This window comes from Luteibacter sp., from assembly GCF_009912395.1.
Lineage (GTDB): Bacteria > Pseudomonadota > Gammaproteobacteria > Xanthomonadales > Rhodanobacteraceae > Luteibacter.
The window spans coordinates 1-219663 of the sequence record NZ_WNDO01000002.1; the positions used below are offsets into that span (position 1 = coordinate 1).

Consider the following 219663-nt stretch of genomic DNA (forward strand, 5'->3'; position numbering starts at 1 on the left):
GCGCGAGCACCGCGCCCTGTTGGAGCAATACGCTTTGATCGCCAGCATGAGTGCCAGAGGCAACTGCTACGACAACGCAGCAATGGAGAGTTGGAACCACAGTCTGAAGGTCGAGGCCATCCATGGTGAACACCTCGCCACACGGGAGCAGGCCAAGGCTCATGTGTTTGACTACATTGAGGTTGACTACAATCGGATCCGGCTGCACTCGACCCTGGGCTACCTCAGCCCAGAGCAGTACGAGCTGGCCAATGTCGCTTAGATAGGTGTCCGTAAATCAGGGGCAAGATCACAGGTGACGAAGCCCGCCGCCGCACCCACCGGCACGTTGATGTAGAAGATCCACGGCCAGGAGAAGTTGTCGGTGAGGTAGCCGCCGAGGATGGGGCCGAAGATCGGCGCCACCACCACGGTCATTGCCCACATCGCCAGCGCGATGCCTTGCTTGGTCTTCGGGTAGCTGGACAGCAGCAGCGACAGCGACAACGCCACCATCGGACCCGAACCCGCGCCCTGCAACAGGCGGAAGATCACCAGCATCGGCATGCTCGAGGCCAGGCCGCAGAGCATGGAGAACACCACGAACAAGCCCACCGAGAAGCAGAACGTCTTCACCTCGCCGAAGCGGCGGGCGAGCCAGCCGGTGAGCGGCTGCATGATGGCGCTGGCCAGCGCATAGGAACTGATCGCCCACGTGCCCTCGCTGGCGCTCACGCCGAGGCTGCCCGCGATGTGCGGGACCGCGACGTTGACGATCGTCATGTCGAGGATCTCCATGAAGGTGGAGAACGCGACGGCGATCGTCAGCAGGACCAGCGCACCGCCCTGGAGCGGCTTGGGCCCGGCCGGTGCGGGCATGGTGGCGGCGTCGCTCAAGGCACGTCCGTCCCGAGGTTGGCGCGGACGATATCGTCGGCGGCGGCATCGGCCTTGGCGGCCACGTCGTCATAGACGCTGGTCTGGGCTACGGGCTTGTCGACCGGCGCCTTGGCCAGCACGTCGCCCTTGTCGTCGGTGATGTTGACGGTGACCGCGGTGGAGAGGCCGATGCGCAGCGGATGCTTGTCGAGATCGTTCGGGTCCAGCGCGATGCGGACCGGTACGCGCTGCACCACCTTGATCCAGTTGCCCGTGGCGTTCTGCGCCGGCAGCAGAGAGAACGCGCTGCCGGTGCCGGCGCCGAGGCCGATCACCTTGCCGTGGTATTCGACGCCGCTACCGTAGATATCGGCCTCGATCTTCGCTGGCTGGCCGATACGTACGTGGCGCAGCTGGCTCTCCTTGAAGTTGGCGTCCACCCACAGGTCGTGCAGGGGCACCACGGTCATGAGCTGCTGGCCCGGCTGCACGCTGTTGCCGACCTGCACGCCGCGCTGGGCGACGAAGCCGTCGATGGGCGCGAGGATGGCGTTGCGCTGCGAGGCGATCCAGGCCTGGCGGAAGCTGGCGCGGGCCTGGAGCACTGAGGGGTTGTTCTCGACATCGCTGCCGTCGATCAGCGCGCGCGAGGCGTCGGCCTGGCGCTGGGCGGATTCCAGGGCGGACTGGGCGCTGTCCACGGCGTCGCGGGCGTGCTGCACTTCTTCCGGCGCGACGGCCTTCTCGGCGAGCAGCGGCAGGCGGCGCTTGAGGTCGTCCTGCGCGCGCTTGAGGTCGAGGCGACGTGCGGCGAGGCCGGCGTCGGCGCTGGCGGCGGACTGGGTCTGCTGGCGCACCTGGCGCACGGCCTGGGCGAGGGCGCTGCTGGCCTTGCGCAGGTTCACGTCGGCGTCGGTGGCGTCGAGGCGCACGAGCACCTGGCCGGCCTTCACCAACTGCGTGTCGTCGGCGTAGACGCCGGTGACGATGCCGGGAACCTGGGCGGAGATGCCTACCTGGTTGCCGCCCACATAGGCGTCATCGGTGGTCTCGCGCGTGGAGAACACAAACAGCCACAGGAGGAACCAGATCAGCGCGGCCAGCACGAAGACGAGCAGGACGATGATCAGCGCGCGCTTGCGCTTGCCCTTGTCCTTCGGCGCGTTGCCGCTTTCCTGCTACGCTTGCGGCGTATCGTTCGGGGTGGCGCTCATGGGCTCTGGGCTCCGTCGGTGCTATGCGTGGAAGTCGGGGAAGGGGATGCGGGGTTCTCGGCGCAGTAGCCGCCGCCGAGGGACTTGATCAGGGCGACGTCGGTGGACAGCGCCTGGCCATGCAGGTCGATCGCTGCGTCCTGCTGCTGCAGCGCGCTGGCTTCGGTCGCGAGGGATTCGCGGTCGTCGCGCACGCCGCGTTTCGCACGGGCCTGCGCACTGGCGAGTAGGCGATCGGTCGCGTCGACGGTGTCGGCCTGTTGCTGGCGACGCCCGGCGACTTGCTGCGCGCCGAGCGCCTGCGTGGCGACATCGCGCGCGGCGGACGCGACGGTGGCGTTGTACTGCGCGACGGCGGCGTCGAGCTGCGCGCGGCTCACGCCGTGGGCCGCTTCGAGCGCGCCACCTTCGAAGATCGGCAGGTTGATGGCGGGCGTGAGCGAGAACACCCGGCTGCTGCCGGTAAAGACCTTGTCCACGTCGATGCTGGACAGGCCTGCCATGGCCTTGAGGCTCACGTCGGGGAAGAACTGAGCGCGTGCGGCATCGGTATTGCGCAGCGCGGCCTCCACCTGCCAGCGGCTGGCCGCGATGTCGGGACGACGGGCCATGAGGTTGCTGCCGACGTCACCCGGAAGGCCGGGCGCGACCTCGGGTAACGGGCGTGGCGTCAGGGCGGGCAGGTCGGCGGGAGAGACGCCGACGAGGGTCGCCAGCGATGCGCGACGGATATCGGCGGAGCCTTGCAGCGCGACCTTCTGCTGACGCGCGGCGGCGAGCTCGGCGCGCGCTTGCAACGCGGTGTCGGGCACGTCGACGCCTTGCTTCACCCGCAACTCGGCGATGCGCAGCGCACGTTCGCGGGCGGCGATGAGCCGATCGGCGAGCGTCACGCGAGCCTCGTCGGTGAGCCAGCCGAAATAGGTGTCGGCGACCACGGACTGGATCGACAGCGACGACGCCGAGCGTTCCGCTTCGGCGGCGCGCGCGCTGTCGATCGCGCTTTCGATGGCGAAGCGCTTCTTGCCCCACCAGTCGAAGTCGTAGCTCACCTGCACGCCGAGGTCGGCCTGGTTGTACCAGGTGAAACCCAGGAACTTGGCCGGGATCAGCCCGTGTTCGCTCATGCGCTGGCGTTCGACCTGGGCGCTGCCGTTGACGCGCAGGCCAGCCTACGCGGCGGCGACCCGAATGTTCTGCTGGGCGCTGTCCACGCGGGTCTTCGCCTGGGCGAGGTCCGGCGCGCCGCGAAGGGCGAGCTGGATCAGGGTGTCGAGCTGCGGGTCGTCATAGGCCTTCCACCATTCGGCGGCCGGCCAGCCGGGGCGGTTGTCGGTGTTCAAACCGGCGAGCGGCACGTCCGCGCGCAGCGCGGGGCGGTCGATCTTCGCCGGCACATGGCAGGCCGCGAGCGATAGCGCGACGACGCCCGCCAGCAGGGTGGGGCGGAGGAGGGAGGGGATCATGGCGATTCCGCGGGGTCGAGGTGCAGGGCGAATTTCTTGAGCAGGCGCTCGAGGGTTTTGCGTTCGGTGGTGGAGAAGCAGGCGAACTTCTCGATCAGCTCGGGGAACATCGGCGGCAGCAACTGGCGCACGAAATGGCTTCCTTCTGCCGTGATCTTCAGTTCCACCTGGCGCCTGTCGTGGACGGCGTGGGTGCGCGTAATGAAGCCGCGCTTGGCCAGCAGGTTGGTGATGCGCGTCATGTTGGTGGGCTTCTGCTCCGCCAGCGCGCACAGCTCGCTGGGTGTGGAACTGCCCTCGGCGGACGAGTACAGCATCATCAGCGTGCGGAAATCGCTGTCGTTCATGTCGAAAGGCTTGAGCTTCGCTTCGAAGTCCCGGCGCAGGGTCTCGGCCGTGAGCAGGAGCAGGCGGATGAGCAGGACCTCGCATTTGGGCACGCCTGGGATGTTCCCGGCGACACGGTCGACCCCCTCATAGAGGGCGTCGACGCAGGGTTTCAGGCTGGACATTACGCTGGCTAATAATTCACTGGTGAAGTATTAGGCTAGCAAGGGCTGTGGGCGCCAGGCAAGTGCCTGGGTGGGTGGACGCGGCTTGGGCGGCCCGATGCGACCCTGCTTTTTGTAGGAGCGCGCTTGCGCGCGATGGGGGGCGCGGCAACCCCACATCGCGCGCAAGCGCGCTCCTACAGTGGTTGGGTGGTCGTTAGCCGGGAAGCCCCGGCAGGCCGAACAGCCTCTCGGCGTTGCGCGTGGTCGCCTCGGCGATGGCGTCGGTGGACATCTCGCGCAGCGACGCCACCGTCTCCAGCACGTCGACCATGAATGCCGGTTCGTTCCGCTGCCCGCGTCGATGGGCACAGGGCTGGTCAGGGGCATCGGTTTCCAGCAATAGCCACTCCAGTGGCATCGCGGCCACGACGCGGCGGATGCGATTCGCGCGCTCGTAGGTCACCGGGCCGCCGATGCCGATATGGAAGCCCATGTCGAACAACTGCCGTGCCTGTTCTTCGCTACCGGAGAAGCTGTGAACGACGCCGCGCAGTCCACCCACGCGACGCATCGTGTGGATCGTTTCCTCGAAAGCCCGCCGCGCATGCACGATGACCGGTAGATCGTGCTCCTTCGCGATATGCAACTGGCGCACGAAAACCTCGCGCTGGCGATCCGGATCGAGCCCTTCTACGTAGAAATCGAGCCCGATCTCTCCAACCGCCACCGTGCCCGGGCGATCCAGCCAGGCGGGCAGTTCGTCGAGGTGTTCGTCGCGATGTGCCGCCGTCATCAACGGATGCAATCCATACGCCGGATGGACGCCTTCACGAGCCTTGCACAAAGCCTCGATGACTTCCCAGTTCCCGCGATCGATCGCCGGTACGATCCATCGCTGCACCCCGGCATCCCGGGCTCGCTGGAACATGGCATCACCGTCGACGTCGAACGAGGCGTCGTCCAGGTGGGCGTGGGTGTCGATCAGGTCGGGCATGCGGGTTGGCGGGTAGCTGAATCGTGAGCGTGGAGTCTAAGGCTTCGTTCAGTTTAACGACTGTCAAATGTGATCCGAGGCGACCACCGGGTGATGGGGCTCGAGCGCCATCGGGTCGTAGACCTTTTATCGGAGAGTAGGGTATGAGCAGGTTGAAGATTTCCGTCCTGAACATCGGTTTGGGTGCGGCGCTGGCTTTGGGTCTTTCCGCCTGTAACCGCGATGCGAACGCCGACGTGGCGAACGCTCCCGCCCCGGCTGCGGCTCCCGCGCCGGCACCGATCGCGCCGCCTCCGCCCCCGCCGGGTCCGAAGTACGCACGCGTCGTCAGTGTCGACCCGGTTCGCGAGGCCGCTTCCTCGCCGCAGCGCGAATGCCACGACGAGGTGGTGACCCGTCGCGCACCGGTGAAGGATCAGCATCAGATCGCGGGTACCGCCATCGGCGCGGTGGCGGGTGGCTTGCTGGGTAACCAGGTCGGTGGCGGCAAGGGCCGCACGCTGGCGACGGTTGCCGGTGCCATCGGCGGCGGTTACGCGGGCCACGAGATTCAGGAGCGTCGCCAGGAGACGAATACCGTCACCAGCACCGTGCGCAAGTGCAACACCGTGCAGGGCAGCAGTGGCGACAAGATCGTCGCTTATGACGTCCGCTATGAATACAACGGCGTGACCCGCTCGGTACGCATGGACCATGACCCGGGCGATCGCGTTGAAGTGCAGGAAGGCGTCTCGGTGATTTCCGACGCCCGTTGATCGATCGCAACTCTCCTCCAGGACGCATTCCCATGCACAACATCGTCCAGAAAATCGGCATCGTGGCGGCCGCGCTCGCCACGTTGTCCCTGACGGCTTGCTATGACCAGCCGCGCAGGGTCTATCGCGAGGAACGCGTCGTCTATTCCGGTCCGCCGCGTGGTTGCCAGCAGTGCGGCGTGGTGCAGGACATCGAGCAGATCTACACGGATCGCCAGTCGTCGCCGCTGGGCGCCGTGATCGGCGCGGTTGCCGGTGGCGTGCTCGGTAGCACGATAGGCAAGGGTGACGGTCGCAAGGCCGCGACCGTCGGCGGTGCCGTCGTGGGTGGCCTGGTCGGTAACCAGGTCGGCAAGCGCAATGGCGAGGACGTGGCGTTCCGTGTCCGTGTTCGCCTGGACGATGGGCGCTGGGCCACGGTCACGCAACAGGACGATCCGCAGTTGCGTCAAGGTGATTACGTCGAAATACGCGGTGATCGGGTATTCAGGCGCTGATCGTATGGACGTATAAACGTCTAAAAAAGAAGCCCGCGAAAGCGGGCTTCTTTTTTGCCTGAATATGGCTAACGCAAAAATTTTGGACAAAAAAAGACCCTCGTCCGAGGGCCCCTTTTTCCCGGGAATCGCAAGCTGCCCGCCTCGATTCCTTTTCCCCGCGCATTGTGTCGACCGTCAGTTCACGGCGTAGAACGCGTGGTCACCGATCTTGCGAACGACACGCTTGCTCGACCATGCCGGTGCCACCGCGACCGTGGCGAAATGATCCGCCTGCGGCACGTACACCAGTCGCTCGCCCTTGGGCAGGCTCCAGTTGTTGATGGAGTCGCCGGCGATCTTCCAGGCCTTGGTCCATGCGACGAGGTCGGTGACCTCAAAATCCTTCGGGGTGGTGGTGATAGCGAATTGCCGCGGCGCCGAAACGACCTCGCAGACATTGCTGCCACCCATGCCGCGATCACGGCGGCGAAGGGCGACTTCCGCCACGGCGTACTGGCCGATGGTGGGTTCGCTACGTGCTTCGAGATACACCGTCGTCGCCAGGCACGTCTGGTCGGCGAGGTGGCTCGGGAGGACGGACGCCATCCAGAGCAAAGCGGAAAGTTTCATGTGTATCTGCCTCCAACGAGCTTTTCCGTCACTTGCGGCCTTGGAAGAGCCATGGGGGACGTATGAGCGGTAGACGGGCGGGCAGGCCGTTACTACCTGGACCAACCGAAAGGCATCCGCACGCATAGGGTTAAGCGGATGGGATCGGGCGTCACACACTGTGACTGTACTGGGCGACTGTCCGGAGACGCCTGGTATGGGTTCGCCGAAGAGGAGCGGCTTCGCATGAGCGGCGGCTCCGACGGCTTACAACGCGATGGCATGGGGCCATGCGTAGCTTGTTTCTCCGGCGTTCGCCGGGTCGCGCCAGAACCGTCATCGTCGACGGATCGTCGCGGGTATAACCATGGCGACACACCATGGCCACGAATGTGGATCAGCCGAGCCTAGTGGCGTGTCACGTTTTACGCAAGTGCGTAACCGGCACGGTTCAGCTAGGGCTCACATGCATTCTGGAATGAGATTTTGCGACGAATGCCGCGATATCACGCGCCAAACGTCGATATGAGGTGAAGTCGCGGCTCGTGCTTTTCAATAGTGTCCGCCTGCGACAATGTGTCGTCGAGTACTACCAATGACCTATGTTTCGACGCGAAACCATTGCACATCAGCACGATGCCCGCATCGCGTCCGTCTATGCGTAGCGATTGCCCTTCCTGAATGGGTGTATCGCTTTCGACGATTCGCAGATGGCGTTTGTGTCCGCCGAGATAATGCAGTCGCGCCGCGATCTCCTGTCCAGGGAAGCATCCCTTGTTGAACGCGACGGCGTTCAATCGTTCCATCGAAAGCGCGGGCGGAAGCAATGCGTTCAACGCATCGTCAGGTAGCCACGCATAACCGTTGTCGATGTGTCGCGCGATCCATGCGTCGCCGTCGTCTCGTATTCCGATGTGTAGCGACGCATCGCCTTCGCCGAGCACGAGCGTGCCGTCGTCGCGTTCCTGCGCGTGCATGGTTTCGAAAGCGTCGCCGTTGGTGACATGCATGGGTGCGGAGACGTCGATCTTTACCTTCGAGCGAAAGACGAATCGTCGGAGGTCGGCGGCGAGCGCCTCGCCGTTACCGCCTCGCGGAATCGCGACCAGGCGATCGTCGGCGAGGCGGGCGATCTGGAGCAGGGTACGTACGCGGCCCTTGGGATCGAGCCAGGCGCTCCATTGCCAGCGGCCGACGCCGAGGGACGGTAGGTCGCTGCTGAACTGGGCGTTGGCGAAACCCAGGGCATCCGGTCCGGCGAGGGCGATGGCGCAAGTGGTACGGCTGGACATGGGCGGGCGCAATGGCGGGGAGGGGAGTAAGATATACGGTCGCACCAAGGCCAAGCCAACCCTCTTCAGGAACCTGAAGGTTGTGCTGCGATGGCACAGGTATTACGCTTTTAGGGCTTTATAACCATGTCCGACCATTCCTCCGAGCCCAAAGACGCGAACGATTCTTCTCCGGCGAAGCCACCCATCGCGCCGATCGTCCCCACGAACGGCGAGGCAGGGAAGGAGAAAGCGCCCTTGGACCCCACGCGTTACGGCGATTGGGAAAAGAACGGACGTTGCATCGACTTCTGATCTGAAGGCGAGGATGGGACGGTTGGGCATCAGCGATTCCAATCCAGGATAGCCGCCATGGCACAAACGGGACGACCGCTCTCACCCCACCTGCAGGTCTACAAATGGCAAGTGCAGATGGCCACCTCCATCCTGCACCGCGCCACCGGCATCATCCTTGCCGTCGGTAGCCTGCTCATCGTCTGGGGCCTCGCCGCCCTCGCCGCCGGTGAAGAGGCCTACGCCTGCTTCACGGCCTGCGCTTCCCACCCCCTGGGTATGATCGTCCTGGTCGGCTGGACCCTGGCGTTCTTCTACCACCTGTCCAACGGCATCCGTCACCTGGTCCAGGACACGGGCAAGGGTTACGCCATCCCCAGCTTCGTCCGCTCGAGCTGGCTCTCGGTCATCGCCGCCATCGTGCTCACCGTCATCGTCTGGGCCTTCGTGCTCACCGGAGGCCACGCATGAGCAAGGATCTTCGCAACCCGCTCGCTCGCGCCCGCGGCCTCGGTTCGGCAAAGGACGGCGTCCATCACTGGATGCTCCAGCGCGTCACCGCGATCGCCCTGGTCTTCCTGACCGTGTGGTTCCTCGTCATGGTGCTGGGCCTGCTGCACGCCGACTACGCCACCGCCCGCGCCACGGTCGCCAAACCCTGGAACGCCGTGCTGCTGATCGCCTTCGTCGTGACGGCCTTCCGCCACGCGGTGCTCGGCCTGCAGGTCGTCATCGAGGACTACGTCCACACGCGCTGGCTCGAAGTGGGCTCGCTCATCGTCATCAAGTTCATCGCCGTACTCGCCGCGCTCATGGGCGTGCTGGCCGTGCTGCGCATCGCGCTCGGAAGCTGATCAATGGAAGCCTACAAGGTCCAACAACATAAGTACGACGTGATCGTGGTCGGCGCCGGTGGCGCAGGCCTGCGCGCCACCTTCGGCCTGGCCGAGAAGGGCCTCAAGGCCGCGTGCATCACCAAGGTGTTCCCGACCCGCTCGCACACCGTGGCGGCACAGGGCGGCATCTCGGCCGCGCTCGGCAACATGGGCGAAGACGACTGGCGCTTCCACTTCTACGACACGATCAAGGGTTCCGACTGGCTCGGCGACCAGGACGCCATCGAGTACATGTGCCGTGAGGCCATCCCGGCCATCATCGAGCTCGAACACTATGGCGTGCCGTTCTCGCGTACCGAGGAAGGCAAGATCTACCAGCGTCCGTTCGGCGGCATGACCACCCACTACGGCAAGGGCACCGCGCAGCGCACCTGCGCCGCGGCCGACCGTACGGGCCACGCCATCCTGCACACGCTGTACCAGCAGGCGCTGGCGCACGACGCCACGTTCTTCATCGAATACTTCGCCATCGACCTCATCTTCGACAAGGATGGCGTCTGCCGTGGCGTCCTCGCGCTCGACATGAACGAAGGCACGCTGCACCTGTTCCGCGGCCATGCCGTGGTCATGGCCACCGGCGGCTACGGCCGTGCGTACTTCAGCGCCACCTCGGCCCACACCTGCACGGGTGACGGCGGCGGCATGGTGCTGCGCGCGGGCCTGCCGCTCCAGGACATGGAGTTCGTGCAGTTCCACCCGACCGGCATCTACGGCGCCGGCTGCCTCATCACCGAAGGCGTGCGTGGCGAGGGCGGTTACCTCACCAACTCCGAGGGTGAGCGCTTCATGGAGCGCTACGCGCCGAACGCCAAGGACCTCGCCTCGCGCGACGTCGTCAGCCGCGCGATGACCATCGAGATCCGCGAAGGCCGTGGCGTGGGCCCGAACAAGGACCACATCCACCTCAACCTGATGCACTTGGGTCCCGAGGTCATCGGTGAGCGTCTCCCGGGCATCGCCGAGTCCGCGCGCATCTTTGCGGGCGTCGACGTCACCAAGGAGCCGATCCCGGTGCTGCCGACCGTCCACTACAACATGGGCGGCATCCCCACCAACTATCACGGCGAAGTCGTCACCAAGCGCGACGACAACCCGGATTCCGTGGTGTCGGGCCTGTTCGCCATCGGCGAGGCGGCCTGCGTGTCGGTGCACGGCGCCAACCGTCTGGGCTCCAACTCGCTGCTCGACCTCGTGGTGTTCGGCCGCTCGGTGGCCAACCGCTGCGCCGAGATCATCAAGCCGGGCACGGCCCACCCGGACCTGCCGGCCAACGCGCTGGACCAGGCCCTGGGTCGCTTCGACGCGCTGCGCAACGCGGACGGCGATACGCCGACCTCGCAGATTCGCGCCGAGATGCAGAAGACCATGCAGAACGACGCTGCGGTGTTCCGCACCGGCGACACGCTGAAGGAAGGCTCGACCAAGATCTCCGAGGTGTTCTCGAAGTTCAAGGACGTGAAGGTCACCGACCGTTCGCTGGTCTGGAACTCCGACCTCATCGAGACCCTGGAGCTGTCGAATCTGCTGGCCCAGGCCGTCGCCACCATGCACTCGGCCGAACAACGTCCCGAGAGCCGTGGCGCCCATGCCCGCGAAGACTTCCCGGACCGCGACGACCACGACTGGCAGAAGCACACGCTGGTGTGGATCGACGAGGAAGGCCGTTCGACGTTCGATTTCCGTCCGGTGCACATGTACACCCTGACGGACGAAGTCGAAGTCGTGCCGCCCAAGAAGCGCGTTTACTGATACCGGACCGGAGAGGCAATCGTGGCAGAGTTCACGCTACCCAAGAATTCCAAAATTACGGCCGGCAAGCATTTCCCGGCGAAGGGCGCGAAGAATACGCGCACCTTCAAGATCTACCGCTGGACGCCGGATGACGGCAAGAACCCGCGCACCGACACGTACGAAGTCGACCTCGACACGTGCGGTCCGATGGTTCTCGATGCCCTGCTGAAGATCAAGAACGAAATCGACTCGACCCTGTCGCTGCGCCGTTCGTGCCGTGAAGGCATCTGCGGTTCCTGCGCCATGAACATCCAGGGCACGAACACGCTGGCCTGCACGCGCTCCATCGAGGAGTGCGGCAGCGGCACGATCAGCATCTACCCGCTGCCGCACATGCCGGTGGTGAAGGATCTCGTGCCCGACCTGACGCATTTCTATGCGCAGTTCGCGTCGATCAAGCCGTGGATCCGCACGCAGAGCCCGGCGCCCGCCGACAAGGAGCGCCTGCAGTCGCCGGAAGACCGCAAGAAGCTCGACGGTCTCTACGAGTGCATCCTCTGCGCCTGCTGCTCCACGTCGTGCCCGAGCTACTGGTGGAACGGCGACCGTTACCTCGGTCCCGCGATCCTGCTCCAGGCCTATCGCTGGATCGTCGACAGCCGCGACGAGGATACGGGCAACCGCCTGGAAGACCTCGAAGATCCGTTCAAACTCTACCGCTGCCACACGATCATGAACTGCGCGCGCACCTGCCCGAAGGGTCTGAACCCGGCGAAGGCGATCGCGGAGATCAAGAAGCTGATCGTCCAGCGCCGCGGCGTCTGATAGGAACATGTAGGAGCGCGCTTGCGCGCGATGGGGTTGCCGCGAGGTCCCATCGCGCGCAAGCGCGCTCCTACAGCCATCTGATGGAAGATGCCCGCCTCAAACGCCTGCGCTGGCGTACCCGCCGCGGTACGCGCGAGCTCGATCGCCTGTTCGGGTGGTGGCTCGACGAGCGCTTCGCCGACGCCGACGAACCGGCGCGGATGGCATTCGATGAACTGCTCGACGTCCAGGATCCCGATCTCTGGGATTGGGTGATGGGCCATGCCCGCGCCTCTCGCGAGGACTGGCAGGCCATCATCGATGAGATCCGATCGCGGCATAACCTTTGATGTCAGGCCTTCGCCCGGGCTCGCGCTGAGCCTGCGGGTGCTCGTTGTCGCCACGTCCATTGCCATGCTGCTCTGCGGCCTGCCCCTGGCGGCTCGCGTGGCCCTTTGCGCGGCCGTTCTATGCCACGGCGAATGGCGTGTCCGCGCCTGCCTGACGTCTCCGCTCGCATGGGTGGGCTGGGCCTCGGACGGCGTCTGGACTGTGGTCGATCGCCACGGGGAGGCCTTTCCGGCCGAACTGTGCGGCTCGCGCGTGGTCGGAACCTGGGTATCGCTGCGCCTGCGCTGGCAGGACCGAACCACTACGCTTTTGCTCATGGACGACAACGTCGCCGCTGACGACCGGCGCCGGCTGCGCGTGCGGCTCGGACGGTAGTCCAGCCCTGCCAGGGCTTGAACGGGCAGGGCGGGGCGACCTTGCCGGAAGCGGCCGCATCGGGCAATCTGCCGCGCGGTACGTGCCTTTCGTGGCGGCCCTCTCCCTACAAGGTGCTTTACGACAGGTATGTTCAGACCCCTCGAACTCTTCGTCGGCCTGCGTTACACGCGGGCCAAGCGACGCAACCAGTTCATTTCCTTCATTTCCACCGTGTCGATCATCTGCATCGCCATCAGCGTCACGGCGCTGATCACGGTCATGTCGGTAATGAACGGCTTCCAGCACGAGTTGCGCACCCGCATCCTCGGCGCTGTCTCGCACGTCACGGTGTCGGGCATCGACGAGACGGTGCAGAACTGGCAGAAGACCGTGGACACGGCCCGCAGCATCGGCCACGTGCGTGGCGCCGCGCCCTATGTCGAGATCCAGGCCTTCCTGCAGGCCCGTCGCTCGGGTGGCGCGCTCATCCGCGGCGTGGTGCCGTCGATGGAGCCGAACGTCTCCGACATCGATCAGCACATGGTCGAGGGCAAGATGACCGACCTCACCGATCACAGCTGGAACATCGTGCTGGGTCGCGAGCTGGCGTTGTCGCTGGGCGTCAACAAGGGCGACAAGGTCACCGTGGTGGTCCCGCAGTTCACGGCCACGCCGATCGGCGCGATGCCCAAGCTGCGCAGCTTCACGGTGAGCGGCATCTTCGAGCTGGGCATCCAGGAGTACGACGCGAACCTCGCGCTGATCTCCATGCAGGACGCGGAGCGCCTGAACGGCTTCGATGGGCCCACCGGCATCCGCCTGAAGCTGGACGACCTCAGCGAGGCCTTCCCGGTGGCGCAGGAGCTGGTCAACAAGCTGGGCCAGTCCTATCGCGTGGAAACCTGGATGGACACGCACGCCAACTTCTTCCGGGCGACCGAGATGGAGAAGAAGGTGATGTTCATCATCCTCTCGCTCATCGTCCTGGTCGCCGTCATCAACCTCATCTCCATGCTGATGATGCTGGTCACCGACAAGCAGGCCGACATCGCCATTTTGCGCACGCTGGGTTCCACGCCGCGCAGCATCATGGGCATGTTCATGGTGCAAGGCGTGCTCGTGGGCGTCGTCGGCATCGCCTTCGGCGTGGGCCTGGGCTGCCTGCTGTCGGCGAATCTGCCGGCGCTGGTGAAATGGATCGAAGGCCTCACCGGCCGCCAGTTCCTCTCGCCTGACGTCTACTACATCAGCGAAGTGCCCAGCGAACTGCTCTGGTCCGACGTGGGCTGGGTGGTGCTGGTCACCTTCATCTTCTCGCTGCTGGCTACCCTCTACCCGGCGTGGCGCGCTTCGCGCACGCAGCCCGCCCAGGCGCTCCGCTATGAATGATTCCTCCAACGACATCGTCCTGCGCGCCACCGGTGTCGCGAAGGTCTACGAAGAGGGCGATCTGCGCACTGGCGTGCTGTCGAACGTGAACTTCAGCCTGCGCCGCGGCGAGACGCTGTCCATCGTTGGCGCGTCGGGCTCGGGCAAGTCCACGCTGCTTCACATCATCGGTGGCCTGGATACGCTCAGCGCCGGCTCGGTCGAGGTCAACGGTCGCGTGCTTTCGGAGCTGTCCGATGCGGAGCGCGGTCGTGAGCGCAATCGCTCGCTCGGCTTCATCTACCAGTTCCATCACCTGTTGCCCGAATTCACGGCACTGGAAAACGTCTGCATGCCGCTGCTGATCCGCGGCGTGGCGATTTCACAGGCGCAGAAGGAGGCCGCGGCGCTGCTTGCACGAGTGGGGCTGGGCGATCGCCTGCGTCATCGCCCGGCGGAGATGTCCGGTGGCGAGCGCCAGCGTTGCGCGGTGGCACGTGCCCTGGTGACGCGCCCGGCCTGCGTGCTCGGCGACGAGCCTACCGGCAACCTCGACGAGGCCAACGCGGCTCACGTCTACGAACTGATGCTCGAACTCAATCGCGAGATCGGCACCAGCTTCGTCCTGGTCACTCACGATTCCCGCCTGGCGGGCAAGATGGACCGCACGCTGGAATTGAAGGGCGGCGAACTTCACCCGCGCTGATGGTAGGAGCGCGCTTGCGCGCGATCGCGCGCAAGCGCGCTCCTACAGAAGCCGTGTCAGATGGAGCGGCCGGTCACCCGCTGGACCGCAGCACGGCCGGCGGCGTCAGCCAGGCCCACCACCGCGTAATTGTGCCCGTCGCGCGACCAGTAATCGGCCAGCAGGCCGTCCTGTTCGCGCTCGCCGCGCTGGAGCAGGTGGCGTGCCGCACCCGGCGGCCGCACGTAGAAACTCACCGTATGCCCGGCGCCGTCGTCGTACAGGATCATGGCGGCCGCCCCCTGGTCGGTGGCGAACAGCCGGCCGCCCATCGGCCGGAAGCCGGCGTCCGCGAGGTCCGGTAACTGCGCGGTCGGCCCGACGCGTCCGGCCAGCCACGCGCGCAGGTCGTTCTCGTTGCCCGTCGTGATGTCCATGCCCAGTCCGTGCTCCACCGCCAGCAGGCGGTAGGCCTGCATGGCGTCGGCCATGGGAGCGACCGCCCCGCGACCCATGCCGCGCGCCGACCAGCCGCCGATGCCGCCGGCGGCGAGGCAGAACATCAGGCCGGCGGCGATCGCCAGGCGTGACAGCCGTCGCTGCCGGCGACGCGCACGGACCAGCACCGGATCGAGGCCCGGCGACGACACCAGGTCGCCGGCCAGCAGGGCGCGCAGTTGCTGGGCGTCCTGGCGCCAGCCCTGGACCTCGAGGGCGCGCTCGGGATGGCGGTCGAGGTAGCGCTCGACCTCGGCCCGGTCCGGGCCGTCGAGATGACCGTCCACGTAGGCATGGATGTCGTGTTCGCTCGGAGGGGTCTGGGTCATTTCAGCAGTCGCAGGGAAGGGGATTCGGGGATGACGCCCTCGCCTAGCCGGTGCAAGGCCTGGCGGGCACGGGACAGCCGCGACATGACGGTGCCGATCGGCACCTGGAGGATGTCGGCGACCTCCTGGTAGCTCATGCCTTCCACGGTCACCCAGAGCAGCAGGCTGCGCTGCTCGACGGGCAGGGAGGCGAAGGCGGCCAGGGTCGAATGGGCCACGGCCACGCGCTCGGCGGACGGCCAGGTAGGCTCATCTTCGGCAAGCGAGCCCAGGAACCGGGCATGAAGGCTGGCGCGTCGTTTTGAATCGAGGTAAATCCGGTACAAGATCGCGAAAAGCCAGGCGCGCAGACTCTGTGCCTCGCGTCGGCTGGACCAGCGCGAGAGGGCACGTTCCAAGGTGGACTGGACGAGATCGTCCGCGGCGTTCGGGTCGCGGGCAAGCCATAGGGCGAAGCGCCGCAGTCGCGGCAGCAGGGCACGCAGTGCTTCGTCGATGGTCGGATCGGTCATGCCGGGGCCTCGGCCGGGGGCGGTACATGGACGTATGACGGCTACCGCGACGAATTATTCCCCGTCGAGGGAATAAATGTCGCGGACGTGCGTCCCACCCTGGACACCTCGCTGTGAGGACGGAGAAAGACCATGCATGACCCATCATCGAAACGTCGTCCTCCCCACGCCCTCTGGCGCTGGGCGCTGATCGGCGTCGCCATGGCCGGATCGGCCGCCGCCTTCGGCTATGTGGGCGGCTGGCTTGCGCCCGGACGCCTCACGCCGAACAGCCTCGTCGACGCCCTTCAGGCCAACGGTGGCGATCATCCGGGGTACCGTCGCAACCATGCCAAGGGCATCTGCGTGGCCGGTCACTTCGAGTCCAGCGGCCTGCTGGCGCCGTATTCCTCGTCGCCGCTGTTCCAGCCAGGCAATACGCCGCTGGTCGGGCGCCTCGCGATTCCGGGCGGCAATCCCTATGCTCCCGACAGCTCCGCGCCCATCCGCAGCTTCGCGCTGCGCTTCGACCTGCCCGATGGCGAGCAGTGGCGCACGGGCATGAACGCGATGCCGGTGTTCCCGGTATCGACGCCGGAAGCGTTCTACGAGCTGCAGCTCGCCAGCCATCCGCTGCCGGATACGGGCAAGCCCGATCCCGAGCGCATGAAGGCGTTCTTCACCACGCATCCGGAGACCACGGCCTTCCTGGCCTGGGTGAAGACCGCCCATCCCTCGGCGAGTTACGCCACCGAAACCTACAACAGCCTCAACGCCTTCTACCTGCGCGATGCCGGCGGCCAGCGCCATGCCGTGCGCTGGCGCGTGGAGCCGGAGGGTGCGATTCCCGCCGCCAGTGGCCCGGCGGCAGGCGACACCGACTACCTGGCCGCGGACCTTCGCCAGCGCCTCGGCGCCGGCCCGCTGCGCTGGAAACTGGTGATGACCCTCGCGGGCCCCGGCGATCCGGTGGACGACGCCGCCAGCGTCTGGCCGGACGGTCGCCAGGAAGTGGTCGCCGGTACCGTGGTAATCGACGGCGAGCAGGCACAGGACAGCGGCCCGTGCCGTGACGTCAACTACGATCCGACTGTGCTTCCGCGGGGCATCGAGGTATCGGGCGATCCGTTGCTCGCGGCGAGATCCGCGGCTTACGCGGAGTCCTATCTGCGACGAACGTCGGAGGAGGGCCACCTGCCGGGCACGGAATCCCCGAAGGAGGCCGCACGATGAACGGCCAGCCGATGTTCCACCCGTTCGCCCGAGTGATGCATTGGCTGATGGCCACCATGATCCTGGCCATGCTCTTCATCGGAGCCGGGATGGTCAGCACGGTGTCGGAAAAGCACCAGTGGCTCGTGGGCATCCACAAGCCGTTGGGCGCCGCCGTCTTCGTGCTGGCCCTGGTCAGGCTCGGGTTCCGCCTCACGCATCCCGCGCCGCCGCTGCCGGCCGACCTGCCGTTGTGGCAGAAGCTTGCCGCCCATGCGTCGCACTGGCTTCTCTACGCGCTCATGCTCGCCATGCCGCTGATCGGCTGGGGGATGCTCTCGGCCGGCGGCTATCCGGTGACGCTCGGTGGCGGCATCCAGCTGCCGTCGATCCTGCCCGCGAATCCGGCGTTGTTCGCCTGGCTGCGCGAGTCGCATCGCTATCTTGCCTGGTTGTTCTTCCTGACCTTCCTGGCGCACATGGGTGCCGCGCTGATGCATGGCCTGATCCGGCGTGACGGCGTGCTGCGCAGCATGACGGTCGCGCGTCGCGACTGATCCACGAGGCGACAAGCAGGCGCATGCCCGGCACAATGCCGGGCATGCGCATCGTGTTGATCGCCCTCGTCGCCCTGCTGGCCGGATGCCGTTCGCTCGGCTATTACGCGCACGTCGCGCATGGGCAGGCGTCGCTCGTCGTCCATCGTCGCGCCATCGACACGGTGGTGGCCGATCCGAAAACGCCCGACGCCACCCGACGCAAGCTCGAGCTCGCCCGCGAAGCGCGGCGGTTCGCCTCGGATCGCCTCGACCTGCCGGACAACCGCAGCTACACCTATTTCGTCGCGCTGGATCGGCCCTGGGTGGCGTGGAATGTCTTCGCGACCCCGGAGTTGTCGATCTCCGCCGTCACCCATTGCTTCCCCATCGCAGGATGCGTCGCCTACCGCGGTTACTTCCGCAAGGACCTCGCCGACCGCGAGGCCGCGCGCGAACGTTCGCTCGGCCACGACGTGTCCATCGGCGAGGTGCCTGCCTATTCCACGCTGGGCTGGTTCGCCGACCCCGTGCTGAGCAGCATGCTGCGCTGGGACGACGACACGCTGGCCGGCACGATCTTCCACGAACTGGCCCACCAGAAGATCTACGTGAAGAACGACTCGGCGTTCAACGAGTCCTACGCCACCTTCGTCGAGCACGAGGGCGTGCGCGAATGGCGCGCGTCGAAGGGGCTTCCGGCACCCAACGACAAGGGCGATGCCCTGGAGCGCGACTTCACCACCCAGGTGCTCGCCTTGCGTGATCGTCTGAAGGCCATCTACGCGGGGCAGGGCGACGATGCGGCGAAGCGCGTTGCCAAGGCGGAGGAATTCGAGGACTTCCGCGGCCGATACCTCACCTGGCGCGACGGCCCCGCCGGCGGCGATCGCCGCTACGATCGCTGGATGTCGAGGCCGCTGAACAACGCGCGCCTGCTGCCGTTCGGGCTCTACGACGGCTGGACGGCGTCCTTCGCGACCTTGTTCGCCGAATCGGGACGGCAGTGGCCGGTATTCTTCGCGGCGGTGCGGCGCCTCGCCGATATGGCGCCGGAGCCACGGAATCGCGAACTGGAGCGGCTTCGCAACGCTGCGAATACCCAGGAAGTCAAGGGCTGACGCCGCATCGTCGTTCACCTGGGGGAACACAGCGTTCGACGGCACCCCTTTCCTGGGTCGATGAGCGTTGTATCGTGAACCATTGCACTGGCAAGGTTCCATCATGTCCCTGGTTCAATCCTGGTTGCGCATACGCTTCTGGAAACGAGTGGCCGCCGGTTTCGTGCTCGGCGCGCTTGTCGGCTGGTTGGTCGGCCCGCAGGCGGCGGAGTGGTTCGGTCCGCTCGGCACGCTGTACGTCACGCTCATCAAGATGATCGCGGTGCCGCTGGTGTTCTTCGCGGTGCTGCACAGCGTTTCCAGCCTGCATGGGGTGAAGGACGTCGCGGCCCTGGGCTCGCGTACTTTCCTCTGGTTCGCCGCCACGGCGACGCTGGCCGTGCTGGTTGGCCTGCTCGTGGCCCACGTCACCCAGCCGGGACTGGGCGTGCAGGGCCTGACCGCACCGGTCGACTGGAAGCCGCGCGAGGTGCCCGAGCCGGTGAAGGTGTTGCTCGATATCGTGCCCGCCAACCCGTTCAAGGCGCTTTCCGAAGGCAAGATCCTCCAGGTGATCTTCTTCGCCGGGCTGCTGGGTCTGGCGCTGGTGAAGATCGGCGAGAAGTCCGCACGCCTGCGTGCGCTCGCCAACGAAGCCAACGACGGCATGATCCAGGTCACCCGGTTCGTACTGGAAGTGACGCCGATCGGTACCTTCGGCCTCATCGCCGCCCTGGTCGGCAGCTACGGTTTCGAGAAGCTGCTTCCGCTGGCGGCCTTCGTCGGTGCGCTCTATCTCGCCTGCGTGTTGCAGATCGTCTTCGTCTACGGCGGCCTGTTGCTATCGCACGGCCTCAACCCGTGGAAGTTCTTCCGCGCGGCCTTCCCCGCGATGCAGGTGGCCTTCACCTCGTCGTCGAGCTTCGCCGCGATGCCGATCGCGTTGCGCAGCGTGGTGCGCAACCTGGGCGTGAAGGAGGAATACGCCGCCTTCGCCGTGCCGTTGGGCGCGAGCATCAAGATGGACGGTTGCGGCGCGATCTATCCGGCGATTTCGTCGGTGTTCGTGGCGCAGTATTTCCATATCGACCTGCAACCCGCGCAGTACCTGATCATCCTGCTGGCCTCGGTGCTGGGCTCGTTCGGCACCGCCGGCGTGCCGGGCACCGCGACGGTGATGGTGACCCTGGTACTCAGCTCGGCGGGTCTGCCGCTGGAAGGCATCGGCTACCTCGTCGCCATCGACCGCATCCTCGACATGATGCGCACCATGACCAACGTGACCGGCCAGATGGTCGTGCCCGTGCTGGTCGCCCGTGAGCGCGGCATCCTCGACATGTCCATCTATAATCGCGCCTCGAGCGAGCTGGTGGCCGAGCCCGACGCCCTGTAACGCACGTGCGCGCGAATCCTCAGATGATTCCCGCGCGCCTGTAGGAGCGCACTTGTGCGCGAACCCTCAGGGTTTCCCATGGCGAATGAGGCCTTGTGATGATCCTGCGAGCTTTAAAGCCTCGCCCCGATCACTGCAAAGCCTCATTCGTTCAATGATGTGTTGAGGGTTCGCGCACAAGTGCGCTCCTACAACAACAGCCGGTGGTTCGAGGGTCAGGGCTTCGCCTTTCGGCCCGACATGTGCTTCAGGTAGGCCACGAGGTCGTCCAGATCCGCGTCGGATAGCACGTCCGCACGGAACGCAGGCATCTTCGCCTGCGGCCAGTGGCGCAAATCCTGCGGATTACGAACCAGCTTGCGCAGATAGCCCGCCTGAAGGTACTCGGTGGGGCTGTACGGGATGTTGAGATCCGGCCCCACCTTCGCGTCGCCCTGGCCGTTGAGCGTATGGCAGGTGATGCAGTTGCGCTGGAACACGGCAAAACCGTGCTTCACCTTCGCGCTGGCGTTCGCCGCCGGATTCATCGCAGGAAACCGTTCGGCGGGGCCGGGCATCACCTTCACCGTGCCGATCTGGTACGGCTACTGTTCCGGTCCGATGTTGCCGGCTTGCGGATGCAGCCACACGAGGTAGAACGGCCCAGCGCCATGGTCCTTGCCTTCGAGTTGCGGCCAGTGCGCGTCCGCAGGTTCCACGGCCAGCCACGCTTCGGCGCCGTGCCCGTCGAGGATCAGCGCAGCGGGAATGTCGGCGGCAAAACCGTCTTCCGCGACGAATTGCAGGTTCGCGTCGGCGGGGATGCCTTGCAGCAGGGCCTTCATCGGCACGGCGCGGTAGGTGCGGTCCTGGTGGTAGGACACGTCGCCGGTCACGTGGATATCCCGCGCGTCAGGGCGCTTCAACAACTGCTCCGTGGTCAGCGCCTGGGGGCCGTGGCCGGCGTCGATGGTGAGGGTGGCGGCATCGGCGACGCCGGTGCAGCACAGGGCGAGGAAAAGGGCGGTCAGGGCGCGCATTTCACGGTTCCTTCGTTGTCTGGCGGGTGACGGCATGTCGCGTTACCCTCGATTATCTTCCCGGCGCCCCCATGTGGGAATGCCGACACGTTCACGGATTCCGTCATGGCCGATACCACCGTACCCGAGTTCTTCGAGCGCTTCCCGATGCCTCGGATCGCCAGCGCCGGGCTCGACGCCGACCTTGCGGCCGACGACAACCGTCTCGTCATCCTGTTCCTCTGGGGGCGCGACTGCCCCAACTGCGACATCGCCAAGCGACAGATCCTGCTGACCCCCGAGCGCTTCGGGTGGCCCGAAGTACGCTGGCTCAACGACAACGTCTACGACGACCCCGCGATGGCCACGCGCTTCGGCTTGCATGGCATCCCCGCGTTCTTCGTGTTCCATCGCGGCAAGAAGCTCGGCAAGATCACGCCGTGGCCCGGCACCGACCGTTTCGTCGAGGCCATCGACAAGCAGATCCAGCTCACGGGCGCCAGCGCATGATTATCCAGTCGTTGCTCGATACCGACTTGTACAAATTCACCATGATGCAGGTGGTGTTGCACCAGTACCCGGCGGCACAGGTGGAATACCGCTTCCGTTGTCGCACGAAGGGCGTCGACCTGGTGCCGCTGATCGGACGCATTCGCGAGGAGCTGGATCACCTATGCTCGCTGCGCTTCACCGACGACGAGCTGGCCTACCTGCGCGGCATGCGTTTCATCGACAGCGATTTCGTGGACTTCCTCGGCTTGTTCCAGCTCAACGCCAAGTACGTCACGGTGGCGCCATCGCCGACGACGGCAGGTGAGATCGAACTGGTGATCTCCGGGCCCTGGCTGCACACGATCATGTTCGAGGTGCCGCTGCTTGCCATCATCAACGAGCTGTATTTCCGTGCCGCGCACCCTGGCCTGTCGATGGACGAGGGCAGGGCGCGCCTGCGGACGAAGACTGCCTTGCTTCGCGATACGCCGGGATACGGCAAGGTCCGCATCGCCGACTACGGCACGCGTCGTCGCTTTTCGCGCGAATGGCACGAAGAGGCCCTGGGCATCATGGCGACGGAGTGGGGCACGCAGCTGGCCGGCACCAGCAACGTATGGCTCGCCAAGCGCAAAGGGTTGCTGCCCATCGGCAGCATGGCCCACGAGTACTTGCAGGCGTTCCAGTCGCTGGGGCCGCGCCTGCGCGATTCGCAGACGGCGGCGCTGGAGGCGTGGGCGCGCGAATATCGCGGCGACCTAGGCATCGCGCTCTCCGATGTCTACGGACTGGATGCCTTCCTGCGCGATTTCGATATGTATTTCTGCAAGCTTTTCGACGGTGCTCGCCACGACTCCGGCGATCCGTTTATCTGGGGCGACCGCGTGCTGGCGCACTACGAGGCCAATCGCGTCGATCCGCGCTCGAAGACGCTGGTGTTCAGCGACAGCCTCACGATCCCTAAGGTAATGGAGCTGTACAAGCACTTCGAAGGTCGCTGCAACCTGTCCTTCGGTGTCGGCACCAACCTCACCAACGACGTGGGGCCGAAGGCGCTCAACATCGTCATCAAGATGACCCGCTGCAACGGGCAGCCGGTGGCGAAGCTTTCGGATTCGCCGGGTAAGAGCATGTGCGACGACCCGGAGTACATCGGGTATCTGCGCAGGGTGTTCGATCTGCCTGCGGCTGCCTGAGGGTTTTTGTAGGAGCGCGCTTGCGCGCGATGGGGCTGGTCGCAAGCCCCCATCGCGCGCAAGCGCGCTCCTACAGGTAGATCAGAAGGCGGGCAGCACCGCGCCGCCGTAATTCTTCTCGATGAAGGCCTTCACTTCCGGCGAGGTCAGCGCCTTGGCGAGCTTCTGGATGCGCGGGTCGTCCTTGTTGTCCGCACGGGTCACCAGGAAGTTCACGTACGGCGAATCCTTGTCCTCGATAAGCAGCGCGTCCTTCGTCGGGTTGAGCTTGGCGGTGAGGGCGTAGTTGGTGTTGATCAGGGCCAGGTCCACCTCGCCGAGCACGCGCGGCAGCATGGCGGCTTCCAGCTCGCGGAACTTGAGGTTCTTCGGGTTGCTGGCGACGTCCTTCAGCGTGGCGAGACGGTCGTTCGGGTTTTTCAGCGTGATCAGCCCGTGCTTGGCGAGCAGCAGCAGCGCGCGGCTGTTGTTGCTGGGATCGTTCGGGATCACGACATCGGCGCCGTCCGGCAACTGGTCGATCGAGGTGTACTTGCGCGAATAGGCGCCGAACGGCTCGATATGCACGCCCACTACCTTCACCAGGTGCGTGCCGCGCTCCTTGTTGAAGGCGTCGAGGTAGGGCTCGGTCTGGAAGAAGTTCGCGTCGATCTGCTTCTGGTCCACCTGCATGTTCGGCTGGACATAGTCGGTGAACACCTTGATCTCCAGATCCACCCCTTCCTTGGCGAGCAGGGGCTTGATCTCCTTGAGGATCTCGGCGTGCGGCACCGGCGTGGCCGCCACGGTGAGCGAAGCTCCTGCGTCGGACTTGCCAGCGTCACCGCCCGAACAGCCCGCCAGCAGCAGGGCAAGGGAGGCGGCGAGGGGCAGGAGGAGCTTCTTCATGGCGGGACGTCCGTGGCGGAATGTTGCGGTGCGCCAGCATAGACATCTATACCGCCGGATGCAAAAAGCATCCGGCGGGTGGATTCAGCGACGGCTGTAGCGGGCCACGAGGCGATCGCCGAGCATCTGCAGCACCTGCACCAGCACCACCAGCAGCGCCACGGTGACCAGCATGTAGTCGGGCTTGTAGCCGTTGTAGCCGTATTGGTAGGCCAGCGCACCCAGGCCGCCGGCGCCGACGATGCCGCCCATGGCGGTATAGCCGACCAGGGCCACGGCGGTGACCGTGGTGGCCGCGATCAGGCCCGGACGGGCTTCCGGCAGCAGCACGCGGGTGACGATCTGGCCCGTGGTGGCGCCCATCGACTGGCTGGCCTCGATCACGCCGCGGTCCACTTCGCGCAGGGCGGTTTCCACGAGGCGGGCGAAGAACGGCGCCGCGCCGATCACCAGCGGCACGATGGCGCCGCGGATGCCGATGCTTACGCCCGTGATCACCTGGGTCACCGGGATGAGCAGGATCATCAGGATGATGAAAGGAATGGAACGCAGCACGTTCACCACCAGCGAGAGCACGCCATAGAGCTTCGGCTGCGCATGCAACTGGCCGCGCGCGGTGAGGAACAGCCAGATGCCTAGCGGCAGGCCCAGCGCGAGGGTGAACAGCAGCGAGCCACCAAGCATCAGCAGGGTGTCGAGGCAGGCGCGGGCGATTTCCGGCCAGTCGATATTGGGAAACAGGGTCTGCATGAGGTTCATCGGGCCACTTCCTCGATGTCGACGCCGGCGTTGCGGATCTGGATGAGCGCGTCATGGAGGCGCTCACCGTGCATGGCCAGGGTGAGCTGGCCGTAAGGGGTGTCTTTGATGCGGTCGATGCGGCCGGACAGCAAGTTGTATTCGATACCGGTGTCGCGCACCACGCGGGCCAGCAATGGGGAGTACGTGGCCTCGCCCCGGAACGACAGGCGGAACAGGCGTCCCGGCACGCCCGGATACTCGGGGCCGCTGCCTTCGCGATGGTCGGCCTCGGCGACGAAGCGACGCGTCGTCTCGTGTTGCGGATGCAGGAACACATCGGCCACGGTGCCGAGCTCCACGACCCGTCCGGCGTCGAGCACGGCGACGCGATCGCAGACGCGGCGGATCACGTCCATCTCGTGCGTGATGAGCACGATGGTGAGCCCCAGGCGGCGGTTGATGTCCGCCAGCAGTTCCAGCACCGACGCGGTCGTCTGCGGATCGAGCGCGCTGGTGGCCTCGTCGCAGAGCAGGATCGATGGGCGGCTGGCCAGTGCGCGCGCGATGCCCACGCGCTGCTTCTGGCCGCCGGACAACTGGGCGGGATACTTGCGGGCGTGCGCCGAAAGGCCGACCAGGGCGAGCAGTTCGTCCACCCGGCGCTGGATCTCGTCTTCGCCGATGCCGCCCTGGAGACGCAGGGGGAAGGCCACGTTGTCGGCCACCGTGCGCGAGGACAGCAGGTTGAAGTGCTGGAAGATCATGCCGATGCCCGCACGCAGGCGACGCAGTTCGGCGCCGTCGGCATGGGTGACATCGCGTCCGTCGATCAGCACCTGGCCGGACGTAGGGCGCTCAAGCAGGTTGATCAGGCGCAGCAGGGTCGATTTGCCGGCACCCGAATGGCCGATGATGCCGAACACCTCGCCCTTGGCGATCTCCAGGTCGACAGGATGCAGGGCAGGGACGGGTGTCCCGTCCACGCGATAGGACTTGGAGGCGGCGGCGAAGCGGATCACGGTTCGGGTCTTTTGGCCGGAAAGGCGTCCATGGTAGCCGAAGCGGGTCCATCGACGGCGGCGACCGGCGTAGACTGAGGGCCATCCCATGGACTGACGAGGACCCGCATGACCACCATCTACGACTTCTCCGCCCGCGACATCGACGGCAACGAGCGCTCGCTGGCCGAATGGAAGGGCAAGGTGTTGCTGGTGGTCAACGTGGCTTCGAAATGCGGCTTCACGCCCCAGTACAAGGGCCTGGAGGAACTCCAGCGCTACTACGCCGCGCAGGGCTTCGACGTGCTCGGTTTCCCCTGCGACCAGTTCGGCCATCAGGAGCCGGGCGACGAGGCCGAGATCCGCAACTTCTGCTCGCTCACCTATGACGTGAGCTTTCCGATGTTCGCCAAGGTCGACGTCAACGGCGACAAGGCGCATCCGCTCTACAAGTGGCTGAAGTCCAGCAAGAAGGGCCTGCTGGGCACTGAGGGCATCAAGTGGAACTTCACCAAGTTCCTCGTGAACCGCGACGGCGACGTGGTGGAGCGTTATGCCCCGACGGATACGCCGGAGAAGATCGGGAAGGATCTGCCCCAGCTTCTGGGGTGAGGTGTCGTGGATCGCGCGCAAGCGCGCTCCTACAAGAGCGCGTCTGAGCGCGCTTGCGCGCGACCCCTCAGAGCCGATCGCTGGCCTCCGCCAACATCACCGCCAAGGCATCCACCTCGGCAGACACCGGCGACGCACCCGCTGGCGCCCGGTAATTGTTCAACACGATGGCAAAGGCCAGTTTCTGCCCACTCTTCGTGGTGACGTAACCCGCCAGCACGTTGACGAAGCTCATGCTGCCCGTCTTCGCCTGCACATTGCCCGCCGCGGCGGTGTCGTTCATGCGATGGGCCAGGGTGCCGTCCACGCCGGCCACCGGCAGTAGCCCTCGCCATAGCGCGGCCTGCGGTGACGCTTCCATCATTGCCAGCAGGCGTGTCAACGATGCCGCCGTCGTGAGGTCGTGCCGCGAGAGTCCCGTGCCTTACACCAGCATCGTCTCGGACGGCGCGATGCCGTGACCTTCCAGCCATGTGGACAAGGCCTGCGCCGCGCGGTCTTCCGCACGCGGCGCCGTCTGGTCCGTGGCCGCCAGCCCGGTCAGCAGGAACACGCTTTGTAGATAGAGGTTCTGCGAACGCTTGAGCCCGCTGCGGAGGATGTCGGCGATGGGTGGCGAGGGCACCGTACCCACGACGTCGCCGCTGGGCGGTGGCACCGGCCAGCGCAGGCTGCGAGCCTCGCCATCGACGCGCACGCCTTGCCGTTCCAGAGCGGCCTGAAGCCGCCGGGCGGCGGTCAGGGCGGGATCGGGCAAGGACAGTGCCAGTCGCCGGGCCGGGGCACCTTGCGCCACGCCGCCCAGGATATGCACCGTGGCGCTGCCCGGTTCGCGATAGACCTGCAGGATGTCGGCCGGCTGTCCCGCCAGGGCGATCGCCGCGTCGTTCGGCGTGATGCGAACGCCTTGCGCGGAGATGTCCGCCACCATCGTGTTCTCGTCGATGTCGAGGGCGGCCGTGGACGCGCCGTAGTAGGCCTGCAGATCGTCGACCTCCCAGCCGCTGCCATGCGGCGGACCGGTGAATGCGGTGTCGTCTCCCACGATGCCGCCATCGATGCGCTGGATGCCGTGCGCCACGACCTGGCTCGCGAGGGTGTCCGCCCAGTCGGTGCCGGCCAGTGTCGGATCGCCACGTCCGCGGAGCACGAGGGGCCCATGGAGCCGTCCGCGTGTCACGTTGCCGGATGCGACCGCATCGGTATGCGTCACCCCATCCAGGCCCAGCCGGTCGAGCGCGAAGGCGGCCGTATAGAGCTTGGCGGTGGAGGCCGGCAGCAGCAGGCGGCCGGCGTCGTGTTCGTAGACGGTGTGGCCGTCATCGAGCGAGACGACCTTGATACCCCACGAGGCGCCCGCGAAGCGGGGCTGGGCGAGTTGCTGGTCGATCCGTTCCGACAGCGCCGAGGCGTGGATGGGCAGGGCGCACAGCAGCGCCAGCAGCGCGACCGTGCCGCGGATGCGCGGGCTCCTCAGTGCAGCCATGCCGGCAGTCCCTTGTCGAGGAAGGCCGAGAGCCCGTCCTGGCCCTCGGACGAGACGCGCAGCCGGGCGATGAGGCTGGCGTTGCGCTCATCCACGGCTTCCATGTCCTTTTCGGTCATGCCGCCCATGGCCAGGGCCAGCCGCTTCGCCTCGTCTTGCGCCACCGGGCCGCCCTTGCCGAGCAGGCCGACGACGCGTTCCACGGCGCCATCGAGGGCTTCCGCACTCACGGTCTCGTGCACCAGGCCGATGGACAAGGCATGCGCTGCGCCGAAGATCTCGCCCGTGACAAACAGGCGGCGCGCCTGGCGCAGCCCGATCGCGGCGATGACATAAGGCGAGATGACGGCGGGCACCAGGCCCAGCTTCACCTCGGACAGGGCGAACTTCGCGCCGTCGGCGGCGATGGCGATGTCGCAGCAGGCCACGAGGCCGACGCCACCGCCGAAGGCCGCGCCATTCACGCGGGCGATGGTCGGCTTGGACAGAAACTGGAGACGCCGCATCAGGCGGGCCAGACGCAGCGAATCGGCGCGATTTTCCTCCTCGCTGGCCTTGGCCATGCCGCGCATCCAGTTCAGGTCGGCACCGGCGGAAAAACTTGCGCCTTCGCCGGTAAGCACCACGGCGCGCACGCCGTCGTCGCGGTCCAGTTCGTCGATCGCCCGCGTGAGATCGGCGATGAGGGCGTCGTCGAAGGCGTTGTGGACCTCCGGGCGGTTCATCGTCAGGCGGGCGACGGCACCCGAACGGCTCAACTCCACTGCGGACATGCGACGAACTCCGTTGTACGAAACCACCGATGATAAACGCTCGCCGGATTGCCGCACCCGGGTGCGGGATGCATGGGTCGGGCCAAGGGCGTATGATGCGAACAGTTCTTATTTGAGTATGCCCAGTGCGCCTGTCAGACGCGCCGAAAGGTGCCCAAGCCGTGGTGAAGACTGTCACTGATGCCCATCCCGCCGACCCGATCGCGCAGCGCCTGCGTGACCTGGGCTTCGTTGCTGGCGAACCGGTGCGCCTGGTCGCCCGGGGCCCGCTGGGCGGCGATCCCCTGCTCATCCAGATCGGTTCGACGCGCTTCGCGCTGCGTCGCAACGAGGCCGAGCGCGTGGAAGTGAGCGTGGAGGGGGCCGCATGAGCGCCGCCACCCTGCGCGTTGCCCTCGTCGGCAACCCCAACTGCGGCAAGACCGCGCTGTTCAACCAGCTCACCGGTGGTCGCCAGAAGGTGGCCAACTACGCCGGTGTCACGGTGGAGCGCAAGGAGGGCCGCTTCGTCGGTCCGTCGGGCCGCACGCTGCAGATACTCGATCTCCCCGGCGCCTACAGTTTCGACGCGACCAGCCCGGACGAGGCGATCACCCGCGACGTTTGCCTGGGTCGCTACCCCGGCGAAGCGGTGCCCGACCTGATCGTCTGCGTCGCTGACGCCACCAATCTGCGCCTGCACCTGCGCTTCGTCCTCGAAGTGCGTCGCCTCGGTCGGCCGATGGTGCTGGCGCTCAACATGATGGACGCCGCGCGTCGTCGCGGTATCGACATCGACGTGGCCGCGTTGTCGCGTCGTATCGGTGTGCCCGTGGTGGAGACCATCGCGGTGAAGCGCGGCGGTGCCAAGGGCCTTATCGAGCGCATCGACAGCGAAGTGCCGGACATCCAGCCGTCGCCGGTCGACCAGGCCGACGTGGATCAGCTCCACGCCGAAGTGCGCGCGATCCTCGCCGCCACGGTCACCACGGCGCGCGACAACGTGGCCATCGACGATGCCATCGATCGCTGGGTGCTGCATCCGGTGTTCGGCCTGGGCATCCTCGCGGTGCTGATGTTCATGATCTTCCAGGCCGTGTTCTCCTGGGCGCAGCCGGTGATGGATGCGATCCAGGCCGGCGTGACCGGACTCGGCACGCTGGTCACCAGCACGATGCCTGAAGACAGTGCCCTGCACAGCCTGCTCAACGACGGCGTGTTCGCCGGCCTGGGTGCCGTGCTGGTGTTCCTGCCGCAGATCCTCATCCTGTTCCTCTTCATTCTCGTGCTCGAGGAATCCGGCTACCTGCCGCGCGCGGCCTTCCTGCTCGACAAGATGATGTTCCGCGTCGGCCTGACGGGTAGGGCGTTCATCCCGCTGCTGTCGAGCTTCGCCTGCGCCATCCCCGGCATCATGGCCACGCGCAGCATCCAAGATCCCCGCGATCGCCTCACCACGATCCTCGTCGCGCCGCTGATGACCTGCTCCGCGCGCCTGCCAGTGTACACGCTGCTGATCGCCGCCTTCATCCCGGATCGCACGGTATGGGGAGTGTTCAACCTCCAGGGTGTCGTGCTGTTCGTGCTGTATTTCGCGGGCATCTTCAGCGCGCTGGGCGTGGCCTTCGTGATCAAGCGCCTGCGCAAGGACAAGAGCGAGCATGCGCTCATCATGGAACTGCCGTCGTATCGCTTCCCCAACGTGCGCGACATCGCGCTCGGTCTGTGGGAGCGCGCGCTGATCTTCCTCAAGCGTGTCGGCGGCATCATCCTCGCGCTGACCGTGCTGCTGTGGTTCCTGTCCAGCTTCCCGGGCGCGCCTGAAGGTGCCACCGGTCCGGCCATCGACTACAGCTTCGCGGGCCGCCTCGGTCGCCTGCTTGAATACGTGTTCGCGCCGATCGGCTTCAACTGGCAGATCTGCATCGCGCTGGTGCCGGGTCTTGCCGCTCGCGAAGTCGCGGTGGCCGCGCTGGGCACGGTCTACGCCATGTCCGGCAGCGATGATGCCGTCGCCTCGCAGCTGGGCCCGGTGATCGCGCACCAGTGGTCGCTGGCCACGGCGCTGTCGCTGCTGGCTTGGTATGTGTTCGCGCCGCAGTGCATGTCCACACTGGCGGTGATCCGCCGCGAAACCAATTCCTGGCGCAACGTGGCGGTGGCTGCCGGTTACCTGTTCGGCTTGGCCTATCTCGCTTCGCTCGCCACCTACCAGATCGCGAGGGCACTCTCGTGAATACTTTCCAGATCGTGCAGGCGGCGATCATCGGCGTGGCCGTGCTGGTCAGCGCCTATGTTGCCTTCCGCAAGCTGCTTCCCAAGACCTCCACCCGCGTCATGGCGGGCGTCTCGGCCAGCCTCAATCACGACGGTCGCCCGGCCTTTGTGCGCAGCCTGGGCCGCAAGCTCCAGCCGGCGAGCGCCAGCGGTAGTTGCGGCGATGGCTGCGACTCCTGCAACAGCTGTGGTCCCGCGCCGGCCACGCGCACCGATGCCCAGCCGCTGACCTTCAAGTCGCGACACTAAGCCATCAATCCTGCGGCGCGCGATCCTTGCGTCGCCGCCGCATGTTCCACCAGCTCGCGCCGAGGTTCACGGCGAACCATGCGCCGATGAGCGCCAGGGGCCACGCGATCACGGCGGGCCACCACACCGCGACGATCGTCAGCACCGCCGCCAGCGCGGCACCCGCCAGCAACGGGCCGCTTTCCGTATCGCCCAGCACTCGGTGCTGCGTAATCGCCGCACCCACGGTGTTGGCGATGCGCAGCGCACCGGCCGCCGCGCGACTGGAACTGCCACCGCCGTGTTTCGGGCGTGGCGGACGTGGCGTGCGACTGCGCATGCGTTCATTGCCGTTGCGACGGCTGCGCGGGCGCAACAGGATTTCGGTGGCGTTTTCCAGGTCGGCTTCGTACTGGGCTTCCAGTCGCGCGGCCACACCCTTGTCCTCGATGGCGACATCGATCTCGCGATTGCTCAGCCAGCTCGCGATATTGAGGTTCGACGAACCCACGCGTGCCCAGAGGCCATCGGCGACCGCCGTCTTGGCGTGCAGCATCGAGCCGTTCCATTCGAACACGCGGATGCCGGCCTTCAGCAGGGGGCGATAGCCCGAGCGCGACATGCCGGCGACCATGGGGATATCGCTGGTACCGGGCACGAGCAGACGTACGTCCACGCCGTCGCGGGCCGCAGCGGACAAGGCCTGCACGTAAGGAGCGACACCCACGAAATAGGCGTCGGTGAGCCATAGCGTGCGTCGTGCCATGGCGGCGACTATCTGGTCCAGGCGATACATGCCCGCTGTGCTCGGCTGCGTGGCGATGACGCGCAACGACACATCGCCTGCCGCCGGCGACACTGGTGCAAGCAGATGTTCCGGGAGCGGCATGCCGGTTTCCCGCCAACTATCCGCGAAGGCATGCTCGATCTCGGCGACGGCCGGGCCGTGCAGGGCCACGCCGGTATCGCGCCAGGGCGGCACGCCGTGTTCGGGGTCGCCCAGCCATTTCTCGCTGACGCACACGCCGGAGAGGAATCCGCGCTCGCCGTCCACCGAGAGCACCTTGCGGTGATCGCGGCTCACCCAGCCAAAGGCACTGCCAAGACGGGGCGGATTGTAGACGCGTACTTCGCCGCCGGCAGCGCGAAGCTCGTTCCAGAACGATCCGCGCGACTGACCGAGGCAGCCGACCCAGTCCGCAATAACGGCGACGAAGACGCCCGCCCTCGCGCGCTCGACCAGCGCTGCCAGGAAGCGACGGCCGATGCGGTCGTCGCGGATGATGTAGTTCTCTAGCAGGACATAGCGCCTGGCGTTGGCGATGGCCTCCAGCCAGGCGTCGTAGTGGGCCTGCGCATCGATCAGCAGATCGACCGTGTTGCCCTCGATGAGGGGCGCGCCCGCGCTGCGGCTCAAGGCCTGTTCGGCGAACAGGCGAGGGGCGAATCCGGTGCTGTGGTGGCGGACGTTCATGGGTGTCGAGTGTATCGGCATCCCGCATGGTCGCCGTTACCGCATGGACGAGGCGTGATCGGTCAGCCCTGGCCGGCGAGGTATTGCGCGTCGGTCACGTGCTCCATCCACGTCACCGCCTTGCCGTCGAGGTATTCCTGGATCGCGATGTGGGTAAGCGAGGTGGTCGATGTCGCGCCGTGCCAGTGGCGATGGCCCGGCGGACACCAGATCACGTCGCCCGCGCGAATCGTCTCGATCGGGCAGCCGTCGCATTGCGTCCAGCCGCAACCGGCGGTGACGACGAGGATCTGGCCCAGCGGATGGGTATGCCACGCGCTGCGGGCGCCCGGCTCGAAGGTGACGCTGGCGCAACCGATCCGCGCGGGTTCGGGCAGGTTGATCATGGGGTCGATGCGTACGGTACCGGTGAACCAGTCGGCCGGGCCGCTGATCGAGGCCTGCGAGCCGTTGCGGACGATATGCATGGCGAATATCCATCGGAAGGAGGAGGCCGCCATGGTGCGTCGGGTCGATTGGCTTGATAAGCCAGGGTAGTGCGATTAGGTTTATGAGAAATCCTCATGAATGGCGGGCCGTCCCATGCGCCGCAACCTCAACGACCTGGCCGCCTTCGTCGCCGTGGCGCGGGCCGGCAGCTTCACCCGCGCGGCGGCCGCGCTGGGGGTGTCCCAATCGGCTTTGAGCCATACGCTACGGGGCCTGGAAGCCCAGCTCGGCGTACGCCTGCTGATGCGCACGACGCGAAGCGTGGCGCCCACGGAGGCGGGCGAGCGCCTGCTGCTCTCCATCGGCGGTCGCCTGGACGAGATCGAGGACGAATTGCAGGCGCTTGCCGCGCTGCGCGAACGACCCGCCGGCACGGTGCGCATGACCAGTGACGAGCACGCACTGGAGTCCATCCTCTGGCCGCGCCTGGAACCGTTCATGCGTGAGTACCCCGATATCCGGCTGGAATTCGACGTCAGCTATCGACTGACGGATATCGTCGCCGAACGCTTCGACGCGGGCGTGCGCCTGGGCGAGCGTGTCGAGCGCGACATGGTGGCGATGCCCATCGGTCCGACGATGCGCATGGCGGTCGTCGGATCGCCCGGCTATGTCGCCACGCATCCGGCACCGACATCGCCACGCGATCTCTCCGCGCACGACTGCATTGGACTGAGACTCGATACGCTGGGCGGCCTTTATGCGTGGGAGTTCGAACGCGACGGCCGTGCCCTCGACGTGCAGGTGAAGACGCGCCTCGTCTTCAATCGCAGTGCGCAGATGCGCAAGGCGGCCTTGAAAGGTTTTGGCCTGGCCTACGTACCCGAGGACATGGTCGACGACGATATCGCGATGGGACGCCTGCACCGCGTCCTCGCGGACTGGTGCCCAGCCTTTGCGGGGTATCACCTTTACTATCCGGATCGCCGTCTGCATTCGCCCGCGTTCGCTCTCGTCCGGGATGCACTGCGTTATCCCGGGACGGTTCATGACGAACGACCTATCGTGCCGACTGGCCCATGATGGGAGATACGTAGCGCCCTAGCATTCCCGTGCACGATCGTCCGCGCAGGGAGCCAATGCCATGTCGTCATGTCGTTCCATATCCGTCGCCATCGCACTGTCGATGGCGCTGTCCCCCGTCATGTCGCACGCCGCCTCAAAGGAGGTCGTTGGAGAGCCCGCGCCGGGATGCGTCGTGGCGGGGCAGAATGCCGGTGGTGCCGGCGTGTCCACGGAAGCCGGTGCCGGGTTGCCGCCGCAACTGGAAATGCGCACGCCCGTCGCTCCGGCCTATTTCAGCAGCGGCGGACGACACTATCTGGTCTACGAAGTCCAATTGCGTAATCTTTCCGACAAGGCGATGGACATGCGCCGTTTCAGCGTGATCGATCCGGATCGACCCGCGATGCCGCTAGCCGTATTTTCGGGCGATACACTGGGCAAGCTCCTTCATCCGATCGGCAAGGAAGGCGATCCTGCAAAGGCCGGCATATTGGACGAGGGGCGCTCGACGGTCGCCTACCTCTGCCTTGCATTCCTTCCCGATAGCCGATTGCCTGCGCGGTTGACGCATCGCATTGCGCTATCCGACGCGACACTGACTGGTCCTGACGTCACGATCGACCAGGCGCCCTTGCGTGTGCTTGGACCACCGGTCAAGGGTGGACCATGGACGGCGGCAGGCGGCCCCGGCAATGCGTCCCATCATCGGCTCGGATGGTTTGCCGTCGGAGGTGTAGCCTCCATTTCCCGCCGCTACGCCATCGACTGGAAAATCATCGAGAAGGGATCGTCGTTCACGGGGGACGCGCTCGACGTGAACGCCTATCACGCTTACGGCAAGGACGTGCTGGCCGTCGCGGACGGCGTGGTCGTCAGCGCGCATGATGGCCAGCCGAACAATGTTCCTCGCACGCCAGCGGGTTTCAAGACGGCATTGCCCGTCACGCTGGGGAACGTCGCGGGTAACTTCGTGATCCTGGATATCGGCGGGGGAAACTACGCGGAGTACGCCCACCTCAAGCCGGGCAGCGTGCAGGTGAAGAAGGGTGACCGTGTGGCGCGGGGCCAGATGATCGGTGCCATCGGCGCATCCGGCGATGCCCGTGAGCCGCATCTTCACTTCCAGTTGAGCGATACACCCAGCTTTTTCGCCGGCGAAGGCCTGCCTTACGCCATTGATCGCTTCGTATTGCGGGATGGTCAGGCGCGCAGCGAGCGCGTCGACGAGCTTCCTGTCGAGGACATGCAGGTGGATTTCACTGGTCCGGCGACGGGAACGCCCTAAACCTGGCAGTTGTAGGGGCGGCATTCCGCCCGTAGCATCGTTTCCTCGATCCGTGGAGGAAGGAGGGCGGTATGTCGTACGAAGGAAGTTGTCACTGTGGGAAGGTGACGTTCAAGGTGGCGTCGGATGTTCCGGCACAAGGCATGAGCTGCAATTGCACGCATTGCCGACGCAAGGGTTTTCTGTGGTCCTTCGTGCCGAGGGATGTCTTCTCGGTGTCCTCTGGTGAGGAACACCTGAAGACGTACTTGTTCAACAAGCACGTCATCGAGCACCAGTTCTGCGACGAATGTGGTTGCCAGCCGTTCGGTCTTGGGACGATGCCCGACGGCTCGAAGGTGACGGCAGTCAATTTACGCTGCGTACCATCGATCGATCTCGAGGCCCTGACGATCCAGAAGGTGGACGGCGCGAGTCGTTGAGCTTTCCCATGCGCTGACTCGGCGCGTCTCTCAAGGGGGCGTCGAGGTCAACGTTTGAAGCCGACGTTTTCCTATCGGATTGTTCGGATCCAGCTGTAACGCATGGCGATAGTCGCGAATGGCGTTATCCCTCTGGCCTTGGGTATCTTCGATGGCGGCACGCATCGTCCAGGCTTCGCCGCTTTGCGGAAGCCGCGTTGTCCATAAGGCGGCAACGGTTGCCGCCTGGCTGATGTCGCCATCGGCGAGTAGCGACGAGAGCCACGACGAATAGGTGTCTCCTGCGATTTGGAATCCAGGGTGCTTCCGTACGTAGTCGTCATGGACTGTTTGTGGATCGGCGCGTTCGGCAAAGAGATGAGGAGCCATGTCCGCGATGGTTCCGAGCGACGACGTGGCTCGACGTCGTATGGAGGTGAGGGTGCCTGGCGGAACGTGATTTTCCTCTGGCGTGGCATCCAGGAATGTCTGCGCGGACGCGTCTGACTTCAGGCGCTCATCGAGAAAGGCCAGTGTGTAGCGCTCCATCCACGCGTAGCTGGCCAGTCGCTGGTCGAGCGTCGTATCGTCATGCTTCGCCATGCTGCCGAGACGTAGGCTTTGTGCGGCAAGATCCGGGTGAAACAGTCGCTTCATGCCGACCAGGATCAGGTCGGCATGCGGCATCCGGGTGATGAAGCTATGCGGCCAAGCATCCCTGGCCGGAGGGATCGGGTCCTCGCGGTCCGCGATGAAGAGCATCGGCGTGGTGAACGCTTCCGGCGCGATATCCGGCGCGGCGTGCATGAGTTTGGAGAAGTAGCGCATCGATCCGTCCCAGGCCACGATGGCGCGTATCCGTTTGTCCGCCATGGCGGCGAACGTGGCCGACAGGCCGCCCCAGCTGTAGCCCACGACCGCGAGATGGGTGGTATCGGCGAACGGCATCGACCGCGCGAATCCGATCAGGAAGCCGATATCGGCGGCCTGTGCCCGCGTGTTCGCCAGGTCCTGGGGCAGGCGTCCGTCGGTCATGTAGCCACCGTCCGCACCATGCGACGGGCTGGCCAGCACCACGTAGCCATGACTCGCGAGGTACTCGCATAGCCAGTCGTTCTCATAGGCCGGCGAACTGTCGCTGGCGGCGTAGATCACCACAGGGAATCGTCCGTCGGCGGACGTGGCATCGCGCGACGCGCGCACCGGTGCGGCACGCCACGACGCGATCGCATCCGGAGATGTACCCAGGACGGTGTAGATGCCGAGCGCCGCATCGGTGCGCCGCCTTCGTTCCGCTGGCGTGCGGGAGAAATCGTTTTCCGCAGACCCCAGTTCGAGGTAATCCTCGTAACGCATCGGTTGACCGGCCCGTGCGGCGGGATACCAAACGAGGGTCTGCACCGGTCGCCCCTGGTCCGACCCGGTGTCGCTTCGCGACGCATCGACCTGTTCCACGAGGCGGAACCCGACTGGCCATGGGCCCGGATCGGCGGGCGAGGGCGGAGCGATCTCCGCGCCAAGGGTGAGGGTGGACAGCACGAGCGATGCGACGAACACGAGTGGGCGCACGTACCTGGCTTCCTTGGCGGGAGCGACGATCATAGGCGTACGGGCTACGCACCGATATGTCGGCAAATTCTTGCGAAGCGTGCCGCGCGGCGTGCAACGCGGCTCAGAGTGCGGACTCCATCACATTTGTGGGAGGGGGGAGGATCGGCGGGACACGTTCTAGCGGGAAGGGGGAACGTGCCCCGCACGGCGATCCGTCATCGCGACGACGACCGATGCGGCGGCGACAACCATCGTAGCCAATGCTTTAGGGAGAAAGACCATGCGTTCGATGAAGGGGTTCCATGCGTGTCATCCGGTTCGTTTCGCAGTCCTGACGGCGCTTCTCGCCGCCGCGCCGCTCACCTCCGCGCTTGCCGCGCAGGACATCGCCCAGGAGGCCCGCGCGCAGGCCGTGCAGACCTGGCACGACAACGTCAACCGCCAGGCACCGCCGTCCGATGGTTGCTTCCGCGCGGTCTATCCCAGCGCGAGCTGGCAGGCGGAGCGTTGCGGCCCGGTGCCGTCGTTCCGCTCGGTGCAGCCCGCCGATCACCTCGCGCCCGTGGGCGCGCGCAGCACGGCCACCGCACGCACCGAGAGCAGCGTGTTCAACGTTGGCAACGGTTACGACTATGCCGCGAAGACGGGACAGGTGACCCGTTCGGCCACGGGTAGCTTCCCGACCGTGACGGGCGTTCGCTCTGGCTCGGAAGACTATTCGCTGCAGATCAACACCAATTTCGGCAGCACCACCTCGGCCTGCCAGCGTTATGGCTACTCCACCTGTCAGGTGTGGGAGCAGTTCATCTACTCCACCGATCCGGGCACGGGCTCGCCGGGCGCTTTCATCCAGAACTGGTTCTACGTGTCCGACGCGTCGGCGTATCGTCGCACGGGCTGCCCGTCGGGCTGGAACGCCTATTCGGCGCAGCTGGCCTGCTACCGCAACAGCCAGCTGGTGAGCGTGGACTATGTGCCGATCACCAGCATCGGCAGCATCAAGCTCGCCGGCTCGGCCTCCGCCAACGGCAACGATACGGTGACCTTCACGGTCAATGGCGTGGCCCACTCGGTGAGCCAGCCCGGTACCACGCTGTCCATCGGTTCGGTCTGGAAGCAGTCGGAGTTCAACATCTTCGGCAACGGCTCCAATGACCCGGTCGCTTCGTTCAACAGTGGCTCGTCGGTGACGGTGAAGCTGGCGGTCAACGACGGAACGACCAATGCCCCGACCTGTGTCGGCCCGAACAACGCCGGCACGACGGGTGAGGAAAACAACCTCAGCCTGCACAGCTGCTCGGCATCGGGCGGCAGCACTCCGGCCATCCAGTTCTCCCAGTCGAACTGATCCGGCGGCCTTGAACGAACGCCCGGGCACGTCCCGGGCGTTCGTTTCGCGCGTAAAGATAGAATGGCGCCCTTCCGATCACGCAAGGGAGTGCCATGACCGACCACGACATCGATGCTCGTCCGCCACGCACGTCCTGGTTCGCCGGTCTTCTGTTCTGGCTGGGCACCTTGTGTATCCTGGTGCCGCTGGTCTTGTTGTTCGCCATCAAGGGACAGGGCGGCGGGTACAACGCCTTGTACGGCGCGGTCGCCGTGCTCCAGGTGGGCGTGTTCACCATGCCGGTCGGCCTGGTCCTGCTGATTGCCTACACCGTGATCGACCGGCCCTGGCGCCGTCCGATCGGTCAGGTCTGGCTTTACTGGTTGCAGGTCGCCGGACTGGTCGTCCTGATGCTGGCGGTCGGGTCCGAGTTGCTCGGCGAATGGCGTCATCGTCGCCAGGTCGCGCAGGATGCGGCCTGGGCCGAGCGTTCCGTCGAGCGGATCCGGCTCATCGAAGCGGCCTTGGCGAAGGACGACGACGCCACCGTGGCGCGGGAATACGCGGTCTGCAATGGCTATTGTCCGCGATGGAGGCTGATCTTCGACGCGATGGCCAACCATGCCTCACGCAGCCTCGATGTCCTGGTCAAGGACCTCACCCCCGTTACCTACGAGAACGAAGGGTTCTACCGGGAACAGTCGGCCACGATGTGCCGCGATGGCGTGACCTATCGCAACGACGCATCGCTGGCCGGTTGGGCGGGCACGCTGGGCGATCGCGCGATTGTCGAGCGACTGCTGCCGTTGTGGGGGGCTGAGGAAAAGCAGGCGGCACTTTACGGAGCCGCCTTCGGCAACCAGCCCGACATCATGGACCTGATGCTGGCGCATGGTGCGACGCTGGCACCGCCCGGAGCCGACGACGTCGAACCTCATGATGCGCTGTCACAGGCTGTCGAAGCCGCGACCCGGGCGGGAGCGACCGATGCGTTGGCTTGGCTGGCCGCACATGCCGATCGCCCCGTCCCAGCCGATAACTACGTCTGGGTGGAACTGGAGAACTGGATCAACGCGTCGCCGCCATCGCGTTGGCGAGGCAACCTGGAGCCCTTGCTGGACGCGTTGTTGCGTCTTGGCGTGGCAAGGCAGGAGCGACCGCTGATCGGTGCCATCCAGCGAAGCGATGCCGTGTTGGCCCGTGCATTGATACGCCGAGGCATCAAGCTCGACGACCCGTCGGATGATCCTTGGGCTGGACAGCTCAAGACCCTGCTCGCGGGTCCGGCGGACGCCATCGGCACGGATGATGGCGAGAACGTCAAACCCTGCGAGCGCGCATCGTCGGAGACAGAGTGAGCCCATGGCCGCAAAACGCATCGAGGGCATCGGCGCGTGGCCGGACCACCTCCCAAGCGGCATGAAAGGCCGGTATCGACGACCGTAAGGTTTCCGGAAGGACGGCGACGCATGACGGAAGGCAACGTCAGGTCACCTCTTTCAAAGGAACCGCTCATGCATGTCCGGATGCTCCTTGCCTTCCGGCACCTACGGGTGTCGTCGCGTATCAAGCGATGCGGGAGGGACGCATGAAGCGCGTCACGCTCCTGCTGGCAGACGAAGAGGCTTTGCTGCGCGATGGTCTTGCTGCGCTGCTCGCGATCGATCCGCGCTTCGATATCGTCGGTAGTACAGGTGATGGGCGCGAGCTCGTGCGCCAGGCCTTGCGTGGTCAGCCCGACCTCATCGTCTTCGATTGTGCGATGCGTGGCCTGAGCGGTCTGGAGGCGGCCCGACGGATCGCTCCGCGCTGCCCGGAGACACGCATGCTATGCCTGTCGTCATACGAGGATTCGCGCTGGATTCGTGCGGCGTTCGATGCGGGGGCGCACGGCTATCTGCTCAAGCGAACGGATTTCGACGTCTTCGTATCCGCGGTGGACGCCGTGCTGCAGGCACGTTACGTGGTGAGCCCCGAACTGGAACATCTTGTCTCGCTGGACCAGCGACACCGGCATGTGGAACTGGAGCCAGAGGCGACGCTGAGCGCGCGGGAAAGGGAGATCACGCAGCTCTACGCGGAAGGTCATTCCACCAAGGACATCGCCGAACGCCTGCACGTGAGCATCAAGACGGTGGGTACGCATCGCGAACACATCATGGCGAAGCTGGGCATACAGGGTCTTGCCCAGCTCACGCGTTACGCATTGCGTGAAGGAATCACCATCCTGGATTCGTGAGGGAGAGGCCGCGGCCGTCCGATGGCGGCCGCGGCGGAGAGGTTACTTGCGAATGGCCGAGGGTGTGTTCTGCCGTAGCGCGACGAGGTTGGAGGCCTTGTAAAAGGCACGATCCACGGCCGCGTCGCCGAAACGCTGGTTGACGGCGTCCTGCACGCTATTCGCCGTCACGCCGAGCCATTTGCGTGGACGCAGCCATACCTTCACCCGGCTACCGGTGTCGGCGAAATTACCGTCGCGGGTGAAGACACCGATGAAGTCCGCGATGGCTCGTCCCAGTCTTGGGTCATTGGCCGGACCGACGGCCTTCCATGTATCCAGCACCGCCTGCGCGGCCTTACCGATGCGGCCCAGGGCATCGGCGGAGGGGGCGGTGACGAACACGTCGGCCACGCTCTGCGGAAGACGGGCGCAATCCTTGAGCAGGTCGGTGGCGATTTCAATGAAGAACGGATCGGGTACGACAGGCTCGGCGCCACCCTCCACCAGGAATCCGTACAAATGCCGCGCGAACGTCCCCTTGGTTTGGAATACCGGATTCGATGCGAACCGCCATGCCGCGAAGTCTGGCATGCCGATGCCGTCACCCGGCAATGGCAGGCCGTGCAGCCCCCAGATGATCAGGTCGCCGTATTGGCTGTCGGTGAGCGTCTTCGTGCGCAGGTCGCCCTGGAACGCCTCGATCACCGCAGGATCGATGCTCAGCGGATCGGCGTTCACGCGGGTCAGGAAGCCGCGCGTCAGCACCGGCATCATCGAGCGACTCTTCGGATCGCGGTTGGCGCGTTCGAGCGCCATGGCACGCATGGAGCGCAGCACCCAGTAGTCTTCCATGTTGCAACCGGTGACGCCCACCGCCGAGAAGGCGCGCTTCTGTTCTTCACCGATGAACCACGGGGATGTACCGCTGACCTCTGGCTTGGACGTCGTGGTGGTGTAGCTCGTCACCAGGCGCCCGATGACATCCTTGAGGGTGAGGCCCGCCTTCACCCAGGCTTCTTCGTCGCGCTTGTAGCGGATATCGACATCGAGGCGATCCACGACGAGGTCGTCGCGCCAGGTGTTGAACCACTCGGCGAGTCCGTCGACTGGCATCGCCGGTGCTTTCGATCCTACCTTGGCGGCGAAATGATAGACGCCGCCTTGCGAGCAGATGGCGACGGACGGCGTCACCTGGGCGCCATAGAGATGGCCCACGTAAAGGCTGGCGCAGATCGGCGACAACGAACCGGGTGGTCGCGATGTGGAAGCGCCGCCCTGGGCACCGAAGCAGCTGATGCGCACCGGCCATTCGACGTTCTGCCCAGCCGCGTGCGCCCACTGGCTCGACGCCGCCGAGACCATCTTCAGCAGGAACTCAATGTACGGCGACATGAGGCTGGGCTGCAGGCCCATCTCGGGCGCACGGATGACGATGACGGGCGCTTCCTTCGATCCCGTGGTGTCGTACTGGAAGCGTACGACGGACAGGACGGGGCCCGCGCCGCCCAATGGCACTTTCAGGCGGGCCGCGTTGTTCTGGAGCGACTGCATGACGTGTACGTCGAACATGCGGATCACGTCGATGCTCTTGCCGCGCAACGAGGCGTCACCTGCTTCGTCGCTGACCAGGAACACGGAGATGGCGCGAGCGAGCACGCCCTCGGGTGATGCGTCTTCGCCAGGTCGGTTGGCCGCCGCCGCGCTGGCCTCCACTACGCGGATCTGCTGGGCCGCGTAGCGAGTCAAGGGCCATTCCAGCACGGGGCCGCGGGAATCGACCGTACCGCGCTCCACGAGCAACACAGGACGGCGTTGTGCGGGCGCTTTCTTCAGTTCGGCGGCGAGAAGGCCGTTCAGTACGGTGTTGATCTCCTCGTCCATGAAGCCGAGGTAGACATCGATCAGGTTGTCGGACATGGCATGTCTCAATGGCGCCGGCACATGCCGGCAAGCCAGTGTTTCGACGCGCCGTGGTCAGGCCTATCGGCAAATCCCTGATTTCGGGGTTTCGTCGAGCCATGAGTGGAAATCAGGTTTTTCCCGATGTCGGGAGGTTCCTTCGATGCGGATAGTCGCCGCCACCGACGCTTCCGCTGTCGACACCGGAGAAACCCATGGCCGATTTCAAGAGCTTCTTCCCGACCTTGCTCAAGCACGAAGGTGGCTTCGTCAATGATCCCGCCGATCCGGGCGGCGCCACCAACAAGGGCGTGACCCTTGCGACGTTCAATCGTTGCGCGCAGTCGCTGCTGGGCATTGCCCCTTCGCTGGCGACCCTTCGCGCCCTGACCGACGAGCAGGCCGGCACCATCTACAAGGCCTTGTACTGGGACGCCGTGCGGGGCGACCAGATCGCGCTCCAGCCGCTGGCGAACATCGTCTTCGATTTCTACGTCAACGCTGGTGCCCAGGCCACCCGACTGCTGCAACGCGTGCTCAACGATCTGGGGGCATCGTCACAGATCGCCATCGATGGCGTGATGGGCGCGGGCACGATGACGGCGCTCGGCAAGGCCGATGCGTACGCGGTGTATGCGCGCTTCAAGCAGGGGCGTATCGACTATTACACGGCGCTCGCTGAGCGACGCCCGTCGCTGGGCAAGTTCCTGAAGGGCTGGCTGAATCGCGTGGCGTCGTTCCCCGACCTCGCGGCCCCGGCCGGTGGGAGTCGCTGATCCATGGCCACGCAGACCTCCCTCAACGAACTGATCGAAGCGATCGCGGGCGCGGTGGTCGATGCGCAGGATCGCATCGAGCAGCACCAGATGGCGCACTTGAGCGATTTCTTCGACGAGGACAATCGTCCGAAGAGCGTCGTGATCCGCATGCCGTCGATGCAGCCGGGCGCAGCCGAGGGCGACGAAGACCTTTACAGGGCACCGATCCTTCCGCTCGTATCGACCAACGTCCTGCGCATCAAGGACGTGGAGATCCGTTTTGACGCCGACCTCGGCGTGCTGGTCGAGGATGCGCCGCCCCCGCCACCGGATGACGATCCTGGCATCGCACCACGCGACTGGACGGTACGGCCGAAAGCATCACGGCCGCACGTGCGCGTCGATACCGCCGTGGGAGCCAAGGGCCGGCAGGCCGGCGCGGTCCACGTCGTGCTGCGCGTGGAGGGTAGCGAGCCCACGGATGGCGCGGCCCGGTTGATGAACCATCTCGCGCAGACCCAGGGGGTCTTCAAGACGTTCCAGCCGGACGAGTGAGCCATGCCGTCCGGCGAAACCGTGGCGGGCATCCCGCGCGCCACGCCATGCAATGCCATGAAGGAGTAATGAAATGCCTGACGAACTCGTCAATATGTCCAGCCAGTTCAAGGGTCTGCCGATGGGCGACCTTATTGGCGCCCCGCTTAACGCCGCATGCGAAGCCCAGGTCAAACTGGCGCAAGCGACCGCCGACTTCATCAAGCTCATCGGTTTCCTTCCGCCGACGGGCAACGATCCGAACGGCATGGGGGCGACCCGTACCGCGCAGTTCAAGTTCAAGCGACCCGTGGACGATCCCTCGGGCAAGGGCATCGCCGAGGAAGAGGTCGAACTCGAGGTGCCGCTGCTGGCGATCGTGAAGGTGCCCAACCTGAGCATCACCAATGTCGACATCACCTTCGACATGGAAGTGAAGTCGTCCTTCAGCCAGACGGAGTCGGAAGACAAGAAGGGTGAATTCTCCGCTGATATGTCGATCGGTTGGGGCATCTTCTCGGCCAAGGTTCACGTGGCCGGCTCGGTGGCCACCCACAAGGAGAACACCCGAACGTCCGACAACTCGGCCAAGTACCACGTCGCGGTGCATGCCGAGGACAAGGGCATGCCGGAAGGTCTCGCCCGCGTCATGGACATCCTGCAGACCGCCTGTGCCCCGCGTCGTATCGGTGCGCCGGTGGCGGTGGCCGAGCAGGACAAGCAGCCCGCCTGAGCAACTCGTACCACCCCGCGACGCCCGGATGGGCGTCGCGGATTCACCGGAGTGAACCATGTTCGACCTGACCGATGTGAAGTTCGTCAAACGCGTGGTGGTCGGTACCGACAATCCCAACCAGATGCGCTCCGAGGCGCAGATCGAAGAGGCTCGCGCGTTGTTGAATCGCTGCCTTACCGATTCGCCAAGGGGCACCATCATCGGCATGGAAAAGAGTTTCACGATCCTGCAGATCGGCGAACACCAGGTCGTGCTGCAGTGGCTTTGCTACCACATCGGATTCCCCCGCAAACCGGGATGGTTGCAGGACAGCTGAGGCCATGACTATGACGACCTGCTCGCTGGATACGCTGATGTTCGGCCTGCGCATGGCGGTGATGGCCGCCGACGAGGCCGTACGCGATCGTCGCGAAAGTCTTCTGCGCGGCGACGAATCGAAAACCTTGCAAGTGGAGATCCCCGAAACACCGGCGAATGACGCACCGCTGACACCCGTTGTCCTATCGCTGCGGTCGTTCCGCGATCCCCGGAGTCCACGCGTCACCTCCCTGTCCGTGGAGTTCGATGTGCGTTTCAGGCAACGCCGTGTCCGCGGTGAGTCGCGGCCGGCCCTGTTCCTGGATATGGACAAGCCCCGTTTTCCCTGGTTTTCCAGGCGTCCCGCGCATCGCTTGCGGATCACTTACCGGGCTGCCGACGATTGGATGCCCGTACTCGAACTGGATGGCCGCACGCTGGACCTTCCTCCGCTCGGAGGCACCCCCGCATGAAGCGTATCCGTCGGCTTTGGGTACCCCCGGAATGGGGGCTCGCTCTCCAGGGCGATCCGGGGTCGAATCACCCATCGTCGCGACCGCGTCGGTGGCCGTTCTACCTGCTTGTGGCGGCGCTGGTCGCCGTCATCGCGGCAGGCGCCATGCAGCAGTATTTCATCAACCCCTGAAGGAGACACGTCATGAAAGTTCGGCATTACCTGATCCCCCTTTTCCTCTCTGTCGCCCTGTGTCCGCTGGCTGCCGTGCAGGCGGCAGATACACCGCCGACCGGATCATGGCGGGGCGTATTCTCGAACGAGCAAGGACGGAGTGTTCCGGCCGTCCTCGAGTTTCAACGCGACCGCGTCAAGGTGAACTTCGACATGCCCGCCGCTTGTCGAATCGATGCCTCCTTCGTGGCGAAGCAGGCCGACGGTTATCGCTACATCTTCAGGCCGTCGGTGAACGGCGGCTCCTTCTGCGATCGCATCTATGGGTCTTCGTTCACGATCAAGGAAAACGCCAAGGGTGGACTGGATGCGGCGATTCCGACCAAGTCGACCACATGGCGGGGGACGCTCAGCGCGTCTCCCCGTCCGTGAGGGCATGCCCATGGATAGCGCACTGTTGACGCGCTTCTGGTTGCTGCTGGCAGCGGTGGGCGGAGCCGTCCTTCCCGTCGCGTTGAGCCAGGAGGAATCGCGGCGGCGCGCGATCATCCAGGTCATCTGCGGCGCGCTGACCGCGATCTTCCTCGCTCCGGCCTTGGAGAAGCGGTTCATGCCCGACTCGCCTGCGGAGGTGCAGGCCGGGGTGTCGTTCCTCGTGGGTTGCTTCGGCCTCAAGCTCGCAGTCATTGCACAGCGACTGATCGACAACCGTGGGGAGTCGATTGCCAACCGTGTCATCGATCGCATCGCGGGGGGAGACGACAAATGAGCCTGATGGTGATCAACCTGTGCTGTAGCGTGGCGATGATGTTGTCCGGCATGTGGCTTCTTACCGAGAAGGCGATGCCACGGATCGTGCGCATCTATTGCGCCCTGATCGCATGCGGGGCCAGCGTGAATTCGCTGGGCATGATCGCGGACCTGTTCGACGTGGGTGGGTTCGCCTATGGCGACATCTGGCCTGGCGAAGCGATCGTCAACATCGGCCTCGCCGCCATGCTGGGGCGCTGGACCTGGCTGTACCGGACCCGCCGGGCGCGTTTCGCCTGACGCGACGGGAATGACATGCCGCCGCCGGGATGCTCCGGCGGCGGCATGGGCCTCCCATGGCGATGTTTACGATGCTTTTATGCCTATGGGACGTATCCCGCGCCCCCTCGCGTCATTCCGGCAAGAAGCGTCACGGGTAGCCCGGAAGAATGGCTGTCCGGCGACACGCCATTCATTCCGGGGAAACACATGCTTCGATCAATCACGCTGGGCCTTGGCCTGGCTCTGGCTTTTTCCCATGCCGTGACCGCGGCGGACGCCCAGCCGACCTTCGAGCCGAAGGCGTACCTCATGAACTACAGCGAGGCGGACCTGCTCAAGCGCGTGCCGCCGGCTCGCCCGGAGGACGTATCGTCCCCCGAGGCGATCGTCAGGGCCATGCATGACGCGGTGAGCGGGCCGAAAGGCCATTGGGACGACAAGCGCCTGCGCTCGCTCTTCGTGCCAGATGCGTTGATCGAGTTCACCGACGAAGGTGCTGACGGTGTGCCCCGTATCCAGTCGATCTCGCTTGACGAACTCGTTCGGATTTTCAGCGAGCTGCATGCGCAGACTTCCTGGTACGAACGGGCCGTGGCCCTCAACGTGGTGGTCATGCAGCGCAAGGGCGAGAAGGCGACGCTGGCGGTGGTCAATCACATGGGCGACGAGGGCGTCAGCCCGGCGAAAGGACCGGAGGGCCATGGCCCGGCGACGTCGATGACCCAGGTGGTGAAGCTTCAGGGACGCTGGTGGATCACCAGCCATACCTGGTGACGCGAAACGCCGCCGGATCGCTCCGGCGGCGGTTGGCATCTCCGCGTGCTCAGCGCACCGAGCGGAACGCGGCGCGGACCTCCTCGGCGAACAATTGCGGCTGCTCCCAGGCGGCGAAATGGCCGCCCTTGCTCACCTGGTTGTAGTAGTAAAGCGAGGGATAGGCCTGCTGGCTCCAGCTCTTCGGCGCCTTGTAGATCTCGTGCGGGAAGACCGTGATGGCGACGGGCACCTTGATGTCGTGGGTTTTCTGGGCGTCGGCGCTGAAGTTGTTATTGTTGTTTTCCCAGTAGAAGCGTCACGACGACGCACCGGTATTGGTCAGCCAGTACAACGTGATGTCATTGAGCATCTCGTCGCGGGTGAGTACGCGTTCCGGCACGCCGTCACTGTCGCTCCACTGCGCGAATTTCTCGTACATCCATGCAGCCAGGCCTGCCGGCGAGTCCGATAGCGAGTAACCGATGGTCTGCGGGCGTGTCACCATCATCGCGCCATAGGCGGCGTTGCGACCGAAGAACGTGCTCAGCGACTGGTAGGCCTCGCGCTCCGACGTTCCCAGGTTGGCGGGTGCCGGGTCGCCAGCGTTGATCGGCTTCACTAGCTCGGCAGGAATCGTGGCCGGCATGTTCAGGTGGATGGCGAGTAGACCCTTGGGCGCCTGGCGGGCGAGGGCATCGGAAATCACCGAGCCATGGTCGCCGCCCTGCGAGACGTAATGCTTGTAACCCAGGCGCTTCATGAGGGTATCCCAGGCCTTCGCGGTGCGCTCCGGCCCCCAGCCAAGGCCCGTGGGCTTGCCGGAGAAACCGTAGCCAGGAATCGCCGGAATGATCACGTCAAAGGCGTCTTCCGCGCGGCCACCGTAGGCGGTGGGGTCGGTCAGCGGGCCGATCGTATTGATGAACTCGAACGGCGAGCCGGGCCAGCCATGCGTGAGGATCAGAGGCATGGCGTTCTTGTGCTTGGAGCGGACATGGATGAACTGGATGTCCACGCCATCGATGTTCGTGACGAACTGCGGCAGCGCGTTGAGCTGCGCCTCGGCCTTGCGCCAGTCGTAGTCGGTACCCCAGTAGCGCACCAGCTCCTGCACGCGGGCGAGCTGGATCCCCTGGGACTGGTCGTTCACCGTCTCCTTGTCGGGCCAGCGCGTGTCGGCGATGCGGCGACGCAGGTCGTCCAGTTGTTCTTGCGGCACATGCACGTGGAAGGGACGGATGCTTTCGTCGTTGCGGGTGGTGGTGCTGGTTGCCTCGGGTGCCGTATCGGCGGCATGGGCAAACGGGGCATAGCCAGTCGGGCCCAGCACCGCCATGGCGAGGGCCAGGGCGAGCGTACGGGCGACGAAGGGGCGACGCGAGGCGGTGATCTGTGCGTACGACATGGGCGTTCTCTCCTGTGAATGGCCGCGACGCGCTGTGTGCGTGTCGCCTTGGGTGTTCACAGTCTGGGAACGTCGTGCAAGCGCACCTTGTCGAGCAGGGGTGGGTTTTGCATCGCCGTGTATCGATGGTGATGCATACACAGAGGGATACAAAACCCCGGGGCGACCTAGTGTTAATATAGTAAATAAACTTGACAGTATGATTTATGGATCATAATCTTCGAGCATGACCCGTAAAGCCTCCGTTCCCGACGACATCTCCATCCCGGCGCTCCTGCGCCACGCGCGCAACACGTATGGCGCAGCCATGCGCGAAGCACTGGAGCGAGGCGGTTACGACGATATTCCCAAGAATGGCCTGTACGTCATCGGCGCGTTGGCGCTGGGGCAGGTGCCGCTGGCGCAGATCATCCGCGAGTTGCAGGTGACCAAGCAGGCGGCGGGTCAGCTGGTCGATACGCTGGTGTCGCGGGGCTATCTCGCGCGTGAGGTGGATCCGGAGGATCGGCGTCGCCTCACCGTGACCTTGACCGAGCGGGGAAGCGCCGCGGCGTCCGTGCAGGCAACGGCGCGGGACGTCATCGATCATGAGCTGGCCGAACGGGTAGGCACACAAAAGGTCAGGCACGCCAGGAGCGTACTGGCGGCACTGATCGACATCGGCGCGGATCGACGAGCGAGGAATGACACGTGAAAGGTCGTGAGAGCGGCATGCCCGGGGAAGATGCCTGGGCGGAATTCTTCGACGCGGATGCCGCCATGGCGCTCCTCTGGCCGGATGCATCCGGCGACGTGGTCGAACTGGGCAGCGGCTATGGCACGTTCACCGTCGCCGCGGCGAAGCGCACCACCGGGCGGGTGAATGCCCTGGATATCGAGCCGGAGATGGTCGCCCATACGCAGGCCAGGGCATCCGCCCTCGGGCTGTCGAACGTGCATGCCACGCTGCGTGACATTGTCACCGACGGCCTGGGTCTCGTGCCCGGTAGCCAGTCGCATGCGATGGTCTACAACCTGCTGCACCTGGAAGAACCGGTCGCTTTGTTGCGCATTGTCCGGGAAGGGCTGCGCCCGGGTGCCACCATTTCGGTCATGCACTGGCGCGTCGACATGCCCACGCCGCGCGGCCCGTCGCTGTCCATTCGCCCGTCACCCGGCGATTGTCGCCGATGGCTGGAGGAGGTGGGTTTCAGCTCGGTCGGGGACGTGGATTTGGGCCCTGCCTGTCCATTCCACTACGGTCTTGTCGCCCGAAGGTAATCCGGCGCCGATCCACCAGGGGATCCATCCGATGTCGCCCATCAAATCCCTGTCCGTGGTGCATCGCGCGCATATCGCGGAAGTCTTTCGCTGGTCCGACGACGTCGCCCTGGGATGGCGTCGTGTGCTGTTGGCCTTCGTTGCCATGACCGTTCCGATCGTGACGGGCCAGTGGGCGGACAAGCCGGCGCTGGGCTACCTGGTGGGCCTGGGAGCGATGTTGATGGCAGGGGAGTCGCACGGTAGCGCGTCGGAGCCATCGTCGGTGTGGCTGACCTGGTTGCCCGTGGTTCTTTCCGTCACCGTGGCAAGCCTCGTGGCGCAGCTGCCATTCGCCGACGTGCTCATGATCGCGCTCATCGTGCCGGCCTCCACCTTGGTCAATTACAGCCGTCCGGCGGCGGTGGCGGGCATTCGTTTCATCGTCCTGCTCGTACTGAACATGGGCCTGGTCGGTGGCCATGGTGCGCACGGCCGGGGTGCCGCGCTGATGTTCGGCGTGGGCGCGATATGGCGCCTGCTGTTGCGTGTAGTCATGCGACGGGAGCGTCCGCTGGCGGAGAAAAGCGTTCCGTCGGGGCGGGAACCGACGCACCGCCAGCGTCGCGCGCATCTCGGGCGCGCGCTGCGCAGCCTGCAGGGGTGGCAGTATCCGATCCGCCTCGTCGGTGGTCTCGCGGCCGCCTGCCTGATCCGGAACCTCTGGCCGAAACATCACTTCGCCTGGATCGTGCTCAGCATCGTGCTGCTCACGCCGCGTGCGCTCGAACGCCTGCTCGTGCACATCACGCAACGCGCGATCGGTACTTTTCTGGGTGTGGCGCTCACCGGCGCGCTCCTGGCGTGGGGGCCGGGCCACCTCGCCACGGCCATCGTCGTCTGCGTATTCGGTACGGCGGCACCGTTGCTGAGGACGGGAAACTACGGCCTCTATTGCATCTTCTCCACGCCGATCATCCTGGTGGCGATGAGCGCCAATGCGCCCGTCGGTGCGATGCTGCTCGAGGACCGTCTGACGGCGACGCTGATGGCCGCCGCCATCGTCGTCACGGCGAACCTGCTGATGGATGCGGTGTTGCGTCGTCAGGTGCGTGCCGAAAGCCCATGATCGCGTGCCGGTGTCAGCGGGCGCCGATCACCGCACCGGCGAGCGACCCTCCATCCAGCACGTCACGATGTGCGGCACGACGGTGGTGGCCAGCCCCCGCATGAAGTGGAACCCGTACGGCACCTTCTGCACGTCGGGCGATACGAGGTACTTCTCCGCCAGGTACGGCGCGTGCTTCACCAGCCCCGCCGCTGGATAGACCGTCAGCGACGTGCCGATGGTCAGCACCCGCGACGCGTTGGCGAACAGCGTTTCGGATTCGTCCATGAAGCGCACCGCCTCGCCGAACCACACCACGTCGGGGCGCAGCTGGCTTCCCTTCGCGCACCGATCGCCGGGCGCGATCGTCGGCGTGTCCAGCGTGTGGATCAGTTCGGGATCGATCGAGCTGCGGGCCTTCAGGATCTCGCCGTGCACATGGAGCACCTTGGACGACCCGGCGCGCTCGTGCAGGTCGTCGATGTTCTGCGTGATTACGGTCACGTCGAACATCGACTCGAGTCGGGCGATGGCCTCATGGGCGGCGTTAGGGTGCGCGGCCAGCACTTCCTGGCGACGCTGGTTGTAGAAATCCAGCACAAGGGCGGGGTTCCGCGCCCATCCCTCGGGCGTGGCCACGTCTTCGATGGCATGGTCGTTCCATAGCCCATCCATGGCGCGAAAGGTCTTCAGACCGCTCTCGGCGCTCACGCCGGCACCAGTGAATATGACGATCTTTTCCATCGACATGCATTTCGCCAGGAAGGTGATGCCGCATGATAACGCTGGCCCGATCCCACGCGGCAGCACTATCATGCGCCCCTTTGTTGACAGCCCCGATGGGTTGGCGGCATCGCACAGGGGAGCGAACACCATGAAACGTTGGATCGGATGGGCGCTGCTGGGCGCGACAGGCGTGGCGCACGCCGGCACCTATACGGTGGGCGATATCACGGTTGGAGCCCGGTTGAACGTGTTCACCTGGGCCATGGCCCATGGCAAGGTGGCGTGTCCGAAACAGGATCCGGCGTTGCCCGCACAGTGCGAGTTGGTGGACGGCAAGGCCGAGCTGTTCGATGTACCTGCCCGGGTCTCGTTCTCGACCGTGAGCGAGTCGGACAGGACGGTAACCTCGCTGGTCTTCATCGCCGACGGCAAGGATTACGAGACGCTGGAGGCTCGTATCGATCGCGATTTCGGCAAGCCCTGGCTGTATCGCAGCGTCGATCGCGCGAATGGAAAGCCACCGTATTGCACGCGCTGGTTCGACAAGTCGCGCGGTGTCGCCGCGAGCATCTGCCGGGTGGAAAACGATACGCGGACCTTGGTCGAGTTCAGCACGGCCAAGTGACGGAAGCCGTGATTCGCCCATGCGATACCGGTCGATGCGAAGCGTCGTGGCGATCCATGGGTGCTGGCCGGTTCGCATTCGGCGATGCCACGGTGTTGGGAACGATGTAGTGCGAGCCGGGGTTGTCGCCGCAGGCCGTTTCCTCGATGAGGGTGTAGGCCGTGTGGGTATCGGGTCAGCACCTTGCGACCCGGTGCCGCAGCGAGAACGTCGTCACGTTTTGTGACACTGCCATCCTGTCGATCAGGAAGGGCGGAGATGGACGAAACGATTTACGGCTTCACCTTCGAGGACGCCTTGACGGATGCCCTCGATGCCCTGGCCATCAGCATGAAGGGCACGTCCGAAGTGGTCGCTGCCATCAGTGTCCTGGATCGTCAGCTGGTGATGATGTTGCGCGCGGAAAACCCGTGTCCGCAGGTAGCGCTGGACCGGGTGCACGGCGCCAGGGAAATACTGGGGCGACTGAGGCGTCTGATCGTGGCAGGAGATACGTCAACCCCGCGGTGCCATGCCGTTTCTCAAGGGCACGGCGCATCGGGCTGATTAAGCCGCTTCCATGGCCTGCATGGCTGCCCTGGCCAGGAACCCAGAGCGCGTTTCGCCGTGGCGCTCGGCATACGCATCGATGGCGTTGAGTAGACGGTCAGGTACCGTGATATTCACGCGTACGGCCTTGGTGCTGAGTTTGGAAAGATCGACGTTCGCGAGCGCCCACGTCCAGCCCTGAAAGTCGGGCAGGCCGCGAAGTGCTTCGAGAGAGGACGCCTTGGGCGGCACCTTGCCTTCCTCGATGGCATGGTCGAGAAACAGCAGGATAGCTTCTTCTGTATTGGCTACCGCCTCATCGAGGGTGTCGCCTGCGCTGAAGCAACCGGGGAGGTCGGGTACGACCACACCATAGGCCGTGTTGTCCGTGCCAAGTTCGATCGCGATGGGATAGCGCATGGTGTTCTGGCTCCAGACCAGGGAAGGAAATCCTTCAGGGAATTCCGGCTTGCCTCTTGATCGCGGCGACCAAGCCTTTGCCGAGGTCCTTCTTTGGGTGAGGGACGATCACCGTCGTACCGCTCATGTTTCGCAGCTTGTGATGGCTTCCCCTGATGCTGACAACGTAGAACCCGTTGATTCTCAGCAGTCTTATCAGGTCGTTAGAGTTCATTGTGTGTACGATACGCACTGGGTGTCAACATCCACGCCAGGGGGATTCGTGTCACCAGGCCCGATGTCGGCGCGGAGCCATGTCCTCCTCGGCCACTGCCTGCGACATCCATGCCCGTGTCGGTAAGTCCCCGGGCGCGGCAAGTTGCCGCTCTCTCCATACCGATTCGGTGACGCATGCCATGATCCCAACCCTGATCCGGACTCCAGGTGTCGGTTGAACGCAGGTGCGCGACGGTCGTTAGCATGGTTGGCGTGGCTGGCCCTTGGCCTCGCGCTGGTCGTGCCCGTGGCCTCGCGTATACACGTCGCCTTGGATCCCTTGGCACACCTCGGTGCCTGGTGTTTCGCGCAGGGCGACCGGCACGCGGGGCCAGCGGAGGCGCCTGGTGTCCCCGATGCGTGTGGCTACTGTGTCTGGTTGGCCCAAGGATTCTGGGCGTCGGGCGGTACCTGGATGGGGTGGCTCGTCGCGTCATCGCCTTCGTCATCGGCATGGATCTCTCCCGATGTGGCCTTGTCCGGCGCGACACCGTTTCGCGCCCAAAGCAGAGGGCCACCTCGCACCTGACATGTGTTTGTCCACGCACCGGCGCCCCGCGCCGGCACACATGCTTGTGCAAGGAATTCCCCATGGTTTCCACGAAGGCGCACTCGTCGCGAGGTGCGCGCTACCGCATGGTCTGGCGGTGGCATTTCTATGCCGGACTGTTCTGCCTTCCCTTTATCGTCTGGCTGGCGACGACGGGCATGATCTATCTCTTCAAGCCGCAGGTGGAACCCTGGCTGGAACGGGACTTTGCACACGTCGCCAGCGGTCCGGCGCTGCCACCCTCTCGGCAGGTGACGGCCGCGCTGGCCGCGGTGCCGGGTGGTGTGCTCAATGCCTATGAACTGCCGGTCACGGCGGATCAGGCAACGCGCGTACTGGTGGGCAAGGGTGCGCAGGTCATCCGCGTGTTCGTCGATCCATCGACAGCCCGCGTGTTGCACGTGGTGGATGAGGACGACCGTTTCATGCGTGTCATCTTCTATTTGCACGGCGAACTGATGGCAGGCACGCCGGGGTCGATGCTCGTGGAGCTGGCGGCGTCCTGGACCATCGTCATGCTGCTGACGGGCCTGTATCTCTGGTGGCCGCGGGATGCACGCATCCGTGGCGTGCTGGTCCCTCGCCTGACGAGTGGTCGACGTGTTTTCTGGCGCGACCTGCATGCGGTGACGGGCGTGTGGATCTCCGCGATGGCATTGACCCTCTTGTTGTCCGGATTGCCATGGGCCAAGTCATGGGGCGGATTGCTCAGGGATGTTCGACAGGTCTATGCGCAGGCGACGGTCGTGCAGGACTGGACCACCGGCAGTGCGGCCGAACACCGGGCCAACCGGGAGGCGAACACGCCGGTGATGGACGAGCATGCGCAGCACATGGGTATGGCGGGGATGGCTGGCATGGCAGGGCCGATGGTGTCCGATGACACGCCGCTGGACCGGATCGTCCCTTCGGTGACGGCCTTGGGCTGGCCCGCGCCTGTCTTGATCAGCCCTCCATCGAAGCGCGTGGCGTCATGGTCGGTGCGTTCGGATACGCAGAATCGACCGAAACGCCTCGAAGCGCGGATCGATCCGTCGACCGGCGAGGTCGGTGTCATCACTCGCTTCCAGGATCGTCCGTTTCTCGATCGCCTCGTCGGTTACGGCGTCGCCATCCACGAAGGCCAGCTGTTCGGCCCGCTGAACCAGGTGCTTGGCGTGGTGACGGGGCTGGGTCTGCTCACGATGTCGGTAAGTGTGGTGGTTCTCTGGTGGCGGCGTCGACCCCTTGGCCGCCTCGGCGCCCCTGCACCGCATCGGGACGCACGCATGGCCGGCGTATTGATTGCGGTAGTCGTGCTCCTGGGCATGTTCCTTCCCTTGTTCGGAGCGAGCCTGCTCGTCGTGCTAACCCTGGAGCGCTGGGTATTGAGCCGCTGGCATGGCGGCAGGGAGTTTCTGGGCCTGCCTGTGACCTCGACCAACCGGTGACGCATGCCCGATCAGCGTGTTTCAGGGCAGGTGACCGTGTGCAGGCTCAACCGGTGGTCTTTCTCGGTCGCGACGACATAACGGTTGTCCGCGACGCGAGCGGCCATGGCGGAGGTGCCAGCGCAGGTATCCTGCTCCCAGAAATCGTTGCTGTTCACGAGCAACGTGACGACGATGGCTTTCACCGCCGGATGCGAACGTAGGTCAGGCGAAGAAAGCCCCATGCCTGCAGTGAGTGCCGCCGCGCAGAGAAGGACGGGGCGAAGCATGTTCGCGCACAGTGCGATCAGGTACCGGTCCGGTGCGTTGGACACCTTTTCGCGGATCATCCGGATGAAGGACCGAATCATGGCCGGGATCAGGACGATGCCGCCGATGATCGCCGCGATCGTCGCCCATGCGATGGGCAGGTGTGCCACGGTGAGCAGGGCGAGCGAGGTCGGGAACTTCGACGGGTCTTCGTCCGTCAACCGGGCCAGCATCTGGCGTGCCATGCCCAGTGCGATGGCCGCCACGATCGTCGCCACGGCCGCCTTGAGCCATTTGCCCAGCGATTTGCCCCACGACCAGCGCATGACGCCGAAGCCCATGAAACAGATGTCGACAAGGGCTACGGCGATGCCGATGGTCCCGACGATGTCGGTGGCATGCTTCAAGCCGTCAACGGGTAGTCCGAACAGGGGGCTGACGATGACGGCAATCGCGAACAGAGCGAAGAGCTGCCATGCCAGGCGCACCGTGTTGCCGGGCGTGGTCGCATGCCTGGCCCGGCGACGCCAGAGGCGCGAATGTGCCTTGAGGAAGAAAGATGCCTTTCCGAAGTCGTTACGCGCATCGGCCAGCAGTTTCGTGAAGCCTGCCTTGGCACCTGTGCAGCACAGGGCCATCAGGCCAATGCCTGCGAGGAATTTGCCAATGAATGGATCGATCCTTGTCAGCAAAGAGCCAAGCAACATCAAGCCCAGGCTGATGGCGGCGGAGCGATGCTGAAGTAACGACTTCATGGTGAAAGCCTTCCCGCGGGTGACGGCCTCATGGGCCGGCGTCCGCGTTACGCGGCTGCGCGGCCATCATGGAGTACGCCGGTCTCCCGGACTGAGATTTTCGATCGGCGGTAGCGAGGCTTTATTGTTGGCTCCGGAACAGGGCGTTTCTCGGGCGGGCTATCGCGGATGAATCACCTCCCCATCCTCCTTCGTGAATGCCGTCGCCAGTGCCGGCAGGATATCCAGCACGATTTCCGACGGTCGGCACAGGCGCGTTCCGCGACCGGTCACGACGAAGGGGCGATTGATGAGAATAGGGTGGGCCATCATCGCATCGAGCAGTCGATCGTCGGAGGTCTCGGGCGCGTCGAGCCCGAGCGTGGCGAACGGCGTGCCTTTTTCCCGTACTGCATTGCGCACCGTCAGGCCGGCATCACGGATCAGGTGGATGAGCGTCGCGCGATCCGGTGGGTTGGTCAGGTATTCGATCACTATGGGTTCGATGCCCATGTGGCGCAGCAGTGCGAGCGCGTTGCGCGACGTACCGCAGGAAGGATTGTGATAGATGATGGCTTGCATGTTCAGGCCCGCGATTCGGAGGCGGAAGGTTCGACGACGCGTGCCGCGTCAGCGAGGGCGTGGGCTTCCATCGCACCCTTGCGTTCGCTGTAACGGTCCACGAGATAGTCAGACCTTCCACGGACGAGATAGGTGAACTTCACGAGCTCCTCCATCACATCCACCACGCGATCGTAGAAGGCAGACGGTTTCATGCGTCCCTCGCCATCGAATTCCTGCCAGGCCTTCGGCACCGACGACTGGTTGGGAATCGTGACCATGCGCATCCAGCGCCCAAGGACCCGAAGCGTGTTGACGACATTGAACGATTGCGATCCCCCGCAAACCTGGAGCACCGCAAGCGTGCGACCTTGGGTTGGACGGACACTGCCTTCCTCAAGAGGCAGCCAGTCGATTTGATTCTTGAAGACGCCTGTGACGGTTCCGTGCCGCTCGGGACTCACCCAGACCTGTCCCTCGGACCACGTGGAGAGGGCGCGTAACTCGCGGACCTTCGGATGGTCCGGGGCGACGCTGTCCAGCATCGGTAACGTGGCCGGGTCGAAAACGCGTGTGTCGGCACCGAGATGCTGAAGAATGCGCTCGGCCTCCAGTGCCAGTTTGCGGCTGAAGGATTGGGGGCGCAACGAACCGTAGAGCAGGAGGATGCGAGGCGGGTGGCCCGGATCGTCGATGGTCGATAGTCGCTCCGGTCGAGGAGCGGGAAGGTCGTGAGTGAGATGGGGCAGGTTGGTCGCCATGTCGGTTCCGCGAATTGCTTTAATTCGATAATTCTAACAATATAGAAATGTTATCGCCAATCGTTCCGGTACGTTGCCATGCTTACGGCTATTTCATGAGGGGCCTCGTACTGACGACGCCCGTAATGCGGGTCACCCTGGCGGCACTTGCCTTGCGGTTGTCGCCATGATCGAAGGTGGAGGTAGTGGTTTGTTAAGCTGCCTGGGTATGGAATCCGCCACGCTCCCTTCGCCGCTCACGACTCCCGACGCCATCAAGGCGTTCGCCGCCCTTGCACAGGAAAGCCGACTGGCGATTTTTCGACTGCTTGTCGAGCATGCGCCCGAGGGGCTGGCGGCTGGAGCCATCGGTGAAGCCTTGGGTGTGCCGGCGGCGACGCTCTCCTTCCATCTGAAGGAATTGCTTCATGCGGGGCTGGTGACCAGTCGACAGGCCGGGCGTTTCGTTTACTACGCGCCAGTCCTGGGTACGGTGGATCGCCTGGTCGGATTTCTCACCGACAACTGTTGCGTGGCATCCGGGAACGACTGCGCGCCCAAGGGCAGCCCCCGGGCGCGTCGATGAACCCGGCGACGAACTATCGGACGGCCGCTTCGCGCGGCTTCCGGAACGTCAGCCACAATGCCGACAGCAGGAAGTAGAAGCCGCCGAAGGCAGCATAAGGTGCCAGGCCAGCGATATCCGGTGCCGTCTTGAAGGCCTGGATCGAAAACACCACGCCGGCCAGGGCGGATTGCGCGCCGCTGATCATCATGAAGGCCTGTCCGCCCAGCTTGCGCCGCTGGATGCCGACGCCTAGCTGGAACAGGCCCGAGAGCAGGGCCCATATGCCAAAGACCAGCACGCCGCCCGCATTGCCATGAAGGGCGAAGGCGAGCGCCATGCACGCGGCGGTGATGCCGCTGGTGATCGCATTGAATCGCTGCCCGGGATTCTCCTGGAGGCCGCCGCTGCGCCGGGCATCCAGGATGTTCGCGAAGGCGTCCCAGGCGGGATAGGCGACCAGCAGGACGCCTACGACCAGGGTGGGGGCGGCCCGGCAAAGAAAGGCCAGGGCGACCCAGGCGAAGGTGACGGCGGCGCGGAGGAAATAGAAATTCCGGAGCGAGTTCATGGATGGGGGGACCGTAATAGTGGGTATATTCAACCTACCAGTAGGTAGGTTTTTAGGTCAAGTGCCGCGCCATGACGCCATTCAGCCGCCTACCAGCTGGTAGAATCCCACCCATGAGCACGCAGAAGAAATTGATCGACTCCGCCCGTCACCTGATCCAGACCCGTGGCTATAACGGCTTCAGCTACGCCGATGTCGCTGAAGAGGTGCAGGTGCGCAAGGCCAGCATCCATCACCATTTCCCGGCCAAGTCCGACCTGGCGCACGCCGTGGTGGAGGAATCCCGGGCGTTCTTCGTGGCCCAGGCCGAACGTCTCGCCCGGGAGGATTTCGACCCCGAGGAGCAATTGCGCTTCTACACGGGGTACTGGGAGAAATGCATCGCGGACGACTCCGCGCCGTTCTGTGTCGCCGGCATGCTCGCCAGCGAGCTGCCCACGTTGCCGGCGCCGCTGGCCGACAGCGTCCGGGCGCATTTTCGCGATCTCTCGAACTGGCTGGAAATCATCCTGACCAAGGGCGCGCAGAAGGGCTGCTTCGAGTTGCGCGGCTCGGCACGTCAGGAGGCGGAAGCGTTCATGGCCATCGTCTACGGCGCCATGCTGGCTGCGCGTGCCTATGGCGAGCCCAAGGTGTTTGCCGATATCGCCGCCACCGGCCTTGGCAGGTTGATGCCTGCACGAAAGGCACGCTGACCCTTATTTCAGCGCGTGATGCCCGTAGCTGAAGATACGGGTTGCGAGCCAGCCGTCGGCCGTCCGGTGCCAGAGGATCATGAATTTCGCGGCACCGAAGCATTCGCCGGTCTTGGTGTCGCAAAACGCCTGATTGCCTTCCTCGAGGGCGCCGTAGTCCTTGATGGGATAGATATCCAGGCTGCCCACGAGCTTGCGCCGGTACGTGCCGCAGACGTTCTGGCGGGTCTTGTCGAGGTAATCCTTGCTCGTCCAGCTGACGCCGCCGGTGTCGTGGTAGAACTCCAGTTTCGGGTCGAGGAAGGCCGCGTGCCGGTCGAGCTGGCCCGGAGCGTCGCAGGTGTTGAAGGCAGCGAAGAAGCGGGTGTCCAGGTCGGTGACGGTACGCACCAGCGCCGCCTGGGCAGCCGCTCCGTCGGAAGCTGAGTCCGCCGCTTGTGCCTGCATGCAGGGTAGGGCAACCGTGAGGGCGATGGTGGCCCAAAGCGAAACGCGCATCGTGGTGTCCTCCCCGGTGGTGGCGAGGTGATTATGGGAGCGCGCACGCGGCGAATTCATATGCCGGAAGTGCAGATGCCGAATGGGATGGGCGACGCCGGAGAATCCTGCACAAGCGTCGTGGAATCGTGCAGTATGGCTCGTGCTCGTCATTCGATAATGACGGCCGGTCATCATCCTGCCCAGACGATACGGCGTGCGATATGCATACGACGGACGACGCGGAATCCGCCTCCCATCGCGATACCCTCCGGTCATCCCTGGCCGCCCTTGTCTCGCGCTTCACGCCTGTCGATGGCGAGTACCCGATGCCGGGCATGCCTTCGCTCACGTTCTATCGGATCTCGCGTCCCTCCGAGCAATCCAAGGACATGAGCAAGGTGGCGCTCATCGTCGCGGTACAGGGGTCGAAAACCATCACGGCGGGCGACATATCGTTCGACTACAATCCGGAGCACTACCTGCTTTCGTCGATCTCCATGCCGCTGGCGGGTAGCGTGAGGGAGGCCAGCCGTGAAATACCTTACCTTTCGCTGGTGCTGGAGCTAGACCCCAAGCGTGTTGCCGATCTGCTCGCCTCGAATACCTTGCCACCGCCCGACGAAGCGCCGAGTTCCCTGGGTATCGGCAGGGGGAGGGTGACACTGGAACTACTGGAAGCGATCTGGCGCCTCGTGAAGCTGCTGGACACGCCCAAGCACATTCCGTCACTGGCGCCGCTTGCCGAGCAGGAGGTCATCTACCGGCTGCTGATGGGTGCGCAGGGTGCGCGATTGCGCCAGTCGCTGATCGCCGATAGCCGCTCCTTCAAGATCTCCCGGGCCGTCGAATGGATCAAGGCACATTACGCCGAGCCCATCCGGATCGACGATCTCGCACGGCACGTCAGCATGAGCCTTTCGTCGCTGCACGAGCATTTCAAGGACACGACGACGCTCAGTCCATTGCAGTACCAGAAGCGGTTGCGCCTGTTCGAGGCGCGCAAGCTGCTGGTCAAGCGGGGAAACGACGTGCAGGTGGTTGCCTCCGAAGTGGGCTACGAGAATCCGTCGCAGTTCCATCGCGAGTACAAGCGACTGTTCGGCGCGACGCCGGCGCAGGACATGATCCGACTGCGCGCGGAGTAATCGTCAGTAAACGCGGCGGATCGGCCATTCGAGGGCGATTCGCCCCATCGATACTTCCTGGCACCGACATCCCACAAGGTGCCTTCCATGAAGTACAAGACCCTCGGACATACCGGACTTCTCGTCTCCACCCTATGCCTCGGCACGATGACCTTCGGCGACGGGCAGGGTGTTTACAAGCACATCGGTAGCTCCGGTCAGAAGGAGGCCGACGACCTGGTCAAGGCCGCCTTGGAGGCGGGCGTCAATTTCTTCGATACCGCGGATATCTATTCAGGCGGTGTCAGCGAAGAGGTGCTTGGCCAGTCCATCAAGAATCTTGGTATCGCCCGCAACGACGTCGTGCTGGCGACCAAGGCAGCTGGCCGCGCAGGGCAAGGCCGCAATGACGTGGGTGCCTCGCGCGGTCACATCATGGATGCCGTCGAAGCCAGCCTGAAGCGACTGAAGACGGATCACATCGACCTGTACCAGATCCACGCGAGCGACGCGATCACGCCGGTCGAGGAAACGCTGCGCGCGCTGGATGACCTCGTGCGCCAGGGCAAGGTGCGCTACACCGGTGTCTCCAACTGGCAGGCCTGGAAGATCGCGCGTTCGATCGGCATCGCCGAGCACCGCAATCTTGCTCGTTTCGCGACCTTGCAGGCTTACTATTCCATCGCCGGCCGCGACCTGGAACGTGAGCTTGGCCCGCTGCTGGACGCCGAAAAGATGGGCTTGCTGGTGTGGAGCCCACTCGCTGGCGGCCTGCTGTCCGGCAAGTTCGACAGGCATCAGCAGAAGCCCGCGGACTCCCGCCGCTCGACGTTCGACTTCCCCGTCGTCGATACGGAGCGCGCCTGGAACATCGTCGATGTGATGAAGCCTATCGCCGAGGCCCACGGTTGCAGCGTGGCCCGTGTGGCCCTGGCGTGGCTGCTGGCCAAGCCGGTGGTGACCTCGGTCATCATGGGCGCCAAGCGCATCGACCAGCTCCACGACAACCTGGCGGCCGTGGATCTTGTGCTCACTGGCGATGAGCTGCGTCGGCTCGACGAGGTAAGCGCACTCCCGCCGGAGTATCCGGGCTGGATGCTGGAGGCACAGGGCGCCGATCGCCTGGAAGCCATCGACACCTGGGGCGCGAAGGCGCAGTCCTGATAGCCACGCTTGCCCTGTCTACCCCGGGCGGGAGGCTCATGCCTGGCAGGCACGCCTCCCGTTCGCGACGCAGGCCTCGGTCCATCGCTTCCATGTGTTGGCATCGATGCCGGCTTTCGCGGCCGTGTCGCGCAGATCGGACCAGGTCATGATGCGCGGCGTGGCGAGGAGCTCGCGCAGGAACGCCCGCATCTTTTTCTCTCCTGCTGCTTTTTCCAGAGAAAGCAGCAGGAGCGGGCCGTAGCTGTATCGGTACGTCTCGGTGATGTCCGCCTCGCTGGTGATCGCATCCAGGGCAATGAACGGTACCGTTCGCTTGTCCATCTGGGCTTTCCATGCGGCGACGCGCTTGTCCGCCGCCTCGTCGCCGACGATCGCCCTCAGGGCCTTCATGGAAAGAAACTCGGCGGTCGATTCCAGCAGGAACCACCGGTACGGGCCCTGGGGATGGACCAGGGTGCCGAAGTAGTAATGGCCCATCTCATGGGCAAGATAGGCGATGCGCGAATGGGCGGCCGGGCCGCCCGCGAGGAGAATCGCCCCTGACTTGGCCACGCTGCCGCTCAAGGCGATGGTGGGCCAGGTGGCGAAGCCCCATTCCCCGCCCTTGCGGTCGCGCTCGACCTGATCGATGGTGACCATGCGCAGGAAGGTCGGGCGATCGGCCATGGGCTTGCCCATGTAACCCTGGTAGTACGTCCGGACCTTTCCCATCAGGTCGGAGATGGCATTCGCCTCGACTGGCGCCACCGTTTCGTTGAGGATCATTGCGTTGGCCGTCGTGGTGATCGGCCCCGTGCCGCCGAAGACCAGCATCGGTCGCGCGATATCGCTATGGAACGTCCCCTTGGTTCCCACGATGGCCGGACTGCCATTGGCGTAGAGGAACCGGCAACTGTCGCAGCGGATCTCCAGGTCGTACGAGCCTTCGCTTTCGCGAACCTTCGCCTTCGTGTCGTAGGGCAGGGGCAGCCAGGCCGATTGCTCGCTGAAACGAAAGCTGTCGCCGTTGAACGCCATCAACCCTTTGAAGTCACCTGGGGCATCGTGCGCGGGATAGACGGGGAAGGCGCCGCTGTACTGGACACAGAACGTCGGCGGTGCGTCGGTAACGGTATAGACGCGCGCTTCGCCGTCGATCGTCGGCTCGCCCCATCCGTCGTAACGAAGCGGTTGATGGTCGCCATCGGTCACGCGCGCCACGTTCAGGCCGACATTAAGCACGAAGGCATCGGTGAAGCCCGCGGGACGGTTCGATACACAGGCGTTGCCATCCACGCGCCCCGAGGCCACGTCGACATGCAGGTCGACGGCATAGGTCGTGGCGGCGGAGCCCCCGGACATCGCATGGCTTGCCGGTGTCAGCATGGATGCGATGGTGAGAATCAACAGACGAATCGACGAACGCATGGACACTCCGTGTGTGTGACAAGGTTTTCCTGTCGCCAGTTCGGTTGGATGCGCGTGGGGCACGCTTGGTTTAGTGGTTCATGGGACGTCTGGTTTACATTTGAGCGTGTTCCGATGTCTCAACGAGGGAAACAGGCGCATCCACAAGGCCACGATCATCAGCGTTCCGCAACCACCGATCACTACGGCGGGTACGGCACCCAGCCATGCGGCGAGCATCCCGGACTCAAATTCGCCGAGCTGGTTCGATGTGCCGATGAACATGCCGTTCACGGCGCCTACGCGGCCACGCATGTGCCCCGGGGTTTCCATCTGCATCAGCGTGCCGCGGATCACGACGCTGACCATGTCGAAGGCACCGAGTGCGGCGAGGGCCAACATGGATAGCCACAGGTGGGTCGACAGCCCGAAGACGATGGTCGCGACGCCGAAGCCTGCCACGCACCCGAACATCCGCATGCCGACCCGGTGTTGCGGCGGGTGACGCGAGAGCCATAGGCCGAGCAGCAAGGCACCCACGGACGGCGCAATGCGTAGCAGCGCGAGTCCTGTCGGGCCGGCGTGCAGGATGTCCTTGGCGAACATCGGCAACAGCGCGGTCGCGCCGCCCAGCAGCACGGCGAAAAGATCCAGCGAAATGATGCCCAGCAGGTCGGGACGCGCGCGGATGAAGCGCAGCCCTGCGAAAAGGTCGACAGCGCTGGCCGCGCCCGCGTCCAGCGGCTCCGGCACATACCTCAGCCTCGCGAGCAGGAGCGCCGAGCCCACCATCAGTCCTCCGGCGGCGGCGTAGACCGTCAGCGAGCCGGTCAGGTAGAGCAGGCCGCCGATCACCGGCCCCGCGACGACGGTGGCTTCCCCGGCGACCGAGGTCGCCGCGTAGGCCTGGGCGAGCATGGCCTTGGGTACCAGGCCGGGCACGAGGCTTTGTAGCGCCGGTCGGCGGATGGCGGCCGCCGCGCCCCCGAGTCCGACCGCCGCCAGGAGCCAACCACGGCCGGGGCTATGCGTGAGCGATGCCATCGCCAGGGCAAGCGCCGCGACGGCACCGAGCAAGTCCGCCACCATCACGAGGCTGCGACGATCGTATCGGTCAGCGAGGTGACCGCCGGGAAGGGCCAGGAGCAGGGCGGGAACGAAGTGGGCCAACCCGATGAGGCCGAGGTCCGATGCCTTGCCCGTGGTGGCGTACATCTGCCACGCCACGGCGAGGGAGGTCATTTCCAGCGCGATGCCGGAGCAGACCAGGGACAGCCAGAAGGCGACGAAACCGCGATGGTGTGACAGCGACGGGAGATGAAGGGACAAGACGGATGCTCCGGGGTAGCGGGGGCGCACATGTGCGATCCATGTGGCTGGCGGGCTATCGGAGGCGCGCTGGCGGTGGTTGGACGCTTCGGGAAAGCGAATGCTAGGCTCATGGCGTATGGCATTCGCACGGGATCGGGACATGGCCTATCGAGAAAGCGACACGATCTGGTCCACCATGCACCGGCGTCGACGTGACGAAGCCTGCCCCATGCCCGGCGCCGTCGACGTGCTCCGTCGCGCCTATGCGGCCGGAACGGTGATCGCCGAGCATCGCCACGCCAGGCACCAGCTCATCTATGCCCGTTCCGGCCTCCTGGTCGTCACTTCGCCGCAAGGCCGCTGGATCGTGCCCAGCACCCGGGCCCTCTGGATGCCCGCCGGGACACCGCATTCGGTCCGCTGCGTGGACGCTGTGGAAGAACGGAATCTCTATGTAAGCCCGGAGGCGGCGTCGCACCTTCCCGATGCCGTATTCGCCGTCCAGGTGGGGCCCTTGCTGCGTGACCTCATCGACGCTGCCGAGCTTATCGTTCAGCCCTATGCGGAAGATTCCCGCGACGGTCGCGTGATGCGCCTCATCCTCGACGAGCTGACATCATTGCCGACGCTGCCGCTTCACCTGCCGCAGTCGAGCGATGCGCGGATCGGACCCATCTGCGCACATCTGGTTCGCCATCCCTACGACCACTCGACGATTGCCGACTGGGCGAAGCGGACGGGTGTCCATGTGAAGACCCTCCAGCGGATCTTCCTGCGTGACCTGGGCATGACCTTCACGCAGTGGCGGCAGCGCTGCCGCCTGCTCTTCGCGCTGGAGCGTCTCGCCGTCGGGGTGCCCGTCATCGACGTTGCGATGGACCTCGGCTACGAGAGCCCCAGTGCGTTTTCCGCGATGTTCAAGCGCCAGTTCGGGGTAAGCCCGAGTCATTACTTCTGACGCGTTCGGGCTACGTTGGTGGAGGGCTCGAATTCCCGCAGGAGATCCTTGACCAGATTGCCCTCCGGCATCCTGTCTCGGGGGATGTTCGCATCGTCGAACCATGACGCGTCGGCTTCCGGATGGGGACCCACTAGGACAACCAGACCGCTGCCATAGGCATAACGTGCCGCGGCGATGTCGCCGTTTTCGTAGGTGGCGATGGCGTGGAACTTCCGGTCGCCGGGGGCGGGGTGCATGTAAGGACCATCCTGGAAGAAGATGCTTTCTTCCCGTCCATTCCACTGCACGGTGACCGCCGTGTCCTCGCTCGTTCGGACCGGGAAGCCGGGGCGCCTGATTTCGCCGTCCAGATCCTGATCGACGAGTTGCATGTTTCCCGCATCGGCCAGGTAGGCGCCCATGCACAGGCCGAGGTAATGGCCGCCACCGTGCACGAAGTTCCGGATGGCTTTTACCCGTGCGTTGCCAATATCCCGTAGCGCCTTCGGGATGTCCTGGCCGCCGCCGGGTTGTACATAGATGTCGTAGTTCGCCAGGCTTTCATCGGTGATGTCGATGTCCTCGCGAGCACCGACGAAATCGACCTTGTACTTCGGGCCCAGTTTTTCGATGGCTCGCCTGACGACATCCGAACAGTCCTCGCATGCCGCCGGACCTTTGTAGATGGCGACATGGACGATGGTGTCCTTCGCCATGGCATGAGATGTCACGGCCATGGGGCCGAGAAACGACAGGGATGCGATGAAGAATGCAGGGACTCGCATGGTGCTCTCCGGGGGAGGGAAAGGGTGCCCGTGCGGAAAGTCTAGGGAATTTCTTCGATCCATGTGCCCTCCATGAAGAGTCCACGATTCCTCCATCCGTGACCCTGGCATCTCGGTGCTTCGCTTGACGGAAGCATGACGCAATAGTCTAATTCGCTCACCGAACCACTTGCGGTTCGCGAGCCTTTCGTCATTCACGGGATTCCGCCGACATGATCAAGTAATGCGTCGATGCATTCGCATCCTCTCTGTCGCTGTCTGAAGCGCGAGCCGCATTACTTCATTCGAATCATCGTGTTCGTGCCGATACGGCGGCTGCCGCCTAAGCAGCTGACCACGGCATGCCATGGCGCTCGCACGTCTCCAGACAGTTTCCCTCACGCATGATGGAAACTCCCATGACCGCATCTATCACCCCATCCACCGTTTTCGAACACAATCGCGCCGCCTGGGACAGGCAGGCATCCAGCCAGTGCGAATGGTCACGCCCCGTCGCCCCGGATGTCATCGCGGCCGCGCGCCGTGGCGACTGGACGCTGCATCTCACGCCCGGCGCACTACCTGCCGACTGGCTTCCCGATATCCGGGGCAAGCGCATTCTCTGTCTTGCCTCGGCAGGTGGTCAGCAGGCGCCGGTACTGGCGGCAGCTGGCGCAGATGTGACGGTATTCGATGCATCCGCCAAGCAGCTGGAACAGGACGACATGGTGGCCCAGCGCGATCGGCTGGACCTTACAACCGTGCAGGGCGACATGCGCGACCTGTCCATGTTCGTCGATGACAGCTTCGACATCATCGTGCATCCGATATCGAACCTGTACGTACCGGATATTCGACCCGTATGGAGCGAGTGCTTTCGGGTGCTTCGCGCAGGAGGACGCCTGCTCAGCAGCTTTTTCAATCCCGTGGTCTTCGTGGCCGATCGTAGTCCGGAATGGGCGGCGCAAGGGCTTATCCGTCCGCGTTTCAGGATTCCCTACTCGGATATGCGGGATCTCACGGAAACCGAGCTGGCGGATAAGCAGGCGAAGGGCGATGCCCTTGTGTTCGGGCATAGCCTGAGCGAACAGATCGGAGGCCAGTTGGCGGCGGGGTTCGTGCTCAAGGGCTTTCTGGAAGACGAGCAACCCCAACCTCGCTTCGTCATCGACCGCTACCTGCCGACTTTCCTTGCCACGTACGCCGTAAAACCCCGAGACCATGCCTCGGATGAATCGACGGGCTGAAGCCCGCTCAGTCGCTTCCCTTCGCGAGCCAGTTGCGCGGCAGGCGCAACTGGCCGCATCCCACACATACCAGGCGTCCTTGCGTACCTTCGAACGACAGGCGCGTTCCGTCGGCCATCTTCAGCTCGAGTGTTCCACCAGGAATGGTCGCGTGGACGAGGTCGTCCTTGATCAGGGTGACCTTCATGGCGAAGGTCTGCGTTCCCCATCGCCAATACACCATACCTGCGTGATCCTTGATCGATATCTCGGCCGTGTTTGGGCCATACCCTTCCGCGTCGTAAAGGTGGATCTCGCTCGAACGGCAAGCAGTCAACGACAACACGATCGATGCGACAGCCACAGGTAGAACGACCTTCATGGGCGACGCTTCCTTGTGGGGAAGGGTAGGGATGAGGACAACGACGTCGCTTTCATAGCGCCCCATAAGTGAAGGCCGAAGCTAGGCGGCCTGCTCGATGCTGAACGCCATGGGGTTGCGTTGTAGGAGCGCGCTTGCGCGCGATGCCAGGTTGCCGCGAGCCCCATCGCGCGCAAGCGCACTCCTACAGGAGAGGATTGCCGCAATCGCGCATAAAAAAGCCCGCAACGGGGAGGCTGCGGGCTGGGGTTCCGTCGAGGCCAGGGCTTGCGAGCAGGGGAACTCAGTGCCAAGGCAATGGGAGTGTCGCCCTCACGGCGACTTGGGGGCCACGTTAGGCCTGTGCGGATTAACGCAGCCTGAGTTTTTCGGTTGACCGCCTGTCGACGATGCGCGAAGGCGTGGATAGAGAGCTAAGCACTTCATCCATGCGGTGCTGATGACATGACTGCCAACGGAAAGATTTCTGTAACGCGCCGGAGCGACACTGTCGGCCATGTTGTTATGATGCTCGGCATCAATCGATTTATCTAACGAAAAAACCTTGTTTATCGTGAAATCGCTCGATCCTCGCCGATCGGGCTTTTTTTACGCCCGGAGGAAATGTTTAAATTTGCGTTAAGTGCAATCTAATGCGTCATTGATCAATTAGTTGCGCCAATGACACCGTTTTTTCGCGAGAACTTCCTGGCGCGACATCATGGATAAAAAAACGATCGCCGACTGCCGTGTGCAGACGGCGTGGCCCCGCTTTTTCCGCTGGAACCGATGAAAATGAAACGAAACCACCTTTCCATGGCGATTGCCGTTGTCTTCTGCATGGCTGCGGGTTCTGCACTCGCGCAGGATGCTTCCGATCAGGCGAATCAATCGACCACCGGCAAGGATGCGGGTGCGCAGCGCTCGAACGCATCGAACACATCGAACACCACCACCTCGAACGACACCAAGCGTGTCCAGCAGTTGAACGCGGTGACCGTGCAGGCCGACAATCTCTCGTTGGCCAATGGCCTGATGTCGGTGCAGACGGCGCCGAAGGCCGTGTCGACCATCACCCGCGATGCGATCGTGAAAGCGGCACCCGGTGCAAACTTCACCCAGATGATCGGCACGATGCCCGGCGTGAACGCCGCAACGGACGACGTGACGGGCCTGGCCAACGGCCACTACAGTATCCGCGGCTTCGATTCCTCCGATATCGGCATGACCGTCAACGGCGCGCCCATCACCGACACGGGCAGCTATTCGGTGTACGCCACGGAATACGGCGATACCGAGAACATGGGCGACATCACCGTGCTGCAAAGCATTCCGGATGTGGACATGCCCGACTCGGGCGCCAGCGGCGGCCACATCGGCTGGGCCACCATCGATCCGTCCCACCAGGCCGGGTTGGACTTCACCCAGTCCGTCGGCAACAACGATTACCGTCGTACCTTCATCCGCTTGAACACCGGCGATACCGGGCCGGTGCGGTCGTGGCTTTCGTACTCCAACAACAGCGCAGACAAGTGGCGCGGCCCTGGCGACATGAATGTGACCAAGGTCGAGGGCAAGTCGATCTGGACTATCGACGACAACAACTCGATCAGCGCCTCGCTGCAGTACAACCGTGAAAACAACATCAACTATCGTTCGCTGACCAAGGCCCAGGTGGCGAAGAACGGCTATAACTACGACTACCTACCGACCTGGATGCCGGGTTCGTCGGCGGCCGCGATCAGCAACAACACCTTCTACTACGGCCTGCGCACCAATCCGTTCACCAGCTATATCGCCAGCCTGGACGGTGAGTTCAAGCTGTCCGACAGCCTGCGCCTGTCCGTCATTCCGTACTTCTGGTACGGCGACGGCGGTGGCGGTGCTGGCGCGACGGTGAACGAAAGCACCTCGCCGCAGAGCCGCTTCGGCTACGCCAACCAGGATGTCAACGGCGATGGCGCCGTAACCAACGGCACCAGTGGCGTGGTTTACTCCTATTCGGCGGCGACCACCTTCCGCCCCGGTGTGATCGCCAAGTTCAACCAGGACTTCGGCCTGGACAACAGTCTTGAGTATGGCTTCTGGTATGAGCGTTCGCGCAAGAGCCAGGAAAATGTCTACGGTGCCGTCAATAGCCAGGGCACGCCGGCCGATATCTGGGCCAACTCCAGCTTCATCTACTACCCGAATGGGCTGCCGGAGAAGTCGTACGACGAGTACACCACGACCGAGATCAAGAAGGGCTTCATCACCGACAACTGGTCGCCCAACGACAAGTGGACCTTCACGGCGGGTCTGAGCTACCTGTGGGAGAACCGTAGCGGCTTTGTCTGGGAGTATCCGGGCGCGACCTCCGGCCCCGTGACCAAGTTGCAGAACTACACCGACCTGGACAAGAGCTGGAACAAGCTGCTGCCCACGGCCGGCATCAAGTTCCAGATGGACGACCGCAACCAGTTCTTCATCGGCAGCGGCAAGACCTTCCGCGCGCCGACGAACACGGTTGCGCTGCTCAACACCCTGGACAACCAGCAGCAGGCCAATGCGCCGGAAACCGCCTGGAATACCGACCTGGGTTACCGCTTCTACGGCGATGCGCTTTCGGTCAGCGCCGACGTCTACCACAGCAACTACAACAATAAACAGCAGAGCGCCTTCGACGAGACCACGGGCTATACCTTCTATACGTCCGTGCATCGCATGAAGATGGATGGCTTCAATGGTGAGATCAGCTACAAGCTGGCCAAGGACTGGACGACCTACGCCTCCTATACCTACACCCGGGCCAAGATCGAAGGCGATATCAACGGCGGCAGCGGCGATGGCATCTATCCGACCGACGGCAAGACCATGCCCGATACGGCCCGCAACATCGGCAACTTGAGCCTTGCCTATGACGACGGTAGCCACCTGTGGGCGACCTTGTCCGCACGCGTGACCAGCTCGCTGTACGGCGACTACATGAATACCGAACGGGTAGGAGGCTTCACCTCCTTCAACCTGGACGCCGGCTACAAGTTTGATAGCTGGAGCTGGTTGAAGAGCCCGTACATCAAGGTCAACGTGAGCAACCTGACCGACCACAAGGCGTTCTCGTACGTCAGCTCGGCGCAGTTCCTGGCCACGCCGCAGGGCTCGTTGTATACCAGCTCGCCGACGTACGGCCTGTTGCAGCCGCGGGCGTTCATGGTGACGGTGGGCGCTTCGCTGTTCTAAGCCTCAGGCGTGCATGCCTGGACCGGCCCCTTGATGGGGCCGGTTCTTTTTGTGCTTCGCCCGACTCGTGTAGGAGCGCGCTTGCGCGCGATCGCGCGCAAGCGCGCTCCTACAGCGTCCTTACAGCCTCACGAAGGGCTGCAGCATCCGCGCCATCCATCCGGAGAACAGCAGAGGGGCATCCGTTGCCGCCACGCAAATGCACGGGACGCCCGGTGCGGTGACGGGCTGGTGCTCCGTGTCGAGGTCCAGGTCGGCCACATCCCCGGAAGCAAAGTGGCCCAGCGTATCGTCGTAGGCGCCACGCAGGATCATCGTCATTTCGCTGCCGCCATGGGTATGCATGGGCAGGCTGCGACCCGGTGCGACTCGCAGCAGCATCAGATGGTCGTCCGTCACGTTTTGCGCGCGGATGTGATGGATACCCGGGCCGATCCACTTCCACGGCAACTCACGATACGAGCGTCCGAAGTAGGGCCATAGCGGCGCTGGCAGCAGATCCGGATCGTGCCGCTGCTGGACGGCTGCCTCCTCGGGGGCGGTCGGCTTGTCTTCGTGCTGCAGGCGGGCGAGCAAGCGCTCGGACGCATCGTCGGAAAGCGCCAGCCCTTCCTGCTGGTTGAGCAGTTGGCCGCCGATGGCATCGGTGTCGCGCAAGCGCTGGCGGCAGACGTGGCATACGCTGAGGTGCGCGGAGACGACGGCCGAGAAGGCGCTCGACAGCGCGCCCGCCGAATAGGCCATCAGGGTGGATATGTCGGGGTGATGGTGGGGCTTCATGGTGCGGTTCTCAGCGCCGCCTGCAGCTTCGCGAAGGCGCGTCGCAGGCTGGACTTCACTGAACCCAGCGGCTGGCCCAATTCCTTGGCGATCTCGCTGTGGCTCTTGGCTTCGTAGTAAGACATCCGGATCATTCGGGCTTGCTGGGGAGGCAAGTCGTCGATGGCACGATCCAGCCCGACGCCATCGGCGAACGACTCGGCGCTGGTCGCCCCGTCCTCGGGCGGTAGTTCATCCAGCTGTTCCAGGCCTTCCTGGATGACCAGCCAGTGCGATTCTCCCCGGATGCTGTCGATGTACAGGTTGCGGGCAATCCGGAACAGCCATGTCGATACGTTCGCCCGCGCCGGGTCGAACTGCCCCGCACGGCGCCAGACGCGCAACATGGCTTCCTGGACCAGTTCCTCCGCCTGGGACGGCAGTACGCCCATGCCCACCAGGTAGCGCTGCACGCGAGGCCCGTAGTGCGCAAAGATGCGCATGAAGGCATCGATGTCCTGGCGCGCGGCGACCGCCGTCATCTGGGCGGACCAATAGACCGGGTTATCGGTGTCCTGGGACGCAGGGTAGGGCATGCGCCGAACCGCCTCGAGGGGGATGATGTGGGGATGAGTCTGATCGGGGCGCATCATACCGGCATCGACGCAGTCGTAACGTGAGCCTCCAAAAGGCGTTACCAGCTATACGGATGCGGCGTGGTTTTGGATGCACGAATGCCGTCGGCCGCCGATCATTCGGCCTTGGGCTCGGGCCACTGCTGGGGCACGCGCTTCAAGGCCTGGCTGTCGTAGCCCATCTCCACAACGCGCGCGGCCAGGGCCTTGTAGTCGGCATCGGACACCGTTGGCGTCCTCGCCATCACCCATACGTAGTCGCGCTTGTCGCGAGCGACGATGACGAATCGATACTCAGGGTCGATCCAGGCGATGACGTACTGGGCCTTGATGGGCCAGATGAACTGCATGCCCCAGACGGCATTGCGGGTCTCGGGATGCGCGAAGCCCGTGGCGTGCATGGTCTTGAGGGCGCCACTGGCGTTGTCCTTCCGGTAGCGGAAGGTCGTCTCGACGGTGCCGTCGGGCGCCATCCGATAGGACTCGATGGCATTGGTGGCCCCCTTTTCGAAACGGCTCGGGATGGACGCGATGACGTACCAGTCGCCCATGTAGCGGGCCATGTCGACATGCGATGCCCGTGGCACCGTGGGGGCAGTGGCTGAACAGGCGGCCAGCGGAAGGATGGCGAAGGCCATCCTTCCCAGGCGTGACACGAGAGAGGTCATGACGTGAGGCCCTCCGCTTCAGGATTGCTGGACAAACCGGTAGTGCGCCACCATCCATTCCTGGCCGTGGGCATACCCGAAGAGTTCGGCACAGGACATCCAGAACATGCGCCAGCGGTGAAACCACAGGCGGCCCAGCGCCGTCGAGCCATAGGCTTGGGACAGAATCGTCATCACCTCGTCGTGGTGGCGATCCTGGTTGGCGAGCCAGGCGTTGGCGGTGCGCTCATAGTGCGTGCCATCGACCAGCCACTGCTGGTCGATGCGCAGATCCCGTTGGAACCAGAGCAGGGTGTCGGCGGCGGGCATCATGCCGCCGGTAAAGAAGTGCCGTCCCATCCAGTTGTCATCGCCGTCCGTCTCGAACAGATAGGCCGATTGACGATGAACGAAGATATGGACGAACAGGACGCCTTCAGGGCGCAACCACGTCGCGATACGCCCCATCAAGACCTCGTGGTTGCGCACGTGCTCGAACATCTCGACACTCACGCACCGATCGAACTGCGCCTGTGGCAACGCCAGCGCATTGATGTCACACGTCAGTACCTGGATGTTGGAAAGGCCACGACGCAAGGCCTCGGATTCGATATGGGCGCGTTGCGAATGGGAGTTCGACACGGCGGTGATACGCGAATGGGGATACTGCTCGGCCATCCACAAGGTCAGCGAACCCCAGCCACATCCCAGTTCCAGGATGTCCTACCCATCCGCCAGTTGTGCTCGCTCGGCATAGCGTTCGAGCATGGCCTGTTCGGCCTGGTCCAGGGTTTCGGTACCGGTCGCGAAATAGCACGACGAGTACTTCAAACGGGACCCCAGGCATTGCTGAAAGAACGCCGTGGGCACTTCGTAATGCTGCGTGTTCGCTTCTTCGGTATGCACGGCCAGGGGTGCCCTGGTCAGTGATTGGATCAGCGCCTGGTGACGCGCCAGTTCGGCTTCGGCGCCACCTTGTTTGCAGGCGTCGAGGCGCTGTTCGCACAGGCGGCGGATGCCCCGTCGAATCAGTGCATCGGGAACCAGGCCTCGCTCGGCCATGCCGAGCAGTCCCGGTGCGGCGCGATCGGCGGCCAAGGCCTGCAGGTCAGCGACGGTCGTGTTCATGGGCGTCTCCAGCGGCAGATGAGGGGGAGGGAACCACGGAATCAGCATGGGGGTGGTTCGCTGGTAGTCGCGGTAGTCTTCGCCACGCGAACGCAGCGCCTGGGCTTCGGTGAACGGAATGCCGCTGACCCAGCGCAAAAAGGCGTACATGACGATCGGCCCCGACCACGCGAGCCACCACAGGGGTGAACCGATGGCGAGGACGACATAGGCAAACCAATGCAGCCATTCGAAGAAGTAGTTCGGATGGCGCGAGTAACGCCAGAGCCCGCCACGGAATGTCTTGCCGCGCTGGGTGGCGTCGGCTCGATGTCGAGCGAGCTGGCGGTCGGCCATGGATTCGCCGATGACACTGGTCAGCCAGATGAGAAACGCAAGCGGCATCCCGATCGAAAAAGAGGATGGGTTTGCCGCCGCTGCCATGAAAGGCAGCGCGAACAGCAGCACGATGAGGGCCTGGCCCTGGAAGAACGCGAAGAATTTTCCCTGGTTCCCCTGCCAGTGCTCGCGCAGGTAACGATACCGGCCATCCTCGCCTTCGCTCCTCACGCGATGCCAAAGGTGCACGGCAAGACGAGCGGCCCACAGGCAGCCCATGCCGCCCGTCAGGAGTCGCGGCAGCGTGGCACCGCTTCCGCTTCCCGCCATCAGCAGCGCCGCGATTCCCAAGCCGCTGGCCCAGAGCACGTCGACGATGCCTGCGTTCCGGTGTTTGCGCTGCCACAGCCATCCGGCGGTCATGAGCACGACCATCACCGCGGCAAGCAGGAGCATGGTCTGGAGCGGAGTCATGAAGGCCTCGCCATCGGTTGCATGCTCGCCAGTCCCGCCATGTGGGCAAGCACGGGCAGCGCAATGCCCCAGGTCACCGCAAGCCACGCAACCGCGAGGTGAGGAGGCTGCGGCAGCATGACTGCCATCCAGCCGTGGGCGGCACCGAGGTAAGCCAGGGGTGCGCCGATGGCACCCAGCACGGCCGCCCAGACCGGGCGGAAACGGATGAATGACAAGGACCGGCGAAGGGTCGTGGCGAAACATAGCCACAGCATCAGGATCCAAGCCGGAGCGCCTCCTGGAGGCAATGACGGCGAGGGCGAGGCGTAGCGCCACCAGCCCAGTATGGCGGGCACACCGTCGACCACCAGGGCGAACAACACCGCCATGCCGAGCAAGCGGCATTCACCCGCGATATGGCCGGAGAATGCGACCTGCACGATCACGAACAGCGCACCCGCCAGGAGCGGCCACTCCGGTGCGCCACGAGCTGCGCCAATGACTAGGGCAAACCACAGCACCTGATAGCCAACCAGGTTGACCCACTTCATGGCGGGCGACGGCGTTTCCATCACGCGGTCCATCGGCCCGCCATAGGACGTGCTTGCGGCTTCGCCAGGAGTAGATGCGAGACCCCGATGGAGCATTCGAGGAATCCGCCCTCGCAGTAGGCGAGGTAGAACTCCCAAAGTCGAATGAAGCGATCGTCGAAGCCCTGGTGGCGGACATCGTCCAGGCGCGCGAGAAAGCGTTGTCGCCATGCATTCAACGTGCGTGCGTACGACAGGCCGAAGTCTTCCAGATGCACCAGGGCAAGGTCGCTGGCCTGGGTCTTGGCAGCCAGCATCGCGTTGACCGACGGAATGAAGCTGCTCGGGAAGACATAGCGCTTGATGAAATCGACGGAACGCAGGGCTTGCTCGTAGCGATGGTCTTCGATGGTGATGGCCTGGATGAGCGCCTGCCCCTCGGGTGTGAGCAAGTCGCCCACCTTGGCGAAGTAGGTCTCCATGTAGCTGGCGCCGATAGCCTCGATCATCTCGATGGAGACGAGCCGGTCGAAGGAGCCTTGAAGGTCGCGATAATCCTGTTGAAGCAGCGTCACACGGTCCTGCAGCCCGGCATTCGCCACGCGCTCGCTGGCAAGCTGAAACTGTTCGGCCGAGATGGTCGTGGTGGTGACGTGGCAGCCGTAGCGCGATGCGGCATGCACGGCAAAGCCACCCCAGCCCGTACCGATTTCCACCACACGCATCCCGGGGCGTAGCCCCAGCTTCTGGCAGATGACGTCCAGTTTCCGGACGGAGGCCATGCCCAGCGTGTCGGTCTCTTCCGTCCAGAGGGCGGACGAGTACATCAGGTCGTCCGAAAGGAACAGGCTGAAAAAGTCGTTGCCGAGATCGTAGTGCGCGGCGATGTTCCGGCGGCTGCCATCCCGGGTGTTTTCCCGCAGCGCATGCCATGCGCGCATCGCCATGCCGCCCCAGCGGGCCAGGCTGGTTTCCATGCCGTCGAGCAGGTCGCGGTTGCGGACCAGCAGGCGGATAAGTCCGACGAGGTCATCGCATCGCCAATAGCCTTCGATGAACGCTTCGGCGGCTCCCACGCTCCCGTGGGTTGCCAGGAGTCGGTAGAAGCGCAGGTCCGCGATGTCAATATGGATGGGCGAGGGGGCTTTCCCCAATACCTCCGTTCCCAGCGCATCCCGGACCACCAGGCTGCCATGATCGATCGCGGCAAGCGTGGCGAGCAGTTGCCGACGAAGAAAGCGATCCATGGCCGATATGCCGGACGCACGCGCACCCAGGGGAGCGTTCTTGATGAGTTCGTTCATGGCGTGTCTCCGGGCACGCGCCCGTGATGGGCATCGACCGCGGGGCGCTTGCCCGGATGGTCGTGCACGGGGGTTTTCTTGAGCCACAGGCGCAGCGCCTGCCAATGAATGGCACCCACGATCTGCATCGTCATCAGGGGGTAGCGCCACAGCACACGGGCCAGGGACGCACCTGTCAGTGGACGGCGCACCAGGGCCAGCGTGGCGTCGAATTCGCAGGCGTCCTCCCGGTGCACGTTCATATGCACGCGGAGGTCGTCGGCCGGTGTCGTAAAGCGCCAGTCGTAGTGGCGTTCCATGGCCATGAACGGCGAGACGTGGAAATCCTTGTCGAATCCCCAGGCCATGGCACGCCCGCTATGGGCCGCTCGCGCCACGGGCAGCACGTAGGCGTGACGCTCGTTCCATGGCGTGTTGGTGATTTCCGCCACGATGGTGTCGAGGGTGGTGCCGTCTTCCGCGTAGCAGTAGTAGAAGGTGACGGGGTTGAATACGAACCCCGTATATCGCAGGTGGGCCAGCATCCGGATGGGGCCCGCCGGACGATGCCCGGTATGCGCCTGGACGCGTTCGCGCACGGCATCGGTCAAGGGTTTGTCCGGCGAACCGAGATAGTCGCTCCGTCGCCACTCGGCGAGATTGCGGCGATTCACCGACCAGAACCATCGCCCGCGGAAGACCTCGTCCAGTTCATCCAGATCCAGATACACCTGCGCCATGCGGTAAGTGAAGGCATGGGGATGGGGCAGGTGGCGGCGATGCGTGACACTGCCTTCATAGATGGCGCTGTTGAGCGGTTTCATGCCAGCGCGCTCCCGAAAGCTCCAGCGGTTTCGGCGCAGCGTTGCAGGCCGGCTACTACCTCCATGGCGCTGCGCATGCCATCTTCGTGGAAACCCCAGCCCCAGTACGCCCCGGCGAACCACGTGCGCCGAACACCCTGGATCTGCGCCTTGCGCTGCTGGGCACGCACCGTGGCTTCGGTATAGATCGGGTGTGCGTAGGTCATGCGGCGAAGGATGTGTCGCTGATCGATGCTTGCCGTCTGGTTCAGGCTGACGATGAAGGGCCGGGGAGAGGTGATGCCCTGGAGCAGGTTCATGCAGTAGCTGACCGTGCACTGCTGGCCGGGCGATGCGGGGACGTGGGCATTCCATGCTGCCCATGCCTTTCGATGGCGGGGCAATACGCTCGCGTCGGTATGAAGCACGGTGTCATTGACCTGATACGGGATCGCCCCGAGGATGTCCCGCTCCGCGTCACTCGCATCGCCCAGGATTCCCAGCGCCTGGTCGCTATGATAGGCGAAAACCACCTGATCGAAGGTTTCCTCGCCGTCGGCCGAGCGCAATCGCACGCCGTGGTCGTCGCGGACGACGGCATTTACCGGGCAGGACAGGCGCTCGCTGACACGCCAGCGCTTTCGCATCGCCTCGATATAGGTACGAGAGCCACCCTTGACGACCTGCCATTCCGGGCGCTCGTCGACCTGGAGCATCTGGTGGTTGGCCATGAAGCGCACCAGGTACTGCACCGGGAATTTCAGTATTGTCTCCGCGGGCGAGGACCATAGTGCCGAGGCCATGGGCACCAGGTGCTCGTCGCGAAACGCGTTGCCGTAGCGATGGTTGGCCAGGTAATCCCCGAGGCTTGGGCCTGGGCCCGCATCGTCCAATACCGCAGGCGCTTCCTTGTAGAAGCGCAGCAGGTCCCTCACCATGCCGATGAATCTCGGGGAAAACAGATTGCGCCGCTGGCAGAACAAGGTGTCGAGCGTGGCGGCGTTGTATTCCAGGCCGGAGGCGGCGTTCCGCACAGAGAAACTCATGGTCGTCGGTTGCGACGCTACGCCGAGCTCGTCGAAGAGCTGGTGGAGCAGGGGATAGTGCGCGGGATTGTGGACGATGAATCCCGTGTCGATCCGGTAGTGAACCCCATCCATGTCGATATCGTGGGTATGGGTATGCCCACCTAGATAGTCGTTGGCCTCAAACAGCACGACATCATGTGCCTGCCCGAGGCGCCATGCACAGGCAAGTCCCGAAATGCCCGAACCGATGATGGCGATACGCATGTCAGCGCCTCGCTTTTGCGTGCACCCACGCCGGCACGGGCTTTACGTCCCACACCAGTCCCATGGCCTGCATCAGCTTGAGGCCGTACCAGGTCAGGTCGACTTCCCACCAGCGGAAACCCTGGCGTGCGGAGCCGGGGTAGAAGTGATGGTTGTTGTGCCATCCCTCGCCAAAGGTCAGCAGCGCGAGCCAGAGGTTATTGCGGCTGTTGTCGCGCGTCTTGAAGCGCTGCGAGCCGAACTGGTGGGCGAGGGAGTTGATGGTCACTGTGGCGTGGAAAAGCACGATGGTCGAGATGAAAAAGCCCCAAACAAGCATCTGCGGCCCCGTGGTACCCCACGAGGGCAGATACGCCTGCAAGGCCACGCCAAGTGCGTACAACGCCACGGCCAGCGCCACGGGCACCATCAGGTCGTAGCGGTCCAGCCAGCGAAGTTCGCGATAGTTGCGAAGGTCCGGCAGGCGATCCAGGTGGGTGGCGAAGGCCGTAGGGGTCAGGAACCATCCGGCGTGGCTCCACAGGAACCCGTGGACGCTTGGCGAGTGAGGGTCTTGGGGCATGTCCGCATGGATATGGTGGTGGCGATGGTGCGCGGCCCACCACAGCGGGCCACGCTGGACACAGGCAGCCCCGATCACGGCGAAGATGAACTGGACGACGCGCGAGGTCCGGAAGGTGCGGTGCGAGAAATAGCGGTGGTAGAAGCCCGTCAGGGCGAACATTCGGACGGCGTAGAGCAGGCCGGCCGTAACGATCGCTACCGGGGAGACGCCCACCCAGATGACGGCAACGCAAGCCAGATGCATGGCGATGAACGGGACGGCGCGCACCCAGTCGATCCGCTGGTCGTCGAGCGAAGGCGGAGCCGCCTGGCCATCGAACCATAGCCGAAGGCTGCCCAGGCGGCGCCTTGACGACGCGGCGGAGGAAGCGGGCGCACTGGGGAGCATCGGGAATTCCTCGGCCGGTCTTGAATAGGCTTACGTGGAATTTGTCCCATCGGATGCATCACGGAGAACACTTCGTCACCAATGGCGTGCTACGAGCCTGCGCCACGTCCGCCTCGGACGCCGGAGGAAGATCGTCTTTTGGCGGAAATACGATGCGAACCTTTTGATTTTCGCCGTCGTTGTCCTTGATGTTGCTCAGGCCGGCGAACTGCACCAGCCGGTGGTCGGTAGCGGTGTAGGTGAGGGTGATCGTGGGCGCCAGCGCGCCCAACCAGCCGCTCAACGCCATGCGAAACTGCCGGAATTGCGGATCGGACGAGGGGGTGGGTTTGATGTTCAGGCGCAGATCGCCCAGCCGACTCGGCACCACGAAGTACGCGCTGGTGCCTTCGGGACGATTGAGTTCGGCCCAGTGCGCGCGCACGAACTCGTCGAAACCGGCATCGACAACGGTATCGGGACGTACCTCGAGGGTGGCCGAGTCGGGACGCTTCGCGCTGCCCTTCCGCACGGTGACGGTCAGGCGGCCATGGTCCGCCTTCACCGACTCCCGGTAGCCTGTTCGCGCGTCCTCGAACGTGAACTGGGGCATCCATGGCGGCGTCCCATACTGGACTTCCTTTCGTCCGAACGCGCGTCCGTCGGGGCACCGGTAGAGCACAAGCCGCTCCCGATGCCCGGGGCCGTCCACCACCCAGTGCTCCTCCCGATACCGGACCGACTCGGTGCCGATGGCATAGGCGACCCCGGTGTAGTGGGATGAGGTCTCCTGTGCGGCAAGGGGCGCACTCCCGCACAAGGCAAGCACGAGTGCGCAAGAGGCGCGGAAGGCGTCGCTGGGCCGGCATGACATCGGGACAAAGCTTCCCAGGGAAAGGGCGATAGTGTCTCCCTGGTTTCTACGTCACGAATCCGGGTTTGGATGCACCTTGCGGCTCTGGCCATGCGAAAGGTGCCGGACAACGGATGAAGCTAGCACCAGGGGCCTGCGCGTCTTATCAGTGATGTGCCTCGGGAGAGGCAACCAACCGGTGATCCCCATCGCCGATAGAGGGGCCGGGGCGACAGTTGATGAGGCGAACGGCCTCCTGGCCCTTGACGATGCGCGGTAGGCAGCTGCCGCCGTGGGAGCAGAAAGACTCTCCCTCGGGCGTCGTCCGCGAAATGTCCACGGGCACCGTCTGACCTTTCTTCCAGGAAATCTTCATATCGTCGGTGACGGGGCGAAGTATTTTCGCCCGGCAATCCGGGGCGGCGGCAGCTTGGGCCTGAGTTAACGAGAACAGCGCCAGTAGCGCGACAAGTGTGCAGGCAGATATTTGGCGCATTCTGTTTTCCTCATTGACGACGATTTGGTGATGAAGATTGACCGGAAATGGAGCCTGTATGGATTTTTGATGGAGAAAGCTTCTCTTTTGGCGACAAGCAGTTATGTCAGTTGATGTTGATCTCGGCCTTGAGTATGTTCGCCTCCGTCGAGTGAACGGAATTCGTATTTTTTGTATGGCGTCGAGATTCTGACGCCTGATAAAGATCGATACCTTCGCTCGTGGACAGGTGTGATGGGTCGGAGCTTCCGGCATGGGCAGAAATCATGAGTGAGTCGTCCGTTACCGCGGACATCTCGCTTATCCACAATGCGTACTGCTTTAGCTTCGTAGGGAGCCTTCTATGCCGTTCCACATCGCCCTCAGTGGTATCACTGCGGCGTCTTCCGACTTGGAAGTCACCGCGAACAACATCGCCAACGTCAATACCGTGGGTTTCAAGGGCTCGCGTGCCGAGTTCTCGCAGGTCTATTCGGTGGCCGGTGAAAACCTTTCGGCTACGGCAGCTGGCGGTGGTGTACGCCTGACGAACATCGCCCAGCAATTCGGCGCGGGTAACCTCACGCAGACGGGCAACTCGTACGACTTCGGCATCAGCGGCGCCGGGTTCTTCACGTTGCGCGATGGCGCTGGCTATTCGTACAGCCGCGCGGGCAATTTTCATCCGGATGCAAACGGCAACGTCGTCAATGCCACCGGCCAGCACGTGCAGGTATATCCGCCCATCGCCGGCGGTACCGGGTTCGATATTTCCAGCCTTACCGATCTGAAAATCACCACGGGCTCCGCACCGGCCAAGCCCAGCGCCAACATCGGCATGACCGCCAACCTGCCGGCCAACGCCAAGGCGCCCACCGGTGGTGCGTTCGATCCCACCAAGGCGAACACGTACAACAACTTCTCCACGTTCCAGGCCTACGACTCGCTCGGTGCGACGCACCAGGTGAACGTGTACTACGTGAAGAACGCCACCACGCCGAACACGTGGGACGTGCACATGACCATGGACGGCAATGCGGTCGGCGGCACGCAGCAGATGACCTTCAGTGCGGGCGGTGCCATCACCGCACCGGCGGGCGGCAAACTCAACTTTGGTGCCGCCTCACCGAACCCTGGCGCGGCACCGATCAACCTGACGCTGGACATGAACAAGGTCACCCAGTTCGGTGACGCATTCGCGACGACGGCAGTCACCAACGACGGAAATCCGGCGGGCAAGTTCTCAAAAATCGATGTCGCGAAGGACGGTACGGTCAGCGCCGTGTACTCGAACGGCGCGACCATTCCACTGGGTCAGCTGGCCATCGCCACGTTCTCCAACAACCAGGGACTGCGTCAGCTCAACGACACTAACTGGGTGCCCTCGGCCGAGTCCGGCCAGCCGATTCGTGGTGTAGCTAACTCCGGCAATGTCGGTGTGGTTCAGTCGGGCCAGCTTGAATCGTCGAACACCGCGGATTTGACGGCGCAGCTCGTGAACATGATCAAGGCGCAGCGCAATTATCAGGCGAACGCACAGGTCATCTCCACGAGCGACAAGCTCACGCAGACCATCATCAACATTCGTAGCTGAGCGGTTGGCCCGATCCCGTTCGCGCATGCAAGCGATATAAACCTTGTCAGTTGGCAAGGTAATTGCAGCCCGCCGAATGGCGGTTCCGGACAGGGTCGTCAGTCAAAGCTTTGGCGCCCAGGGCAGGGTGGCGTCCTCAACGGAGAAGTCTCATGGCCACCGGTAACAACGGCATCAAATTGGGTTCCAGTTCCATCGACGTGGCGACGATCGTCAACAGTCTGGTCGCCAATAAAAAGGCGGCATCCCAGAAAGCGCTCGATACCAAGACAGCCGCCCATACCACGAAGATCTCGGCGGTCGGCAACTTCAGCTCAGCCCTGACGGCCTTGCAAAACGCAATGAAGGGCTTTGCCGACGGCAGCGCCTTCAAGTCGCAGAAGGTGGCGGTCGGTGACAATACGATCCTCAATGCCACGGCGGACGCGACGGCCAAGCCAGGCCATTACAACGTGGTCGTCACCCAGCTGGCCGCCGCGCAGAAGACGACGTCGCCCGCCTATGCCGGCGCCACCACGGCGGTCGGCACGGGCAACCTCACGATATCGGTCGGAAAGAAGTCGATGTCGTTCAGCCTCGACGCGACCAACAACAAGCTGCAGAACGTCGCGGACAAGATCAACAACGCCAAGGACAATCCGGGCGTCACCGCAAGCATCGTGACGGGCACCGACGGTGCGCACCTGGTGCTGTCGTCGAGCGCCAGCGGCGCGGCCAATGCCTTCGAGGTCACCTCCAGCGGCGGCGACGGAAAGCTGGCGGCTTTCAACTTCAATCCCGCGACCGATAGCGCCAAGGCGACGACCCAGGCCAAGGATGCACTGTTCACGATCGACGGCACGGAGGCCAGCAGCTCATCCAACACGGCGACCAATGTCATCAGCGGCGTCACCCTTACGCTGGCGAAGAAGGGCGCTAGTACTGTCGAGCTAAGCAACGACCCGGCGACCGTCACGTCGTCGATGAACAGTCTTGTCAGTGCCTATAACTCGTTTGTCGGCACCTATCAGACGCTGACGAAGTACGACCCGACGCATCAGCAAGTGGGTGCCTTGCTCGGTGATGCCACCGTATCGTCCATCAAGTCGCAGGTGGCGAACCTGATCGGGCAACGCGTGTCCGGCAACGGCGCCATCAGCTCGCTCAGCGACCTGGGCGTCGCCTTCCAGGTGGACGGCACGCTGAAGCTCAACGCGACGAAACTCACCAATGCGCTCAGCAACCACCCCGCGAGCGTCCAGAATCTGTTGAGCGGAAGCAACGGCATCGGACCGTCGCTGGACAAGCTGATTTCCGGCTTCACGGGAAGCAACGGCATCGTCACCCAGCGTATCAATAACCTGAACCAGACCAAGAAGAGCCTGGCAGCACAACAGACCACGCTGGACGGCAAGATGACGGAGTACGCCAATCGGCTTACCAAGCAGTACACCGCGTTGGACGCGATGATGACCAAGTTGCAGGGTACGAGTAGTTATCTGCAGCAGCAGTTCAATGCGCTGACCAAGTCCAATTGAGGAGGCGGTGTTTGGCTTTTGGGGATGTGCGAGCGGGTGATCGTTCGCCATCTGAAAGCGGCTGCTTGGTGTGGGTGGTGGGAGCTGGCTAAGCTTATTGCACGATGCTGCCGCGCAAATTCGGCAGGCTGGTTAACCACGGAAACGAAGCGCTGGTCGCACACCGCCTACTGACGTACTGCCGCTTTTCATCGCCTTAGTGACTGGCTCCGGCGCGGTCTATTATTCCTTTCGTGCGTTGGCATTACGCTACGCACTCCACACCAAAAGGAAGAATGGCCATGCGTGTTATTGGAAAGGCGGTGGTGTTGCTGGGCCTGATCGGGGCGTCGAGCGTTGGATTGGCGGAGAGCGTGACGGCGCCGTCCACGGGGTTGGGGCAGTCCTGGCCGAATGCGACGGATGTCAGCACGAGTGTGCGCTACCACGTGTATCGGTTCGAACGGGCGGGCATCCGCTATGTACAGGTCAACGACCTCGGTGGCGCGGTCCGCGGCGCGGTGGCGTCCGCCGGTTCGGACATCTTCAGTCTACCAGTGGGTACCGACGCCAGCCGCTGGATCACCCCCACGGAAGGCGCGTGGACGGATACCGCGATGCGCGGTGGCGAGCCCGTCTACCAGGATGGGACGATGACCGTCACGGCCGCTCCCCAGTCGGACGGCTCGGTTCGCCTGATGGCGGCGCCTGGCGACTGCAAAGGGAACCCCGCCGAGTGCAGTGTTCCACGCCAGTGAGGTCCTGATGGACGTACTTCTACCGCTCCGGCGTGGCCGGAGCGGTGGGGTATGGCAGGCGTTGTGCCGCGCGCGCGCCGACCATCAATGCTCCGGAGACGACCAGCGACAGGATGACCTGGCAATGGATCATGTCCGGATCGAGCAGTACCTGGCTGGTCGCCGCCATGGCAATGCTGGCGCCCATTCCGCCGACGGCCGTCCCGTGCCATCCGTGCCGCCAGGCGAGCATCAGTACGGGCAACAGCATCAGCAGTCGAGCCACTTGGCGGATGGCATCGACCTGTGTGGCGAGCGCCATCCACGCCAACGCTGCCAGGGCCGGGAGGGCCCAGCCCATCGTGTCGCGCAACAGGGGACTGCGCCAAAGGCTTGCCAAGCTCACGCGACCACTGACCTGCATTCGCTCACGTAGGGCAAGCACCACCGGAGTGAGCGTCAATGCACCCAGGTAAGCCCCGAGGACATACGCCCAGAAATACAAAGGCACGGACAGGTCGGGCCACGCGTCGGGCGAACTCAGCAGTGCGGTAACCAGCGTCAGTACGGTCTTGAGGGCGGTGAGGACAGCGCAGCCAAGTGTGGCGCTCAGGAGTACCCCCATGCGTACGCGCCCGTCGGGGGTGAACAGCGACCATCGCGCCAGCATGGGTTTCACCCACCCCATGCACAGGACGATCATCGGTACCGAAGCTGACACCGCCCAGGCGGCGCCGAATTTATCGAGGCAGACGATGGCGTTCTCTACCATGGGCAGACCTTCGCCCACGGCCAGGGCCGGCCAATAGCGCATGGGCAACAGCAGCAGGCATGCCAGGCGCAGCCCAGCCGTCAGGATCCAATGGGAAAACGTGACGTGCCGCGTCACTTCGTAGCAAGCGGCATAGGCGGCGGCGATAGCCACATGTTGGCCCCATGCCTGCCAGTGCATCGCGGTCATGGCGATGCGCTCTTGGTCCCCCGTGCGTCCCTTCACGTGCGTTCCCCGCTGAGGCTGAAGATCCCGAACTGCAGAATGCCACGATTGAAAATGAAAGCGTGAGCATCCCATTAAGCCGGTTTTTGCGCAGGGAATGAAGAATATTGCCGAAATAGCGTGGCGATGACGGGGAAACGCTGGGTTGTTGCTCTCTCGTTGTCCTGTTGGGTCTGGCATCCAGTCAACGCGCAGGGCGATCGACGAGGCTTCTGGCGGGTGGAAGCTGGCAGAAGTCCAGACACAAAAAAGCGGACATGATGTCCGCTTTTTTGATCGTGCCGGATATAGGTCGATCGCTCTTTGTCACTAGGGGGAGGACAAGTCCAGGCCGATCTTCTGGCTAACGGCAAAGGTGGCCAACAACAGGCCCACGAGCGATATCGCGAAGACGACGGCTATGACAGCCACCTTTCCGGCGGTGCGTCGTACCGCGACCCGGTCAATCTGCCGTCCCTTCTTCCCTTGGTCGTAGTGCCACTTGATGGCCAAGAACATGCCCGTACCGAAAACGAGAACCTTGAAAGTGATAAAGGCGATGGGGATCCAGTCCAACATGTTGTATTTCCAGGCTATGGCTTGTTGCTGTCTATCGTGAGGAGCTGCCCCTCAAAACGCTTTTGGTCAGCTCCGTTTTCTATGATCGTTGAGGCGTCGTACTTGAACTTCTTGTGTTATCGACCTTGGAGATCACGACAGCGTTCGTCGGAGTGTTGCGGGCTCTAATCCATGCTAACTAAAAACAATTTCCATACATCGGGACAAATTGTCCCAGCCGAAAGCCATGCAAGGTTTATGTCTCGAGAATCCCTACGAGGTTGTTAATAAGATATTGATGTATATCGATATGTCTGGCGGTCAGCGCGATGTCCGGAATGATATCCCCATGGATTTGCAGCGGGATCGAATACAACGGTGCTCTAAATGAATGCCTGCCACTCGGGGGTATCGGCAGCCGCCGACGCGCTCAGCGAGGCATCAACCACCGAAAAAGCAGCGCCACTATGCCGACCGCTATCACTCCGGCCACATAGAGCATGACAAACCACCGAGCCTCAGCCCATTTCGAGGTCGGGCGCATCAGTGGTAACCCGCATCATCGTGCCGGACCTTTCCACGGAAAACCCAGTAGGAAAGGGCGGTGTAGGAAAGAATGATCGGGATGATGATGGCCGCACCGATCAGCGTGAAGACCTGGCTGGACCGCGGCGCGGAGGCCGTCCACACATCGAGCGACGGTGGCACGAGGTGGGGGAAGATGCTGACAATGAGTCCCGTGTAGCCCAGGAACAGGATCGCCAGGGCGAGCAGGAAGGGCGCATGTTCCCGGCCTCGGCGAAGGCTGATGAAGATGCCAACCACCGCCGCGAGCACCAGGGCAGGGACTGGCATGAAGAAGAACAGGTTGGGCAGGGCGAACCAGCGGGCGGCCACCGCAGGTTGACCAAGCACGGTCCAGAGGCTGATGGCGCCAATGAGCGCGGCCAGAAGGGCGACCAGGGGGCGCATCAGGAGCGCCATGCGCCGCTGTAGCTCACCGTCCGTCTTCATGATCAGCCAGCCGCACGCCAGGGTGGCATAGGTCACCAGCAAGCCCAGGCCGGTGAACAGGCTGAACGGATTGACCCAGTCGAAGGGGCCGCCAGCGTATCGGCCGTCCGACACCGGAATGCCCTGCAGCAACGTGCCGAGAATGACGCCCTGGAAGAACGTGGCCGCCGCGGACCCGGCGATGAAGGCCATGTCCCACACATGCTGGGTGCGGCGCGCCTTGGCGCGGATCTCGAAGGCCACGCCGCGAAAGATCAGGCCACAGAGCATGCCCACGACGGGCAGGTAGGTCGCCGAAAGCAGCACGGCATACGCCAGCGGAAAGACGGCGTAGAGACAGGCACCGCCGAGCACCAGCCAGGTTTCATTGCCGTCCCATACTGGGGCGACGGTGTTGAGCATCACCTGGCGTTCACCCTTTCGATTGAAGAGGGGAAACAACAAGCCGATGCCCAGGTCGAAGCCGTCGAGCACGACGTAGAGGAACACCCCGAACGCGATGATGGCACCCCAGATCATAGGCAGATCGATAGTCATGGGATTCACTCGTCGATGGCGTCGGTGGGGCGGGACAGGGGGCGGTGCGCGAAGCGATCGTGTCCCGCACCGGTGCCTTCTTCTTCACTGTGGGCCGCGTCGTGAAGCGTTTCGGGGCCTTTCGCCATGAGATGCAGCATGTAGTAAATGCCGGTGCCAAATACGAGGAAATACACCACGACGAAGGTGAGCAACGAGGTTCCGACCTGGTTGACGGTGACGGCGGAGGCCGCGTCTTTCGTGCGCAGCACGCCATAGACGACCCACGGTTGCCGACCCGCTTCCGTCGTTACCCAGCCGGCCAGGAGGGCCACCAGGCCGGCCGGGGCCGACAGGAAGACCAGGCGCTGGAACCAGGCCGCGTCATACAAGCGCTTGCCGCGGCGAAGCCACAGGCCCAGGGCGGCGATCAAGAGCATGAGCAGCCCCATCGCGACCATCAGCCGGAAGCTCCAGAAGACCAGCGGCGAATACGGACGATCTTCTTTCGGGAATGATTTCAGGCCCTGGATCTCGCCATCCCAGCTGTGCGTCAGGATGAGGCTTCCAAGATGGGGCACCTTCAAGGCGAAATGCGTGGTCTCCTCGTCCATGTCCGGCCAGCCGAACAGATTGAGGGAAGTGCCGCCGTGTTCCGTATCCCAGAGCCCTTCGATCGCGGCGATCTTCGCCGGCTGGTATTGCCGCGTGTTCAAGCCATGGGCATCGCCGGCGGCAATCTGAAGCGGAACGACGACGAGCAGCATCCAAAGCGCCATCGAGAACGACTTTCGGATGGCGCGATCCTTACGGCCTCGGTGCAGGTGCCAGGCGGCGCAACCGGCCACGATCATCGCCGCGACAACGAAGGCGGCGAGCGCCATATGGACCAGCCGGTAGGGGAACGAGGGGTTGAAGACGATCTTCAACCAGTCCGTCGGCACCACCTTGCCGTTCACCAGATCGAAGCCCTGTGGCGTCTGCATCCAGCTGTTCGAGGACAAGATCCAGAACGTCGAGATGAGCGTGCCGACGGCGACCATGAGCGTCGCGAAAAAGTGGGCGCGCGGACCGACCTTCGTCCAGCCGAAGAGCATGATGCCGAGGAATCCGGCCTCCAGGAAAAACGCCGTCATCACCTCAAAGGCGAGTAGGGGGCCGGTGACTGGCCCAGCTACGGCCGAGAACCCGGCCCAGTTGGTTCCAAACTCGTAGCTCATCACGACGCCCGAGACCACGCCCATGGCGAAACCCACCGCGAAAATCTTGGACCAGAAGAAGAACAGTTGCTTGTAGACGGGCTTTCCGGTGCGCAACCACAGCCCTTCAAGCACGGCCAGAAAACTGGCCAGGCCGATGCTGATGGCAGGGAAAACGATATGGAAGGACACGGTGAAGGCGAACTGCCACCGTGCGAGGAGTAGCGCTTGATCGGGGAGAATCACTTCCGCACCTATGGGGCTGAGCACGTATAGCCAGCGGACGGGTGCGCTTCGTCTAATGCATCGAAGAACGCCCCATCCGTCGTTGTGCGCAACATGGTGCGCCCAGCCATCAGCGAATGGCATGCACCTGCGTCAATGCGCCGTGCGTCAAAGCGACCTGCGTCAAACTGACGTGCGAGGGTGTGCTAGGTGAGTGCCACGATCTGGTGGGCGACGTAGCCGACCAGGAACAACGCCATCACCACGACCAAGGCCGACAGGACCCGTTCCGGCGTGCAGCCGCCATAGTCGTGTTCCGCCGTATCGGCGATGCGCTTGCGGTTTCGCTGATAGCGAATCGTGGCTAGCAAGGTCATCGCGGCACCCAGGCCGATGAGGGCCAAGCCAAGCCATTCGGAAGCTTTGACGTGAAGCGCGTGGTCCGCACGCACGTTGGCGGGTATCGCATAGGCAAGAAAAAGGTTGAACCGTTCCAGCAGGAAGCCGAAGGCCATAACCGCAATCGCCGTTCGAACCCAGGCAAGGTAGGTGCGTTCATTCGCGGCGTGGTCGGTGAAGTGCGGGATCACGGCGAGACGTCTCCTAGGCATGGACCATCGTGAACGGGATATCGATCCGGGTATTCATCCTGGCCCGTTTGGTTTTCTCAGTCGGGTGCCTTGGCCGGCACGAAAGGCGACACGGGGTCACTGGCAGGAAAAGTTTCTTCCAGCGCCTGATCCTGGTTTTCGCTTTCGTGCGTCTTCCGCTCCTTTTCCTGCAAGGGCGACTCTTTGGACGCAGGGGTCTTGTGATCGGGATGGTGAATATCGTGACGGTCGTGATTCATAGCGCTCTCCTGTCGGTTTCGACACTCTTGGATGAACGGCGTGAAGGCAGGGTCGCGGCAGGGTTATGGTCACCCTGTGGCGCGACGGCAAGCGCCTCGCTTATCGATCTTCACACCGCGAGAACATTATGTCCGCGCCCGTAGATGCCCCTCCTTATCCAATGATTTGGTAATCAGCCCCTTGTAGTAAATAGGTGCTGCTGGGCCGCCATATCTGACGGATTGCGCAAGGAGGGTCGCATGGAACCGCACTATCTTGAAGAATCGACCGCTCCTTACATCATGGAGGTGAGATGGACGGATCCGCTCCTGGCCGTTGCGATTCTGCGCTACCGCTCGGCATTCGCCCTGGTCGAAGTTATGGATGCCGCCCGCATGCCCATTGGGACCACGCTGCGAGGGACGTTGCGCTACCGCGGCAAGTCGTTGGTCGAGTTGGTTCGTGAACGTCGTGCGGTGACGTTGATCGTGGAAGCGGTCCAGATGAGCGTACAAGAGGCAGGCGATCTTGTACGGCTTATTCAAAGTGCGAGTGTGCCGGGGATGATGCCCGACGACTGCCCCTTAGCTAATCGTTAGCCCTCCCGGACGAGGTCTGGCACCGGATATCACGCCTCTCGTGGAGACGTTTTCCCCAGCGGAAATGCAGTCGATGTTCATCGGCCGGGTATCGAATCTATGGGTGAATACCAAATGATCTAGTTTTTCACGCCGCGACGTAGCTTAAAAAAATATCCGCATGGCGAAGTCAGTAATGGTCGCAGAATGGATTAAGGCATCCGTGCCAAAGAGGGTTCGGCGAGGGCGGAAGTCACTTTATCGCCCGGAAAACAAGGCGGTCTGGGCGAGTTTCCGCCAGCTTCGCTTGGCGGCAAAACTATCGCAGGAAGACTTCGGGACCAGGCTAGGTCGGAATCAATCGTTCGTTTCAGCGGTGGAGACGGGCGTGGTTCGCCTGGATGCGCTCCAGATACGCGACTGGTGCCAGGCGGCCGGCGTCACGATGGACGTTTGGTTGAAGGTCTTCGAGTCGACGCTATTGATGCACGCGGCGCTCGACAATCCTGGGCCGCAAAGATGAATAGATAATCAGATGAAAAACGTATAACACCCGTTCCGAGTCCTGCGCCAAGCGTGCTGAGTGCGTCTCGGCGATGCACATTTTCGGCAAGGTGTTTTAAGGCGTCTGTAGGCGGGTAAAAGGAAGCTGGAGGCTCTCCGGCTGGGCGCAAACAGGTTCTGGGGTCAGTAACGATGAACCAGGCCGGCGCCCCGTTGTTGTCAAACAAAATAGGACTGCGCCTGGTGTGTCCTGGATGCTGTCGCGGACATTATTCCGTCTAAGGAAGGGTGGGACACGTCGCTTGCGCAGGATTACGCCAGGATTGTCGAAGAAGCTCGGCGGCAACCGCACCCGTTCGAATGCACCATGGGTATACGTATGAAAGTCATCGCGTCAAATGGGACCCTTGCGAACGTGGGGCTTAGTCCTGCGTTAGTCGTCTATTTGACATGGCCAATGATGATGTTGAGGTGGTTTTCGACATCCTTGTGATTGAGCATCGGAGCCAACCAGTGCCTTAGAGGTACAGACCGTCAACTTCAGTACGAAACTCGAAGTTGAGAAGGATATTACTGAGGAGTTGCATCAGTTCGCGCCGGGCGCTCGGATGGCCTGTGCGAGGAGCATTGCCGCTCCAACCACCCGGACCGGATCGCCCTTGGCGAGGAAGGTGGCGCCCGAGGCCACGATGCGTTCGCCGACCTGAAGGCCGGTGAGCACCTCGATGCGATCGCCCAGCCGGCGCCCCAGCGTCACCCGCGTAGCGGGCAGGATGCGAATGACATAACTGGTGCCATCTCGAACTTCGATCACGCTTTGCGGCAATGCCATCACCATGGCTTGGCTTAGTTCGAACTGACCTTGGGCAAACATCCCGGCGCGTGTGCCGGCGTCGTACGGAAGATCCACGACTATGCGGCCGTGGCGGTTGGCCACCTCCACTGACGGGGCAATCACCCGGACTCGGCCGGTGACCACGGTTCCATCGGGCAGCGCGAGGTGCATTCATTGGCCGGGTTTGACCTTGGTCAGGTCAGCGGAAGGGACATCGGCCTGCCACTCCAAACGGCCGCCGCGGATGAGCCGGAACGGCTCTTGCCCGGCGGGCACCACGGCACCCACGGTCGCAGTGCGCGACGAGATGACGTCGTCGTTGGGCTCGAGCACCGCCGTTTGGGCCCGTTGAAGTCGTTGACCGCGCTCCCCGGCTTGCGCGGCCTCAAGGCGCGCGGCTGCGATGCGTTCGGCCGCCAGGTATTGGTCGATCTGCTGGCCTGATAAGGCCGATGTGGTCCGCAGGCGACGCGCCCGCATCACATTGGCCTCGGCCTCTACGAACGCCGCCTTCGCTTCGATCGCTGCTCGACTCTGGGCCAGATCTGTGTCTGCATTCACCCGCGAGAACACCACCAACTGTTGCCCGCGTCGCACCGTGTCGCCGACATCGGCGCGGACTTCCGTGACTCGAAATCCGTTGGGCTCCACGCCGATGATCGCCTCTTGCCACGCCGCGATGTTCCCGCTGGCCGATAAGGTGTCGGGGAAACGTTCTATATGCAGGCGCGTGACGCTTACCGGCAGGGCGGGGCGCGCAACGGGCGCCGGCGGGTGCTCCGTGTGCCCGCTTGGCTAGGTTGGGCAGCAGGCGTGCGCCAGGACGACTAGCACGGCGATGGGCAGGGCAAGCGTTGCCCATAGGTGCTTGCGGGAGGACTTTATGGGGCGCTCCAGGGACAGAATGCGATCGACTATCCCCGGGTGCGACTTTCTCAACGCTTACTGGAAATCGCTCGCTCCGGTAAGTGTTGCGTAAGTCGGGCATCAGGACGATGGCATGGCCTTCCCACTTGGATTTGCCCATGCTCACGCCTCCTCGTTCGTCTCGTCCCGCCCCTCGCATTACGGCCCTGGCCTCGCTTGGCGTGTTGGTGGCGAGTCTTTCGTATGCCAATTCAGTGTTCGCTCAAGAGCCAACCGGCGATGAGCAAGGGGCCCGCTGGTCGGTGGGCGTGGGCGTGCTGAGCATGCAAAAACCCTATGCTGGCATGGGCCGCGACAACATCGCCCTGCCGGTCGTGCAGTTCGAGAACAAGTACATCAATCTGTTCGGTCCCCAACTGGAAGTGAAGCTGCCGCGCTGGACCATCGGTGAATCGCAGCAGATCGAGACCAAATGGGTGGTCAAGTGGGACGGCAGCGGCTACGACAGCAGTGACGCAAAAATCCTCAAGGGCATGCATGATCGCGGCGGCAGCTTCTGGACAGGCCCAAAGGTCGAGTGGAAGACCGGAGTGGTCGATGTCAGCGCCCAATGGCTAGCCGACGTATCCGGCAAGAGCAACGGCCGCGAGGCCAACCTCTCGCTCGAGCGAACCTGGTTTATCGGCGAACGCCTCATGCTCACGCCCCACATCGGGGCAACCTTGCACGACAAGAAATTCGTCAACTACTATTTTGGCGTACGACCGGACGAGGCCTTGCCGGGGCGCCCGGTTTACGAAGGCAAGTCGGTCACGCGAGGGGAGGTGGGCGTGCGTGGCATCTATCTCTTCAACGAGCGCCACGCTGTTTTGGTTGATGTGGTGGCGACATCCGTGGGCAATAGTGTCAAGCGCAGCCCGTTGGTCGACCGGTCGAGTGAGAATCGTGTGATCATGGCCTATACGTACCGTATCCGATGAGCCGCATCCTCTTGGTGGAAGACCATGATCGCCTTGCCGCTCTGATTCAAAAGGGGCTGAGTGGTACGGGGTTCGGGGTCGACATGTGCTTGCGCATCGACCAGGCGTGGTCGGCCTTGCAGCAGGTGCACTATCAGGCGATGGTGCTGGACCGGGGCCTTCCCGACGGGGATGGGTTGACCTTGCTGCTCAGGCTTCGCGCGAGTGGGCAGCGTGTACCGTGCCTGATGCTGACCGCTAGGGATGCCCTCCACGACCGTGTTGAAGGGTTGGACGCAGGCGCCGACGATTACCTGCCCAAGCCCTTTGCGATGGACGAGCTGGTTGCGCGGGTGCGGGCGCTGTTGCGCCGACCGGTCGAGCTGCGATCTGAGCACCCGCAGCACGGGGATCTCCTGCTGCGCGTCGATACCCAGTCGCTGTGTTCTGGCCCCGAATGCGTCTCGCTCGCCCCGGCCGAGCTGCACATCATGCTGGCGCTCATCACCAAGCGCGGCGAGACGGTGCGACGCTCGGCGCTGGAGGCCGCAGCGTGGGGCATTGGCAGTGCAGTCACTCCCAATGCCCTCGATGTGGCCTTGCATCGCATCCGGCGCAAGCTCATTGCCATCGATTCGAATCAGAAAATTGTCAACGCGAGAGGGCTCGGCTATGCGCTTCGCCAAGATGCTCCCACTCCATAGCATCCGGTCCCGCGTCGTTCTCGCCTACGTGGCGGGGACCATCCTGAGCATTGCCCTGTCGGCTGGCGCGGGCTACGCCTTGTTGCAAAGCTCGACCTTTGCCAAAGCGGACGTTGGCGGACTGGCTGAGGATATGGCTCAACGGGTTCAGTTCGACCCATCGGGCCGGCCGGTGAGCCTTGCGATCGACGAGTGCAACCACCTGGCGTGGATTTATGACAGCCTCGGACGGGAGATTGGCTATCGGGTCGTCGACGAGTCAGGCACGCCGGCCTTGGTGTCAGGCGACCAACATACGCTGTGGCCGACCGCGCCGGTGGTGACCATCGGACGACCTAAGTTTGCTTTCGAGCGCAACGGGGTTGCCTTCATCGGTGCAGCCGAGACGATCGTCCACGACGGGCGCACCTGGACGTTCCAATTGGTGGCAACGGACCGCCTCATGACCTTGATGCACCGTGTGGCGATGCCCTTGATAGGTGGAGGCATTCTTGTCTTCAGTATGGTCTTGCTCTGTGCCTTCGCCTTCTTCGCGTTCATCACGTTGCGCTACACCCTGCGGCCACTCCACAGCGTGTCCGAGTCCGCGGCAGCGATTTCTCCCACCGCGCTGAATGCCCGCCTGAGCACCGTTGGGGTGCCCGCCGAAGTCGTGCCACTGGTGCGCAGTTTCAACCGTGCCTTGAGCCGTCTGGAAAGTGGCTACCGAGCCCAACAAGAGTTCTTGGGGCATGCCGCGCACGAGCTGAAAACGCCGCTGGCGCTCATCCGAGCCCAAATTGAGCTGAGCGAGGAAGACAATCCTGGGCGTGCAGCACTCATTGGTGACGTGGATTACATGACCCGCCAAGTACAGCAGCTGTTGGCGCTGGCAGAGGCGAGCGAGGCGTACAACTACCACATCCTCGCCACCAATCTGGCCGACATCGTGCTGGACGCGATGCGATACCTGGACCGGATGAGCACGGATGCCGGCGTGAAAGTCAGCATCAGCGCAGCATGTGCCGATGTGTTCTGGATGGCCGATCGAAGTGCCTTCTTCACGCTGCTTAAGAATCTGCTGGAGAACGCGATCCAGCATTCCCGTCCGCACGGCAAAGTGGATGTCGAGTTGCATGCGGATGCACTGACGATTAGAGACTACGGGCCGGGTGTGTCACCGCAACACTTGCCGCTGCTATTTGACCGCTTTTGGCGCGGTACGCACCGACGGGATCAAGGGGCCGGACTGGGGTTGGCGATCTGCCGCAAGATCGCCGCCGTACACGGGTGGACCCTGACGGCCGAGCCAGCAAGCCCTGGCCTTCGGCTTCGCATCGCACCCGAGGCTGATAAGTCCATCGATGCCATCGACACGCGTCTGAGTCGATTGCTCGACGGTGAGGTGTTCCCATGAGCACCGGAATGCGCTCGGTGAATCCTGTGTCCGCCCTTCCTGCCACGATTGAGGGGGGATGAAATGAGTCGCTTTGGGCGGATATTGGTCACGGGTGCCACGGGCGAGCTGGACCTCTGGTTCCTCGCGGTCAGCCGGTTGAGTCATCCGGTGACTCTCTTCGAGAACATTGGTCAGGTGTTCTGAGCACGTACAATTGGTGGAAGGGGAGTTGTTCGAGCGCTAGGCCCTGAAGACTGCGGTGAATGTAGGCACCGCAGGGCGGCCCCCGGCATCTGCACCGCCTTGGAGCCATCGTCGTGGCCCGCAATTGGAGAGTCCCGGTGATCGTGGGAGTCAGTTGGGGTGGACTGCTTCGCTATGCCGACGGGAGCAACGCGCCATTCCCCAAGCCAGTTGAGCCCTGATTAGAGTGCTGCGAGAGTCCGCCCGGGACGAGGGAAGAACGCTATGTCGGCGCAGCTTTGTCCCTCAATCCGAGGCAAGCGTAGCGCTGAATCGCAGTCCATCGAACAATAGTCCGAGGACCCGCTCGACATAGCCAGCGCCGTCCTCGCCTGTGGTTGTCACCAAGCTACCGATCGCCCGCAGAAGGTCGTACGCAACGATGCCGCTTCTTATTTGACCCGCTGCATATGCTGCATCCAAGAGTCCTCCAAGTGCTGGCTCGAACTTTTCCCGAAAATACTCGGGAAGGCCCTCGAAGGCCGGGTCTCCAGAGTGCAAGGCGGCAGACAAGCCCCTCTTGGTAGCCATGAACACTGCATAGCGTCGGAGCCAAAGCGTCAGAGCATCAGCAGAAGTATGCTTCTGTAACAAAGCAGGGGCCTCTTCGGCACATGCATCGATCTCGCGGCGAAATACAGCTGCGATCAGATCCGCGCGCTTAGGAAAGCGCCTGTAGAGCGTGCCTAAGCCCACTCCCGCCCGTGAGGCAATCTCGCGCACGGGTGCATCGACGCCAGACTCGAGGAAGACATCTTTGGCGGCTTGCAGGAGCGCGTCCTCATTGCGACGGGCATCTGCGCGCAGACCTCGCCCGGAACCGTCTACCTTGCCGTTGTCTTGCCGAATGGTTGTTGCCACGAGTTGGCCTAAAAAGGGTTGTATGTGGATCATTGTTCCGTTTATATTAAACGGATCGATGTTCCACTTTACATGGGAGACCTCTTGTGAACAACCTCATCAACAAGGCTCACGCCTTGCCCGCTCGCGACGCAGTCCAAACCATCTCGATCAGCCCTGTGGTGCTCGCCGCTCCGTCGCGGGGGATGCCGATAGAAATGCGAATCACCCTTCCTGCCGAAGGGCACAACATCCCCGTCATCCTGCTATCCCATGGCGACGGTCCATCACTCTATCTGCCCTCAAAGGATGGATATGGCCCGCTGGTCAATTTCTACGCTGAGCAAGGCTTCGCTGTCATCCAGCCGACGCATGCCAACTCCAAGGTCGCAGGGCTTCCTCGAGATCGTGAGGGAGCACCATTGTTTTGGAGGCATCGCATCGAAGAGATGAAACTGATCCTCGACAACCTGGGTGCCATTGAGCGTGCGACCCCGATCCTTCAGGGGCGATTGGACCATGGGCGTATCGCCGTTGTTGGCCATTCAATGGGAGGGCAGACTGCCGGAATGCTGCTGGGCGCGCGCCTTAGCGATCCCCGCAGATCGAGCGACGTGGATGTCAACCTACTGGAACCGCGCATCAAGGCTGGCGTGCTTCTGGCACCTCCTGGCAACGGCGGAGATGAGTTGAGCGACTTCGCGCGTGAGAATTTTTCTGAGTTGAGCCCGGACTATTCCTATCTGACTACACCAAGTCTGCTGGTAGTTGGCGACGCTGACGTGAACCCCTTCATGACAGTGCGAGGACCCGAGTGGTACACCGCAGCCTTTCGGGAGGGACCCGGCTGCGGCAGCATGCTTACTCTGGTGGGCGGCATGCACGGCTTGGGCGGCATAGCAGGATATGACGCCAAGGAAACAGGCGACGAAGATCCGGATCGACTCGCCACGGTCCAGCGCATGACAGCGGCCTACCTACGCACGGCTCTGTACGAAAACGATGCCTCGTGGACCGAAGCGTGCAACGCATTGACGGGATGCCGAGATATGGCTTTTGTAGAGACCAAATAGAAGAGGTTCTACTTCGATTTTTTTGGGGGGCGGGGGGCACTTTTAGTAAGGCCCGTACTGGGCCACTCCTAAGGATTTTTTTTGTGAACTGCCTCAAGCCCCCGCCTCGGGAACTCACTGCCAGTCGGCTGCAAGGCAGGGGCGTCTTCGTCACCGGGGCATCCAGCGGGATCGGCGAGTCCACAGTCCCGTTGTTCGCACGCGAAGAGGCGACCGTGATTGCAGCCGCTCGGAGAGCCGAGCGCGACCCGTTCAAAGGCTTGGCCCAGAACATACCCGATGTGGGCCGTGCGGAGTCGGGCGGCATCGGCGCGTTCGCCCCGCAGGCTAATCACGAGATAGCGGCGGCCAAGGGAGGCTCGCAGAAAGCCGGGCACGAAAAAGCGGACATGAAGTCCGCTTGGTCGGTGCAGCAGCAAAGGCTTTGGCACGTGATACCTCGCGTGATACCCGAAGGAATCAACCGAGGCCCGGCCATTTTCCCCGATGAACTGGGGAGATGGACCAGATTGGTGGAGGTGGCGGGAGTCGAACCCGCGCACCACGTAAGCGGATCAGCCACTTGCCGCCTGATCCGGCCCATTTCCGGCCCAAACGGTCGCAACCTTCTGCCCTGCATCCGGCGCCACCGACGGTATCCAGCGACCGTACACCTTCACGATCATCGTCCAGTCCTTGTGACCCATCATGCTGGACACCCACACCGGATTCTCGCCAGCGCTCAGTAGCGTCGAGGCGAAGGTGTGGCGCGTCTGGTAGGGGTAGCGGTAGCGAACGCCGGCACGCTTCAGTGCGGGCGTCCAGGCGGTCTTGCGGATGGGGCCGTCGTGCAGCCACGGTTCGCCTGTACGGGGATTGTGGAACACCTCTTCGCCCGCGAGCTGCGTGTGCGCACGCTGAGCCACCAGTGCATCGTAAGCCGGCTGCAGGAGGGTGACGGTGCGGCGCCCGGCGCGGGTCTTCGGACCCTTCACCTTACGGCGGACCTTCGCGCGGCGAATGGTGAGCGTGCGGCCGACCAAGTCGACGTCTTCCCAGCGCAGAGCGATCAGCTCGCTGGTGCGAAGGCCCGTCCAGAACGCGAACTGGAAGAGGTTGCGGATCTGCCCTTCGCATGAGGCGAGGATGGACTTCACCTCATCCGGCGAGAAAGGGTCGATATCGTCGTCCTCCTTCGGAGGCTCGACCTTGCGGGGCGTCCAGTCGCGCAGCGGGTTCCGCTCGATCACCTCGTCCTCGAGCGCCGCGGCGTACATCCCCCGCAGCGGCAGCAGCAGGTTCCGGATCCTCTTCAGCCCGCAGGTCTGATTGGCCACCCACTCCTTCAACATTGCCCGGGTGAGCTCCGTGAGCCGTAGCTCGCCGAACTCCGGGATCCACACGTTCTCGATCGCGAGGCCGTAATCGCGGTGTGTGGAGTGCTCCAGCTGGCTGGCCATGCCGGCATGCCATCGGCGCAAGGCCGAGCCGATATCCTGCGCCGCACCTGGTGACTTGGCCAGGGTGACGGCGCGCGGGCTATCCGGAAAATACTTGGCGTACTCGAATGTGCCGCGGCCGATCTCCGTCAGGATCTCGGCGCGCAGGTGCTCTGCCAGCTTCAGGTTCGCCTTGGTCGGCGGAAGCTTCAATCGCTCCCGGCAGCGGATGCCACGATACGCGAAATCGACGAGGATGCTGCTCTCGCTCTCCTTCCTGACACCGCTCGGCTTGCCGCCGCCAGCGTTTGACCCTCGACCCATTTCCCGTAACCCTCCGGCGATATCAGCACGCGGCCATCCGGTGCCTTGCACCAGACGAGGCCTTGTAGCCACACGCCTTTCTTGATCTTCGCGCGCACGGCCTCCGGTGAGTACCCGGAATCAGCCGAGAATTTCTCTATCGTGACGTAAGGAAGCACTGTTCGTTAACCCTCAACAACCCTCGAACATCAGCCCTCCGTGCGCCGTGTGACCGGCACGTCGATGTCGATTGGGGCCGGTTCGGGCTCCGAATCAGGGAGGTGCGCCATGGCGGCCTCGATATCGCCGGCGGCGAGGCGGAGCCTGTAGTGAGCGAGGACGGTCTTCTTCCACCCGCGGCCAAGCTTCTCATCCGCCGCGTGCTTGCGCTTGTAGTGCACGGTCACCGTGTGGCCGCTGGGCTTCTTGTCGGGGAAGCGCTTTTCCCAGTACGTCAGGCCGTGATACGCGCGGCATGGCTCGCCGATGACCGCTCCGCATTCAGCGCACGCAACGGCAATCACGCAGAGATCCGTGAGCATGTAACGGCCGCGCTCGCTGGGCACCTTCACGAAGGCGAGGTTCCCCACGGCGTGATAGGCGGTGAGGCCAATGTTGAGCGAAGCCGTCATTTCAGAACCACGATGTGGAGGTGCTTCGGTCTTGCGGGTTCCATATGCTCCGAGGACACACGGGTCAGCACGCCACCGCTGTGCCTGACGTCGTAGAGCACCTTGCCCTGGCCGGCGATGACCGTGAACGTGATGGCAGCTACGGTGCCGCGCACGCCGGCCGCGCGCACATCGTCGTTGAGTTGGAAGCGGCTGGGGATGGCTCGCTTACCCATGGCTGCCCACCGGGAATCCGTCGTGGTGCATGCCATCCAGAAGGCGGCCGGCCTTCTTCTTGCCCACGGGCGCCATTTCGGTTTCGCCGTCGTTTGCCGGTTCTGGCACGCGGAAGTCGGGTATGTCGGACATGCCGCTGCGGTAGATGAACATCCTTCCGCTATGGCGACCGTCGTCCGGCGCCCAGGCACCCCACTGCTTGAACAAGAAAGGCACGCCCGCGGCCGCGCATTGATCGCGAAGCGATCGCACCCAGTCCGGATGCATGGGCCTCGCGCCGGGACCGCTCTCACCCCCGACGATTACCCAGTCCAGGCGCGAGGTGTCGCCGTAGCGTAACGCCGTGGCATCCACGACCGGATCGATGCTGTCGTTCCACGAGGGAACTCCCTGGCCGATGCCGCAGGCCTGCTCAAGGTCGACGTGGCCGAGCAGGGGCTCCACGCTGAGGAACCGCACAGCCGCCGGCATCGCCAGCAGCTTTTGAATGTCGCGGTCGGCCTCGACCTGGTTGCATATCGTGGCGCCGAGCCAGACGTTTGCCGGCGGTGTGCCCTTCAGCCACGAGTCGGAAAAATCCCATTCGTCGAAATAGCGTGCGTGCCACCGCCGCTGATCTTCGATCAAGCGCGCAGCGTTGCCGATGCGCTTCGTCAGGATCAGCCAGTCGAGGTTCGGCGTCTTGAGGATGAGTTCGAACAGGTCGCGTCGCCAGAGCGGATCCACTTCGTTGTCGAACACGTCCGCGAGCGAGGCGCAGAACACGCGCCGGCGCCGGCCGTGCTTGGCGAAGAATGCCTCGTGCTCGCGGTTCCAGCGCAAGGGCAGATTCCAGTTCGCCGGCGAGGTACGGCGGCGAGCCTGGCCAGTGCCCCACGTGATGCCCAAGGCGCGAGCCGGCGTGCTGACGGCGGCATAGCAGTGGTCACAGGCGGGCGACACCCGGGTGCAACCGATCCACGGGTTGAACGTGGCATCGGCCCACTCGATGGCGGTGTGGTCAGCCATTCGATTCGTCCTGCGGAACCTCCTGCAGGCCGCGGAACGGGCCGGCCAGCAGCAGGGAGTCCTTGAACCGCTCCGGGTCCAGTTCGTTATCCACGGTCATGCCGTAGACCTTGCCGTTGATGACGACGAGCGGGACCTCGAAATCCGGGTGCTCGGTATCCGTGCCGATGTAGAACCCATCGGTCGCCAGCATGGTGCGCACTTGCGGCTGCACCAGGTCGATCACTTCGGCCTGGCCAATCAGGATCGGGTTGCGCTTATCCATGGGATGCCTCCAAGTTCTTCAAGGTTTTAACTTCGTCGGGATTCTCGTCGCGCCACTGCTGCCAGCTTTCGTGGGTCAGCTTGTGGCGCACCCATTCGGGGACATCGGGAGTGGGATCGAATGGCTTTCGCCGGCTGTAGCATCGCGAGCACAGCTGGGAGCAATCGCGTTTCGCGCCGGCGGGGATCAGGTGCTTTCCGCAGAAGAACAGGCCGCAGCCGTGTTGACCGCCGTATGGGTCACCGCCGCACACGTGGGACAAGCCGCGGTCGATTTCCTCCCCACAACCTGGGTGGTCGCACGTTGCCGGAACGCCGTAGCCGATATCCCGGTTCCAGTTCTCGTCGTAGCCAATAGACCAGCCCATCACTCCATCCCCTCGCTACCTACATCATAAGTATCCGCGGGACGGGCGAGCACAATGCCGGCCGCGGCGAGAAGCCTGCCGCCCGGGCTCGACATCAAGCCCCCAAGGATCGCTGCATCCCTCTTCGCGCGCTCCAGGCGCCGCTCCTTTTCTTCCGGTGGAAGCCGTTTCCACTGCTCGGCAATGAGTTGCTGCTTGCGGGACTCGGCTTCTTCCGCTCGACGGGCAGCCTCGGCTTCCCGCTTCAGGTTTGCCTCGATAGCCTGCGTAATGCGCTGTTCGCGCGTGCCGCGACGCCTGGCCTCACCCATGGGAAGTCTCCAGTGTGAAGCCGATCTTGGTATTTGGATCACCTTCGAAGATGGGAAGAACGGGGACGTTCGCAGACCAGTTCTTGGCCGTCGCTGGGTCGCTCGTCTCGGCGGTGTAGTCCGCCATCCGCCAGCCGATCAGCCGACGGCCATCGCCGTTGGCCTGTTGGGCGGCTTCGATTCGCGACGCATGCTCATCAAGCGCACGCGTCAGCCTATCGACGGATTCAGAGATCGAATAGGAGGCCTGCTGCATGTCCTCGGCGGCCCTCGCCATACAATGGCCAGCGGACTGCACCTGTTCCGCGCCAAGCAGTGTGACGTAGTCAGCCACGGGGCACCTCCGGCGCGGCGGCGGCGAGCTTCAATGCAACCCACCCCAAAGGAAATTTGTTCTCTTGAATGAAAGCGCTTGCCTGCTCGAAAGAGCCAAACACTCTGCGGTCGAACTCGGAAGGCCATAGATAGGCGAGGGTGGGACGTCCGCCATCACCGTGATCCCAAGCGTGCTCTTTGACGACGATCCACCCCTCCGGCACCGCCCCGGCGCTGGGCGAGGCGAGGGCGGCATTGGTCAACCATTCGGCGTCCCATCCCCGATCCAGCATCTCGCGCACGACGAGCGGATCGCATCCTGCGGCGTTGTCCTCGTACTTCCAAGGATCACGACCATGCCTCCGCCAGCGATACGCAACGGCGTTCTTTTCCGTCACCTCGGCAGGCGTGGCGACAGCCGGGCGCGGGGTGGCGATCGCTTCGCGGAGCCCAGCAAGGGCAGAGGACACGCGCTTGTCCGCCTGCTCGATGGTCTCTCTCCATTTCTCGCGCATCGCGTGACTCATGGTCTCGCCGATGCGCGTCAGGTAGTGGCGCATGTCTACGGCGACAAGGCGCAGCTCACGCACCGACGGGTCCATCCAGATGTCCGCCATGTGCTGAACGGCGTGGTCATAACCCTTTTGGAAGTCCGACCGCAACGGCGCGCCATCCCCCACCACCGGGTCTGGCTCGACCATCTTGCGCGCGTCCGCAACATGGTCGGTCCGCACGGACTTGGGGTAGCCGTTTTCTGCGAGTAGAGAATCCCAGCACTGGCGGCACAAGGGCACGCCTTCGATGTCCTCAAGCTCGACGGGTCCGCAGTCCGGGGAACCGCCCTCGCACTTCCGCTCCTGCGCTACCGCCTGCTCGGACTTCGATACGGGGTCGACGAGACGCCAGTTGTCGGCCATCGGCACCGGCTCGTCGTGGAGCGTGTAGAGCTGGTGCCCGCCGTCGGAAACGGCGTCGGCGGCTACGACGTACACGAACTTCACGTGGGCCGGCTCGCCCCTCGGCTGCTCGGCTGGCTGGGAGGCGAAAGGCACAACCTTGTGCGGCTTGCTCTGCGGCCGGTGCATGTCGAACCTTCGCACGTCCAAGGACGGATGGTCCGGTCGGTCATATACGACCTTGCCGTCTTCGTCGCGGCAAACATGGCCGGATTTGTCCACCATCGCGTACAACGTCATCGTCTCTTCCGTTCTCATGCGGGCTGCTCCGAGACGATAGGCAAGGCGTAGAAGTTGATTTCGTTGTTGGCCTCGGTGACGACAACGGCGTGGCCCAGCAGGCGAGCCGTACGGACCCTTGCGAAGGTAACGTCGCTGACGCTGAGCGAGCCGATATGCACGCCGTCCGGGTATTCCGTGACCCATTGCTTCCGCCGGTTGTTCTCCTTCACTTCGAGTTCGTGCACCCGCTGTTGAAGCGCCCTGGCTTCCTTCTGGCTGATCGCGCGGCGCGTCATGTCGGTTGCTCCTGCCCGAAGGTAAGCCGGTCGATTTCGGCGGCGATCAGCGCGCCGGCCTTCTCGAGGTTGCGGACCGGGGTGCTTGGCTTCCACCACCAGGATGTCCACGGCCAGAGTCGGAGGACGTCCGCGGAATCGATGTCGGCCTCGACCGTGGCCAAGGTGTACACGCACGCCGCGCAGGCCAGTTCGCCGGCGCCGTGCTTGCGGTCATGCTGGGTCGACCAACCCTCGGTGAGGATCTGCCTGGTCCGTTCGGCGGCGATGCGCGCGACGCCGCTGGTCGGCTTCGAGGCGGCGTTGCCGTGGTATGCCGCCACCTCTCCCTCGAGCAGTTCCAGGCGCGCCCGCAGGACGCGCAACGCCTGGCCACCGAGCGCGGGCAGCGGACAGGCCTGGTCAGCGATCTGTAAGGCCTCTTCGAGCGTCATCGCCGGCGTATTCATGCGGCGGCCCGGGCCAGCGTCTGGATGGCGAAGTACACGCGGGCGCACGCGTGAGCGTCTTCCAGGGCGCTATGGGCACCCTCGAATGTCTCGCCCAGGAAGTGCTGGTGAGCCTCCTGCATGTTCGGCGGCTTGAACCAGTGGCCCTTTCCGCTGCGGCGCATGGCCTCGGTCGCCGGCAGCTTCATGATCGGCTTCGCGGAATTGCAGGTGCAGTACGCCGGCGCGGCCTTGAAGGCATCGGCGATCACGTCACGGGCTTCCTGCGTGTCGCCTTGGCCGTAGCGCTTGATGCAGATCCGCAGGAGGCGGGCGTCGAAGCTCTCGTTGTGCGCCACGCGCAGATCGGCCATGGCATGCAGGTCGAGGAACCCGGCCAGCGCCTCGGCTTCGGGAATGCCTTCCGCAGCCGCGCGCTCGGTCGTGATGCCGTGGATCGCGGCGACCTCGTCGGGGATGACCCAGCCGTCGGGCTTGATGAGCGTGTGCTGCTTGGCGACCAGCTCGCGGGTGTCGGTGTCGAAGAGCAGGCCGGCCAGTTCCACGATGTGCGGCTGGTGTTCCGATTCGCTGGGCTGTTTCCAGTCCGGTAGGCCGGTGGTTTCGGTGTCGTAGACGAGAACGCGCATGGGTGATCCTTGTGGTTAGAGGTCGGCGACGTTGAAGACGATGCCGCGGCAGTAGGGCTCGCCGTCGTCGGTGATTTCGAACGTCGCGTGGGGGATATCGGTGCGGTAGATCCAGCTGTAGCCGTCGGTGTCCCACACGGCCTCGATGGTCCGCGCAGTGCGGCGGCGGTTCACGAAGTCGGCAATCGCTTCGTCATCGTCCTCGTCGACCTCTTCGCGGCTGAGCGCACCCTTCGAGTCGACATAGGCGATTACCCCTTCCCAGGCACCGACTTCATCGCGATAGGCACCGTCGAACTCCATCAGGTCATCGCTGGCCCCGTAGACGATGACGACGCCTGCGGCCTTGGCGCGGTCGCGCATGCCGGCGGAGAGGCGGAAGGGGTATTCGGCGCCGGTGATGGCTGCCGCGATGGCGTCGCGTTCGGACATGGATGGTTCCTCGAAGGCGTGCCGCACCTGGTGATGCGGCACGCGATTGCTTGATCGGCGGGTTACGACGCGGTGGCGACGCTGGCGCAAAGCTGGTCGCGCAGGCGGAAGCCGAGCAGCGGCCAGATCTTCTCCACTGCGTTCGCGTGCGCGATCTTCCGCCCGATTTCCGCATCGAAGTTCGCGGGGCTGGCGCAGGCCGATTCGCCGGTGACCGTGAAGCCGTTGCGCAACTCGAGCACGCAGAAGGTCAACAAGCCGAGGGATGCCGGCGGCTGGTGCGTGTCGGAGTCGATGATGCCGCCGTTGTGCAGAGCCTTCTCTTCGTTCGCCTTCAGGAAGCCCTGGGCGGCGGTGAAGTAGTGCTCGCTGACGATCTCTGCCTCGATATCATCCGGCGTCACACGCGGCGCGTTCAGGCCCTTGGCCTGGATCTGTTCTTCGATCTGTTCGTCGTTCACGGGTATTCCTTAGTGGGTGGGGATGCCGGCCTTTCGGCCGTCAAAGGGGAAGGTCGAAACCCTCGATACGCGCGTTGAGCACGGCCGCGTACGCGCGCATGTGCGTCAGCTGCTCGCGCAGGAGAGACTGGTCGCCGGAGTCGATCTCGGCGAAGCGGCTGGTGTTGGTGAAGGAGTCCAGCTTCGCGATCTTGTCGTTGAGCTCGGCACGCTCGCCGATGACGCGCTGCTGGTAGTCGGGCAAGTGGGAAACGTTGCCGATCGGGAGATACGCCGCCTCGAACGCGGCCGTGGGCGACCAGCTGGTGTAGCCGTCGGCGTACTTGACGCCGTACCCCGATTGACCGTCCTTCTCCTGCGACCAGGCGAGAACAATCTTCGTGCCGATGTAGTTCTGGGTCATGGGAATCCTCTGTGGGAAATACTGGTTACGCGAATGCGTGGTTACGGCTTTTCGAGAGGCTCGAGTTTCCCGAGGCATCCGAAGCCGTCGGACGGCTGGATGCCATCGCGATGGCATTCGTGGTCGTTCTTGATGGCCTTGGGCAGTTCGTCATTGGCGAGGTAGGCAACGGCCTGACCGACGGCATGTGCGTGCCCGCCCGACATCGCGGAGAAGACCTTCGTGCGGGCCGAGCCGAAGCTACCCTGGAAGGTGATGGTGATCTGACCCATGGCGCAGTCCTAAATAAGGTTGATGGATTGCCGGTTACTCTCGTCCGGAGCTGGCGGCTCTCGTTTGGCCAGCAGGTGAGCGCCTTTCCGCACTGTCCGCCGGCTGCTTGGCGCCGGCCCCGTGCCACCACATGCCGCGCGCAGGGACCGGGTGGCTGGTCACCCTGCGCGCCTCCCTCGCGGGAGCTACGGGATGCGTTACTGAAGCGGGTTGAAGGAACCCAGCACCAGGGAGGCAGCGTTGGCGATGCGGTCTTCGAGCACCTTCTGGAATTCCTTGGCGATCGCTTCCTTCGCGCTGTCGAGGCCGATAGGGCGGAGGACGATCAGGGGCTTGTCGCCGGCGGTCAACACCGACAGCCGCAACGTGAAAGAGCGCTGCGCCAGACCGTCATAGGTGACGGCCGTGAAGCCGATCGCGTACGGGATGCCGTCTTCGGCGGATGCCTCGATGTCTTCGACAGACGAGCGCCGGGCGCCGAAATCCTTCTCCTGATGGTTGGATTCCGAAGTGGCCTTGATCGAGATGTTGCGGATGGCGCCGATGGCCTTCGCGGGCTTGATGGCCTGCATGTCCTTGTCCAGGGCAACGACATACGCGCCCCAGTCCTCGAGCCACTCGACGATGGCCTTCTGGTCGAGCTTCTTGCCCTCGATGTTGAGCAGGGCAGCATATTCAGCGGTCGGCGACAGGGTCAGCGTGGCCCGCCAGTCGCCGTGGCCCGGCTCTTCCGGCGAGCCGAGGTTGAAGTAGATGCTGGCGCGCATCGTATCGATGTCGACGAAACCCTCGCCGCCGGGGTGTGCCTTCGCGTAGGTGGCAAAGGCGTCGATGGAGTTCGTGGAGTAGAGGCCACGAAAGCGCGAGCGGCCCTGCTGCAGGTGCTCGATGGAGATGATCTTGCCGTCGTGAAAGAGGGCGGGAGTCGGCGTGCCGAGGTTGTGAGGCTGTTCGGCCTTCACGGCGGTCGACTGGATGGTTTCGATGGCGGACGAGTCCATGTAGGTTCCTTGCTGCTCGGGTGTCGGTGGGTGGTGGGTCAGTGCGCGGCCGTCGAGCCCGTGGCCGGCGCGCCGTCACGGTTGAACATCTCGCCCTGCTGCTCGGGATAGAGCGTCAGCTTTCCGCCCTTGCTGACGTGGAGCGGTGTGTCGGAGGCGGTTTCCTCGACGATCCGGCCGCGAGTCGTCGGGACGAGGAACTTCAGCGCGTGGGTCATCGCGACCTGGTTGGAGTCACCGATCTGCTTGAAGGTGAGCTTGATGGTCAGTTCACCCTTCTTGCCGTGGGTGACGACGTTCGCCGCGACATCGCTGATGGCGGCATTCACCTGCTGCTCGAAGGTGCCGGCGTTGAGGTCGCCCAGCAGGGCGGAAAAATCGGTGCGGTTGGGGGACGGCTTCGCGGAGTTCATGACGGGGTCCTCGTGGTGGTCAGGTTGGAAACCAGGTGGTGGCCAGGCGTCCGGTGATGGAGCAGGTACGGGGCTCGTCCTTGCGTACCGAGCCGGCGGTGACACATTCCGGAAGGCGGCGGGCGAGCATGTAGCGGTCCAGGTTCGTCCTCATCGCGAGTTCGAAGCTGGTCATCCCGGGGAAGGCGCGAACCGCCGCGATCGCCTGGGCCTGTTGCTGTCCACGCTTGCCGCTCGCGGTGATCTGGTCAGCGGCAAGATGGGATGTCTTTGGGTCAGTCCGTCGTGCCGCCGGCGTCTCCACCTGCCGAGGGCGCGGCGGTGCGAAATCGAGCGCGAGTTGGGCGGCGGCCACGACTGAGCCCACCGTTAGCTGGCCTTCCGGCGCACGCTCAGCGATTCCTCGGCGTAGGTGCGAATGCCGGGCACGTTGAGCTTGGCCTGCATGGCCTTGGCTGCCTGACCGATGACCTTCTCGTCGGCCATCAGGAAGGTGAGCAGGAACTCGTCGCCCGCCTCCGCGCGCTTCGCCGCCTCGAGCACAAGGGCCTTCAGGTCGGTGACCTCGGCCTTCCACGTGACGCGTGTGCCGACGCCGGTCGGCTTGGCGGGGGTGCGCGTGGCGACGGGAAGGGGCGCAATCGAGGCAAGATCGCGGTCTTCGCGCGCAGCCTCGGCGGCCATGGTGGCTGCGACAACGCCGTCCATATCGCCGCTTGCCTGGGCAGCCTTCGCGGCCTCCAGCGCTTCCTGCTCACGGCGTTCCGCTTCGGCCTGCTCGGCCAAGCTGCGCGCCTCGGCCTCACGCCGTTCCGCATCCGCCTTCTCGCGCTCCGCGCGCTGGTAGCGGGTCACCTCGTCTCGCAGCAGGCTTTCGGCCTGGCCAAGCCGGTCGAGCGGTGCGCGGAAGAGATCCATCACCTTCTGCTTCGCGGCGTCCATGGGACGCGTGATCGAGAAACGAAGGTCTTCGATTTCCTTCCTGCGGGTGACGATGCCGCGCAGTTCGTCGCTGGCAATCGCCAGCATTTCGGGACAGTCGATCTTCACGGCGAGCGCGATATCGTGCGCGCGCTCGGCAAGCTGACCGGCCTGGGCTACTTCGGGGTAATTGATATCGGTCATGCGGCTTTCCTCAGCCATTCCTGGGTGGTGATCTGTGCGAGGAAGACCCGGAGGTCACCGCGCTCGGTGAAGGGCACCAGGCGCCACGTGCCGTCGGCGCGGAGGTGAAGGGCGAACCGGTCGATGGGCATCGCGCCGGTAAGGTCAGGACGGGTTTCACGCAGGGCGGCCTCGTACGCGCTGGTCTGCGGGCCAGCGGTGCGCGGCACCTGCGCGGTGCGCTTCGCGTCGATCAACGCCAGCCGGCCATTGAGGCGGCCGAAGAGATCGAGGGTTCCGGCATACGCGTACCGTGCGGAGTACACGCGCTGCTCGCTTAGCAGCGGCTCGAATCCGCTCATGCTGCGGAAGTTGCGCCAAGCCCTGTAGAACGGAACCAGCCCCTCGGACAGGCTTTCCGTGTCGAGCGTGCCGCGCAGGTCGAGTTCGATGACCTTATGGGTGGCTTTGCCGAGCGTGGCAGCGCGCTCCATCGTCTCGCGGTCGACGCCGCGGTATTCCTCCGCCGATAGGCGAGCGAGGATCTGGGTGACGCTGGGCACGACCCGCCCGTCGAAGCGGTATTCGTGTACAGCGTCGTCGTAGGTGAGTCGTTCCAGCATGTCAGCCGCCCTCGGCCATCGACTTCAGGTCGGCGCGGACATCGTTGTAGTTCGTCAGGTCGATGCGGACGTACTGGCCGACCAATTGCTCCCGCGTGATGCCGGCCTGCCGTGCGGCTTCCATGAGCAGCCGGTCCATCGCTTCGCTGAGGCCGTGGATGCCGGGCTCCTGATCGACAGCCGTCGGCGCGGCCGGCGAGATGGTGGACTCCTGTGTCTCCGTCAGCACGGGCTCGGCGGTGCCAGCTGGCGCCGCTTCGGCAGCGGGTGCGCTTGTTGCCGGGGCCGTCTTCTCCCGCGGCATTTCTACCGCGGCCTTGGCGGCGGCGAAGGCCTCTTCAGGGGTGGTGTCGCCTTCCTTGATCGCGGTCAGCAGGCCGCGCAGGGTGACCAGGTGGTCGAGCGAGATATCTTCGACGCCGACCACCCCGAGCTTGTCGAAGATCTGCTTGTCCGAGACGCCGAAGCGCTGGAACTCGGTGAGGGCCGCCGCGCGGTGATTCGCCAGCGTCTTGATGTCGCCCATGATGACCCTGCGGGCTTCTTCGTACATGCTGGCCCAGAACGCCTTCGGGACGCCCTTGAGGATGGCGTTGCGCAGGGCGATGGAGCACGCAGCATTCGCCGTGACGCCGATCATGTCCGCGCTATAGCGCTTACCCTTGCTGTTCGTGATCCGGCGCTGCACCTCGTAGGTGATCGCTACGTTGCGTTCGAGGTCGTGAAAGACACCTTGCGCCGTGACGAAATCACCCTGATCGCTGATGACGCGGGCGCCGGCGCGGCTGTTTCCCCACGCGGAAGCGATGATCTCGGCGAAGCGAGCGCTCGGTCCTTCGATGACCTTGCCGTCGCGTGGCAGGGCGTAGATGCATTCCTCGGCGATGGACCGGTCAAGGGTGACCATCTGCATGGCCTCGTCGCGGAACTTCTTCAGCGAGCGGGGGAAGCGGTGTGCCGTGGCGATCTGCTGGTCGATTTCCGATTTGTTGAGCATGGCGGCCATGCCCTGCTCGGCGACCATCGTCGGCAGTTCGCGTTCTACCTGGGCGTTCATCGAATCTCCTACCGGCGTCGGCCGGTGTGTGGGTTACTGGGAAACCGGGACCAGCGCACGGTGGCGCGGGATAGGACGGCGTGCGAGCTCGGCGCGCCAAGCCAGGCCCCGCGCCATGCGGGCGTCGTAGACCAGCGGCTCGAAGTCGGCACGCTGGTGCAGTTCCGCGCGAAACGCGGCAATGCGTTCCTTCGGCGTTAGCGGGTTGCAGCTACGGCTGATGGCATTGCGCATCACGTCGCTCCCTCGGTCGAAAGGGCGCCGGCCCCGGCGTGCTCCGGGGGGAAAGCGACCAGCGGCAGGACTGGTGCCGGGGCCGGCATAAGGGAATCGCGCACGGCGATCGCGATGGCGATGCGCTCGTGTTCGGGGTAGTCGTGGAGGTCGCAAAGGCCGCTCACGGGAGCCTCCCGCTCGCAGCGAGCGCGAGGATGGCGAGGCCGATGGTCAGCAGGATCGTCAGGCCCTTGGCGCTCTCGAAGAACCGCTGAAGGGTGGGCGTCGACGATGGCGGCGAGGCCTCTGCTTCGGCACGGACCTCGTGATCGCCGTCGTGCTTGATGGATGCATAGCGCAGAGCGGCGCGCTGACGCAGGGTGTGGCTCGTCATGCGGCGTCCTCCAGGCGTTGCTGGTGCATGTGGTCGAGGTAGGCGTCCACGCGGCTGGCGTGCTTCGCGGTCTTGCCCTGGTGGGCGAACCGGGTGAACGCCGCACGCAGCGCGTCGATTGCCGTGTCGTAGCGGTCGATCAGGTGATCGTCTTCGGGTGTGCGGTCGCGCAGCGGGAGGCCGCGCGATAGTAGTAGACGCATCAGCACGTCGGTATCAGCGCCATCGAAGATGAAGGCCTCGACGTAGCGCGGCATCCCCATCATTTCCTCGATGGCCTGCTCGTATTCGTCTTCCGAGTAGCGGCTCATGCCTGCTCTCCCAGGCCGTAACGCTGGAGGGCTTCGATATCGCTGCGCAGACGCGCATGCAGCGCCCGGTTCTCGGCAATCGGCATCAGGTTGAGGATGACCTTCGCCGTTTCGACGAGACGTTCAACCGCGTGCTCCTTCGCGATGGCATCCGGACCCTTGCGCGTGAGAGAAACCTGCGCGCCGTCGAGTTCGAACGGAATCGGGGGGAGGTCTAAGGGGTGGTGACCGGTGATGAGGCGATGCATCGCTATGCCCTCACTCGAGGCACGTCGGGGATGCCCCATTCGTCCAGACGTTCATTGACGAGGCCGAACTTGTAGGCATGCCCGCCAAGGGTCTGAAATGCATCAAGCGCGGCGTATTCCCCGAGCTTGTTCAACCTTTCGCAGGACTCGCGAATGGCGATGGCCTGGAATCCGAGGCCAGCACCTGCGACCTGATGGAGCCGCGCCATGAAGCGGGCCTGCTCGTCCGAGTCAAGCTCCCAGAAGCATTCCGCGAGTTGGTCGGGCGTCAGGTGTGCTTCGGCCGTGACGGTGATGTACCGGCTGTCGCTCATACGAGTCCCACCGCGCGGCCGAGAACGCCCATGACGGTCGTGGCTGCCAGAAGCGCAAACACCAGCGAAGGCGGGCGGCCGTTCATGGTCGTGGCGATGCGCTGCACGCGGTTCTGCCACATGCGGCGGGCGCCGACTTCGGCCATGTGGGCCGTGGGGTAGGTGAGGGAGGTCCGCGCGATCGTCTCGAAGGTCTTCGAATCGATCACCTCGCCGCGGAAGTCGCGGCCGGCCGGCTGGGCCTGAAACTGGATTTCCTGCTGGTCAAACATATGCACCCCCGTGCTGTTGATGGGTGCAAGGTAAAGCAATGCTTGTTTAAATACAAGCAGTGGTTGGTCCGCAGTACAAGCGACGCTTTAATCGTTTAGCTGACGTTCAGCTTTTCCGCGCAGGCAAAGAAAAGCCCCGCACGGGGGCGGGGCTTCCGGCTGCCTAGGGCGCGCGGGTCAGTTGCAGTACGTCGTATTCCCGATGACGGTGCAGCTGGTGCCGTCGCTCCCGTAGACTGTGTTCCCAATCTGCTGGTAGGAGTTGCCCTGGTTGTCGTACGTCGTGTTGCCGATGCGCTGGGTGGAATAGCCGTCGTTACCGTAGGTGTTGTTGCCGATCTGCGTGTCGGTGACACCGTTGCTGTAGTAGGTGTTGTTCCCGATCTGCTGGGCGGTCACGCCGTTGGAGCCGTACGTGATGTTGCCGATTTGCTGGTACGACGTAGGGGGTGGGGGAGGGGCGAACTGCGCCTGCGCCGCACCGGCTACGAGCCCAAGAACCACCACGCTTGCGATTCGCTTCATAACGCGCTCCCCCTCGGTTAGGTCACTTCGGTCCTGACCAGGTCTTCACCAACACGCGCACGTACTCGAGATCCTTGTTCGAGCATTCGCGAAGCCCTGGTTTTTTTAAAACTTCTTTCACGAAACTGACGATCAGGCTGTCCGCCATACCCTTCTTTTTCTGGGTGATCTTGATGTAAGCCAGGTGCCGCTTCCGCGTGGCTTCGCTTTCCTCGTTTTCGTAGGTCGGGCTTAGGCGCGCCAACCACTTGGAGAGATATGCGATCGCGTCGGGGTAGGCCGCGGCCGGAATCAGGCGGTACTGCGGGACGACCATGTGCCGCAACAGCTGGTTCCACACGAACTGGTGGGACTTACCGCTCTTGGTGCAGATATCGGCCACCATCTCCTTCAGCGTGGCCGCTTCGCGATCCGAGATGTGCACCGCGCCAGGCTTCACTTCGGCCACCACTTTGCGAGTGGTCTTTACGACGTTGATCGAGATCTGGTTGTTCGACCCGATCACCGCCGCGCTCCCGTTGCCCGTCAGCGACAGCACTTGCGCGGCCTCTCCCTTCCGTTTTGCTCCCTCATGCCTCGGGAAAGGAACCACGTTCCCCTCCCGCGACATCTTGCGAATTAGCGACTCAAGCTTTTCTTCAGCGTCCCGCTCAACCGACATTTCAATCCCCTTTTCAGTCGGTAACGGTGGCCCCTCCTAGAACACGCAGCATCCGCGACACGGTTCTCTCCGCCTGACTCACGCCCTGGCCCTCGAGGATCAGGTCATAGACAGCGAGAACCAGTTCAGCGCGTTGCTCGGCAGGCACCGCAACCTTCGTTCTGTCCAACACGCGCTCCGTTACAACTAGCGCAGCACGCAACGTATCCGTCGACGGTCTCATTTCGTCAGACGGAACCTCACCCTCCACTACATCGGCAGGGCTGGCCAGATCTTCACCGTGGAAATACGACAAGGGCTTGCCTGTAAGGCGCGCAAGGGTGCGGAAGTGTTTCTTGTCGATCCGCCCTGTCCGTAGCCAGCCACCGACTGCCTGGTCCGACACCCCGGTCTGCTCGGCGATGTATCGCTGGGTCAGCCGCGTCGGAGCCTCGGCGATAGCCGTTTTCAGGCGGGCGCGGAGCCGCTGGAGCTTCAGGTCGTCGTCTTGCTTGGCCATGCGGGGATGATCCCGGCGGCCGCCAGTGGGGGACAAGCAACCGGCGCTTTCACCTCTAACTAAAGCAATGCTTGTATCTAGATCAAGCATTGGTTTAGCATCGGCGCCATGAACCCTATCGAACGAGCGATCAAGCTGCTGGGAACGCAGACCGCCCTGGCCAACGCCATCGGCGCCTCTCCCCAGCAAGTCCAACAGTGGCTCGCCGGCACCCGGCCTGTCCCCCATGAGCGCTGTCCTCGCATCGAGGTCGCCACCGAGGGCCAGGTCCGCTGCGAAGAGATCCGCGCCGACGTCGACTGGCTCCGCGACGCCAGCGGGCGCGCCACCGGTTACCGGGTGCAGCTTTGCTCGGCGGCGGGGAAGAGGGGGAAGAAGGTCGGCGGTGACGTGGCGGCGGCTCATTCCGCTCAAGCTACGCGCCCGGTTACCACCCCCAAAAGCCCTCGCGTCAAGGGGCGGCAAGGGGAGGTGGCCCATGGATAACCAGCTTGCGGCCTGGCTGCAGCGCGGCCATCAGGCCTTGCTGGCCACCTTCCCGCCGCGGACGCGCAAGCAGTTCGCCTCGCTGATGCTGGAGACGGGGCTATGGAGCCCTGCGCGGCTCAGCCTCGACTCCGCCATCGCCCGCGTCGGCGACTGCCTGAACCCCCAGAACGGGGGAGGGCAGCGCTTCGGCATCGCGGAACTGTGGCTCTGGATGCGCGAGAGCGGCAACCACGCCTTGTACGACGCGATGTCGGATGACCTCGGCTATCGCACGGAACCCATCCCGAGCGAGCAGCGGCAGCAGGAGCTGCTTTCCCGCATCGACGATCGCTTAGCCACGGTCCTAAGCGAAATCGCCGACCTCAAGGCGCTACGCGAGCAGCTGACCAACCGGTCGCCCACTCCCACCACCACCGCCGCCCCGGCGCTCTCGGTCGTGCGCTTCAGCCGCGACCACGCCGACGACACCACTACGGAGGGTTTCTGATGCGCCACCACGCTGCCTTGTGGCAGTCCCGCGCCGACGGCGAATACCGCCGCTGCGCGCGCTGCGAAAAACTGGGGTATGGCGAGGATGCATGGCATCCGGCGACGCCGGAATTTTTTCCCGTCGTGAACGGCCGTATTCGATTCGGCCGGTGCCGCGCGTGTCATAGCGAGGTCATGCAGCATCGCTGCGGCGTCGTATCGCAGGAAGCGACGCCCGCGCGGGGCAACGTTGTCAACCTCTTCAAGTCGCCCTTGTGCCACGTCTTTACGATCCCGCACCACATCGAGCGTCTGGCGGTGGCCCATGGCTGACGGCGGCGGCTCGCAGCACGCATTCAACTTCCCGCATAAGCAGCTGGTGTCGGCGCTTCGTCCAGGAGAGATCGTTATCGATTTCTTCGCCGGTGGCGGCGGCGCCAGTGAGGCGCTGAAGCAGGCTCTCGGCCGTGATCCTGACATCGCCGTGAACCATGATCCGTTCGCCATCGGCATGCATGCGGCGAACCATCCGTTCACCCGCCACCTCCCGGCGGATGTCTGGACCGTCGATGTCCTTGGCGAGGTTGCTTGGCGAGTCGTCGGCTGGTTCCACGCGTCGCCGGACTGCACCGATTTCAGCCAGGCAAAGGGCGGTCAGCCGCGCAGCAAGGCAACGCGGTCCCTGTCGTGGGTTGTCCTGAAGGTCGCTGGGAAGCTGGCCCAGGTGGGACGTGCGCCGCGCATCATCAGCCTCGAGAACGTCAAGCAGATCCTGAAGTGGGATCCACTGGTTGCCAAGCGGGACAAGGCGACGGGTCGCGTCGTGACGCTCGATATGGTTCCGAAGGTGGACGAGGCCGGCAGGGCCGTCCTGCGACGCGGCAAGCCGGTCATGGTGAACCGCGTCTCCAGCAAGGGCGAGCAGGTTCCTCGTCGGAACCAGTTCCTTGTGCCGGATAAACGGCGCATGGGACGGACTTGGAATCAGTTCGTGGCCGCGTTGCGGGCGCTCGGGTACGACGTGGAATGGAGAGTCATCAGGGCGCGCGACTTCGGCGCCGGCACGACCCGCGAGCGCCTTTTCATGATCGCCCGCTGCGATGGTGCTCCGATCCGCTGGCCTGAGCCAACGCATGGCCCCGGCCGCGCGAATCCTTACGTCGGCATGGTGCCACACATCAACTGGAACAACCTCGGCCGGAGCATCTTCGGTCGGAAGCGCCCGCTCGTGCGCAAGACGATCCTGCGAGTCCTTGACGGCGCACAGCGTGGACATTGGCCGCAGCCGTATCTCGATGCCATGCAGGCGCTGTTGGAAGGGCGTGAGCCGCGCCTACTGCTTAACGAGGAAGAGGCACGCGACATCCTCGCCGCGATGCCGGACCTGGACGCCATGGTGATGGCCGTGGGCGGCGGTGGCGTGGCGCATGGAGCGAAGGCGCCGGGTCCGACGATCACGAAGGGCGGCAACGGTGCTTCCCCGCATCTGTTCCGTCCCGCCCTCATGCCTCTGTTGCTCGGCACACAGGGTTCGGCAGCGGCAAAGCCCGTCGACGGTCCGGCCGGCACATTCACCACTGGTGGAGCGACCAACAAGGCCCATCCGGGCTGCGCTCGGCCGCAGCTGTTCCAGCCGATCATCACGCCCTATTACGGAAGCGGCAGCGGTACGACTGGAATGCCGGTTTCGCGGCCCATGCCGGCTGCAACCACCAGGGCACGGTTCAGCGTCGCGGAGCCTGTGATCGTGTCGACGTGCAACTCGAATGGGTCTGACCGCGGGCGCGTCGCTTCGGAATCTCTGCCGACGGTCACGACGGCAAAGGGTGGGGATTTCGCTGTAGCGGTTCCCGTGCTGGTTGAGTACCGCATCGACATCCTCTATCGGATGCTCGACGCCCCGGAGTTGTTCGCCGCTCAGGGATTCCCCAAGGGTTACATCATCGATAGGACCGCCGATGGCACGCGCCTGAAGGTCCACCAGTCCATAGGCATGTGTGGGAACTCCGTGAGCCCGCCACCGCTGCGCGCGATCGCCGAGGCGAACCTCGACAGCATGCCGGAAGACATGGCGGTGGCGGCATGAAGGCGAGCATGAGCCCCCAGGATCTCATCGCCGAGGTTCTAGGCACCGACGTCCTGACGGTCAGCGAGATCGCCGGCCGTGCCCGCATGAACGAGATGGGCGCGCAGAGCGCCGTCCGCGCCATGCAAAAGCGCGGCGTCGTAATTCGGATCGCCCAGAAGAAAGGCCTCCCCGACAAGTTCCGGATGGTCGTGAGGTCGCCGGCATGAACGATGCCTATCGGGAATTCCTCGAGGCGAAGGTCTGCACGGCGCCGGAGAACGGCTTCGAGGTCGATCCAGCGCTCGTCAACCCCCGCATGAAGCCGCATTGCCGCGCCATCGTGCCGTGGCTGCTCCAAGGCGGCCGGCGTGCACTGTTCGCCAGCTTCGGCCTGCACAAGACCGTGATCCAGCTGGAGGCCGTGCGCCTGGCCAGCGACCACGTCGGTGGGCGAGGCCTCATCGTGCTGCCGCTGGGCGTGCGCCAGGAGTTCCGCCGCGATGCCGTCGAACGTCTGGGCTGGGCCGAGCCGCCGCGGTTCATTCGGCGCATCGAGGAAGCCGACGCGACCGGCGTGTACCTGACGAATTACGAGACCGTGCGGGACGGCAAGCTCGACCCGCGACATTTCGACGCCACCAGCCTGGACGAGGCGGATTGCCTGCGTGGATTCGGGGGGAGCAAGACGTTCCGCGAGTTCATGGCGGTCTTCGCCGGCGACGATCGCGCGGCAGGCGTGCGCACGGACGGCATCCGTTACCGGTTCGTCGCCACGGCGACGCCGAGCCCCAACGACTACATCGAACTCCTGGCCTACGCCGCCTATCTCGGCATCATGGATGTCGCGGCCGCGAAGACGCGCTTCTTCAAGCGCAACAGCGAGAAGGCCGACCACCTGACGCTGCACCCGCACAAGGAAGAGGAATTCTGGCTGTGGGTCGCCTCCTGGGCACTGTTTGTGCAGCGACCCTCCGACCTCGGGTTCAGCGACGAGGGCTACACGCTGCCCGAACTGGATGTCCGCTGGCACGAGATCCCGACCAACCATGCCGATGCTGGCGCGGAGAAGGACGGACAGGGCCGGCTGTTCCGTAACGCCGCTATCGGTGTGCAGGATGCCGCGCGGGAGAAGCGCGAGAGCCTGCCAGCACGCATGGCCAAGCTGCAGGAGATCCGCGCCGAGGATCTGACGGCCCACCGAATCCTCTGGCACGACCTCGAGGACGAACGCCGGGCGCTGGAACGCATGCTTCCGCGAGCCACCTATGGCCATTGGCAGGAGTATCAGGACGGCCATCCCGCCGGCCTCGAGTTGTTCGAACGCCATTACAGCGCGTTGCCCTACAACGACGGGCGGGAGCGGGACCGCTTCGCCGGTCCCGGCTACAAGACGGTCCTGCTGACTCCTGACCACCGGGCGCTGTTCGTGTGGCGGAAGTTCATCGACGACTCCGGTCAGGAGGGCGTCAACTGCGCCGTATTTCGGAATGAAGGCCCTGTCCTGTCCTCTGAATTGATCCGTGAGGCCATGGCGATCGCTTGGCTCCGCTGGCCAGGCCAGCGCCTTTACACGTACGTCAATGCGAAGAAGGTCGAGTCCTCCAATCCGGGATACTGCTTTCAGATGGCCGGATGGCGCAAATGCGGAACATCCAAGACCCGCGGCCTGGTGATCCTGGAGGCACTTCCCGGTGCCGAGGTGCCGGTTGTCGAGCGGCGCGTGGCATCGGCCAGTGTCTACGGTTCTCAGGATCTCGAAGAGCGCGAGCAGACCATCATCGATTTCAGCGACGGCAAGTTCAGCGAGCTGGCGGCGAAGCCCGTCATCGCCGGCGCCGGCTGCAACTTCCAACGGCATTGCGCCTGGGCCGTCTTCCTCGGCATCGGGTTCAAGTTCCGCGACTTCATCCAGGCCATTCACCGCATCCAGCGCTTCGGCCAGACCCGGGCCGTCCGCATCGACCTGATCTACACCGAGGCGGAGCGTGAGGTCCGGCAGCAGCTGGAGCGGAAGTGGAACCAGCACAACCGCATGGCGGACAAGATGAGCAACATCATTCGAGAGTTCGGCCTGGCCCATGCCGCCATGGCCAGCAAGCTGGCACGATCGCTCGGCGTGGAGCGCGTCGAGGCCTCGGGCGAGCGCTACACCGTCGTGAACAACGACTGCGTCGATGAGACGCGGCGTATGGGCGCCGACAGCGTGCACCTGATCGTGACCAGCATCCCGTTCGGGACGCAGTACGAATACAGCTCCAACTACAGCGACTTCGGCCACACGGACGACAACGCCCACTTCTGGCGGCAGATGGACTTCCTCATTCCGGAGTTGCTGCGCGTGCTGCAACCAGGGCGCGTCGCTGCGATCCACGTCAAGGACCGGATCACTCCGGGCGGGATCAACGGGTTCGGCTTTCAGACCGTGCAGCCCTTCAGCGACGAGTGCGTGGCGGCCTTCCAGAAGCACGGCTTCGCCTTCCTGGCCAGGAAGACCATCGTTACCGACGTGGTCCGCGAGAACAACCAGACCTATCGCCTGGGCTGGACCGAGCAGTGCAAGGACGGATCGCGCATGGGCGCCGGCATGCCGGAATACCTCCTGATCTTCCGCAAGCCGCCGACCGACCGCAGCAACGGCTATGCCGACCTGCCGGTGGTGAAGGACAAGGCGACGTACACGCGCCCGCGCTGGCAGTTCGACGCCCACGGCTTCATGCGCTCCAGCGGGGACCGCCCGCTCATGCCGGAAGAGTTGGAGGGCCTGGATCAGGCCGCCATCTTCAAGCTGTTCAAGCGCCACAGCCTGGAGAGCGTCTACGACTTCCGCCACGACGTCCGCATCGCGGAGGCCGTTGATCGCTCCGGCTGGCTGCCGACCACCTTCATGCTGTTGCAGCCCCAAAGCTGGCACCCCGATGTCTGGACCGACATCACGCGCATGCGGACGCTCAACAGCACGCAGGCGGCGAAGGGTAAGGAACAGCACCTCTGCCCGCTGCAGTTCGACATCGTCGAGCGCGCGATCGAGCAGTACTCCATGCCTGACGAGGTGGTCTACGACCCCTTCGCCGGTCTCGGCACCGTGCCCTACATGGCCGTGAAGATGGGCCGCTACGGCCGCGGCTGCGAACTGGCGAACCTGTACTTCCTCGATGCCTGCGGCTACTGCGCGGGCGCGGAGCGCGGCCTCTCGATGCCGGGCCTGTTCGACGCACTGGAACAGCAGGCCGCCGCATGAACACCCCGCTCGTACCCGCCAACGTCGACCTGACCGACTTCGACTGGATGCCGTTCGACTTCCAGCGCCTGTTCGGCAGCGACACCTGGGCGCTCTCCAACGACGCCGAGAAGGTGGCCGCCATCACCTTGTGGGGCAAGTCCTGGTATCAGCGACCGGCAGGCTCGTTGCCGTCCGATGACCGGATCCTCGCCAGCGCGCAGTTCTCCGGCGCCATGGGGCGCTGGAAGCGCGTGAAGGAGATGGCGCTGCGTGGCTGGCGCCTGTGCGACGACGGGCGCTACTACCACCCTGTCGTCTGCGAGAAGGCGCTCGAGGCCTGGCTGGAGAAGCTATCGCAGCGCTTGAGCAGCGGCGCCGGCAACGCCAAGCGCTGGGGCATCGACTTCGACGCCTCGCCCATCGAAGCGGATATCGCCGATGCGCGCCGCTTCCTGGTGGCACTCAATCCGCAATCCCGTGCGTTGATGAAACGCCGGTCATCGGGAGTCCCATCGGGACCGAAAAAGCCTCCCACCGGGAATGCGGGCGGTATCCCACCGGGATTCCCGTCGGGATCGCAAGAGACAAGGACAGGGACAGGGACAGAGACCTTTCACTTCGTAGGTAACTCATCGGAGAACCCGAACACTGAGGGTGTAGGGGAGGGCTCTTCCGCGCACCTGCCCGCGAATGTCGCCGCCGCCATCGCGATGCGCAAGGCCGGGGTGCACGACGCGCATCCGCAGTTCGAGCCCTTGCTCCAGTTCATCGCCGAGGGGGGCCGCGTCGAAGCGATCGCCGCCATCGCTGCGCAAGCCGTGAAGAACGGCAAGGGCCGCATGGCCTACGTGGTTTCCACGGCTCGCGGCCAACTGCAGGACGCCCAGCTGGCGCCACGCATAGGTGGCGGCAAGCCGAGCCAGGCCGAGCTCGGGCAATCCAACCGCGACATCGCCGCCGCCTGGTCCGGCGTCGTGATCGACTCGGAGGACTTCCATGCAGCCCACTGACAAGCCGCCGTTCTCCGCGCTGCTGGCGGACGTGATGACCTACTACCGCCAGGAGTGCACGCAGTTCCAGATCGACGTCTTCTGGGCTGGCCTCCGCATGCACGAATTCGAGGACGTGAAGCGCGCCTTCTCGTTGCATGCCCGCGACCCGGACCGTGGCCAGTTCCCGCCGCGTCTTGCCGACATCACGCGGATGCTCGAAGGCTCCACGCAGACCCAGGGCATGCGGGCATGGGCGAAGGTCGAGACGGCCGTGAAGTCCGTTGGCGCCTACCGCTCCGTCGCCTTCGATGACCCGCTCATCCACGTCGTGCTGATGGAGATGGGCGGCTGGGTGCCGCTGTGCCGGGCCGCTGCGGAGGACTTGCCGTTCAAGGCTCGCGAGTTCGAGCACCGCTACGCCGCCTACCGCCTCCGCCGAGAACTGCCGGCATTCCCGCCGCGGCTGATCGGTGAGAGCGAAGCCGAGAACCGGCTCAACGGGCGCCAGGACTACCAGGTGCGCCCCGTGCTGATCGGTGAGCCCGAGAAAGCTGTCCGCGTGATCGAGCAGGGGTCGGCCAGCGCCACCCTGCGCATCACCGACGCGAAGCACATCGCCGGCGACCTGCTGGCGCGCCTTAGCCATGACCGCAGGGAGGATGCCGCGTGATTCACCGTTTCACCCTCAACGCCGGCGGCCGCGAGAGGCCGCGAGTGCTCGCCAACGTGATGGCCTTCGTCGACAAGCTGCCGGACACGAAGTCATGGCGCATCGAGATCCGCGAGGCGAGCCGGGAGCGATCGCTCGATCAGAACAGCGCCCTGTGGGGCGTGGCCTATCCGCCGATCTGCATGGAGACCGGCTACGACGCCGACAAGCTGCATGCGGCCTTCTGCCGGAAGTTCTTCGGGACGGTCGAGGTGATGGTGCTGGGCGAGAAGGTGACCCGCGCGCGCCGCACCACCACGACGAACGAGTACGGGGAGCGCGACGTCATCGACCGCGGCACCTTCGTTCGCTTCTACGACATGGTTCAGCGCATCGCCGCCGAGCTCAACATCGAGGTGCCGGACCCCAGCCCATTCTGGCGCGAGAAGGCGGCATGACGCGCCCGAAGACGACCCCCTTGCGCCAAGAGGCCAGGGACCAGCGGTGCACCATCCGCATCCCGGGTTGCCCTGGTTGTCGCGACACCGTCGTCCTGTGCCACTACCGGCTGGACGATACCAGCGGCGCGGCTACGAAGCCGGACGACGAGCAGGCCGCCGAGGGATGCCACTACTGTCACGACGTCGTCGACGGTCGCCTCCCGCCGCCGACGGGCTACACCTACACCGATGTCCGCCTTGCCCATGCCGAGGGCGTGTTCCGCACGCAGCTGCGCCGCCGCCAGGTGTCGCCATGGAGTGACCAATGGCAGCCGTGATCGAGATCGTGGCCTACGGCACGCCCGGCCCGCAGGGCAGCAAGCGCCACCTCGGCGGGGGCGTGATGGTGGAATCGTCGAAGAAGGTGAAGCCGTGGCGCCAGGACGTGAAGGCTGCCGCGCTCGAGGCCCGCGCCGGCGCGACACCCATCGACGCCCCGGTGGTGTGCCGCATGGTATTCACCCTGCCGAAGCCGACCAGCGCCCCGAAGCGCCGCCGTACCTGGCCCATGCGCACGCCGGACCTGTCGAAACTGGCCAGGAGCACCGAGGACGCGCTGACGGAGGCCGGTATCTGGCGTGACGACGCGCGGCTGGTGGAGTACGAGCGCCTGGCCAAGGTCTACCCGGGCGAGGATCCGGAAGCCCTGGACGCTCCCGGCGTCCGCATCGTGCTGAGGGCGCTGGAAGCATGACGCCCGACTACGGCTGCACCGAAACCGGCAAGCGCCGCTACCTCACATCCGCCGATGCGCATGCCGCCGTGGTCGGCACGAAGCGCCGCGGGCACCGCGTCCGCCCGTACCGCTGCGACCACTGCCACGGCTGGCACCTGACTCACTACCTGCAAGAGGTCCGGCCGAAGAGCCGGGCACGAACCATACCGAGGCCCCTACGATGAACGCGAAGCTCGAGAAGATTGCCCAGATGGAGGGCAAGACCACCTACAAGGATTTCCGGCAGGGCTTCGCACCGCGATCGCTGGCATGCGATTCGGACGCGGACATCAAGATGGCCCTGGGTATGGCGCAGCGGAAGGTGGGGGCGGTGGCCGTGGCCGCGCTGGAAACCCGGTACGCCTCCACGCTGATGCACGAGCGTACCCTGCGCCGTGCGTGGGACCACAAGGTCCGGGAGGATGCCAAGGGGGCCAAGGCGAAGCTGCCGCCGCACGAGGTCGCCGTCCTGCGTATGGGCGCAGCCCTTGCGGTTCGCCGGCTGGCCGGGGCGCAGATGACCCAGCACGAGGTGGCCGAGTACGCCTGGCTGCTGTGTGTCCGCCGGGAGCGACTGGACGACGCCATGCGGTCCGCTGGCGGCTGGCTGGATAGCCTGTGTGGGGACGCGGAAGAGAAGTTCCTCGGGGCGTTGACCCGGACGAAGGCTGCCTAGTCCGGAAACTTGCCAGCCCCCCGGGGCAGTGGCATCTTCGGCTGGCGTCATCACCAACAGGAGGAAGAAAGGATGTCTGATAAGCCCCGGCCGACAACACCGTCCCCGCGCCCCACACCAACTCCGCGTCCCACGCCAACCCCCCGGCCCACACCGGATCACAGGCCCAGCAATCCCGGAACCCGGGCACCTGGCACCGGCAGCACCGGTCCGAAAGGCCCGCCGAGGCCGTAACGCATGGATCTGAAGGAAGTCCGTGGTTGCTACGACTACCACACAGGCAAAGCGGGTGACGTCGGTCGCCAGTTGGCGCTGGGAGGTATCGCTGTCGTGTGGTTGCTGCATGGAGATTCGCGCGTCCTGGCCTTCCCGAAGTTGCTCCTGATCGCCTTGGGGTTCTTCTGTGGATCGCTGGCGCTGGATTTCCTGCACTACCTCTCGTGCTCGGCGATCTGGGGTATCTACGGACGCAACAAGGAAAAGGATCTCCAGGGGCAGGGCATCAATCCGGCGTCTCCAGCCGCCATATTCGATGCTCCGCCCTTCATCAACTGGACTGGCCTCATCTTTTACTGGGCTAAGGGGATGGCGCTTATCATCGGTGGGGTCTATCTGGGCATCTACCTGTGGGCCCGGATAAGCGCCGCCGATGTGTAGACCATCTCGCGCGCGGTAGTCATCTTGACGGGACTGGAAAAGCAGTTAAATTCCCCACCATCCAGAACTAACTCCAGCGGCCGCCTTGCGCGGCCGTTGGCATTTGAAGGCCCCGCCATCGAGCGGGGCTTTTTCGTTGGAGCAATTGCTCGCCATGCCCATCCCGCTTCCCATCAGTCCGGCCGACGCGCTGGCCAAGATCATCGACCCGACCAGCGCGCTGTTGCCCGGCGTCCCGTGGGATGACCGGGTTGCCGTTGCGATCCTGGCCATCGGGCTGCAGGAGGGCGGCAAGGACGGGCAGATCGCCTATCGCCAGCAGATCAGCGGCCCGGCGCGTGGTCCCTGGATGTTCGAGCAGGGTGGCGGCGTGCATGGGGTGATGACTCATCAGGCCACGGCCAAGCTCGCGGGGCAGCTGCTGGCTCGCCGCGGCGTGCCGAAGACCGAACGCAGCGCGTATCTGGCGCTGGCTGGGGATGACCTCCTGGCTTGTGGGTTCGCCCGGTTGCTGCTGTACAGCGATCCCGCGCCGTTGCCGAACCTGGGCTATGCCGAGGGCATGTGGAACTACTACCTGCGCAACTGGCGTCCGGGCGCCTACACGCGCGGGAACGCGGCAACACGGACCATCCTGGCCGGGAAGTTCATGCACAACTACGACATCGCCGTCAGCGCCGTGCAGAGGGAAGCTGCGGCATGAATCGGCCCGTCATCGACAATCAGTGGACGCTGGGCAACATCGTTTCGGCGGCCACCGCGACGATCACCTTGCTTACGGTTGTCGGCAGCATGGCCTGGCGCGTCTTCAGCATCGACGCATCCGCCGCGCAGGTAAGCCAAGCCCTCGCCCAGTCGGGCCAGAACAAGACCGACATCGTGCAGCTGCGCTCCGACGTCGACATGCTGAAGCAGCGCCGCGCCGAGGATGCCGGCGCCGTGCAGAACATGCGCACCGAGATCGTCGGGCGCCTCGAGCGTATCGAGGGGAAGCTCGACCAGAAGGCCGACAAGCAGCCCCTCCGGGAGTGGACGAAGTGAACCTGACCCTCATGAAGCTCCGGCTGTGTGCCTTCTGGCGTGCCCTGCTGCCGTGGTTGCTGCTGCGCCTGCGTCAGCCCACGACCTACATCGGGCTCGTAGTGAAGGTTGCCGCCATCTTCGGCCTGACCATCACGGACTCGACCGCCGGCCAGGTGGCTGAAATCGCTGCCGTGCTCGTCGGCGCCATGCTCGTCGCCTGGGACCAGGACAAGGCCCAGCGTATCGACGACACCGACCAGGCGGGAGCCTGACATGCACATCAAGGTCGCCCGCGTCCGCTTCTTCGCCTCCTTCGCCCATTTCCGCTCCGATCTGCGCCCGCTGCACGGGCCGCAGACATGGCCATGGTGGCGGCAACTGGCGTGCAAGGCGCTGCGTCTTCAGGTCTGGGCACCGAGCACCGGTTACCGCTTGTGGGTGTATACCCGCTGGGGTGCCTGTTTCTTCGACGTGTTCATTGACCGTCGCAAGGCCGCTTCGGCATGACTTGGTTGCTGTCCCTCCTGCGCAGCGGCAAGGACTGGGCGCTGGCGATACTCGCCACGATCGCCGCGGCCGCTGCTGCCTACTTCTTCGGCCGTCGCAGTGGTTCGAGCGAGGCCACCAAGACCGCGCAGCTTCAGCAGCGTGCGGAGCAGGCCGAAACCAACGCTGCCGTGGCGCAGGCTGCGGCGCATAACGCCGAGGTCCGCCATGCCGTCGAATCCGAAACCGCCTCTCTCCCTGATGCGCCTCCTTCGAGCGTTGCCGCTGCTCCTGCTGGTACGGCCGCTGGTCGGCTGCGCGATGCTGGGTGGACACGCGACTGAGCCGAAGCCGGTCATCGTTTCCGACCCCTGTAGCGCCTGGAAGCCGATCTTCGTGAGCACGAAGGATGTGCTGACCGACGCGACCGCCAAGGCGATCCTCGATCACAACGAGACAGGCGCACGGCTCTGTGGCTGGAAGCCACGCACCACGAGCAAGAAGTAGCCCTCCCACCGCCAACCAGGCGCACCGCCGAACCACCGAACCGAGTCGCTTCCGCGAGTCGGGCAGGGTGGATCAGCCGGAGACCGACATGGCACCCCGAAAGACAGCCGCGAAGAAGAGCGGCAAGGCCCCCAAGGCCACCACCAAGAAGACGGCCAAGACGCCGCCGAAGACCACGACACGCGCACCGCGCAAGTCCACGGCGGACGTGCCCGCCGGCGAGTCCTACGTCACCTACACCCCGGAAATCTCCGCTGCCGTCTGCGCGCTGATATCCGAGGGCGCATCGGTGCGTGCGATCGCTGCGATGCAAGGCATGCCGAGCAAGGCCGCGATCTTCCAGTGGCTGGCGAAGCACGAGGATTTCCGGGTCGCCTACATGGCCGCCACGCATGAGCGTGCGCATGCGCGGTACGAGTCGATGGATGAGGTGATGGATGACCTCCGCCGCGGCAAGATCGACTCGCGCGCAGCGCGGGTCATGGTCGACGCGTTGAAGTGGCAATGCGCCATCGAAGCGCCCGAACGATACGGCCAGGTGTCCCGCCACGAGCTGACCGGCAGGAATGGTGGGCCGATCAAGTCCCAGCAGCTACCGGCAGCCGACATGACGCCGGAAGAACGTCAAGCCGAGATCCGCAATCTCGCCGCCCAGCATCCCGAGCTGTTCGCCACTGTGGCGAGTGGCCCCGCCCACTAGGAGTAGCCCCATGGCTCTTACCCCCAGCGAAGTCGCCCTGCGACTCAACAGCCTGCCGTCCGACCAGGCGCGTGCGCTCACCCAGCTGTTCGAGAAGCTGATCGATGACGTGGCGGCCGGCGGCGGCTCGGGCACGGTCACGAGCAACGACATCACCGATGCCACCGCCACCGGCAAGTCCGTCTTGACCTCGGCAAGTGCGGCTGCGGCGCGCACCGCGATCGGCGCCGCACCGACGACCGTCGCGACGACTGCCGCCGCCGGTCTCGTGAAAATGGCCGCTACGCAGGCGAACAGCACCGCAACCGACGTGGCCGGCCTGGTCACCGACTTCAACGCGCTGCTGGCCAAGCTCAAGACCGCGGGCCTGATGGCGTAACCGACCCATGGCAACGACACTCGACAACTTCGTCCGGTCGGTGCTGGCCGTCGATGCCACGGCCGCGGACACTCAGCTCGTCCTGGCCAAGGCCGCAGCGCCCCTGCGCGATCCGCCGGCGGCAACCACGGCCGCGCCGGGCGTCCTGGTGTTGCAGGACGCGCCAGCCGCACCGGCGAAGATCGAGATTGTGCGCTACACCGGTCGCAATATCGTCGGTAACCAGGTGACATTGACCGGCGTCACCCGCGCGCAGGAGGGCACGACGGCACAGTCGTGGACGGCAGGTACGCCGACCCTTCAGGGCATTACCGCTGGACTTCTGGCGGGCAAAATGGATATCGGCGACACCGCCGCCGCCGCAGCGAAGCTGGCCACGCCGCGTACCTTCTCCCTGACCGGCGTCGTCAACGCATCGGGCGTGCCCTTCGACGGCACGCTCGACCTCACCCTGAATACAACGATCGCGGACAACGCGCTGACCTTCGCCATGGTCAGCGGTCTCCAGGCGGCGCTGAACGGGAAGCTCAGCACCGACGGGGGCACGTTGTCGGGTGGTCTCACCGTGAATGGGGCGCTGACCGCCAACTCCCTTGCGACGACGAGCGGGCCAGTATCGATCGATGCCGCAAGCGGGAGCCGCAACGTTCGGGCGCTCAATGGCGGCAAGATGGTGTGGCAGCAGGCATTCGGCGATACCACGGCCGACCTCGCGCGCTACGACGACAGTGGTGTCTTTGTCGCCAATGCGATGTCCGTGAATCGCGCGACTGGCGTCGTCACCATGGAAAAGCGACCCCTCTTCGGAACGGCGACCCCTTGGGATACCGGCAACCTGACTCCCGTGAAGGTGGGAGTCTCGACGACCTCGCCCGGTACGATCTTGCAGTCGCCGCTTCCCCCGTCGATAGCGGTCATCGACACTTCGGGAAATACCCGAAATGTCGCCTTGCAGGTCAGCAACGCCGCCAACAACTCCGCTTCGGCAGTGATCGGTTTTATCCGCGAAGGCGTCTTCGGTGCGTACTTCGGATTGGACACCGATAACCAGTGGAAAGTGGGTGGATGGTCGATGGGTCAGAAGGCCTACGTGGTCCACCACGACGGTAATCGCTGCCTCGTCTTCGTCCAGGGTTCCGATCCGGGCGGTGACCCGAAGATCAAGGACGGCGACCTGTGGGTGTGGTGACGCATGACGTTCAGTAGGCGCTTCGGCGGCGGCTGGGTCGCACCGACGATCATCCGCCGGCGCGTGGGCAATACCTGGGCGGATGTGCAGAACATCTACCGCCGCATCAATGGGGCATGGGTGCTCGCGTGGCAACGCTACGTCGCGGTCACGGCTACTGCAAATAGCATCAGCAGTGGCGCAAGCTCCAAGGGCACATTCGTCATCGGCGTGGTCACGGTGACCGGTCACGACGGAACCGGCAGCTACACCTATAGCAGTCCCGTGCTGGTGGGCGGCAGTGCGAGCGGCCCGAATTCCACCATTGGGTACACGCAAAGCGGAAACCAGTACACCTTCCACGCGACTAACGCCAATCCCAACACCGACAGCTTGCGCCCGGTTTATCGGGTCACGGTCTCCGATGGCCGCACCAGCGGCGCTGTCGACTTCAGCGTTAACTGGAATTGATCGATCATGCCTATCGCAGATGAACGCCTGATGTCGAACCTCCGGGAGATGACGGACTGCCTCCCGTGCGTGAAAGCGCTGACGCCGCTTCGTGTATTCGATAAGACGACCGGGCGGGAAACCCTGGCGATCGGCACCGCGGCGAGCCAGGCTGCCATCCCGGAACTGATCTCGTCAGGCGCCGATGGTTACCAGCGCCTGGACTACGAACTGCTCACGGTGCGGCTCATCGGCGCCGTGAAGACGCTGGCCGCCCAGGTGGAAGCCCTTCAGGCGCAGATCGCAGCGGGAGGCGGAGGCACCGCCTGACCCCATGGCGGACCCCGCGGCGCGCCTGCTCGAGCTCTTGCAGGCCGAGCAGCGGTACAACCAGCTGGCGTACATGTTCCCGGACCACGGGCCGCTCCGGCGGGAGTTGTACGCGAAGCACATGTCATTCATCACCCTCGGCGCGACCACGCGCGAGCGGTGTTTCATGGGCGGCAACGGTGTCGGCAAGTCGGTGCTCGGCGGCTTCGAAACTGCCTGTCACGCGACCGGGCGGTATCCCGACTGGTGGACCGGCTACCAGTTCAACCACTCGATCCCGATGTGGGTGGGCGGCGACACGAACGAAACCGTTCGCGACATCACGCAGGCGAAGCTGTTCGGCAACGTCGCGAAAGACCCCGAGCTGCTGGGCACCGGGCTCATCCCGCGCGATGCGATCGACGTCGATGGCATCCGGTTCCGGCCGAACACCAACCGCGCGATCGACTTCGCCCGGGTAAGGCACAAGGATGGTGGGTGGACCGTCATCAACCTGAAGAGCTACGAGCAGGGCCGAAAGGCTTGGCAGGGCACGGAGATTCCCTGGATCTGGCTCGACGAGGAACCGCCGCTCGATATCTACGTCGAGTGCGTCATGCGCGGCCGTACCACCGCCGGCAAGATCGCGCTCACCTTTACGCCGTTGTCGGGCTGGACCGACGTCGTCGACGGCTTCATGAAGTGGGAGCAGGCCCTCGCCGAGGGCGGCTCCAAACGCCTCATCACCTGCGGCTGGGACGACATCCCCCACCTCACCGAGCAGGAGAAGCGGGAACTCCTGGCGGCCACGCCGGGCTACCTCCGTGACGCCCGCCGCTACGGCACCCCGGTCGCCGGCAAAGGCAAGGTTTACACCGTGGACGAAAAAGACTTCGTCATCCCGCCCATCCCGCTGCCGAACCACTATCGGCGCGTCTACGGTTTCGACGGTGGCTGGTACAACACAGCGGCCGTATGGCTGGCCTACGACAAGGACACGGACACTGTCTATCTGTACAGCGAGTACAAGCGCGGCGAGGTCGAGATTCCGATCCACGCCACGGCGATCAAGGCTCGCGGCATCTGGATACCTGGTGTCGGCGATGCCGCTGCGATCAACCAGGGCGACGGCGAGCAGATCCTCAAGCTCTACAAGAAGGAAGGCCTGAAGCTGCGCCTTGCCGAGAAGTCCGTGGACGCCGGCTTGCAGGAAGTCCTGGGCCGCATCGCGACCGGCCGATTCAAGGTGTTCTCGACCTGCCAGAAATGGCTCGAGGAATACCGCCGCTACAGCTACGACGATCAGGGCCGCATCCGCAAGCAGGATGACCACCTGATGGACGCCACGCGCTACGGCGTCGTGAGCGGCCTGAAGATCGCTACGACACCCCAGGTTGCCGCCGTGCAGCCGAACGAGGAATTGACCTTTGGCCTCTACCGCTGACCCCGCCTTCGATGGGCTCGATTCCGTCGAACTAGCCGCCGTCAAAGCGACGGTCAAGGAGAATCCGGAGCTGCTGCAACTGCCTGCTGAGCAGCAGCGCCAGGCTCTCGACGAGATTATCGGCTTCGTTCGCGATCAGCGGGTGGCCGCGCGCTCGCTCATCCAGGAGTTGGAGAAGAGCCGCGACAAGATCATTGCCAGCCGTGCGGAGGTCGAGCAGCGCTGGGTCGACGACATCAACCAGTACGAGGGCGAGTCTCAGCTTCCGACGTCGAAGGAGTACTCCACTGAGGGGAACAACCGCGAGCGCGACACGCAGCCCAAGGTGAACCTGACGCGTGCCCGCACGAACATGGCCTCGGCGCGCATCGCCGACATGCTGTTCCCGGCCAACGACCGGAACTGGGATCTTCAGCCGCTTACCGATCGCATCGGACAGGCTGTGCGCGGCGCGGCCCAGCAGCAACAGCCCGTGCCGCAGCCCGGCATGCCAGGGCAGCCGCCGCAAGCGGCACCAGGTGGCGATCCAAACGCGATGCCCGTGCCGGGCTCTCCGGGGCAAGACCCCTCGGTCGTGGCCGCGGGCGCCGCCACAGCCGATAGCGACAAGGCCAAATGCGACGGCATGCGGGAGAAGATCCAGAACCATCTGGACGACTCCCTGTACTCCGAGCACGGCCGCCGCGTGATCGAGGACGGCTGCAAGATCGGCGTGGGCGTGATGAAGGGGCCGTTCACCCGTCTGGTCCGCCGGAAGCGCTTCGGCTTCAGCCGCAACTCCGCCGGCAAGATGGTGGCCTTGCTGGACGTCACCGAGCAGCGCGTGCCGCAGTGCGCTCGCGTCGATCCCCGGTTCTTCTACCCCGCGGCCGCGCGGACGATGGAAGAATGCGAGCAGGTGTTCGAACTGCACCTGATGAGCCGGGCAGCGATCAAGGAACTCGCCGGCCAGGACGGCATCGACAAGCCGGCCGCGGAACTCCTGCTGAAACAGGCGCCTGACCTCGGCAAGGTGGGCGACAACCTGCGGAAGTGGAACCAGCGGTGCGTCCTCAAGGAAGAGATCGAGGGCCTGTACGCCGTGTGGGAGGCACACGTCATCCTGAACAAGGAACAGCTCGATGCGCTGGGCCTTGCCGACCTACACGACGACGTCAACGCCATCCCGGTGGCGGAGCTCTGGTTCTCCCAGGGTGAACTGCTCCGCGCCTCGCTGTCCGTCCTCGAGGCCGACCGTCGACCGCCGTACTGGACCTGGTGCTACGAGCGCGCGGACGACACGGTCTACGGCTACGGCATCCCCTGGCTGTACCGGAATCCGCAGCGCTCCATCGACAGCATCTGGCTGATGCTGATGCACAACCTCGCGGTCAGCAGCGGGCCGCAGGTGTTCTACAAGAAGGGCATCGTCCGGCCCAAGGATGGGGTCTACAAGATCCGAGGGCCGAAGCTCTGGGAGGTGGAAAGCGAGGACGTCGAAGACGTCAGCAAGGTGTTCCGCGCCGAGACGATCCCGAATAACGCGCCTCAGCTGATGGAAGTTCTCGACCTCGCCATCAAGCTGGGTGACGACGAGATCTCGCTTCCGTCGATCGCGCAGGGCCAGCCCAACGAGGCAGTGCCTACTGCAGCCGGCCTCATCCAGCTGCTGAACGCGTCGAATATTGTGCAGCGCCGCTGCGCGAAGTCTATGGACGATGACGTCATCTCGCCCATGATCGAGCGGTTCTACGTGTGGGAAATGCTGCACGGCACCGACGACAGCATCAAGGGCGACTTCGCCGTGTCGGCGCGCGGCACGAGCGTGCTGCTGCACAAGGACATCAAGGCCCAGCACCTCCAGATCATCGCCCAGATCACCGCCGACCCGCGCTTCGCCGTGTACCTGAAGGAAGGCGAATTCCTCCGCGAGATGTTCGAGGCGGCGGACGTCTCGTCGGAAGTCCTGCTCCGCACGGACGAGGAAGCCGACCAGATCCGTCAGCAGCAGGCCCAGGCTGCCCAGCAGGGCGCCGGTGCCGCTGACCAGGCGAAGGTGCAGGCCCTACAAGCCCAGACCGACCTGAAGCGGCAGCAGCTCGAACTACAGCAACAGCAGTGGCAGATCGAGCAGCAGCAGGCGGCCGAGCAGCGCGCGATGCTCCACCAGGAGCGCATGGCCGAGTTGCAGGACAAGGCGGACGAGCGACGTGCGCGCCTGATGCTGAAGCAGATGGAGTTGCAAATCATGGCCGCCCAGCTGGCCACCAACAAGGACATCTCGCTCGCCGAGATCGAGAAGGATCTCCAGATCGCCCAGACCAGCAACAACCTCCAGCAGTTCCTCGGCACGATGAACGCGCGACTGAAGGCCGCGACCATCGCGAAGGACCAGCAGGAGATGAGCCTCAAGGTCGATCCCGCCAATGTCTCGGGGACCGGCATCTGATGAAGATCGATATCCGTTCCGATACCTGGAAGGAAGTTACCGGGTGGGCCGACGGCCGCCTGGTCAAAGCCCGTGCGGCGCTGGAGAGCGACGCGACGGACCACGAGCAAACGCTCGCGCTCCGCGCGCAGATCAAGGTGCTCAAAGCACTTCTCGAACTGCCCAACGCCACATCCACAACGACCGAATCCGAAGTCGCCTTCGGAATCGAGCCCCCGTGAGCAGACCATGACCGACGAAACCAAGACCCTCAGCGAAGACGAGCAGTTCGCCGCGATGACTACCGGCAACCCCCTGTTCGGTGAAAACAATGCCGGCGGCCCGCCAGCGAATGTCACCGTGACGGAAGAGGGAGCCGATACGCGGGTGGACGATGCCGGCGGTGACACCGCCTCGGCCGCCGACGATGGGCAGGATGGCCAGGGGGCAGGGGATGGCACGGCTGCCCAGCCTGGCACCGATGGCACTCCAGCCGCCGCCACCGGCGCGGAGGAGCCGTTCCCCGGGTACTCGTCGCTGAGCCCCGAAGTGCGCGAGGCCTTCGACAACGTGTCGAAGGAGCGGCGCAAGTTCGAGAACGATTACAAGGCGCTGCACGGGATGATGGCTCCCACGCAGCGGCAGAACGCGGAATTGCGCCGGCAGCACGATGCGCTGTCGGCGCGAATCCAGCAACTGGAGCAGCTCGAGCGGACGCAACGGGACGCGTCCGCCGCCAAGGATGAGGCCCTGAAAGGACTCGAGGACTGGGCCAATCAGTTCCCCGAGGAATCCAAGATGCTTATGGCTCTGGTGAATCCTTTGCGGGATAAGGTGACCGCCCTCGAAGGGCAGCTCAACGCTGCCCGAGCCGAGCTTGGCTCGCTATCGACCGAACGTCAGCAGGCCGCGCTGGAACGCGAAGTCAGCGCCCTGGAAGAACAGCACGCCGATTGGCGCGAAATCCATGCCAGTCCCGATTACTGGGAGTGGCTGAACCGCCAGACGCCGGGCATCCAGGCGCTCAACGCATCCATGTTCGCCGGCGACACGATCCACCTGCTCAATCTCTACAAGGGCAACCGTGTTGCCGCCGCACCCGCGGCGGTCTCTGCCTCCGTGCCGGCTACCCAGACCGGCACCGCCGATGCGATCCAGCAACGGCGCACGCAAGCGCTCGAACGTGGCACGGCTCCTACCGTCCGCGGTTCCGAATCCACCGGCAAGCCGGGCGAGAATCGGGATGCCGCACTGACGGACGACGATGCCGCCTTCCTGCAGCTTGTGGGTGACAACCCCAATTTCCGTTAATTAGAGGATTGCCGTCATGGCACAGCGTCAGTATCAGCCCATTGCGGGCGTGTCCGCTCCCATCTATTGCGAAGCCAAGGTGCTCGAGCGCGCCGGCCCGCACATCTGCCTCGACCTCGCCGCCGACATGAAGCCGGTGCCGAAGAACGCAGGTAACGCCGTCAACTTCCGCCGCTGGCGGAACCCGGCGGTGAACGAAACCCCGAACGCCGAGGGCGTCACGCCGACCTCCCGCGCGCTCGCGCACGACGACTACAACACCACCATCAACCGCTTCGCGGAGGTGTTCGAAGAGTCGCGTTACAACTACGACCTGGACGTGTGGGACAGCGTGAAGGGTGCCGCGGACGTGCTGGGCGACCTGATCCAGCGCACCCGCGAGCGCGTTCGCTACAACACCGCCAAGGCCGGCTCGGCCGTGTCGTACAACAGCCCGGCGGTGACCACCCGTGCGGGCGTGAACGGCGCGATCAGCGTCGGCCGCCTGGACGTGGCCACGCGTGCGCTGGAAGCGAACAAGGCGATGACCTTCACGCAGATGATCCGCGCGTCGACCGCGGTCAGTACGGCGGGCGTGGAGCCGGCGTACTTCGCCTTCGGCCACACCGACCTCATGCCGGACCTGCGTCGCCTCCCGGGCTTCCGCACCGTGCCGGAGATGTCGAACCTGCCGGCGGAGGCCAAGAGCCCGCTGCTGCGCGGTGCCCTCGGCTCGGTCCTGTTCTTCCTCTCGCCGGAACTGGAGCCGTTCTACGGCGCCGGCGCGGCCGTGGGTAGCACGGGCATGAAGTCGCGCGATGGCACCAACGTGGACGTCTACCCGCTGACGATCTTCGGTCAGCACGCGCTGGGCAGCATCGCCCTGCGCGGCTCCGGCCCGGCCGGTCGCGGCGCGGTCAAGGTCAGCATCCTCGACCAGCCCGACAAGTCCGACCCGACGAACGAGCGCGTGTACATCGCGGCGGCCTGGTACGACGCGGCGCTGCGCCTCTCGGAAGAGTGGATCCAGCGCATCGAAGTCGGCGTCACCGCCAACCCGACCTAACGCCGTAGGACCGGCACCCGTCAGCTTCGGCTGACCCTTCGAGACCCCGCTTCGGCGGGGTCTCTCTTTTCGAGGCTCCCATGACCCAACCCACCGACAACGACAAGAAGCAGCTGCTGGAATGGATGCGCGCCGGCTTCGCCGACCTCGAGCGTGACGACCTGAAGAAGGCGGCCGAGATGCTGAGCGTCGAGTACGCGCCCACGACCAACAACGAGACGCTGCGCAAGAAGCTGCGCGAGGCCATCGGCACGGTCGAAGGCACCTTGCCGCCTCCGAGCGTCGAAGCGATCGCCGCCGCAGCGCCCAAGCCCGCCGCCGCAGGTTTCACGCTGTCGTCGACGCCGCCGAACCTCGGGCCATCCGGCCGCTGGGGCGGTCGCTACCGCCGCGTCCGGCTGTCCAAGACGGACTACTACCAGAACTTCGTGGGCTTCCCGATCTCGTGGGAAGGCCAGATCAAGTACTTCCACTTCGATACCGAGCTGGACATGCCGTGGCCCTACTACGAGGCGCTGCGCAACATGATCGAGATCCAGGTGAGCAAGGATCTCTCGGCGGATGGCCGCAGCGTCATCACCAAGGAGACGCGCCGCCCCGTGATCCCGTTCTCCGACCTGGGCGACACCCCCGGAACGGAAGGGCTGCCGTGCTCCATGATCGAGTACGTGCAGGAGGTGGCGAAGTCCTCGAGCCATTTCGCCGGGGCGACCCGCCGCGACCTCGTCCGCGTGATGCGGTGGCTGCATGGGCCGCAGACCAACGTCACCACGAAGGAGATGAGCGACGAAGAAATTCGCGACGAGCTCCTGACCTTCATCGGCGTCGACATCTACGCGGACGCTTAAGCCATGGCGACCTTCCTGGAACTGTGCAAGGACGTGCACCGCATCGCCCGTATCGGGGAAGACCCGCCGGGGACGGCGCCCGAAACCGTGGTCGGCCAGGAAGGTGTCCTCTTCGAGGTGATCAACTGGGTACAGGACGCGTACCGCGACATCCAGGAAGACCAGCGGGATTGGGCCTTCCGGGAGCGATCGGCCACCGTAACGATCGGCACGGTTCGCACTGTCGACGCGCTCCTGCTCCCAGACGACTACGAAGCGCTGCGCCCCTTCACGGCGGACTTCCGGCACCGGAACATCCTGGTGGCCCCGACAGGCACGGCGCCTTCCGCCTCGCAACCGGTGTGGTTCATCGAATGGGAGGACTGGCGCGGCGGCCGCTACGAGCGCGGGCAGGCGGCGGGGGCCACGGGCATGCCGGGATACTTCACGGTGATGCCCGACGGGGCGTTGCGGTTCGACAGGACGCCGGACGCACCGCTCGATATCATCATCGCCTACCGCCGGTCGGTGCACGAGCTGCTGGCGGACAGTGATGTACCCATCCTGCCGCCGCAGCACCACCAGGCCATCGTCTGGCGTGCGCTGATGTCCTACGCTGACTCGCGGGAGAAGACGCAGGAGTCGTACCAGAAGTGGGAGCGCCGACGGAACCAGGCGATGGCGCGTCTTTACCGCGAGCAGCTGCCCGAGCTGGGGTTCTGACCGATGCAGTCGTACGCGCTCAAGGGAGGGCTTGACCTTTCCACCTCGAAGGCGGAGGTCAACCCCGGCACGCTGCTCGACTGCCTCAACTACGAGGTGTCCGATCGCGACGGCTACACCCGCATCGCGGGCTTCGAACGTTTCGACGGTCAGTTCCGCATCGCCGAATTCCGCTCCGTGCGGATGAGGGGGGAGTTGGTCAGCGGCAGCTTCCTGCCCGGTGATGAGGTCATCACTGGGGGGCATAGCGGCTTCGTGACCTCTGGTCCGCGCGGTGCTGGCTGGGCGCTCTACATGCTCTGTCACAGCCGCGACCCGTGGCCGCTCGAGTTGCCGGCGACGATCACCAACCTGTCGCGCGACGGCAGTGCGCTGGTAACCGCGGCGGATCTTCTCCCGGATCCGGTGGGCAAGCAGAAGGTCGTGAACACCGCGAGGAAGGCGCTTGCCGACGCGGCGCGGCCGCTCGTCGGATTGGTGCCGGGAAACCCCGACACGCCGGTGGCCGGTGTCTTCTGGTTCAAGAACCGCCTGTACGCCATCCGTGACTACCCGCTGATCTGGTTCGAATCGGCGAAGCAGTGGCCGTTCCGCGTCGGCGACCAGGTGACGATGCCGGGCGGCGTGTACGTGGTGATCGCCGTGCACTACACCAGCCAGGCGTACCTCGCCGGCTACATGGTGCTGTGGCCCCTTGGCCAGGACGGCAAGCCCATGACGGTGGCGCCGCGGCCCGGCGACCAGGTCACGCGCCCGTCCCAGTACTTCGGCTTCGATACGGCCGGCTCCGCCATGGGCGAATTGCCCGCGGCGATGATGGGACCGCTGAGCTATGGCGACGGCAAGGCGACGGTGACCAGCCCCGGCGAGAGCGTGCAGCCGGAGAACGACGATCTGAGCGTGCGCGCGTATCGCACGCCGGCAGGATTGTGGAAGGCAACGGCCAGCGGTTGGCAGCCCGTCGACCTCAAGCGCGAGGCGCAGTTCAGTTCCGGCACGTCCGCGTTCGGCCAGTTCATCAGCACCAATATCGGGATCGGCGCGGCACCGCTGCAGAGTGGCTACAAGGCAGGCTCCAAGGCCTTGCTCGACGGTGTCGACGTGACGGCTGAAGTCGCCGCCGATGATGGCAGTGGAGCCGCCCTGACCGGAAACGTCAGCGACGAGTTGCGCGTGACCGGCTGCGAGCTGTCTGCGATTCCCGATACCGCCACCATTCTGGGCATCGAGGTGCGCGTCAAGCGCCATGCCGATGTGGGCCACAAGGTCGAGGACTACATCGCCGAACTCATCGGCATCGACGGCACGAGCACGAACAAGGCCCGTCAGGTGACGTGGGACACCGATGAAACCGAGGTGGTCTACGGTGGTGAGGATGACCTCTGGGGCAATGACAACCTCACCCCGCGCACGGTGAAGGATGCCGCCTTCGGATTCCGTCTCGTTACCCAGGCGGTCGATGCCGTGCCGCAGGGCGCCATTAACCGCGTCTCGATGCAGGTGTACTACCGCCGGCGCGACGCGGCGATCTACGTATGGACCGGCACGCTCGACATCCCGGTGAACCTGGTCGACGCGCAGCTCATCACCGGCAGCTACGTTGACGGTGACGCGGCGGGGTGGCTCGTTCTCGATATCCCCGGAGCCAGCTGGGCGCCGTCCATCGGCAATGGCATGCAGATCCGCTCGGCGCCGGCTGGCGGCGGTGACCTCCTGGCCACGGTGTCCAGCGGGGACCAGCCGATCCGCCTACCGGGCTGGCCAGACCTTCAGGCGAACCGGAGCCAGTACCGGTTCCTGGCCACGAACTACTACGGCATGGCGGACTACGAGGCTGTTTACGGTGTCTCCGGTGCGTCGCCTGCCTTCACCTATGACGGCTCGCGGCTCTTGTGGATTCGCACCCCGGTCGACCCCCAGCAGGATCTTCCTCGCCATATCGCGCGCCATGGGGCGTCGCTGGTGCTGGGCTATTACCAGGGCGCCTACATCCTCAGCCCGCCCGGTGATCCGCTCAACTTCCGCGGCGAGGATGGCGCGGCCAGCATCGAGATCGGCCAGCACCTCACCAACCTGATGCCGGCGATGGGCGACGCGCTGCTGGTGGTCGGCGAGACGAAGACGCTCGCCCTCCACGGCACCGATGCCGACAGCTACGACCAGCAGACGGTCTCGGACAACCGCGGCGGCATCGAATACACCGGCGCCGATATCGGTCGCCTTCTGGTCGCGGATGCCGTGGGTATCGCCGCAGCGGACGCCACTCAAGCGTTCGGCGACCTCAGCCGTTCCTATCTGTCGATGAAGGTGCAGGCCTGGCTGAAACCACGGTTGCAGGCTGTCGCGAACGGCACGATGCCGCTGCAGCAGGTCGTCGGCGCGATCGCGGTGCGTTCGAAGAACCAATACCGCCTGTATTTCCGCGATGGCTACTACATCACCGGCACGCCAACGGCGGCTTCCGGCGATACCCCGGAGTTCACGCTGCAACGGTACTTCGCCACGGCGGGCGATCCCGACATGCCGGACCAGCCGTTCCCGATTTCCACCGTGGGCGTTGGTATCGACGATCTCGGTCGGGAGCGCATCTTCGGCAGCTTCGACGCGGACGCCAATCGCGGCTACGTCTTCGAGATGGATCACGGCACGACCTTCGACGGCGCGCCGTACCTCTCCTACGTCGTGCTCAACCCGCTGTCGTTCAGCGACAGCGTGATGCTGAAGCGCTTCGACCGGATGTTCGTGCTCGGCCAGGCCGAGGGCTACGCGAAGGTCAGGCTGAGCCGGAGCGTGAACTACGGCGTGCCCGATGGCACCAAGGCCTTCCCCTTCACCCTCGGCGACCCGCTGGCCAGTGCCGGCACGTTCCCGGCACGTGGCGTCGCCGATGCCCCCATCGAGGGGTACGAGGTGACCGTGCGATTCGAATCCCTTTCCGACGTCGAAGGTCCGCACACGTTGCAGGCCATCGGCACGGACGCTGATCCCCGCGGTGACTCCCGCGGCCATGTACGAGGCTGACCATGCTCCCCGCAGATGCAACCTATGGTGGTGGCGGTGCCACCACGACGAAGCCCGCCTCGCCGGTTCCGGCCACGGGCGGCCTGATGACCGCCGCAGCCAAGTCCACCGCCTCGCCGAACACCGGCTTCGTACCGGCCCAGGCCTCGACCACGACCTACAACCCCGCCACCGCGGGCTCCACCGGTTACACCGCGACGACGGGAACGGCACAGACCTACGATCCGACCAAGGTCGATAAGTCCGGCACCACGTATGACCCCACGCTGCAGACGGTGCAGGGCAACCAGCTCGTCAGCAATCAGCTGAACGACCTCACCGCAGGCGACAGCAAGTACATCCAGCAGGCCCGCCAGCAGGGCCAGCAGCAGGCTGCACGCTCCGGCCTGATGACCAGCAGCATCGCCGCCGGCGCATCGGAGCGCGCGGCCGTGGCCGCCGCTCTGCCGATCGCGCAGGCAGACGCCGCACGGTACGGAACGGTTGCCGACGCGAACCAGACCGCTACGAACACGGCCTCCCAGTTCAACGCCGGCCAGAAGAACCAGATGACGCAGGCGAACGATGACGCCACCAATCGCGCCAACGAGTTCACCGCCAACGCGCAGAACAGCACCAGCCAGTTCAACGCCAACAGCCTGAACCAGGCCGGGGCGTTCAACGCTGGCCAGGCCAATCAGCAGGGCCAGTTCAACGCGGGCCAGATCAACAGCGGCCTGATGAGCCAGGCGCAGCTCAACGAGCAGCAGTACCAGTTCGACAAGAATCTCAATGCGCAGCAGTCCAACCAGTACTTTGGTTCGCAGTTCCAGCGGGAACAGCAGATGTCGCAGATCCTCTCGTCGATCTACAACAATTCCAACCTCACCCCCGCGCAACAGCAGCAGGCGGCAGAGAACGCCAAGGCCATCTTCCAGGGCCTGTGGAGCGCGACCAACAACACGTTCAATGCGGGCGTGCCGCAGGTGTTCACGAACGTATGACGATTTCCGTTCGCCTCGCCGGGCTCGAAGATCTGACCCGCCTCGTCATCCTGGGGCGATGCGCTCACGGTGCGAGCAACTATCGCGACGTTCCCTTCAATGCGGCCCACACGCGCGACATGTTCCGGGGCACCGTGCTGCTCAAGGGGCAGGACGTGCTCATCGCCGAGCGCGCCGACGGAAGCCTTTGCGGCTTCCTGATCGCGATGACCATCGAGTTTCCGTTCTCGCCGCGCAAGTACGCCACGGACGGCGCCTTCTATGCGGAGCAGGGCGGAGACCTTCTGCTCGATGCTTTCGTCGAATGGGCGCGAAAGAAGCATGTCGCCCGCATCGACCTCAGCGTGTCGCAGGACGATCCCGGCGACCGCGTCGACCACCTCTACCAGCGCAAGGGTTTCTCGCGCACCGGTGGCATGTACCTGATGAAAATCCCCATGGAGACGAAGCCGTGAGCGCAGTGAAGAAAGCAGTCAAGGGTGTCGCGAATTTCGTGAAGAAAGACTTCAAGCGCGCGACGGGCTTTGTAAAAAAGTACTGGAAGCAAATCCTGATCGTCGCCGCGATCGTGTTCACCGCGGGCATCGCCACGGTGGGCATTGCGGGGTTCAGTAGCGCCATGGCCACGGCGGGAGGGGGATTCGCCGGGTTCATGTCGGCGGCAGGATCCACGATGGTCGCCGGCGCGGCCGCGATCGGCGGAAGTGTCGGCATCGGCAGCGGCGTCACCGCGAGCACGGCGGGTGGTGCGTTCGCTTCTGCCCCTGTCATGGCCGGCGTGTCCAGTGGTGCGGGTCTCACCCTCGGCACCGGTGCGGCCGCGCAGAGCCTCGGCGCTGCGGCCTCGACGTACGCGCCGGCGGCTGCCTCCGCGGGTGGAGCGGCCGCAGGCGGCGCGGCTGGCGGGGCGGGGACGTTCAACGCGCTGACCGGGGCTGGTACGTATACCAGCGCGGGCTCGACGGCCGCGAATGCGGGCTATCTTGCCAACGCGGGCGCCACGGGCTCGCTCGCCGGCACCACGGCGAGCGCAGCTGGTACGGGTGGCGCGATCGGCGCGAGCACGGGTGCCACTACCGGAGCGAGCCTTGCCGGCGGAACGGCGACGACGGCATCGCAGCCCGGTCTCATGTCGACGATGCTCAACAGCAAGCTGGCGACGCCGCTGATTTCCGCAGGCATCCAGGGCATCTCGGGCTACATGCAGGGCAAGCAGCAGCAGGAGCTTGCCGACGATCAGTGGGACCGCGAGAAGCCGATGTCGTACTGGGGTGTCGGTGCGCGCGGCGATGACAACGGCGGCGGTGCCGTCGCCAGCCCATTCGATCCGAACACGACGCTCACTGGCCAGCCCGCCACCTCGCCGGACCAAGGCACGCAGCCGATTCGAGGCGCGAACAACACGAACCCCGCGGCGCAGTTGAATGCCAGCGCGTACCGCACCGCGCCCAACGGAAACCGTGGGCTCATGGCAGCAGGCTGGGACATGGATTCGGGCCTCCCGGTCGACGCAAACGGCAACCCGATCTACTGGAACTGATCCCATGGCGGACGAACGCAAACTCTTCGAAACGATGCTGGCTGGCCTGCTGGACTGGGTGTGGGGGAAGGGACAGGCCGATATCCAGCGGCAGATCCAGCAGGCCACGCCGGACACGCTGGGCACGGTCATCGGGCACATCACCTTCGCGTTGGTGCAGCAGGGTGCGGACCAGGGCCACAAGGCTGGGCATGACTTCAGCATGGATCTGCTGATGGGCGTCGCGACCGAGCTGATCGAATCGCTGGAGAAGATGGCTGCCGCGATGAACATGCAATTCGACGCCCAGGCCGTGGGCTTGCAGGCCCTCACGCAAGCGCTGAACGACTACGCGGACTCCCTGCCGGACGGAAGCGACGCTCAGCGAGAGGCGCAGGAAGCACTGAAGGAGGTGAGCCCGCAGGAATTCGACGACGCGCAGTCGACGCTCTCGAATATCGGGCAGCGCAACGGCGTCGATCCGTTCGCGCAGGCGCAGGGTCAGCCTGGTGCTGCACCCGCAGGCGCGCAACCCGGAGCCGCGCCGCAGGATGGTGGCCTCATGGGAGCAGCACAATGAATCGCGCCGTCGGGTACGGGTTGATGGGCGCTGCGCAAGGCTTCCTCGGAGGCCTTCAGCAGCAGATGCAGCAGGAACAGGCGGAGATCCGCTCGCAGCGCCTGCTGGCAGCGAAGGCGGCCGAAGACCGCGCGCTGGAGCAGATGAAGTACCAGTACCAGTCGCAGGCGAACTACGACAAGGTGGTGGCGCAGTTCGCGGCCGACAGCCAGTTGCATGCCCAAGATAACCAGGCGAAGGCTGAGCTTGAGGACAAGAAACAGACCTTCGACGCACAGCAAAAGGCAATGGATCGCGCCTCGGAAGAGAAGCGCAGTGGTATCTCCGCCGGCGCCACCATCCAGGCGGCGAAGATCCGTTCCGACGCGGAGTCCACGCCGAAGCCTCGAGGTGAGCAGATCTGGCAGACCCCGGACGGACAGAACGTCGTGGTGAAGCCGGGTGACACGCCGCCGGAGAAGGGCAATCTCATCTGGACCCAGGGTGGCAGCGTCGGCGCGCGCGTGCGCGGTGGCACGCCGGGCATGGGCAGTGCGCTGAATGGCGCCTTCGGTGCCCCCGCTGCTGCGGGGGGATCGGGTGGCGCGGCTGCGGCTCCGCCTCCGGCTGCACCGGGTGCATCGCAGGACAATCCTCTCGACGCCACCTCGACGTCGGCACCGCCGCCGCCGGGCACGTGGGTTCGCCTGCCTTCGGGCCGCGTCATGCAGATGCCCGGGGCCTGATCCATGGCGAACTGGTGGGATCAGTACGACGCCGCCGTGGCGCCCGCGCCGGCACCGACGCCACCTCCGGTCGTGCCCGGTGCACCGGTCGCGGCTGGTGCCCCGTGGTGGGCGACACTGGAGCAAGGTGCCGCGCAGCAGGAAAACGACCTGGCCGGCAGCATGGCCGCCGGCGACTGGGGCTGGGCGTCGCGTGCGCCGTCGCCCGGGTCGCTGCCTCCTGGTGCCACGCAGGTGGGCGCTATCGACGACGTGCCACGCCTCGATGCGAGCGGTCAGCCGGCCGCCGTCCCGACCGATCAGGACGTACAGGCCTTGCAGCGTGGCAGCGCCGCGATCGCCTATGCCGACCGTGGAGCCGTCGATAGCCCGCTCGTCGGGCCGAGCCGCATCGGCCAAGCCCTCGCCGCTGCACCGGCGCAGGCGTTCGACGCGCGCTTCGGCAAGGGCACGGCGGCGAGCTATGGCACGATCGATCTCGACCCCGCGACGCAGCCGGCTGGCCCTGCCTTCCTTTCCGGCGACTGGTGGAAACAGCAGCTCGGCGGCGGTGGTGATGGTGCTGGCTACGGCGAAGGCGCCGGATACCTCATCGACAACCCGCTGACGCGCGGGCTTGGCCAGGGCGTCGCCGCAGTCAACGCGGGCGTTGGCGAATTGATGGGGCGCGGCATCTCGGCCGTCAGTCCCGACGCGGGCCAGTGGTGGCAGCGCGAGGTCATGGCACCGGCAGTCGCGCGCACGCAGGCACTTCAGCCGGCGAGCGATGCAAGTTTCGGCGCGCTCACCACGCAGGCCCTCGGCAACCTCGGGTCGCAGCTGTCGCTCGGCTCCTTGAGCGGCGGCGTGGGAGAGGCGGCGACGGCGGCCGGCACCGGCCTCATGGGCGCCGCGCGTGTTGCGCTTACCAGCCCGCAGGCACGCACTGCTGCATTCCTCGGCGCAACGCAGGCGGGCAACGAAGCCGCCCAACTCGAAGCCGAAGGCAAGCCGGTCTCGGCCGACCAACTCATCACGATGGCATCGACCGCGACTGCGGCGAACCTGGTGCCCATGGCCGGCCGCTGGTCTCTGCCTGCGCGCGTAGCATCCGGCGCGGCCGTGGGCGAGGCCACGAACGAAGCCAACAACGTCGTGACCGGACGCCCCTTGGGCACCGGTGCTGCGATGGCTGTGGGCTTGGGTGCCGCCCTGGGCGTGTTGCCGGGCCACCACACCGCATCGTTGGCGGACGAGGGGCGATCGCTCGCCGACCAGATTGCTTTCGGACAGCGCATGGATTTCCTGCGCGACGGCGTCGCCCGGCAGGATCTCGACGAGCGTATGGGCCAGGTCGCGCAGCAGACCGGCGGTGCCGTCCCCGATGCCGTCGCTCAGCAACTCGCCGCCGCCGTGGCCCAGGAGCATGGCACCAGCGTCGATGCTCTGCTGCGGGCGCCACGCGGGCCGGCCGAAGCCGGTGCCGCGGCCGCCGACCAGATCCTTGCCGATGCGCACCAGGCCGTCGCTGCGTCGGCACCTCCGCTTGCCGCGGCCGATGCGCCAGCGATCGCGCCGGACGCCTTGCGCGACGTCGCCCCCCGCGAACCGGCCCTGCCTCCCGCGCCGACGGGCGCGACGCGCGATGACCTGGTGCAAGCCTGGCGAGACGCGAGCACCGATGCCGAACGCTCGGCGGCCGCGGCGGACATTGCTGCTTACGACGCGATCACAGGGCGTGGTACGGCGGCACCTACCGCCGGGGAAAGCTCGGCGCGTTCAGGCCCACCGGGGCTGGAAGATGGCGCAGTGGCGCCGGTTCCCGAAGCAAGCATGCCCCCCGAGACGCCGCTGGCGGTCCGACCAGAGTCACTTTCACTGCAGGATGCGGGTGCCGTTATCGATCGACGTCTCGCCGCGTTGGACGATTTGGCAGGCAAGCGCCTCGACGAGGCGACGGCGAAAGCCAACGGCAACGAAGCCGGTGAACTGGAAGATCTTCTTCGGGGCGAGTACGCCAAGCGTCAGCAGGGCGTACGCCTGTCCGAGTCCAATAGCCTTACGGACAACGAACTGGCGCAGGCCGAGGCTCGGCTCAACGAACTCCGTGCTGCCCAGGAAACGCATCGTCAAGCGATGGCGGCGGACAACCAGGCACGTCAGCTGCGGGACCGCCTGTCGAAGATCGATAGCGATGAGGATCTACGGCAGTTCGCCGGCCGGCTCGCCGGCGTCGACGAGGGCAGTGCCGCACCGGTTACCGCTCGCGAGCCGGCCACCGCGCCGGACGTCGGCGCGCCGTGGTGGAGATCGCTCGAGCAGGCCCCGGAGGCCGAGAGCCCGGTCGCGCGTGGCGACGCCCTTGCCAGCCGCGACGTGCCGCCCCCGCCGGCAAACGAGCCGATTACGCCGCTCCACGTGGAACCCGCGGCGGAAGCCTCCGACCAGCAGTTCCACGCGGCGAACCAGTGGTTCCGCGACAACTTGCAGGGCAAGCAGGTGAGCGCGCCGAACGGCACGCCCGTGGTGTTCTCGTCGTCGGGACGCACGAAGTCGCTTTCCACCGGGCGGCGCGACCCCCGCCGTATGGGCATCATTCGTCAGCTGCCGGAACTCGCGGCACGCGCTCCCGTTATCGAGGAAGCCGCGGATCGCGCCCAGCGCGATGGTGTCGCCTACGCTTATGCGGCGGTGCCGGTGGAGATCGAGGGGAAGACCTACGGCGTGAAGATGATCTATCGCGTGGGTCAGGAAGGCGGCCACCGGTTCTATGATTTCCGGGGCTTTGATATGGAAGACCCCGGTGCCGCAGATAGGGGCCTGGCTGGAGCGCCAGACGCCCAGGGTTCGCCGGGGTCCGAGCCCACCATAGCGCAGCTCCGGGAGGCGTTCAAGAAGCGCCCAGCGTTCTCCGCCGACCTCGAGGCCGCGGGCGGTTCGGCGTCGCGCGACCAGGTGCGGCAAGCCGCGACCCGCGCGTGGGGCTCTCGCTTCATCGGCAAACTCGAACGGGAAGGGGTGCTCCACGTCATCGATACCGACGAGGCCGTGTCCCGAGGCCTGGCGGCATCGGCGGACGAACTGCGCGGGGTGAAGGGTCTCTACCATGACGGCCGCGCCTATATCGTCGCGGACCAGGTGCGCGACCTCTCCGACGTTCCCGGCATCGTGCTGCACGAGGCTGGCCTGCACTACGGCTACGACCGCCTGACCACCGAGGCGGATCGCCTGGCCCTCCGCCGCATGGTGAACCGGGCGATCGCTTCGGGCGACAAGGAAATGGTGAAGGCCTGGCAGCATGCGGAGCGCGTCGGCACCCCAGCGCGTGCGCTGCATGAGGAAGCGATGGCGTATCTCGCGGAGCACGCGCCTGGCCACGGCATCGTGACGCGCGTCGTCGACGCGCTGAAGCGCGGGCTGAATCGTGTCGGCATTCCGGTAAGCCTGCTGGAGTCCGACAGCGAAGCCATCCGCCGGACGGCACGCGACATGCTTCGCGCGGCTGCCAGCGGCGAACGCCCCGCGCGTGCGCGCGTCGAATCGGATGGCGTACAGGACTGGCGCGCATCGCACATCGAGGGCGTGCCGGTCTTCAGTCGCAGCGAGCCGCCGGAGTCGGAGGCGTTCCGCCGCTTCTTCGATGGGTCGCGGGTGACCGATGACGAGGGCCGCCCGCGCCGTGTGTACCACGGTACGGCGTCGGACCACACGGTGTTCCGCGACGATGTCTCCGGCCACGCCACGGGTCATGCCACGGCGCCGCTCGGGCACTTCTTCACCGAGCGCCGCGCGCAGGCCGAGCACTACGCGCGAAACGCGAGCGATGGCGTGCCGGCTGAGGAACGCGTGGTTGATGCGCACCTCGCCATCCGGCGGCCCGCCGAGTTCACGCTGGAGCAGTTGCAGGCGATCGATTCCCCGGACGAAGCGCGGCAGGTTCGCCGGCGACTCGAGGCTGACGGCTATGACGGCATCCACGTGAAGGACGCCGGTCAGTGGATCGCCTTCGACTCGCGGCAGATCAAGTCGGCGACCGAGAATCGCGGCACCTACGATCCGACCAATCCCGACATCCGGTACTCGCGCGCACCCGCGGCGCAGGTCCGGCAGCAGGCCGCCGCGGCGCGCACGTCGATCCTGTCGCACCTCGCCGCCCAGGGGTATGGCCAGGGCGCGATCGGTTGGAGCGGGAACCCCGCCGAGTACGAGGGCTGGCGCGCTGGGGTCCAGAAGGCGATCGCCAGCTTGTTCGACAAGATGGATCCGGTGCGGCGTGCGGAAGGTGCGATCCGAGATACGACCGGGCAGGACATCCCCGACGACGCCGACGTGTATCGCCTCGAAAACCTCATGCACGGCCGCGCGGCGGATCGACTGGACGCGCTGGACCGCACGTCGGTGAAGCCACTGCTGAAGGCCATGAAGGGGGCCGGGGTCTCGCCCAAGTTGCTCATGGACTATCTCTACGCGCGCCACGCCCCGGAGCGCAATGCGCGTATCGCGACGATCAACAAGGACATGCCGGACGGCGGCTCGGGCCTGACCACGCAGGAAGCGCGCGACATCCTCGCCGGGCGCGCCCCTGGTCCGTACTCCGGCCAGACCATCAGCGCGGCCGATGTCCCCAAGCTCCAGGCCCTGGCCGCGCGCGTCGACCGCGTGCGGGATCAGACGATCGCGACGCTGGAAGGATCGGGCCAGATCACGCCGCAATTGGCCGCCCAGTTGCGTAAGCAGTGGCAGCACTACGTGCCTCTGCGGGGCAAGGAAGGGGAAGCGGAAACGCCGAAGGGCGCCGGCCGCGGCGTCAACATCAAGGGCAAACCGGTGACGCGCGCCCTGGGCCGCGGCGCCGGTAACGTCGCACCGCCGAACATCCTCGCCGAAATCGTGGGTGATGCGCAGCGCGCCATCATCCAGGCGGAGAAGGCGAGGGTAGGGCGCGCCGTGCTGAAGCTTGCCGCCGAATATCCGAATCCGGATCTCTGGCAGGTGGAGCCCGTCGACCTCGAGTGGCGGTTCTCGGAATCCACGGGTGAGGCATACCTCGCGCCGAAGCGCCCGACCAACGATCAGGACGTGCTGACGGTCATGCACGACGGCAAGCCGTACATGGTCCGCCTCAAGGATCCGCGCATTCGCGATGCCGTGCTGAACCTCGGCGCGGAAAAAGCACAGTGGCTGGTGAACACGTTGGGTCGGTTCAATCGGTGGCTATCGGCGGTGAGCACGCGGTTCAACCCGGCGTTCACTCCCATCAACGCCCTGCGCGACATGACCCTCGGCATGACCGGCCTCACCGCCGAGCACGGCGCGGCAACCGCGGCGGACGCGGCCGCGAACTACCTGCCGGCCCTCCGCGCGTCGTGGCGCGACGCTGCCCACGCTCCGGGCGATGCGAGCGTGCCCGACGCGCAGAAGTCGATGGACGACTGGGCGCGCGAGTTCGCCGAACGTGGCGGCAAGACTGGGCTGGTGCATTTCAACGACGTCGAGAGCACGTCGCGCGCGCTGGAAGACAAGTTCCGCAGCGGCATGGAACTGCTCGGTGAGCTGCGCCCACTGGCCGCGGCGGGGAAGGCGCTGGAAACGCTTCAGCCGATCGCGCACGTGGTGGAACTGGCGAACGAAGCGACCGAGAACGCACTTCGCCTGGCGTCGTACGTGGCACTGCGGAAGCGCGGGATGTCCGCGGACCGAGCGGCCGCGTATGCCAAGGATCTGACGGTCAACTTCAACCGCAAGGGCCAGTGGGCAGGCGTACTAAACACCCTGTACCTCTTCTACAACGCCAGCGCGCAGGGTGTGCGGCGCAGCTTGCAGCTGATGCGCAATCCGAAAGTGCTCGGCTTCTTGGGCAGCATCGCCGCGCTCCAGGGCTCGCAGACGGCCCTGCTGATGTCGCGCAAGGGCGAGGATGGTGTAAGCGATTGGGACGCTATCCCTGACTGGAAGAAGGAGCGATCGCTCATCATCGCGCTGCCTGGCCAGGGCCACTACTTCGCGCTGCCGATGCCGTACGAGTTCGGCTTCATGGTGTTCGCCGGCGGGCGCCTCACGCAAGCCGCCCTCAATCGGGAGCCATCGACGAAGGGCAACCTGGTCAATGACCTCGGCGCCGGCATGCTGCAGGCCTTCTCGCCGATCCCACTGGACAATGGCCCCACCGGTCTTGCACCGGAGCTGTTCAAGATCCCGTTGCACCTGGCGGAGAACCGCGACGACTTCGGTCGACGCATCACCGCCGACCAGCCCTACGCGCCGTACGACATGCCGCGCACGGCGATGGGCAAGACCGGGACGGCGGCGCCTTATGTGTGGCTCGCACGTGCGCTGAACCGCGCCGGCGGTGGTGACCCCGATTACCGTCCGCCGGAGATTGCCCGGGGCTTGCTCGACTGGAGCCCGGAAGATCTGCAATACCTGTCGAACACCATGCTCGGCGGCCTGGGCAGCTTCGCCAGCGGCACGTGGACGTCGGCGGAGAAGATGCTCGCGGGCAATTACAAGGCGAAGAAGGACGGGTCGGTAGCTGTCGACTGGCCAGCGCTGATGCGCGATCTGCCGATCGTGAAGTCGTTCGGCTGGGAGACTGACAGCAACCGTGCCCGTTCGGATCGGTTCTACGATATCCGCGACCAGATCGAACGCGTGAAGGCCATGGTGCAGGACCGCCTCGATGAGGGTGACCTCCAGGGCGCGCAGCGCGTCGCGAGGGAGGCCGGTGTATTCGCCGACGGCATGACGGTGAAGACGAATCAGGACGGATCGCCGGCGATGCGCCTGAAGCACACCAGTCGCGGGGATGTCCGCACGTATCAGGTCGGCGCGGTGCCGGGCAGCCTGTACGCGGCCTATCGCGAAGTCAGTAGCGGCTTGAGCCAGCGCAACGAGGACACGGGCCTCAGCGAGAAGGTTCAGGCCGGTGTCGCCGACTACAACCGGCAGATCCAGCGGGCCTACCAGCTACCGGTTGCGGAACGCACGCGCGTGCTTAAGGAACTTCAGGATCAGCGCGGTGGCCTGATGGGTGCTTTCCTGCGTGTCTACGAGCAGCGAAAGCAAGCGGTGCCCACGCCGGGTACGTGATGACGCCCGCGGTCAGCACGAGCACGGCGGCGAAGACGAGCGCGCCGGCGGCGAGGCCAGCCGCGGCGGCCTGTACCGGCGCCGACAGAATCAACAGGGCATCGCGTGCACGCATGCCCATGACGCTAACAGAGCGATGACCATGCCGACGTCCCCTTACTACCCCTCGACCTTCGGCACCACGGCGACCCCCGCGGCCGCCGCTCCCACTCTCCCGCGCCCGCCGCTGCCGCAAGGGCAGCCCGCTTCCGCCGCCGGCCTTATGGGCGCTGCGGCGATGTCTTCTGCGCGCATTCCCCATCCCGCCCTTCCGAAGCCCGCCGCGCCCGTTCGTCCGCGCTGACCAGGTGCATCGCTTCGGGTGAGACGCCCGGCGCGTAGAGTGCGCGCCATGCCCAGTCACCCACCAGCGCTCGACCTCCCCATCGTGTGGGAGCAAGCCGTGTATGGCCCGCATCGCGAACCCTCCGGGCCGTGGTGGGCCAAGGCCGTCGACGGCGGCGTCGAACTGGCTTGCGTGAACGAGACCTGCGACGGTCGCTGGAGCACGCAGATCAAGCACACCGAGGACTGGCGCCGGGACATGCGCTGCTACGCCGGAAGCGAGGCCAGGGCGAAGTACTTTGTCGAGCGCTACCTGCGTCACCACATGCCACGCGATCCCCGCGCATTGGCCGAGGCGCGGCGGCGGTTCACGCGCTCGGAAAGTCCACCGTTGCCCCCGCGGAAACCGAAGGGCTTGGAGGACAGATCGTGATCGAAAAACCCAGCCCAAATCCGGCCCACGTGTAGGCCAATGGAGACCTATTGGGGACCAAACGGGCTGCAATCGGGCCGGGTCAAAAAACCAAAAAGCCCAAGCAATCAAATGCTTGGGCTCTCGGTATTGGTGGAGGTGGCGGGAGTCGAACCCGCGTCCGAAGGCGTTTAATCTCCAGATCTACATGCTTAGCTCACCGTTAGATCTCGTCCGCCGACAGCACGGCGTGCTAAGCGCACCGGCGGACATATCTGATTGATCTAGCGTCAGACCCACAGACGGAGGGTCTTTCGGCGGTCTCATGATAGTGACCCTACACCGGCGAGCATGAGCACAAGACCGGTTCGGGGGTTTGGCCTTTTTTAGGGGCCGGACAGCTTAGGCGGCGAGAGCCACCGAGTTGTCACCGTAGTAGTTGTCATTGGCAACTATGTTTTTTGCAGCTGGTTTAACGAGGAAAGCTACCCCCTCGGCATGCACCAGTAGATCGCACTACCCCCGTCGAAACCAAAACACCCCCGGGGAAAACTGTGGTGTATCTACACTTCACATTATATGGCCGGGGCAGGGCGCCCACAATGGGCGCCGTCCGGCCGTTCAGGTCAGCCCAGGCGGTTGTGCGAGCGCATGACGCGCTGCTTGTCGATCGCCCACTCGCGTTCCTTGTCGGAATTGCGCTTGTCGTGCTCCTGCTTGCCCTTGGCCAGGCCCACTTCGCACTTCACCTTGTTGTTCTTCCAGTACATGGCCGTGGGCACCAGGGTGTAGCCCTTGCGCTCGACGGCGCCGATGAGCCGGTCGATCTCCTCGCGATGGAGTAGCAGCTTGCGGGTGCGGCGCTCGTTGGCCAGCACGTGGGTGGAGGCGCTCATGAGGGGCGGGATCTGGGCGCCGACGAGGAAGACCTCTCCGTGCTCGATGATGGCGTAGCAGCCCTCGCCGAAGTTGATCCGGCCGGCGCGCAACGCCTTCAACTCCCAGCCCTGCAGGGCCATGCCGGCCTCGAAGCGCTGGTCGATGTGGTACTCGTGGCGCGCGCGCTTGTTCAGCGCGATCGTGCCGCCACGTTCTTTTTCGGTGTCCTTTGCTTTCGCTTTTGCCATGTCCGTTAAAATCAGTCGATCGGGTCCCTGATACGAGGCCGGCGGGTCCGTTGGCCGGCAAATAAGACGAGGTCTATCCAGTGATTGAAATCCGCCGCAGCGCGATCGTGCCTTTCACGCCCGCGCAGATGTTCGACCTGGTCAACGACGTTGAAGCATACCCAAAGCGCTTCGGCTGGTGTGACGCCGCGACCGTGATCGAGCGGGAGGACGACAAGGTGCTGGTCGCCCGGCTGGATCTCAAGTTCGCCGGGATGAAACAGAACTTCACCACCCGCAACACCATGGAGCGTCCGGAACGGCTCACCATGAAGTTCGTGGAAGGGCCGCTGCGCTCGCTGGATGGGGTGTTCAGCTTCCAGGCCCTGGGTGGGGCCGGTTGCAAGATTTCCCTGGCGCTGGATTTCGATTATGCCGGTCTGGGTGGTTCCGTGTTGAAGCTGGGGTTCCAGCAACTGGCCAACCGGATGGTGGACGACTTCTGCGATGAGGCGCGTCGCCAGTATGGCTGAGTTGTCGGTGGAGGTGGCCTATGCCGGGCCGGAGGGGCAGGTGGTGGTGGCCCTAGTGTTGCCGGTGGGCGCGACCGTCTGGGATGCCGTGACCCGGGCCTTGCCCGGACTGCCCGCCGGGGTCGAGCCCGATCCGGGTCGCCTGGGGGTGTTTTCGAAGAAGGTGGCCGCCGATCGGCCGCTGGAGGAGGGCGACCGGGTGGAGATCTACCGTGCCCTGATCCTGGATCCCATGGAGGCCCGCCGTCGCAGGGCCTCCCGGGAAGGGTGACGCGCCGCCTGGGGCGGCGGTCGGCCTTACTGCTTGTTGTTGTCCGGCGGGGAGTTCTTGTCGGACGAGGCGCTGCCGCCGACGCTGAATCCGCCACCGTCGTCGGACTTCTTGTCGTTGGCGCTGGTGTTCTTGTCGCCCTTGGTTTCCTTGATCGAGTCCGTCTTGTACTTGCCCGAATCCTTCAGCAACTGCTGGGCGTCCTGGGCGAAGAAGTCGCCTTCGCTACGCACGAGCACGTCGTTGTTGAAGGTCAGGGTAAGGGTGCGGGTCGTCATCGCGCGGCCGCGGTGGGAGAACGTCGAGACGTAGTCCCAGCGGTTGCTGTCGAAGGGCGAGATCACCGAAGGGGTACCCAGGAGCACGAGGACCTGGCGCTTGGTCATGCCGGGCTGCAACTGGTCGACGTTTTTCTTGTCGAGCAGGTTGCCCTGCTGCACGTCGGGGGTATAGACAATGCCGCAGCCTGCGATGGCGGTCGCCATCATGGCCAAACCCAGCGTGCGGATCAGCTTTTGCATGCGTAGTTACGTCCGGTTCGTGAAGCCTGCGATGATACACTAAGCGCCCAATGGCACCGCGAGGGGGTCTAACCCATGGACCAGGAAACCAAAGAGCTCCGCAAGGCGGGCCTTAAAGTCACCCATCCGCGCATGCGGATCCTACAGGTCTTCGAGGAGGCGGACGAACGCCACCTCACGGCCGAAGAGATCTATAAGCGCCTGCTCGCGCACCAGGAGGACATCGGGCTTGCCACGGTGTATCGCGTGCTGACCCAGTTCGAGGCGGCCGGCATCGTGATGAAGCACAACTTCGAGGGCGGCCAGGCCGTCTACGAGCTGGACCGCGGCAAGCATCATGACCACATGATCGACGTTGACAGCGGAAAAGTCATTGAGTTCGTCAGCGAGGAGATCGAGCGCCTCCAGCACGAGATCGCCGAACGCCACGGCTACGTCATCGAAGACCACAGCCTGGTCCTGTACGTCCGCCCCAAGAAGCGGCGTTGACGGGGTGCCGGCGCCTCGCCGGCTCCGCTTAAAGAGGTACCCTTGCCGCGCAAGGCGCAAGGGCGGTGCCAACCCCGGCACCTTATGCGATGAATCCCGTTCATCTTCCTCGCCGGCTCCTGGTCGGATTATCGGCGTTTCACTAATATGAATGATATTAGGCTGATTATATAAATGGATTATCCGTACCAATGCGTACGCGTATGCATTTTGCTAATTGGGCATAAACGGATAAATCAATAAGCCACCGGGTCAATTATGTGACGCAGCTTGCAGATTCGTACGATTTACCTGTCATGTAAACGTTCTCATCGCGGCCCGTAACATTATTTCAGCCTATTTGCGCTTCAGTGGCTTCGTAGACCGCTTCACACGCCATTCCGACCGGTTCGTATCAAATTCCCTTGCCCCGTCCAATGACCCGCTAAGCTTCGATTTCGTCAAAAATGGCGAATTTGGATCGAGGAGATGGAGCAGTGAGTCATTCGTCTCGTCCGGCCCGGAATATGTCCTGGATTCTCAGGATGGGCAGGTCGGGATCGGGGGTAAAACCTGGGAACGGAGCACTGATTGAATAACTGTATTGACCGGTCGCTGCGATGTCTTGTCGTTGAGAACGACGCCTGCCTGCGTCGAAGCGTCGTGGATCACCTGGGTGCGGATCCCGACGTGCGCGAGATATTCGAAGCCACCGACGGCTTCGACGCGATCCAGCTCATCGACTCGCACAAGCCGGACATGCTTTTCCTTGATGCCCAGATGCCCGTCCTGGACGGCATGCTGGTCGTGGAACATATCGGGGTGGCGCGGATGCCTCCCACCCTTTTTCTCACTCCCTGCGATCAGCGGATCATCGTCTCCCTGGAGGCGATGTCGCTCGATTATGTTCTCAAGCCCTTGAGTAGCGAGTGCTTGTCGCTCGCCGTCGGAAAACTGAAGGAACAAATGAACGATATCCAGGCCGCCCATTTTCGTCCGAGAACCGATAAATCGATGGCACCCTCGACTCCGACGCCGCGTTATCTCGACCGTTTTGTCATCAAATCCCTCGAACGCACCGAACTGGTCAGGGTCGAGGCCGTCGATTGCATTGAAAGTGCCGGTGTCTACCTCAGTCTGCATGTGGGTAATCGCCGGTTGATCTACCGGTCGTCCATGCAGGAGGTTGCGGCCAATCTCGACCCGCAGCAATTCATCCGGATTCATCGATCGACGATCGTCAACTTCGACAGCATCGTCGCCCTGGAACCCATCTCACATGGGGAGTTCAAGGTCATCCTGACCAGCGGGGAGCAGTTCCGGGTCAGCCGAACCTACCGGCCCTTGCTGGAGGCGCGTCTGGGCCAGCCCTTGTAAGGCGCGGGTCAGTCGTCGGGGTCGCCTGCGAGGACGCGCAATTCGTTGATGCCGCCAGGGGCGATGTCCTGGAGCAGGGCGAGGAAATCCCGGCCGATCAGGCGCTGGGCCCGGCGTAGCAGGATGGGAACGGGGCTGGAGGGTTCGTGCCGGGCGTAGTAGTCGCAGATGCGGTCGATGCATCGGGAGACATCCTGCGGGCTCTCGATGCGGCCGGCATGGGCAGGATCGGAGGTGTCGCCGGGCAGGGCGTCGCCTGCCGAGGTTGCCGCGGGCTGGGGGCATCGTTGGGCCACCTGCTGGTCCAGGAAGCTTTTCAGCTCCCGGGCGTCCTGGAGCAGGGGCTGGAGGTCGGGTGCGGCCAGGCCCAGTTGCTCACCCACGGCCCAGGCGATGGCCTCGGCGTTGACCGCCGCTCGATCGGCGGCGTTCGCGGCGGCGATCAGGTCGGCCTCCTGGCAGTCCAGGCAGCAGGCCTCGATGTCGGCGAGGCTCGGCGCGGAGCCGCCCCCGGTCGCATCGATCTTCATGCTGCCGTTCGCCACCCGCAGATCGCGTAGCGAGAACCGTCCCACGCGAGGGGACGAGACCACGGTGGCATGCCGGAAATAGCCGAGCGCGGCCTGTGGGTTGCACACGGCGGCGATGGCGTTCGCGCGGGCGGTGGGGTCGTTGTCGTCCTCGGGGTCGGGGCGCGGATGTACCTCGGCCCAGTAGTCCTGGAGCAGGCGCTGTAGCAGTTCCAGGCCGGCCGCCCAGCCGGACAGGCCCCCGGTTCGGGTCCAGGCGCAGATCAGTGGCACCACCACGCGGATGTCCTTGGAGCGTCCGAGCAGACGGGTCGCCTCCGCCGCGACCTTGTCCCAGTCGGGGTCCCGTGCCTCTTTCACGCTGTCGCCGACGACGCGCTCGGCCATCGGGGCGGCGTCGCGCTCCAGGTCGAGGAAGGCGGGGTCGTATTCCAGGTCCGGGCCGGCGGGGGTTTCTCCGTCCACCGGGGCCATCAAGGTATCGAGGTCGAAGTCGGTCATGCCATGTCTCTTGGAAGAAGGGGCGGGGCGTGGTCAGTCGCTGACGACCAGCGAAAGGACGGCCCACGCGCTGACTGCTAGCGTCACCAGCAGGAGGGTCCAGGCGGCGATGTTTCGTAGCGCCGGGCGCTCGGGTGACGGGGGGCGGTCGATGACGAAGGGCGCCGTCGGCGCCGGACGGCGCAGGGTGATATCGAGCGTGGCATCCAGGCTCGCCCGCAGCCGGGCGAGGAGGTGTCGACGGTGGCGCCGGTAGTCGTCGAGTGTTGTCCGTCCGCTGCGCAGGTCGCCATCGAGCAGGCGCAGGGCGCGGTTGGTCCGCTGTTCCGCGCCGCTCATTTGAGCACCCTCACCAGGCGGAACCCCACGTCCGCCTGGGGCAAGCCACGGTCGTCTTGCCGGGCGGCCGCACGGCAGAGGCTGGCGTCGCCCCCGCCGCCACGCACCGCGGTATGGGCCGCGTCGGTCACCCATTCGCCGTAGCGGCCCTCCGCGTCGGTCAGGCCCCAGGGATTGCGGACGCGACCGTGAGCCGCACTGCCCGGCGGGCGGCAGTCCGCGCCTTCGGCCACGGCGCGCTTCCATTCGGCGTCGGTGGGTAGCCGATAGCCGTATCCCGACATGCGCGACAACCAGCTGGCGTACATGCGCGCCTGCGCGAGGTACAGCTTCCGGGCGGGCTGGTTGGTGTCGCCGACAAGCGGCGTGCAGCCCTCGGTCGCGCCGCAATAGCGGTTGAAGGCCGCGGTGGAGACCAGCCCGCGCGTAATGGCGAAGGCGGCCATGCCATCGCCGGCCGGGACGACGACGGTCGCCGGTGCCTGCGCACCGTCGCTCAAGGTGTCCACGCAGGTGCGTCCGGTGCCGGCGATCTCGGCGGAATTGCAGGGGTCGGCACCGTGCGTCTTGGCCAGTCCGTGCCCTGAAGCTTCGCGAGGCCGTTGGCCGACCACGGCCGGTGGCGTGGCTTCGGTCGCCCGGGTCTGGAGTTGCGCCAGCAAGGCGTCGACGGAAGGCGCGTCCGGTCGTTTCGTGTCGCGGACATCCGCATCGAGCTGGCGCATCGCGCGCGGATCGCTGCGGCGCAGGGCGTCGTAGCGCTTCCGCAAGGTATCCACGGTGTCCTGGATGACGGTGTCGGTGCCGTCCAGCGCACGGGTGAGGGTCGCGACCATGTCGTAGCGCTCCGCCGCCGCGCGAACGTCGTTGCGGCGACCCGGCCATTTCATGGCCCGTCGGAGCATGTCGGTCGCGTCCTGCCAGCGGCCTTGGCGTGCCAGCGCGTGGGCGTTGTCGAGATAGGCGTCGGCGATCAGGCGCGGTCCCTCGTCGGTGGCGAATCCGTTGTCCGGTTGCGCCGACCTCAGCTTGTCGAGTGCGGGCTGGGCTTTGGCCGTGTCGCCCGCCGCTGCCGCCTGGCGGACCGTTTCGATCAGTGCGGCCACGTCGGTTGTCGCCGGCGGCGAGGCGGGCGCGGGTGCCGAACTGGCGACGGCGGGGACGCTCGCCGTCGGTTTGGGCCGCTCCTTGCGTTCGCGTTCGATCGTGGTCCGGCGTGCATCGAGGGTCGGCGAGAAAAGCTTCAGCCGGTCGCGCAGCGCGAAAATCCGGTCGATGCCCGCGTCGTCTTCGCCGCCGCTTGCCGGATGCTGGTAGGCGTCCAGTCGGGCGAGCAGGAAGCGCTCGATGCGTTCGCCATGATCGAGGATGAAGCGTGCGCGCTCTTCGTCGTCGAGTCGGTCCAGCGCCTGCACCGCTTGGGTGTCTTCGTGCGGCGAGGCCGTGCTTTCGCTGGCGAAGGCCTGGACGGCCATCGTCATGCGTCGCTGGTGGAGTTGGTGGTGGATGGCCCAGGCGATGCCGATCGTCAGCAGCGCCACCGCGGCGGCCGCAAGGAAGCCGCCCCGGGCGTGGTCGCGCCAGCCGCGCGGGCGCATCGCTTCGATCAGGGCGGTCGCGCTCTTCGGTCGCCGTGAGCGATCGAACGCCACGCTGTCGCGCAGCGCCCGACGAGCACTCCGATGCAGTCCACGCACCCGCGGCGGACGCAGTCCATCGCGCATCGCGACCTCGGCGCTGGCCTTGCCGAACGGATGGGTGCCGGTCAGCAGTTCGAAGATGACGCAGCCCAGCGCATAAATGTCGTCGGATGGCATGGGAGGTTTGCCACCCGTGACATCGGGGCTGGCGTAGGCAGGCGTCATGGCGTTGAGCGTGCTCGCATCGAACACCGTCGGATCGTCCGCGTGCCCCTCGTGGCTCGACCGTCCCGCGCGGGCGATGCCGAAGTCGAAGACCTTGGCGATGCCCGCCGGGGTCACCATCACGTTGCCCGGCTTAAAGTCCGAGTGCACCACGCCGTTGTCGTGGGCATGCTGGAGACCGCGCGCCATGCCTTCGATGAGCGGCCATGCGCGCGCGAGCGACATGCCGCCGACGGTTTGCTCGCGGATGATCCGGCGCAGGTCGTTGCCGTCGATGTACTCCATCGTCATGAAGACGATGTCGCCATGCCGATCGAAATCGTAGACGCGCACGATGTTGGGATGGGCGAGCTGCTGCGTGCGCCGCGCTTCGCGTTGCAGCGCCACGAGGGCGTCGGGATGCCGTCGGAATTCGTCGTTGAGCACCTTCACCGCCACGTAGGGATCGCGATCGCGTGCTTCCACCTTGCGCTCGTCGCGGGCGAGGTACACCACGCCCATGCCGCCACGGCCCAGTTCACGCTGCAGCAGGAAACGCTCGTTGAGGAGAAAGCCTTCGTTGGCGCGCTCCACCGTGGCCACGACATCGCGGGCCAGCGGCTTGAAGACGGTGGCATCATCGTCCGGCGTCATCGTTCCCACCCCACGATGACGGCGGAGATGTTGTCGCGCGCACTGCGCGACAGTGCGGTGCCGAACACGTTGTCGAGCAACTGGTGCGGCTCGTCGTGGCGGCGGCAGGCCTCGTGGAGTTCGTCATCGCTCAGTTCCTTGTTGACGCCATCCGAGCAAAGGATGAATCGCGTGCCGGGGCGGGGCACCATCACCACCCAATCCACGTGCACGTGGTCGTCGGCGCCGATGGCACGCGTCAGGGCGCCCGCGTCCGGTCCGTCACCGTCGCCGCGCACATGGTCGCGGGTGAGCCGGCGCAGGGCGCCGTCGTGGAAGGTATACGCATGGCTATCGCCCACCCAGCCGCACAACGCGAAGTCGCGGTCGTAGACCAGCATCACCACCGTGGATGCAATGAGTTCCACGCTGCGCGATGCCGCTGCGGCGCGCAGGTCCGCATTGATCGTCTGCAAGGTATCTTCGATCGCTTCGATGAAGTCGTCGATATCGCCTTGCCTGTTCAGCGCGCCGAGGCGTTGCACGATGATGCCACTGGCGAAGTCACCGGCGGCATGGCCGCCCAATCCATCGGCGACCACCCACAGACCCAGGTCGTCACGGACCAGGATCGCGTCTTCGTTGCGCCGACGCACCTTGCCGGTATCGGTTTTTCCTGCGGAGCGGACAGAGGGTGTCATAGGGGGATGTCGATCACGCCGATGGGCCAGGTGGTGGCGTCCGAACGCAGGCCCGCGACGCTTGCCAGTCGGCGACGCGCGCCTTCCGCATCCGCGTGGCCGAGGGCATCGCTGAACCATGCGTCGGGCAGGGCGCAGAGCGCGCGCGTCGCGACGAGCATGAGGCGGTCGCCCGGCGCCAGTGCGCACACGGCCTCGTCAACGTGCGGCACCGCCGCGCCGCCCAGCCCCGGGCGTATGGAGCCGGCGGGACCGAACAGCAGATCGTCCAGGCCACCATCGCTACGCGCCGGGGCGTTGGCGAACACGGCGCGCAGCTGCCCCCGTCGCCAGTGCCATGCGGCGGCGGCGCCGATCCGTAGCAGTCGTGCCTGTCCGTCGCTCCATTGGGCGGCCACCACGGCGCCATCCACGGCCAGCGGTTGGGCGAGGTGATCGCCGCGCTGGCGCAGCATGGTGTGCAACGCGAGCAGGCCGCCGCGAAGCGCGTCGATGACACCCGCATGCATGCGCGCCGCCGACCGGATGGCGTGCGCCGCTCGACCGGCACCGTCGTCCGCGCACACCACGGTCATGCGACGTTCGTCGATGCGCAGGACGGGAGCATCGATGTCCGCAAGGGGAAGGTCTTCGCCGGGGTCGTCGATGCGTGGGAGAGGGGATGGGTGCGTCTTGCGCGTTGACGGTGCGGCATGGGCCGACTCCAGCAACACGTCGTAATCGTGAGGCAGGCCTCGCGTCGCGAGCAGGGTGGGCGTTGTCGTAGGGTCGGCGGTCCACCACAGACACCAGCCTCCGGGGCGTGCCTCCAGCCGGCGCCAGGCGTCGTGCAGGGTCGCTTCGTGCGCGGTGGACGATGGCAGCGGAAGGCGCCAATGGCTGGCGTGGCCCGGCAGGTGGTCGAGAGGGGACGTGGCGTCGAGCGGCGAGAAATCGGGTAGTCGGGTGATCGCTTCGGCGAGCGCATCCGCGTCGAACGTGTGATCGGTTTGCGCGTGACGATGCAGCGCGGTCACCGCATCGAACCAGCGCCCACCGCGTAACAGTTGGCGCACGCTGGAAGGATCGACACGCCACGGCGTCGCCATCACCATCGGGAATCCGCGTCCCACGCGATCGTTCGATGGGCCCATCACGCCCGTCCAGGCCTGGCCGCCGCACATTCCGGGCGGCAGTAGGAAACGCCAGGTCGGGGACGTGCGCCACGCGTCGTTCCAGCGTTGGCCGAAGCGCCGACGAGAGGTATCGACGGCCTGCTGGAAATGCGGGTCCCAGGCCTGCAGGAATTCGGGTGGCAGTCCACGGCGGACGAAGTCGCCCACCGCAGGCAGTTTGCCGAAGAAGCCGAGACGTGTCGGAAGGGAGGCGATCATGCAGGGCACCGGAAGCGGCGAACGCGGGTGTCTGCGAACGGATGTCGCAGGTTCGCTGGCTGGATGGTCACAGGCACCACGTGCCCACCCACCCGGAAACGGGCGACGATCCGCAGGTCGCCCTGGGCTTGCAGGTTCGCCGCGTCGAGCGCATGGAACCACGCCCAGTCGCCCTGGTAGTCCACGTCCGGCAACGTGTTGCCCGAGGCGTCCTGCGCGGAAAGGGTCACTTGTCCGGGCTTGGGGCCGGGCCACTTCATCGCCACGGTGTCTTCGCCGGGCGATTCCAGGCGCTGTCCGTCGACGACGAGCGTGAACTTGCCCAGCTCGGCGGGGAGAGGGCCGACGTGCAGCGTGAAATCCACCTCGGGCTGCGGGCCGTTACGAAAGTAAGCCTGGCGGATGTCGTCCGCGAGTTGGGCTTGCGCAGGAAGACCGGGCGGGCCGCCGACGGCCGTCTTCTTCCATCGCCAGGTGCCGCCCCCAGTATCGATAAGCGATGCGAGCTTCTGCTTGAAGAACGTATCGAAGCGTCCGCCATTGCCGAACAGCTCGGCGAAGTTCTGCACGGGAATGTCCGAACTGCCGTCGGGGCGGAACGGATAGCGGCCGTCGACCAGTCGCGTGCAGTCGTTGCCGGCGGCCTGGCGGAAGGCATCGCCGAGCGCGCCCCGCACGCCGCTGGCCACCAGCGCTTCGCTACGGCCGGTCAGGTTCGACAACATGCCGCCGACTTGCGGCGGTAACTGGCCGGCCTCCTGGCGTGCGCCGAGCAGCACGGGGTCGGCTTGCGCGGAGGCGTCGTCGAAGCTGTCCATGGTGAGCAGGTGCTTGCCCAGCTGATCGAGGACGCCGATCGTGCGATCGATGGGCGCGTTGCCGGCGGCGCCCGAGGTGAGCTGGTTCAGGCCCGCGAAATGCGCTTCGATCATGGCGCCAGGACGTTCCTCGACGGCGGGAGCACTCCCGGGTTTGCCGCCTTCGCCCGGCATCGTGGCACCCGCGCTGTGCAGTTCGCGAAGCAGGTAGCTGCGCGAGAGGACGCGATCGGAGGCGATTCGCTTGCCGACGCCCACGGCCTTTTCGCCATTCGCCGAGTGGGGTTCCGTACTGCCGGGTGGTCCGCGCATCAGGTCGCTGGTGTTGTCGCGTACGAGTTCCAGCAGCGCCTTCAATGGCGAGCTCGGACCGGACAGCCGGGCCGCCGCGGCGCTGGCGTCCTGGATCGTGGTGACCGGCTGCACTTCCAGGTCGGCGAGCAGGTCGTCCCAGGCCTTGATGTAGTCGCGCTGGTATAGCGCCATCACGTCCTGGGCGATGCGCGAGCGCGCGAGCGGGTCGATCCGGTGCGATCCGAACACCCAGTCTTCCTTGACGAAGCGGTCCACGGATTCGTCGATACCGTGCGCGGCTTCCTCGGCGAACAGGGGGCGCGTGAACAGTGCGGGCAAGGGGGTGGACAGTGGCACCCCGCTGCGGCGGCGGAACACGTTGCCCAGCAGACCGAGCGACTGGTCCAGCCGCAGGGGCGGCGCACCGGAGCCTTCGGCGCGTAGCTTCACGCTGTCGTAGACGAGCACCGACGCGTCGGCCGTCTGCAACGTGGCGCGGGCCTGCGCCACGAGTCCGTCGTCGATCGGCAATGCGCGCGGCTTGACCGGCGCTTCCAGCAGGGCCGTGAAATGGGTGTCCAGCGCTTTCTGCACTTCCGGGTCGGAGGGAAAGATCCGTCGCCATTCGATGCGGGCCAGCGCGGCCAGCTCGGCGGGTACCAGGTGTGCCGGTTCGCCCAGCATCAGGTAACCCTTGAGATAGTCGTAGACCTCTTGCGGCTGGCGAGCGCTGGCGGCCAGGCCATCACGGAAGCGCACGCCCGCGGCGGGTAGCAGGGTCGCGCCGAGTTCACGACGGTAGGCATCCTGGATGTCCGCCGCCATGGACGCGCCCCGGTAGAGCCCGAAGCGCATCGTCCAAGGCACGTCGCCTTCGTAGCGTATCGCGGTGTCATGGGCCGCGCTGAGGATTTCCAGTCGTTGCAGGCTGCGCGCCAGGTAGATCTTCAGAGACGCGGCATGCAACAGGTCTTCCGTATCCGGCGGAAAATCCGCGAGCGCCGTGCGCACATCCGCGATATGCGCGCTGTTGCGTCGATAGCTGGTGGCGAGGCCGATCAGGCCGAGCGCCACCACGCTGGTGATGCCGATGGCGAGGGCCGCGCGCAGAATCAGCGATCGTCGTTCGCTGGCCGGGTCGGCACCGGCGAAACCGGATTCGCGCAGCACCACCTCCCTGATCAGGCGTTCAACGAAAAAGCTTCGCTGGGGCGCGGCGGGTGTAGGGACGCGGGCGGCGTCGACGCCGAAGGTCCGCGCCACGGCGCCGAGCATGCGATCGATGGGCGTACCTTCCTGCACGCCGGAGGTGAAGTACACGCCGCGCAGCAACGGCGTGGCGCCGTACTGGTGGCGGTTGAACAGGCTGCCGACGAACGCGGTCGCCAGACCGCGCAGCGCGCCCATTTCCTGGGGGAACGACAACAGCGCGGCGCGACGGCGATCGTTGCGTTCGGCGTGCAGGCGTTCCATGATGCGCGTGTCCAGGCGTGCGAGCAGGAGCTCGAATTCCTCGTCGAAGTGCGCCGCCGCGCTGCCGTCGACCGTACGTGCCACGGGGAAAGTCATGCCCCATACCTGGCTGCGCAGTTCCGGCCCCAGGTCGTCGAAAAACTCGGAAAAGCCGGCGACGAGGTCGCACTTGGTCAGCACGACATAGACCGGCACGCGCATCTTCAGACGCTCGTCCAGTTCGTCCAGTCGGCGACGGATGGCGCGCACGTGCGAGAGCCGCGTCGTCTCGTCCAGCGTCAGCAGGTCCGGCACGCTCATGCTGACGATCACGCCGTTCAACGGTCGCCGCCGTCGATAGCGGCGCAGCAAGCGGAGAAAGTCGCCCCAGCCGGCGGCGTCGGTGCTCGCCTCCGAATCCTGTGTGGTGTAGCGCCCGGCGGTATCGAGGAAGACGGCCTCGTCGGCGAACCACCAGTCGCAGTGGCGCGTGCCTCCGATGCCTCGGACTGGGCGCTTGCCGTTGCTCGACGACAGAGGGAAATCGAGTCCGGAGTTTTGCAGCAACGTGGTTTTGCCCGAACCCGGTGGTCCGATCACGGCATACCAGGGCAGCGCATGCAGGTTGCGACCGCCCTTGCGCGTCTTGCGCAGCGTATCTACGGCCTCGCGAAACAATGCCTGCAGTTGCGCGCCCTCTGCTGCCGCGGCCTGGTCGGCCGCGTTCGGTGCGTCCTGCTTCGCCAGCGCTTCGGTCAATCCGCGCGTGCGTCGGCGCGCACGCCATTGCGCTACGACCAGGCAGGTGAGCCAGACGACGAGCAGGAAGAGGATGGTGGCCACGCGCGCGACGACGCTGGTCAACGGTTGCTTCGCGCCGAGACCGAGATAGGGACCGCCCCACCAGACGAGTACGCCTAGGAGCGCCACGCCGATCAGGGACATGCCCCATGCGGAGGCGAGCCATGCGAACCGGGCCCTCACGAGCCGATCTCCGGCAGGTACATGATCTCCACGCGGCGGTTGCGTGCCCGATTGGCGGGTATGTCGACCGGCGTGGCCACGGGTTGGGACGGCCCCGCGCCGCTGGAGTCGAGGCGGCGCGGATCGTTCAGTCCCGTCGCGAGGATGGACGCCGTGTTGCGGGCACGCTGGGTGGAAAGGTCGAAGTTGTCCTTGAAGCGCAGCGAGCGCACGGGCTGGTCGTCGGTGTGGCCAACCACCACGACCCGTCCCGGAACCTGGTTGAGCGCCCAGGTGATCCGATGCAGTAGCGGCACTTCGTCGGCGACGATATCGGCACCGCCGGACGGGAACATCTCGGCTGCGGCCAGCCGTACGCTCGCGCGCCCGTCAGGCTGCTCGTCGATCGAGAGCTTGCCCGCCTGTTCCTCGGGGGCCAGCAATTGCTTGAGTGTCTTGCGCGCGACCGGCGTCCGCGGACGCGCATCGGGCGGCAGTGCGTTTTCGACGCCGATGGTGGCGAGGCGGCCGCCCAGGGGTTCGCCGAGGCCGTCCAGGCGATGGGAGAAATACAGAAAGGCGACAAGCAGCATACAGGTGGCTGCAAGCACGATCATCCATGACGGAACATGGCGCAGGAACGGGTTGCGCCGGTCGTCCATGCCTCGCCAGTGGGGTGCCAGTTCGGTCGCGGGTGCCTCGCGCAGGCCGCGGATGCGCCGATAGAGGTCTTCCTGGATATCGGCCAGGCGTCCCAGGCCGCCGGGTTCGACGAGGTAGCGACCGCCGAAGCCCAGCGCGAGGCAGGTGTACATGAGTTCGATCAGGTCGAGGTGACGCGAGAAGTCCTGCACCAGTCGATCGAGGATCTGGAAGAACTTCGCGCCGCCGTAGGTCTCGCCATGAAAGGTCACCAGCAAGGTCTTTTGCGACCAGCCTGTCGGCTCGCCCCATGGGGTGTTCAGCACGGACTCGTCGATCATGGTGCACAGGACATATCGCGCCGCGAGTACCGTCTGCGCAGGCACGCCAAGCGACTGGGTGTGGTTCTCGAACTGTCGGATCTGCGCGACGGCCTGTTCACGCAGACGGGGAATATCGGGCACGTCGACGCTGTGCCGCAGTTGCACGGAAAGAATCAACAGCGGGCTGGCGGCGCGCGCGATCGGATTCGCGCCTCCCCGCAGGAAGTCGCCAAGCTCCGCCCGTGCCGGTGTCGGCATGGCCGGTCTCATGCGATCGTCGACGGGAAGTACCCCGTAGCCGGGAACATCCGCGCGCGGACGAATGACCGTACGGTCATCGTCGGGGCGCAGCGTGGCGTCGTCGTCGTGCATGCCTTGCATCATCGGCTCATGTCCTCACCGCCCACAGTTGCAGTTCCAGCCCGGCGAAGCCGCTGCCGAAATGCATCGCGATACCGCCGGAGGTACGCAACATGCGCCACATCGGCGACTGCTTGTCGCACTCGAAATACAGGTAGCCCGAGGTATAGGGCAGCTGCCGCGGCGCGACGGACATCGGCGAGACGCCGATGCCGGGCAATTGCAGGTTCACGAGATCGCGGATCTTCTCGACAGGGCCGATCTTCGACTGCGTCGGGAGCTGCCGGCGCATGTCTTCCGCGCGCAGGTCGGCCTTCGCCGCCAGCACGAAGGAGGCCGTATCCAGCAGCGTCGCATCGGACACGACACCTACCCATACGCCGTACTTGCGTTCCTGGAGGGGAATGGCGATGGCGGTCTGTTCCATCACCGCGCTCAGCGCGGCGCGAAGGGCGGCGATCACGGGTTCGAAACTCTCCCTCAGCGATTCGTGGCGATAGGCAGGGAAGGCCGCGACACGCTTGCCGGTCGCGGTGAACGTGGCGAGGTCGCCGGCGATCATTACCAGCACGCGGTAGAGCTCTTCCGGATGCAGGCTGGGCGAATCGGCGAGGTGGGCGACCAGGGGTTGGTAGCGATTGATCACCTGCAACATGAGGAAATCGGCGATCTCGGCCGCCGCGCCACGGTCGGTCGCCACGACGCGCGCGGCCAACGCTTCGCCGCGCTGGTGAAGCAGGCCAAGCAATTCGGACAGGAAGCTGGTGAGTCGTGGCGAGGCCTGGCAGGCCAGCGCGGTTGGCACGAAGGCGTCGTCGATGAGCACATGGCGATCGGCGCGGCATTCGACAATCTGCGCCACCGGAATCCGCAGCAAGCCCTCCGACGGTTCGTCCTGCGTGAGCAGGCGGGCGTTCATGCCACCGACCTCGAGCGGCGTGGTTCCCTCCATGCTGCCGGACGCATCGTGTACCTCGGTCTCGCGGACACGGAAGCGGCGCAGCGCATCCGTCCGCTCCGCTGGGTCACCGGGCCAGCCGCTGTCCGGGCGGGTGGGTGAACGTAGGGGGAGGGTGAGGAAGACTGTCCGGTCGCGACAGTTGGCCGAGACGTCCATCGGTGGGGGCAGCGGATCGTCCGTCGGCATGGCGAACGGCGTGCCATCGGGAAACACGCCGCGGCAGCTCCTGATCGCGAGCTTGCCGATCGCCAGGAGGTCGCGATCGATCTCCAGGTCGTGGAAACCCCAGGCGTGCGCACGCAAGGTGCCGGCGCGAAGTTCCACGAGCCGCTCCATGTAACGTTCCTGCTGTTGCAGGTGCTGGGGGCGAAGGAACAGTCCTTCGCTCCAGACGACTTTGTTGGTCTGGCTCATGACGATGTCCCTCCCTGAGCGAAGATGTGTTGCCGATGGGACTTCAGGCGCGCGAGTTGTTCCTCATAGGCCTGTGCGAACACATCGCCGAACAGGCGCTGGAAGCAATCGTCCGGATTGGTGGTGAGGGCCTGGAACTGGCGGCGGTAGATGTCCCAGGGCTGCTCCTTCCGCCGGAAAGGCGCCCGACCGACAGGGGCCGAGGGTTCGAAACCCGCGGGATCGAAGCGTTCGAGCATCGCGTGGAAGGCGGTGCGCATGCCGAACAGCATCGCCACCTGGTGATGGCGGATGTCTTCGACCGCGTCGTCGAGCGCGGCCTCGCCGGTGAGGAAGGCGGGATTGGCGGGCGAAAGGAGCTTGCTCACCGCTTCCTGGGCGTTCGGCGCGAACTTCAGCGGATTGTTCTCCGACCGCTGGATGACCGTGACCGGCAGGCGGAAGGTGTTCTTCAGTTCGTTGCGTGCCCGCAGGACATCGATGATGCCGTCGATGGCGGCATGGAACAGGCCATGCAGATCCGCCTGCGGTGCATCGGGCGTGGGCTGCGCGGTGATGGGCTCGGGCGTGGCACGTTCGACGGAGACGGACGGTTCGGGCTCTGCCGGCGGCACGCCGGTGAGTTCCCAGTTCTCGGGCAGCGTGGGCGCGGATGTGCCGCTTCCGGTCGTCCGTGGAGGATGGAACAGGTCCGCGCTGCCGGGCGTGTGGTTCCAGCTGTCCTCGAACGATGGTTCCGGCGTTGCCATGGCCGGCGCCGCATCGAGGAAGGCGAGGGGATCGAGCGCGGGATCGATCATGCCCAACGAGGACGTTCCGGGGATCAGCGGTTCCGCATCGTCGGGAATCGGTGTCGTGGGAAGCGCTGGCGTGGGCATCGCGGGTGCCGTCGCCATCGCATCGTGGCGCGCTGCCGTGGCGGTGTCGTCGGAGGCGATGTCCACGCCGATCTCGAAGGTGTCCACGTGCAGACGGTCACCGTCCTTCAATGGCGTGGGGTGGCCCTTTCGCAAGGGTTCGCCGTTGAGCAGCATGCCGTTGGAACTGCGATCTTCGAGGAAGTAGGTGTCGTCGACGTAGCGGACGACCGCGTGCAGCCGCGAGACTCCCGGTGCGCGCAGGGTCCACTCGCAGTCCTCGGCGCGGCCGATGCGGCCGCCTTCGCTGTCGAAGCACTTGCGCGCGTCGCTACCGAATTGTTCGGCATGTGCGGCGTTGACCGACAGGGTGAGTGTGCGTGACGTATCCATGGCATACCTCATGGGGATGGCGCGACGGTGTCGAGCAGGCCGAGCGCGTCGCGAATGCACGCATCGCGGGCGGGCACGAAGCCCTCCGGGGCGATGGCGGCGAGGCGGGTAAGGGTGGCGACGACGGCATGCGCGGCCTGCACGCGGGTGGCGTCCTCCGCGGACCAGGCGGCCGTCGCGGCAAGCCAGGCGCCGATCGTCGCGCAACGATGGCTCACCGCGAAGTCGAGCGCCTGCTGCCGATGCGTATCGAGCGGATCGCGAAGCCATGCCTCGGCCAGCGCGAGGCCCTGCTGATCGGAGGCATCAAGGATATGTCGACGTGCCCGACCGCATACCCACGCCACTGCGTATCCGGGTTGGAGCAGGTGCGCCTGCAACTTCAACGCATCGTCCGCAAGCTGGTGTTCCAGCAGGTTCGACACCGCCGCGCGGGCCGAGGATGTCGGTGCCAGAGCGGACAGCGCGGCGGGGGTGAGGGCCATGCGTACGGCGGCGTCGTGGATGGGATGCATGGGGACCTCGTTCATACCGGCATCGGCATGGGTGGCATGCCGTTGATCAGGACGGGCGTCCCGTTGATCAGCACCGGCATGCCCTTGATCGTGAGCAAGGTGTTCGCCATGACCTCCATGGCGCCCATCGCGTTGATCTTGCAGTTCGCACCGGCTTCGACATCGACGGAGACGGAGCCTTTCAGCTGGAGGGAGAGGCCGCTTATCTCGATCTCGCCCGTGCTTTTCATCACCAGTCGCGAAGCGCCCGTGACCAGTTCGATCTGCTGGCCGGCCACCAGTCGGTAGTTGCGCCCAGTGTCCACGTCGTGGTCGCGTTCGGCTTCCTCGCGCATGTCCTGCTGGGCGTGCAGCAACAGTTCCTCGCTGCCGGCCTTGTCTTCAAAACGGATCTCGTTGTAGTCGGCGGGACCGCCACCCGGATGGCTCCGACTCTTGACGCCGCTGCGCGTCTTCTCGGACGGAAGGTCGTAGGGCGGCATGTTGTCGGCGTTGTACACGCTGCCGACGATCAGGGGCCGGTCCGGGTTGCCTTCCAGGAAGCTGACGACCACCTCCTGGCCCACGCGCGGTATCTGCACCGCGCCCCATCGCTTGCCGGCCCACCCGGATGCCACGCGCACGGGACAGGACTGATCGGCCTTCGGCTTGCCCGGTGGGTTCCAGAAGAACGTGACCTGCACGCGCCCGTACTTGTCCACGGCGATGTCCTCCGGCGTCGTGCCGTACACCACGGCGGTCTGCAAGCCGGCGATACGCGGATGCGGCGTCGTGGCGAGGGTGCGGAATGGCTGCTGGCTGGCGATCACCTTGAACTCGCAGGCGAAGGGGCTCTCGTCCATGTCCGGTGCGCCGCCACCGGTCTGATAGTCCACTTCCACCAGGCGAATGGTGGTTTCGATGACGAGGTATTCGCGATTCGCGGCGCCGAGGGGAAAGTCCTTCAGCGTGAACAGGATGCCCGTGGCCATGCCGGCGGCGTCGGTCACTCCGGAGGAGGTGGCCTGGCGCACGCTGAGGGCATCCACGCGCACCTGCGCGTAGCGGTTGCCATCCTTCACCTGCTGCTCGTAGCCCTGGGTCTGGTAGGGATAGTCGTAGATGTCCAGGTTGGAGATGCCGTGCGCATGGGCGTGGTCGGTGACTTCCTCGTTGGCGGCCAGCGACGCCTTGGGCCGCAGATAGTCGTAATCGTCCAGGCGCACGCGGGTGGGATTGACGGTGTTGGCGAGGGACCACTCGCTGATCGATGCCTTGACCCGGTGGCCGCGCTCGGTGGGCGGTGCATAGGGGATCTGCTCGAAGGTGGAGACGGTCTTGTGGGCACCGAGCGAGTCGGAGAGCACCATGGTGTGCGTGCTGCGGGTGTGGGTGAAGTAGTAGTAGATGCCCTCCTGTTCCATCAGCCGACTGATGAAGTCGAAGTAGCTTTCCCGGTATTGCACGCAGTACTCGCGGGCGGTGTAGCTGCCGCTGAGGCTGAGTTTTACGTCGCCGTAGCCGAACTCCGCCAGCAGTGCGCGAACGATATCGGGCACGGTCTGGTTCTTGTAGATACGGCAGTCCAGGGTCTGTTTCAGCAGCCAGGGCTTGGGAACGAGGTGCACTTTGTAGACGGCGTAGCGCACGTTGTCGACCATCACGAAGCCCGTTTGCTCCGCTTCCGCGACGATGCCGTTGAAGTAGCGGACATAGCCTTGTGGCGTGGTGAGGGTGACCGTCATCGGGGTACCCAGCAGGGCGCGCAAGTCGATGGACACGTCCCGACTAATCGCCTCGACGTCGTAGGCAAACAGGCGTCCCAACTGCTCGGCCGCGGTCATGTTGGAGAACAGCAAGGTTTCGCCGAGCGACGAGGTGAGTTGGATCGCATGGGCCATCAGTGTTCTCCTGGCGACATGCGTCGCGCCGTCACCACCCAGCCGTCGACCCAGCGCCCGGCTTCGCGGCGCAAGGTGTCGGGGGCGATGTCCACATGGTCGAAGCCGGCGTCGCGGAGCGCCCTGGCGACGTAGGTCGCCGAGTGGCGGTAGCGGCCGCTCGGCGTGAGCCGGTAGGGCCGCTCGTCGTCCAGTGCCTCAAGGGTGAAGGCGACGACGCCATGGTCGCGCAGCGCGCGATAGGTCGCGTTGAAGAAGGTATTCAGTTCGCCAAAATAGACCAGCGTGTCCGCGCACACGACGAGGTCGTAGCGCGAGGCGTCGTCGAGATGACGGGTCAGCTCGGCTTCGTGCAGTTCGTCGTAGCAGCCGCGAGCCGCCGCCTTGTCGATCATCGAGGCACTCAGATCCACACCCACCAGCCGCCGTGCCCGTGCGCGTAGCAGCGGTCCGCACAAGCCGGTGCCACAGCCGGCGTCGAGCACGTCCAGGGCATCGCGGTGTGGCAGGTTGTCGATCGCGGCGACCAGCGCGTCGGGCGCGCGGTAGGCGAGATGGCCGATCAGCTGGTCGTCGAAGCTGTTGGCGAAGCGGTCGAAGAGGTTCCTGATATAGGCGTCGTCGGCCCTGTCCGGAGCGTCGATAGCGCCGCAGGCGGCCAGCATGTGGCGCGGTACCGGATGATCCGGATCGCGGGTCGACCAGGCACGATAGACCTCGGTCGCCTCGTCGATGCGTTCCAGTCCATACAGGGCCATGCCCAATGCTTCCAGGAGGCCGGCGTGATCCGGCTGGATGCCCAGCCCCGAACGGAATATGTCCACGGCCGACTCGATGTCCTCGCGTCGCTCCGGGTGGGTGCATAGGAACCGGCCGTAGAAGTAGTGCGCGCGAACATCGGCCGGATGCGTGCGCAGCCAGTGCCGGTAGACCAGGCGTGCCTCGTCGTCCGCGCCGCGGGCTTCCAGCAGCACGGCCAGGTTGCCCAGCGCCTGCGGATGAGCGGGTGCGAGGGTCACCGCGCGACGGTAGCTCGCTTCGGCGTCTTCCAGGTCGCCGCATTCCTTGTGGATGTTGCCCAGGTTGTTGTGCGCGTCGGGCTGGGTGGGCAGGAGGGATATCGCTTGCCGGAGAAACGCCACGCCGACCTCGCTGCGACCTCGCTGGTGCATCAGCACGCCCAGGTAATGCAAGGTATCCGTCCGCGTAGCCGGTACACCGGCCAACGGCCGGTAAAGGCGCTCGGCGGTGTCGAGGTCGCCTGCCTGATGCGCGGCCATGGCATGCCGCAGGCGGGCGATCGCTTCTTTTTTCGGGAGCGCGTGGCCGTCGGGCTTCCGGTCGGAACGTGGGTCACGAAGCATCGCGTCACGCCTCCACGGTCAGGATTTTCTGGAAGGGGGCGAGCTTGCGTTTCATGCCGGTCCAGTCGCCCTGCACGGGTGTCGGAGCGATGTTCAGCAAACCTTCGCGGACATCGTCCTTGGCGATGCAATGGAAGTTGTAGCCCACCTCTTCGAGGTAGAGCTGCCCCCAGAGCTTCAGGCTGTCCAGGGAGTTCGACGCATCGATGAATCGATCCTTGTGGGCATCGCTTATGTCCTTGACGCTTTTCGGAGCGATCTGGCTGTCGCCCCCTTCGAACAGGTTGAGCAGGCGCATCTTGTCGCCGCATACGCCGCTGTTGAGGGCAAGGATGGAAATGGCCGGTGTGCCCACGGCGTATCGACGGAACCAGCGGTTGAAGGCCACGGGTTGCCTGTACAGCGACATGGGCTGCTCACGGATCAGGAAATGATGCCGGGCCTCCTCGAAGAACCGGTTCATGCGATGGATGTCGTACAGCTTCCACGCGGTACCCACCACCGCCTCGATCACGGCGAAGACGAGGCTGGTCACGGCGCTTCCCGCGGCGGCACTCAGGCCTTCGACGGTGATCTTCGTGGAGCCTTTCATCGCTTCATACAGGCCCGCGCAGGTGCGTTGCTCCATCGCACGATGGATCTCGCCGACGATGCTGGTCGCATAGCCGGGCATCATCGGCATCTGTCGTCCATGGACATAGGCCTTGTAACGGGCGTGGCCCGAATACAGGGCGTCCACCAAGCCATTGGCAATCGACATGCCGCCGCTCATGAACGGTAGGGCGTTGGTAAAAAAATGGGCACCGAGGATGTTGGTGGCGACACGCAGCGGCCCAGGCGCGCCATCCCATAGCACGCGCTTGAGACCGCCACTGTCCGGGGTCTTGCCGCTCTCCTCCCTGGCAACCATGTCCTTGGTGATCTCCGCGCCGATGGCTCCCAAGGCCTGGTTGACGTTTTCTTGCGCGGTGCGTAATTCCCGTGACGCGGGCATCGGTGGCGTCTGTCCCTGCAGCTGACGCGAAGTGATCTTCCTACGGATGTCCTTCAATGCCTTCGATGTCTTCGATATCGTGGAGGGAAGCTCTTTGATCGCGGGTATGGCCTTGCTGGTGTCCTGCATGCCGATCTGCTTCGTTTCATCGCCTTCGTAACCGAGCACGCCACCCGCCAGGTCCAGCGCGCCGTGGGTGATGACTTCAAAGTAGTCGTCGCACCTCAGCCCCGAGAAAAGATAGAGCACGCCAAGCCGGGCGTTGGCCATGTCGTCGACCAGCTGTGCGGGCGCACCGGGGATGTCGTCGATGTCGCCGGTGGTGAGCTCCCGTTCGAGTTGCGTGACGATGCTCGTCTTGTTGCGATGCGAGGAGCGCCAGGCATCGCCATTGCCTTGCGTCTTCTTCCAGGTGTCGAACGCCTGTCGAAGGTTCCGCAGGCCGCTCGCCGAACGCGCGCTTATGTAGCCGTCGATGAAGATGTCGAGGGCCTGCAGTTGGGCGCTGCGTATCCGGAACAGGCTGGAGGTTTCCCGGATCCATTCCTGGTAGGTGAAGGGCAGGCGGGGCAGGCCGGTGCGTTGGACGGTCATGACGACATCTCCTGGAGCGTGGCGTGTATCGACGAGCGGGTAATCCTGTAGGTCAGCCGATGAAACCCTTGACCGATCCCAGCACCCTTTTCTGGAAGAAACCCTCCCGCTCGGGGTGGGGATGGACGGGATTGAGCAGCCCCTTGGTCAGCGGATCGTCGCTGTCGAACTTGTAGCCCACCTCGCTGAGGTACTTTTCGCCCCATATCTGAAGCTCGTCCACGTACCGCACGCCCGCGTCGAATTCGCTTTGCGTCACGACCTGGTTGGATGCGGTGTACATCTTCAGGAACCGCATCTTGTCGCCGCAGATCCGGCTGTTCAGCGCCAGCACGGAAAGCACGGGAGTGCCCAGGGCATAGCTGCGATACCACGCGTTGAAGGCCATGGGGCGCGTGTGCAGGGCGGATGGCTGTTCACGCAACGCGTACTGCAACCGCGCCTCGGCGAAGAACTGACCCATGCGGCGGATGTCGTAGATCTTCCAGGTGGTGCTGACCAAGGCCTCCACCACGGAAAAGACCAGGCTGGATACGGGGCTGGCCGCGCCGGCGGTCACGCCTTCCACGGTCAGCTTCGCGCCGCCCTTGAGTGTCTTGTACAAGCCCGCACAGACGCTGATATCCATCGCCCGGCGGATTTCGTTGACGATGGTGCTCGGATGGCCAGATAGGATGTTGACGTGCCTGCCGTGGGCGAACTCGATGTAGCGCGCGGTGCCTGCGCTCACGGCATCGATCAATCCCCCGAGGGTCGCCAGGCCACCACCGATGAAGGGCATGGCGTCGGCGAGGTATTTTCCACCGAGATAGTCGCAGACCTGACGCAGCCCGACAGGCGAGTACTCCCACAGTTTTTCACCTAGCCAGGATTGTTCCGGCGCGGTGCGCGGGTTCGGATTTGGGATGGGGTCGGAAGCCTTCGGCGTGAGGTCGATCGATCGAGCGATCTCCTTGGCGGCGCGTTGCAGGCTGTCGCTGATCTGTTGTTGAGCGGCCAGGTTCGCGCCGCTGGCACGTGGCGCACCCGTCTGCAGTTGGTCCGAGGTGACCACCCGGCGCGTCTCCTTGCGGATTCGCAACCATTTGTCGACACGTTCGCTTTGGCCGGCGATCTGGTCTTTCAGCGCGCCGAACGCCTTGTTCGCATACGACAGGTTCTTGTCTTCGACCTTGCTTTCCGCGAAATCGAGCGACGCGCCGGTCAGGTCGAGGATGCCGCTGGTGATGATGCTGAAGTGGCCGGTGTCGCAGCGCAAATTCGCGAACAGGTAAAGCATGCCAAGCCGCGCGTTGGTCATGCCCTCGGACATGAAGTCCGGCAGGCCATAGGTGGCGTCGGAGTCGCCGGTACCCTTGAGGTCGGCTTCGAGGCGGTTGAATCCATCGGCCTTCATGTTGCGGCTCGACGCGCGCCAGGCGTCGCCGTCGCCCTTGCTGTCCTTCCACTGCTCGAAACCGCGCCGCAGGAAGGTGAGGTTGTTGGGCGACGGTACGCGGATGTAGGTATCGACGAGGATATCCAGCGCCTTCAGGTTCGCGCTGCGTACCTGCATGGTACGGGAGGTATCGCGCAACCATTGGTCGTAGCTGAAGGACAGGCGAGGCAGCATGAGACGATCAGCCGGCACGACGCATCTCCTCGTCAAGGGACGGCATGTCGAAGGTGTAGTGGAAGCCGCTGTCGCCTCGATGGGCCCTGACGGCGCCCACCGGCGTGCCGTCGATCAGCCTGCGGAGCAGTTCGTGGCTGATGTCGGGGAGCATGGTGTTGGTCAGGATCGCGTCGATCATGCGCCCGCCGGACTCGCTCTCGGTGCAACGCTCGACGACCAGCGACACCACGGCATCGTCGTATTCGAACGGCACCTGGTAGCGTGCTTCGATGCGTCGGGCGATTCGATCGAGCTGGAGGCGGACGATGTTGCCCAGTACGTCCTTGCCCAGCGGGTAATAGGGCACGGTGACCAACCTGCCGAGCAGGGCGGCGGGGAAGACCTGGAGCAGGGCGGGACGCAGGGCGGTCGCCAGCGTTTTCTCGTCGGGCATTCGTGCGGGGTCGGCGCATAGCCGTTCGATCTGTGCTGTGCCGGCATTGGTGGTCAGCAGGATGAGCGTGTTGCGGAAGTCGATCCGCCGCCCTTCGCCGTCCTCCATCGTGCCCTTGTCGAACACCTGGAAGAAGATCTCGTGCACGTCCGGATGGGCTTTCTCGACCTCGTCCAGCAGCAGCACCGAATAGGGTTTGCGCCTGACCGCCTCGGTCAATACACCGCCTTGTCCGTAACCCACGTATCCCGGCGGCGCGCCCTTGAGCGTGGACACGGTGTGGGCTTCCTGGAACTCGCTCATGTTGATGGTGATGAGGTTGTGCTCGCCGCCGTATAGCGTTTCGGCGAGCGCGAGCGCGGTCTCGGTCTTGCCTACGCCGGAGGTGCCGGCGAGCAGGAAGACGCCGATCGGCTTGCCGGGGTTGTCCAGGCCGGCACGGGCGGTCTGGATGCGGCGGGCGATGGTGGCCATCGCATGGTCCTGGCCGACGACACGGCGCCCCATGAGGTCGGCGAGGTTCATCACCGTCTCCAGTTCGCTGCGAACCATGCGGCCGAGCGGCACGCCGGTCCAGTCGGCGACAATCGAGGCGACGGCCTGGTGGTCGACACCGGGCAGGATCAGCGGCGTTTCGCCCTGGCGTTCCGCCAGCTCAGCCTGCAGCACGGCGAGTTGCTTGCGGGTGGCCTCCGCTTCCGTCGAGGGACTGTCCGCATCCCGAAGCGTGGCCCGCAGCTCGAGGATGCGGTCCACCAGCGTCCGTTCCGCCGCCCAGTCCCGCTCGAGTGCTTCCTTGCGCTCGCGCTGGTCGCGCAGCGCCTCGTCAACACGTGCCAGCCGTACGGTGACATCGATGCCCACGGCTGCTTCGCGATCAATGATGCGGCGCTCGGTTTCTAGCGCCTCGATGCGCTTGCGCGCGTCGTCCACGGGCGGCGGTACCGCGTGCTGGCTGACGGCGACGCGGGCACACGCGGTGTCGAGCACACTGATCGCCTTGTCGGGCAACTGGCGGGCGGGAATGTAGCGGCGCGACAGGCGGACGGCCGCTTCGAGCGCTTCGTCCAGCACCTGTACCCGATGATGGTGTTCCATCGCGCTCACCAGGCCGCGCATCATCAGGATGCTGCGTTCCTCCGAGGGTTCGTCGACCTGCACGGTCTGGAAGCGCCGCGTGAGCGCGGGATCCTTCTCGATATGCTGCTTGTACTCGGCCCAGGTGGTGGCGCCAATGGTCCGCAGGTTGCCGCGTGCGAGCGCCGGCTTGAGCAGGTTCGCGGCATCGCCCGTGCCGGCCGCGCCACCGGCGCCCACGAGCGTGTGCGCCTCGTCGATGAACAGCACGATGGGCAGGGGCGAAGACTGCACTTCGTCGATGACCTGGCGAAGGCGATTCTCGAATTCGCCCTTCATGCTTGCACCTGCCTGGAGCAGGCCGACATCCAGCGTGCGCAATTGCACGTCGGCGAGCGCGGGCGGCACATCGCCCGCGGCGATCCGCAGCGCGAAGCCTTCGACGACGGCGGTCTTGCCCACGCCGGCTTCGCCCACGAGCATGGGGTTGTTCTGTCGCCGCCGCATGAGGATGTCCACGACCTGGCGGATCTCGTTGTCGCGACCGACGATCGGATCGAGCTTGCCTTCGCGTGCCTGCGCGGTGAGATCGACGGTGAAGCGGGCGAGCGCCTGCGACTTGCCCGTCGATTCCGGTGGCAGCGCCGCACTGGACTCGCCAGGAGAGGCGGCGTCCATGCGGAAGCCGTCGGTAGCGGATAGTCCATCTTCGGGAGAGCCACCGACGATCTGCGCGAAGCCGTCACTCAGGGCATCCACGCCAATGCGTTCGAACTGGGCGGACACCGCGACCAGCGTCCGCTGGAGGTGGCGAGTGCGGAGCATGCCCACGAGCACATGGCCCGTGCGCACCTGCGTTTCGCCGAACATCAGGGTGGCATGCACCCAGCCTCTCTCGACCGAATCCTCAAGATCGCCGGACAGGTCGGTGATGGCGCTCGCGCCACGCGGCAGGCGCTCCAGCATGTCCGTGACATCGGCGGCAAGGCGTGATGGATCGAGCTGGAAATGCCGAACCACGCGATGCAGGTCGGAGTCCTGCAACTGGAGCAGCTGGTGGATCCAGTGGACCAGCTCGACGTAGGGATTACCCCGTAGCTTGCAGAACACGGTGGCGCTTTCGATGCCTCGATACGCCAGCGCGTTGAGCTTTCCGAACAGGGCGGTGCGTCCTATCTGTGCCATGCGATCTGGGTCTCCTGCGGGAACCGTGAAAGGGAGGAAGGGGGCATGTCAGCGCACCGTCCGCAGCACGACCTGGTCTGCGTCGCGCGGCTCGCGGTAGCGGCCGATCCACGAGGAAAGGCCCAGGCGTCCTGTCCGGCCCATGTGGGTCAGCGGCACGTCGTCGCGCTTGAGGACAAGCTGGACGTCCCACACCTTCTCGTCGCCGACGTAGGTACGGATCGCGGCGGTGAGCTGGGCGAGGGATTCGCCACCGGGAAGGAAGCGGTCGAAGCGGGCGCGGTCCATGGGCCCCAGGCGGATGCGGAAGCGATGCTGTGCGCCGCGCACGCAGGTGCCGATGACGGTCGTTCGGCCGAGCGACGCCATGCCGACGCCCATCGCGACGCGATCGTCGTCGGGGAGCGGCATCCATTCGCCGACGAACTCCTCCACCTCGGCGGCGATGCCGAAAAGCCCTTGGATGAATCCGCGAAGACCTTCGGCATTGCGCGCCTGGTGGATCAGGCGACCGGCGAAGTGCCGGCGATAGTTGTCCGGCAGGGCATCGCGATCCGTCAGGTGCGGGGTGCCGATGCCGATCAGCGCGCCGACGTAGCCCGCGAAACGGTCGTCCGCCGGCCGGTCCATGTGCACCGTGGGCTGCGACTCCGCCCAGGCGCGGTAGAGCAGGCTCAGCATGCGGTGATGGAATACATCCGCGAAGGCGGCCAGCGTGTCGTCCTTGGCGTGTCGCTGCCGTTCGAGGGTGTACTCGGTCAGGTGCAGTGGCAAGGGGGCCTGCGGGCCGAAGAGCCCCAGTACGAAACCTTGCAGGCGAGGCAGACGCACGCCATCGCCCGGTTCGAAGCGGTCGATGGCGCGGGGTGGGAACGCGAGGGTGGGCGTATGGCCCAGGCGCACGGGATCTTCCGCCGCGCGGGTCGAGCGCGAGAGGCGAGGTAACGTGTCGTGCGCGCATTCCAGGCGTCGCAGTGCGTCGAAGAAATCGAAGTCCTCCGGTCGCTCGTGGAGCGCGTCGTGCAAGCGGGCGTTCACAGCACGCTCCGTTTGCCCGGAACGGCGGCCCAGCGCGCCACCTCATTGCGTTCGAGCGTGCGCAGCACGGTCTCGGTGAATGAGTTGAGGGAGACGTAACGTGCGAGGAAGTGCTGCATGACCGACGCGAACAGGAAGCTTCCCGTGCCTTCGAATGCCGCGTCCTCGCAGGTGAGCGTGATTTCCAGGCCCCGCCCGTAGGTGATGGGGCCAGGCAGCGGCAGTCGCCTGACGATCTGCCGGGAGACGACCTGGCGCAGGCCTTCCACCTGTCGCCTGGCGATCGCGTCGAAGGGATCGTGGTACATGCTCAGCATTTCGCGCAGCGCCGCGGCACCATCGCCGCCGTCCGCGTCGATCAGCGACAGGTAGTTCAGTTGCAGGTGGCTGACCAGCCGCCACGCGGTGGCGTCGCCGGCGATCGAAGCGCGCGGCCGCGTTGGCCCCGCGACGCAGCGTATCGAGGCGACGGGGGCGTCCGTGTGCAGCGTGAAATCGGTGCGCGACTTCCCCACGGGCATATGCAGCGGTAGATCGCGGTTGGTGCAAAGCAGGCGCATGCCCAGTTGCCGCAGCGTCGTGGCATAAGGCGCGTCGTTGCCGTCGACGAGGGAGATGAAGGTTTCGCTGCCCACGTAGCTGGAACGCGCACCTTCCTTCTTCTGTCGGGACGAGAGCAGCCTTGGCTCGCGACGGGTGGTGTAGAACGCCGCATGATCGTTGTGCCACGTCCTGGCGGTGCTTCCGTAGAAGGGCTCGAAGCGCTGCTCGGGTTCCTGCGCATCGCCGAATCCTTCCACCTCGCCGACGCTGTGGATCTCGAAATCCATGGGGCGTGTGCGATCGCTGAGCACGTGGTACTCGCTGAGCCCGGGTCGCAGGTGGAGTCGATCCGCGCGACGCGGGAACAGGTTGATCGCCGGCGTACAGAACAGGCGGAAGTGATCGGCGACGACCGAGCCACGCAGGCGGTCGATGGCGCGGTCGAGCCAGACGACGATCTCGAAACGCTGGCCCGGCACCCGGGCCAGGGCACGCCTGAGTCCATGGAAGGCGACGGATAGCAGTCGTTCGGGGCAGGCGAAGTATTCCTGGAGCAGGCGGTATCCGCTGAAGGCCCGTCCGTTCACGGGAAGCAGGGCCTGCGACTCCTCAAAGCCCAGGGGGTGGATATGCGAGGCATCCAGCGCGATATCGATGCGCTCGTCGCCCTCCCTTGCACAGACGGAATAGCCCAGGGCGTTGCCCAGCAGTTGTTCGTAGAGCATGCGCGGCAGGCCATCCGGCCCCGCAAGAAACAGGGGGAGCTGGTCCAGCGCGAGCGCGCTGGCCTGCACGCCGCCGGTGGTCGCGAACCCCAGGCGGATGGCGGCGCGGACGGGACGATCGCCAGGCGGTGTCAGCCCGGCGGCGGACAGCGCGGCGGGGCTTTCGAAGTAGCGCGCCTCGGTGAGCCGCAGCGGCCATAGTTCGACATCGTGTGCCGTCCGGTACTCGCAGGCCGTCCGGTCGCCGAAGCCAATCAGGCTGTGCAGCGCGGTGTCGCGACTGACGCGATGTCCCTCCGGGGGGAGGCTCTGGTCGTCGTCGGGCCGCATTTCGACGACGGCCATCGACGGTACGGGCGCGAGGAACTGGGGATACAGCATGTCCAGCAGGTGTTGGGTGAATGCCGGATGCTGGGCATCGATCTTCAATTGCACGCGCGCGGCGAGGAAGGCGAAGCCCTCGAGCAGGCGCTCGACGTAAGGATCGGCGCATTCGAGGCCATCCATGCCGAGGCGGCCGGCGATCTTCGGATAGTCGCGCGCGAACTCGCCGCCCATCTCGCGGATGTGCTGAAGCTCGCGGTTGTAGTAACGCAGCAGGCTGGGGTCCATGGGATCAGCCCGTGCCCGGGTCGATACGGAACTCGCCGGTATCCAGGTCGAGTTCGGTCTTCAGGTAGAGGTTCAGCGGCATGGGCTGGGCCCACATCTGCGACTGGATGCGGAAGGTGAGCGAGCGGTCGTCCATGCGATCCGTATCGACACCGACATGGACATGGAGCGTTCCGCCGGTAAGTCGTGGCTCGAACCGAAGGATCGCTTCGCGGATGCGCCGTTCCAGTTCGTCGGGGTCGATCCCGCCGAGCGCGGTGCCCGCGAGATCGGGGATGCCGTAATTGAGAACCGAGCCGTGCACGTGTTCGTACGGCATGAGGCTGTCGTCCGACCAGTGTCGCGTGCAGTTCAACAACCAGGAGATGTCGCGCGTGACGCATTCGCGCAAGCGCGCCGCGGTGATGATCCGCTGCTCCCGACTCTCGCTGCTTTCCCATGGGGCGTCATCGGTAAGCCTGTCGAGCAGCGAGGGTTGGAGGCGCTCCCGGGTGGTCAGTTCCGCCATGAAGGACTTCTCCTGGGACGATATCGGGCAGGGGAGGTGTCACTGGCGCCGCCGATGGGCCGGGGCGCCAGCCGCGGGATGGCTTATCCCTTGTTGACCTTCTGCATGTCGAAGGTGAAGTCCTTCGAACCCTGCTTGTGGCCCTTGTCGTCCTGGGGCTGGAACGAGTACTTGAACTTGCCGAAGTGCAGGGTGATGTTCTCGGTCAACCGATCGTCGCCGCCGCTGCCGCCCGTGGCGACCGAGGTCACCATGACGCCCTCGCTCATCTCGATGCTGAGGAAGTCGGTCTGCTCGCCGGTGGCGTTGGTCACGTAGAGGATGGCGCTTTCCGCGCGGGCGCCGGTGCAGCAGGCCTGGAGCAGGGCGTTGGAAACGTTGTCGACGTACTTGGTGACGAGGATGTCGTGCACGTTGGCCTTGCCGCCCGCGGCGTAGCCCGCGCCCGTGTGCAGGTTGCCGGTGTTGGTCGCACCCCACGACCACGCGATGATGGGAACTTCGTTCTTGTGCTTGGAGTGGTTCGAGGCGCCTTCGATCGAGACGTCGCCACCGACGAACTTGATATGCATGTCATAAGCCATGGATCGATCTCCTGGGTTTCAATAGGGCGTGAGCGCCCGGGCCCCGGCGGGCCGGGGCTGTTGGGTGGTGTGCGTGATCAGGCCGTCGTGGAGGCGACGGGCAGGCGGGAAACCAGCCGGAGCGACACGGTGAGGCCTTCGAGCTGGTAGTGCGGCTTGAGGTAGAACTTGGAGGTGTAGTACCCCGGGTTCTCCTCGACTTCTTCCACCACGACCTTGGCGGCGGCCAGGGGCTTGCGTGCCTTGGTCTCTTCGCTGGAATTGGCGGGGTCGCCGTCCACGTAGTTGACGATCCAGTTGCTCAGCCAGCCTTCCATGTCCTCGCGGGTGCTGAACGAACCGATCTTGTCGCGGACGATGCACTTCAGGTAATGCGCGAAGCGGGAGCAGGCGAACATGTACGGCAGTCGCGCCGACAGCTGGGAGTTGGCGCTGGCACCCGGGTCGTCGTATTCCTCGGGCTTGGCCACGGATTGCGCGCCGATGAAGGCGGCCATGTCCGAGTTCTTGCGGTGGACCACGGGCATCAGGCCCATCTTGTCCAGTTCGGCCGAACGGCGGTCGGTGATGGCGATCTCGGTGGGACACTTCATGTCCACGCCGCCGTCGTCGCTCGGGAAGGTATGCGTGGGCAGGTTCTCCACCGCACCGCCGGATTCGACGCCACGGATTCGCGTGCACCAGCCGTAGTGCTTGAACGAGCGGTTGATGTTCACCGCCATCGCATAGGCGGCGTTCTGCCAGGTGTACTTCGACGAGTCGGCACCGTCGGTGTCCTCCTCGAAATCGAACTCTTCCACGGGATCGGTCTTGGCACCGTAGGGCAGGCGGGCCAGCGTGCGCGGCATCGTCAGCGCGAGGTACTTGGCGTCGTCGTCTTCGCGCAGCGAACGCCAGCCGGCGTAGTCGGGCGTGGTGAAGATCTTCGCCAGGTCGCGCGGGTTGGCCAGTTCGCTCCAGCTGTCCATGCCCAGGATGTTCGCGTTGGCGGCGGCGATGAACGGCGCGTGCGAGGCGGCGGCGATCTTCGAGATGCTGCGCAACAAGTCCACGTCCTGCGGGCCATGGTCGAAGTAATAGTCGCCGATCAGGCAGCCGTAGGGCTCGCCACCCAACTGGCCGTATTCCTCTTCGTAGATCTTCTTGAACACCGGGCTCTGGTCCCAGGCGGTGCCCTTGAAGCGCTTGAGGTTCTTGGCTAGCTCCTTCTTCGAGAGGTTCATCACGCGGATCTTGAGCAGCGTGTCGGTCTCGGTGTTGGTCACCAGGTAGCTCAGGCCGCGCCAGGATCCTTCCAGGGCCTGGAAGTCCGGGTGATGCATGATCTGGTTGATCTGCTCGCTCAGCTTGCGGTCGATCTCGGCGACATAGGCGGCGATGGTCTGGTTGACGTCGTCGGAGACGATGGTCGAGTTGGCCAGCACCTGTTCGGCCAGGGTGCGTACGGCGGATTCGACTTCCTCCTTGGCCCGGATGCTCTTGGGCTTGAACTCCTTGCTCAGCAGCGCGGCGAAGTCGTTCGATTCGGCGGTCTCGGCAACGGGGGCCTGGACGGCGGCTTGCTTGGTGGCCATCGGGTTACTCCTGGGCGCCGGCGGCGTCGGGTTTGGGGGCGGAGACAAGGGCGGCGAGCAGCGCCGGGTCGCGGATCGCCTGGGCGATCAGTTTTTCCGCGCTGGCCTTGCCATCCAGGTAGGTGCCGAGGTTGGCCAACTGGGTGCGTGCCTGGAGCAGTTGGGCCACCGCGTCGACCTTGCTCGCGACAGCGGCGGGCGTGAAGTCGTCGAGGTTCTCGAAGGTGATGTCGATTTCAAGGCTCCCTTCGCCGGTCAGCGTGTTGGGAACCGAGTACGCGACCCGGGGCTTCATCGCCTGCAGGCGGCTATCGAAGTTATCGACGTCGATCTCCAGCGCCTTGCGCTGCTCGACGGGGGGAAGCTCGTCGGCGTTGGCACCGGACAGGTCGGACAGGACGCCCATCACGAAAGGGATCTGCACTTTCTTCTGCGCGCCATACAACTCGACGTCGTACTCGATCTGCACGCGTGGAGCCCGGTTCCGTGCAATGAACTTCTGACTGCTCTGCTTCGACATCTGTGGTCTCCGATCAAAGGTGACTTGCCGCATGGAGGAACTCCTCGATGGGCGCGCATGGCCCTTTGCCGCCTTCGGGCATGACTCTCCCGTCACCCGCGTCGGCGTGGGTGTGGGTTCAGGCGGTCAAGGAAGGTACGCGCGATGTTTCGACGCGCTGCCCCCGTGCAGGTCTTCGAACGAAGCGATGGTCCCGTTGCCGTTCGTCAACCTGGCGATGGCGCGAAAAGAGGCTAGCAGCGCAATTCCGGGCGATTCGGCAAATGTTACGAATTGGAACGTTCCAAAGTCGGAGCGGACGGAGGAGCCCCCGAGTCGGACGATCTTCACGAATCCTTGATGGATCCGCTGAAGGGGGTAATTGCATAAGTGCTGACGGATCAGGCAGATGACGCGAAATGCGATGCCGTTCCTTGTCGGGAGACCACGAGAAGGGCGACACGCGCGTGCGGTAGTTCAGAGGGCTCGGGAGGCGCGGGCGTCATCGCTTCGCGTTGGGTCGATGCCACACCGGGGAGCAGGGCGCGAGGATTTTCGATCGCCCATAAAAAAACGCCGCCGGTGGACTCCTGTCCACCAGCGGCTTGTCCGGTGAGTCCATGACACGTGAAATGCGAGTTGCTCGCTCCTTTCACGTTTACGTCACGTCCCTCCGGTGAGGTGACTACCCTGTCACCTCATCAGGTCGATCGTCCCCACGATCGACCCGGGCTCGCCGTCTCTCGACGGCGGCTCCCCCACATCGATGAAAGAATCGTAACGAAGCGTTCACTGTCCGGGTATTGGAAAATTTCCTATGTGGGTTCCGATACTTGTGCTGCGAAGCAACACGCGTAGGTGAAGTCCTACGGGCTCTGGGCGGATCCGGAAGAGGCCGCCGAGCGCCGTGACACGGTCGCTCATGCCCTGCAGCCCGCGTCCGCCACCGTCGGTCCGGACCGGCCGGGGCGTTGACGGTAAGCCTGCGCCGTCATCACGTATGTCAAGGACGGCAACGGGACCGCTGTCCCGGAGGCCGATCCTGAGGCGAAGGCGAAGTTCGCGGGCCCCGGAATGACGGACCACGTTCGTCGCGCTCTCCTGGACGATGCGGTAGAGGGCCGTCAGGGTGTCTTCGTCGAGCAGTCGCGGCTCGCCCCGCAGGTCGGTGATGTAGCTGATGCCGGCGGCCGCGAGCATGTCGCGGATGGGGCCTTCGTCCAGGGCGCGGAGCAGGCCGAATTCGTCGAGTACCGAGGGGCGCAGGCTGTCCAGCATTTTGTGCAGGGCCCGTCGCATGTGGCCGAGGATGCCGTTGATGGAGCGGCCGATGTCGTCCAGGCCGGCGTCTCCCAAGCGGTTCTGGGCGAGCTTCAGGTGGGTCTGGATGGCGGTGAGGTTCTGGCCCAACTCGTCGTGCAGCTCGGAGGCCATGTGCCGGCGCAGGTTTTCCTCCGCCTGCAGGTTGCCTCGGGCCGCGTCCCGAAGCTGGCGGGCGAGCTGGTCGAGGCGCTGGTTGGCGGCGGCGAGATGGGTGTTCTGCTGGGCGACCCGCTCGCTGCTGCGCCGCAGGGCATCGGTGGCCGCGCCGAGCATGAGCGTGCCGGTGCCGGCCACGGCGAGGAACAGGTGGGCGGCGGCCGTGGGCGCGCCACGGCCGATCATGTCCTCGGTGACGTTAAGGCCCACGCTGGTGATGAGCATCGCCAGGCCGGCGCCACGCCAGCCATGGCGGAAGGCGAAGAACAGCACGGGCGCCAGGGAGAGCACGCGGGCGAACTGCGGCTGGGGCGAGTACTCGGCCAGGGTGATGAGGATGGCCAGGGAGGGCAGCATTACCAACAAGCCATCGAGCAGCAGCTCGGCCATGGCCGCCTGGGTGGGACGCTCGCGGAACACCAGCACGAGCACCGGCACCACCAGCAGCACGCCGAGATAATTGCCCAGCAGGTCGCTGCCGAACGTGGTGCCGAGCATCTCGACCGGGGCGGCGGGATGCATGGTTGCCATCATGGCGGCATTGCCCACCGTGGCGACGGTGGCGGTGACCATGGCCGACAAGAGCAGGCGGGCGACGTCTTCCGGTGTGCTTAGGCTGGCGTGCAGATGGGCCCGGCGCAGCAGCCAGAGACAGGCGGCGACCATGAGCGGTTCGGGTACGTCACCCAGGACGAAGCCCGCGCCGGTGATGGGTAGTCCGCTTCGCCATTCGCAGTAGCCGCTCGCCGCGACCTCCGCCATCAGGATCCACAACCAGTTGCGGGTGGGTGCCAGCAGCAATGCGCCGAAGCGAAGACCGAAGGGGATGACCCAGAAGGGTTGCTCGGTAGGCCAGACAAGGATCCACGCCAGGGCGTAGCCGATGGCGGAGAGCGGGCCGGCGAAACGATAGAGCGCGTGTAGTCGCATGGACGAATGTTACACGTCGGCTGGCCGTGTCCGTCCTCTGGCGAAAGTCGCGCGCATGTGTGGGCGTTGCCTGCTACATTCTGCGAATGCCAAGAATCGTCCTCGTAGATGACCACGCCATCGTCCGTGAAGGCTTCAAGCGCCTCATCGAGCTGGAACCCGACCTGGATGTCGTCGCCGAAGCCCGCAATGCCGATGAGGCGGTAGACGCCGTCACCCAACACCGTCCCGATCTCGTGGCGGTCGATCTTTCCCTGCCCGATGGCAGCGGCCTGCCGCTGATCGAGCACCTGGGCAGCATCTCCCCGGACATGCGCATCGTGGTGCTGAGCATGCACGACGGCGAGCCCTATGTGTCCGAGGCCCTGCGTCGTGGCGCGCGCGGTTACGTCACGAAAGGGGTGGCGCCGGAGGAACTGGTCGAGGCAGTTCGCGCGGTGCTGTCCGGTGAGCAGTATCTCAGCTCGGACCTTCGCGAACGCCGCCTGGCCCGGCCGTCGGCCGACCTCGACCCCATGAGCAAGCTGACCGCCCGCGAGCGCGAGGTGTTCCTGTTGCTGGCGGCCGGTCGTGCGCCCAAGCAGGTGGCCGCCGAGCTGGGGATCGGACAGAAGACGATCTACATCCACCGTGCTGCGGTGATGAACAAGCTCAACGCGGGGTCGGAACTGGATCTCTACCGCATGGCGCAAGAGCGCGGCCTCATCCGCTCTTGATGGTGTAGGAGCGCGCTTGCGCGCGATGTCTGCCGTACCGCGAGCACCCATCGCGCGCAAGCGCGCTCCTACATGTCGGGCGCGGTTAGCTTTGGGCGCGGTCCAGCATCTTCTTCGCGTGCGCGCGGGTTTCCTTCGTGATTTCCACGCCACCGAGCATGCGCGAGATTTCCTCGCGGCGACCGGCGGCGTCGAGCGCCTGGATGCGGGTGCGGGTGGCTTCGCCGTCGCTGGCCTTGGAGACCTGCAAGTGCGCATGACCCTGGGCCGCCACCTGGGGCAGGTGGGTGACGCAAAGCACCTGTACGCGCTCGCCGAGGGCGCGCAGCTTCTGGCCCACCACTTCGGCCACGGCGCCGCCGATGCCGGTGTCCACTTCGTCGAAGATCATGCAGCCGATGTTGTCGTTGCCCAGGGTGGCGACTTCGATGGCGAGGCTGATGCGTGCCAGTTCGCCACCGGAGGCAACCTTGCGTAGCGGGCGCGGCGGCTGGCCGGGGTTGGCGCTGACCAGCAGCTCGCAACGCTCGCGACCCTGCGGATCGGGATCGTCGCCCTCGACCGGCTCCAGCGAGACTTCCAGTCGTCCGCCGGACATGCCCAGCTCGCCCATCAGGGCGGCGACGGTGCTGCCCAGCCGCTTGGCGGCATCGACGCGAGCGGCCGAGAGCAGCTTCGCGGCGTCGTTCCAGGCCGTGTGCAGGCGGTCGCGCTCGCGACCCAGCCGCTCCAGCGCGTCGCCGGCACCTTCGAGCTCAGCCAGCCGTTCGCGGACGTCGTCCGCCTTGGCGACGAGATCCTCGATGGGCAGGCGATAGCGGCGCGAGAGGTCGTGCAGATGGGTGAGGTGGGTGTCGACCTCGGAAAGGCGTTCGGGGTCCAGTTCCACGTCCTGCGCGTAGCGGCTCAGGCCGTCCACGGCTTCGCCCACCTGGATCTGGGCGCTGTCCAGCAGTTCCAGCGTGGGGGCGAGCGTGGCGTCCAGTTCCGCCAGGCGGGAGAGTTCGGCGTGGGCCCGCAGCAGGGCGCGACCGATGGCGAATTCGCTTTCGCCGTCGAGCAGCTCGACCACGCCATTGGCGCCTTCGGCGAGGCGGCCCGCGTTGGCAAGGCGGCGATGCAGGGCTTCGAGTTCCTCGAGCGCGGCGGGCGCGAGCGCCCAGCGGTCGAGGTCTTCCAGCTCGTGGCGGAGGAGGTCGATCTGTTGTTCGCGATCGTCGCCACCCGACAGCGTGCGGATGCGGGCGACCGCGTCGCGCCACGCCTTGGCGGTGTCGCGCACGGCGGCCAGGCGCTCGTCATTGCCAGCGTAGGCGTCGAGCAGTGTCATCTGGTGCTGGCGGGAGAGCAGGGCCTGGTGTTCGTGCTGGCCGTGGATCTCGACGATGAGCGCGGCCAGTGCCGACATCTGCGCCAGGCTGGCCGGGCGGCCGTTGATCCACCCGCGGGTGCCGCCTTCGGCGCGGATCACGCGGCGAAGCTGGCAGGTGTCGCCATCGTCGAGTTCCTCCTGGCGCAACCAGTCGGCCGCCTCGGGCAGGCCGCCCAGGTCGAATTCGGCGGCGAGTTCGGCGCGATCGCTGCCGGCACGGACCATGCCGCTGTCGGCGCGGGCGCCTGCGAGGAGCATCAGCGCGTCCACGAGCAACGACTTGCCGGCGCCGGTCTCGCCGCTGACCACGGTGAGGCCGGGTCCGAAGGCGATCTCGGCTTCTTCGACGACGGCGAACTGACGGACGTAGAGCGAGGTGAGCATGGGCACCGGAGGGCGGCGAAAGGAATCGCGGCGATTGTAGCCGGAGGCGTGTCGCAGAAGCCGAGACTTGCAAGCTGGGCGCACAGACCTTATTGATAGCGCCTTCGCACCGATGAACTTCCGGCCCACCCACGCGCATGAATCCGTTCCATGGACACGACATCGATGCCCGCGCGCGCCGGCTGCTACGGACCCTGATATCCCAGTATCTGTCGGACGGCGAGCCCGTGGGCTCGCGGACCCTGGCGAAGTCGTCCGGGCTGGAAGTGAGTCCGGCCACCATCCGCAACATCATGGCCGACCTCGAAGAAGCCGGCCTGGTGGCCTCGCCGCATACCTCGGCCGGGCGGGTGCCCACGCCGCGCGGCCTGCGGCTGTTCGTGGACAGCCTGCTCGAACTCAAGCCGCTGCCGCGCGACGAGATGGCGCGCCTGCAGGGCGGCCTGCCGCCGCACCAGACGACCACGCGCGACCTGCTCGGCAACGTGTCCAACCTGCTTTCGGCGATGACCCACTTCGCGGGCGTGGTCACGGTGCCGCGACAGGGTGACTTTCCCTTGCGTCACATCGACTTCGTGAACCTGCCGGATGCCCGGGTGCTGGTCATCCTGGTGTTCTCGGACAACCAGGTGCAGAACCGCGTGGTCCAGCTGGCCCGTCCGCTGGAGAGCGGCGAGCTGGAGCAGGCCGCCAGCTACCTCAATGCCCAGTTCGCCGGTTTCCGCCTCGCCGATATCCGCGCCCACCTGGCGGCGGAGCTGCGCGAGGCCGGTGGCGAGCTGAACCGCACGCTGTCCGGCGTGGTGGAGCTGGCCACGGCTTCGTTCGGCGACCAGGACGCCGACGACGTGTTGGTCAGTGGCCAGACCAACCTGATGGGTTATTCCGAGCTGGCCGACATCGATCGGCTTCGCGACCTCTTCGACGCCTTCCAGCAGAAGCGCGACCTGCTTCAGCTCATGGAAATGTGCGTCAAAGCCCCGGGCGTACGCCTGTTCATCGGCGAGGAGTCCGGTTTCTCGGCCCTCGACGGGTGCAGCATCGTCACCGCCACCTACGGCACGAAGGGCCGCATGCTGGGCGCGATCGGAGTTATTGGACCGACGCGTATGGCATATGAGCGGGTCATTCCGGTGGTGCAGGCCACTGCCGGACTGCTCAGCGACGCCTTGAATCGCGCCGCGGCGACCTCATAAACCGCCCCGGGAGGCGGGTTTACTATTTCCCGCGAATGTTCGGCCCCTCCGTGGGATGGGCCGGTTAGCTGACATTTGGAGACATCATGCAGAACAACGATCCCCATGTGCCGGATCCGGCGCAGGAAAGCGGCGCCGACTACGGCGTGAACGCGGACCTCGACGCACTGACCGCCAAGCTGGCGGCCCTCGAATCCGACCTGTCCCAGGCGCGCGAGACGGTATTGCGCGAGCGGGCGGAGATCGAAAACCAGCGTCGTCGCCTCCAGCGCGATCTGGACCAGGCTCGCCGCTTCGCCAACGAGAAGCTGCTTGGCGAGCTGCTGCCGGTCTACGACGGCCTGGCCCTGGGCCTGTCGAACGAGAGCGCGGATGCGAAGACCCTGCGCGAAGGCCTCGAGCTGACGCTGAAGCAGCTGGAAAAGGTGACCCAGGCCAACGGCCTGACCCTGGTCGATCCGCTGCACCAGCCGTTCAACCCGGAACACCATCAGGCGATCAGCTCGGTCGAGTCGAACGAGCATGCGCCGAACACCGTCGTGGCCGTGGTCCAGAAGGGCTTCGTGCTGAACGATCGTCTGCTGCGTCCGGCGCTCGTCGCCGTGGTGCGCGACAACTGAACGAAAGCCCGCCGCATGTGCTTCATCGGCATGCGACGGGATCTCACAAGGCATTGAATCGTTGGGGCGCAGCCCCACTTTCATCACAGCAGCGGCCGCGGGGGCCGCATTGAATTTCGGAGCAACTTCATCATGGCCAAGATCATCGGCATCGACCTCGGTACCACCAACAGCTGCGTTGCAGTGATGGAAGGTACGACCGCGCGCGTCATCGAGAACGCCGAGGGCGATCGCACCACGCCGTCCATCGTCGCGTTCACCAAGGACAACGAAGTCCTGGTCGGCGCGCCGGCCAAGCGTCAGAGCGTCACCAACCCCAAGAACACCTTCTACGCGGTGAAGCGCCTCATCGGCCGCAAGTTCACCGACGCCGAAGTGCAGAAGGACCTCAAGCTCGTTCCTTACGGCATCGTCGCCCACGATAACGGCGACGCCTGGGTGCAGACCGCCGACGGCAAGAAGATGGCCCCGCAGGAGATCTCCTCGAAGGTCCTGATGAAGATGAAGAAGACCGCCGAGGACTTCCTCGGTGAGTCGGTGACCGAAGCGGTCATCACCGTCCCGGCCTACTTCAACGACAGCCAGCGCCAGGCGACCAAGGACGCCGGCAAGATCGCCGGCCTCGACGTCAAGCGCATCATCAACGAGCCGACGGCCGCCGCGCTGGCCTATGGCCTCGACAAGACCTCCACGGCCGATCGCAAAATCGCCGTGTACGATCTCGGCGGCGGCACCTTCGACGTGTCGATCATCGAGATCGCCAACGTCGACGGCGAGAAGCAGTTCGAAGTGCTGGCCACCAACGGCAACACCTTCCTGGGCGGCGAAGACTTCGACAACCGCGTCATCGACTACCTCGTGGAAGAGTTCAAGAAGGAGCAGGGCATCGACCTGCGCCAGGATCAGCTCGCCCTGCAGCGCCTGAAGGACGCCGCCGAGCGCGCGAAGATCGAACTCTCGTCGGCGCACCAGACCGACGTGAACCTGCCGTACGTCACCGCCGACGCCTCGGGCCCGAAGCACCTGAACATCAAGCTGACCCGCGCCAAGCTGGAGTCGCTGGTGGAAGACCTGGTCAAGGGCACCATCGAGCCGTGCCGCACCGCGCTCAACGACGCCGGCCTGCGCGTGTCGGACATCCACGAGGTGATCCTCGTCGGTGGCCAGACCCGCATGCCCAAGGTGCAGGAAGCGGTGAAGGACTTCTTCGGCAAGGAAGCGCGCAAGGACGTCAACCCGGACGAGGCCGTCGCCGTCGGCGCCGCCATCCAGGGTGGCGTGCTGGGCGGTTCGGTGAAGGACGTGCTGCTGCTCGACGTGACCCCGCTGTCGCTCGGTATCGAGACGATGGGTGGCGTGATGACCAAGCTCATCGAGAAGAACACCACGGTGCCGACCAAGGCCTCGCAGACCTTCTCCACCGCCGACGACAACCAGACGGCCGTGACCGTGCACGTGCTCCAGGGTGAGCGCGAGCGCGCCAACGCCAACAAGTCGCTGGGCAAGTTCGACCTCTCGGGTATCCGTTCCGCGCCGCGCGGCACGCCGCAGATCGAAGTGACCTTCGACATCGACGCCAACGGCATCCTGCACGTGTCGGCGAAGGACAAGGACACCGGCAAGGAACAGAAGATCGAGATCAAGGCCGGCTCGGGCCTCTCGGACGAAGAGATCCAGCGCATGGTCGCGGACGCGGAAGCGAACCGCGAGGAAGACAAGAAGTTCCACGAACTGGTGCAGGTCCGCAACAAGGCCGACCAGCTCGTCCACGCGACCCGCAGCCAGCTCAAGGAGCACGGCGGCAAGATCCCGGCCGAGCAGCTGGCCACGATCGACGGCGCGGTGTCCGACCTTGAGAAGGTGAAGGACAGCGACGACAAGATGGCCATCGAGTCGAAGATCGCCAACCTCGAGCAGGTCGCCCAGTCGCTCTACGCGGCGGCCCAGAACGGCGGCGCGTCGGACACGGCCCAGCAGTCGGCCCCGGGTGGCGGTTCCGCCCAGCCGGACGACGTGGTCGATGCCGAGTTCACCGAAGTCAAGGACGAAAAGAAGTAATTCGTCCTCGAAGGGTAGGGCGGCGCCGGTGGATGCCGGCGCCGTCACCAACGGTCAATCGGTTCGGACGCGCCGTGGCGAAAGCTGACGGCGCGTTTGTCCGTCCAGGGAAAGCAAGCGTGACATGAGCACCAAGCGCGACTACTACGAAATTCTCGGTGTGGAACGCACCGTTACCGAGGGTGACCTCAAGACCACTTTTCGTCGCGTCGCGATGAAGTACCACCCCGACCGCAATCCGGACGATCCGGCGGCGATCGATAAATTCAAGGAAGCCAAGGAGGCCTACGACGTACTCTCCGACGCGCAGAAGCGCGCAGCGTACGATCAGTACGGCCATGCCGCCTTCGAAGGCGGTGGCTTCGGTCGTGGCGGTGGCGCCGGTGGTTTCGGCGACGTCGGCGACATCTTCGGCGACATCTTTGGCGATATTTTCGGTGGCGGCGGCGGACGTCAGCGTGCGCGTCGCGGCGCCGACCTGCGCTACATGATGGACCTGGATCTCGAGGAAGCCGTGTTCGGCGTCGAGAAGAAGATCCAGATTCCCACCCAGGTGAACTGCCACCACTGCAATGGTTCGGGCTCGGAAGACGGTAAGGTTTCCAAGTGCTCCACCTGCGCCGGCCATGGCCGCGTGCGCATGCAGAACGGCATCTTCTCCATCCAGCAGGCGTGCCCCACCTGCCATGGTTCGGGGCAGAAGATCGACAAGCCCTGCAAGAAGTGCCATGGCGAGGGTCGCATCGAGGAAGAGCGCACGCTGTCGGTGCGCATCCCGGCGGGCGTCGACAACGGCGACCGTATTCGCCTCACGGGGCAGGGTGAAGCCGGTCCGGCCGGTTCGCCGGCGGGCGATCTCTACGTGGAAGTGCGCGTGCGCGAGCATGCGATCTTCCAGCGGGACGGTTCCGACCTCTACTGCGAGATGCCCATCCGCTTCGCCCAGGCGGCGCTTGGCACGGACCTGATGGTGCCGACGCTGGAAGGCGAGGTCTCGGTGAACGTGCCGCCGGAGACACAGACCGGACACCAGTTCCGTCTGCGCGGTCGCGGCGTGAAGTCGGTGCGTGGCGGTCGCACGGGCGATCTCATCTGCACTGTGGTGGTGGAGACGCCGGTTCGCCTCACGAAGGAGCAGCGCGAACTGCTGCAGCAGCTGGAAGCGACCTTTGTCGGTGAAGAGGCCTCCAAGCACACGCCGCGCTCGAACAGCTTCATGGACGGCGTCAAGGACTTCTGGTCCCGCGTCACCTCCTAACTCCGTACCCGTGATCGCGCGCAAGCGCGCTCCTACACCGCCCGGCACCCCGGCTGTTGTTGTAGGAGCGCGCTTGCGCGCGACCGTTCCGGAGTCGTGAATTGGGCGCCGGTGGGGCGGCATCCCATCGAGCGCACGGTTTACGGTTCACGCTTTGCAGCATGGCGCGTTATGCCCTGCGACTCACCTCTCCGCCCATCGCGCGCAAGCGCGCTCCTACAAAAGCCTGTGCAGCGGCATTACGATAGCCGTCCGAATTGAAGTGAAGGCTTTCCCCATGACCCGCCCCATCCGTCTTGCCATCAGCGGCGCCTCCGGTCGCATGGGTCTCGCGCTGCTCAACCTGTTGCGCGAAGACGGACGTTTCGAACTGGTGCGGGCCATCGTTTCGACGAAATCCGTGCGCCTGGGCAAGGCGGTCTACGGTGACGTCTCGCCGTTGCGCTTCTCCGCCTGGAACGATGCGTCGGGCATCGACGTGGTGATCGACTTCAGTGGTCCCGAAGGTCTCGATCAGGCGCTCGATCACTGCGAGGCGAGCGGTGCGGCGCTGGTCACCGGTACCACCGGCCTTTCCGTCGAACAGGAAGCCCGCCTGACCCGCGCCGCCGAGCGCATCGCCGTACTGCGTGCGGCCAACTTCAGCCTTGGCGTGGCCGTGCTCACGCGCCTGCTGCGCGAAGCGGCCGCGGCGCTGCCGGGCTGGGACCTCGACATCGTCGAGGCCCACCACAGCCGCAAGGAGGACGCCCCTTCGGGCACCGCGCTGGCACTGGGTCATGCGGCCGCCGCCGGGCGTGGCGCCACGCTGGAGGAGCTGGCCGTCTATTCCCGCGAGGGGCGTCCTGGCGCCCGCAAGGCCGGCACCATCGGCTTCGCGGTCGTGCGCGGCGGTGACATCGTCGGCGAGCACCAGGCCTTGCTGATGGGGCAGGGCGAACGCGTCGAACTCGGTCACCGTGCCACCGATCGCTCGATCTTCGCCCGCGGCGCCCTCGAATCCGCCGCGTGGATCGCCGGCCGCGCCCCCGGCGCCTGGACCATCGAAGACGTGATCGCCGCCAAAGTGTAGGAGCGCGCCTTGCGCGCGACCGGTACGGAGGTAAGTGAGTCGGCCGCTATCGCGGCCTGTAGGAGCGCGCTTGCGCGCGATCCCGGGGCAAGTCGCGCCACCTACAGCGCGTCGCGACTTTCAGGCCGCGCCAGCGGCTGACTCACTCGCTCCGGCCCATCGCGCGCAAGCGCGCTCCTACAGACATTGAAATCGTGTTAGCATCCGCCGCGATGTCATTGGGGAGTAGCCATCCTCGTTCCCCCTGAGGAGTTCGCGTCAACAGACTTGGCGGCCTTGTGCCCCATGGCGCGAACGGTAGCGATGCACCTGCGGTGCGTCGCCGGCCCGGCGAGACCTTTGGCCATCGACATGCTCACCCGGCCGGGCGAGCGGTGTCGTTGTGCCATCGGTTCTTCGCGCTCGCCCGGCCCGTGCCTTGAAACATGCTGCTGACATGCTTCCTTTTCCTGGTTTCCGCCGGGGCTATCTATTTCGCCTGCGAATACTTCGTCAACGGCGTCGAATGGTTCGGGCGCAAGCTCAACCTGGGCGCCACGGCCACCGGCACCGTGCTGGCCGCCTTCGGCACGGCACTTCCCGAAAGCGCGGTGACCTTCGTCGCCGTGATGTTCGGCAAGACGCCCGAGGCCAAGGACATCGGCGTGGGTGCCGCGTTGGGCGGCCCGCTCGTGCTGGCCACCATCGCCTACGCGGTGGTCGGATTCGCTTTATATCTGGGCCGCAAGCGCTTGAATCGCCCCGATACCCGGGTGCGTGTCGACAACCAGCGCCTCGCCCGCGACCAATCCTGGTTCCTGGGAATCTTCGTCGTGAAGGTGGGCCTGGGCCTCGTCGCCTTCGCCTGGAAACCGTGGCTGGGCGTGCTGTTCCTGCTGGCCTACGGCCTGTATGTCTGGCGCGAGATGCGCGACGACACCAGCGCGCCGGAAGACGAGGAACTGGAGCCGCTGACCTTCCGCCCCCATGACGCCAACCCCTCGATGAACTGGGTGATGTTGCAAACGGGCCTGGCCCTGGCCGTGATCGCCATCGCGTCGCGCACCTTCGTCTGGCAGCTCGAGGCATTCGGCGAGTTCTTCCATCTTTCCCCGCACATCGTGGCCCTGGTGCTGAGCCCGGTGGCGACGGAGCTGCCGGAAACGGTCAATGCGCTGATCTGGGTGCGGCAGGGCAAGGAGCGGCTAGCACTGGCCAATATCTCGGGCGCGATGATGATCCAGGCGACCATTCCCAGTTCGCTGGCGCTCTTCGCGACGCCGTGGCTATTCGATACGCCGCTGATCGTGGCGGGTGTCGTCACCGCCGTGGCCGTGATCGCGCTGTGGGCGATGTTCCGCCGCGGCGCCGTGGAAGCCCGTTGGCTGATGCCGATCGGGCTGCTTTATGGCGTGTTCGCGGTGTTTGTGGGGTGGTATTTCGGGAGGGGGTGATTGCGCTTAGCCCGGTCGCGCGCAAGGCGCGCTCCTACACAAACCGACCTGTAGGAGCGCGCCTTGCGCGCGACCAGTTCGAAGCGACGCCTCAATCCCGATGCGACGCATTCCGATCGCGATCGGCACCCATCTGGCGATCGAGCTTGCCGAAAATCTTCTTGAACACCCGGGAGAACTTGCCGCGCTTGGTCTTGCGGTTCTTCTCTTCCTCGGAGGTGAGCCAGGCGACCTGGATCACCCGGCGCTCGCCCTCGTAGGGCAGGTGGCCGTGGAACGAGTTCTCGGCGCGGCGGAACACGGCGAATTCGCCGTACAGCGGCTTCAGCTCCGGCACCACGGTGTCGTCGATGTTGTCGATCGCGTTCAGGAAGCGCAGGCAGCCGTCGCTGGTGTCGGGCCACAGGGGATTCAGGTAGATCAGCGCCGTGGCGATCTTCGACTTGCTGTCCGTGTGGATCGTGCCGTGGCGGCGGTTGAGCAGGCGGCAGAGGGTGACCAGGGTGGGGTAGTTTTCCAGCCCCTGGATGCCCAGGTGGCGGCCGATGGCGGCCGAGAACTCCCGCGAGGTCATCTGCTGCACCAGCTCGTTCACGGACGGACCGCAGTCGCCGGCGTCGTAGGGAAAGAACCCTGCGCTGGAGTACTGAGGGAAATCTCGCTCCAGTTCGGAGCGCGCCTCGTCGGGCAGCTGGCCGTGGGCAATCATGAACGAGAACGGCTCGTGCCGGATGTCGGTATCGGGACGATCCAGTCGGGCGGGGTCGAGCAGCATGGCGGGCGGTTCTCGGTTGATACCTCAAGCGGGATTGTATCGTGTCAGACCGCTGTTCCAGCGACAAATCGTGTACTCTCGTTCACGCTTCAAACGGTGGACAGAAAGGGCCTTCGGGCCTATCATTCGTACCCGCCCAACGATTCCTTATCCCCAAGGCCCACGAGCCGCTACACGCTGGCTTGCGGGCTTTGCTGCACCTGAAGGCGGCCATCCCATGCGTACTCCTGCTCTGCTTGCTCTCGAAGACGGCAGCGTTTTTCACGGCCACGCGGTCGGTGCCCGCGGTGAAACCGTCGGTGAGGTGGTGTTCAACACCGCCATGACCGGTTATCAGGAAATCCTGACCGACCCGTCGTACAACCAGCAGATCGTCACCCTGACGTACCCGCACATCGGCAACACCGGTACCAACGACGTCGACGTCGAAGCCGACCGCGTCCACGCGGCGGGCCTGATCGTCCGCGACGTTCCCCGCCTGGCGAGCAACTGGCGCAGCCAGGAATCCCTGCCGAGCTACCTCGAGCGCCACAACATCGTCGCCATCGCCGGCATCGACACGCGTCGCCTGACCCGCGTCCTGCGCGAGAAGGGCGCGCTCAACGGCTGCATCGTGGCCGGCGACGCCATCGACGCCGACGCCGCCGTGGCCAAGGCCAAGGGTTTCCCGGGCCTCAACGGCATGGACCTGGCCAAGGTGGTCAGCACCGCGCAGACCTACCAGTGGTCGGAAGGCGTCTACGACCTCGACAAGCAGGCGTTCTACAACGCACCGAAGAAGTTCCGCGTGGTCGCCTACGACTTCGGCGTGAAGCGCAACATCCTGCGCCTGCTCGCCGGTCGCGGCGTCGACATCACCGTGGTTCCGGCGCAGACGCCGGCCGCCGACGTGCTCGCCATGAACCCGGACGGCGTGTTCCTCGCCAACGGCCCGGGCGACCCGGCCGCCTGCGACTACGCGATCGAGGCGACCAAGCAGATCCTCGACACCAAGATCCCGACGTTCGGCATCTGCCTCGGCCACCAGATCATGGCCCTCGCCATCGGCGCGAAGACGCTGAAGATGAAGTTCGGCCACCACGGCGCGAACCATCCGGTGAAGGACCACGACACCGGCCGCGTGCTGATCAGCTCGCAGAACCACGGTTTCGCGGTGGATCCGGCGACGCTGCCGGCCAACGTACGCGTCACCCATACCTCGCTGTTCGACGGCTCGCTCCAGGGCTTTGCCCTGACCGACCGCCCGGCGTTCTGCTTCCAGGGCCACCCGGAAGCCAGCCCGGGCCCGGAAGACGTCGGCTATCTGTTCGACACGTTCATCGCCGCGATGGAAGCGCACAAGGCGAAGCAGGCGTAACACGCCGCACGCCCGCACCTTCCATCCAGCCTTCGATTAGCGAGACATACCATGCCAAAGCGCAGCGACCTCAAGACCATCCTCATCATCGGCGCCGGCCCGATCGTCATCGGCCAGGCCTGTGAGTTCGACTACTCCGGCGCCCAGGCCTGCAAGGCCCTGAAGGAAGAGGGTTACCGCGTCGTCCTGGTCAATTCGAACCCGGCGACGATCATGACCGATCCCGACACCGCCGACGCGGTGTACATCGAGCCGATCAACTGGCAGACCGTCGAACGCATCATCGCCAAGGAGCGCCCGGACGCGGTGCTGCCGACGATGGGCGGCCAGACCGGCCTCAACTGCGCGCTCGACCTCGCCGATAATGGCGTGCTCGATAAGTACGGCGTCGAGCTGATCGGCGCGTCGCGCGAAGCCATCCGCATGGCGGAAGACCGCGACCTGTTCCGCAAGGCCATGGCCGACATCGGCCTGGACTGTCCGAAGGCCGCTGTCGCCCGCTCGATGGAGCAGGCGCTCGAGATCCAGACCACCGTCGGCTTCCCGACCATCATCCGCCCCAGCTTCACGCTGGGCGGTTCGGGTGGCGGCATCGCCTACAACAAGGAAGAATTCGTCGAGATCGTTGGCCGCGGCCTCGAACTCTCGCCCACGCACGAAGTGCTCGTGGAAGAGTCGGTGCTGGGTTGGAAGGAATTCGAGATGGAAGTGGTCCGCGACAAGGCGGACAACTGCATCATCGTCTGCTCGATCGAGAACTTCGACCCGATGGGCGTGCACACGGGCGACTCTATCACCGTCGCCCCGGCGCAGACCCTCACGGACAAGGAATACCAGCGCCTGCGTAACGCATCCATCGCGGTGCTGCGCAAGATCGGCGTGGATACCGGCGGCTCGAACGTGCAGTTCGGCATCAACGCCGAGGATGGCCGCGTCGTCGTCATCGAGATGAACCCGCGCGTGTCGCGTTCGTCGGCGCTGGCGTCCAAGGCCACCGGCTTCCCGATCGCCAAGGTCGCCGCCAAACTCGCCGTGGGCTACACGCTGGACGAACTGCGCAACGACATCACCGGTGGCCTCACCCCGGCGTCGTTCGAGCCGTCCATCGACTACGTTGTCACCAAGATCCCGCGTTTTGCCTTCGAGAAGTTCCCGGCCGCCGACGCGCGCCTCACCACCCAGATGAAGTCGGTGGGCGAAGTGATGGCGATGGGCCGCAGCTTCCACGAGTCGATGCAGAAGGCCCTGCGTGGCCTGGAGATCGGCAAGACCGGCCTCAACCCGACCGGCCTGGACATCGGCAGCGAAGAAGGCTTCCAGACGCTCAAACGCGAACTGCGCGAGCCGCGCCCGGATCGCGTGTTCCACGTCGCCGATGCCTTCCGCGCCGGCCTGTCGCTGGAAGAAGTGCACGATCTGACCCGCATCGATCCGTGGTTCCTCGCCGCGTTCGAAGACATCGTGATGACCGAAGGCGAAGTGCAGCGCCAGGGCCTCACCGCGCTCGACGAGCCGCGCATGCGCGAGCTGAAGCGCATGGGCTTTGCCGACGCGCGTCTGGCCGAACTGGTCGGTACCGACGAAGCCGCGGTGCGTCACCTGCGTCGCACGCTGGGCGTGCGCCCGGTGTACAAGCGCGTCGACTCCTGCGCCGCCGAATTCGCCACCACCACCGCGTACATGTATTCCACGTACGAGGAAGAGTGCGAAGCCAACCCGACCGACAAGGACAAGATCATCGTCCTGGGTGGCGGTCCGAACCGCATCGGCCAGGGCATCGAGTTCGACTACTGCTGCGTGCACGCGGCGCTCGCCCTGTGCGAGGATGGTTTCGAAACCATCATGGTCAACTGCAATCCGGAAACCGTCTCCACCGACTACGACACCTCCGACCGCCTGTACTTCGAGCCGCTGACGCTGGAAGACGTGCTGGAGATCGTCGACCTCGAGAAGCCGAAGGGCGTCATCGTGCAGTACGGCGGCCAGACCCCGCTCAAGCTTGCCCGTGCCCTCGAAGCCGCCGGCGTGCCGGTCATCGGCACCAGCGCCGACTCGATCGACCTGGCGGAAGACCGTGAGCGCTTCCAGAAGATGATCCAGAAGCTGGATCTCAAGCAGCCGCCGAACCGTACCGCGCGCAATGCCGACGAGGCGCTGGCGCTGGCCCGCGAGATCGGCTACCCGCTGGTGGTGCGCCCGAGCTACGTGCTTGGCGGTCGCGCCATGGAGATCGTCTACGCCGACGCCGACCTCTCGCGCTACATTCGCGAAGCCGTGCAGGTGTCCAACGAGTCGCCGGTGCTGCTCGACCGCTTCCTCGACCACGCCGTGGAAGTGGACGTCGATATCGTCGCCGATGCCGAGGGCAACGTGCTCGTGGGCGGCATCATGGAGCACATCGAGGAAGCCGGCGTGCACTCGGGCGACTCCTCGTGCTCGCTGCCGCCGTACTCGCTCTCGCAGGAAGTGCAGGACGAAATGCGTCGCCAGGTGAAGCTGATGGCGCAGGAGCTGAAGGTCATCGGCCTCATGAACACCCAGTTTGCCATCCAGGGCGACGAGGTGTTCATCCTCGAAGTGAACCCGCGCGCCTCGCGTACGGTGCCGTTCGTGTGCAAGGCCACGGGCATGTCGCTGGCGAAGATCGCCGCGCGCGCCATGGCCGGCAGCTCGCTGGTGAAGCAGGGCGCGACGAAGGAAATCATCCCGTCGTACTACTCGGTGAAGGAAGCGATCTTCCCGTTCCTGAAGTTCCAGAACGTGGACCCGATCCTCGGTCCCGAGATGCGCTCCACCGGCGAGGTGATGGGCGTGGGCCGCACCTTCGGTGCCGCGTTCGCGCGTAGCCACGAAGCTGCCGGCATCAAGGCGCCGCCGAAGGGCAAGGTGTTCATGTCGGTGCGTGACGCCGACAAGGACCGCCTGCTGCCGATCGCGAAGGACGTCGCCGCGCGCGGCTACGTCGTCGTCGCCACGGCTGGCACTGCCACGTTCCTCCAGGACAACGGCATCGCTTGCGAGCGCATCAACAAGGTGCTCGAAGGTCGTCCGCACATCGTCGATCTCATCAAGAACGGCGAAGTCGTCTACATCGTCAACACGACGGAAGGCAAGCAGGCCATCTCGGACTCCTTCTCGATCCGTCGCGAAGCCTTGCAACAGCGCGTCACGTATTCCACGACCGTCGCAGGCGCGCGTGCCCTCGTGCATTCGCTCGACTTCCATACCGATCCGGAAGTGAACAGCCTGCAGGAACTGCACAAGGAGCTTCATGCATGAGCAGCACACGTCCACCCATGACCCAGAAGGGCGCAGACCGCCTGCGCACCGAGCTTGAGCACCTCAAGGGCCCGAAGCGCCAGGCGATCATCGCCGCGGTCGCCGAGGCTCGTGCTCATGGCGATCTGAAGGAGAACGCCGAGTACCACGCCGCACGCGAGGAACACGGCTTCAACGAAGGTCGCATCGCCGAGTTGGAGGCCGCGCTGTCGAACTCCGAGGTCATCGACACCGAGCGTCTTGCGGTCGGTTCGCGCATCGTGTTTGGTGCGATCGTCGAACTGGTGGACCTGGACTCCGAGGCCGAAGTCACCTACCAGATCGTGGGCGACGTGGAAGCGGACATCAAGAAGAACCTGATCGCGGTGTCCTCGCCGATCGCGCGTGCGCTGATCGGCAAGAGCGAAGGCGACGAGTTCGACTTCACGGCGCCGAACGGCGTGAAGAGCTACGAGATCAAGGGCGTGCGGTACAGCTGATTCCGCCGCGTCGCCTGGTGACTGAAAACGCCCCCTTGAGGGGCGTTTTTTTTGCGGCGACAGCGTGTCGCGATAACCGCGGACCGAGGCACTGGATTCCCGCGTTCGCGGGAATGACGGTAGGTGGGTGGTCGCAAGCGGGGGGGTAACCTCCGTCGTTCTTGCTCAGGCAACGGCTATAGCTGGACCAAGCGGTGTGACACGCCATTCGCGATAACCCCAGGCTTCGCCGTAGGCACCGGCCTGCGCCGGTGCGACGTGCCCCGTCGTACCGGCGCAGGCCGGTACCCACCGCATCGGTTCACCCGCAACGCGATAACGCTTCTTCGGATCGTGTGCGGGCAACGCATTCGCCCGCTCGTCGCTCCCGCGAAAGCAGGGGCCTAGCGCGGTGAGCCCGGGCGAAGCGAAACGCCGGGACCGTGCTTTTCCGACCCTCGCAGACATTGGGGCGACCTACTGGAAATCGGCAGTCAGGCGTTTAAGATGCAGGCGGGGCAACCAATCTGCGGGGGTGGGTATGGGCGCTGGACGGGTGGACGGACATGTCGCTGGGCCGCTGGCTCGCGAACGCACGATCGCGGGACCATCCTTCAATCGCTGGTTGGTACCACCTGCCGCGTTGGCCATTCATCTCTGCATCGGCATGGCCTACGGCTTCTCGGTCTTCTGGCTGCCCATGACCAAGCTGGTGCCAGGCGCGGACGCCGCGACCTGCGCCGCGCAAGGCTTCCTCGACCAGCTCACCACGACCATGTGCAACTGGACGGTGCCCTCGGTCAACCACGTCTTTGAGACCTTCATCGCCATGCTGGGCCTGGCGGCCGCGATCTGGGGCGGCTGGCTGGAGCATGCGGGCCCGCGCAAGGCCGGTTTCATCGCTGCCTGCTGCTGGGGCGGCGGCCTCGTGATCGGCGGCATCGGCATGGCGATCCATCAGCTCTGGCTGGTCTACCTCGGTTGCGGCCTGCTGGGAGGCATAGGGCAGGGCCTGGGCTACATCACGCCGGTCTCCACCCTGATCAAGTGGTTTCCCGACCGGCGCGGACTCGCCACGGGCTTCGCCATCATGGGCTACGGCGGCGGCGCCATGATCGGCGCGCCGATCGCCGTGAAGCTCATGGACGTGTTCCGTCAGGGCGAAGTGGCTGGCGTTGCGGCGACCCTCGCCACGATGGGTGTCCTGTACTTCGTGGTCATGTCGCTGGGCGCCTTCGGCTTCCGCGTGCCGCCAGCGGGATGGAAGCCGATCGGTTGGCAGCCGGACACGCATACCAAGGCGGCGCCGATGGTGACGCGAGGGCATGTGCACCTCGACCAGGCCTGGAAAACACCGCAGTTCTGGCTCATCTGGGGCGTGCTTTGCATGAACGTCACGGCGGGTATCGGCGTGATCTCGATGGCGAGCCCGATGCTGCAGGATGTCTTCGGCGGTCGCTTGCTGGGCGTGGACCCGACTACCGAGCTAAGCGTCGCCCAGAAAGCGGCGATCGCCGCCGCGGCCGCCGGCCTGGTGGGCCTGGTCAGCCTGTTCAACAGCGTCGGTCGCCTGTTCTGGGCATCGGCCTCCGACATCCTGGGGCGTAAGTTCACCTACGTCATCTTCTTCGTCCTCGGCATCTCGCTCTACTGCCTCTTGCCCAGCCTTGGTCACTACGGCATGGCGGCACTGTTCGTGATCACCGTTTGCGTGATCCTGTCGATGTACGGCGGCGGCTTCGCCACCGTGCCCGCGTATCTGGCGGATATCTTCGGGACCCAGATGGTCGGTGCCATCCACGGACGCCTGCTCACGGCCTGGTCGGTGGCGGGTGTTATCGGACCGGTCTTGATCGCCAGCATTCGCGAATCGCAGCTTGGCGCCGGCGTGGCGAAGAACCTCGTCTATGACCGCACGCTCTACATCCTCGCGGGCCTGCTGCTGGTCGGACTGATCTGCAACCTGCTGGTGCGTCCCGTGGATCCGCGCCATCACATGAGTGAGGAGCGGCTGCGCAAGGAGCGCTCGCTGCAGCACGAGGCGCAAGCCTCCGAGGCCGCGCTGGCCGCCGCCGCGCGCGGACCGTTCGGCGCGCTCGGACTCGTTGCGTGGCTCGCGGTGGGCATACCTTTCCTGATCGGTGTCTGGATCGCCTTGCAGAAGGCCGCCGCGCTGCTATAACGGACATCGATGGTAGGGGGAGAGGGTGCTTCGGTGGGGGGAAGTCTGGTCTGTGCGGGTGTCGGCATGACACTCGGTTCGCATCTGACACCGCTGGCGCGCAGCGAAATCGAGGGTGCGGACGTCATTTTCGTGGCGGTATCCGACGCCATGGTCGAACGCTGGGTCGCGTCGATGCATCCGGACGTGCGCAGCCTTCAGCCGCTCTATGCCGAAGGCAAGCCGCGCACGGAAACCTATGCGCACATGGTGGACGCCATCCTTGCGGAGGTGAGGGCGGGGCGGCGGGTCTGTGCCGTGTTCTACGGTCATCCGGGCATCTTCGTGTCCGCTTCCCATGCGTGTATCCGCCAGGCGCTCGCCGAGGGCTATTCGGCGCACATGGAGCCAGGCATTTCCGCATCGGACTGCCTGTATGCCGACCTGGGCATCGATCCGGGCGGTGTCGGTTGCCAGCACTACGAAGCCACGCAGTTCCTGCTGCATGAGCGGCGCATCGATGCCGCCGCCTGGCTCATCCTGTGGCAGGTCGGGTTGGTGGGCGATCTGAGCCTGGGGCGGCGGGAGACCGGTGCGGCGTACCGACAGGTCCTGGTGGATGTGTTGTGCCGTGACTTTCCCGAAGGGCATGAGGTCATCCTGTATCGGGCTCCGATCCTGCCGTTGGAGGGGCCGCATATCGTCCGTGTGCCGCTCCATGCGCTGCCTGCGGCGGACTTCGGCACGGGCTACACCCTCGCCGTGCCGCCCTGCGCCAGCCTGCGGGTAGCCCCGGACATTCTCGCCCGCTTGCGGGCCCTTTCGTTTGACGCAGACGCTTGATCGGCTTCACATTCCTGGGGTCCCGGCCAGAAGGCCTACTACTCCAGGGCGTCGCGCAAGCGATATCATCGACTTGCGATCGTCCTCGAGGGGAGGTGCGACGTGCGGTTGGGCGCCGGGTCGCTGTCGTCCGGGGGTGTCGGGTATGGGCGATGTCATCGAGTTTCTGGCCCGCGTCGGTCGTGACGCGTCGCTACGCCGTGCGCGCGGCGATGGGTATGACGAAGCATTGGAGCGTGCTGGATTCGATCCGTCTACGACACGGGCACTCAAGGCCCGCGATGGCGACACCCTGCGGGTGTTGATGGGACACGGCGTCTACTTCGATGTAAGCGGCCACTTGGTCTGCAAAATCGGGCCTCTTGATTTGCGAAGCGCTGGAAGGCGCGGGACGGCCACTTTAACGGCCCTTTATTAGCGGCTCAAAGCGCGGTTAAAGACCCCGCCCAGGCGGAAAAAGCGACGCGGAAGGGGCAGACAGGAAAAGACCTCCCAGCAGTCGGAGAGGCCTCCCTGGCTGCCCTTGGATATCACCTGGCGCGAACGGAGGTAGGGCCGCTGGTCGTCTGAAAGCGCTCCAGCTTGCCGTCAGGCCCGAACTCCATAGCCAGCCCTTCACTACCACTATCTCCGTTCCCCGTGAACCCATTAATGCGGGACTTCACATGGACGTAAATCAGCCCGACTTCACCGTTCGAATGGCGCCGAACCTGGGATGGCTCGCCAAACCAAGCCTTCGCTTCTTCGATCGTTGTGACCCCGACCTTCAGGCGGGCCTGTGCAGCCGGATCAATGGCATGGCCGGTCTCGACGGTGGCGCACGCCGAGAGTCCGAGCATCAACGCCGCTATCAAGAATCGCGAATGTCGCATAGCTCACCCTGTGTGATTTCATCCGTGGGACGGCAGCATAGCCGAGGTTGAGCAGGGCCGCTCCGGCCATCGCCGCCGTCCGCCCCCCATAAAACCAGTCCCGCCGGCTCGGCCTGGACGTCCCAGCTAGGGCCGGGCTGCGTCAACAGCCCGGTGCCCCGATTACTAGAGCGTCGTCGAGAACCGGTAGGCGGTACCCACGGTCCAGGGCAGCGACACGCCGCTGAAAGGCTTGTAATCCGTCCACGCCTGGTTGTCGTCGGACCACTGCACCACGAAGTCGACCGGCGCGCGATCGGTGTTATCAGGCGTGTGGGGCTGTGCATACAGCCACAGCTCGGCGGGCACGAACCTGGTGCCAGCCAAGAGGTCGACCGACAACCACCACGGCCCAGTGGTCGACATGCCGCCATCCGCGAACGTAAAGGCGTTGGAACCGACGCCGCTGGTGTCATGCCACACGTAAGACGCGCCCTGCAGCGGATTGGATGCGGCGTAGGGCTTGTCACCACGGGTCATCGCAGCATCTTCGGCCTCGCCGGCCTGCAACAGAAGGCCCGCCGCACCCAGCGCGAAGTACCGCTGTCCCATGTTGCCGATCTTGGTGACGTACAAACGCCAATAGCGGTGACCGTCCTTGCAGAATGCACGTCGCTCACCCAGGCTCCAGGACGCGATGCCTGACGTCGAGACCAGGTCGGTCCATTGATCACCGTCGTCACTCCACTGCACCCGGAGCGCAGCCGGCGCTTCGTCGGCGCCGCCTTCGCGCGGCGCTGTGATCGCCACGCCCTGCACATCCGGTTTGACGCCCTCGCCGAAGTCGTACTGCACCCATTGCGGCGCGGACTTGCCCGAGGCCCATTTGCCTGACCCTGATCCGTCGAACGCCTTGTCGGCGCCGTAGCCAGAGAGTGCCGCGCTGGCCGTGGGCGTGCCGCCCAGCGCAACGATCGGGGCGTTCCTGGCGCCAAGAAATTCGACCTGCGCCAGGCTGACGTTGGCGCCGGCGGTCGCTTCGACCATCACTCGCCAATACCGGTGGCCGGTCTGGGGAGGCGCGGTCAACTGTGCGAGTCCAGTCAGTACGCGATCCGACAGTGCGGCCGCATGCAGCGAGAACCACATCACGCTGGCGTCGATACCATCGGTCGTGCCGCTGCCGCCGATCTGGATGCCATTGGGTGCCACGGATACAGGTCCCGACACCGCCACCGACGAGACCTTGACGTTGTCCACGAGCAACGACAGATCGTTACCTGCCCGCCGCAACACGATCAGCCGCGCCTGGGCGTCCATCACCGATACGGCGGTCGACACGTCGTTGTAAGACGTCGACGGCGTGCTGACACGGCCTACCAGGTGGCCGTCGCTCTTCTGGGCCTGGAGCAGATAGGTCGCCAGGCCGTTGCTGGCCGCGACGAACTTCGCGATCAGCTTGGGATAGTTACCGGTGTCCGCGCCTGGCGCCGCGATCGACGCGCCAATGATGAGCGTGAAGTCACCCGTCAAGTCCTGCCACGCGCCATACGGGATGGTCAGCGCGCCACCAGGCAAGCGCACCGAGCGGGCACCGCCAGCGAAGAGGCTAGGCGCTGCCAGCTGGGCATTCGCCGGATAGGCACCATGCCGCTCGTAGCCGCTGATATCGGACGCGACGCTGCCCTCTGGGTCGTTGCAGGGGATGAATACAAGGGGCGACTGCGACAGGACCGCCTGCTCATACGGCGTAAGCGCTGGACGGGCCGCATTGAACCGCCGCGCTTCTGCCGCGCCCCAGCCGGTCTGGCCCTTGACGCTGATGACGTCGGTCCATCGTTGCGCATCGTCGCTGACCTGCAAGACGAAGTCCCGCACGGCGGCGTCGGCCAGGTCACCACCGCTGTACTGGCCGACGATCTCGATGCCGTACACGGGCGTCGACACACCGAAGTCCCATTGCAGCCAATGCGGCGGGGCCACGGGCTGGGCTGTCCACTTCTTGCCAAGGTCCGTGCCGAAGGCATTGGCGGCGGGGTTCTGGGTGTTCGCGGTGCTGTCGGCGGACGCTCGTGCGTCGGCGTCCGCTGGAGACGTAAGGCTGTTGCCGGCGACATCCAGGAACCGGAGCTTGCAGATGGAGGTGTACTGATCGCCGTTGTTTGCGAGCACCAGCACGCGCCAATAGCGGCCGATCGAGGCCGTGGACGAGGCGATGCTTATCGTGTCGGCGAGCGTCACCACCTGGTCCGATCCATCGGTCACCGAGATCACAAACGAGGCCTGCGACTCCGCCGTGGGTGTCCCGGAGAGGCGTCCGGTATCCACATCCAGTGTGAGGCCGGCCGGCAGCTGCCCGGACGCAATCGACCAGCGATAGGGGGCAACGCCACCGGCCGCCGTGTAGCGGTAGCTGTAGGCGTAGCCCACTCGACCGCTCGGCGCGCGGCCGGTGACGTGGAGGACGGCGACGTAAACGAACGAAGTGGTCGCCACCTGCATGCACGACAACCCGTCACGCACCGATACCACTTCGACCCGCGCCGGGCCATTGGTCGCCAGGTTCGCCGAATAGCTTGCACCGGCAATGCCTTCACGCGTGTGCACCAAGATGCTGCCGAGGTAGGTGCGTACGGTGTAGGTCGTGCCAGGCTCGGGGCCGATCGATGGCTGCGTCGCGTCGACGAGCTGATCCCGCTGCGCCTTGCGGTCACGGTGCGACCAACTCAGGTCGATGGGACCGATCACCTGAAGCACGGAGCGTTGGCCGCCTACCTTGAGGTCCGCTGGCGGATACGGCCGTGCCTGGCGGCGTGCCAGCGTCAGCGACGCGATTGGCGCCAGGGCCTCATCCAGCTCGCCCTGGCCCGTGCGGGTCAGCAGCTTGGCCTGGATGGTTTCGCCAGCCAGGTACTCGGTCGCGTCCGCGCCGGTAAAGAAGTCCGTAAACCAGACCCGCGCATTGGCGTTGTGCGCGGCGGGCAACGTATCGCCACAACCGCGAGCCAGTGTGACCGCGCCCGTGGTGGCGTCGATGGCGTCCACTCGCAACACCTCGTCATCGATGAGCGCCTCGGTACCGACCGCGACCTGATCCAGATCGCGGGTTGAGGTCAGCACGGCGACGATGGGTTCCACCGACGCCGGCACGATGGCCGGCAACAGCCCGGTGGGGGCGAAATCGCCCGAACCCTGTTCGACAAAGGCGCCGTTGTCGCCCACGCGCGTGGTGAGGGTGTAGTTGTAGGCCACCCCGCTGGCCCGGACGCCCAGGCTGCCGACGTGGCCGCTGTTGGCGCTTAGCGCGGCGAGGTCGGCATCGCGCAGCGTGCCGGCCAGGTCGCGGTAGCTGGCCTCGACCAGACGCTGCGCAGGCACTGGCTGCGGACGAGTGTCCGGCTCGACCCACTGCGTTGGCTGATCGCCGACGTAGCTCTGCGTCGGCATCGCGTTCACGTCTGTGGTGTAGCTGACGATGATCGCGTTGTCGCTCCAGGTGCCGCGCTCGATCTCGAGCACACGAATCGGCAACCGGACCAGGTTCAGCTCTTTCCAGCTGAAGGCGACCACGTCGCCCTTGATGAGGTCGATCTCCTGCAGCTGGCCATTAACCACCGCCAGCATCGGCGCGGGCAGCTTGAGCTTGCCGCGCGCCGGCAGGCTACTGACCGCGTTCAGTTCGCGCATCGCGACCTGGATAGCGAGCGCAGACGACCACAGGCCAGGGTAGTTGAGCGGCTTGTCGATCGTCTGGCCCTGCGCTCGGATATTGGCCGGGTTGGTCACCGTCCTCGACTCGTCCTTGTCGGTGTCGGCGTTGTGATACGTCATCGTGATCGAGTTGACGGCGCCGTAGATCGTGGACTGCTCGTGGCTGGTCAGCTCCAGGATGTTGCTTTCGTCGAGCAGTGGCAGGGCCGTGGCGTCGTAGCCACCGCGATAGAGGCGGAGGAACTGCTTGCCGGTGCGTGGGTCGTAGGACATCTCCCCGCCGACGTGGTTGCAAATCTCATTCACCATGCCGTTGAGCACATCGCGGCGGGTCCACTTAAGCACCAGACCCAAGCCCTCATTCTTCAAAATGACCGCCGCTTCGCGCATGCGGTCCAGATCCAGCACCGCTGCGTCCTGACCCATGCCAGTCACCGGATCGGTGTACATGCGATAGATGTAGTGCGCGGGATTCATGCCCTTGTCGATGCGGCACAGATCGGGTTCCCACACCGGCGTGCGCCACCCCTTCAGCCAGCGGCCGACCCTAAAACTCAGCGGCTTGATGTAAGGATTCATGGCGCCGACGATGCCGTCGAAGACCAGGGTTAACAGACCGCGATAGGCCGGCTGCGGCGCCCCCAAGAGGCCGACCAGCTCGGGCGGGGGCGCCTGGTCCGGCTCGCCCATGTAGATCGCCAGGCGGCCATTGACGCCGCCCTCTTTCTTCTCGCCGCCGTACAGGTTGCTGGCGTTGATACGGACGGCCTGGCTCGTCGTCACCTCACCCGTCCACGCCGTGCGGCCGCCGCCCTTGATCTCGTAAATCCCGTCGACCGGCCCATAACAGACGCCGAAATGCTCGGTCATCCAGTACCAGTAGCCGATGGTCGGCTTGCTGCTCTTACCCACAGCTCACCTCCGCATCCGCGCGTGCGATCGCGGCGACGCGCTGCGCGTAGGCGTCGTCAATCGCCTCGAGTTGCTCAATCGGCAGCCCTTCGTCCAGAAACGCCTGCAGGTCGATGCCATGCTGCTCGCACCAACCGCGAATACCCGGGGCACACAGCACCCCGGGGCCGCCCAGCTTGGCCTGACGCGCGTGCGCGACGGTGACGCGGATGGTCATTTGCCCCCCTTGGCCTTGATCGGTGTGGTGCGCAGGTTGCCGTACCACAGCATGTTGCTGTTCGGGATCCAGGCCATACCGCCAACGTCGGTGATTTCTACACCATCCTCCACGCCAGGCATGTCGCTGAAATCCTCCAATGACGGCGGCTTGGCGTTCTTCGGCCTGGGCGCCATCGCGATGGACAAAACGGTGACGAGGATGAGAAGGACCCAATAGACCCACATATTCGTATTGCCTCAGTAGATTGGCTCGTTGCCGTAGGGATTCTTGGTGGGCTTGTTGAGCTGGCCGCCGTAGTTGGGGCTGTTGCCGAAAGTGGTGTCGCAAGTGGCCATCGTGTGGTCGCAGCCCGGGTAGCTGGCGACCACCGTGCCCGTGGCCAGCAACGCCGGCGTCAGCAGGGTGAGCGAGGTGCCTTTGTGCTCGGTGATGAAACGCCGTTCCTGGCCGCCGTTGGGCGTCGTCCAGACCAGCTCGCCGGCGGTGAACCAGCCGTCGGGCTTGCTTCCAAAGGCGGCCGCCGTGACCACGCGGCCGGCGACGTCGATGATCGTGGCGTCGATGCGGAACCGTTCCAGATCGACGTTGCACTCGCCCAGGCCGGCGCTGCCCAGCACGCGATCGCATTGCTTGGTCCAGCGCCGGTTGAGGCCGTTGGTCGACAGCAGCGCGGTCGGCGGCAGGCAATGGATCATGGTGATGCCTTTGGGCTTGAACTGGACGCTGCCGATCGCGCCCTGCCAACGGATCTCCACTGCCTCGGCGCCTTTGCGCCGACGGTAGAGCAGCAGGTGGACGTGGCCCATCGGCGAGGTGCCGCGAAACTGATCCAGCACCGGCAACGCCGTGGGCACGTCCAGATCCAGCGTGTTGCGCCCCGCGTCGGTGCTTTCGCTCAGCTTGCCGCGCTTGATCGGCGCCGACTGATAGGCCACGCCGCCGTAGACGATCGGCGTGCTGTCGGAGGTGTAGCCCCAGATCTGCGGGCCTCGGGCGAAGTGGTACCACTCGCTGTAGCGGGAAAACAGGCTCATTTACGGTTCCTCGCGCGGCACGGCGGCAAACGTGGCCGCCGCCTTGGCCGTGCCTTCGATGTCGTGGGTGTGCTGGATCTCGACGACGTCGCTGCTCAAGGTCGCCAGCATCATCCAGCTGACTTGGCGTACCCGACGCCGGTCGATCGCCACGCCGAACGGCGTATCGATCGCCAACTGCTCGGTGCCGTCGACGGCCTCGCTCCAGGCGGTGACGCGGCGGTAGTACACCGTGCCGTCGACCAGCTCCAGGCGCAGGTGACGCCGTCCGGGGCCACCCTGCAGATACCGCGTGTAACCCACCCAGCGCACCGTCAACGCGGTCGAGGTGGCGAGCACATCGGTGGTCAGGGTGAGATCGTCGGCCCAGCTCGGCACCCAGACCGCCTGCGCCCGCCCAGCGAGCCAGTACAGCAAGCTGCGGTGCGCGGTGCGTCGAGTGATGCCGTTGACCACCCAATCCTGCCGCTGGGTCATCCACGGCAGCTTCGTGGTGTCGTAGAGCAATGGCGTGCTGGCATCGTTGTCGATCCACGTCATCTGGCGGCCGTAGCCGGCCGGGCGATCGCCAGTTTCGTTGGGCCGGTCCTCGAGCACGGGATATCCCAGGTAGCGCGCCGTTGGCGCGATAGCTGGCCAATCGCAGGGGGCCGCCGCCTGAAAGCGCACGCGGGCAGCGCTGATCGTACTGGTGTGCCGCGACAACGACGGGGCTTCGGTGAGCTGGGCGGGGCGGCACGGATACAGGCGACTGGCGACGGGCCACTCGCGCTGCGTAGGGTGCTTCAAGACGATGCCTTGCGCGGTGACCTCGGCTACCTCGATCACCTCGTACTCGGATGGGCTTGCCCAGATTGCCGCCAGACCGTCGATGACGTAATCGCGGCCGGTGGTGTCCACTGCGATCACGCTCGTGTCGGCCGGCACCACCTGGCGCAGCCAGTGCAGATCCGTCCACACCGGCAGCGCCCAGGTGCGTGCCGTCCAGGCGTAGAGCGCGGCCTCGAGGATCTGGCGTCCCGCATCGTCGCCAATTACCGAGAACTCCCACTGCCGGCGCGGGGTCTCACGGCAAGCCAGGCGTGTTTGCGTGCCGTCGTAGGCGGTTTGCACGTCGTTCAACCAGGACAGCGTTTCGGTGATGCCATCGGACCAATCCGGCGGAATCATCCACGCGATCAGGCGCACTCCAACGACGGAGGCGACTGGCACCTCGCCATCATCGAAGGTGTAACGCAACCGCGCGTTGATGGTCGGAGGGCCGTTAGGGCCGACCGCCACCGTCCAGGTCCGCGACTGCAAAGGCGCGAACGCGATTGGCAACGCTGAGGGCGCGGCGATGTCGATGCCGTCCGCGTTCTGCGCGTCGACCTGGCGCAAGGTCAGCGGCCGATCGCGCCAGGCATTCCACACGTAGAGCGAACGGGTTTGCGTGGTAGCCAGGTTGCCCACGTCCAGCACCGCCGGCGCCACGTGGACGCGGTCGTAGTAATCGGTCAGGTAGTGCGACACCGGGACCGAGGTCAGCGCGCGCGGCGCCGCCGAGACCGGCAGCTGCGAGGTCACGGTGGTCGGCGACGGCGTCGGCAAGGACGACTCGTGCGGCGGCCAGTAGTCGGTGGCAAAGCCATGCATCGCCGGCGACAGCGCTGGATTGAGCAAGCCGCCTTGAAGGGCTTGCGGCAGGATGGCGGTTAGCGCGGCCATCGCTTACGGACCGTCGTACCGAATCATCCAGCCGAAGGTGCCGGTGTCCTGTGCACTGTTGGACTGGTCGGCCGAGCTGGCGTTCTTGCGGAAGAACGGGAACACCTTCCAGCGGTCCGGACCCAGGGTGATGATCTGGCCCGGCGTGTAGTTCGTGATGCGCATGTACCGGGCGTTTTTCAGATCCGCCACCATCGCCACCTTGGTTTCGGGCAACTGACGATACGGCTGGATTGGGATCGGCACGGTCTCACCGTTCCATACGTTCGGCTGGCGAGTGATCAACGTGTCGATCGGGTTGACCGCGTTGGGCGCGACCCAGGCGTCGCCCACATCGATGAACGACGGCCGGCGCCAGTCCTGTTCGTTGGCGTAGTTCTGCCAGAACAAACCGGCCGGGGTGAACCACGTGCCCGTGCTGCCGTCGTTGGAAAAATCCGCCCCGGCATCGCGGACGCCGATGGTCGTGCCCCGGGGCGGACCAGGCGCCGGGTTGTCACCGACCGCGCCGGTGTTACCACCGGCCCATGCACCGCCTCGGGTGCCCGTGGAGGTGGCGACGCCGAAGGCCAGCCACAGGTAGCAGTCCACGGCGTAGTTGATGACGGCGTACACCTCGATCGGATCATCGAAATAGAACAGCTCATAGGTCACCGGCCAGACCAGGCCGACGTTGCCGATCTCGCGGATGTAGGCCTTGTTCGGGCTAGGGTTCAGCAACTTCCCCTTATCTGGATCGACGCTGCGACCCAGGCGCAGGGTCAGCGCCGCCCCCTCGACGGCCAGCAGGGCGTTGCACGCGCCCTTGCTGAGGGTCGCGCCGGTCAGCGTCCAGCCCTTGGCGGTGAGCGTGTTGACGATCGCCGAGCGGATGCTCGCCATGTCGTTGACAATGCCCGTGGTGTACGGCATCAGGCGAGCCTCAGGAGCATGTAGTCATTGAAACCGTTGCGCGTGCCGTCCTGCAGGACGACGTAGGTGTCGCCGTTGATCACGGTGGTGTTCTCGGTGGCGTTGTCGTAGCCGCTGATGGCGTGGATGCCGTCCAGCGTGCCGTAGATGTTGGGACCGGCGTCATTGAGGCTCACCGCAAGCGGCACGTACGTGCCGTTGTTGTCGCGGATCTGGTTGGTGGTCGTGAGATACAGGTTGTTCCACGGCCAGCAGTCCACATTCCGCCAGCTGCCGTCGACAAAGCGGATCGCAAACCCCGGGCGCGTGCCCTTGTAGGGCATCGATAGCGAGGGATCGCTGAAGCGGATCGGCTGCGGCCCCTTGAACAGACCGCCCACGCAGATCGGGTATGGGTACTGGTCAGGCCGTGCCTGTGGGAAGAAGTAGCCGCCGTAGCCGGGCACGTACACCGGTGTGCCGACCTTTAGGCCGAACGTGACGCGCTGAGCGTTGGCGACCAGCCAGTAATCGATGCGGCGGTTATGCGCCGGCACGCCCATCTCGTTGTAGCCGGGCTGCGCATCGAACGCGTTGCCGGCGACGTAACCGGTGAATGCCGCGCAGGTGAGGTTGTAATAGTCGGCATTGACGTTCTGGTACGTCCGAAAGCCGCAGTAGATCTGCTGATCGCCCGACAGGCCAGAGCCGCGCAGGATCAGCTCGCGCATCACGGTGTTATCGGTATACGGACCGGGGTTGCGATAGCGCAGCGTCTCCCAGCCATTGGCCTCCGCGAGGGCCTTGATCTCGAGCAGCATCTGCCAGTGCGCGATGCCCTCGCTGCCGGTGTTGTCGACAAACCCTACCTTGAATGCCACCGGCTTAACCTCCGATTCGCTGTTTGATGGTCGCGCCGTTGCGCGAAATGAGGTTCAAGAACACAGCCTCGCCGTCCGCACTGTCCAGGTAGTCGCCGAACAGCGCGGGATCGACCTGGTTGACTGCGCGGAACGAGATCTGCGGCACGCCGCCGGCCAGGGCCGGGGCATTGAAGCGAGGCAGCGACGGCGAGGGCAAACGCGACGGGGCCGGCACGCCGGACAGACCGCTCACCAGGCCGCCGTTGGCATAGCCCCGCATGGCCCAGCGATCGATCGCATCCATACCCTGGGTGTGGAAGTCACGCATGAAGGCCAACGCTCCGGGCTGGGCCAACCGGAAGGCCGGCTGCACGTACTCGCCGGCATGCACCACGCCGGCGACGTCGTACTTGCCGCCTGGCCCGGTGAAACCGCCTTCCGCAAAGAGAGAGGCGCTCTTGGCCGTGTTGGCGATCAGTAAGGTAGTGGCCGCCGCCTGCAACGCCGCAGCGTTCACGCCGATCGCCACGGCCGCCGCACCGACCGCCCCACCGGCGACGGCGAGCTTGGCCGCACCCTGACCGACGTCGTTGGTCTGATCGCCGCCACCGGCGAGCGACTTCAGGCCGTTGATCGCCTGTGTCGCGATCGCGCGCGCGGCGACCTGAGCAAGGCTCGCCGTGACCGTCGTGGCCAGATTGCGGAACGCCTGACCCACCGTCATCGTTCGGTTGGCCAAGCCTTCCAACGACTGCTCCAGGCCCGAGGTCAGACCGCTATCGAAGGCGGCCTTCGCGTCATTGGTCTGCAGCTTCAGCCGGGCCACTTCGGCTTCGACGTTGCGCAGCGCTTCGACGTCGCGCGGATTGCCGCTGACGTCGGTCAGCTCGCGATACTTCGGAATCAGGCCGTCGAGCGCATTACCGGTAGCCAGGTGCAGATCGAGAATCCGCTGCCGCGCGGTGTATTCGCTGATGAGTCCGGCAGCCTGCTCCGCCTGGATGTTCTGTTCCTGACGCGACTGGTCGGCCAGGATGGCCTGCACCTGCTGCTGCAACGCCTGCAGCTGCGACTGCGCCTCGCTGACGTTGATGAGCTTCTTGACCAGGGCGACGCCAGCGGTATCGCTACGACGCTCCAGGTCGGCCAGCAGGTCACCGTATTGCGCCTGGAATTGCAGCTTCGCTGCACCGGCCTGATCACCGGTGGCCTGCATAAGACCGATCTGCACTTTCTGCTGCTGGTCCGCCAACGCCTTGTCGCGCGCCGTGGCCGCCAGTTCCTGAATCTTAGACACCTGCTCCTGGACCTGCGCGATGTCACCACCGGCCTTGATCGCTTTGCCGCCGGCCGCGCTGGCATC

At 65.1% G+C, this 219663-nt stretch carries 232 protein-coding genes, 1 other RNA gene, 5 pseudogenes and 1 riboswitch (1 of these 239 only partly in view); of the genes and pseudogenes, 115 read left to right on the forward strand and 123 right to left on the reverse strand.

The annotated features are described in order from the left end of the window. Nucleotides 1-262: IS3 family transposase (locus GAK28_RS02260; RefSeq protein ID WP_291774508.1), on the forward strand; the 262-nt coding region annotated here is incomplete at its 5' end. Nucleotides 263-306: 44 nt separating this feature from the next. Here the strand turns inward: GAK28_RS02260 and GAK28_RS02265 are convergent. The 6 genes and pseudogenes from GAK28_RS02265 to GAK28_RS02290 all read right to left on the reverse strand — a co-directional run. Continuing rightward, nucleotides 307-858: pseudogene (locus tag GAK28_RS02265) on the reverse strand (MFS transporter); the annotation flags it as partial. 14 nt (nucleotides 859-872) lie between these two features. Beyond that, nucleotides 873-1964, reverse strand: a complete 1092-nt coding sequence (locus GAK28_RS02270; protein WP_291774513.1) for an efflux RND transporter periplasmic adaptor subunit — start codon at nucleotides 1962-1964, stop codon at nucleotides 873-875. 104 nt (nucleotides 1965-2068) lie between these two features. Next, the gene (locus GAK28_RS02275) at nucleotides 2069-3199 is read right to left on the reverse strand and encodes an efflux transporter outer membrane subunit (protein ID WP_291774516.1); all 1131 of its coding nucleotides are present in this window, start codon (nucleotides 3197-3199) and stop codon (nucleotides 2069-2071) included. Between the two features lie 45 nt (nucleotides 3200-3244). After that, nucleotides 3245-3538, reverse strand: a complete 294-nt coding sequence (locus GAK28_RS02280; protein WP_291774519.1) for a hypothetical protein — start codon at nucleotides 3536-3538, stop codon at nucleotides 3245-3247. Further along, complete coding sequence (locus GAK28_RS02285; RefSeq protein WP_291774521.1) at nucleotides 3535-3978, reverse strand: MarR family transcriptional regulator; 444 nt, start codon at nucleotides 3976-3978, stop codon at nucleotides 3535-3537. Before GAK28_RS02285 ends, GAK28_RS02280 begins: the two co-directional genes overlap by 4 nt. Before the next feature lie 268 nt (nucleotides 3979-4246). Further along, the gene (locus GAK28_RS02290; protein WP_291774523.1) at nucleotides 4247-5026 is read right to left on the reverse strand and encodes a TatD family hydrolase; all 780 of its coding nucleotides are present in this window, start codon (nucleotides 5024-5026) and stop codon (nucleotides 4247-4249) included. 143 nt (nucleotides 5027-5169) lie between these two features. Here GAK28_RS02290 and GAK28_RS02295 point away from each other — a divergent pair, with 143 nt between their 5' ends. Together GAK28_RS02295 and GAK28_RS02300 are read left to right on the forward strand one after the other, a co-directional pair. Further along, nucleotides 5170-5781: a glycine zipper 2TM domain-containing protein gene (locus GAK28_RS02295; protein WP_291774525.1), complete on the forward strand. Its 612-nt coding sequence runs from the start codon at nucleotides 5170-5172 to the stop codon at nucleotides 5779-5781. Between the two features lie 32 nt (nucleotides 5782-5813). Beyond that, nucleotides 5814-6278, forward strand: coding sequence for a glycine zipper 2TM domain-containing protein (locus tag GAK28_RS02300; protein ID WP_291774526.1), 465 nt, complete (start codon nucleotides 5814-5816; stop codon nucleotides 6276-6278). A 177-nt stretch (nucleotides 6279-6455) separates the two neighbouring features. Here GAK28_RS02300 and GAK28_RS02305 read toward each other — a convergent pair whose 3' ends face one another. Further along, nucleotides 6456-6890 carry a cell wall hydrolase gene (locus GAK28_RS02305; RefSeq protein WP_291774530.1) on the reverse strand — a complete coding sequence of 145 codons (435 nt, stop codon included), beginning with the start codon at nucleotides 6888-6890 and terminating at the stop codon, nucleotides 6456-6458. Nucleotides 6891-7375: 485 nt separating this feature from the next. Next, the gene (locus tag GAK28_RS02310) at nucleotides 7376-8161 is read right to left on the reverse strand and encodes a folate-binding protein (RefSeq protein WP_291774532.1); all 786 of its coding nucleotides are present in this window, start codon (nucleotides 8159-8161) and stop codon (nucleotides 7376-7378) included. A gap of 126 nt (nucleotides 8162-8287) precedes the next feature. Here GAK28_RS02310 and GAK28_RS02315 point away from each other — a divergent pair, with 126 nt between their 5' ends. From GAK28_RS02315 to lolD, 9 genes are all read left to right on the forward strand, one after another. Continuing rightward, complete coding sequence (locus GAK28_RS02315; protein ID WP_291774536.1) at nucleotides 8288-8455, forward strand: DUF1674 domain-containing protein; 168 nt, start codon at nucleotides 8288-8290, stop codon at nucleotides 8453-8455. A 57-nt stretch (nucleotides 8456-8512) separates the two neighbouring features. Next, nucleotides 8513-8905 carry a succinate dehydrogenase, cytochrome b556 subunit gene (sdhC, locus tag GAK28_RS02320; RefSeq protein ID WP_291774539.1) on the forward strand — a complete coding sequence of 131 codons (393 nt, stop codon included), beginning with the start codon at nucleotides 8513-8515 and terminating at the stop codon, nucleotides 8903-8905. Next, nucleotides 8902-9288 (forward strand): succinate dehydrogenase, hydrophobic membrane anchor protein, encoded by a 387-nt coding sequence (sdhD, locus tag GAK28_RS02325; RefSeq protein ID WP_291774541.1) that lies wholly within the window; start codon nucleotides 8902-8904, stop codon nucleotides 9286-9288. Before sdhC ends, sdhD begins: the two co-directional genes overlap by 4 nt. A 3-nt stretch (nucleotides 9289-9291) precedes the next feature. Continuing rightward, on the forward strand, nucleotides 9292-11079 hold the full coding sequence (gene sdhA, locus GAK28_RS02330; protein ID WP_291774544.1) for a succinate dehydrogenase flavoprotein subunit: 1788 nt from the start codon (nucleotides 9292-9294) through the stop codon (nucleotides 11077-11079). Between the two features lie 21 nt (nucleotides 11080-11100). Further along, nucleotides 11101-11886: a succinate dehydrogenase iron-sulfur subunit gene (locus tag GAK28_RS02335; protein WP_291774548.1), complete on the forward strand. Its 786-nt coding sequence runs from the start codon at nucleotides 11101-11103 to the stop codon at nucleotides 11884-11886. 83 nt (nucleotides 11887-11969) lie between these two features. Next, nucleotides 11970-12218, forward strand: coding sequence for a succinate dehydrogenase assembly factor 2 (locus tag GAK28_RS02340; RefSeq protein WP_291774551.1), 249 nt, complete (start codon nucleotides 11970-11972; stop codon nucleotides 12216-12218). A gap of 37 nt (nucleotides 12219-12255) precedes the next feature. Beyond that, the gene (locus GAK28_RS02345; RefSeq protein WP_291774554.1) at nucleotides 12256-12594 is read left to right on the forward strand and encodes a hypothetical protein; all 339 of its coding nucleotides are present in this window, start codon (nucleotides 12256-12258) and stop codon (nucleotides 12592-12594) included. 129 nt (nucleotides 12595-12723) lie between these two features. After that, on the forward strand, nucleotides 12724-13965 hold the full coding sequence (locus GAK28_RS02350; RefSeq protein ID WP_291774556.1) for a lipoprotein-releasing ABC transporter permease subunit: 1242 nt from the start codon (nucleotides 12724-12726) through the stop codon (nucleotides 13963-13965). Continuing rightward, nucleotides 13958-14650, forward strand: a complete 693-nt coding sequence (gene lolD / locus GAK28_RS02355) for a lipoprotein-releasing ABC transporter ATP-binding protein LolD (RefSeq protein WP_291774560.1) — start codon at nucleotides 13958-13960, stop codon at nucleotides 14648-14650. Before GAK28_RS02350 ends, lolD begins: the two co-directional genes overlap by 8 nt. Nucleotides 14651-14706: 56 nt before the next feature. On the opposite strand, the gene GAK28_RS02360 is transcribed toward lolD, so the two are convergent. After that, complete coding sequence (locus tag GAK28_RS02360) at nucleotides 14707-15456, reverse strand: anti-sigma factor (protein WP_291774563.1); 750 nt, start codon at nucleotides 15454-15456, stop codon at nucleotides 14707-14709. Next, nucleotides 15453-15968: a sigma-70 family RNA polymerase sigma factor gene (locus GAK28_RS02365; RefSeq protein WP_291774566.1), complete on the reverse strand. Its 516-nt coding sequence runs from the start codon at nucleotides 15966-15968 to the stop codon at nucleotides 15453-15455. Before GAK28_RS02365 ends, GAK28_RS02360 begins: the two co-directional genes overlap by 4 nt. Before the next feature lie 132 nt (nucleotides 15969-16100). Between GAK28_RS02365 and GAK28_RS02370 the strand changes: the two genes are divergently transcribed. The 4 genes from GAK28_RS02370 to GAK28_RS02385 all read left to right on the forward strand — a co-directional run bounded on the left by GAK28_RS02370 (nucleotide 16101) and on the right by GAK28_RS02385 (nucleotide 20188). After that, the gene (locus GAK28_RS02370) at nucleotides 16101-17180 is read left to right on the forward strand and encodes a catalase family peroxidase (RefSeq protein WP_291774569.1); all 1080 of its coding nucleotides are present in this window, start codon (nucleotides 16101-16103) and stop codon (nucleotides 17178-17180) included. Beyond that, nucleotides 17177-17716: a cytochrome b gene (locus GAK28_RS02375; RefSeq protein WP_291774572.1), complete on the forward strand. Its 540-nt coding sequence runs from the start codon at nucleotides 17177-17179 to the stop codon at nucleotides 17714-17716. The genes GAK28_RS02370 and GAK28_RS02375 overlap by 4 nt, the downstream gene beginning before the upstream one ends. 23 nt (nucleotides 17717-17739) lie before the next feature. After that, entirely contained in the window at nucleotides 17740-18816 is a 1077-nt protein-coding gene (locus GAK28_RS02380) for an aminopeptidase (protein ID WP_291774575.1), read from the forward strand. 103 nt (nucleotides 18817-18919) lie between these two features. After that, nucleotides 18920-20188 carry a dicarboxylate/amino acid:cation symporter gene (locus tag GAK28_RS02385; protein ID WP_291774578.1) on the forward strand — a complete coding sequence of 423 codons (1269 nt, stop codon included), beginning with the start codon at nucleotides 18920-18922 and terminating at the stop codon, nucleotides 20186-20188. A gap of 215 nt (nucleotides 20189-20403) precedes the next feature. Here GAK28_RS02385 and GAK28_RS02390 read toward each other — a convergent pair whose 3' ends face one another. Next, nucleotides 20404-20745, reverse strand: coding sequence for a cytochrome c (locus GAK28_RS02390; RefSeq protein WP_291774581.1), 342 nt, complete (start codon nucleotides 20743-20745; stop codon nucleotides 20404-20406). Between the two features lie 27 nt (nucleotides 20746-20772). Then, on the reverse strand, nucleotides 20773-21207 hold the full coding sequence (locus GAK28_RS02395) for a hypothetical protein (protein WP_291774583.1): 435 nt from the start codon (nucleotides 21205-21207) through the stop codon (nucleotides 20773-20775). Nucleotides 21208-21312: 105 nt separating this feature from the next. On the opposite strand from GAK28_RS02395, the gene GAK28_RS02400 reads away from it, so the two are divergent. After that, nucleotides 21313-21696: a thioredoxin family protein gene (locus tag GAK28_RS02400; RefSeq protein WP_291774584.1), complete on the forward strand. Its 384-nt coding sequence runs from the start codon at nucleotides 21313-21315 to the stop codon at nucleotides 21694-21696. Beyond that, entirely contained in the window at nucleotides 21693-22874 is a 1182-nt protein-coding gene (gene pncB / locus GAK28_RS02405) for a nicotinate phosphoribosyltransferase (protein WP_291774587.1), read from the forward strand. Before GAK28_RS02400 ends, pncB begins: the two co-directional genes overlap by 4 nt. Nucleotides 22875-22955: 81 nt before the next feature. On the opposite strand, the gene GAK28_RS02410 is transcribed toward pncB, so the two are convergent. The 3 genes from GAK28_RS02410 to GAK28_RS02420 all read right to left on the reverse strand — a co-directional run bounded on the left by GAK28_RS02410 (nucleotide 22956) and on the right by GAK28_RS02420 (nucleotide 25522). After that, nucleotides 22956-23762, reverse strand: coding sequence for a MetQ/NlpA family ABC transporter substrate-binding protein (locus GAK28_RS02410; protein WP_291774590.1), 807 nt, complete (start codon nucleotides 23760-23762; stop codon nucleotides 22956-22958). Nucleotides 23763-23846: 84 nt separating this feature from the next. Further along, nucleotides 23847-24521 (reverse strand): methionine ABC transporter permease, encoded by a 675-nt coding sequence (locus GAK28_RS02415; protein WP_291774592.1) that lies wholly within the window; start codon nucleotides 24519-24521, stop codon nucleotides 23847-23849. Further along, nucleotides 24518-25522 carry a methionine ABC transporter ATP-binding protein gene (locus GAK28_RS02420; RefSeq protein ID WP_291774594.1) on the reverse strand — a complete coding sequence of 335 codons (1005 nt, stop codon included), beginning with the start codon at nucleotides 25520-25522 and terminating at the stop codon, nucleotides 24518-24520. Before GAK28_RS02420 ends, GAK28_RS02415 begins: the two co-directional genes overlap by 4 nt. Nucleotides 25523-25630: 108 nt before the next feature. Here GAK28_RS02420 and GAK28_RS02425 point away from each other — a divergent pair, with 108 nt between their 5' ends. Beyond that, nucleotides 25631-26113, forward strand: coding sequence for a glutathione peroxidase (locus GAK28_RS02425; protein ID WP_291774596.1), 483 nt, complete (start codon nucleotides 25631-25633; stop codon nucleotides 26111-26113). 67 nt (nucleotides 26114-26180) lie between these two features. On the opposite strand, the pseudogene dacB reads toward GAK28_RS02425, so the two are convergent. Beyond that, nucleotides 26181-27599, reverse strand: a pseudogene (gene dacB / locus GAK28_RS02430) (D-alanyl-D-alanine carboxypeptidase/D-alanyl-D-alanine-endopeptidase). Beyond that, a complete protein-coding gene (locus tag GAK28_RS02435) occupies nucleotides 27587-28372 on the reverse strand; it encodes an enoyl-CoA hydratase-related protein (RefSeq protein ID WP_291774598.1) in 786 nt (261 codons plus the stop codon). The pseudogene dacB and the gene GAK28_RS02435 overlap by 13 nt, the downstream one beginning before the upstream one ends. A 125-nt stretch (nucleotides 28373-28497) precedes the next feature. On the opposite strand from GAK28_RS02435, the gene GAK28_RS02440 reads away from it, so the two are divergent. Genes GAK28_RS02440 through GAK28_RS02450 form a run of 3 tightly spaced genes read left to right on the forward strand, consistent with a single transcriptional unit; the run spans nucleotide 28498 to nucleotide 30877 of the window. Then, complete coding sequence (locus GAK28_RS02440; protein WP_291774601.1) at nucleotides 28498-28743, forward strand: FeoA family protein; 246 nt, start codon at nucleotides 28498-28500, stop codon at nucleotides 28741-28743. Continuing rightward, nucleotides 28740-30587, forward strand: coding sequence for a ferrous iron transport protein B (feoB, locus tag GAK28_RS02445; RefSeq protein ID WP_291774604.1), 1848 nt, complete (start codon nucleotides 28740-28742; stop codon nucleotides 30585-30587). Before GAK28_RS02440 ends, feoB begins: the two co-directional genes overlap by 4 nt. Further along, nucleotides 30584-30877 (forward strand): DUF6587 family protein, encoded by a 294-nt coding sequence (locus GAK28_RS02450; protein ID WP_291774607.1) that lies wholly within the window; start codon nucleotides 30584-30586, stop codon nucleotides 30875-30877. Before feoB ends, GAK28_RS02450 begins: the two co-directional genes overlap by 4 nt. A 4-nt stretch (nucleotides 30878-30881) precedes the next feature. On the opposite strand, the gene GAK28_RS02455 is transcribed toward GAK28_RS02450, so the two are convergent. Then, nucleotides 30882-32330 carry a phospholipase D-like domain-containing protein gene (locus GAK28_RS02455; RefSeq protein WP_291774610.1) on the reverse strand — a complete coding sequence of 483 codons (1449 nt, stop codon included), beginning with the start codon at nucleotides 32328-32330 and terminating at the stop codon, nucleotides 30882-30884. Nucleotides 32331-32392: 62 nt separating this feature from the next. After that, entirely contained in the window at nucleotides 32393-32797 is a 405-nt protein-coding gene (locus GAK28_RS02460) for a cupin domain-containing protein (RefSeq protein ID WP_291774613.1), read from the reverse strand. Between the two features lie 100 nt (nucleotides 32798-32897). Between GAK28_RS02460 and GAK28_RS02465 the strand changes: the two genes are divergently transcribed. From GAK28_RS02465 to GAK28_RS02475, 3 genes are all read left to right on the forward strand, one after another. Next, nucleotides 32898-33842 carry a LysR family transcriptional regulator gene (locus GAK28_RS02465; RefSeq protein ID WP_291774618.1) on the forward strand — a complete coding sequence of 315 codons (945 nt, stop codon included), beginning with the start codon at nucleotides 32898-32900 and terminating at the stop codon, nucleotides 33840-33842. Nucleotides 33843-33903: 61 nt separating this feature from the next. Continuing rightward, entirely contained in the window at nucleotides 33904-35109 is a 1206-nt protein-coding gene (locus GAK28_RS02470) for a M23 family metallopeptidase (protein ID WP_291774621.1), read from the forward strand. A 71-nt stretch (nucleotides 35110-35180) separates the two neighbouring features. Then, nucleotides 35181-35531, forward strand: coding sequence for a GFA family protein (locus tag GAK28_RS02475; RefSeq protein WP_291774624.1), 351 nt, complete (start codon nucleotides 35181-35183; stop codon nucleotides 35529-35531). A gap of 30 nt (nucleotides 35532-35561) precedes the next feature. Here the strand turns inward: GAK28_RS02475 and GAK28_RS02480 are convergent, their stop codons facing one another. Continuing rightward, on the reverse strand, nucleotides 35562-37079 hold the full coding sequence (locus GAK28_RS02480; protein ID WP_291774627.1) for a dienelactone hydrolase family protein: 1518 nt from the start codon (nucleotides 37077-37079) through the stop codon (nucleotides 35562-35564). Between the two features lie 262 nt (nucleotides 37080-37341). On the opposite strand from GAK28_RS02480, the gene GAK28_RS02485 reads away from it, so the two are divergent. From GAK28_RS02485 to GAK28_RS02495, 3 genes are all read left to right on the forward strand, one after another. Next, the gene (locus GAK28_RS02485) at nucleotides 37342-38409 is read left to right on the forward strand and encodes a hypothetical protein (protein WP_291774630.1); all 1068 of its coding nucleotides are present in this window, start codon (nucleotides 37342-37344) and stop codon (nucleotides 38407-38409) included. Nucleotides 38410-38504: 95 nt separating this feature from the next. Continuing rightward, nucleotides 38505-39749, forward strand: a complete 1245-nt coding sequence (locus GAK28_RS02490) for a hypothetical protein (protein WP_291774633.1) — start codon at nucleotides 38505-38507, stop codon at nucleotides 39747-39749. Between the two features lie 230 nt (nucleotides 39750-39979). Further along, entirely contained in the window at nucleotides 39980-40630 is a 651-nt protein-coding gene (locus GAK28_RS02495) for a response regulator transcription factor (RefSeq protein ID WP_291774636.1), read from the forward strand. A gap of 42 nt (nucleotides 40631-40672) precedes the next feature. Here GAK28_RS02495 and GAK28_RS02500 read toward each other — a convergent pair whose 3' ends face one another. After that, nucleotides 40673-42529: a hypothetical protein gene (locus GAK28_RS02500; protein WP_291774639.1), complete on the reverse strand. Its 1857-nt coding sequence runs from the start codon at nucleotides 42527-42529 to the stop codon at nucleotides 40673-40675. Between the two features lie 197 nt (nucleotides 42530-42726). Here GAK28_RS02500 and GAK28_RS02505 point away from each other — a divergent pair, with 197 nt between their 5' ends. From GAK28_RS02505 to GAK28_RS02550, 10 genes are all read left to right on the forward strand, one after another. Further along, entirely contained in the window at nucleotides 42727-43287 is a 561-nt protein-coding gene (locus GAK28_RS02505; RefSeq protein ID WP_291774643.1) for a glycosyl hydrolase 108 family protein, read from the forward strand. A gap of 3 nt (nucleotides 43288-43290) precedes the next feature. Further along, a complete protein-coding gene (locus tag GAK28_RS02510; protein WP_291774646.1) occupies nucleotides 43291-43824 on the forward strand; it encodes a DUF2589 domain-containing protein in 534 nt (177 codons plus the stop codon). Nucleotides 43825-43897: 73 nt separating this feature from the next. Beyond that, nucleotides 43898-44536: a DUF2589 domain-containing protein gene (locus tag GAK28_RS02515; protein ID WP_291774649.1), complete on the forward strand. Its 639-nt coding sequence runs from the start codon at nucleotides 43898-43900 to the stop codon at nucleotides 44534-44536. A gap of 58 nt (nucleotides 44537-44594) precedes the next feature. After that, nucleotides 44595-44855, forward strand: a complete 261-nt coding sequence (locus tag GAK28_RS02520) for a hypothetical protein (protein ID WP_291774652.1) — start codon at nucleotides 44595-44597, stop codon at nucleotides 44853-44855. A gap of 4 nt (nucleotides 44856-44859) precedes the next feature. Next, a complete protein-coding gene (locus GAK28_RS02525; RefSeq protein ID WP_291774655.1) occupies nucleotides 44860-45309 on the forward strand; it encodes a hypothetical protein in 450 nt (149 codons plus the stop codon). Continuing rightward, the gene (locus GAK28_RS02530; protein ID WP_291774659.1) at nucleotides 45306-45482 is read left to right on the forward strand and encodes a hypothetical protein; all 177 of its coding nucleotides are present in this window, start codon (nucleotides 45306-45308) and stop codon (nucleotides 45480-45482) included. The genes GAK28_RS02525 and GAK28_RS02530 overlap by 4 nt, the downstream gene beginning before the upstream one ends. A gap of 12 nt (nucleotides 45483-45494) precedes the next feature. Next, nucleotides 45495-45896, forward strand: a complete 402-nt coding sequence (locus GAK28_RS02535; protein WP_291774662.1) for a hypothetical protein — start codon at nucleotides 45495-45497, stop codon at nucleotides 45894-45896. A gap of 10 nt (nucleotides 45897-45906) precedes the next feature. Continuing rightward, nucleotides 45907-46233, forward strand: a complete 327-nt coding sequence (locus tag GAK28_RS02540) for a hypothetical protein (RefSeq protein ID WP_291774665.1) — start codon at nucleotides 45907-45909, stop codon at nucleotides 46231-46233. Then, nucleotides 46230-46514, forward strand: coding sequence for a hypothetical protein (locus tag GAK28_RS02545; protein WP_291774668.1), 285 nt, complete (start codon nucleotides 46230-46232; stop codon nucleotides 46512-46514). The genes GAK28_RS02540 and GAK28_RS02545 overlap by 4 nt, the downstream gene beginning before the upstream one ends. Nucleotides 46515-46703: 189 nt before the next feature. Next, the gene (locus tag GAK28_RS02550) at nucleotides 46704-47270 is read left to right on the forward strand and encodes a hypothetical protein (RefSeq protein WP_291774671.1); all 567 of its coding nucleotides are present in this window, start codon (nucleotides 46704-46706) and stop codon (nucleotides 47268-47270) included. Nucleotides 47271-47319: 49 nt separating this feature from the next. On the opposite strand, the gene GAK28_RS02555 is transcribed toward GAK28_RS02550, so the two are convergent. Beyond that, the gene (locus GAK28_RS02555; RefSeq protein ID WP_291774672.1) at nucleotides 47320-47502 is read right to left on the reverse strand and encodes a hypothetical protein; all 183 of its coding nucleotides are present in this window, start codon (nucleotides 47500-47502) and stop codon (nucleotides 47320-47322) included. A gap of 66 nt (nucleotides 47503-47568) precedes the next feature. Further along, complete coding sequence (locus GAK28_RS02560; protein ID WP_291774675.1) at nucleotides 47569-48657, reverse strand: epoxide hydrolase; 1089 nt, start codon at nucleotides 48655-48657, stop codon at nucleotides 47569-47571. Nucleotides 48658-48883: 226 nt separating this feature from the next. Here GAK28_RS02560 and GAK28_RS02565 point away from each other — a divergent pair, with 226 nt between their 5' ends. Genes GAK28_RS02565 through GAK28_RS02575 form a run of 3 tightly spaced genes read left to right on the forward strand, consistent with a single transcriptional unit; the run spans nucleotide 48884 to nucleotide 51025 of the window. Beyond that, complete coding sequence (locus tag GAK28_RS02565; protein ID WP_291774678.1) at nucleotides 48884-49351, forward strand: MarR family transcriptional regulator; 468 nt, start codon at nucleotides 48884-48886, stop codon at nucleotides 49349-49351. Continuing rightward, the gene (locus GAK28_RS02570) at nucleotides 49348-49917 is read left to right on the forward strand and encodes a class I SAM-dependent methyltransferase (RefSeq protein ID WP_291774680.1); all 570 of its coding nucleotides are present in this window, start codon (nucleotides 49348-49350) and stop codon (nucleotides 49915-49917) included. The genes GAK28_RS02565 and GAK28_RS02570 overlap by 4 nt, the downstream gene beginning before the upstream one ends. Before the next feature lie 31 nt (nucleotides 49918-49948). Continuing rightward, entirely contained in the window at nucleotides 49949-51025 is a 1077-nt protein-coding gene (locus GAK28_RS02575) for an FUSC family protein (RefSeq protein ID WP_291774682.1), read from the forward strand. 27 nt (nucleotides 51026-51052) lie between these two features. Here the strand turns inward: GAK28_RS02575 and GAK28_RS02580 are convergent, their stop codons facing one another. After that, nucleotides 51053-51748: a Sir2 family NAD-dependent protein deacetylase gene (locus GAK28_RS02580; protein WP_291774684.1), complete on the reverse strand. Its 696-nt coding sequence runs from the start codon at nucleotides 51746-51748 to the stop codon at nucleotides 51053-51055. A 130-nt stretch (nucleotides 51749-51878) separates the two neighbouring features. Here GAK28_RS02580 and GAK28_RS02585 point away from each other — a divergent pair, with 130 nt between their 5' ends. Then, entirely contained in the window at nucleotides 51879-52355 is a 477-nt protein-coding gene (locus GAK28_RS02585; protein ID WP_291774687.1) for a hypothetical protein, read from the forward strand. Nucleotides 52356-52613: 258 nt separating this feature from the next. Next, the gene (locus tag GAK28_RS02590) at nucleotides 52614-52901 is read left to right on the forward strand and encodes a hypothetical protein (RefSeq protein ID WP_291774689.1); all 288 of its coding nucleotides are present in this window, start codon (nucleotides 52614-52616) and stop codon (nucleotides 52899-52901) included. On the opposite strand, the gene GAK28_RS02595 is transcribed toward GAK28_RS02590, so the two are convergent. After that, nucleotides 52902-53303 carry a type II toxin-antitoxin system HicB family antitoxin gene (locus GAK28_RS02595; protein WP_291774691.1) on the reverse strand — a complete coding sequence of 134 codons (402 nt, stop codon included), beginning with the start codon at nucleotides 53301-53303 and terminating at the stop codon, nucleotides 52902-52904. A gap of 34 nt (nucleotides 53304-53337) precedes the next feature. Further along, nucleotides 53338-53517 carry a type II toxin-antitoxin system HicA family toxin gene (locus tag GAK28_RS02600; protein WP_291774693.1) on the reverse strand — a complete coding sequence of 60 codons (180 nt, stop codon included), beginning with the start codon at nucleotides 53515-53517 and terminating at the stop codon, nucleotides 53338-53340. 632 nt (nucleotides 53518-54149) lie between these two features. Between GAK28_RS02600 and GAK28_RS02605 the strand changes: the two genes are divergently transcribed. After that, complete coding sequence (locus GAK28_RS02605) at nucleotides 54150-55538, forward strand: PepSY domain-containing protein (protein ID WP_291774696.1); 1389 nt, start codon at nucleotides 54150-54152, stop codon at nucleotides 55536-55538. Nucleotides 55539-55549: 11 nt separating this feature from the next. Here the strand turns inward: GAK28_RS02605 and GAK28_RS02610 are convergent, their stop codons facing one another. From GAK28_RS02610 to arsH, 3 genes are all read right to left on the reverse strand, one after another. Continuing rightward, the gene (locus tag GAK28_RS02610) at nucleotides 55550-56542 is read right to left on the reverse strand and encodes a hypothetical protein (protein WP_291774699.1); all 993 of its coding nucleotides are present in this window, start codon (nucleotides 56540-56542) and stop codon (nucleotides 55550-55552) included. A 159-nt stretch (nucleotides 56543-56701) separates the two neighbouring features. Further along, on the reverse strand, nucleotides 56702-57103 hold the full coding sequence (arsC, locus tag GAK28_RS02615) for an arsenate reductase (glutaredoxin) (RefSeq protein WP_291774702.1): 402 nt from the start codon (nucleotides 57101-57103) through the stop codon (nucleotides 56702-56704). A gap of 2 nt (nucleotides 57104-57105) precedes the next feature. Then, nucleotides 57106-57843 carry an arsenical resistance protein ArsH gene (gene arsH / locus GAK28_RS02620; RefSeq protein WP_291774705.1) on the reverse strand — a complete coding sequence of 246 codons (738 nt, stop codon included), beginning with the start codon at nucleotides 57841-57843 and terminating at the stop codon, nucleotides 57106-57108. Nucleotides 57844-58051: 208 nt separating this feature from the next. On the opposite strand from arsH, the gene GAK28_RS02625 reads away from it, so the two are divergent. Next, on the forward strand, nucleotides 58052-58408 hold the full coding sequence (locus GAK28_RS02625) for a metalloregulator ArsR/SmtB family transcription factor (protein ID WP_291774708.1): 357 nt from the start codon (nucleotides 58052-58054) through the stop codon (nucleotides 58406-58408). Between the two features lie 13 nt (nucleotides 58409-58421). Here GAK28_RS02625 and GAK28_RS02630 read toward each other — a convergent pair whose 3' ends face one another. Continuing rightward, a complete protein-coding gene (locus tag GAK28_RS02630) occupies nucleotides 58422-58958 on the reverse strand; it encodes a hypothetical protein (RefSeq protein ID WP_291774711.1) in 537 nt (178 codons plus the stop codon). A gap of 113 nt (nucleotides 58959-59071) precedes the next feature. Here GAK28_RS02630 and GAK28_RS02635 point away from each other — a divergent pair, with 113 nt between their 5' ends. After that, nucleotides 59072-59653, forward strand: a complete 582-nt coding sequence (locus GAK28_RS02635; RefSeq protein WP_291774715.1) for a TetR/AcrR family transcriptional regulator — start codon at nucleotides 59072-59074, stop codon at nucleotides 59651-59653. A gap of 3 nt (nucleotides 59654-59656) precedes the next feature. On the opposite strand, the gene GAK28_RS02640 is transcribed toward GAK28_RS02635, so the two are convergent. Next, nucleotides 59657-60151: a nuclear transport factor 2 family protein gene (locus tag GAK28_RS02640; RefSeq protein ID WP_291774718.1), complete on the reverse strand. Its 495-nt coding sequence runs from the start codon at nucleotides 60149-60151 to the stop codon at nucleotides 59657-59659. Nucleotides 60152-60354: 203 nt separating this feature from the next. Between GAK28_RS02640 and GAK28_RS02645 the strand changes: the two genes are divergently transcribed. Together GAK28_RS02645 and GAK28_RS02650 are read left to right on the forward strand one after the other, a co-directional pair. Then, entirely contained in the window at nucleotides 60355-61278 is a 924-nt protein-coding gene (locus GAK28_RS02645; protein ID WP_291774722.1) for an AraC family transcriptional regulator, read from the forward strand. 87 nt (nucleotides 61279-61365) lie between these two features. Beyond that, on the forward strand, nucleotides 61366-62421 hold the full coding sequence (locus GAK28_RS02650) for an aldo/keto reductase (protein WP_291774725.1): 1056 nt from the start codon (nucleotides 61366-61368) through the stop codon (nucleotides 62419-62421). Between the two features lie 36 nt (nucleotides 62422-62457). Here the strand turns inward: GAK28_RS02650 and GAK28_RS02655 are convergent, their stop codons facing one another. Both GAK28_RS02655 and GAK28_RS02660 read right to left on the reverse strand, forming a co-directional pair. Further along, nucleotides 62458-63831, reverse strand: coding sequence for a hypothetical protein (locus GAK28_RS02655; protein ID WP_291774728.1), 1374 nt, complete (start codon nucleotides 63829-63831; stop codon nucleotides 62458-62460). Nucleotides 63832-63909: 78 nt separating this feature from the next. After that, nucleotides 63910-65139, reverse strand: coding sequence for an MFS transporter (locus tag GAK28_RS02660; RefSeq protein ID WP_291774731.1), 1230 nt, complete (start codon nucleotides 65137-65139; stop codon nucleotides 63910-63912). 142 nt (nucleotides 65140-65281) lie between these two features. On the opposite strand from GAK28_RS02660, the gene GAK28_RS02665 reads away from it, so the two are divergent. Then, nucleotides 65282-66079 carry a helix-turn-helix transcriptional regulator gene (locus GAK28_RS02665; protein ID WP_291774734.1) on the forward strand — a complete coding sequence of 266 codons (798 nt, stop codon included), beginning with the start codon at nucleotides 65282-65284 and terminating at the stop codon, nucleotides 66077-66079. On the opposite strand, the gene GAK28_RS02670 is transcribed toward GAK28_RS02665, so the two are convergent. Then, nucleotides 66070-66846, reverse strand: a complete 777-nt coding sequence (locus tag GAK28_RS02670) for a BPL-N domain-containing protein (RefSeq protein ID WP_291774737.1) — start codon at nucleotides 66844-66846, stop codon at nucleotides 66070-66072. The two genes, GAK28_RS02665 and GAK28_RS02670, sit on opposite strands and share 10 nt — an antisense overlap. 398 nt (nucleotides 66847-67244) lie before the next feature. Here GAK28_RS02670 and GAK28_RS02675 point away from each other — a divergent pair, with 398 nt between their 5' ends. Further along, nucleotides 67245-68072, forward strand: a complete 828-nt coding sequence (locus GAK28_RS02675) for a class I SAM-dependent methyltransferase (RefSeq protein WP_291774740.1) — start codon at nucleotides 67245-67247, stop codon at nucleotides 68070-68072. Between the two features lie 7 nt (nucleotides 68073-68079). Here the strand turns inward: GAK28_RS02675 and GAK28_RS02680 are convergent, their stop codons facing one another. Further along, nucleotides 68080-68433, reverse strand: coding sequence for a hypothetical protein (locus GAK28_RS02680; RefSeq protein WP_291774743.1), 354 nt, complete (start codon nucleotides 68431-68433; stop codon nucleotides 68080-68082). 795 nt (nucleotides 68434-69228) lie between these two features. Between GAK28_RS02680 and GAK28_RS02685 the strand changes: the two genes are divergently transcribed. Continuing rightward, the gene (locus tag GAK28_RS02685; protein ID WP_291774746.1) at nucleotides 69229-71631 is read left to right on the forward strand and encodes a TonB-dependent receptor; all 2403 of its coding nucleotides are present in this window, start codon (nucleotides 69229-69231) and stop codon (nucleotides 71629-71631) included. Between the two features lie 120 nt (nucleotides 71632-71751). On the opposite strand, the gene GAK28_RS02690 is transcribed toward GAK28_RS02685, so the two are convergent. The 11 genes and pseudogenes from GAK28_RS02690 to GAK28_RS02740 all read right to left on the reverse strand — a co-directional run bounded on the left by GAK28_RS02690 (nucleotide 71752) and on the right by GAK28_RS02740 (nucleotide 81026). Then, on the reverse strand, nucleotides 71752-72411 hold the full coding sequence (locus tag GAK28_RS02690; protein ID WP_291774747.1) for a ChrR family anti-sigma-E factor: 660 nt from the start codon (nucleotides 72409-72411) through the stop codon (nucleotides 71752-71754). Then, entirely contained in the window at nucleotides 72408-72986 is a 579-nt protein-coding gene (locus tag GAK28_RS02695) for a sigma-70 family RNA polymerase sigma factor (protein WP_291774750.1), read from the reverse strand. Before GAK28_RS02695 ends, GAK28_RS02690 begins: the two co-directional genes overlap by 4 nt. Nucleotides 72987-73141: 155 nt before the next feature. After that, nucleotides 73142-73693, reverse strand: coding sequence for a lipocalin family protein (locus GAK28_RS02700; RefSeq protein ID WP_291774753.1), 552 nt, complete (start codon nucleotides 73691-73693; stop codon nucleotides 73142-73144). An 18-nt stretch (nucleotides 73694-73711) separates the two neighbouring features. Then, nucleotides 73712-74734 (reverse strand): annotated as a pseudogene (locus tag GAK28_RS02705) (class I SAM-dependent methyltransferase). Between the two features lie 87 nt (nucleotides 74735-74821). Next, nucleotides 74822-75592 (reverse strand): annotated as a pseudogene (locus GAK28_RS02710) (DUF1295 domain-containing protein); the annotation flags it as partial. Next, complete coding sequence (locus tag GAK28_RS02715) at nucleotides 75589-76146, reverse strand: DUF2878 domain-containing protein (protein WP_291774756.1); 558 nt, start codon at nucleotides 76144-76146, stop codon at nucleotides 75589-75591. The gene GAK28_RS02715 and the pseudogene GAK28_RS02710, both read right to left, overlap by 4 nt. Beyond that, complete coding sequence (locus GAK28_RS02720) at nucleotides 76146-77408, reverse strand: cyclopropane-fatty-acyl-phospholipid synthase family protein (protein ID WP_291774758.1); 1263 nt, start codon at nucleotides 77406-77408, stop codon at nucleotides 76146-76148. Before GAK28_RS02720 ends, GAK28_RS02715 begins: the two co-directional genes overlap by 1 nt. After that, nucleotides 77405-78211: a DUF1365 domain-containing protein gene (locus GAK28_RS02725; protein ID WP_291774760.1), complete on the reverse strand. Its 807-nt coding sequence runs from the start codon at nucleotides 78209-78211 to the stop codon at nucleotides 77405-77407. Before GAK28_RS02725 ends, GAK28_RS02720 begins: the two co-directional genes overlap by 4 nt. Beyond that, nucleotides 78208-79482: an FAD-dependent oxidoreductase gene (locus tag GAK28_RS02730; protein WP_291774763.1), complete on the reverse strand. Its 1275-nt coding sequence runs from the start codon at nucleotides 79480-79482 to the stop codon at nucleotides 78208-78210. The genes GAK28_RS02725 and GAK28_RS02730 overlap by 4 nt, the downstream gene beginning before the upstream one ends. 1 nt (nucleotide 79483) lies before the next feature. After that, the gene (locus GAK28_RS02735; protein ID WP_291774766.1) at nucleotides 79484-80434 is read right to left on the reverse strand and encodes an acyl-CoA desaturase; all 951 of its coding nucleotides are present in this window, start codon (nucleotides 80432-80434) and stop codon (nucleotides 79484-79486) included. A gap of 58 nt (nucleotides 80435-80492) precedes the next feature. Further along, nucleotides 80493-81026: a hypothetical protein gene (locus tag GAK28_RS02740; protein ID WP_291774769.1), complete on the reverse strand. Its 534-nt coding sequence runs from the start codon at nucleotides 81024-81026 to the stop codon at nucleotides 80493-80495. Between the two features lie 1079 nt (nucleotides 81027-82105). On the opposite strand from GAK28_RS02740, the gene flgE reads away from it, so the two are divergent. From flgE to GAK28_RS02755, 3 genes are all read left to right on the forward strand, one after another. Then, the gene (flgE, locus tag GAK28_RS02745; protein ID WP_291774772.1) at nucleotides 82106-83335 is read left to right on the forward strand and encodes a flagellar hook protein FlgE; all 1230 of its coding nucleotides are present in this window, start codon (nucleotides 82106-82108) and stop codon (nucleotides 83333-83335) included. Between the two features lie 152 nt (nucleotides 83336-83487). Continuing rightward, entirely contained in the window at nucleotides 83488-84852 is a 1365-nt protein-coding gene (gene fliD / locus GAK28_RS02750) for a flagellar filament capping protein FliD (RefSeq protein WP_291774775.1), read from the forward strand. Nucleotides 84853-85133: 281 nt separating this feature from the next. After that, complete coding sequence (locus GAK28_RS02755; protein ID WP_291774778.1) at nucleotides 85134-85589, forward strand: hypothetical protein; 456 nt, start codon at nucleotides 85134-85136, stop codon at nucleotides 85587-85589. Between the two features lie 19 nt (nucleotides 85590-85608). On the opposite strand, the gene GAK28_RS02760 is transcribed toward GAK28_RS02755, so the two are convergent. The 6 genes from GAK28_RS02760 to GAK28_RS02785 all read right to left on the reverse strand — a co-directional run bounded on the left by GAK28_RS02760 (nucleotide 85609) and on the right by GAK28_RS02785 (nucleotide 90906). Further along, a complete protein-coding gene (locus tag GAK28_RS02760; RefSeq protein ID WP_291774781.1) occupies nucleotides 85609-86565 on the reverse strand; it encodes an MASE1 domain-containing protein in 957 nt (318 codons plus the stop codon). Between the two features lie 309 nt (nucleotides 86566-86874). Next, nucleotides 86875-87123 (reverse strand): hypothetical protein, encoded by a 249-nt coding sequence (locus tag GAK28_RS02765; RefSeq protein WP_291774784.1) that lies wholly within the window; start codon nucleotides 87121-87123, stop codon nucleotides 86875-86877. Between the two features lie 522 nt (nucleotides 87124-87645). Then, complete coding sequence (gene cydB / locus GAK28_RS02770; RefSeq protein WP_291774786.1) at nucleotides 87646-88653, reverse strand: cytochrome d ubiquinol oxidase subunit II; 1008 nt, start codon at nucleotides 88651-88653, stop codon at nucleotides 87646-87648. A gap of 5 nt (nucleotides 88654-88658) precedes the next feature. After that, nucleotides 88659-90077 (reverse strand): cytochrome ubiquinol oxidase subunit I, encoded by a 1419-nt coding sequence (locus GAK28_RS02775; RefSeq protein ID WP_291774789.1) that lies wholly within the window; start codon nucleotides 90075-90077, stop codon nucleotides 88659-88661. A gap of 185 nt (nucleotides 90078-90262) precedes the next feature. Then, nucleotides 90263-90667 (reverse strand): DUF202 domain-containing protein, encoded by a 405-nt coding sequence (locus tag GAK28_RS02780; RefSeq protein ID WP_291774792.1) that lies wholly within the window; start codon nucleotides 90665-90667, stop codon nucleotides 90263-90265. Nucleotides 90668-90723: 56 nt separating this feature from the next. Further along, nucleotides 90724-90906, reverse strand: a complete 183-nt coding sequence (locus GAK28_RS02785) for a hypothetical protein (protein WP_291774795.1) — start codon at nucleotides 90904-90906, stop codon at nucleotides 90724-90726. Between the two features lie 240 nt (nucleotides 90907-91146). Between GAK28_RS02785 and GAK28_RS02790 the strand changes: the two genes are divergently transcribed. Further along, entirely contained in the window at nucleotides 91147-91485 is a 339-nt protein-coding gene (locus tag GAK28_RS02790; protein WP_291774798.1) for a hypothetical protein, read from the forward strand. Between the two features lie 160 nt (nucleotides 91486-91645). Beyond that, entirely contained in the window at nucleotides 91646-91987 is a 342-nt protein-coding gene (locus GAK28_RS02795) for a helix-turn-helix transcriptional regulator (protein WP_291774801.1), read from the forward strand. Nucleotides 91988-92554: 567 nt separating this feature from the next. Here GAK28_RS02795 and GAK28_RS02800 read toward each other — a convergent pair. Both GAK28_RS02800 and GAK28_RS02805 read right to left on the reverse strand, forming a co-directional pair. Next, complete coding sequence (locus GAK28_RS02800) at nucleotides 92555-92974, reverse strand: hypothetical protein (protein WP_291774803.1); 420 nt, start codon at nucleotides 92972-92974, stop codon at nucleotides 92555-92557. Continuing rightward, the gene (locus GAK28_RS02805) at nucleotides 92975-93454 is read right to left on the reverse strand and encodes an HlyD family efflux transporter periplasmic adaptor subunit (protein WP_291774806.1); all 480 of its coding nucleotides are present in this window, start codon (nucleotides 93452-93454) and stop codon (nucleotides 92975-92977) included. Nucleotides 93455-93828: 374 nt separating this feature from the next. Here GAK28_RS02805 and GAK28_RS02810 point away from each other — a divergent pair, with 374 nt between their 5' ends. From GAK28_RS02810 to GAK28_RS02825, 4 genes are all read left to right on the forward strand, one after another. Beyond that, complete coding sequence (locus tag GAK28_RS02810) at nucleotides 93829-94650, forward strand: MipA/OmpV family protein (RefSeq protein WP_291774809.1); 822 nt, start codon at nucleotides 93829-93831, stop codon at nucleotides 94648-94650. Then, on the forward strand, nucleotides 94647-95333 hold the full coding sequence (locus GAK28_RS02815; RefSeq protein WP_291774811.1) for a response regulator transcription factor: 687 nt from the start codon (nucleotides 94647-94649) through the stop codon (nucleotides 95331-95333). Before GAK28_RS02810 ends, GAK28_RS02815 begins: the two co-directional genes overlap by 4 nt. Then, entirely contained in the window at nucleotides 95302-96729 is a 1428-nt protein-coding gene (locus GAK28_RS02820; protein WP_291774813.1) for a HAMP domain-containing sensor histidine kinase, read from the forward strand. Before GAK28_RS02815 ends, GAK28_RS02820 begins: the two co-directional genes overlap by 32 nt. 63 nt (nucleotides 96730-96792) lie before the next feature. Next, nucleotides 96793-96915, forward strand: a complete 123-nt coding sequence (locus tag GAK28_RS02825) for a hypothetical protein (RefSeq protein ID WP_291774816.1) — start codon at nucleotides 96793-96795, stop codon at nucleotides 96913-96915. Nucleotides 96916-97200: 285 nt separating this feature from the next. Here GAK28_RS02825 and GAK28_RS02830 read toward each other — a convergent pair whose 3' ends face one another. Further along, entirely contained in the window at nucleotides 97201-97848 is a 648-nt protein-coding gene (locus GAK28_RS02830; protein WP_291774819.1) for a TetR/AcrR family transcriptional regulator, read from the reverse strand. A 53-nt stretch (nucleotides 97849-97901) separates the two neighbouring features. On the opposite strand from GAK28_RS02830, the gene GAK28_RS02835 reads away from it, so the two are divergent. Next, nucleotides 97902-98867, forward strand: a complete 966-nt coding sequence (locus tag GAK28_RS02835; protein ID WP_291774822.1) for an alpha/beta hydrolase — start codon at nucleotides 97902-97904, stop codon at nucleotides 98865-98867. 554 nt (nucleotides 98868-99421) lie between these two features. On the opposite strand, the gene GAK28_RS02840 is transcribed toward GAK28_RS02835, so the two are convergent. From GAK28_RS02840 to GAK28_RS02995, 32 genes are all read right to left on the reverse strand, one after another. Further along, on the reverse strand, nucleotides 99422-100660 hold the full coding sequence (locus GAK28_RS02840) for a DUF3596 domain-containing protein (RefSeq protein ID WP_291774825.1): 1239 nt from the start codon (nucleotides 100658-100660) through the stop codon (nucleotides 99422-99424). A 137-nt stretch (nucleotides 100661-100797) separates the two neighbouring features. Continuing rightward, nucleotides 100798-101220, reverse strand: coding sequence for a hypothetical protein (locus GAK28_RS02845; protein WP_291774828.1), 423 nt, complete (start codon nucleotides 101218-101220; stop codon nucleotides 100798-100800). Beyond that, nucleotides 101217-101435, reverse strand: a complete 219-nt coding sequence (locus tag GAK28_RS02850; protein WP_291774831.1) for a hypothetical protein — start codon at nucleotides 101433-101435, stop codon at nucleotides 101217-101219. The genes GAK28_RS02845 and GAK28_RS02850 overlap by 4 nt, the downstream gene beginning before the upstream one ends. Then, on the reverse strand, nucleotides 101428-102444 hold the full coding sequence (locus GAK28_RS02855; RefSeq protein WP_291774834.1) for a phage Gp37/Gp68 family protein: 1017 nt from the start codon (nucleotides 102442-102444) through the stop codon (nucleotides 101428-101430). Before GAK28_RS02855 ends, GAK28_RS02850 begins: the two co-directional genes overlap by 8 nt. After that, a complete protein-coding gene (locus tag GAK28_RS02860) occupies nucleotides 102437-102709 on the reverse strand; it encodes a hypothetical protein (protein ID WP_166698797.1) in 273 nt (90 codons plus the stop codon). The genes GAK28_RS02855 and GAK28_RS02860 overlap by 8 nt, the downstream gene beginning before the upstream one ends. Next, complete coding sequence (locus GAK28_RS02865; RefSeq protein WP_291774838.1) at nucleotides 102702-103076, reverse strand: hypothetical protein; 375 nt, start codon at nucleotides 103074-103076, stop codon at nucleotides 102702-102704. The genes GAK28_RS02860 and GAK28_RS02865 overlap by 8 nt, the downstream gene beginning before the upstream one ends. Continuing rightward, nucleotides 103076-103387 carry a hypothetical protein gene (locus tag GAK28_RS02870; protein WP_291774841.1) on the reverse strand — a complete coding sequence of 104 codons (312 nt, stop codon included), beginning with the start codon at nucleotides 103385-103387 and terminating at the stop codon, nucleotides 103076-103078. Before GAK28_RS02870 ends, GAK28_RS02865 begins: the two co-directional genes overlap by 1 nt. Next, nucleotides 103380-103721 carry a hypothetical protein gene (locus GAK28_RS02875; protein WP_291774844.1) on the reverse strand — a complete coding sequence of 114 codons (342 nt, stop codon included), beginning with the start codon at nucleotides 103719-103721 and terminating at the stop codon, nucleotides 103380-103382. Before GAK28_RS02875 ends, GAK28_RS02870 begins: the two co-directional genes overlap by 8 nt. Further along, complete coding sequence (locus GAK28_RS02880; protein ID WP_291774847.1) at nucleotides 103714-104898, reverse strand: hypothetical protein; 1185 nt, start codon at nucleotides 104896-104898, stop codon at nucleotides 103714-103716. The genes GAK28_RS02875 and GAK28_RS02880 overlap by 8 nt, the downstream gene beginning before the upstream one ends. Before the next feature lie 14 nt (nucleotides 104899-104912). Next, nucleotides 104913-105176, reverse strand: a complete 264-nt coding sequence (locus GAK28_RS02885; protein ID WP_291774850.1) for a hypothetical protein — start codon at nucleotides 105174-105176, stop codon at nucleotides 104913-104915. Further along, nucleotides 105173-105625, reverse strand: coding sequence for a hypothetical protein (locus GAK28_RS02890; RefSeq protein WP_291774852.1), 453 nt, complete (start codon nucleotides 105623-105625; stop codon nucleotides 105173-105175). The genes GAK28_RS02885 and GAK28_RS02890 overlap by 4 nt, the downstream gene beginning before the upstream one ends. Next, the gene (locus GAK28_RS02895; protein ID WP_291774855.1) at nucleotides 105622-106254 is read right to left on the reverse strand and encodes a 3'-5' exonuclease; all 633 of its coding nucleotides are present in this window, start codon (nucleotides 106252-106254) and stop codon (nucleotides 105622-105624) included. Before GAK28_RS02895 ends, GAK28_RS02890 begins: the two co-directional genes overlap by 4 nt. A gap of 15 nt (nucleotides 106255-106269) precedes the next feature. After that, nucleotides 106270-106686 (reverse strand): hypothetical protein, encoded by a 417-nt coding sequence (locus GAK28_RS02900; protein ID WP_291774858.1) that lies wholly within the window; start codon nucleotides 106684-106686, stop codon nucleotides 106270-106272. A gap of 62 nt (nucleotides 106687-106748) precedes the next feature. Further along, nucleotides 106749-107147: a Gp49 family protein gene (locus GAK28_RS02905; RefSeq protein ID WP_291774861.1), complete on the reverse strand. Its 399-nt coding sequence runs from the start codon at nucleotides 107145-107147 to the stop codon at nucleotides 106749-106751. 40 nt (nucleotides 107148-107187) lie between these two features. Continuing rightward, on the reverse strand, nucleotides 107188-107550 hold the full coding sequence (locus GAK28_RS02910; protein WP_291774864.1) for a hypothetical protein: 363 nt from the start codon (nucleotides 107548-107550) through the stop codon (nucleotides 107188-107190). 41 nt (nucleotides 107551-107591) lie between these two features. Beyond that, nucleotides 107592-107822: a hypothetical protein gene (locus GAK28_RS02915; protein ID WP_291774866.1), complete on the reverse strand. Its 231-nt coding sequence runs from the start codon at nucleotides 107820-107822 to the stop codon at nucleotides 107592-107594. Nucleotides 107823-108020: 198 nt separating this feature from the next. Continuing rightward, a complete protein-coding gene (locus tag GAK28_RS02920; protein WP_291774869.1) occupies nucleotides 108021-108824 on the reverse strand; it encodes a DUF2303 family protein in 804 nt (267 codons plus the stop codon). Between the two features lie 38 nt (nucleotides 108825-108862). Further along, nucleotides 108863-109237, reverse strand: a complete 375-nt coding sequence (locus tag GAK28_RS02925; RefSeq protein WP_291774872.1) for a hypothetical protein — start codon at nucleotides 109235-109237, stop codon at nucleotides 108863-108865. Nucleotides 109238-109256: 19 nt separating this feature from the next. Then, complete coding sequence (locus tag GAK28_RS02930; protein WP_291774875.1) at nucleotides 109257-109592, reverse strand: winged helix-turn-helix domain-containing protein; 336 nt, start codon at nucleotides 109590-109592, stop codon at nucleotides 109257-109259. 14 nt (nucleotides 109593-109606) lie between these two features. Then, entirely contained in the window at nucleotides 109607-110362 is a 756-nt protein-coding gene (locus GAK28_RS02935; protein ID WP_291774878.1) for a hypothetical protein, read from the reverse strand. After that, nucleotides 110359-110964 (reverse strand): hypothetical protein, encoded by a 606-nt coding sequence (locus GAK28_RS02940; RefSeq protein ID WP_291774880.1) that lies wholly within the window; start codon nucleotides 110962-110964, stop codon nucleotides 110359-110361. The genes GAK28_RS02935 and GAK28_RS02940 overlap by 4 nt, the downstream gene beginning before the upstream one ends. A 1-nt stretch (nucleotide 110965) precedes the next feature. Continuing rightward, the gene (locus GAK28_RS02945) at nucleotides 110966-112021 is read right to left on the reverse strand and encodes a hypothetical protein (protein WP_291774882.1); all 1056 of its coding nucleotides are present in this window, start codon (nucleotides 112019-112021) and stop codon (nucleotides 110966-110968) included. A gap of 33 nt (nucleotides 112022-112054) precedes the next feature. After that, nucleotides 112055-112255 carry a hypothetical protein gene (locus GAK28_RS02950; protein ID WP_291774884.1) on the reverse strand — a complete coding sequence of 67 codons (201 nt, stop codon included), beginning with the start codon at nucleotides 112253-112255 and terminating at the stop codon, nucleotides 112055-112057. Beyond that, complete coding sequence (locus tag GAK28_RS02955) at nucleotides 112255-112422, reverse strand: hypothetical protein (RefSeq protein WP_291774887.1); 168 nt, start codon at nucleotides 112420-112422, stop codon at nucleotides 112255-112257. Before GAK28_RS02955 ends, GAK28_RS02950 begins: the two co-directional genes overlap by 1 nt. Then, nucleotides 112419-112631: a hypothetical protein gene (locus tag GAK28_RS02960; protein ID WP_291774891.1), complete on the reverse strand. Its 213-nt coding sequence runs from the start codon at nucleotides 112629-112631 to the stop codon at nucleotides 112419-112421. The genes GAK28_RS02955 and GAK28_RS02960 overlap by 4 nt, the downstream gene beginning before the upstream one ends. Then, nucleotides 112628-112942, reverse strand: coding sequence for a hypothetical protein (locus GAK28_RS02965; protein WP_291774894.1), 315 nt, complete (start codon nucleotides 112940-112942; stop codon nucleotides 112628-112630). The genes GAK28_RS02960 and GAK28_RS02965 overlap by 4 nt, the downstream gene beginning before the upstream one ends. Beyond that, nucleotides 112939-113190, reverse strand: coding sequence for a hypothetical protein (locus GAK28_RS02970; RefSeq protein WP_291774897.1), 252 nt, complete (start codon nucleotides 113188-113190; stop codon nucleotides 112939-112941). Before GAK28_RS02970 ends, GAK28_RS02965 begins: the two co-directional genes overlap by 4 nt. Nucleotides 113191-113192: 2 nt before the next feature. Then, nucleotides 113193-113504: a hypothetical protein gene (locus GAK28_RS02975; RefSeq protein ID WP_291774900.1), complete on the reverse strand. Its 312-nt coding sequence runs from the start codon at nucleotides 113502-113504 to the stop codon at nucleotides 113193-113195. Then, complete coding sequence (locus GAK28_RS02980) at nucleotides 113501-113776, reverse strand: hypothetical protein (protein ID WP_291774903.1); 276 nt, start codon at nucleotides 113774-113776, stop codon at nucleotides 113501-113503. Before GAK28_RS02980 ends, GAK28_RS02975 begins: the two co-directional genes overlap by 4 nt. Nucleotides 113777-113953: 177 nt before the next feature. After that, complete coding sequence (locus GAK28_RS02985) at nucleotides 113954-114301, reverse strand: hypothetical protein (RefSeq protein WP_291774906.1); 348 nt, start codon at nucleotides 114299-114301, stop codon at nucleotides 113954-113956. Nucleotides 114302-114323: 22 nt separating this feature from the next. Next, nucleotides 114324-114962, reverse strand: coding sequence for a hypothetical protein (locus GAK28_RS02990; protein ID WP_291774909.1), 639 nt, complete (start codon nucleotides 114960-114962; stop codon nucleotides 114324-114326). 13 nt (nucleotides 114963-114975) lie between these two features. Then, nucleotides 114976-115461 (reverse strand): hypothetical protein, encoded by a 486-nt coding sequence (locus GAK28_RS02995; RefSeq protein ID WP_291774912.1) that lies wholly within the window; start codon nucleotides 115459-115461, stop codon nucleotides 114976-114978. Nucleotides 115462-115569: 108 nt separating this feature from the next. On the opposite strand from GAK28_RS02995, the gene GAK28_RS03000 reads away from it, so the two are divergent. From GAK28_RS03000 to GAK28_RS03185, 38 genes are all read left to right on the forward strand, one after another. After that, nucleotides 115570-115947: a helix-turn-helix domain-containing protein gene (locus GAK28_RS03000; RefSeq protein ID WP_291774915.1), complete on the forward strand. Its 378-nt coding sequence runs from the start codon at nucleotides 115570-115572 to the stop codon at nucleotides 115945-115947. Beyond that, the gene (locus GAK28_RS03005) at nucleotides 115940-116437 is read left to right on the forward strand and encodes a hypothetical protein (protein ID WP_291774918.1); all 498 of its coding nucleotides are present in this window, start codon (nucleotides 115940-115942) and stop codon (nucleotides 116435-116437) included. The genes GAK28_RS03000 and GAK28_RS03005 overlap by 8 nt, the downstream gene beginning before the upstream one ends. After that, nucleotides 116437-116751: a hypothetical protein gene (locus tag GAK28_RS03010; protein ID WP_291774921.1), complete on the forward strand. Its 315-nt coding sequence runs from the start codon at nucleotides 116437-116439 to the stop codon at nucleotides 116749-116751. Before GAK28_RS03005 ends, GAK28_RS03010 begins: the two co-directional genes overlap by 1 nt. Next, nucleotides 116744-118504: a DNA cytosine methyltransferase gene (locus GAK28_RS03015; RefSeq protein ID WP_291774924.1), complete on the forward strand. Its 1761-nt coding sequence runs from the start codon at nucleotides 116744-116746 to the stop codon at nucleotides 118502-118504. Before GAK28_RS03010 ends, GAK28_RS03015 begins: the two co-directional genes overlap by 8 nt. 8 nt (nucleotides 118505-118512) lie before the next feature. Then, entirely contained in the window at nucleotides 118513-118713 is a 201-nt protein-coding gene (locus tag GAK28_RS03020; RefSeq protein WP_291774926.1) for a hypothetical protein, read from the forward strand. Beyond that, a complete protein-coding gene (locus tag GAK28_RS03025; protein ID WP_291774929.1) occupies nucleotides 118710-121724 on the forward strand; it encodes a DNA methyltransferase in 3015 nt (1004 codons plus the stop codon). Before GAK28_RS03020 ends, GAK28_RS03025 begins: the two co-directional genes overlap by 4 nt. Further along, the gene (locus tag GAK28_RS03030; RefSeq protein ID WP_291774932.1) at nucleotides 121721-122716 is read left to right on the forward strand and encodes a DUF1376 domain-containing protein; all 996 of its coding nucleotides are present in this window, start codon (nucleotides 121721-121723) and stop codon (nucleotides 122714-122716) included. Before GAK28_RS03025 ends, GAK28_RS03030 begins: the two co-directional genes overlap by 4 nt. Continuing rightward, a complete protein-coding gene (locus GAK28_RS03035; RefSeq protein WP_291774935.1) occupies nucleotides 122703-123368 on the forward strand; it encodes a DUF6475 domain-containing protein in 666 nt (221 codons plus the stop codon). Before GAK28_RS03030 ends, GAK28_RS03035 begins: the two co-directional genes overlap by 14 nt. Then, entirely contained in the window at nucleotides 123365-123805 is a 441-nt protein-coding gene (locus GAK28_RS03040) for a hypothetical protein (RefSeq protein WP_291774937.1), read from the forward strand. Before GAK28_RS03035 ends, GAK28_RS03040 begins: the two co-directional genes overlap by 4 nt. Next, nucleotides 123802-124125, forward strand: coding sequence for a nuclease domain-containing protein (locus tag GAK28_RS03045; RefSeq protein WP_291774940.1), 324 nt, complete (start codon nucleotides 123802-123804; stop codon nucleotides 124123-124125). The genes GAK28_RS03040 and GAK28_RS03045 overlap by 4 nt, the downstream gene beginning before the upstream one ends. Further along, nucleotides 124113-124541 (forward strand): RusA family crossover junction endodeoxyribonuclease, encoded by a 429-nt coding sequence (locus GAK28_RS03050; protein WP_291774944.1) that lies wholly within the window; start codon nucleotides 124113-124115, stop codon nucleotides 124539-124541. The genes GAK28_RS03045 and GAK28_RS03050 overlap by 13 nt, the downstream gene beginning before the upstream one ends. Before the next feature lie 202 nt (nucleotides 124542-124743). Beyond that, nucleotides 124744-125238 (forward strand): hypothetical protein, encoded by a 495-nt coding sequence (locus tag GAK28_RS03055; protein ID WP_291774947.1) that lies wholly within the window; start codon nucleotides 124744-124746, stop codon nucleotides 125236-125238. Between the two features lie 237 nt (nucleotides 125239-125475). Then, nucleotides 125476-125895 carry a hypothetical protein gene (locus GAK28_RS03060; protein ID WP_291774949.1) on the forward strand — a complete coding sequence of 140 codons (420 nt, stop codon included), beginning with the start codon at nucleotides 125476-125478 and terminating at the stop codon, nucleotides 125893-125895. A 154-nt stretch (nucleotides 125896-126049) separates the two neighbouring features. Continuing rightward, entirely contained in the window at nucleotides 126050-126598 is a 549-nt protein-coding gene (locus tag GAK28_RS03065) for a hypothetical protein (RefSeq protein ID WP_291774951.1), read from the forward strand. After that, nucleotides 126595-126936, forward strand: a complete 342-nt coding sequence (locus tag GAK28_RS03070; protein ID WP_291774953.1) for a hypothetical protein — start codon at nucleotides 126595-126597, stop codon at nucleotides 126934-126936. Before GAK28_RS03065 ends, GAK28_RS03070 begins: the two co-directional genes overlap by 4 nt. Further along, on the forward strand, nucleotides 126933-127190 hold the full coding sequence (locus GAK28_RS03075) for a hypothetical protein (protein ID WP_291774955.1): 258 nt from the start codon (nucleotides 126933-126935) through the stop codon (nucleotides 127188-127190). Before GAK28_RS03070 ends, GAK28_RS03075 begins: the two co-directional genes overlap by 4 nt. A 1-nt stretch (nucleotide 127191) precedes the next feature. Continuing rightward, complete coding sequence (locus GAK28_RS03080; RefSeq protein ID WP_291774957.1) at nucleotides 127192-127425, forward strand: hypothetical protein; 234 nt, start codon at nucleotides 127192-127194, stop codon at nucleotides 127423-127425. Beyond that, nucleotides 127422-127748, forward strand: coding sequence for a hypothetical protein (locus GAK28_RS03085; protein WP_291774958.1), 327 nt, complete (start codon nucleotides 127422-127424; stop codon nucleotides 127746-127748). Before GAK28_RS03080 ends, GAK28_RS03085 begins: the two co-directional genes overlap by 4 nt. A 251-nt stretch (nucleotides 127749-127999) precedes the next feature. Further along, nucleotides 128000-128611, forward strand: coding sequence for a hypothetical protein (locus GAK28_RS03090; protein WP_291774960.1), 612 nt, complete (start codon nucleotides 128000-128002; stop codon nucleotides 128609-128611). 10 nt (nucleotides 128612-128621) lie between these two features. After that, a complete protein-coding gene (locus GAK28_RS03095) occupies nucleotides 128622-128990 on the forward strand; it encodes a head fiber protein (protein ID WP_291774964.1) in 369 nt (122 codons plus the stop codon). A 7-nt stretch (nucleotides 128991-128997) separates the two neighbouring features. Next, the gene (locus GAK28_RS03100) at nucleotides 128998-130179 is read left to right on the forward strand and encodes a hypothetical protein (protein ID WP_291774967.1); all 1182 of its coding nucleotides are present in this window, start codon (nucleotides 128998-129000) and stop codon (nucleotides 130177-130179) included. Nucleotides 130180-130182: 3 nt separating this feature from the next. Further along, nucleotides 130183-130629, forward strand: a complete 447-nt coding sequence (locus GAK28_RS03105) for a hypothetical protein (protein ID WP_291774970.1) — start codon at nucleotides 130183-130185, stop codon at nucleotides 130627-130629. 6 nt (nucleotides 130630-130635) lie between these two features. After that, a complete protein-coding gene (locus GAK28_RS03110) occupies nucleotides 130636-130938 on the forward strand; it encodes a hypothetical protein (protein WP_291774973.1) in 303 nt (100 codons plus the stop codon). Between the two features lie 4 nt (nucleotides 130939-130942). Further along, on the forward strand, nucleotides 130943-132361 hold the full coding sequence (locus GAK28_RS03115) for a terminase family protein (RefSeq protein WP_291774976.1): 1419 nt from the start codon (nucleotides 130943-130945) through the stop codon (nucleotides 132359-132361). Continuing rightward, entirely contained in the window at nucleotides 132345-134789 is a 2445-nt protein-coding gene (locus GAK28_RS03120) for a hypothetical protein (RefSeq protein WP_291774979.1), read from the forward strand. The genes GAK28_RS03115 and GAK28_RS03120 overlap by 17 nt, the downstream gene beginning before the upstream one ends. After that, nucleotides 134789-135010: a hypothetical protein gene (locus GAK28_RS03125; protein ID WP_291774982.1), complete on the forward strand. Its 222-nt coding sequence runs from the start codon at nucleotides 134789-134791 to the stop codon at nucleotides 135008-135010. The genes GAK28_RS03120 and GAK28_RS03125 overlap by 1 nt, the downstream gene beginning before the upstream one ends. A 7-nt stretch (nucleotides 135011-135017) precedes the next feature. After that, the gene (locus GAK28_RS03130; RefSeq protein WP_291774985.1) at nucleotides 135018-136079 is read left to right on the forward strand and encodes a hypothetical protein; all 1062 of its coding nucleotides are present in this window, start codon (nucleotides 135018-135020) and stop codon (nucleotides 136077-136079) included. A 16-nt stretch (nucleotides 136080-136095) separates the two neighbouring features. Next, a complete protein-coding gene (locus GAK28_RS03135) occupies nucleotides 136096-137124 on the forward strand; it encodes a N4-gp56 family major capsid protein (RefSeq protein ID WP_291774988.1) in 1029 nt (342 codons plus the stop codon). An 80-nt stretch (nucleotides 137125-137204) separates the two neighbouring features. Next, nucleotides 137205-137972, forward strand: a complete 768-nt coding sequence (locus tag GAK28_RS03140) for a hypothetical protein (RefSeq protein WP_291774991.1) — start codon at nucleotides 137205-137207, stop codon at nucleotides 137970-137972. Nucleotides 137973-137975: 3 nt separating this feature from the next. Then, nucleotides 137976-138674 (forward strand): hypothetical protein, encoded by a 699-nt coding sequence (locus GAK28_RS03145; RefSeq protein WP_291774994.1) that lies wholly within the window; start codon nucleotides 137976-137978, stop codon nucleotides 138672-138674. 3 nt (nucleotides 138675-138677) lie between these two features. Continuing rightward, nucleotides 138678-141695: a hypothetical protein gene (locus tag GAK28_RS03150; protein ID WP_291774996.1), complete on the forward strand. Its 3018-nt coding sequence runs from the start codon at nucleotides 138678-138680 to the stop codon at nucleotides 141693-141695. 2 nt (nucleotides 141696-141697) lie between these two features. After that, nucleotides 141698-142678: a hypothetical protein gene (locus GAK28_RS03155; RefSeq protein ID WP_291774999.1), complete on the forward strand. Its 981-nt coding sequence runs from the start codon at nucleotides 141698-141700 to the stop codon at nucleotides 142676-142678. Continuing rightward, complete coding sequence (locus tag GAK28_RS03160) at nucleotides 142675-143133, forward strand: hypothetical protein (RefSeq protein WP_291775002.1); 459 nt, start codon at nucleotides 142675-142677, stop codon at nucleotides 143131-143133. The genes GAK28_RS03155 and GAK28_RS03160 overlap by 4 nt, the downstream gene beginning before the upstream one ends. Further along, nucleotides 143130-144218 carry a hypothetical protein gene (locus GAK28_RS03165; protein WP_291775004.1) on the forward strand — a complete coding sequence of 363 codons (1089 nt, stop codon included), beginning with the start codon at nucleotides 143130-143132 and terminating at the stop codon, nucleotides 144216-144218. Before GAK28_RS03160 ends, GAK28_RS03165 begins: the two co-directional genes overlap by 4 nt. Nucleotides 144219-144222: 4 nt before the next feature. Continuing rightward, on the forward strand, nucleotides 144223-144777 hold the full coding sequence (locus GAK28_RS03170; protein WP_291775007.1) for a hypothetical protein: 555 nt from the start codon (nucleotides 144223-144225) through the stop codon (nucleotides 144775-144777). Continuing rightward, nucleotides 144774-145502: a hypothetical protein gene (locus GAK28_RS03175; protein WP_291775010.1), complete on the forward strand. Its 729-nt coding sequence runs from the start codon at nucleotides 144774-144776 to the stop codon at nucleotides 145500-145502. The genes GAK28_RS03170 and GAK28_RS03175 overlap by 4 nt, the downstream gene beginning before the upstream one ends. A 3-nt stretch (nucleotides 145503-145505) precedes the next feature. Further along, complete coding sequence (locus tag GAK28_RS03180; RefSeq protein WP_291775013.1) at nucleotides 145506-152570, forward strand: LPD38 domain-containing protein; 7065 nt, start codon at nucleotides 145506-145508, stop codon at nucleotides 152568-152570. 391 nt (nucleotides 152571-152961) lie between these two features. After that, on the forward strand, nucleotides 152962-153327 hold the full coding sequence (locus tag GAK28_RS03185) for a hypothetical protein (protein ID WP_291775016.1): 366 nt from the start codon (nucleotides 152962-152964) through the stop codon (nucleotides 153325-153327). A gap of 130 nt (nucleotides 153328-153457) precedes the next feature. On the opposite strand, the gene ssrA is transcribed toward GAK28_RS03185, so the two are convergent. Both ssrA and smpB read right to left on the reverse strand, forming a co-directional pair. Next, nucleotides 153458-153850: a transfer-messenger RNA gene (ssrA, locus tag GAK28_RS03190) on the reverse strand. Nucleotides 153851-153932: 82 nt separating this feature from the next. Further along, entirely contained in the window at nucleotides 153933-154433 is a 501-nt protein-coding gene (gene smpB / locus GAK28_RS03195; protein WP_291775018.1) for an SsrA-binding protein SmpB, read from the reverse strand. Between the two features lie 80 nt (nucleotides 154434-154513). On the opposite strand from smpB, the gene GAK28_RS03200 reads away from it, so the two are divergent. Both GAK28_RS03200 and GAK28_RS03205 read left to right on the forward strand, forming a co-directional pair. Further along, a complete protein-coding gene (locus GAK28_RS03200; RefSeq protein WP_291775021.1) occupies nucleotides 154514-154945 on the forward strand; it encodes a type II toxin-antitoxin system RatA family toxin in 432 nt (143 codons plus the stop codon). Further along, on the forward strand, nucleotides 154938-155216 hold the full coding sequence (locus GAK28_RS03205) for an RnfH family protein (protein ID WP_291775024.1): 279 nt from the start codon (nucleotides 154938-154940) through the stop codon (nucleotides 155214-155216). The genes GAK28_RS03200 and GAK28_RS03205 overlap by 8 nt, the downstream gene beginning before the upstream one ends. A 26-nt stretch (nucleotides 155217-155242) precedes the next feature. Here GAK28_RS03205 and bamE read toward each other — a convergent pair whose 3' ends face one another. Further along, a complete protein-coding gene (gene bamE / locus GAK28_RS03210; protein WP_291775027.1) occupies nucleotides 155243-155737 on the reverse strand; it encodes an outer membrane protein assembly factor BamE in 495 nt (164 codons plus the stop codon). A 75-nt stretch (nucleotides 155738-155812) separates the two neighbouring features. Between bamE and fur the strand changes: the two genes are divergently transcribed. Continuing rightward, on the forward strand, nucleotides 155813-156226 hold the full coding sequence (gene fur, locus GAK28_RS03215) for a ferric iron uptake transcriptional regulator (RefSeq protein WP_291775030.1): 414 nt from the start codon (nucleotides 155813-155815) through the stop codon (nucleotides 156224-156226). 570 nt (nucleotides 156227-156796) lie between these two features. Further along, nucleotides 156797-157582, forward strand: coding sequence for a LytTR family DNA-binding domain-containing protein (locus GAK28_RS03220; RefSeq protein ID WP_291775032.1), 786 nt, complete (start codon nucleotides 156797-156799; stop codon nucleotides 157580-157582). Between the two features lie 8 nt (nucleotides 157583-157590). On the opposite strand, the gene tssA is transcribed toward GAK28_RS03220, so the two are convergent. The 22 genes from tssA to GAK28_RS03330 form a co-directional block, all read right to left on the reverse strand. Continuing rightward, a complete protein-coding gene (tssA, locus tag GAK28_RS03225) occupies nucleotides 157591-158613 on the reverse strand; it encodes a type VI secretion system protein TssA (RefSeq protein WP_291775035.1) in 1023 nt (340 codons plus the stop codon). Between the two features lie 33 nt (nucleotides 158614-158646). Beyond that, nucleotides 158647-158952 (reverse strand): hypothetical protein, encoded by a 306-nt coding sequence (locus GAK28_RS03230; RefSeq protein ID WP_291775038.1) that lies wholly within the window; start codon nucleotides 158950-158952, stop codon nucleotides 158647-158649. Next, nucleotides 158949-161450 carry a bifunctional serine/threonine-protein kinase/formylglycine-generating enzyme family protein gene (locus GAK28_RS03235; protein WP_291775041.1) on the reverse strand — a complete coding sequence of 834 codons (2502 nt, stop codon included), beginning with the start codon at nucleotides 161448-161450 and terminating at the stop codon, nucleotides 158949-158951. Before GAK28_RS03235 ends, GAK28_RS03230 begins: the two co-directional genes overlap by 4 nt. Beyond that, complete coding sequence (locus GAK28_RS03240; RefSeq protein WP_291775044.1) at nucleotides 161447-162130, reverse strand: PP2C family serine/threonine-protein phosphatase; 684 nt, start codon at nucleotides 162128-162130, stop codon at nucleotides 161447-161449. The genes GAK28_RS03235 and GAK28_RS03240 overlap by 4 nt, the downstream gene beginning before the upstream one ends. After that, nucleotides 162127-163503 carry a type VI secretion system-associated protein TagF gene (gene tagF, locus GAK28_RS03245; RefSeq protein ID WP_291775047.1) on the reverse strand — a complete coding sequence of 459 codons (1377 nt, stop codon included), beginning with the start codon at nucleotides 163501-163503 and terminating at the stop codon, nucleotides 162127-162129. The genes GAK28_RS03240 and tagF overlap by 4 nt, the downstream gene beginning before the upstream one ends. Then, nucleotides 163500-167051 (reverse strand): type VI secretion system membrane subunit TssM, encoded by a 3552-nt coding sequence (gene tssM, locus GAK28_RS03250; RefSeq protein WP_291775049.1) that lies wholly within the window; start codon nucleotides 167049-167051, stop codon nucleotides 163500-163502. The genes tagF and tssM overlap by 4 nt, the downstream gene beginning before the upstream one ends. Continuing rightward, nucleotides 167048-168367: a type IVB secretion system protein IcmH/DotU gene (icmH, locus tag GAK28_RS03255; protein ID WP_291775052.1), complete on the reverse strand. Its 1320-nt coding sequence runs from the start codon at nucleotides 168365-168367 to the stop codon at nucleotides 167048-167050. Before icmH ends, tssM begins: the two co-directional genes overlap by 4 nt. Nucleotides 168368-168383: 16 nt before the next feature. Then, the gene (tssK, locus tag GAK28_RS03260) at nucleotides 168384-169730 is read right to left on the reverse strand and encodes a type VI secretion system baseplate subunit TssK (RefSeq protein WP_291775055.1); all 1347 of its coding nucleotides are present in this window, start codon (nucleotides 169728-169730) and stop codon (nucleotides 168384-168386) included. Continuing rightward, nucleotides 169727-170980, reverse strand: a complete 1254-nt coding sequence (gene tagH / locus GAK28_RS03265) for a type VI secretion system-associated FHA domain protein TagH (RefSeq protein WP_291775058.1) — start codon at nucleotides 170978-170980, stop codon at nucleotides 169727-169729. Before tagH ends, tssK begins: the two co-directional genes overlap by 4 nt. An 8-nt stretch (nucleotides 170981-170988) precedes the next feature. Next, entirely contained in the window at nucleotides 170989-171495 is a 507-nt protein-coding gene (locus tag GAK28_RS03270) for a hypothetical protein (protein ID WP_291775061.1), read from the reverse strand. An 11-nt stretch (nucleotides 171496-171506) separates the two neighbouring features. Beyond that, nucleotides 171507-173375 carry a type VI secretion system tip protein TssI/VgrG gene (gene tssI, locus GAK28_RS03275; protein WP_291775063.1) on the reverse strand — a complete coding sequence of 623 codons (1869 nt, stop codon included), beginning with the start codon at nucleotides 173373-173375 and terminating at the stop codon, nucleotides 171507-171509. After that, nucleotides 173375-174739 carry a tetratricopeptide repeat protein gene (locus tag GAK28_RS03280; protein WP_291775066.1) on the reverse strand — a complete coding sequence of 455 codons (1365 nt, stop codon included), beginning with the start codon at nucleotides 174737-174739 and terminating at the stop codon, nucleotides 173375-173377. The genes tssI and GAK28_RS03280 overlap by 1 nt, the downstream gene beginning before the upstream one ends. A 4-nt stretch (nucleotides 174740-174743) precedes the next feature. Then, nucleotides 174744-176327: a hypothetical protein gene (locus GAK28_RS03285; RefSeq protein ID WP_291775069.1), complete on the reverse strand. Its 1584-nt coding sequence runs from the start codon at nucleotides 176325-176327 to the stop codon at nucleotides 174744-174746. Nucleotides 176328-176379: 52 nt separating this feature from the next. After that, the gene (locus GAK28_RS03290; RefSeq protein WP_291775072.1) at nucleotides 176380-177957 is read right to left on the reverse strand and encodes a hypothetical protein; all 1578 of its coding nucleotides are present in this window, start codon (nucleotides 177955-177957) and stop codon (nucleotides 176380-176382) included. Further along, nucleotides 177947-180637, reverse strand: coding sequence for a type VI secretion system ATPase TssH (tssH, locus tag GAK28_RS03295; RefSeq protein WP_291775075.1), 2691 nt, complete (start codon nucleotides 180635-180637; stop codon nucleotides 177947-177949). Before tssH ends, GAK28_RS03290 begins: the two co-directional genes overlap by 11 nt. Nucleotides 180638-180685: 48 nt before the next feature. Then, nucleotides 180686-181675 (reverse strand): type VI secretion system baseplate subunit TssG, encoded by a 990-nt coding sequence (tssG, locus tag GAK28_RS03300; RefSeq protein ID WP_291775078.1) that lies wholly within the window; start codon nucleotides 181673-181675, stop codon nucleotides 180686-180688. Further along, nucleotides 181672-183555, reverse strand: coding sequence for a type VI secretion system baseplate subunit TssF (gene tssF, locus GAK28_RS03305; protein WP_291775082.1), 1884 nt, complete (start codon nucleotides 183553-183555; stop codon nucleotides 181672-181674). Before tssF ends, tssG begins: the two co-directional genes overlap by 4 nt. Before the next feature lie 4 nt (nucleotides 183556-183559). Continuing rightward, entirely contained in the window at nucleotides 183560-184063 is a 504-nt protein-coding gene (tssE, locus tag GAK28_RS03310) for a type VI secretion system baseplate subunit TssE (RefSeq protein WP_291775085.1), read from the reverse strand. A gap of 83 nt (nucleotides 184064-184146) precedes the next feature. Next, nucleotides 184147-184647 carry a type VI secretion system tube protein Hcp gene (locus GAK28_RS03315; RefSeq protein WP_291775088.1) on the reverse strand — a complete coding sequence of 167 codons (501 nt, stop codon included), beginning with the start codon at nucleotides 184645-184647 and terminating at the stop codon, nucleotides 184147-184149. Nucleotides 184648-184724: 77 nt separating this feature from the next. Then, the gene (gene tssC / locus GAK28_RS03320) at nucleotides 184725-186221 is read right to left on the reverse strand and encodes a type VI secretion system contractile sheath large subunit (RefSeq protein ID WP_291775091.1); all 1497 of its coding nucleotides are present in this window, start codon (nucleotides 186219-186221) and stop codon (nucleotides 184725-184727) included. A 4-nt stretch (nucleotides 186222-186225) separates the two neighbouring features. Next, nucleotides 186226-186741 carry a type VI secretion system contractile sheath small subunit gene (tssB, locus tag GAK28_RS03325; RefSeq protein WP_291775094.1) on the reverse strand — a complete coding sequence of 172 codons (516 nt, stop codon included), beginning with the start codon at nucleotides 186739-186741 and terminating at the stop codon, nucleotides 186226-186228. 768 nt (nucleotides 186742-187509) lie between these two features. Next, a complete protein-coding gene (locus GAK28_RS03330; protein WP_291775097.1) occupies nucleotides 187510-189129 on the reverse strand; it encodes an MASE1 domain-containing protein in 1620 nt (539 codons plus the stop codon). An 86-nt stretch (nucleotides 189130-189215) separates the two neighbouring features. On the opposite strand from GAK28_RS03330, the gene GAK28_RS03335 reads away from it, so the two are divergent. After that, entirely contained in the window at nucleotides 189216-189845 is a 630-nt protein-coding gene (locus GAK28_RS03335) for a response regulator transcription factor (protein WP_291775099.1), read from the forward strand. An 85-nt stretch (nucleotides 189846-189930) separates the two neighbouring features. Here the strand turns inward: GAK28_RS03335 and recN are convergent, their stop codons facing one another. After that, complete coding sequence (gene recN, locus GAK28_RS03340; protein ID WP_291775101.1) at nucleotides 189931-191601, reverse strand: DNA repair protein RecN; 1671 nt, start codon at nucleotides 191599-191601, stop codon at nucleotides 189931-189933. Nucleotides 191602-191738: 137 nt separating this feature from the next. Here recN and hrcA point away from each other — a divergent pair, with 137 nt between their 5' ends. From hrcA to GAK28_RS03370, 6 genes are all read left to right on the forward strand, one after another. Continuing rightward, the gene (gene hrcA, locus GAK28_RS03345; RefSeq protein ID WP_291775102.1) at nucleotides 191739-192797 is read left to right on the forward strand and encodes a heat-inducible transcriptional repressor HrcA; all 1059 of its coding nucleotides are present in this window, start codon (nucleotides 191739-191741) and stop codon (nucleotides 192795-192797) included. 86 nt (nucleotides 192798-192883) lie between these two features. Then, on the forward strand, nucleotides 192884-193417 hold the full coding sequence (gene grpE, locus GAK28_RS03350) for a nucleotide exchange factor GrpE (RefSeq protein WP_291775103.1): 534 nt from the start codon (nucleotides 192884-192886) through the stop codon (nucleotides 193415-193417). A gap of 132 nt (nucleotides 193418-193549) precedes the next feature. After that, nucleotides 193550-195475, forward strand: coding sequence for a molecular chaperone DnaK (gene dnaK / locus GAK28_RS03355; protein WP_291775104.1), 1926 nt, complete (start codon nucleotides 193550-193552; stop codon nucleotides 195473-195475). Nucleotides 195476-195599: 124 nt separating this feature from the next. Further along, nucleotides 195600-196733, forward strand: coding sequence for a molecular chaperone DnaJ (gene dnaJ / locus GAK28_RS03360; protein ID WP_291775105.1), 1134 nt, complete (start codon nucleotides 195600-195602; stop codon nucleotides 196731-196733). Nucleotides 196734-197010: 277 nt separating this feature from the next. After that, entirely contained in the window at nucleotides 197011-197805 is a 795-nt protein-coding gene (gene dapB / locus GAK28_RS03365; protein WP_291775107.1) for a 4-hydroxy-tetrahydrodipicolinate reductase, read from the forward strand. A gap of 208 nt (nucleotides 197806-198013) precedes the next feature. Continuing rightward, nucleotides 198014-198165: riboswitch (yybP-ykoY riboswitch) on the forward strand. Nucleotides 198166-198230: 65 nt separating this feature from the next. Beyond that, entirely contained in the window at nucleotides 198231-199238 is a 1008-nt protein-coding gene (locus GAK28_RS03370; protein ID WP_291775109.1) for a sodium:calcium antiporter, read from the forward strand. A 91-nt stretch (nucleotides 199239-199329) separates the two neighbouring features. On the opposite strand, the gene GAK28_RS03375 is transcribed toward GAK28_RS03370, so the two are convergent. Further along, a complete protein-coding gene (locus tag GAK28_RS03375; RefSeq protein WP_291775111.1) occupies nucleotides 199330-200013 on the reverse strand; it encodes a 2OG-Fe(II) oxygenase in 684 nt (227 codons plus the stop codon). Nucleotides 200014-200230: 217 nt separating this feature from the next. Between GAK28_RS03375 and carA the strand changes: the two genes are divergently transcribed. From carA to GAK28_RS03400, 5 genes are all read left to right on the forward strand, one after another. After that, on the forward strand, nucleotides 200231-201370 hold the full coding sequence (gene carA / locus GAK28_RS03380; protein WP_291775113.1) for a glutamine-hydrolyzing carbamoyl-phosphate synthase small subunit: 1140 nt from the start codon (nucleotides 200231-200233) through the stop codon (nucleotides 201368-201370). A 51-nt stretch (nucleotides 201371-201421) separates the two neighbouring features. Then, complete coding sequence (gene carB / locus GAK28_RS03385; RefSeq protein ID WP_291775115.1) at nucleotides 201422-204649, forward strand: carbamoyl-phosphate synthase large subunit; 3228 nt, start codon at nucleotides 201422-201424, stop codon at nucleotides 204647-204649. Next, nucleotides 204646-205128, forward strand: coding sequence for a transcription elongation factor GreA (gene greA / locus GAK28_RS03390; protein WP_291775118.1), 483 nt, complete (start codon nucleotides 204646-204648; stop codon nucleotides 205126-205128). The genes carB and greA overlap by 4 nt, the downstream gene beginning before the upstream one ends. Before the next feature lie 520 nt (nucleotides 205129-205648). Then, entirely contained in the window at nucleotides 205649-207289 is a 1641-nt protein-coding gene (locus GAK28_RS03395) for an OFA family MFS transporter (protein ID WP_291775120.1), read from the forward strand. A 9-nt stretch (nucleotides 207290-207298) separates the two neighbouring features. Continuing rightward, nucleotides 207299-208111, forward strand: a complete 813-nt coding sequence (locus GAK28_RS03400) for an SAM-dependent methyltransferase (protein WP_291775121.1) — start codon at nucleotides 207299-207301, stop codon at nucleotides 208109-208111. A gap of 530 nt (nucleotides 208112-208641) precedes the next feature. On the opposite strand, the gene GAK28_RS03405 is transcribed toward GAK28_RS03400, so the two are convergent. The 9 genes and pseudogenes from GAK28_RS03405 to GAK28_RS03450 all read right to left on the reverse strand — a co-directional run. Then, nucleotides 208642-208950 (reverse strand): hypothetical protein, encoded by a 309-nt coding sequence (locus tag GAK28_RS03405; RefSeq protein WP_291775123.1) that lies wholly within the window; start codon nucleotides 208948-208950, stop codon nucleotides 208642-208644. A gap of 729 nt (nucleotides 208951-209679) precedes the next feature. Then, nucleotides 209680-211389: pseudogene (locus GAK28_RS03410) on the reverse strand (discoidin domain-containing protein); the annotation flags it as partial. 2188 nt (nucleotides 211390-213577) lie between these two features. Then, on the reverse strand, nucleotides 213578-213802 hold the full coding sequence (locus tag GAK28_RS03420; RefSeq protein ID WP_291775125.1) for a hypothetical protein: 225 nt from the start codon (nucleotides 213800-213802) through the stop codon (nucleotides 213578-213580). Further along, nucleotides 213799-214029 (reverse strand): hypothetical protein, encoded by a 231-nt coding sequence (locus GAK28_RS03425; RefSeq protein ID WP_291775127.1) that lies wholly within the window; start codon nucleotides 214027-214029, stop codon nucleotides 213799-213801. The genes GAK28_RS03420 and GAK28_RS03425 overlap by 4 nt, the downstream gene beginning before the upstream one ends. Nucleotides 214030-214041: 12 nt before the next feature. Beyond that, entirely contained in the window at nucleotides 214042-214839 is a 798-nt protein-coding gene (locus GAK28_RS03430; RefSeq protein WP_291775129.1) for a phage BR0599 family protein, read from the reverse strand. After that, a complete protein-coding gene (locus GAK28_RS03435; RefSeq protein ID WP_291775131.1) occupies nucleotides 214840-216546 on the reverse strand; it encodes a hypothetical protein in 1707 nt (568 codons plus the stop codon). It abuts the gene before it with no gap. A 3-nt stretch (nucleotides 216547-216549) separates the two neighbouring features. Then, on the reverse strand, nucleotides 216550-217458 hold the full coding sequence (locus tag GAK28_RS03440; RefSeq protein WP_291775134.1) for a hypothetical protein: 909 nt from the start codon (nucleotides 217456-217458) through the stop codon (nucleotides 216550-216552). Continuing rightward, the gene (locus GAK28_RS03445) at nucleotides 217458-218318 is read right to left on the reverse strand and encodes a hypothetical protein (protein WP_291775136.1); all 861 of its coding nucleotides are present in this window, start codon (nucleotides 218316-218318) and stop codon (nucleotides 217458-217460) included. Before GAK28_RS03445 ends, GAK28_RS03440 begins: the two co-directional genes overlap by 1 nt. 4 nt (nucleotides 218319-218322) lie before the next feature. Then, nucleotides 218323-219663, reverse strand: the 3' end of a protein-coding gene (locus tag GAK28_RS03450; RefSeq protein WP_291775138.1) for a phage tail length tape measure family protein. The gene runs 2445 nt beyond the window's last position; only the last 1341 of its 3786 coding nucleotides appear in the window; its start codon lies beyond the right edge, outside the window — the gene reads right to left on this strand; the stop codon is at nucleotides 218323-218325.

What these genes read in the sequence shown, in the direction of transcription:
- fur (WP_291775030.1), top strand. Translation starts at nt 155,813, where the DNA reads ATGGACCAGGAAACCAAAGAGCTCCGCAAGGCGGGCCTTAAAGTCACC.
- tssE (WP_291775085.1), bottom strand. Translation starts at nt 184,063, where the DNA reads ATGGCGGAACTGACCACCCGGGAGCGCCTCCAACCCTCGCTGCTCGAC.
- GAK28_RS03065 (WP_291774951.1), top strand. Translation starts at nt 126,050, where the DNA reads ATGCCCATCCCGCTTCCCATCAGTCCGGCCGACGCGCTGGCCAAGATC.
- GAK28_RS02980 (WP_291774903.1), bottom strand. Translation starts at nt 113,776, where the DNA reads ATGTTTGACCAGCAGGAAATCCAGTTTCAGGCCCAGCCGGCCGGCCGC.
- GAK28_RS03100 (WP_291774967.1), top strand. Translation starts at nt 128,998, where the DNA reads ATGGCAACGACACTCGACAACTTCGTCCGGTCGGTGCTGGCCGTCGAT.
- tssA (WP_291775035.1), bottom strand. Translation starts at nt 158,613, where the DNA reads ATGACCGACTTCGACCTCGATACCTTGATGGCCCCGGTGGACGGAGAA.
- cydB (WP_291774786.1), bottom strand. Translation starts at nt 88,653, where the DNA reads ATGACTATCGATCTGCCTATGATCTGGGGTGCCATCATCGCGTTCGGG.
- GAK28_RS02395 (WP_291774583.1), bottom strand. Translation starts at nt 21,207, where the DNA reads ATGCGCGCCCTGACCGCCCTTTTCCTCGCCCTGTGCTGCACCGGCGTC.
- GAK28_RS02385 (WP_291774578.1), top strand. Translation starts at nt 18,920, where the DNA reads ATGTCCCTGGTTCAATCCTGGTTGCGCATACGCTTCTGGAAACGAGTG.
- GAK28_RS03085 (WP_291774958.1), top strand. Translation starts at nt 127,422, where the DNA reads ATGACTTGGTTGCTGTCCCTCCTGCGCAGCGGCAAGGACTGGGCGCTG.
- GAK28_RS03170 (WP_291775007.1), top strand. Translation starts at nt 144,223, where the DNA reads ATGGCGGACGAACGCAAACTCTTCGAAACGATGCTGGCTGGCCTGCTG.
- GAK28_RS02475 (WP_291774624.1), top strand. Translation starts at nt 35,181, where the DNA reads ATGTCGTACGAAGGAAGTTGTCACTGTGGGAAGGTGACGTTCAAGGTG.
- GAK28_RS02290 (WP_291774523.1), bottom strand. Translation starts at nt 5,026, where the DNA reads ATGCCCGACCTGATCGACACCCACGCCCACCTGGACGACGCCTCGTTC.
- GAK28_RS02550 (WP_291774671.1), top strand. Translation starts at nt 46,704, where the DNA reads ATGCTTCGATCAATCACGCTGGGCCTTGGCCTGGCTCTGGCTTTTTCC.
- lolD (WP_291774560.1), top strand. Translation starts at nt 13,958, where the DNA reads ATGAATGATTCCTCCAACGACATCGTCCTGCGCGCCACCGGTGTCGCG.
- GAK28_RS03020 (WP_291774926.1), top strand. Translation starts at nt 118,513, where the DNA reads ATGAGCCCCCAGGATCTCATCGCCGAGGTTCTAGGCACCGACGTCCTG.
- GAK28_RS02945 (WP_291774882.1), bottom strand. Translation starts at nt 112,021, where the DNA reads ATGAACGCCCAGGTAGAACGCGAACTGCCGACGATGGTCGCCGAGCAG.
- tagF (WP_291775047.1), bottom strand. Translation starts at nt 163,503, where the DNA reads ATGATCGCCTCCCTTCCGACACGTCTCGGCTTCTTCGGCAAACTGCCT.
- GAK28_RS02895 (WP_291774855.1), bottom strand. Translation starts at nt 106,254, where the DNA reads ATGCGCGTTCTCGTCTACGACACCGAAACCACCGGCCTACCGGACTGG.
- GAK28_RS03285 (WP_291775069.1), bottom strand. Translation starts at nt 176,327, where the DNA reads ATGACCGTCCAACGCACCGGCCTGCCCCGCCTGCCCTTCACCTACCAG.
- GAK28_RS03330 (WP_291775097.1), bottom strand. Translation starts at nt 189,129, where the DNA reads ATGCGACTACACGCGCTCTATCGTTTCGCCGGCCCGCTCTCCGCCATC.
- tssK (WP_291775055.1), bottom strand. Translation starts at nt 169,730, where the DNA reads ATGAGCCAGACCAACAAAGTCGTCTGGAGCGAAGGACTGTTCCTTCGC.
- GAK28_RS02360 (WP_291774563.1), bottom strand. Translation starts at nt 15,456, where the DNA reads ATGACCCAGACCCCTCCGAGCGAACACGACATCCATGCCTACGTGGAC.
- icmH (WP_291775052.1), bottom strand. Translation starts at nt 168,367, where the DNA reads ATGCACGACGACGACGCCACGCTGCGCCCCGACGATGACCGTACGGTC.
- GAK28_RS03070 (WP_291774953.1), top strand. Translation starts at nt 126,595, where the DNA reads ATGAATCGGCCCGTCATCGACAATCAGTGGACGCTGGGCAACATCGTT.
- GAK28_RS03405 (WP_291775123.1), bottom strand. Translation starts at nt 208,950, where the DNA reads ATGCTCGGACTCTCGGCGTGCGCCACCGTCGAGACCGGCCATGCCATT.
- GAK28_RS02965 (WP_291774894.1), bottom strand. Translation starts at nt 112,942, where the DNA reads ATGAGCCGCTACTCGGAAGACGAATACGAGCAGGCCATCGAGGAAATG.
- GAK28_RS02765 (WP_291774784.1), bottom strand. Translation starts at nt 87,123, where the DNA reads ATGTTGGACTGGATCCCCATCGCCTTTATCACTTTCAAGGTTCTCGTT.
- GAK28_RS02505 (WP_291774643.1), top strand. Translation starts at nt 42,727, where the DNA reads ATGGCCGATTTCAAGAGCTTCTTCCCGACCTTGCTCAAGCACGAAGGT.
- GAK28_RS02995 (WP_291774912.1), bottom strand. Translation starts at nt 115,461, where the DNA reads ATGGCCAAGCAAGACGACGACCTGAAGCTCCAGCGGCTCCGCGCCCGC.
- fliD (WP_291774775.1), top strand. Translation starts at nt 83,488, where the DNA reads ATGGCCACCGGTAACAACGGCATCAAATTGGGTTCCAGTTCCATCGAC.
- GAK28_RS03435 (WP_291775131.1), bottom strand. Translation starts at nt 216,546, where the DNA reads ATGGCCGCGCTAACCGCCATCCTGCCGCAAGCCCTTCAAGGCGGCTTG.
- GAK28_RS02535 (WP_291774662.1), top strand. Translation starts at nt 45,495, where the DNA reads ATGAAAGTTCGGCATTACCTGATCCCCCTTTTCCTCTCTGTCGCCCTG.
- GAK28_RS02370 (WP_291774569.1), top strand. Translation starts at nt 16,101, where the DNA reads ATGCATGACCCATCATCGAAACGTCGTCCTCCCCACGCCCTCTGGCGC.
- GAK28_RS02920 (WP_291774869.1), bottom strand. Translation starts at nt 108,824, where the DNA reads ATGGACTCGTCCGCCATCGAAACCATCCAGTCGACCGCCGTGAAGGCC.
- GAK28_RS03395 (WP_291775120.1), top strand. Translation starts at nt 205,649, where the DNA reads ATGGGCGCTGGACGGGTGGACGGACATGTCGCTGGGCCGCTGGCTCGC.
- GAK28_RS02755 (WP_291774778.1), top strand. Translation starts at nt 85,134, where the DNA reads ATGCGTGTTATTGGAAAGGCGGTGGTGTTGCTGGGCCTGATCGGGGCG.
- GAK28_RS02460 (WP_291774613.1), bottom strand. Translation starts at nt 32,797, where the DNA reads ATGCATATCGTCCGCAACGGCTCGCAGGCCTCGATCAGCGGCCCGGCC.
- GAK28_RS03050 (WP_291774944.1), top strand. Translation starts at nt 124,113, where the DNA reads ATGGCAGCCGTGATCGAGATCGTGGCCTACGGCACGCCCGGCCCGCAG.
- GAK28_RS03205 (WP_291775024.1), top strand. Translation starts at nt 154,938, where the DNA reads ATGGCTGAGTTGTCGGTGGAGGTGGCCTATGCCGGGCCGGAGGGGCAG.
- GAK28_RS03155 (WP_291774999.1), top strand. Translation starts at nt 141,698, where the DNA reads ATGCTCCCCGCAGATGCAACCTATGGTGGTGGCGGTGCCACCACGACG.
- GAK28_RS02885 (WP_291774850.1), bottom strand. Translation starts at nt 105,176, where the DNA reads ATGACGCGCCGCGCGATCAGCCAGAAGGAAGCCAGGGCGCTTCAACAG.
- flgE (WP_291774772.1), top strand. Translation starts at nt 82,106, where the DNA reads ATGCCGTTCCACATCGCCCTCAGTGGTATCACTGCGGCGTCTTCCGAC.
- GAK28_RS03375 (WP_291775111.1), bottom strand. Translation starts at nt 200,013, where the DNA reads ATGCTGCTCGACCCCGCCCGACTGGATCGTCCCGATACCGACATCCGG.
- GAK28_RS02735 (WP_291774766.1), bottom strand. Translation starts at nt 80,434, where the DNA reads ATGCTCCCCAGTGCGCCCGCTTCCTCCGCCGCGTCGTCAAGGCGCCGC.
- GAK28_RS02305 (WP_291774530.1), bottom strand. Translation starts at nt 6,890, where the DNA reads ATGAAACTTTCCGCTTTGCTCTGGATGGCGTCCGTCCTCCCGAGCCAC.
- GAK28_RS02740 (WP_291774769.1), bottom strand. Translation starts at nt 81,026, where the DNA reads ATGCCCCAGTTCACGTTCGAGGACGCGCGAACAGGCTACCGGGAGTCG.
- GAK28_RS02890 (WP_291774852.1), bottom strand. Translation starts at nt 105,625, where the DNA reads ATGAATACGCCGGCGATGACGCTCGAAGAGGCCTTACAGATCGCTGAC.
- GAK28_RS02515 (WP_291774649.1), top strand. Translation starts at nt 43,898, where the DNA reads ATGCCTGACGAACTCGTCAATATGTCCAGCCAGTTCAAGGGTCTGCCG.
- GAK28_RS03140 (WP_291774991.1), top strand. Translation starts at nt 137,205, where the DNA reads ATGACCCAACCCACCGACAACGACAAGAAGCAGCTGCTGGAATGGATG.
- dapB (WP_291775107.1), top strand. Translation starts at nt 197,011, where the DNA reads ATGACCCGCCCCATCCGTCTTGCCATCAGCGGCGCCTCCGGTCGCATG.
- GAK28_RS03095 (WP_291774964.1), top strand. Translation starts at nt 128,622, where the DNA reads ATGGCTCTTACCCCCAGCGAAGTCGCCCTGCGACTCAACAGCCTGCCG.
- GAK28_RS02675 (WP_291774740.1), top strand. Translation starts at nt 67,245, where the DNA reads ATGACCGCATCTATCACCCCATCCACCGTTTTCGAACACAATCGCGCC.
- GAK28_RS02850 (WP_291774831.1), bottom strand. Translation starts at nt 101,435, where the DNA reads ATGGGTAAGCGAGCCATCCCCAGCCGCTTCCAACTCAACGACGATGTG.
- GAK28_RS03230 (WP_291775038.1), bottom strand. Translation starts at nt 158,952, where the DNA reads ATGAGCGGCGCGGAACAGCGGACCAACCGCGCCCTGCGCCTGCTCGAT.
- GAK28_RS02595 (WP_291774691.1), bottom strand. Translation starts at nt 53,303, where the DNA reads ATGCGCTATCCCATCGCGATCGAACTTGGCACGGACAACACGGCCTAT.
- GAK28_RS03090 (WP_291774960.1), top strand. Translation starts at nt 128,000, where the DNA reads ATGGCACCCCGAAAGACAGCCGCGAAGAAGAGCGGCAAGGCCCCCAAG.
- GAK28_RS03080 (WP_291774957.1), top strand. Translation starts at nt 127,192, where the DNA reads ATGCACATCAAGGTCGCCCGCGTCCGCTTCTTCGCCTCCTTCGCCCAT.
- GAK28_RS02465 (WP_291774618.1), top strand. Translation starts at nt 32,898, where the DNA reads ATGGCGGGCCGTCCCATGCGCCGCAACCTCAACGACCTGGCCGCCTTC.
- bamE (WP_291775027.1), bottom strand. Translation starts at nt 155,737, where the DNA reads ATGCAAAAGCTGATCCGCACGCTGGGTTTGGCCATGATGGCGACCGCC.
- GAK28_RS02525 (WP_291774655.1), top strand. Translation starts at nt 44,860, where the DNA reads ATGACTATGACGACCTGCTCGCTGGATACGCTGATGTTCGGCCTGCGC.
- GAK28_RS02825 (WP_291774816.1), top strand. Translation starts at nt 96,793, where the DNA reads ATGAGTCGCTTTGGGCGGATATTGGTCACGGGTGCCACGGGCGAGCTG.
- GAK28_RS02655 (WP_291774728.1), bottom strand. Translation starts at nt 63,831, where the DNA reads ATGCGTTCGTCGATTCGTCTGTTGATTCTCACCATCGCATCCATGCTG.
- GAK28_RS02340 (WP_291774551.1), top strand. Translation starts at nt 11,970, where the DNA reads ATGGAAGATGCCCGCCTCAAACGCCTGCGCTGGCGTACCCGCCGCGGT.
- GAK28_RS02490 (WP_291774633.1), top strand. Translation starts at nt 38,505, where the DNA reads ATGACCGACCACGACATCGATGCTCGTCCGCCACGCACGTCCTGGTTC.
- GAK28_RS02365 (WP_291774566.1), bottom strand. Translation starts at nt 15,968, where the DNA reads ATGACCGATCCGACCATCGACGAAGCACTGCGTGCCCTGCTGCCGCGA.
- GAK28_RS02415 (WP_291774592.1), bottom strand. Translation starts at nt 24,521, where the DNA reads ATGAACCTCATGCAGACCCTGTTTCCCAATATCGACTGGCCGGAAATC.
- GAK28_RS02530 (WP_291774659.1), top strand. Translation starts at nt 45,306, where the DNA reads ATGAAGCGTATCCGTCGGCTTTGGGTACCCCCGGAATGGGGGCTCGCT.
- GAK28_RS02810 (WP_291774809.1), top strand. Translation starts at nt 93,829, where the DNA reads ATGCTCACGCCTCCTCGTTCGTCTCGTCCCGCCCCTCGCATTACGGCC.
- GAK28_RS02605 (WP_291774696.1), top strand. Translation starts at nt 54,150, where the DNA reads ATGGTTTCCACGAAGGCGCACTCGTCGCGAGGTGCGCGCTACCGCATG.
- GAK28_RS02485 (WP_291774630.1), top strand. Translation starts at nt 37,342, where the DNA reads ATGCGTTCGATGAAGGGGTTCCATGCGTGTCATCCGGTTCGTTTCGCA.
- GAK28_RS02610 (WP_291774699.1), bottom strand. Translation starts at nt 56,542, where the DNA reads ATGAAGTCGTTACTTCAGCATCGCTCCGCCGCCATCAGCCTGGGCTTG.
- GAK28_RS02720 (WP_291774758.1), bottom strand. Translation starts at nt 77,408, where the DNA reads ATGAACGAACTCATCAAGAACGCTCCCCTGGGTGCGCGTGCGTCCGGC.
- GAK28_RS02960 (WP_291774891.1), bottom strand. Translation starts at nt 112,631, where the DNA reads ATGACGAGCCACACCCTGCGTCAGCGCGCCGCTCTGCGCTATGCATCC.
- GAK28_RS02860 (WP_166698797.1), bottom strand. Translation starts at nt 102,709, where the DNA reads ATGGATAAGCGCAACCCGATCCTGATTGGCCAGGCCGAAGTGATCGAC.
- GAK28_RS02820 (WP_291774813.1), top strand. Translation starts at nt 95,302, where the DNA reads ATGCGCTTCGCCAAGATGCTCCCACTCCATAGCATCCGGTCCCGCGTC.
- GAK28_RS03045 (WP_291774940.1), top strand. Translation starts at nt 123,802, where the DNA reads ATGACGCGCCCGAAGACGACCCCCTTGCGCCAAGAGGCCAGGGACCAG.
- GAK28_RS02315 (WP_291774536.1), top strand. Translation starts at nt 8,288, where the DNA reads ATGTCCGACCATTCCTCCGAGCCCAAAGACGCGAACGATTCTTCTCCG.
- GAK28_RS03015 (WP_291774924.1), top strand. Translation starts at nt 116,744, where the DNA reads ATGGCTGACGGCGGCGGCTCGCAGCACGCATTCAACTTCCCGCATAAG.
- GAK28_RS02700 (WP_291774753.1), bottom strand. Translation starts at nt 73,693, where the DNA reads ATGACCTCTCTCGTGTCACGCCTGGGAAGGATGGCCTTCGCCATCCTT.
- GAK28_RS02600 (WP_291774693.1), bottom strand. Translation starts at nt 53,517, where the DNA reads ATGAACTCTAACGACCTGATAAGACTGCTGAGAATCAACGGGTTCTAC.
- GAK28_RS02795 (WP_291774801.1), top strand. Translation starts at nt 91,646, where the DNA reads ATGGCGAAGTCAGTAATGGTCGCAGAATGGATTAAGGCATCCGTGCCA.
- GAK28_RS02935 (WP_291774878.1), bottom strand. Translation starts at nt 110,362, where the DNA reads ATGACCGATATCAATTACCCCGAAGTAGCCCAGGCCGGTCAGCTTGCC.
- GAK28_RS02630 (WP_291774711.1), bottom strand. Translation starts at nt 58,958, where the DNA reads ATGAACTCGCTCCGGAATTTCTATTTCCTCCGCGCCGCCGTCACCTTC.
- GAK28_RS02300 (WP_291774526.1), top strand. Translation starts at nt 5,814, where the DNA reads ATGCACAACATCGTCCAGAAAATCGGCATCGTGGCGGCCGCGCTCGCC.
- GAK28_RS03240 (WP_291775044.1), bottom strand. Translation starts at nt 162,130, where the DNA reads ATGACACCCTCTGTCCGCTCCGCAGGAAAAACCGATACCGGCAAGGTG.
- GAK28_RS03115 (WP_291774976.1), top strand. Translation starts at nt 130,943, where the DNA reads ATGGCGGACCCCGCGGCGCGCCTGCTCGAGCTCTTGCAGGCCGAGCAG.
- GAK28_RS02590 (WP_291774689.1), top strand. Translation starts at nt 52,614, where the DNA reads ATGGACGAAACGATTTACGGCTTCACCTTCGAGGACGCCTTGACGGAT.
- sdhC (WP_291774539.1), top strand. Translation starts at nt 8,513, where the DNA reads ATGGCACAAACGGGACGACCGCTCTCACCCCACCTGCAGGTCTACAAA.
- GAK28_RS02500 (WP_291774639.1), bottom strand. Translation starts at nt 42,529, where the DNA reads ATGTCCGACAACCTGATCGATGTCTACCTCGGCTTCATGGACGAGGAG.
- GAK28_RS02545 (WP_291774668.1), top strand. Translation starts at nt 46,230, where the DNA reads ATGAGCCTGATGGTGATCAACCTGTGCTGTAGCGTGGCGATGATGTTG.
- GAK28_RS02730 (WP_291774763.1), bottom strand. Translation starts at nt 79,482, where the DNA reads ATGCGTATCGCCATCATCGGTTCGGGCATTTCGGGACTTGCCTGTGCA.
- GAK28_RS03425 (WP_291775127.1), bottom strand. Translation starts at nt 214,029, where the DNA reads ATGTGGGTCTATTGGGTCCTTCTCATCCTCGTCACCGTTTTGTCCATC.
- GAK28_RS02425 (WP_291774596.1), top strand. Translation starts at nt 25,631, where the DNA reads ATGACCACCATCTACGACTTCTCCGCCCGCGACATCGACGGCAACGAG.
- tssC (WP_291775091.1), bottom strand. Translation starts at nt 186,221, where the DNA reads ATGGCCACCAAGCAAGCCGCCGTCCAGGCCCCCGTTGCCGAGACCGCC.
- GAK28_RS02685 (WP_291774746.1), top strand. Translation starts at nt 69,229, where the DNA reads ATGGCGATTGCCGTTGTCTTCTGCATGGCTGCGGGTTCTGCACTCGCG.
- recN (WP_291775101.1), bottom strand. Translation starts at nt 191,601, where the DNA reads ATGCTCACCTCGCTCTACGTCCGTCAGTTCGCCGTCGTCGAAGAAGCC.
- GAK28_RS02580 (WP_291774684.1), bottom strand. Translation starts at nt 51,748, where the DNA reads ATGGAAAAGATCGTCATATTCACTGGTGCCGGCGTGAGCGCCGAGAGC.
- sdhA (WP_291774544.1), top strand. Translation starts at nt 9,292, where the DNA reads ATGGAAGCCTACAAGGTCCAACAACATAAGTACGACGTGATCGTGGTC.
- GAK28_RS03145 (WP_291774994.1), top strand. Translation starts at nt 137,976, where the DNA reads ATGGCGACCTTCCTGGAACTGTGCAAGGACGTGCACCGCATCGCCCGT.
- GAK28_RS03420 (WP_291775125.1), bottom strand. Translation starts at nt 213,802, where the DNA reads ATGACCATCCGCGTCACCGTCGCGCACGCGCGTCAGGCCAAGCTGGGC.
- GAK28_RS02975 (WP_291774900.1), bottom strand. Translation starts at nt 113,504, where the DNA reads ATGAGCGACAGCCGGTACATCACCGTCACGGCCGAAGCACACCTGACG.
- dnaK (WP_291775104.1), top strand. Translation starts at nt 193,550, where the DNA reads ATGGCCAAGATCATCGGCATCGACCTCGGTACCACCAACAGCTGCGTT.
- hrcA (WP_291775102.1), top strand. Translation starts at nt 191,739, where the DNA reads ATGAATCCGTTCCATGGACACGACATCGATGCCCGCGCGCGCCGGCTG.
- GAK28_RS02640 (WP_291774718.1), bottom strand. Translation starts at nt 60,151, where the DNA reads ATGCGCGTTTCGCTTTGGGCCACCATCGCCCTCACGGTTGCCCTACCC.
- GAK28_RS02815 (WP_291774811.1), top strand. Translation starts at nt 94,647, where the DNA reads ATGAGCCGCATCCTCTTGGTGGAAGACCATGATCGCCTTGCCGCTCTG.
- GAK28_RS02400 (WP_291774584.1), top strand. Translation starts at nt 21,313, where the DNA reads ATGGCCGATACCACCGTACCCGAGTTCTTCGAGCGCTTCCCGATGCCT.
- GAK28_RS02585 (WP_291774687.1), top strand. Translation starts at nt 51,879, where the DNA reads ATGAAACGTTGGATCGGATGGGCGCTGCTGGGCGCGACAGGCGTGGCG.
- GAK28_RS02650 (WP_291774725.1), top strand. Translation starts at nt 61,366, where the DNA reads ATGAAGTACAAGACCCTCGGACATACCGGACTTCTCGTCTCCACCCTA.
- tssB (WP_291775094.1), bottom strand. Translation starts at nt 186,741, where the DNA reads ATGTCGAAGCAGAGCAGTCAGAAGTTCATTGCACGGAACCGGGCTCCA.
- GAK28_RS02865 (WP_291774838.1), bottom strand. Translation starts at nt 103,076, where the DNA reads ATGGGCTGGTCTATTGGCTACGACGAGAACTGGAACCGGGATATCGGC.
- GAK28_RS02915 (WP_291774866.1), bottom strand. Translation starts at nt 107,822, where the DNA reads ATGGGTCAGATCACCATCACCTTCCAGGGTAGCTTCGGCTCGGCCCGC.
- carB (WP_291775115.1), top strand. Translation starts at nt 201,422, where the DNA reads ATGCCAAAGCGCAGCGACCTCAAGACCATCCTCATCATCGGCGCCGGC.
- arsC (WP_291774702.1), bottom strand. Translation starts at nt 57,103, where the DNA reads ATGCAAGCCATCATCTATCACAATCCTTCCTGCGGTACGTCGCGCAAC.
- GAK28_RS03370 (WP_291775109.1), top strand. Translation starts at nt 198,231, where the DNA reads ATGCTGCTGACATGCTTCCTTTTCCTGGTTTCCGCCGGGGCTATCTAT.
- GAK28_RS02985 (WP_291774906.1), bottom strand. Translation starts at nt 114,301, where the DNA reads ATGAAGCGAATCGCAAGCGTGGTGGTTCTTGGGCTCGTAGCCGGTGCG.
- GAK28_RS03130 (WP_291774985.1), top strand. Translation starts at nt 135,018, where the DNA reads ATGACCGACGAAACCAAGACCCTCAGCGAAGACGAGCAGTTCGCCGCG.
- GAK28_RS03335 (WP_291775099.1), top strand. Translation starts at nt 189,216, where the DNA reads ATGCCAAGAATCGTCCTCGTAGATGACCACGCCATCGTCCGTGAAGGC.
- tagH (WP_291775058.1), bottom strand. Translation starts at nt 170,980, where the DNA reads ATGGATACGTCACGCACACTCACCCTGTCGGTCAACGCCGCACATGCC.
- GAK28_RS02410 (WP_291774590.1), bottom strand. Translation starts at nt 23,762, where the DNA reads ATGAAGAAGCTCCTCCTGCCCCTCGCCGCCTCCCTTGCCCTGCTGCTG.
- GAK28_RS02725 (WP_291774760.1), bottom strand. Translation starts at nt 78,211, where the DNA reads ATGAAACCGCTCAACAGCGCCATCTATGAAGGCAGTGTCACGCATCGC.
- pncB (WP_291774587.1), top strand. Translation starts at nt 21,693, where the DNA reads ATGATTATCCAGTCGTTGCTCGATACCGACTTGTACAAATTCACCATG.
- GAK28_RS03000 (WP_291774915.1), top strand. Translation starts at nt 115,570, where the DNA reads ATGAACCCTATCGAACGAGCGATCAAGCTGCTGGGAACGCAGACCGCC.
- GAK28_RS03175 (WP_291775010.1), top strand. Translation starts at nt 144,774, where the DNA reads ATGAATCGCGCCGTCGGGTACGGGTTGATGGGCGCTGCGCAAGGCTTC.
- GAK28_RS02665 (WP_291774734.1), top strand. Translation starts at nt 65,282, where the DNA reads ATGGCCTATCGAGAAAGCGACACGATCTGGTCCACCATGCACCGGCGT.
- smpB (WP_291775018.1), bottom strand. Translation starts at nt 154,433, where the DNA reads ATGGCAAAAGCGAAAGCAAAGGACACCGAAAAAGAACGTGGCGGCACG.
- GAK28_RS02375 (WP_291774572.1), top strand. Translation starts at nt 17,177, where the DNA reads ATGAACGGCCAGCCGATGTTCCACCCGTTCGCCCGAGTGATGCATTGG.
- GAK28_RS02940 (WP_291774880.1), bottom strand. Translation starts at nt 110,964, where the DNA reads ATGCTGGAACGACTCACCTACGACGACGCTGTACACGAATACCGCTTC.
- arsH (WP_291774705.1), bottom strand. Translation starts at nt 57,843, where the DNA reads ATGGCGACCAACCTGCCCCATCTCACTCACGACCTTCCCGCTCCTCGA.
- GAK28_RS02830 (WP_291774819.1), bottom strand. Translation starts at nt 97,848, where the DNA reads ATGATCCACATACAACCCTTTTTAGGCCAACTCGTGGCAACAACCATT.
- GAK28_RS02540 (WP_291774665.1), top strand. Translation starts at nt 45,907, where the DNA reads ATGGATAGCGCACTGTTGACGCGCTTCTGGTTGCTGCTGGCAGCGGTG.
- grpE (WP_291775103.1), top strand. Translation starts at nt 192,884, where the DNA reads ATGCAGAACAACGATCCCCATGTGCCGGATCCGGCGCAGGAAAGCGGC.
- tssF (WP_291775082.1), bottom strand. Translation starts at nt 183,555, where the DNA reads ATGGACCCCAGCCTGCTGCGTTACTACAACCGCGAGCTTCAGCACATC.
- GAK28_RS02455 (WP_291774610.1), bottom strand. Translation starts at nt 32,330, where the DNA reads ATGAACGTCCGCCACCACAGCACCGGATTCGCCCCTCGCCTGTTCGCC.
- greA (WP_291775118.1), top strand. Translation starts at nt 204,646, where the DNA reads ATGAGCAGCACACGTCCACCCATGACCCAGAAGGGCGCAGACCGCCTG.
- GAK28_RS02295 (WP_291774525.1), top strand. Translation starts at nt 5,170, where the DNA reads ATGAGCAGGTTGAAGATTTCCGTCCTGAACATCGGTTTGGGTGCGGCG.
- GAK28_RS02495 (WP_291774636.1), top strand. Translation starts at nt 39,980, where the DNA reads ATGAAGCGCGTCACGCTCCTGCTGGCAGACGAAGAGGCTTTGCTGCGC.
- GAK28_RS03315 (WP_291775088.1), bottom strand. Translation starts at nt 184,647, where the DNA reads ATGGCTTATGACATGCATATCAAGTTCGTCGGTGGCGACGTCTCGATC.
- GAK28_RS02310 (WP_291774532.1), bottom strand. Translation starts at nt 8,161, where the DNA reads ATGTCCAGCCGTACCACTTGCGCCATCGCCCTCGCCGGACCGGATGCC.
- GAK28_RS03105 (WP_291774970.1), top strand. Translation starts at nt 130,183, where the DNA reads ATGACGTTCAGTAGGCGCTTCGGCGGCGGCTGGGTCGCACCGACGATC.
- GAK28_RS03430 (WP_291775129.1), bottom strand. Translation starts at nt 214,839, where the DNA reads ATGAGCCTGTTTTCCCGCTACAGCGAGTGGTACCACTTCGCCCGAGGC.
- GAK28_RS02350 (WP_291774556.1), top strand. Translation starts at nt 12,724, where the DNA reads ATGTTCAGACCCCTCGAACTCTTCGTCGGCCTGCGTTACACGCGGGCC.
- GAK28_RS02380 (WP_291774575.1), top strand. Translation starts at nt 17,740, where the DNA reads ATGCCCGGCACAATGCCGGGCATGCGCATCGTGTTGATCGCCCTCGTC.
- GAK28_RS03135 (WP_291774988.1), top strand. Translation starts at nt 136,096, where the DNA reads ATGGCACAGCGTCAGTATCAGCCCATTGCGGGCGTGTCCGCTCCCATC.
- GAK28_RS02510 (WP_291774646.1), top strand. Translation starts at nt 43,291, where the DNA reads ATGGCCACGCAGACCTCCCTCAACGAACTGATCGAAGCGATCGCGGGC.
- GAK28_RS02575 (WP_291774682.1), top strand. Translation starts at nt 49,949, where the DNA reads ATGTCGCCCATCAAATCCCTGTCCGTGGTGCATCGCGCGCATATCGCG.
- GAK28_RS03160 (WP_291775002.1), top strand. Translation starts at nt 142,675, where the DNA reads ATGACGATTTCCGTTCGCCTCGCCGGGCTCGAAGATCTGACCCGCCTC.
- GAK28_RS03150 (WP_291774996.1), top strand. Translation starts at nt 138,678, where the DNA reads ATGCAGTCGTACGCGCTCAAGGGAGGGCTTGACCTTTCCACCTCGAAG.
- GAK28_RS02990 (WP_291774909.1), bottom strand. Translation starts at nt 114,962, where the DNA reads ATGTCGGTTGAGCGGGACGCTGAAGAAAAGCTTGAGTCGCTAATTCGC.
- GAK28_RS03005 (WP_291774918.1), top strand. Translation starts at nt 115,940, where the DNA reads ATGGATAACCAGCTTGCGGCCTGGCTGCAGCGCGGCCATCAGGCCTTG.
- GAK28_RS02715 (WP_291774756.1), bottom strand. Translation starts at nt 76,146, where the DNA reads ATGGAAACGCCGTCGCCCGCCATGAAGTGGGTCAACCTGGTTGGCTAT.
- GAK28_RS03280 (WP_291775066.1), bottom strand. Translation starts at nt 174,739, where the DNA reads ATGCTTCGTGACCCACGTTCCGACCGGAAGCCCGACGGCCACGCGCTC.
- GAK28_RS02560 (WP_291774675.1), bottom strand. Translation starts at nt 48,657, where the DNA reads ATGTCGTACGCACAGATCACCGCCTCGCGTCGCCCCTTCGTCGCCCGT.
- GAK28_RS03110 (WP_291774973.1), top strand. Translation starts at nt 130,636, where the DNA reads ATGCCTATCGCAGATGAACGCCTGATGTCGAACCTCCGGGAGATGACG.
- GAK28_RS02625 (WP_291774708.1), top strand. Translation starts at nt 58,052, where the DNA reads ATGGAATCCGCCACGCTCCCTTCGCCGCTCACGACTCCCGACGCCATC.
- GAK28_RS02870 (WP_291774841.1), bottom strand. Translation starts at nt 103,387, where the DNA reads ATGGGTGAGGCCAGGCGTCGCGGCACGCGCGAACAGCGCATTACGCAG.
- GAK28_RS02970 (WP_291774897.1), bottom strand. Translation starts at nt 113,190, where the DNA reads ATGCATCGCCTCATCACCGGTCACCACCCCTTAGACCTCCCCCCGATT.
- GAK28_RS03270 (WP_291775061.1), bottom strand. Translation starts at nt 171,495, where the DNA reads ATGCATCCCATCCACGACGCCGCCGTACGCATGGCCCTCACCCCCGCC.
- carA (WP_291775113.1), top strand. Translation starts at nt 200,231, where the DNA reads ATGCGTACTCCTGCTCTGCTTGCTCTCGAAGACGGCAGCGTTTTTCAC.
- GAK28_RS02435 (WP_291774598.1), bottom strand. Translation starts at nt 28,372, where the DNA reads ATGTCCGCAGTGGAGTTGAGCCGTTCGGGTGCCGTCGCCCGCCTGACG.
- GAK28_RS02275 (WP_291774516.1), bottom strand. Translation starts at nt 3,199, where the DNA reads ATGAGCGAACACGGGCTGATCCCGGCCAAGTTCCTGGGTTTCACCTGG.
- GAK28_RS02855 (WP_291774834.1), bottom strand. Translation starts at nt 102,444, where the DNA reads ATGGCTGACCACACCGCCATCGAGTGGGCCGATGCCACGTTCAACCCG.
- GAK28_RS03025 (WP_291774929.1), top strand. Translation starts at nt 118,710, where the DNA reads ATGAACGATGCCTATCGGGAATTCCTCGAGGCGAAGGTCTGCACGGCG.
- GAK28_RS02800 (WP_291774803.1), bottom strand. Translation starts at nt 92,974, where the DNA reads ATGCACCTCGCGCTGCCCGATGGAACCGTGGTCACCGGCCGAGTCCGG.
- GAK28_RS02910 (WP_291774864.1), bottom strand. Translation starts at nt 107,550, where the DNA reads ATGACCCAGAACTACATCGGCACGAAGATTGTTCTCGCCTGGTCGCAG.
- tssI (WP_291775063.1), bottom strand. Translation starts at nt 173,375, where the DNA reads ATGGCCCATGCGATCCAACTCACCTCGTCGCTCGGCGAAACCTTGCTG.
- GAK28_RS03235 (WP_291775041.1), bottom strand. Translation starts at nt 161,450, where the DNA reads ATGACGCCGGACGATGATGCCACCGTCTTCAAGCCGCTGGCCCGCGAT.
- GAK28_RS03010 (WP_291774921.1), top strand. Translation starts at nt 116,437, where the DNA reads ATGCGCCACCACGCTGCCTTGTGGCAGTCCCGCGCCGACGGCGAATAC.
- GAK28_RS02280 (WP_291774519.1), bottom strand. Translation starts at nt 3,538, where the DNA reads ATGATCCCCTCCCTCCTCCGCCCCACCCTGCTGGCGGGCGTCGTCGCG.
- GAK28_RS03440 (WP_291775134.1), bottom strand. Translation starts at nt 217,458, where the DNA reads ATGCCGTACACCACGGGCATTGTCAACGACATGGCGAGCATCCGCTCG.
- GAK28_RS02670 (WP_291774737.1), bottom strand. Translation starts at nt 66,846, where the DNA reads ATGCGAGTCCCTGCATTCTTCATCGCATCCCTGTCGTTTCTCGGCCCC.
- GAK28_RS02635 (WP_291774715.1), top strand. Translation starts at nt 59,072, where the DNA reads ATGAGCACGCAGAAGAAATTGATCGACTCCGCCCGTCACCTGATCCAG.
- GAK28_RS02780 (WP_291774792.1), bottom strand. Translation starts at nt 90,667, where the DNA reads ATGCCTAGGAGACGTCTCGCCGTGATCCCGCACTTCACCGACCACGCC.
- GAK28_RS02880 (WP_291774847.1), bottom strand. Translation starts at nt 104,898, where the DNA reads ATGACGTTGTACGCGATGGTGGACAAATCCGGCCATGTTTGCCGCGAC.
- GAK28_RS02695 (WP_291774750.1), bottom strand. Translation starts at nt 72,986, where the DNA reads ATGCCCTACCCTGCGTCCCAGGACACCGATAACCCGGTCTATTGGTCC.
- GAK28_RS03035 (WP_291774935.1), top strand. Translation starts at nt 122,703, where the DNA reads ATGCAGCCCACTGACAAGCCGCCGTTCTCCGCGCTGCTGGCGGACGTG.
- GAK28_RS02925 (WP_291774872.1), bottom strand. Translation starts at nt 109,237, where the DNA reads ATGAACTCCGCGAAGCCGTCCCCCAACCGCACCGATTTTTCCGCCCTG.
- GAK28_RS03055 (WP_291774947.1), top strand. Translation starts at nt 124,744, where the DNA reads ATGAACGCGAAGCTCGAGAAGATTGCCCAGATGGAGGGCAAGACCACC.
- GAK28_RS02390 (WP_291774581.1), bottom strand. Translation starts at nt 20,745, where the DNA reads ATGCCCGGCCCCGCCGAACGGTTTCCTGCGATGAATCCGGCGGCGAAC.
- GAK28_RS02690 (WP_291774747.1), bottom strand. Translation starts at nt 72,411, where the DNA reads ATGAAGCCCCACCATCACCCCGACATATCCACCCTGATGGCCTATTCG.
- GAK28_RS02790 (WP_291774798.1), top strand. Translation starts at nt 91,147, where the DNA reads ATGGAACCGCACTATCTTGAAGAATCGACCGCTCCTTACATCATGGAG.
- GAK28_RS02680 (WP_291774743.1), bottom strand. Translation starts at nt 68,433, where the DNA reads ATGAAGGTCGTTCTACCTGTGGCTGTCGCATCGATCGTGTTGTCGTTG.
- dnaJ (WP_291775105.1), top strand. Translation starts at nt 195,600, where the DNA reads ATGAGCACCAAGCGCGACTACTACGAAATTCTCGGTGTGGAACGCACC.
- GAK28_RS02900 (WP_291774858.1), bottom strand. Translation starts at nt 106,686, where the DNA reads ATGTCCGAACGCGACGCCATCGCGGCAGCCATCACCGGCGCCGAATAC.
- feoB (WP_291774604.1), top strand. Translation starts at nt 28,740, where the DNA reads ATGAGCGCCGCCACCCTGCGCGTTGCCCTCGTCGGCAACCCCAACTGC.
- GAK28_RS03030 (WP_291774932.1), top strand. Translation starts at nt 121,721, where the DNA reads ATGAACACCCCGCTCGTACCCGCCAACGTCGACCTGACCGACTTCGAC.
- GAK28_RS03060 (WP_291774949.1), top strand. Translation starts at nt 125,476, where the DNA reads ATGGATCTGAAGGAAGTCCGTGGTTGCTACGACTACCACACAGGCAAA.
- GAK28_RS02785 (WP_291774795.1), bottom strand. Translation starts at nt 90,906, where the DNA reads ATGAATCACGACCGTCACGATATTCACCATCCCGATCACAAGACCCCT.
- GAK28_RS02645 (WP_291774722.1), top strand. Translation starts at nt 60,355, where the DNA reads ATGCATACGACGGACGACGCGGAATCCGCCTCCCATCGCGATACCCTC.
- GAK28_RS02950 (WP_291774884.1), bottom strand. Translation starts at nt 112,255, where the DNA reads ATGCGCAATGCCATCAGCCGTAGCTGCAACCCGCTAACGCCGAAGGAA.
- GAK28_RS03185 (WP_291775016.1), top strand. Translation starts at nt 152,962, where the DNA reads ATGCCCAGTCACCCACCAGCGCTCGACCTCCCCATCGTGTGGGAGCAA.
- GAK28_RS02520 (WP_291774652.1), top strand. Translation starts at nt 44,595, where the DNA reads ATGTTCGACCTGACCGATGTGAAGTTCGTCAAACGCGTGGTGGTCGGT.
- GAK28_RS02470 (WP_291774621.1), top strand. Translation starts at nt 33,904, where the DNA reads ATGTCGTCATGTCGTTCCATATCCGTCGCCATCGCACTGTCGATGGCG.
- GAK28_RS03400 (WP_291775121.1), top strand. Translation starts at nt 207,299, where the DNA reads ATGGTAGGGGGAGAGGGTGCTTCGGTGGGGGGAAGTCTGGTCTGTGCG.
- GAK28_RS02845 (WP_291774828.1), bottom strand. Translation starts at nt 101,220, where the DNA reads ATGACGGCTTCGCTCAACATTGGCCTCACCGCCTATCACGCCGTGGGG.
- sdhD (WP_291774541.1), top strand. Translation starts at nt 8,902, where the DNA reads ATGAGCAAGGATCTTCGCAACCCGCTCGCTCGCGCCCGCGGCCTCGGT.
- GAK28_RS03180 (WP_291775013.1), top strand. Translation starts at nt 145,506, where the DNA reads ATGGCGAACTGGTGGGATCAGTACGACGCCGCCGTGGCGCCCGCGCCG.
- tssH (WP_291775075.1), bottom strand. Translation starts at nt 180,637, where the DNA reads ATGGCACAGATAGGACGCACCGCCCTGTTCGGAAAGCTCAACGCGCTG.
- GAK28_RS03125 (WP_291774982.1), top strand. Translation starts at nt 134,789, where the DNA reads ATGAAGATCGATATCCGTTCCGATACCTGGAAGGAAGTTACCGGGTGG.
- GAK28_RS02565 (WP_291774678.1), top strand. Translation starts at nt 48,884, where the DNA reads ATGACCCGTAAAGCCTCCGTTCCCGACGACATCTCCATCCCGGCGCTC.